Below are 223,786 nucleotides of genomic sequence, written 5' to 3' on the forward strand. Positions count from 1 at the left end.
TCGGGGCGGTATTGAACCCCCCGGAGTCTGCGCCGCAGCAATCGCATCAGGTGCTCGGGGCGGTGAAGGCGGTATTGCACTGGCCCGAGCGCCGCACCAGGAACCAAATCCCCTCGACCGGATTCAGGTCGGGCGAGTACGAGGGCAGCTGGAATGACGTGATCCAGACGCGGCCATCGTTGAAGGCCCTCGGGCAGGCGTCCAGGTGCACATTCAAGTTGTCCCAGACGACCACCAGCGGGGCCTTGTGCTGGTTCCCGCGCCATGCCGATTTCAGCAGGTCTTCCGCGCCACCTACGACCTCCCCCCCAAGGACTACCGCACCAAGACCCATGGCACCGGGGAGCCGGCACCCAGCTGAGAGCAGCGGCAGCCGTCGCACAGTTGTGGACGCAGCACAAGGACCCTGGACTCTATGCGCACCACGTCCGGCGGCCCCTCCGGCATGCTGGGCGAGGGCAGTTGCCGCCCGAGGCGGCGCACCGGTCGAACGCCGGTAGCTTCGCGCTCACCCACCTCGGCAGAAGCGAACTGAGGTACCGGGCCAAGCGCTGCTGCCGAGATGCGCGGTCTCATGGCGGTGTCGGCTCAAGGCTTCGGCCCGGGTGCGCGGTGGTGCGCGCACCCGGGCCGGGGTCGGCCGGTGTTCACTGGGTTACCTGGGCAGGGCCGTTGCCCTGGTGTCGGGCGGTCCGGTGATCAGATGCGCTGCCACAGGGCCGGTACGGCCGGGGGCTGCCAGCCGGGCTGGGCCTGGTGGTCCTGGAGGCAGCGGTAGGTGGCGCCGCCGTAAGTCACCGTGTCGCCGGCGCTGTAGACCGTGCCCGCGGACCAGGTACCACCCGGGTCCCCAGGGTCGCCAGGGTCGCCCGGGTCGCCGGGTCCGCTGCCGCTCGTCTTCAGGGTGAGGCCGTAGGTCTGCAGGATCGGGTTGACGGGCTGGAAGTAGGTGGTACCACCGCTCGTGCAGTTGCCCGAACCGCCCGAAGTGACGCCCTGCGCCTGGCTGCCGGAGATGAAGGAGCCGCCCGAGTCACCGGGTTCGGCGCACACCGAGGTGCGGGTGACACCGCTGACGGTGCCCTCCTGGTAGGTCACGCTCGTGTTCAGCTGCTGGACCGTGCCGCAGTGCCAGCCGGTGGTCGAGCCGGAGCGGCACACCGAGGCGCCCACCATGGCCTGCGTGGACCCGGCGACCTGTGCGCTGGAACCGTTGACGTACGGGGTCGCCGTCCAGTTGGCATTGGTGGCCACCCACGCCATGTCGTTCCCCGGGAAGACCGACGCCTGGAAGGTGCCCTGGGCCACCCTGTTGGAACCGGTGGTGGTGCTGCCGGACCGGCCGCAGTGGCCTGCCGTGACGAATCCCTGCTGGGAGCTGCGGGTGATGGGGAAGCCGATCGAGCACCGGCTGCCGCTGCCGATGTAGTAGGCGTCGCCGCCGCGCAGGTCATACAGGGGCCGGGGACGCTCGGCGGACTTCATCGACCGTACGAGAGCCGGGTCGACCCCGGCCGCCGCGAGCAGGGGACGTACGGCCGCCGGGCGCACTGCCTGTATCACGAGGGAGTTGGACCGGACGTCGACGTACCAGACCGGGGTGTCGTTGGTCGCGTGCCGGGCCGCGGCACGGTCCAGCCGGGCCTTGGCCGCGTCCAGTGAGGCCAGCGAATGGTGCACGACGGCCGCCCGCGCCCCGCGGGCCCGTATCGCCGGTACGTCGCGTGCGTCGGTCGTCGCCACCGTGAGCGTGCCGGACTCGGCATCCTGCACCCAGGCGCCGGCGAAATCGCCGCCCAGGTCCGCGCGCAGCCGACCCGCCGTGGCCCCTGCTTCCGCCTCGTTCACCAGTCGGTGTGCTGCCTGCTGCCGGTCCAGTTTCAGGTCCCGCTCCATCGCGTCCAACAGGGCGGCCGGAGCGTCGGCGGTGCGCAGAGTCTGCGCGGCGGTGAGCGTATCCGGGGCAGCCGCATGGCCACTGGCGTTCGCTGAGCCGCTGAGTCCGGCCACGAGCAGCGTGCCCGCGGCCGCCAATGCGGCGCAGACGGCTGCGGCAGGTCTTTGGAGCATGGGACTCTCCTCGGGTTTCGGTGGGGTGCCGATACCGTAAGGAGGGCTGATCGGACTGCGTAAGGTGTCAGCCGACCCCCTGCCCCGGTGTTATGGAACGCGCTTGCCGCAAGGGCGCGGTCAGCTGGGCCCGAGGCTCTGACCGGTGCGTTCGCCGCGCTCCGCGAGCCAGGGCCGGTAGCTGTCGCTGCCTTCCGCCGCCCTGGCGTGTGCGCCGCGCGCCTCGGCCAGCACGGTGGCCGTGATGTCCGGCTGCTGAAGGGTGGGATGCCAGCCGAGCACGTGCCGCCACAGCAGTGGAGTGCCGGCGAGCGGCCGGGTGATGACGCCGGGTGTCGTCGGGAACGAGGCCCGGCACAGTCCCACCGCCCGCCCGACCTGCACCAGGTGCACGCAGGACGCGGTATCCGTCTCGTACATGCGCCGCGGGCTGAATCCGGCCCGGGCGCAGGCCGCGGTGAAGCAGTCCGCGAAGCAGCCGTCACCGGGCACGCAGGCCCATTCCTCACCGGCCAGTGCGGACAGCCCGACTTCGGCGCACGAAGCCAACGGATGGCTGCTGGGCAGCATCACGAACACAGGATCCACCGCGATCTCCCGCCAGGCCAGCCGCGTGGCGTCGGGCGGAGCGGTGGAACCGCAGGTGCCGGCCAGCGCGAAGTCCAACCGGCCTTCGGCCAGCAGCACGGCCAACTCCCGCTCGGACCACGACACGTACGTGGTCACGGTTGCGTCGGGCACGGCCTGCGCCAGCCGGTCCAGCAGCGCGCCGAGGAGCGGACCGTGCGTGCCGCCGAGTCGAAGCCGCTCCGATCCGCGCCAGGAGCGGGCGAACCTGACGGCCTCTTGCTGCAGTTCACTCACTGCCGGCAGCACGATCCGGGTGCGCTCCAGCACCAGTTCGCCCAGTGCGGTGACCCGCACGCCGCGGCGTCCCCGCTCGAACAGTTCGCCGCCCAGAGCAGCCTCGATCCGTCTGAGTTGTGCGCTCAGTGCGGGCTGCGCGAGACCCAGCACCGTGGCCGCCCTGGTGAGACTCCCTTCCTCCGCGATCGTTCGGATGGTTCTCAGATGTCGCAATTCCAGCTCCATGAGGGGATATTGCGGCGCATGACAGAAGGAGGGCAAGAGACAGGTACGGACCAATGAGCGGCCCGAACGCGGACCCGGAGGGTCGAAGACGATGTTCGCAGCCGTACCACTCTGGGAACGTGACCCACCGAATGCTATTGGTCTGTACCTGCTCCGAGGAGGAGTGATGCGCAGCACCACTGTCCCGCGAGGCACGCCCTGCGTCACCCCGCCGGCGGGAGAACCGCCCCTGCACCGGCTTGAGTTACCCGAACCTGGCGCAGCGCCGTTCGCCGCGGGCTCCTTCGAAGAGATGGGCCCGCTGTCGTGGACCGACCACCCGCACCGCCACACCTTCTACGAAATCATTCATGTCACCGCGGGTTCGGGCGCTCATGTCATCGATTTCGCCCGGTGGCCGGTGCGCCCACCACACCTGGCCGTGATACTGCCCGGGCAGATCCACCACTGGCAGGGCGACCGTGACGTCGACGGGACACTCGCGCTGTTCACCGAGGACTTTCTGGTGGATCACCCCGGCGACCGCGAAGTGCTGCGGCAGCTCGCACGAACCAGCTGGTTCGCCCTGGACACCGAGGACGACACACGGATCGGCCGGCTGATGACCGACCTGGCCGCGGAGCACCGGCACCGCGCTGCCGGCCACGAGACCGTGTCACGGGCCCTGCTGCACGTCCTCGTCGTACGCGCTGCGCGGCTACCGCAGCACAGCGGCGGCACCGGGCCGACTCAGGTCACCGGTCCGACGCAGGTCACCGGCCCGGCGGAGGCAGATGGCCCGGACCGGGCCCCCGCCCGGCCCGCGGCGCTGGCCGAGGCATTCACCCGGCTGACGGCCCCGCGGGAGGCGGTGGCCTGGTCGGTGCGTGAGTGCGCCGAACGGCTCGGGGTGTCCCCCGGCCACCTCACCCAGGCCGTGCGCGCGGCCACCGGCCGCAGCCCGGGCCAACTGCTGATCGCGGCCCGCGTGTACCGGGCTCAGCAGCTGCTCGCTCACACCGAGCTGCCGGTACGGCAAATCGCCGCCCGCATCGGGTTCGCCGATCCCGCCTACTTCTGCCGGTTCTTCCGGCGGGAGACCGGCAGCAGTCCCGGCGACTTCCGAAAACACCACAGACGCCACCACCAGTCCATCGCAACGGCGCAGACACACGCCTAGGTTCGTTACCGATCCGACGGCCCCCCACCCAAGGAGCAGGTATGGACAGCGAGAGACCGTCTCCCGCCGGCGAGTCGCCTCGGCTCGTGCGCCGCAAGACCGTCTTACGGACGGCGCTCGCGGCCGGCGCCGCGATACCGTTCGCCTTCATCGGCGGCCCGGCCCTGGCCCGCACCCTCACCTCGACCGGCGCCTCGGTGCCTCTCACTCCAACATGCGACGACGGCGACGACCCCACGCCCGAGCAGATGGAGGGCCCGTACTTCAAACCCAACTCTCCCCAACGCACCGCTCTGCTGGAGCCCGGTATGCCCGGTACCCGGCTGACCGTGAGCGGCTACGTCTTCGGCGGCGCCTGCCTTCCCATCTCCGGTGCCCTGCTCGACTTCTGGCAGGCGGACGACAACGGCGGCTACGACAACACCGGCTACCGGCTGCGCGGGCACCAGTACACCGACTCCCGCGGCGTGTTCAGCCTGACCACCATTGTCCCCGGGCTCTACCCCGGCCGTACCCGGCACATCCACGTCAAGGTGCAGGCCCCCGGCCGCCCGATCCTCACCACGCAGCTGTACTTCCCGAACGAACCGCGCAACAACACCGACATGCTCTTCGACGCCCGCCTGCTGATGAACGTGCGCAACGGCAACGGCGGCCGTGAGGCGGCCTTCGACTTCGTGCTGGACGTACCGCAGGACCCCGGCCCGTCGCCCACCACCCCTCCGCCATCGGGCAGTGCATGGGCCGCGGGAACGGCGTACCGGGCCGGGGACCGGGTGACGCACGCGGGCCGCGCCTATGTCTGCCTCCAGGCCCACACAGCACAGCCCGGCTGGGAGCCCCCGACAGCTCCAGCCCTGTGGCGAGCCGCCTGAAACACCGTCTGAACAAGGGTGCCGTGTTGTTCTCCTGGGCGCCCAGCCACAGCGGCGAAGCGCTCCATGCCGTGCAACCCCGCAGACCGTTGAGCACCCCATACCGGCACCGTCGCGGTCAGCAGCCGGTAGAAGTCACTACGGGACGTGTCCCGGGGATCGATCTCCATGCGCACGGTCCCTGCAGGGCCGAAGCATCGGGCTTGATGGTCGGGTGGCGTTGTCACGCTGATGGTGCAGCCGAGTCGGAGTCGTCCGGCGAGGCTGCACCGCCGTGGTTCTCGGCTCGGGGGCCCCGCTCGGGCGGCGGGGGAGCGTCGCGGCGTTGGGTTTCGCGGCGTTGCCGTCGGGTGTGTCCGTCGCGCGCAGTTCCTCCAGCACCTGGATCGCTCCGCTGATGCGCAGCAGGGTTCGGCCGAGTTCGAGCTGCTTCGATTCGAGCTCGGCCAGCATCTGCTGGCCGGCCTCGTACTCGTCGCGGAGCCTCGCCAGGCGGGCCTCGATGTGCTGTCGCATCGGCTCAGCTGCCGTCGGTCGTGCGGGAGGAGATGTCGGTCAGGGTGGCGACGGTCGCCGACAGCGCTCGGAGGGCTGTGTCATGCTCCTTGAGCGCCTCGATCAGCAGTGCCGTGAGCTGCGCGTAAGGCAACGCTGGCCGCGTACCCCCGCTACGCCGTCGACGAGCTCACCGGTCCGGGAGTCACCGTCAACGTCATCCATCCCGGATACATCGCCACCGAAGCCAGCAGTCACCTCCCGACCGCGATCCGGAGCGTGGTGACCGCGCTGACCCCCGGCGGCCGAACCGGGGCCCCGAGGACATCGCCGGCGTGGTCGGGATGCTGACCCGCGACGAGGCGGCGTTCCTCAACGGCGCCTGCATTCCCGTCACCGGCGGCCTGAACCAGCCTGTCTCACTCCGCCACCTGTCACCGATGAAGTGACTACAAGCCACGGCAGGGCGGAAGTCGATCCGGATTATTTTTCCGTGGTGTTGACGAAAATCGGCGGGCCTTCGCATGCTGTGCGTCATGCCATCCCAAGAGGCAACACGCCCCGGACGACGAAGAAGGGCGCGCGACTGATGACGACTTCCGAAGACGGCCCCCGCGTCGGGCGGCGATCCCTGTTGGCCGGTGTCGCGGGCTCATTGGCCGTGACGGCGGCGCTGCCCACCGCAGCGGCACGAGCAACGCAGCCCACGCAAGCCGCCCAGGCCTCACCGGTCTCGGCGGAGAAGAAGGGTGGGGCGCTGCGGCGGTACCCGCCGAACCGGCCCGACCTCACACCGTACGGACTCGCGGACCACGACACGGATCTGTGGCCGCGCAAGGACAACTCCTTCGTCCTGCCGCTCGAATTGCGCCCCCGCGACAAGGAGCGGGGCCAGGTCTGGATGCGGGACACCTACGTCAACTGCTTCGTCGTCGACGGCCGTCCGCTCTACGTGGCGACCGGCACCACCCGCGTCCCCGGGCTGACGGCCGCCGGCCCGTGGAACGACGGCATCTTCCTGTGGACCGCCCGGTCCATGCAGGGGCCGTGGCGGCTGGCCGACACCACCCGCATCCGGTCGGGTGCCGAGCGGGGCAAGGTGTGGTCGCCCGAGTTCGTCGGCGAGAACCGGCCCGGGCGCACGGTGGTGGCGCCCTGGCAGGAGTACTGGCACGACGAGCGGTTCGGCAAGCGCGGCCAGGCGTGGGCGCCGGAGGTGCACTACTTCCGCGGCAAGTGGTACATCGTCGCGTGCATGGGCGACCACTCCAAGAAGGTCGGCTCGTTCCTGCTCGTGAGCGAGGGCGGCGTCGAGGGCCCCTACCGGCTCGCCCGGGGCAACCTCGACAAGCCCTTCGGCGAGTCCTTCATCGGAGGGCCGAACTTCATCGAGCCCGGCGCGTACTTCCACATCGACGGCGGCCTCTACAGCGAGGGTGACGACGCGTGGCTCGTGCTGCACAACGACCTGTACGCGAAGTTCCGCGACGACATGGAGGACATCGTCACGCCGACGAACCTCCCCCGCTTCCAGCAGAAGCCCTACTCCCCCGAGCCGTATCTCGAAGGCGCGTACGTGTTCAAGCACGGCGGCAAGTACTTCCTGATGCACGCCGCGTGGGACCGGACGTCGATCAGCGCCGACGGCACCCCGCGGTACGCGTACGACCCCCCGGGCACCGGCCGCGTGCAGTACCAGTACGACGCGATCGTGGCGGTCTCGGACCACTTCGAAGGCCCGTACTCCGAGCGGTGGACCCTGGGCGTCGGCGCCGGACACAACAACCTCTTCGAGGACCACACCGGCCGGCTGTGGGCGACGTTCTTCCGCAACCCCGCGTTCGGCTACTGGTCCAACCCATCACGCATCGACGATGCCGCCGTGCCCGGTGTCGTACGGGTGGAGTGGACCGGGCCGCGCGGCAACCGGCTGTACGTCCAGCGCCGGGACCGGGATGCGTGATCGGCCGCTGACCGGCCCTGACCAGCTGCTGACCGGCCACGGAGGCCGGTCAGCGGCGGGCGGCATCGCCCGCGGGCGCGCGGACCACGCGGAAGCCGAGGTTTCCTGAGGTGCTGTCCGAGGTGTTGGCGGTGCGTGCGGCGACGCGGTAGCGGTTGCAGTAGGAGGCGTGGCACAGGTACGAGCCGCCGCGCATCGCCCGCAGGCCGGACTGGTCCGAGGGGTCCAACTTGCCCGACTGGCCCAACCGGTCGGGCCGGTCCAAGTGGCCCGACCGGTCCGAATGCCAGGTGTCGGCCGTCCATTCCCAGACGTTGCCCGCGACGTTGAACAGCCCGTAGCCGTTGGGCGGGTAGGCGTGCACCGGAGCGGTGCCGGCGTAGCCGTCGTCCGCGGTGTTCTTCACCGGAAAGGTGCCCTGCCAGATGTTGCAGCGGTGGGTTCCCCCGGGGGTGAGTTCGTCGCCCCACGGGTAACGCGCCTGGTCGAGCCCGCCGCGCGCCGCGTACTCCCACTCCGCCTCGGTCGGCAGGCGCCCGCCGTCCCACGCGCAGAAGGCGGCGGCGTCCGCCCAGCCGACGTGGACGACCGGATGGTCCCAGCGTCCTTCCAGCCCGCTGCCGGGCCCTTCCGGTGCGTCCCAGCGGGCCCCTTCCACGCCGCACCACCACGGAGTGGCGTCCGGGCGCGGCGAGACCTTGCGCAACGCCCCGGGCAGGAACTTCGCGAAGACGTAGCTCCAGCCGAAGCGTTCGGCGTCGGTGCGGTGGCCGGTCACCGCGATGAATGCGGCGAAGCGTGCGTTGGTCACGGCGTACGCGTCCACGGCGAACGGGGCGACGGTGACCTCGCGCACCGGTCCTTCGGCGTCTCCGGCGTTGGCGTCGCCGTCCTCGCTGCCCATCCGGAACGTGCCGCCGGGCAGGTCGATGCTGGTGCGGTACGCCGGCGCCGCGTCGTCCGGAGAGCCGGGCGGGGCCGCGGCGTCCCCCATCGCGTCCGCGCCGGCCGTCGCATTCGCATCAGCCGGCCCGCGGGCGGGTGCGCAGCACGAGCGGGCCGCGGCCTCGGAGTCCGCAGGGTTCACGTGCGCTCCTCCCCCGCCTGCCCCGGCACGGAAGCAGCGGTCTCGGGCTCGTTCTCGAATGCCGAGAGCGTAGTGTCGTAGTCGGTCTCCACGTCGTACATCGGTGTCATCCAGTGGAAGAAGTTGTCGCCCCGCTCACGGAGCAGGTCGTAGAGCTTACGCGTCAACTCCGCCCGTACGTCAGCCAGTTCAGGGTGTTCATAGCGGTTGTGCAGTTCGTCCGGGTCGGCGTGCAGGTCGTACAACTCGTTGTGCGACTCGGGGTTGACCACCAGCTTGTAGCGGCGGGTGCGCAGCATGCGCTGGGGGTACGGGAAGTGGTGGCCGTGGAACTCGGCGAGGTGGTGCTCCGGCCAGTCGGGCCGTTCACCGGCGGCCAGGGGCAGCAGGCTGCGGCTGTCCACGGCCGGCTTGGTGTCGCTGCCGGCGAGATCGAGGATGGTGGCGGTGCAGTCGGTGAGCGAAACGAACTCGTCGCGTACCTGGCCGGCGGGGCCGCCGGGGACCTTGAGGATGCCGGGTATCCGGTAGATGTCCTCGTACATCGCCGGTCCCTTGTCGTGCAGGCGGTGTGCTCCGGTGAACTCGCCGTGGTCGGCGGTGAAGAACACGGCGGTGCGGTCGGCCGGACCGAGCTCCCGCATCGCGTCGAGGATGCGGCCGATCTGCTGGTCGATGAGGGTGACGTACCCCCAGTAGACCGCGATCAGCTTGCGGCTCTCCTCCAGGGGCATGGTGTCGAAGGCCCACAGGCGACTGTAGTTGCTCTGCACCGGCGGCTTGGCGGCGAACGTCTCGCTGATGGAGGCGGGGAGTTCGACAAGTTCCGGGGCGTACATGTCGTAGTACTCGTCGGGGAGGATGTACGGCAGGTGCGGGCCGAAGAAGTGGGTCGCCAGGAAGAAGGGCTTGTCGTCGCCGCCCCACCCCTCTTCCGCCCAGCGGTGCAGCATTTCGATGGTGCGGGTGGCGAGGTAGTACTCGAAGGTGGCCTCGACGGGCTGGTGGAGCCGGGCGGCGAGGAGGTTGCCGGGGCTGCCGTTGGGTGTGGTGCCGCGTACGGGGTCGGTGATGCGGTACGGCGGGAGGCCGTGCTCCTCCAGGTGGGCGAGGTAGTCGGGGTGGTCGACGGGGTTGTGCCAGCCGGCCAGGTCCGGGCCCTCGAAGCCGTAATCGGCGGCGGTGCGACGCACTCCGCCGTGCCACTTGCCCAGCAGCCCCAGCCGGTAGCCCTCAGCGCGCAGTTGTCCGGCGAAGGTGAACTGGTCGTCCGCGAGGTCTTCGAGGTAGCCGACGTTGCGTTCGTAGTTGGCCAGCAGCTTGTGGCGGAAGGGCGCGGCGCCGGTGAGCAGGCTGGCGCGGGCCGGGGTGCAGATCGCGGTGGGGGTGTAGCAGTTGTCGAACCGGGTGCCTTCGGCCGCGAGCCGGTCCAGATTGGGGGTGCGGACGTGCGGGTTGCCGTAGGCACCGAGGGTGTCCACGCGGTGCTGGTCGGTCATGAGGAACAGCATGTTGGGGCGCACGGGGAGCCTTTCGGTTCGGTCGTCCTGGTCGGAGGGAGCGGCCGGGCGGCGGGGCGCCGGAACGGCGAAGTGTGGGGGATCTTGAGTGGAGTGTGGGGGATCTCGACCGGCGCCGTGCGAGGAATGGTCGGCCTCGCGCCAGGTTTATGTCAATGATGTGAACATAAATCTGCCACCACCCACGGTATCCGCAGCGCGCCGAAGCGGGAAAGCCCAGCAACGACGCGGTGGGCGCGGACCGTTCTTGTCATCACGGCCCGAAAACCTTTTTGTTCCGGCTCATTGACGAAAAACCGTGCGGCTCTCCATGCTGTGCGGCATGCAGGCACACGACGGTCCCCTGACACGGCTGCGCAAGAGCCACGAGCAGTCCGTGCTGGACCTCCTCCGCAAGCACGGTCCGCTCAGCCGGGCCGAGCTCGGCGCGCACAGCGGCCTGTCCCGCACCACCCTGTACGACATCGTCGCCGGCCTGGTGGAAGGCGGTGCGGTGGTTGCCGCCACCCCACAGGCGGAGGTGCGTCGGCGCGGCCGGCCGGTCGAGAAGCTGAGCCTCAATCCGCATGCCGGAGAGGCCATCGGCATCGACTTCGCCCGCCGCGCCGTCCATGTCGCCGCGATCAACGTCGCCCACGAGGTGATCGGCTCCGCCAGTGAGGCGCATGCCCCCGGTCTCACCTGGAACCAACGCGCCGACATCGCCGAACGTCTCCTCGGCTCACTCGGCGGTCCACCCGTCCCGCGTGCCGCCGCCACCCACGGCTCGACCCCGCGGAGTGCGTCCGCCGGCCGTGCTCCGCGGCACGGCACACTCCGGCGCGGCGCGCTCCGGCTCGGCTCGCTCAGTGCGATCGGGGTCGGCGTGGTCGGGCCGCTCATCGATGCCGGCGGTGTCCATGCAGGTGGTACGGATGTCGGCGAGCGCAGCCTCGACGGGCTGCCCGGCCTGCTCCGCGAGCGGTTCGGCGTCCCCGTGCTGCTCGACAACAACACCCGGCTCGCCGCCCTGGCCGAGGCAGTGTGGGGCGCGGCCGCCGACGGCGGGGACGTGCTGTACGTACGGCTGTCCCACGGCGTGGGCGGCGGTCTGGTCGTCGGCGGCTCGCTGCACCGCGGGATGTACGGCATGTCGGGCGAGTTCGGGCACGTCACAGTCGACCCCGACGGCGCACCGTGCCAGTGCGGCGGCACCGGCTGCCTGGAGACGGTCGCCTCGGTCGACGCCGTACTGCAGCGCTACCGTGCGGCCGGCGGCCGGGCCGAGGACGTCACCGCGTTCCTGGCCGCCGCCGCGTCCGACGACAAGAAGGCACACGACGTACTGGAGCGGGCGGGCACCGCCGTCGGCACGGTACTGGCCGCCGTGTGCAACGCGGTCGGCCCCGGCGTCATCGTCATCGGTGGCGAACTCGCCGAGGCGGGCCCCGCGTTGATCGAGCATGTCGAGCGGGCCCTGCACACCCATGTGATGCCGCTGGCCCGCGATCGCGTGCGAGTGCGGCGCGCCACCCTCGGCGAGGCCGGCAGTGCGCTGGGCGGCATCGCTTTGGTCCTCCACGAATCCCCCCTGCTCTCCCGCTATCCGCAGCCCGTCACCGAGGAGCATGCGTGAATCCAGTGAGGCACCCATGGCCGTGATCGTCCCTCCCGAGAAGACCGCCGTGGCCCAGGCCCCACGGCGTACCGCGCGCCGCTCCCGCCGACGGCCGCTCGCCCTCAACGTCCTCGCCCTGGTGGCCGGCGTCCTCCTCTGGGCAGTGGTGGCGGCGCTCGGCCTGGTCGAGAACCTGCCGACGCCGCTTGCCGTGGCACGCAAGGCCGGCGACATGATCGCCGATGGCACCCTGGCGACCGACACGCTCGCCAGCCTGCGCCGGGTCTTCCTCGGTTACGCGCTCGGTGTGGTCCTGGCCGTGCCCGTCGGCTTCCTGATGGGCTGGTACGTAACGGTCCGCGCCCTGGTCGAGCCCTACATCCAGTTCTTCCGCACCATCCCGCCACTCGCGCTCATCCCGCTGACGGTGGTATTGCTCGGCATCGGCGAGGTCCCGAAAATCGCGGTGATCTGCCTCGCCGCCTTCATGGCCTGCGTCGTCGCCTCCTTCCAGGGCGTCATCGACGTGGACCGCACCCTCATCAACGCCGCCCGGGTGCTGGGCGCCTCGGACCGGGTCATCTTCGCCAAGGTGGTCGTGCCGGCCGCCACACCGTTCATCCTGGTCGGCATGCGCATCGGACTCGGTGCCTCTTGGGCCACGGTGGTCGCGGCCGAAATGATCGGCGCGCAGGAGGGGCTGGGCTACCGGATGCAGAAGGCGTCCACCTGGTTCGAGATGGACACCATCTTCGTGTCCGTGATCACCATCGGCGTGCTCGGGCTGCTCATGGACCGGCTGCTGCTGCTCGCCGAACGTCGGCTCACCGGCTGGCAGGAACGACGATGACCGACAGGACCGGGATGGGGAACAGAGCCGGGACGAGGAACAGGGCCGGGATGCAGAACAAGATCAGCTTTCAGGACGTGGTGAAGACCTTCCCGCTCAAGGGCACCGACTTCACCGCCCTCGACGGAGTGTCCCTCGACATCGCCGACCAGGAGTTCGTGACCGTCGTCGGACCCTCCGGCTGCGGCAAGAGCACCTTGATGAGCATGGCGGCGGGACTCCAGGAACCCAGCTCGGGCCAGGTACTGGTGGACGGCAGGCCGGTGACCGGACCCGGACCCGACCGGGGCGTGATCTTCCAGCAGTACGCCCTCTTCCCTTGGCTGACAGTACGTCAGAATGTCGAGTTCGGCCTCAAACTCGCCTCCGTCCCCGCCGAGGAGCGGCACCGCCGGGCCGACCGGGCCATCGCCCTCGTCGGACTCGACGACTTCGCGGACGCACTGCCCAAGACGCTCTCCGGCGGCATGAAGCAACGCTGCGCCATCGCCCGCGCGTACGCGGTGGATCCGCAAGTCCTGCTCATGGACGAACCGTTCGGGGCACTCGACGCCCTCACCCGGGTCCAGTTGCAGGACCAGCTGCTGGCGACCTGGAGCCGCGAGAAGCGCACCGTACTGTTCATCACCCACGACGTCGACGAGGCGGTGTACCTGGCCAGCCGGGTGGTGGTCATGGCCGCCAGGCCCGGCCGCGTCCACCGCATCATCGACGTGGACCTGCCGTATCCCCGTACCGAGGAGATCCGCCTCTCCGCGGAGTTCCGGCAGATCCGGAACGAGGTGTGGACGTCCGTGTACCACCAGCAGCCGGCGACTCCTGCGGCGTAACGGACCGCCACCACCCGCGGGTCAGCACCCCCTCTTCCCCTCCCCTCCCCCCCCTCCGATAGGACCTTGCCATGCCCGGAAGCACTCTGCGCCGCACCCTCTCGGCGCTCTTCTCCGTCACGGTCCTCACCGTCGCCATGAACGCGTGCTCCAGCAGCACTTCCGACGACGACCGCACCGTCAACTTCGGTTACATAGGCGACTACAACGGCGCGAGTCTGCTGGCCATCGCCGAGCAGCAGGGGCTGTGGAAGAAGCAGGGCCTGACCGCGCACACGAAGGTGTTCAACAACGGGCCGGTGCAGATCCAGGCGCTCGGCTCCGGCGACCTCGACTACGGCTACATCGGTCCGGGCGCGATGTGGCTGCCCGCCTCGGGCAAGGCGAAGGTCGTCGCGATCGACACCTTCACCTACGCCGACCGTGTCATCGCCCAGCCGGGGATCAAAACGATGAAGGACCTGAAGGGCAAGCGGGTCGGGGTGCCCGAGGGCACCTCCGGCGACATGATCCTGAACATCGCGCTGGCGAAGGCCGGGATGACCACGAAGGACATCCAGAAGATCGCCATGGACCCGTCCACCGTCGTGTCCTCCTTCACCTCCGGGAAGATCGACGGCGCAGGGATCTTCTACCCCGCCATCGACACCATCAAGAAGAAGGTGCCGAAGACGGAGGAGGTGGCCAGCACCAAGGACACCGGGGACATCTTCCCGACCGCCTTCGTCGCCGGGAACAAGGTGCCGGAGTCGAAGAACACCAAGGTGATCAAGGTACTGCAGCAGGCCAACGACTGGCGCAAGCAGCACCCGTCCGAGACCCTCGCCCTCACGGCCAAGATGCTGCACGTCAGCAAGGAACAGGCGAAGGCCGATGCCTCACACGTCGAGACGCTCTCCACCGACGAGCTGGTGGCGAAAACGAAGAGCGGAGAGATCGACCGCTGGCTGAAGAAGCTCGGCGACTTCTTCGTCCGCAACAAGCAACTCGACGAGAACCCCGCCCCGTCCGACTACTACTCCGGCGACCTTTACGAGAAGGTGCACACCGAGTAACTCGACCGGACGGGCGGGGCGTTCGGGAATGTGCGGCGGCTCTGCCGAGTCCTTGACGAAGCCGGCGCTCAGCTATCAGTGGGCATGTGCCTCATCGCGATGGACCGGCCCATGCGCGGCCGCGCAGTGCGCCGGCTCGGGCTCCGGAACACCGTACCGCCCGACGTCGAGAGTGGCGGGAGGCGCGTGGTCGACCTGCAGAGTGCTGTGGCTGACCCCGTACTCCCCCTGGAGGATCTTCTCCAGGTCCTGTCGCACCGTGTGGCAGTCCGCGTCCTGCGCGACCAGCACGTGTGCGGACAGGGCGGGCTCGCCGGAGGTGATCGTCCATACGTGCAGGTCATGCACCTCGGTGACCTCACGCAGGGATACGAGACGGTCCCCGATGACATCCGGGTCGAGGCCGACTGGGGCGGCTTCGAGGAAGATCCGCCCGGACTCCCGGACGAGCCCGTACCCGGCCTTCACCATGAGACCCACCACGACGAGGGTGGCGATGGCGTCGGCCTGCACGAAACCGGTGAGCAGCACGACGAGACCGGCGACCGCGGTACCGATGAAGGCGAACAGGTCGTTGAGGATGTGCTGGTAGGCGCCCTCGACGTTGAGGGAGGTGCGGTTGGCCTTGGAGATGCACCAGGCGGCCAGGATGTTCACCACGATGCCCGCGAGCGCGGTGTAGAACATCAGCCCGCCGGCCACCTCGGGCGGCGTGAGGAGCCGCTCCACGGCCTCGTACGCGAGCCACGCACCGAGCAACAGCAGCGTGAGGCCGTTGACCTGCGCGGAGAGAATCTCGGCACGCTTGAGTCCGTACGTGAAGCCGCCGCGGGCCGGCCGGGCGGACAGCCGCATCGCCACGAGCGCCAGCACGATGGATATCGCGTCGGTGAGCATATGGGCGGCGTCTGAGATCAGCGCGAGCGAGCCGGCGACAACGCCGACGACGACTTCGATCGCCATGAACGAAGTGATCAGTGTGAGAGCGATCGCCAGCCATCGACGGTCGGCGTCCGCGACCACGCCGTGCGAATGCGAGGCGTGTCCACCCGCCCCATGGTCATGATCATGCGGTCTGTTCGTCATGCGTTCCCCCCTCGATCCGGTGGCCCGATTCACCGGCAGTGAAGCGTACGTGGGACAGATTGGCAAAGGCTGTACCGGTGACCGTTGTCATCCTCGTTAAAGAGCCTCTGACCTGCACCTTTACCAGTGAGCTCTTCCTGGGCCGAATGCGGAGCCCCCCGCCCAGGGGCACGTGTGAGGGCGCCCGGCCGCTCCACAACGACCCGGGCGCCCCTATGCGTCAACGCAGGCGCTGCGGCTCTCGCAACGTCACGCCGTGACCAGGTCCTTCTCGGCCGCCGTCAGGCGTCCCCTACGGGTGAGCCCGGCCACGGCTGCCGCGCACGCCAGCCCCGTTACCGTGAGGGCCAGCCAGGTCAGCCACATCATGTGATGGCGCTGAGCGAAGTCCCAGAGCGCGCCCGTCGCGAGGTTTCCCAGTGTGATGCCCAGCCCCGAGACGGTGTTGTAGAGGCCGTAGTGCGTGGCCACGAGACGGCCGCCGGAGAGGGACACCACGGTGTCCATCTCGAACGGGTAGACCACCGCGCTGCCTGCCGCCAGGAGAACCACCGCGACCACCAGAGCGGTCAGCGTCAGCCACCTGTCGCCGGGCGGGGCCGTGGCCAGCGGGAGGAATGCCGCACCCATCATGGCCAGGCCCCTCGCCAGTGCCTGTCCCGGATTCCACCGGCGCTTCGCCCAGCCGGTGAGCCGCAACTGCCCGACGACCGCGACGGCCGCCGAGACGACGAACAGGCCGCTGGTGGCCGCGGTTCCCCCATCGCCCAGTGCCGCGTCGGCGGCCAGCGGGAGGGCGAGGTAGACCTGGAAGGTCAGTACGTACGAGCCGATCATGGCGAGTGAGAACAGCAGGAAGGGGCGGTTGGCCGCGACGGTCCGCCATTGGGCGAGCACCCCGGCGGGCGCTCCGTCGGCTGCGGTGCCACCGCGACGGGCCGGAAGGGCGCGCCACTGCAGCACGCTGAGGACGGCGAAGATGACCGCTGCCGTCGTGCACACCAGCCGGAAGTCGGCGACCAGCAGGGCCAGTCCGACGAGCGGGCCGAGGAACATGCCGGCCTGGTAGTAGACGTTGAAGGTGGCAAACGCGTCCACCCGCCGGTCTCCCGCCTCGGCGGCCACGTAGGCCCGTACGGCGGGGTTGAACAGGGCGCCGGCGAAACCGGTGGCGGCGGAGGCGACGACCAGGGCGGGCAGGTTGTCGACCCACCCGAGCAGACCGAAGCCCGCCGTCCGCAGCACGCATCCGGCGATGATCGGCGCCTTGTAGCCGAACCGGTCCGCGAGCGTGCCGCCGACCAGGAACATCCCTTGCTGGGAGAGATTGCGTACGCCCAGTACGAGGCCGACCGCCCAGGCGGCCAGCGCCAGGTCACCGGAGAGGTGCGCGGCGAGGTAGGGCATGAGCATGTAGAACGCCAGGTTGATGGCGAACTGATTGGCCATCAACAGCCGTACGGCAGGTGGGAAAGACCGGGTCTGTCGCCACAGCGCCTTCACGCGACCACCTCGGCCGAGGCGGGTCGGCGCTCGGCGCCCAGCGGGTCGAGTACGGTCGTACACCTCGTCCAACGAGTGACGGTCTTCTCGCGATGATGACTGATCGTGTCGGGTTCATCGGCGGGCTTTCGGCCGAGGAGACCGCGGCGTGCGCAGTACGCATCGTCGAAGACCGTCCCCACGTACCGCTGCGGGCCGTCGGGGAAGACCGCCACGATCCGCGATTCGGCCGGCATCTGCTCGGCAAGCCACCGGGCCGTCAGCGCGACGGCTCCAACACTCCAGCCGCCGGTCGCGTATCGGCCGCGGGCCAGAGCGCGGGCCGCCCACACCGCTTCTTCGGCCGCCACCCAGTGGACCTCGTCGAACAGGCCGTAGTCGACGTTGCCCGGATAGATGCTGCTCCCCAGCCCGCGCATCAACCGCTGCCCGGCAGGCTGGCCGAAGATCGTCGATCCGGTGGTGTCGACCCCCACCACCCGCAGCCCTGGGAAGTAGTGACGCAGTACGGAGCCGATGCCTGCGGAGTGTCCCCCGGTGCCGACGCTGACGACCAGGGCGTCGATCCGCCCCAGTTGCGCGACGAGTTCATGCGCGAGAGGCCGGTACGCCGTGACGTTGTCGGGGTTGTGGTACTGGTTCGGGCACCATGCGTCCGGCTCGTCCGCGAGCAGTTCCGCTACCCGCTGCCGCCGGGCCTGCTGCCAGCCGCCGACCGGGTGCGGCCGGTCGACCAGCTCCACCTCGGCTCCATATGCCGTGAGCAGCCCTGTCATCAGCGGCTCCATCTCCGGGTCGCTGACAACGGTCACCGGATGCCCGTAGGTGACTGCGGCCAGGGCGAGCCCGAGTCCGAGCGTGCCGGAGGTGGACTCCACGATGCGCGCGCCGGGCAGCAACTGCCCGCGCTCGCGTGCCTGCCGCACCATGTGCAGCGCGGCGCGGTCCTTGATGCCACCGGGGTTGTGGCCTTCGAGCTTCGCCCAGAAGCCGCTGCCGGCGGCGGTGAAGGGCTCCCCGATCCACAGGACGGGGGTGTCGCCCACGAGCCCGGCGGGCGTGTGCATCGGGCGCTTCGCATCCGCCAGCAGCTGAGCCGGCGCGACGGATGCCGCAAGAGTGGCGTGCTGATTCATCACGTGCTTCTCCCGCGGTCGGCGGCGCGCGCAGCGGCGCCGACCGACCGTTCGTGGTTGATGGAGATCGATGCTGTTCTGCAGCCGCAGCAAGACGCACGGGTGAGTCACCCGTGCCTCCGGACGGCTCAGCAGCTCACGTTCTCCACACGCTCAACTGGGCGCGGGAATGGCCGGTAGCAGGCGGTCCGGACGCAGGTTTCGGACAGGGTCCGGACCAGGAATCAGCCGGTGCTTCAAGGGCCGCGTTCGCCACGACACCGTGGCCGACTCCGGCCGGGAGCAACGCGTCACGCGGTGCTTGGACCGTCGGCTCGTCGTTGCCGCAGCAGTGGAGATGAGGATCGTCCTCGGCCGGCTCGCCCGCGCGGGAAACGGATCCGCAGTAGGCGACGTCATCCCCCGGGCCCCAGAACACCTCGGCGGACGTCACAGCGGCCGGCGCGCCAACAGCCCGCCCCCACCCGCCCTGATCGATCCCGTGGGCGCACGCCAGGACGTGGACCAGCGCAGCGAGCATCACCAACAAGGCCGCCGTGGGCCATGAGACCGGGCGGCTGCCTCGGAGCTCCGACCCAGCCTTCACGTGGCAGAGCGTATGCACATGAGCCCATAAAGTTCACGTGAGGTAGATGCTTTTCCGCCTGACACTCCAGCCCAGGCACACCCAGACACCTCAGTGACGTGAACAAGCACCAACAGTGGCCGGAAGCGGCAGCAAACGAAGCGACACCGCGGATCACCGCAACGGGTGAAGCGGGAGAACTCATGCGCCGTTGACTTCGGCGACTGACACAAGTTAGGTAAGCCTCACAAAGATGCCGCGACCCGTCGGAGTGGTCGAGTGGCCGGAACGGCCGGCGTGGTCGGCGTGGGAGGCAGGCGTGCAGTGGTCCACGGTCGTCGGGTACGGAGTCGTCTTCGGCCTGGCACTCAGCGTGGTGTTCACCATCGGGCTGTTCGGCGGGGCAGCCCTCAGCAGAGACTTCCTACTGAACGACTACCCCCCGGCGATCCAGCATCAGTACGGCAAGCCACAGAGCAGACGCGGCCGCCAAGTGGCTCTGCTCTTCGGCGTGTTCGTCTGGGCCCTGGGCGGGATCCCGCTCGTGATCACGGCGATGATCAAACTGCACGCCGCACTGGAAGGCGGCCTGGATTTCCTGTCCGCGGCACTCTGCGCGGCCCTCATCTTCGCCACACTCACGGTCTGGGACCTGGTCGTACTCGACTGGATCGTCTTCGCCGGCCTGCGCCCCCGCCTGCTGGCCCTCCCCGGTACCGAAGGCATGCCGGAGTACCGCGACATGCGCTTCCATCTCCACGTCGCCCTCAAGGGCAGCCCATTGATCCTGATCGTGGGCCTGCTCACCGGGGGCGCGTCGGCGCTGATCGCTCAGTGGTGAACTGCCGAGGCCGAAGGGACACCGCACACCGCACACCGCACACCTCACCCCAGCCGGATGTCGGCCCCCGGCCCGAGTGGGAGGTCGAAACCGTAGAAGAGGGCGAGGACGGCCGGCCATACCGCCAGGAACGGAACGACGAAGACTGCCAGGCGGGAGATGAGGGTGCCCAGGCGGGCCTCCGGCTCGTACTGCTGCAGTAGCGCGAGAGCCAGGAAGAGGTACAGGTTCATCGGGGTGAGGGCACCGGGCCTCCGCGTACGCCTCCTCGGGCAGCAGTCCCTTGCGGACGGCGCCGTTCTGGACGACCAGCACGACGTTCGTGGGATCGCCGAGCACCCCGATGTCGGTGAGCGGATCGCCCTGGCACACGATGAGGTCGGCGATGCGTCCCACGGTCAGCGTGCCCAGCCGGTCGGCCACACCGAGGAGCTCGGCGGAGGTACGGGTGCCGGCGATGATGGCGTCCATGGGAGCCATGCCCAGGTCGACCAGGTAGGACAGTTCCATCAGGTTCACCCCGTGGGGGCCGACGGCGGCGTCCGTGCCCAGGGCGATCCGGGAGCCCCGCTCGATGGCGCGGGCGATGTTCTCCTTGGTGATGCCCGACCAGCGGACCTTCTTCTGGTAGTGGTAGTCCGCCATCGTCTCCTTGTTGATGCCGGCATACACGGTGGACAGCGTGGGGACGACGAACATCCCGCGCTCGCCCGCCATGTCGATCGCCTGGTCGTTGATGCCGTAGCCGTGCTCGATGCTGGTGACACCGCCGCGTACGGCGTTGAGGATCCCGGCGGTCCCTGGGCGTGTGCGGCGACGGGCTTGCCGCCGTGGCGGCGCGCCTCGTCGACGTCTGGCTGCGCGCGCTCACCGACGTCCACACCTTCGAAACCCACCTCACGCGTCAGCTCCCACGCCTGACCGTCGATGACCGCTCGGTGGTCCTGCGAACGGTCAAGCACATGGGGCACCTCCTGGACCGCGGCGGCCGGAGCGTCGGCATCGTCCCGCTGGGCGGCACGCGGGAGCCTCTCGGGCGCCGCTCCTGAGTCCTCATTGGCGCGGCGCGGACCACGATGGGACAGGGGGTGGCGGTGCCAGGTGCGTCACTCCGCTGGGGCGGGCGGGTGGTCGTCGTTGGTGTCGTTGGTGCAGTTGGTCTGTTCGGCCAGTTTGCGGCGGTGTTCGCGGTACCAGCTGCCCCAGCCGTCGAGCCGCTCGATGATCTCTTCGAGGCTCCGTCCGACCGCGGTGAGGGAGTACTCGACCTTGGGAGGCACTTCCGGATAGACCGTTCGCCGCACCAGTCCGTCGTCCTCCAGCTCGCGCAGCTGCCGGGTGAGCATCCGCTGCGTCACCGTGGGCATGGCCTGCTTGAGCTCACCGAAGCGGTGGGTGCCCAGCAGCAGGTACTTGAGGATGAGCAGCTTCCATTTGCCGCCGACCACCGCGAGCATCACCTCGGTGTTGCAGTAGTCGGCCATCTCGTCCACCTGTTCCCGCACTCGCCTCATATCAGCACCATAAGCGGGTATCCCGAGTGAAACTTTGAATACTCGGAGGAACCGAGGCACACGAAAGACCGTACTTGTGCCTTCTCCTGCCGACCGAGCACAGTGCATTGATGCACACGGAAACCAAACGCGATGCTCCTCATCGGTGGGCCACACTGGCGGTGCTCTGCGCCAGCCTGCTGATGGTGGGGATGGACCTGACGGTGCTGCACGTAGCGGTCCCGACGATCAGCAGGCAGCTCCTGCCGAACGGGGCCGAGCTCCTGTGGATCGTCGACGGCTATGCCCTCACCGTCGCCGCGGGGCTCATCACCTGCGGGACGCTCGGCGACCGCTACGGGCGGAAGCGCCTTCTGATGTCGGGATATGCGGTGTTCGGGCTGGCCTCCGCCGGCGCGGCGCTGTCCGTCTCACCACTGCAATTGATCATTGCGAGGGCCGCGCTGGGCGTCGGCGGCGCGATGATCATGGCCAGTACGCCGGCCATCCTCAGGGCGACCTTCGACGATGCGCGAGAGCGGACGCTCGCGGTGGGCCTGTGGACCGCTGCCAGCAGCATCGGCGTTTCCGTGGGACCGCTCCTCGGCGGCCTGCTGATGGAGCACTTCTGGTGGGGATCGGTCTTTCTGATCAACCTGCCGTTCGTGGCCCTGGCGCTCATGGGGGCGACTTTCCTGGTACCGGAGTCGAAGAACCCGCGGCCGTCACGGTGGGACGCCGGCGGTGCCGCGCTCTCCGCCCTCGGCCTCGCGCTGACGGTTTACGCCTTGCAGCAGCTCAGTGAGGGCTCCCGTACCCAGCCACTGACATGGCTGCTGGGGGTCGCGGGACTGGGGCTGCTGATGGCCTTCGTGCACAGGCAGCGGCGGATCGACTCTCCGCTGCTGGACATCTCCCTCTTCGCCGACCGCACGTTCGCCTTCGCCGCCCTCAGCATTCTGGGGTGCTTCGGCGCATTCACCGCCCTGCTGTTCCTCCTCACCCAGCGCCTCCAATTGGTGGACGACTACTCGCCGCTGCGTACGGGGCTGTCCCTGGTACCGCTGGCCGTCTCCAATGCGATCGGGGCGGCACTGGCGCCCCGCTTCAGCGCAACCTTCGGCCGCCAATGGGGCCTGTCCGGCGGTCTGCTGTTGACCGCCCTGGCCTTCGGGGGGCTCAGTGTCTTCGGCCCGGCGGACAACTACGCCGCGTTCATCGCCGCGGGGCTGGGGGCCGGGGCCGTGATGACGCTCGCCTCCGACGCGATCCTGGGCGCCGCCCCGACAGAACGCGCCGGGGCAGCCGGCGCCGTGCAGGAGACCTCCTTCTCTCTCGGCACAGGACTGGGACTGGCCTTCCTCGGCACGGCGCTGTCCTTGGCCTACCAATCCTCCTTCGCACCCGTACCGCAAGCCACCGAGCACCAGGTGGAGACCGCCCGGCAATCCCTGGGCGGCGCGGCGGAAGTCGCCGAACGGGTGGGCGGAAGTACCGGCGAGGCCCTGCTCAACAGTGCCCGGCATGCCTTCGATACCGGCTTCACCGTGGCGACCGCGGTGGCCGCAGCGCTTCTCGTACTCCTCGCGTTCTTTGCCGTCCTGTCCGCCCTTCGGCCTCGGAAGGAAACCTCCCGTCCTGGAGGCCGAGCGATTGCTGGAGACCGGTCAGGCGACGCCCGCACTGCGGACGGTGAGTGCTGCCTTCGCTGAGGGCCTCCCGATCAGGTACCGGCCCGCCCGAAAAACACTCTCCTCCCGTGTAAGAAGTCACGGCTCCCGACCACTTCCTGGTGAGAGAGCCAAGATGAGGAGACGGTGCGTGACCGACGCCCAACGCTTCCGTGACCTGTACGAGGAGTGCCACCCACGGGTGCTCGCCTACGCCACCAGCCTGGTGGACCGGCAGGTCGGTGAGGACATCACCAGCGAGACCTTCACCGTCGCATGGCGGCGAATGCGGGACATCCCGATACCCCCGCTGCCCTGGCTGCTGGGGGTGGCCCGCAATCTGACCCGGGAGCTCTGGCGCCGGGACAGCAGGCAGTACGCCCTGGCCGCCGAGGAGGCGCAGCGCATCATCGCCTCGGGCGCACAGGTCGGCGACGTGGCCGCCGATGTGACCGAGCGCGCTGCTGCGCTGCAGGCCCTGGTCCGGCTGTCCACCGACGACCGCGAATTGCTGACGCTGGTCGCCTGGCACGGGCTCGGCCCCCGAGAGGCCGCGTGACCGACCCGCTGGGCCGCAAGGGGGCCGGGTTCGCCCTGCCCGCGACCGACCGGCCCGGCTACGGTTCCGTACGGTCGGAGCTGATCGTGAATCCGGCTACGGGCGCCCTGCTGTCCGACCAGGAGATGCTGACGAAGCCGTCCGCGAAGGCCGTCGAGGCGGGGCTCACGGCGGGCACTCCGGTGAACTACAACGCGACCGTCAAGGCCGAGTGGACGGACCGGCAGCTCAAGACACCCAACTGATCGCTTCAGGACCGGTCGGGGGCGACGTCGGAGGCGGCGGTCTCGGCATCGGGCGCTGCCTCGGGCCTGTGTTGATCGGCGACTTGGCCGGCCAGCAGTCGTAGCGCGTCGGCCGAGGTGGTGTCGTTGGGGGTGTAGACCTCCAGCCGGTGATCGGGGCTTTCGGGCTGGAGCCACACCTGGTAGTCGATGTCGACCCCGCCGACGGTCGGGTGCTGCAGACGCATGGTGCCTACAGTGCAGTCCGCGACATCCCCCTTTGCCCACAGCTTGGCGAAGTCGGTGCTACGCATGGCGAGTTCGCCGATCAGTTCGGCCAGCCGGGCGTCGGTGGGGTGCCTGCCCGCGGTGAGTCGCAGGTACGCGACATGGGTTCGGGCCAGTTCATCCCAGTTGCTGTACAGGTCGCGGGTGAGGGGGTCGAGGAAGAACATCCGAGGGATGGACGGGCGTCGCGCGGGATCCTGGGGCGCGTCGAAGCCGGCGTGTTCCGCGACGAGTGCATGCCCGGTGCGGTTCCAGGCCAGCACGTCCCCGCGCCGGCCGAGCACGACGGCCGGCGTGGCCTCCCCCAGGGACGCCAGAAGCGCCAGTACTCGCCGGTGCGGCTTTTCCGGGCGGGGCGGACCAGGCGTGACGTGGTGGTCCGGCGCGCGAGGTTGTGCAGATGGGTTGTCTCCACCGCATCGAGCTGGAGCACGCCGGCGAGCGCGTCGAGGACCTGTTGGGAGGCGGTACCGGCCTGGCCCTGCTCCAGCCGCGTGTAGTAGCCGGCACTCACGCCGGCGAGCTGCGCGAGCTCCTCGCGACGCAGACCCGGTACGCGGCGAGCCGTTCCGTACGTGCGCAGTCCGACGTCGGCAGGGGTGACCCGGTCGCGACGGTTCTTGAGGTAGGCCCCGAGGCTCTCCAGCTCCATAACCGCGAGCGTAGGCGCCACGGCCGGATTCCGGGTGCCCCTGAGAGGTGTACCCACGCCACGGGGATGGTTGGCGGCGCGGACGGTGCCGCACCGTCGAGGGCATGAAGGCAAAGCGTGCTTCCCACTCACCTCACTCGCCGTTGTCACACTCACCGGTTTCGCACTCACCGGCATCGCACTCACCGGGTCTGCGGGCGTGGCTCGGGCTGCTGGTGGTACTCGGCCCGGTCCTGCTGGTGGCGATGGACGGTTCGGTGCTGTTCCTGGCAATGCCGAAGGTCTCCGAGGCGCTGTCGCCGACAGCCGACCAGGCGTTGTGGATCCTGGACGTCTACGGGTTCGCCGTCGGCTCGCTGCTCGTCGCGTTCGGGAACATCGGCGACCGGTACGGCCGGCTGAAGCTGCTGATGACCGGGGCGGCGGTGTTCGGCGCGGCCTCGGCGGGAGCGGCGTTCGCACCCGGGCCGGAAGCGCTGATCGCCTTCCGGGCGTTGATGGGCGTGGCGGGCGCCACGCTGCTGCCGTCGGCGCTGGCGGTACTCAGTGAACTGTTCACCGACCCGCGCCAACGCTCGACGGCGATCGGCATCTTCGCAGCCACCTTTGCCGCCGGGTTCGCGATCGGCCCCGTCATCGGTGGACAGCTGCTGAACAGCTTCTGGTGGGGATCGGTCTTCCTCATCAATCTCCCCGTCGTGGCACTGTTCCTGCTGCTGGCCCCGGTCCTGCTCCGCGAGGTGCGTGCCACCCGGGCAGGCCGCATCGATGTCCTCAGCGTTGTGCTCTCCGCCGCGGGCATCCTGCTGACCGTCCACGCGATCAAGCACGCCGCCACGGAGGGACTGAGGGCGCTCCCGATGGCCACATGCATCGTCGGCATCGTCATGCTGTGGTGGTTCGTCCGGCGGCAGCTCCGCCTCGAACACCCGCTGATCGACTTCCGACTCTTCCGCGACCGCGTATTCACGATCGCGGCCATTACCGGACTGCTGCCGCTGGCCGCATGGTCGGCAGTGGCGTACCTCGGCGGCATCTACCTCCAGTCCGTCCTCGGGCTGACCGTCCTGGACGCGGCTCTCGTCGCACTGCCCGGCGCCGCCGTGCTGACCATCACCTGCATCGTGACACCGGGGCTGGTGGCGCGTATCGGCACCCGGGCAGCGCTCATCACCTCCCACTTCTTCATTGCCGCAGGTCTGCTCCTGCTGCTGGCCACCGGCGTCGCGAGCGGCATCGGCTGGTACGTGGCGTCCACCGTCATCGCCGGCATCGGTTACGGCATCTCGTTCAGCGTCGTCGCCGACACGGCCGTCGCCGCGGTCCCCGCGGAGCGAGCCGGGTCAGCCGCAGCGATCGCCGAGACCAGCAACGAGATCGGCAACGCCCTCGGTATCGCACTTCTCGGCTCGCTGGCAGCTCTGATATTCCGGCTCCAAGGGCCCGACGTCGCGGGCACCCTCAACGAGACATTGCAGGCCCCTGGCCTCACGGCCGCGGTGATCGGCGATGCGAAGTCGGCCTTCGTCACCGGTCTGCATGCCGCTGCCGTCATCGCAGCCGTACTCCATGCCGCACTCGGCGCCTTCGCCCTGCGCCACCTGCCGAGGGCCTTCACCAGCGCGGACGACGACTTCGCTGACGACTCCCGTGACCTTGATAGCGGTCGGGCGATTCCCGACGGTTAAGAATCAGCGGGCAGCAGCCACCGGCACCGGCCCGGACGACGTACCGGACGACGTATGGGTCAGCGCCGAGGCCGTCACCGGCGTGGTGTCCGTACCCCTGCTGTACCACTGGAACGGCCACGACTGGACGGTCCGTGAGGTGCCCACCCCCACCCAGCATCCCACCGGCTGGGTGGCCAACCACATCGTGGCCACCGGCCGCAATTCGGTCCACGTGCTCGGGTGTGCGGCGTGCTCGTCTCCCGCGACCTGCGCTGACCCACTGCGCGGACAGCGATCGGCCCCGCTCCCGTTCTCCGGGAGGCGGGGCCGATGACGCGAGCGGGGCCGATGACGCGAATGGTCCGATATCGAGTGCCGGGCAAGGCCCGTAGCTCCTCCGGTGCGCCGATGGAAGGTGGGGCTTCCACGCTTGGTGGTGCTAACGCTTGGTGGTGCTGTTGAAGAGGGAGCGCGACCAGACGTAGCCGACCACGGCGATGCCGGCGCACCAGGCGAGCGAGATCCAGCCGTCGTTGCCGACCGCCGACCCGGTCAGCAGGCCGCGCAGGGTCTCGGTCATCGGCGTGAAGGGCTGGTTCTCGGCGAACCAGCGCAGGCCCGGGGCCATCGAACCGGCCGGCACGAAGGCGGAGCCGAGGAACGGCAGGAACTGGATGAGGAGCGGCTTGTTGCTCGCGGATTCGACCGTCTTGGAGATCAGGCCGAGCGCCGCCGACAGCCAGGCCACGGCGAACGCGATGGCCCCGATCAGACCGGCCGCCGCCAGCCACTCGACCGGGGTCGCGTCCGGGCGGAAGCCGAGCGCGACGGCCACGGCAACGACCAGGACCAGGCCCACCAGCGTGGTGAGGACGCTGCCGACGACATGGCCCGTCATGAACGACGAGCGCGTGATGTTCATGGTGCGGAACCGGTTGATGATGCCCTCGGTCATGTCCTGACAGACCGCGATCGAGGTCGACATGGCCCCCGCGGCCACGCCCATGATGATGACGCCGGGCGTCAGGTACTCCAGGTACGCCGACCGGCCGCCATTGCCGGGGAGCCCGGCGCCGATCGAGTCACCGAAGGCGTACACGAAGAGCAGCAGCATCAGGATGGGCATCATGGCCGGGCCCAGCGATACGGCCGGATAGCGGAGCGCGTGCTTGATATTGCGCCGCAGCATCGTCATCGAGTCGTGCACGGCGTAGGTGAGGGTGCTCATCGCAGGGTCTCCTTGGCGTGAAGAGCGGCGCCGGTGCTGCCGTCGCCGGTCAGGGCGAGGAACACGTCGTCGAGGTCGGGGGTGTGCACGGAGAAGTCCGCGGCGCGCACGCCGGCGGTGTCGAGCCGGTCGAAGAGGGTGCGCAGGGCGGCGAGGCCGCCGTCGCCCGCGATGCGCAGGGCGAGTTCCTCGTCGTCTCGGGCCGCGCCGGGGAAGGCGGCGGCCGCCCGCTCGTACTCGTCCGTCTCGTTGAACCGCAGGCGTACGTGGCTGCCGGGGATCTGTGCCTTGAGCTCGTCGGCGGTGCCCTCGGCGACGATCCGGCCGCCGTCGAGCACGGCGATCCGGTCCGCCAACTGGTCGGCCTCTTCGAGGTATTGGGTGGTGAGGAAGACGGTGACACCGCTCGCGACCAGCGAGCGTACGGTCTCCCACATGGTGCGGCGGCTGCGCGGGTCGAGTCCGGTCGTCGGCTCGTCCAGGAAGATCACCTGCGGATCGCCGACCAGCGTCATGGCGATGTCGAGCCGACGCCGCATACCGCCGGAGAAGGTCGCGGCCCGGTTGCCCGCGACGTCCGCGATGCCGAACCGCTCCAGCAGTTCCTTCGCGCGCTTCCTTCCCTCGCGCTTGCCGAGCCGCAGCAGGTCGGCCATGAGGAGCAGGTTCTCCTCGGCGGTGAGCATGTCGTCGAGCGCGGCGAACTGACCGGTGACGCCGATCGCGGCGCGTACCCCGGCGGGCGAGGCCGCGACGTCGTGCCCGGCGACCTGGGCCCGGCCGCTGTCGGCGGCGATGAGCGTGGACAGGATCTGCACGGTGGTGGTCTTGCCGGCGCCGTTCGGGCCGAGCAGCGCGAAGACGGAGCCTGCCGGGATGTACAGATCGATGCCGTCGAGCACGGTCTTGTCGCCGTACGACTTGCGCAGGCCGGTGGCGGAAACGGCGGCGGTCGCCGGGGACCGCGGAGCGCGGTCCTTGTTTGATGTGGGCATGACAGAAGAAGGCATGGAGCCCTCCCATTCGAAGGCCGAAGCGACTGAGGCTGGGACTGCGTGACTGCGACTGGGACTCAGCGAGGGGTGAGCGCGGGGGTGGGCGCGGGCCGGTACGGGTGCTCAGCCCCGGGCGCGCAGCACGTCGATGTTGCCGTGGCGGGTGCGGGCGCGGACCTCGACGGTGTCCTCGCTCTTCTCGGGGGATTCCGCGGCGGCGAGGGTGTTGCGCACCTGCCCGGAGCCGGAGCTGACGTCGAGCCAGGCGGCGGTGCCCTCACGGATGCCGACCTCGATGGCGCCGTAGGACGTCTCCAGCTGCACGGTGCCGCGGGCGACGTCGCCGACGCGCACGGTGCCGTGGGCGGTGGTGGCGACGACCGAGGACTCGGCCCGCGCGATGTCGATGTCACCGTGCGCGCCACTCACCCGCAGATGACCGGTCGCGGCGCCGACGGCCGTGGTGCCGTGCGAGTTCTTCAGGACGGCGGAGCCGTCGACGGTGCCGACGCGCAGGCTGCCGGAGCTGGTGGTGATCTCGGCCGCGCCCTCGATCCGGTCGACGGTGATCGAGCCGTGCGAGGCGGTCAGCCGGAGCGGCCCGGTCGTGTCGAGGCGGACGTCACCGGACGAGGTCTTCACGTGGACCTCGCCGAGCCGGCCCTCGCCGAGCACCTGGGCCCAAGCGCCGGTCATCTCGACGCGCGAGCCCGTGGGCAGCTCGACAGCCACGTCGACGGTGCCGGTACGGCCGAAGAGAGAGCGTTGCTTGGGCGTTTTGACGGTCAGTACGCCGCTCGCGTACGTGACCTCGGTCTGGTCCGCCGCCCGTACGTCCTGGTCCCGCTTGGCATCGCGAGGCCGCACCTCCACGACGGTGTCGGGGCGGTCGCCGGCGGTAAACCGGATGGAACCGGCCTCGACGTGGGCGGTGGCCGAAATCGGTTCGGGAGTGTCGAAAGAAGGCATGGCTGTACCGTCCTCATGAGTCCTTGGGCCGTCCCCGCTGGTGGGACGTGGTGGGTGAAGTGGTGGAGTGGTGCAGGCTCGGGCGTACGGCTAGCGCACCCAGCCCGTGATGCTCTGTCCGATGGTGTGGGTCTTCTGCGTCGTACGCGGTCGCTTGCCGCCGTCGACCGCGGCCGACACCGCACGCACCAGCCAGGCGTTGACCGACAGGCCCTCGCGGCTCGCGGCCTCCTCGGCGCGCGTCTTGAGGTGGGCCGGCAGGCGCAGATTGACGCGGGCGGTGCCGCCCTCGTCGCCGTCCGCGGGCACCGGCGCCTTGAGCGATTCGACGGGCTCGGCGGCCGCCTCCGCGGGGCTGCCGTCGGCGGGCGGCGGCGTCACCACGAAGTCGGGGTCGAGCCCGCGCAGCCGTACGTCGACGGAGCCGGGGGCGAGTTCGCGGGTGATCTCGTCCATCGCGGCGGAGAGCACATTGAGCATCGTCAGACGGGACGCCGACTCCAGAGGAGCGGTGAGCCGCTCGGCCAGCTCGCGGGCTTCTTCCCCGCCGGCCTCGGCGGCCACCGCGAGTTCGCGGCGAAGGGTGTCGACATACGGCGTGAGGTCCATGACGCCATAATGGCATCACCGTGGCGCCATATGCAAGACCGAGTGGCACCGAACACGGAAGGGCGCCATCAAAAACCGTCCTGACCTGCGGGAACGCTTGGAACTCGGAGTCAGCCATGGTGACACCATGCGCGACCGATCACCGAGGAAGGCGCAGGATGGCGCCGTTTGGTGCCACCATGGCGCCAGACGGTGAAGGGAATGACATTCAGTCGCCCGACCGGTCGGCATCGAGTTCGGCGGCACCGGCTTCCCAGCGTCGGCGCCGCTCGGCGTGGGACTGCTTCCACCAAGGGGTGCCGCGTTCGCCGAGCGCCACCTTTGCCGTGTGCACCCGGCTTCGGGCCAGCGCCTCGGCTTCCGGGTCCTCGTTCCGGCGCGATGCGGCTACCGCACGCCGGGCCGCCATGAGGTGACGGCGCAGGTCGGCGGCGACATCCTCGGGAATCTCCGGGACGGTCGCCCGCCATCGCCGGCCGCCCACCACGATGTACCGGCCATCGGGCGTCCGCTCCGGCTCCGCGGAAGAGTGCATCTGGCTCATACTGCCCCACGCGAGCACACATGCGTGTGACCCAGCCCGGTCGACCGCCTTGATTGCACTGATCACCTTCCGTTGCAGGGGGCTATCGTGGGTCGAGGCGGCGACAGAGCTTGGGGGGCGGAGTGCAGCCGGACAGCGGACCAGGTGTCGGTCCCAGCCCACGGGAGGCAGCAGCCTTCCTGCTGGACAAGATTCGTCAGGGCAACGGCTACGCCCGCGGCAAGAAGAAGCGGTTCAGCCGAAGCGCCTCCGTCACCAAGGTGGCGACGCTCGTACTGTCCGCCGCGTCCACCGTCATCCTGGGCCTGCAGGATCTCAACACGTGGGCCGGACTGGCCTTGGCGTGCGTGGCGCTGGTGACGCTGCTGGGAGCCGTCGAGCCGTTCTTCAACTGGCGCTCCCGGTGGGTCCTGATGGAGGAAGCGCAGTACCGGTTCCAGCGGCTTGCCGATGAGCTCGAGTACCTCATGGCGTCGACGGCTGCCGACGAGCTCACATTCGATCAGCTCAGTGAGATCTTCGAGCGGTATCAGGCGATCTGGACCGACCTGAGCCGCACGTGGCTGGAGCATCGCCGGGAACCCGCACCGTCGACCAACGCATAGAGGTCGGTTTCCGTGTCGGGTGGTTGTCGGCGGTGGTCGGTGACCTGTCGGGGATCTGTCGATGGCTGCCGGGACCTTGGGTGCACCACCAGCAGTCCACGACCAAGGAAGCACCCATGTCTACTGACGTCACCATCATCGGCGCCGGGCTCGGCGGTCTCACGCTCGCCCGCGTCCTGCACGTACACGGGATACCGGCAACGGTGTACGAGGCGGAGCCCTCCCCGGCCGCTCGCTCGCAGGGCGGGATGCTCGACATCCACGACTACAACGGTCAACTCGCCCTTGAGGCAGCCGGCTTGATGGACGAGTTCCGTGCCATCATCCTGGAGGGCCGCCAGGCGATGCGGGTCCTCGACCCGGACGGGACCGTTCTGCACGAGATGACCGACGACGGCACGGGCGGACGCCCCGAGGTGCAACGCGGCGAGCTCCGACAGATCCTGCTCGACTCGCTCCCGGCCGGCACCGTCCGGTGGGGGCACAAAGTCAGCAGCGCCCGCACTCTCGGCGACGGCCGCCACGAGGTGACGTTCGCCCACGGCGGCACCGTCGTCACCGGGCTGCTGGTCGGTGCGGACGGCGCCTGGTCACGAGTCCGGCCGCTGCTCTCCACCGCCGCACCCGAGTACCTCGGCAAGTCGGTCGTCGACACCTACCTGTTCGACGCCGACGCCCGCCACCCCGTCGCCGCGAAGACGGTCGGCGGCGGGTCGATGATCGCGCTCAAGCCGGGCAGGGAGATCTTCGCGCACCGGGAGAAGGACGCCACCCTGCACGCCTACGTGGGGCTGGACGAGCCGCAGGACTGGTTCGCCGCCATCGATTTCGCCGATGGCGCGGCGGCCAGGGCCCGGATCGCGCAGGAGTTCAGCGGCTGGGCGCCGGAACTCACCGCGCTGATCACGGACTGCGACATCGCGCCGGCCCTGCGCCCTCTCTACGCGCTGCCGACCGGGCACCGGTGGGACCGGGTGCCGGGGGTGACTCTGCTCGGCGACGCCGCTCACCTCTCGGAGCCGAACGGCGAAGGCGCCAATCTGGCGATGCTCGACGGCGCCGAACTCGGCAAGGCTCTCGCCGCGTGCCCCGACGACATCGAGGCCGCGCTCACGGCGTACGAGCAGGCCATGTTCCCCCGCAGTACCGAGTTCGCCGGCTTTGAAGGCTTCGCCGGCCTGGAAGGGTTCGAGGCCCACGGCTCCGGCTCCCACCTTCAGGTTCGCGAGACGCCCTCAGAGTCGGGAAGCTCCGGGGGCTCCAGTTCGAACGTGAAGTAGACGCAGAGCTCATAGCGGTAGGGCTCGCCTTCGACGTGCTTCCATGAGACGTCGACCAGGTGGACGTGGTGCTCCTTCACCCACTCATGGGCCTGCCGGAAGGCCTCTGCGGCAGTGGCGACGGGGAAGAGTTTCCTGGCCATCGGGTGCACCTGGCTCTCTTCGTCCGAGTCGTCGAAGCCTTCCGGAATATCCAGGCAGAGGCTGGGGTCGATCTCCATGACTGCGCCCTTCCCATGGGTGTGGCGTGCGTCGCGTGCATGGCGGTGCGAGTACGACGCTCCGTAAGACCACCGCACCCCCGGACGGGTTGCTTCTCAAGGAATGGGACCCGTGTATGGATTTGGGATCATCGTAAGTTAGGGTTGCCTAAGTAGTATCTGTGTGCCTCGCCGCCTCCGCTGTATGAAGGAGTCCCGTTCCATGCCACGCCCCATCCGGGTGGCCGTCGTAGGCGCCGGCCCTGCCGGCATCTACGCCGCCGACGCTCTGCTGAAGTCCGACGCCGCCCTCGACCCGGGCGTGTCCATCGACCTGTTCGAGCGGATGCCCGCGCCCTTCGGCCTGATCCGCTACGGTGTCGCGCCCGACCATCCCCGGATCAAGGGCATCGTCACCGCGCTGCACAAGGTCCTCGACAAGCCGCAGATCCGTCTCTTCGGCAATGTCTCCTACCCGGACGAGCTGACGCTCGAGGACCTGCGCCGCTTCTACGACGCGGTGATCTTCTCCACCGGTGCCAGCGCCGACCGCGACCTGAAGATTCCCGGCATCGAGCTGGAGGGTTCGTACGGCGCGGCCGACTTCGTCTCCTGGTACGACGGCCACCCCGACGTGCCGCGCACCTGGCCGCTGCACGCGGAGAAGGTCGCCGTGCTGGGCGTCGGCAACGTCGCCCTCGACGTCGCCCGCGTCCTGGCCAAGACCGCCGACGAGCTGCTGCCCACGGAGATCCCGCAGAACGTCTACGACGGCCTGGCCGCCAACCAGGCGCGCGAGGTCCACGTCTTCGGCCGGCGCGGTCCGGCGCAGGCCAAGTTCAGCCCGATGGAGCTGCGTGAGCTCGATCACTCGCCGAACATCGAGGTCATCGTCGATCCCGAGGACATCGAGTACGACGACGGGTCCATAGCCACCCGGCGCAACAACAAGCAGGCCGACATGGTCGCCTCCACGCTGGAGAAGTGGGCCATCCGCGACCCCGGAGACCGGCCGCACCGCCTCCACCTGCACTTCTTCGAGTCGCCCGTGGAGATCCTCGGCGAGGACGGCCGTGTGGTGGGGCTGCGGACCGAGCGTACGGAGCTGGACGGCACCGGCAACGTCCGCGGCACCGGGCAGTTCCGGGACTGGGACCTGCAGGGCGTCTACCGGGCGGTGGGCTACCTCTCCGACGAGCTGCCCAAGCTGCCCTTCGACGCCGTCTCCGGCACCGTGCCGCACGAGGCCGGACGGGTCGTCGACGGCGCCGGCGCCCCGCTCACCTCGATCTACGTCACCGGCTGGATCAAGCGCGGCCCGGTCGGCCTGATCGGCCACACCAAGGGCGACGCCAACGAGACCGTGGCCTCGTTCCTGTCCGACCACGCCGCGGGCCGGCTGCCCGAGCCCGAGGCGCCGGACCCCGAGGCGATCGTCCGGCTCCTCGAGGAGCGCTCCGTGCGCTACACCACCTGGGAGGGCTGGCACCACCTGGACGCCCACGAGCGGGCGCTCGGCGAGCCGACCGGCCGCGAGCGGATCAAGGTCGTGGAGCGCGAGGACATGCTCAAGGCCAGCCGCGCCTGAGGGCAAAAACGGCCCATGGCGGGGCCGGGGCCGGTGACATCCGCACCGGCCCCGGCCCCGCCGCCTGCCACGGACCCCCGCGTCAGCGCTTGATCAGTGCACGTCGTCGCGGGCGTACAGCAGGCCGGCGTAGGCGCATGGCCAACGAACGCCTTCGCGCCTCGCTCGACGCCGACGCTCCGTAGGACGCGGACCGCGTCGTACGCGGCACCACCCCGCACCGCGAAGTTGATTACAAAAACATCACCCTCCCCTCACCGCGCCCGACTTGGCGCAACGATGGCATGCACACATAGATGCGGTACGCGACGGGCACAGGGGCTGAACCGGTGAGGAACGGCGAGGAGGGGCCCGAGGGGTAGGAGAGCAGCGCGGAGGGGTAAAGGGTCTCAGGGCCTGCAGAAGGCGCGGCGGGGGAGGTCGACGGGTTGGCCGTACCGAGAGAACATCCGCAGGGGATCAAGGATGTCATCCGGCTGTTCCAGGAGTGCCGGACACGTCAGGAGAGTGCCCGGGAGTTACCGGTCATCACACTGCTCGGCAGACGCGGCAGCGGCAAGACCACCGGCCTCAAATGGCTGGGATATCTGGCGTCCAACCGGCCCAACGCGTTCTACGACTTCGCCTCGGCCGTGCCCAAGAGGCCGCACGAAGTGGCGGCCCGGCTCGCCCTCGGTCTGTCCTACCGACTCCCCCGCCAGCCGCCGGTCCACTTCCCGCGACTGGCACTCGGGCTTCTCGTCGCGCGTGCCGAAATCACCCTCGACAGTGCGGACTCGCGACGCGTGCGAGCCGAACTCAAGCGGGCACTGCGCCAGGCGAAGGAGAGCACGGAGGCGTACGAGAGGGCCAACGGGGTCGTCGAGGGCGTCAGCCTCCTCCAGGACCTCAACGTCCTCCAGCTGCCCGGCCTCAACCTGGTGCTGAAACTCGTCCAGTTCGGCCTCCCGAGGCTCCCCGTCACCATGATGTGGCGTACCGGGCTGACCTGGTACGCCGACAGCCCGAACCGGCCGGTCGACGCGCTGATGAAGCTGAACGAGCTGGCCAGGAGCGAGGCTTCGGCCGATGTCGAGGAGGTCGACCGGCTGCTGTGCGGAGCCTTCCTGGAGGATCTCCGTGATCACTATGCCCGGCATCCGCGCGACAGGGAGTGCGTCGTGCTGCTGGACAACATCGACGCGACGCAGGGCCGGAAGTTCCTCGACCTCCTGGTACGCATCCGTGAGGCCAACACGTCATCGAGCCGGGGCCACGATCCGCTGCTCGTCGTCGCGACCGCGGCCAACGCCCGCAGTGTGCCCGGCCCCTACGCCCCCGACTTCCCGGCCGAGCTGCGCATCCGCACCCCGGAGGAGGCCTCGTACGCCGACTGGAAGCAGAGCATTCCGCAACCCGCCTCCACCACCAAGTGGCATTGGTATCCGGTGCAGTTGCGCGACCTCACCGAGCCGGAGGTCACCACGCTGGCCGAGCAGGCGGCGTCCGCTGTGGTCCACGCGACACCGCTGATCCACCGCCTGTCCTACGGGCATCCGTGGAGCGCGCGGGCCCTGCTCGACGCCACGTACGCGATCGTGGTCGAGCGCGGTGGCGGGGCCGCCGAGCTGCGCCGCATCCTGGAACACTCCCCACCGGCCCCGCACGCGCCGGAGGACTCGACGGACACCGCGGGGCCCACGGGTCCGGACGAGTCGGTGGCGCTGGACGAGGCCGCGCGCCGGTACCTCCTGCGCGATCTGTCCGAGGGACAGCGGTCCGCGCTCGTGGTCTGCTCCACCGCGCGCGCATTTGAATCGGCGGTCGACGCCGGCATTCTGGAGGAGTACGACCAGCTCACCAAGGACACGCTGCGCAGGGACATCGACGGGCGGCTCTGGCTGATCCCCCCGGTCCCCGAGGACGCCAACACGCGCGGCGGCCAGGGCAGTGGCTACCTGGAGCACTGCCGGGAACGGCCGGAGAACAGGCCGGAGGCCGTGCTCCATCCATGGCTGCGGCTGGTGCTCCTCCAGGCCCTGGCCCGGCACGAGCCCGACGGGCCGTCCGGCTGGACCACCACGCACACGGCCCTGCGCGACTGGCACCAGCGCGAGCCGCAGACCCAGCAGCACCGGCTCGACGCCCTCTACCACTCCCTCGCCCTCAACGACCTCAACACGGTCGTCGCCCACCTCGCCCGCCAGTTCAGGGCGCTGCCCGGAACCGACCAGTGGCTGTACGAGCTGTACGCCATCACCGCGGCGCCCATGCGCCTCCCGGAACCTCCCCACCCACGCGGCGAACGGGAGCCCACGCCCTCCGACCGGGTCCGCGACCTGGCCAGACGGCTGGCACCCGCGGCGCTGGACGAGCACTGGTCGCTCACCATGCTCGTGACAGCCCTGTGGCTGGCCGCCGACCCCCGCAACCGGGTCGCCAACTCCACGCCCGAGCTCAACTCCACCATCGCGGCGATGTTCCACAGGCTCACCGCGCTGCCCCACAGCAGTGCCGCCGGCCTCCTCAGAGAAGCCGAGAGGTACGAACCGCGGCCCTGACCGCGTTCCCCGCCGACAGGAGGCGACAGCACGATGGCGACGCCGCACGCACTGGACCGGCCCGACGACGATGTCCCCATTCCCCGGTGGCGGTACGTCGCCGCCGTCATCGCCGCCCTGCTTCTCGTCGGCGGTGGCATCACCTGGCTCGTACAGCCGGAGTCCACCGACTGCGCCGAGAACGTGAAACGCATCGAGGCGGCCGGCGGCACACGCTGTGTGGGCCTCACCGACGGCAGCTATCCGTTCACCAAGGACCTGCGCCATGTCTACGACCTCATCGAGAAGGAGAACCGGCGGGTCACCGAGGAGGCCAGCAAGCGGAACGGCAGGCCCTACGTCAGCATCGTGTACCTCCTGAGCATGAAAGCGGTCCGGGGGGACAGCAACACCACCGAATCCATCCGCCATGAGGTGGAAGGCGCGTACACCGCACAGTACGAGGTGAATCACGGGCGCGGTCACGGCCAGACGCCCCAGATCAGGCTGCTCCTCGGCGACACCGGGACCGAGAAGGCGCAGCGCGACTACACCCTCGACCGGATCAAGGCACGCCGGGGCCCCGACCGGATCGTCGCCGCCGCCGGCCTCGGCACCAGCCTCACCGGCACCAACGCGATGATCTCCAAGCTCAACGACCTCGACATCGCGGCCTTCGGCTCCGTCATCACCGCCGACGAGCTGGAGAAGAACGACGGACTGGTACGGGTGGCCGCGCCGAACGCCGATGAGGCGGCGGCCGCCGTTGAATTCCTCACCAAGGAACACCGCAAGGACAAGGTGCTCATCGTCCAGGACGCCAACAAGAACGACCTCTACACCAAGACGCTCGCCTCACGGTTCGGCGCCGAACTCCCCAAGGACCGGCTCGCCTTCCCGGAACCGATGCAGTACAACTCCTCCAAGTCCCAGCTCGCCACCTACTTCAACAACCAGATGCCCAACCTGTGTCTGGATCCGCCCGGTGTCGTCTACTTCGCAGGGCGCGGCCGCGACCTGCCGGACTTCCTCGCGCCGCTCGCCAACCGCCGCTGCAAGTCCGACCGGAAAATCACGGTCCTGTCGGGTGACGATGTGTCACAGGCAGCGCAGTCGGAGGGCTTTGACGACGTCAAGCAGGCGCTGCGAAACGGCAACATCAGGCTTCTCTTCACCGGTCTCGCCCACCCCGGAGCCTGGGACAAGGCCCCGCAGATCTTCGACAAGAACGCCATCGTCCCCTTCCAGGAAGGCGGGAGGTTCACCAGGACGTTCAAGGACGACACGCTCGACGACGGCCAGGCCATCATGGGCTACGACGCGGTGCTCACCGCCGTCGCGACGATCAGGAAATCCGTCCACCTGGAGAACTCCGACCAGGCGATCGAGCGCGATGCCGTCGTGCAGATGCTGAGGACGATCAACGGCGCCAATGCGGTGCCCGGGGCGAGCGGCTGGATCTCGCTGCAGAACAACGGCAGCCCCCAGCGGAAGGCCATTCCCATCATCGAGATCGACAGCGACGGCACCACGCGTTCCATCAGTGTCTCCGCCAGCAACGGCAAACCGTACGCACCCGAGTGAGGGCCGCCTACCCGTAATCTCCGCCGAAACGGTGAGACGGGGGCCGAAAGAGGGCGAGTGGCACCCGGGGCGGGTGCGGCAGAGGTAAAGCTGCGGTAACACTCTGCTGCTCCCCCTCCCCCAGCAGGCCTTTTGCTGGCACCGTCGGGCGCAGGTGTGCGCCTGGTTGCATAAGGCGCATGCCCGTTCCAGTACGACCCGGGTGCGATACGGCCCGGGACCCCCACGCGTACGGCCGCACCCGCGGCCGGGAACGAGAGGCACGCAGTGCGAGGCACCACCCCCCACATCTCCAAACCTGCGGCAACGGCCGAAGTCCGGAGCGCGGTCCGCGCGCCCTCCGCCGGATGTCACCGCGCCAGATGCGTCGTGGAAGGCGCCATCAGCGAATAGCCACTGGACGTTGCCGCCGAGCGCGCCGAAACGCGCACTCACGTGGCCTTCCCGGCCTGCGGGGAAGGCCACTGTCGCATGCGCACTTACGAGGATCGTTCCGTAAAGTTCGGATCTTTCCCCGCATCTCGGCGTACCGCGTCCCAGTGCACACCGGGCTTCGGCCCGGCACCCCCACGACACAGGGCCCCGTGCGCGCGGCCGCAGATCAGGAGAACCGAGTGCGAGGCGCTCCCCACATCACCCATACGCCGGAAGTCGAGGGCTTCCCCCATCCCTCGCACGCGGAGGAGGACGGGGAGGGCACACCTGCGCGGCGTGCCCCTCTCATGACACACCTCTCGCGCCGCGAAGGACAGTCGCATCACCCGGTGTTCATCGACAATTCAGGCTGGCGCAGAAGGCTCTCGCGCCTCCTGGCGGTCGCCGTCGGCTGCGCGTGCGTCGGGTATCTGGCGCTCGTCGGCATGCTCATCGGCGGCTTGTGGCAGCCCGTCGGGTCACAGCCGCCCAGTACGAAGGGCCCGCTGCCGTCCAGTACCACCGGTCCGCGGCCGGTCGGCCCCGCCCGGCCGGCCGCCGGGAAACCCGGTACGGACCCCGGCAGAGCACAACACATCGACACCCCCCGCGTATCGGACTCCGCCGGGCGCTCCGGCCCCCGGCACGGCCGTACCCCACCGCCCTCCAGAGCCGGAGGCGGAGCCTCGATCGGGGGCGCTGAGAGGTGAGCCGGCACGCGATGCGCCGGCCCCCGCGCGGGCACTGGGCGCTGCTGCTGCTCGTCCTCACCGTGGTCATCACGGCCGTCGCCTTCGAGGGGTGGACCACGCACGAAGTCGACGCGGCGCGCTCGAAGCAGCCGTGCAGCACGCCCATCCCGCGCGAGGCGGACAACGGGAGCCCGGTGCTCCGGCTCGGCGACGACCGGATCGAGACGGCACGCATGCCGGCCGGCACCGCGGCGCTCACCTTCGACGGGGGCCCCGACCCGGAGTGGACGCCGCGCGTGCTCGGCCTGCTGCGCAAGTACCGCGTGAAGGCGACGTTCTTCGTCTACGGCTCGCGCGTGGCCCGCTACCCGGGGCTGGTGAAGCAGATCGTCGACGAGGGGCACGAGATCGGTTCGTACACCTACACCGGCGGCGATCTCGGCGCCGCCTCACCGCTGCGCGCCCGTATGGAGCTGTCCCTCACGCAGACCGCGTTGGCGGGCACGGCGGGCGTCAACACCCGGCTGCTGCGGCTGCCGCACACCACCAGGGCCGACACCCTCTGCGGCGCCGAGTGGACGGCTGCCCAAAGGGCGGCCGAGCAGGGCTACTTGCTGGTGGCCGCCGACTACAAGTCACGGAAGCCGTGGCGGGGAGTGGTGCGGCAGTACAGCCAGACGGAGCTCGGCTACCGCGAGGCGGAGGCACTGCTGCGGGACCGGAGCGTGCAGCGGTTCACCACCGTCACCGGCGGGCTCGGCCGTCCGTTCCAGCACACGCAGGCCTCTCTCACGCAGTGGCTGGCGGGCCAGGGGCTGATCCGGGCGCAGGACCTCGGGCACACGTTCACCACCGTGATGGCCTGGGCCCTCGGTGTCGCGGGCGCCCTCAGCGTGCTGCGGCTGCTCATGCTGGTCCTCTTCGCCCGCGCCCACGTACGGCGGCTGGACCGCTTCCGGCCCGGCACACCGCTGCTGAGAGCGGTGACCGAACCGGTGACGGTGCTGGTGCCCGCGTACAACGAGGAGGCGGGCATCGCCGCCACCGTCCACTCGCTGCTGGCCTCCAGCCATCCGCAGCTGCAGATCGTCGTCATCGACGACGGTTCGACGGACAACACTGCGGCGATCGCCGAGAGCATCGACGACCCCCGTGTGATGGTGGTCCGGCAGCCCAACGGCGGCAAGCCCCGCGCCCTCAACACCGGACTGGCGTACACCCGCCACAACATCGTCGTGATGGTCGACGCCGACACCGTATTCGAACCGGAAGCACTGAGCCGGCTCGTCCAGCCGCTCGCGCACCCGGCCGTCGGCGCGGTCAGCGGCAACACCAAGGTCGGCAACCGCCGTCGGCTGCTGGGAAAATGGCAACATCTGGAGTACGTCATCGGCTTCAATCTCGACCGGCGGATGTTCGAGGTCCTGGAGTGCATGCCGACCGTGCCCGGCGCCATCGGTGCCTTCCGCAGGGACGCGCTGATGGGCATCGGCGGTGTCAGCGATGACACCCTGGCCGAGGACACCGACCTCACGATGTCGCTGTGGCGGGCCGGCTGGCGCGTCGTCTACGAGCAGTCGGCCGTCGCCTGGACGGAGGTGCCCGGCTCGCTCGGGCAGCTGTGGCGGCAGCGCTACCGGTGGTGCTACGGCACGCTCCAGTCCATGTGGAAGCACCGGCACTCGGTCTTCGAAATGGGGCCGGCCGGGCGGTTCGGCCGCCGGGCGCTTTTTTACCTCTGCCTGTTCCAGATCCTGCTGCCACTGTTCGCACCCGTGGTGGACGTGTTCGCGCTGTACGGCGTGCTCTTCCGGGACCCGACGCAGGCTGTCCTCGTCTGGCTCGGCTGCCTCGTCATACAGATGATCACTGCCGGGTACGCGCTGCGGCTGGATCGGGAAAGGCTGAGTGCGATGTGGACGCTGCCACTGCAGCTCTTCGTCTACCGGCAGCTGCTGTACCTCGTGGTCATCCAGTCGGTGATCACCGCGCTGCTCGGCACCCGGCTGAAGTGGCACAGCATGCACCGCGCCGGCACCGCGGACCCCTTCCTGCGGGCGGAGCCCCCGAACCGGAGCCTGTTGACCAAATGACCCATGACGTGACAGATGAAGTGGCCGACGCATCGATGGAGCATTACGCCGGCCGCCCCTCCTCCCACTACGGGCCGCGGCGCGCCCACGCCCGCAGGCCCAAGAAGCGGCGCCGGGTGGTGCGTGCCGTGCTCGGCCTCGTCGCCGCGGTCCTCGCGGGTGCCGTCGGCACGTACGGCTGGGCCGACACCAAGCTCAACCGCGACGTCGACCTCGACTCGTACGGGGACCGCCCGCCGCGCGGCAAGGGCACCAACTACCTCATCGTCGGCTCCGACAGCCGCGACGGGCTCTCTCAGGGCGACATCAAAGACCTGCACGCGGGCGGGGGCGGCGGCCGCCGCACGGACTCGATGATCGTGCTGCACACCGGCGCCCACGGCACCAGCATGGTCAGCCTTCCCCGCGACTCCTGGGTCACCGTGCCCGGCCACACCAACCCGGCCACGGGCAAGGCCTCGGGGCCCACCGGGAACAAGCTGAACGCCGCATTCTCCTACGGCGGGCCCCGGCTCCTCACCCGGACCATCGAGTACAACACCGGGCTGCGGATCGACCACTACGCGGAGATCGGCTTCGCCGGCTTCGTGAACATCGTCGATGCCGTCGGTGGAGTGCGGATGTGCCTGGAACGCGGCATCAAGGACAAGAAGTCCGGCGCCGACCTCAAGAAGGGCTGCCAGACCCTCAATGGCAAGCAGGCACTCGCGTTCGTCCGCCAGCGGCACCAGGAAGCCGAGGGCGACCTGGGACGCACGAAAAACCAGCAGAAGTTCCTCTCCTCCCTCGCCCACCAGGCCGCTGAGCCCGGCACCGTCTTCGACCCGTCCGAGATCTATCCGACCGTGAACGCGGGCCTGGACACCCTCATCGTCGACAAGGACACGAGCCTGCGGGACCTCACGACGCTGTTCCGCGCGGTACAGAGCGTCTCCGGCGGCAAGGGCAAGCAGATCAACGTCCCTGTCTCCGGAATCGGCATCCCCACGTCCAAGGGCAGCGTCATCAAGTGGGACGAGAAACAGTCCCGCAGGCTCTTCGACGAACTCAGGCACGACCGCCCGGTGACGATGCCGAGGGAGCGCCCGAGGAAATAGCGGAGTTACGGCGTGCGGTACCCGCGGAAGGTGACGTGGGTGCGGGTCTCGAAGCCGAGCCGTTCGTAGAGGGCGATGGCGCCGGTGTTCGTCTCCACCGCATGCAGGAAGGGGCGTTCGTCGCGCGCCACGATGCGCGCGACGAGCGCACTGATCAGCCGGGCGGCGTGGCCCCGGCCGCGGGCCTCCGGCGCTGTGCACACCGCGCTGATCTCGGTGTGTCCCGGCGGGTGCAGTCGCTCGCCTGCCATCGCCACCAGCGTGCCGTTGTCGCGGATGCCGAGGTAGGTGCCGAGTTCGTTGGTGCGCGGCCAGAAGGGTCCCGGCTGGGTCCGCTCGACGAGGTCGAGCATCTCGGGCATGCTGCCTTCGTCCAGTTCCACCACACCGTTCTCGGCTTCGGCAGCATGGCTGGTCGGGCCGGTGCTGCCGGACCAGATCAGCTGGCGGCCCTCGAGCGAGAAGACGGGCTCCCAGTCCGGCGGCGGGGTGGCCGGGCAGCTGAACATGTCGGCGAATTGCCCCGGGCCCAGCAACCGGGCGAGGTCGGCCCAGGCCGCGGCGTCCGCATCGGCGGAGACCGCGGAGAAGGTCGCGACGCCCGGCAGGTAGGTGGCGGCCCGGCCGAGCCGGCGGGCCAGGTGGGCGTGGTGACCGCGGAGCGACGCGCCCACCGGGTCATCGAGCGCGACGTCGTCGCGATCCACCCTCATGCGGAACCTCTCGTGTCGTACGGGAAAGCCGGTCGTCCAGCATGCCACTGCAGGTCACCACGTCTTCGACGCACCCGCCCCCACTCCGCCGCACGGCGGTACGCCGCTGCGGAGGAACCGCCACGCCCGCGCCCTGAGGAATGAACGGCGACTTACCAGCAAACTGCTACAAAATGGGACGGCTCGCTCAGCGTCCGGGTGAGCCAGCAGTCACCGCCCGACCGAGAGGGACGACGTGTCGCAGGCCGCCACCACTGCCCCGGCGGCGGAATCCCCGCCGCCGGTCACACTGCCGCTCTTCACGCTCGCCACCATGGTGGTCGGCTCCATGGTGGGCGCGGGGGTGTTCTCCCTGCCACGGCGCTTCGCGGAGGAGACCGGGGTCGCGGGGGCGCTCATCGCCTGGGCCGTCGCGGGCACGGGCATGCTCATGCTCGCCTTCGTGTTCCAGTCCCTGGCGGTGCGCAGGCCCGACCTGGACGCCGGGGTCTACGCGTACGCGAAGGCCGGATTCGGCGAGTACCTGGGATTCTTCTCTGCGTTCGGCTATTGGGCCAGCGCATGCGTGGGCAATGTGACGTACTGGGTGCTGATCATGTCGACGATCGGCACCATCTGGTCCGCCCTCGGCGACGGCGACACCGCGCTGGCCGTGGTGCTCTCCTCGGCCGGCCTGTGGGCGTTCTTCCTGATGATCCGGCGCGGGGTGAAGGAGGCCGCCGCCATCAACAGGATCGTCACCGTGGCGAAGATCGTGCCCATCCTGGTCTTCATCGTCCTGGCGCTGGTCTACTTCAGGGCCGATGTGTTCGCCGACAACTTCGGCGGAGCCGACTACGCGGGATCCCTGTTCAGCCAGGTCCGGGGCACGATGCTCGCCACCGTCTTCGTCTTCCTCGGCGTGGAAGGTGCCAGCGTCTACTCGCGGCACGCCAGACGCCGGTCCGACGTCGGCAAGGCGACCGTTCTGGGATTCCTGAGCGTCTTCGCCATCTTCGCCTCGGTGACCATCGTGTCGTACGGGATCCTGCCCATGAGCGAGATCGCCGAGCTGCGTCAGCCGTCCATGGCGGGCGCCCTGGAGGCGGCGGTGGGCACCTGGGGCAAGGTGTTCATCAGCGTCGGACTGATCGTGTCGGTGCTCGGCGCTTACCTGGCCTGGACGCTGATGGCGGCCGAGGTGCTGTTCGTCGCGGCGAAGGACGACGACATGCCCCGCTTCCTGCGTCGGTCCAACCATGCGGATGTGCCGCTCCCCGCGCTGCTGATGACGACCGTGCTCACGCAGGTCGTCCTGGTCCTCACCGCGTTCTCGAACGATGCGTTCGACTTTGCGCTCGACCTCACCAGCGCCCTGTCGCTGATCCCCTACCTGCTGGCGGCCGGCTTCGCCGTCAAGATCGGCGCGAGCACCCAGCGTGGCACCGTCGGCGGCCGCACCTCGCGCGGCGAGCTCACCATCGCCGTCATCGCGACGCTCTACACGGCGTTCCTGGTGTACGCGGCAGGGCTGAGGTTCCTCCTGCTCTCCTTCATCTTCTACGCACCGGCCACCGTCCTGTTCGTGATGGCCCGCCGCGAGCAGGGCAGACGCCTCTTCTCCCCTCGTGAACTCGTCATTCTCGCCGTCTCCGTCATCGGTGCCGTGCTCGGCGTCATCGCGCTGGTCACCGGATGGATCGGCCTCTGACGTTCCGCGGTCCGGAGCGCCCCGCAATCCCCTGTCCCCCGCCCCCAGGAAGGCCACCGTGACTCTGCCGAGTACCCCGACCAGCTCCTCGTACGGCGTCCACTCCGAGGTGGGCAGGCTGCGCAAGGTCCTCGTCTGCGCGCCCGGGCTCGCGCACCGCAGGCTCACCCCGACCAACTCCGACGACCTGCTCTTCGACGACGTCATGTGGGTGGAGAACGCCCAGCGCGACCACGCCGACTTCGTCAACAAACTGCGCGAGCGCGGCGTCGACGTGGTCGAGCTGCACGAGCTGCTCGCCGAGACCATGGCGATTCCCGAGGCGAAGTCCTGGCTGCTGGACCGCAAGATCATCGCCAACCAGGTCGGGCTCGGCCTCATCGACGGCACCCTGGCCTTCCTGGACTCGCTGGAGCCGCGGCAGCTCGCCGAGTATCTGATCGGCGGCCTGGCCACCGCCGATCTGCCGGACGAATTCCGCTCGCCCTACATCGCGCTCGCCCGTGAATCGACCGGCGTCCGCGAGTACCTGATGCCGCCGCTGCCCAACACGCTCTACACCCGGGACACCACCTGCTGGCTCTACGCCGGCCTCACCCTCAACCCGCTGTACTGGCCGGCGCGCCACGACGAGACGCTCCTGATGAAGGCGGTCTACCGGTTCCACCCCGACTTCACGGACTCGGCCGTCTGGTGGGGAGATCCCGAACTCGACTGGGGCCAGGCCACGTTCGAGGGCGGCGACATCATGCCCGTGGGCCGCGGTGTCGTCCTCATGGGCATGAGCGAACGCACCTCGCGCCAGGCCATCACGCAGGTGGCCGCCGCACTGTTCGAGCAGGGCGCCGCCGAGCACGTCATCGTCGCCGGCATGCCCAAGCTGCGGTCCGCGATGCACCTGGACACGGTCTTCACCTTCGCCGATCGGGACATCGTCACCCTGTATCCCCAGATCATGGACTCGGTGCACACGTTCTCCCTGCGCCCCGGCGACAAGGCAACCGGCCTGCACCTCACCGACGAGGGCTCGACCCCGTTCGTCGACGTGGTCGCCAGGGCGCTCGGCCTGCCCCGCCTGCGGGTGATCGAGACGGGCGGTGACGTGTACGCCTCCGAACGCCAGCAGTGGGACAGCGGGAACAACGCCGTCGCCCTCGAACCCGGCGTCGTCTTCACGTACGACCGCAACACCCAGACCAACACCCTGCTCCGCAAGGCCGGCGTCGAGGTCATCACCATCGTCGGCGCCGAACTGGGCCGCGGGCGGGGCGGCGGCCACTGCATGACCTGCCCGATCGTCCGCGACCCGGTCGACTTCTAGAGCCTCGGTCGACTGCCGGTGCCCCGGTCGGCTTCCGCGGCGGTGCCTCAGGTGCTGATGGTGGTGACGGGGTCGAGACCGTACGTGCGGGCGTAGCCGTTCTCGGTGCCGACGAGGAGGTCGACGATCTCGAAGTAGCGGTCCCAGAAGGGGGTTTCCCGCAGCACGTCGATGAGGAGCTGGTAGGCGTTGTGGTCGTCGGCCTCCCAGACCCAGACGTCGGTGACGCGGGTGGAGTAGAACTCCGTGTCGTAGAAGCGGGACCGGACGCCGGTGGTCCTGGCCTTGATGGCGGGTACGACCTCGGTGGCGAAGGCGTTCACCCGCTCCTCGGGGGTCATGGCGAGCCACTCGGGTGTGGTCTTGATGAGCATGAACGCGGTGACGGGCGATGCGGTTTCCGCAGCGGACATGGTGGATTCCTCCGGATGACGGATGGCTGGCGGATGGGTACGCCCACATCCTGCGGAGGGCCGCGGTGTTGCCACAATGGGAACTTCAGCAACCCATCATTGCCTGAAGTGGAATAACACTGGTGAACAGCACAGAGCCGGTTATCGACGCCCATCTCGCTGTCGCGCTGGACGCCCTCCTGGCCGAGCAGAGCGTCACCCGCGCCGCCGCCCGACTGCACACCTCCCCCGCCGCCATGAGCCGCACGCTGGCCCGTCTCCGCCGCATACTCCAGGACCCCCTCCTGGTCCGGGCCGGACAGACCATGGTGCCCACTCCCCGGGCCGAGGCCCTGCGCGACGAGGCCGCCACCGTCGTACGCCGCCTCGGCGCGCTCCTCACCCCGGCCGGCGACGTGGACCCCGCCACACTGCGCAACACCTTCACTCTCCAGGCCGCCGACCTGGTCGGTGCGGCCCTCGCCACCGGCCTGCTGCGACTGGCCGCGGAGGAGGCACCGGGCGTCTCGTTGCGGTTCCGCGCCGAGGAGCTGGAGGCCGGTCCGGCGCTGCGCGACGGCCGTATCGACCTGGAAGTCGGATCCATCGAGCACGTCGACCCCGAAACCCAGGTCGAGGAGCTGGTCACCCTGCGAATGACGGCGGCCGTCCGGCCCGGCCACCCACTGACCGAACAGCCCCTGACCCCGGCCCGGTTCGCCGCCGCCGAACACGCCGTGGTCAGCCGCCGCGGCCGCTTCACCGGCCCCGTCGACGCCGCCCTCGCCGAGCACGGCCTGAGTCGCCGGGTCGCCGTCGTCCTGCCCGGCCACCTGGCCGCGCTGGCCCTCGCCGCCCGCAGCGACATCGTCGCGCTGGTCCCCGCCCCGCCCCACGGCGCCGGCCCCTCGCCCTTCTCCGGGGAGGCCACGCTCCTGGGCCTGCACCTCCTCGACATCCCCCTGCCACTGCCACCCCTGACCATCGGCATGGCCTGGCACCCCCGCCACAACGCCGACGGGGCACACCGCTGGCTCCGCGACGCAGTCCGCCGGACGCTCCTCTGCCAGACCCGGCCGTAGGGATGTGGTCAGTCGGCGGCCTGGAGGGTGGTGGAGAGGACGATGCCACCGGTGGAGACGCCGGCCAGGACGAGGTGACCGATGTCCTGGGCGGCGAGGCGGTTGCCCTGGATGTCCATGAGCAGGAGGGCGGTACGGGACACGGTGGTGCACTGCTTTCTTGTCGTGGGTGGTGCCTTCATGCGCGGGTGGCACCGTGCGCGGCCATCGGGCGGCCCAGCGTGCGGTCGAAGACGGTCAGCAGGAGGTACAGCACACCGGCGCCGAGCATGACCCAGGCGAGCTGGTGCATGCCGCCGGTGTCCGCGCGCCGGCCGAACGATGCGGCGGTCGCGGAGGAAGCGACCATGGAGCCGATGTACGCGAAGGTACGCAGCAGCCCGGCCGAGGAGGCGGTGCGTTCGGGATCGGCCTGGAAGTACACGGAGTTCTGCAGGGCCAGGTTGTTCAGCCCCTGCGGGACGCCGAAGACGAGGGCGATGAGGAGCAGCGTCCACAGCGGGCTCTGCCCGGTGAGCGTGAGCATCACCAGGCAGGCGACGATCTGTCCGGCCGCGCCGACCAGCAGCTTCCCGCGTACGCCCGCGCACCGCCCGGACACGATCGAGACACCGATCGCCAGCAGGAACATGGGGATCTGCACCAGTCCGGCGTGGAAGGGCGTCAGCCCGTACCCTTCCTCGGTCCACTGGCTGAAGCCGTAGAGGAAGGCGTAGGCGACGACGTAGGCGACGAGCGCACGTCCGTAGGTGGCCAGGAGTGGTGTGTTGCCGCCGAGTACCCGCAGGTCGATGAAGGGGGAGGCGGCCCGCAGCTCCCGCACGGCGAAGGCGGCTCCCGCGGCGGCGGCGATCACCAGCAGGTACCAGTCGCGCACGTGCAGGTTCATCAGGAACAGCAGCAGTGAGACGAGCATCGCGGCGAACAGGCCCATGCCGGGCAGGTCGAGCTGGGCAGCGAGCCGGCCACGCTGCGGGGACTCGCCCGTACCGGCCGACTTGGGCAGCCGCCACAGGCCCAGCAGCACGGCCGCGACGGCCAGCGGCACGTTCAGCGCGAAGGTGGTGCGCCAGCCGCCCACCGCGATCAGCAGGCCGCCCAGCAGCGGGCCGATGACGGCGATGGTCTGGTTGGCCACTGCCAGCCCCGTCAGCACCCCGCCGGGGCTGTCCCGTCCGGTGCGTTCGGCGTCGCTGCGCAGCAGTGCCATCGCGGCGGGGTAGCCGGCGCAGGTGCCGAACCCGAGCAGGACGCGCGCGGCGATCAGCACGGCGAGGTTGGGCGCCAGGGCGCCGACGATGCCGGCGACGCCCACGAGACCGGTGCTGAGGAGGAACAGCCTGCGCGGTCCGAAGATGTCGATGAGCCGTCCCACTGCGGGCTGCCCGAGCGAGGTGGCCAGGTAGAGGGCAGAGACGAGCCACGCGGTCTGCGAGGTGGGCGCGCCCAGGGCGTCGCCGATGGGGACGAGCGCGACGGAGATGATCGTCGAGTTGATCGGGTTCAGGACCGAGCCCAGCATCATCGGCGGCAGCAGCCGCCGGTCGAAGCCCGGCTCGTCCGTCGCTCTCCTGGCGTCCGTCCCCGGTTCAGTCACGGGTCAGCCGCTCCAGTACGGCCATGGTGGCGATCACGGCGCGGCGTTCTTCTTCCGTGCACTTGTCCTGCAGTTGGCCGGCGAGCCACTCCGTCCTGGCCTGCCGCCCCTCCGCCACCCGACGCCGCCCCTCCGCGGTGAGCGCGATGAGCAGGCGCCGTCCGTCGTCCGGGTCGGGGCTGCGTTCCACCAGCCCCCGCGCAGCGAGCGAGGCGACCGTGGCCGTCATCGACTGGTGCCGCACCCCCTCGCCGGCGGCCAGCTCACTGGCCGTGACGCCCGGCTTGTCGGACAGGCGGGCCAGCACGGTCGCCTGGCTCAGGGTGAGGTCCTCGGCCTCGGACGCGTTCAGAATGCGGCGCCGCAAGCGGCTGATGACCGCGCGGACCTCGCGCGACGCCTGAACCGCCGAGGGCGACAGGCTCGGGTTCTCGCTCATGCTTCCACGCTAACTTCTACAGGCATAGCTGTACAGCTTTACCTGCACAACAGTGACCACGAGACACCCCGAGGCGGCACCGTCAGGGAGATGTCAATGTCGCCGGGCCGGGCGACAAGATGGCGTTAGGGCCGGATACGCATGCGGAGCCGCGTATCGCCTGGTCAAGCACCCGGCCTCACCCTGCTGCTCTCGGGACCGCTGCTGAGCTGGGCATACGGGTGTCGCTCCGGCCCGCCGGCCGTCGGGCACCCGCGACCGCCCGGTGCTATGCAGGCAGTAGGACATGCCCTGCGGTGTGGCCGGCGGCAGGATCGAGTGCAGGAGGCGCGCATCATGACCGACTGGAGGATGCAAGGGCGCCCCGCCGAACCGTCAGCAACGCGTCAGTGTGCGTCCGGTGCGCCGGCACCGCGGGCATAGCCTTTTCGGGGCCCCGGCCTCCCCGCCCCTCCCCCGCCGGGGCCCTTCCTTCCACACCTCATGCAGGAGCGTCGTCATGACCACCGTAGATGTCGCTCTCCACGCGTCCCGCGCCGACGAGTCGTCCGTGTGGCCCGCCTCCACCGTCCCATTGCCGTGCGGCGGCCTCGCGGTGGGCGGTGTGCCCCTCGCCGAGGCGGCCCGCGCCTTCGGCACCCCGGTGTGTCTGCTGGACGAGGCCGAGGTCCGGGACCGCTGCCGCATGTACGCACATGCCTTTCCCGATGCCGACATCCACTACGCCGCGAAGGCGTTCCTCTGCCGGGCCATGGCCCGCTGGGTGGCCGAGGAGGGCCTGGGCCTGGATGTCTGCTCGGCGGGCGAGCTGGAGGTCGCGGTCGCGGCGGGCGTTCCGCCGGAGCGCATCATCCTGCACGGCAACGCCAAGAGCCCGGAGGATCTGAGCGTCGCGCTGCGGGTCGGCGTGGGCCGCGTCACCATCGACAATCTGTCGGAGGTCACCCGGCTGGCGGCGGCCGTCGGCATCCACGACGAGCCCGTCAAAGTCCTGGTCCGCGTCGTGCCCGGCGTCAGCGCCGGCGCGCACGAGAAGATGCGTACCGGCACCGGACCCCAGAAGTTCGGCCTCTCGGTGACCGACGGCAGCGCACAGCACGCCATCGCCCGCGTCCTCGCCCGGCCCGAGCTGGAACTGACCGGCCTGCACTGCCACCTGGGCTCGCAGATCACCAGCGTCAAGCCCTACCTCACGGCGGTGCGCCGCATGGTCGGGCTCATGTCCCGCATCCACCGCTCCTACGGCTGCACCACGCGCGAACTGGACCTGGGTGGCGGGCACGGCATCCCGTACCGGCCGGAGGAGACCGCCCTGGACATCACGGCGCTCGCCCGCACACTGCGCACCGAGATGTCCGAGGGCTGCGCGGCCGTCGGCCTGCCCGTACCCCGGCTCCTCATCGAACCGGGCCGGGCCGTCGTCGGACCCGCCGGCGTCGTCGTCCACCGGGTGCTCAGCGTCAAACACACCGAGGCACGCGCCTTTGTCGCCGTGGACGGCGGCACGAGCGACAACCCCCGCCCCGCGCTCTACGGTGTGCGCTGCACACCGCGCCTGGTCGGCCGGCTCTCGCTCGCCGAGCCCACGCGGGTGACCGTGGTCGGCCGGCACTGCGAAGCGGGCGACATCCTGGCCTCGGACGTGCAGCTGCCCGGCGACCTCCGCCCGGGCGACCTCCTCGCCGTACCGGCCGCCGGCGCTTACCACCTGTCCATGGCCTCCGCCTACGACCTCGTCGGCCGCCCACCGGTGGTCGCCGTCGCGGACGGCAAGGCCCGTCTGCTGGTACGCCGGGAAACCCTGGACGACCTCAGCGTCCGCGACGTCGGATGACGGGCCTCTCTCCCACTGCCGCCCCTCCCCCGCCACCGACCGCTCACCCCTGCCGCAGCGTCGCCGTAGCGATCTCCAGGAAGTCGCGGAGGAGTTTCTCGCGCCGGTCGGCGGGGGCGGCCAGGCAGGCCTCGACCTCCGGCGCGTCCGTGACGGGCAGGTGGACGAGGTCGGGGCGGGAGTAGGCCCGCGCGACGCTCTGCGGGACGAGCGCGATGCCGTGCCCGGAGGCGATGAGTTCGAACTTCTCCTCAAGGGAGGACGTGCGCCGGGTCGGTGCGTCGAGCATGCGCACACCGTCGAGGTCCGCGGAAGTGAGCTTCTCGCGTCCCGCCAGTGGGTGCGTCGACGGCATGCAGGCGAGCCTCGGCTCGCGGCCGATGGGGATGAGGTGCAATCCCGCCTCGTCGAACGGCCGCCTGATGTACGCGACTTGGGCTCGACCGTCCCGGAGGGGCGCGTCCTGCTCCCACCAGCGCACCGGGACCACGTCGGTTTCGACCTCCGGGTGGCGCGAGGTGAAGGCGCGTATCGCATCGGAGACATGCAGCCCCGGGGAGAAGGCGACTACGAGCCGTTGGGTGCCCCTGCCGATGTCGTGCACGCGCCGCACCGCGGCGCCGACGGTCGCGAGGATGGTCTGCGCCTCCTCGTAGAGCTGCTTCCCGGCGGCGGTCAGCTCCACGCTGCGAGTGCTCCGCACGAGCAGGGTGCACTCCAACTCCTGCTCGAAGGCCCGGATTTGGCGGCTGAGGACCGGCTGGGCGATGTAGAGCTGCTCTGCCGCCCGGCCGAAGTGGCGGTGCTCGGCGACCGCGACGAAGTAGCGGAGCTTACGCAGATCGAGGTCCATGCCCTCAAGGTATCAATCGCCAGGAAGGGTATTGGACGCCGTAAATGAACGCCCCCGAGACTCACCACATGATCGTCATCACTACTCCCACCGGCCGGATCGGCGGCCGACTCCTGGACATCCTGCTCAATGAATCCCCCACGTGCGGCGATGAGTTGCGCGTCATCGTGCGCGACCCCGCCCGGCTCCCCGACGCGGTACGCGAACGCGTCGACATCGTCACCGGTTCGCACGGCGACACCAAGGTCGTCGACCGGGCCTTCGCCGACGCGGACGCCGTCTTCTGGGTGGCCCCGTCAGCCGCACGGCCGCCGAGCCTGGACGACATGTACTCCGGCTTCACCCGCGCCGCCGCGAAGGCGTTCACCACTCACGGAGTCGGCCACGTGGTCGGCGTCTCGGCGCTCGGCCGCGGCACCTCCGTGGCCGGCCGCGCCGGACACGTGACGGCGTCGCTGGCCATGGACGACCTCATCGCCGGCACGGGCGTGGCCTACCGGGCGCTCGCCAACCCGACCTTCATGGACAACCTGCTGGGGCAAGCGGCCTCGATCCGCGACAACGGCGTGTTCACCCAGACCTTCGCCGCCGACCGCGCAGCGCCACTGGCCGCCACCCGGGACATCGCCGCGGCCGCCGCCGGCCTGCTGCTCGACCGCTCGTGGACGGGGACCGGCGAGGTCCCGGTACTGGGGCCCGAGGACCTCTCGCCGAACGACATGGCACGCATCATGTCCGACGTGCTCGGCCGCCCGATCCGCTACCAGCGGCAGTCGCTCGACGGGTTCCGCGCCGCACTCACCGGGAGCGGGGCCGGGGACGCCCTCGTGACGGGCTACGTCGACATGATGCGCGCCAAGGACGACGGCCTCGACGACGGTGTGCGGCGCACCCCTGAGACCGCGAGCCCGACAACCTTCCGCGAGTGGTGCGAGAAGACCCTGAAGCCGGAGGTGCAGGCATGAGCACGAAGACCGCTCTCATCATCGGGGCGTCCCGCACCCTCGGGCTCGGCCTCGCCACCCAATACGCGCACCGCGGCTGGGACGTCATCGGCACCGTACGCGGCGACGAGCGCACCGGCCTCCATGACCTGGCCGAGGCGTCCGGGGGCCGCGTCACGGTCGAGTCGCTGGACATGACGCAGCCGGAAGAGATCGCCGCACTGCGCGAGCGGCTGGCGGAACGCACCCTCGATCTGCTGTTCGTCAACGCCGGCATCACGCGGGGCAACCTCCCGATCGGCGACGTCCCGACGGAGATGTTCGTCGAGGTCATGGTCACCAACGCGCTCAGCCCGATGCGTGTGATCGAGTCCTTGCGGTCCCTGGTCACGCCGGCCGGGACCATCGGCGTCATGTCGTCGCGCCAGGGCAGTGTCGGCTTCAACACCAGGGGCGGTCAGGATGTCTACCGCGCCAGCAAGTCCGCGCTGAACCAGCTGATGCGCAGCTACGCCGTACGGTACGCCGACGCCGCGCACACTCTGCTGCTCATGTGCCCCGGCCACGTACGCACCGAACTGGGCGGGCCGGACGCACCGCTGACCATCGAGCAGTCAGTCCCCGGTGTGGCGGACACGATCGACCGCCACAGCGGCGAGCGGGGCCTGAAGTACCTGAACCACCGGGGCGAGACCGTGCCCTGGTAGCGGCCATCGGAGTGGCCACGCCTCACCGGCTGTCCGAAAACCTCCCCCGGACAGCGCAACAGCACGCGGAACCCACCTCCGGCCAGCATTATTGTCATCTGCAATGGTTTGTACGTGACGACAGGTATCCGGGGTGCCCGCCATGCGTCCGTCCACCACAACGACAGGTGACAGAGCCGTACCGGCGGTCACCCCGGCGCCGGTCCGTACCGGCGCCGGACGCTCCGTGGCCCTGCTCGTACTGTTCACGGTCGCCACGGTCATGTCGCTGGTGGGCCCGCAAGCCGCACTGCACGGCACGGGAGAGGCCGCGGCTCCCGGAGCCCATTGGGTCACACTGCTCCGCTGGCTGCTGTTCGCCGCGGTGAGTGTGCAGGTCGGCGAGGCGATCGCACCGTGGCTGGCGCGACGCATCCCCCGGGCGCCCGCGCCGCTGCCACGCGGCTGGTCCACGTCGGCAGCGCTGGTCGGTGCCCTGGCCGCGACGGGACTCGCCCTGATCGTCGCCGCCGGCAACCTCGTCCCGTACCGGCTCGCCGACATGGACCTCGCCGATCTCTACCGCACACGGGACGGGCTGCTGGCCCTGCTGAGTGTGGATGCCTTCCTCGTGGCGGCGCTGCTCGCGCGCTCGCGCCGCCCCGCGGCGCAGGCGCTGCCGCTGGCCGCGATCGCCGTGGCCGAGGCACTGCGCGCGCACCCGACCACCGAGGACAGCCCGCTCCTCGGCTCGGCCCTGACCCTGGTCCACTTCACCTGTGCCGCGCTGTGGGTGGGTGGCCTTCTCCACGTCCTGCGCATGGTGCGGGTGTGGCGTGCGATGGAGCCGGCAGCCGGTGCGGAGCTGCTCGCCCGGTACGCGCGCGGCGCCGCGGGCCTGCTCATCGCGCTCACCGTCACCGGCGTGTGCAGCACGCTGCGGCGGATGCCGCCCGGCACGGTCCTGGACCAGCTCACAAGCACCGCCTACGGCCGCACTCTGCTGGTCAAACTGCTGCTGGTCGCGGTGGCGAGCGTACTGGCGCTGTGCGCACGCCGCCGGCTCCGGCACGCCGCCGACCCGCTCACGGCCTGCACGCCCGCCCGCTTCGAGGTCTTCACACTCGGGCTGACGGTGGCGGTCACGGCGCTCCTCACCGCCCTGCCGGTACCGATCCGCTGGTAGCCGAAACCAAGGCTACGAGCCCGGCCGCGAGGCGAAAAAACGAAAGGCAAGGAGGTGTACCCAGTCCTTGCCACTCTCAACTTATAGCGCACTGGGGGGCTTGCGGCAAGGCCCTCTCCGTGGTGCACAATCGCGGGCCGATGCGAGAAGTGAACAGAAATGGGGGGACTCACGAAGTGAGTGCGCTTTTGAGGTCTTACGGGGAGCCGCGCGGCGGCACCAGCGCGTTCCACCTGCCCGACCGTCTCTCCCACAAGGCCGACCCGGCGCTGATCGACGCCGATGAGCAGCACTTCGCGGCCATCGCGGAGAGCCTTGAGCAGTCGATCGCCGAACTGTCCGACCGCCTGGACGCCGAGCGCAGGGCGCCCGGCGGCGTCGGCCGGGCGGCGATGGACCGGGACGCGGAGATCCACCGGCTGTCCGGCCGCCTGCGTGCCCTGCGCCGCTTCGGGCTGGACCTGTGCCTGGGGCACATCGTCAGTGCGGACAGCCCCGAGCCCGTGTACATCGGACGCCTCGGCCTCACCGACAGCACGGGGCGCCGGCTGCTGCTCGACTGGCGCTCGCCCGCGGCCGAGCCGTTCTTCGCGGCGACCCACGCCAACCCGATGGGTCTGGTGAGCCGCCGCCGGTACCGGTGGACCCGCGGCCTGGTCAGCGACTACTGGGACGAGGTCTTCACCGCCGACGGGCTCGAAGGGCATGCCGCGCTCGACGACCAGTCCGCTTTCATCGCCAGCCTGGGCAGCAACCGGTCCGACCGCATGCGCGACGTGCTCGCCACCATCCAGGCCGACCAGGACGCCATCATCCGCGCGGGCTCGCAGGGCGCGCTCGTCGTCGACGGCGGCCCCGGTACGGGCAAGACCGTCGTCGCGCTGCACCGCGCCGCGCACCTCCTCTACTCCGACCCGCGCCTCGGTCACCGCCGGGGCGGTGTCCTGTTCGTCGGCCCGCACCAGCCGTACCTGGCCTACGTCGCCGACGTGCTGCCCAGCCTCGGCGAGGAGGGCGTACGGACCTGCACCCTGCGCGACCTCGTCGCGGAGGGAGCAGCAGCGGCGACCGAGGCCGACCCGCGCGTGGCCCTGCTGAAGTCGTCAGCGGACATGGTGAAGGCGATCGAGCCGGCCGTCGGCATCTACGAGGAACCGCCCACCGAGGGCATGACGGTCTCCAGCCACTGGTCCGACATCTGGCTGAGCCCGGCGGACTGGGCGGTGGCGTTCGATGCGGTGGAACCCGGTACGCCGCACAACGAAGCACGCGACCAGATCCGCGAGGAGCTGCTGACGATCCTGATGGACAAGGACGACAGTGACGCGCCGCCCGAACTGCTGCGCCGCTCGCTGTCGCAGGACCGGGAGCTGATCCGGACCCTCAACCGCGCGTGGCCGATGCTCGAAGCGAGCGACCTGGTCGGAGATCTGTGGTCGGTACCCGCTTACCTGCGCAAGTGTGCCCCCTGGCTCAGCCGCGAGGACGTACGGAGGCTCCAGCGCGCGGACGCCCAGGCCTGGACGGTGTCCGACCTGCCGCTCCTGGACGCGGCACGGCAGCGGCTCGGCGATCCGGAGGCGTCGGTACGCAAACGCCGGCACGAGGCCGCCGTCGCCGCTGAACGGGCACGCAGGGCCGATGTCATCGCCAACATCCTGCAGGACACCGAGATCGACGAGAGCCAGGGCGCGGTGGGGATGCTGCGCGGTCAGGACCTGCAGGACACCCTGATCGACGAGGACGCACTGCCCGGCGCCGACCCGGAACCGCTCGCCGGCCCGTTCGCGCACATCATCGTGGACGAGGCGCAGGAACTCACCGATGCCGAGTGGCGGATGCTGTTGCAGCGCTGCCCGTCCCGCAGCTTCACGATCGTCGGCGACCGCGCCCAGGCCCGGCACGGCTTCGCGGAGACGTGGGAGGAACGGCTCGCCCGCGTCGGGCTCGACCGCGCCACCGTGGCCTCCCTGAGCATCAACTACCGTACGCCGGAAGAGGTGATGGCCGAGGCCGAGCGCGTCATCCGCACCGCACTCCCGGACGCCAACGTACCGACCTCCCTCCGCGGCAGCGGCATCCCCGTCGTCCACGGATCCGTTGCGGACCTGGATACGACCCTCGACAGCTGGCTCGCCGCGCACGCGGAAGGCATCGCGTGCGTCATCGCCACCGGAGACATCGGCGAGGGCACGGTCCGGGCTGCGCCCCGCGTCCGGTCACTCACCCCGGAACTGTCCAAGGGCCTGGAGTTCGACCTGGTCGTCCTCATCGACCCCGAGTCGTTCGGCAACGGCATCGAAGGAGCCGTCGACCGCTACGTCGCCATGACCCGCGCGACCCAGCAGCTCGTCATCCTGACGACCGAATGATTCCGGAATGCCGTCGAAACGTTTTCCCACTCGGACCGACAAAAGGAATTCCGTAGGGAATCACATCGCACCCGGCAGGGGAACGCGGACTCGCTCGCCGGGGAATGATGGACACGCGCGTACGAGAGTTGTCCACTGTTCCAGCGAAGTGTTTTCCCGTCGGGTTTCTCGATGGCGCACGTCGCCAGGCGCGCACCAAGCGATCCCTTACGCGAGGTGCGCCCTTATGGATGCACGAAAAGAGACGACCGATTTTGCCGCCGACCGGACTGCGGGGGCGGTGGCCGTGGTCGGCGTGGGGTGCAGACTGCCCGGTGGGATCGCGTCGCTCGGGGACCTGTGGGAAGCGTTGGGCCAGGGCCGTGACCTGGTGGGAGAGGTGCCTGCCGACCGGTTCGACGCGACCCGCTTCGTTGCGCGGCAGCGGGGGCGGGAGGGGAAGGCGTACACCGGCGCGGGCGGCTTCCTCACGGACGCGGCCGCCTTCGACGCGGAGGAGCTGAGCGGGACGGGGCTGCCCGCCCGGGTCCGCGAACCGAGCGGGACCGGGCCGCTGCCCCCGCCCCGCTCGGGGACACCCGACAAGGGGACCGGTGGTGCCGATGCGCCCCGGAACCACCGGACGGGTGCGTGAATTCCGGGGCGACAGAAGGGAGAAAGTGGGTATAAGGGGGGTGACACCGGGGGGTGCGCATGAGCGCGTTCAAGAGGTACACAACATGGCGCAGGCTCGTCGCCGCGGTGGCCGCGGTGGTCGCCGGGGTCTTCATCGCGGCCTTCCTTCTGGCCACCATCGGCGCCCTGAATTCGCCCAAGGGTACGAAACCGACCTCGCCGAGCAACGACCCGTTCTGGCCGCCCCAACCGATACCCACGCCACCGGCCCCGCCGCCGCCACCGTTGACCGTCTACCGCTGAGATTGACCGTTCACCCGGCGACGAGGACGCCGTACACGGCCAGGTCGCAGACTCCGAGTACGAGGCCACGGCGGCCGGCAGCGTGGGACGGCGGCGCGCGCCGAAGCGCCCGCCGTCGCCCCGGCTTCTAGCCCTCGCGCCGGCGGCGCAGTTGCGCCGAGAGGTGGTGTTGCAATGGCCGGCCGACCGCTGCCAGGTCGTGGACGAAGTCGAGGGTGTCCGCGTCGGTCAGGGTGTAGCGGCGGCGGGTGGCGGTGACGTCCTTGGCGGTGGGGGTGAGCGCCACCTGATGGGTGGCGAGGTCGACGGTTCCGCCGTCCGCCCGGCCCACCAGGATCTCCGCGATTCCGGTGGGCTGAGTGATCAGCGCTTCCACCCGCCCCTCGGGCTGGATCCGCCACCAGCCGGTTTCCCGGGCCGCCGGGCGCAGCGGAGCGCCCTCGGCGTCGAGCAGCCAGGCCCGGGCCTCGTACGAGAGGAAGGGCCGGCCGTCGTGGCTGAAGGTGACCTCCTGCGCGTACGTGAAGTCCTCGGCGAGCGTCGGATACTCGCCGCTCCCCCGGCCGGCCCAGGTGCCCAGCAGCCCGGCCACCGGGGCGAGCAGCGCGTGCGGCGCAGGCGCGTCGTCCGGGTCGAGGGCGTCGGGGTAGGGGAGTTTCCGGGCGGGGACGGTCATGAGGTGCGCTCCTGGGTCGGGGCCGTTGCCGGGTGCAGCCTAGGGCGTCGGCGGGCGGCAAGCTGGGCCACCACCCCTCGGAGGACGGCACCCGCACGGCGTGTCGGACCATGGCGTCGAGGACGTGCGCGGCCGGAGCCGGTCGCCGCGGGGCTGCACGCACAGCCCTCGCTCCGTCCGCGGCCGTCGCCCCGCCCCGTCCCGCCCGCACTGTGACCACTCAGATGACCGATATGCGGACACCCGTGTGGCCGGATCCGACCGGAGCCTACGATTCCGCCGTCCGTCCTTGGTCCGCCGTACGTCCCTGATCTGCACCGGAAGGCGCCCGTGAGCCCCACTTCTCCCCTGCCCGCCAGTACGTCGCCGGAGACGGCGTCCGGCACGGTGCTGATCCGTTCGGCGGCCGACGTCTCCGATCTGGTCAATTCGGGCACGGCACGCGGCCGGCACGCCAGGATGATCGTGATCATCGCGCTCGGCGGCATCTTCCTCGACGCGTACGACCTGAGCTCTCTCGCGTACGGGCTGCCCGACATCACGAAGGAGTTCGGTCTCAGCTCCGCGATGGCCGGGCTGGTCACCGCGTCGATCAGCGTCGGCTCGCTGCTGGGTGCCCTGCTCGGCGGCTGGCTGGTGGACCGCATCGGCCGCTACCGGGTCTTCATGGCCAACATGCTCTTCTTCGTCGTCACCGCGCTGGTGTGCGCGGTCGCGCAGGACGCGTGGACGCTGATCTCCGCGCGCTTCGTGATGGGCATCGGCGTCGGCATGGACATCCCGGTCGCCATCGCGTTCCTCGCCGAGTTCTCGCGGCTGCGGGGCAAGGGCAGCAAGGGGTCGCGCACGGCCGCCTGGTCGCCCGCCTGGTACGCCGCGACCAGCGGCTGCTACCTGGTGATCATGCTGCTGTACTTCGTCCTCCCGGACGCACAGCTGGGCTGGCTCTGGCGGTTCACCGTCGGCTTCGGCGCGGTGCCCGCACTGGTCGTACTGCTGCTGCGCCGGCGCTACATGAACGAGTCCCCGACCTGGGCCGCCGACCAGGGCGACCTGGAGAGCGCGGCGAAGATCCTGCGGCAGTCGTACGGCGTGGACGCGCGCGTCGCCGACGATGTGCCGGCCAACACGCCCCGCCCGCCGCGGCCCGGACCGGCCTCGTACGCGCGGCTCTTCACGCCGCCGTACCGTGCGCGCACGATCCAGTCGGTGACGGTCGGCATCGCCGAGACCTTCGGTTACAACGCGGTCGCCTTCGGTCTGCCGATCATCATCGCGACGCTGATGACCCAGGGCCCGCTGACCACGATCGCGTCGTCCTTCGCCCTGAACCTCGTCTTCGCCCTCACCGGCGGGCTGCTCGGCATCCGCTGGGCGTCGACGAAGGGCGCCTGGCCGATGATGTCGCTGGGCTTCGCGATCCAGCTCGTCGCCATCGTGGTGCTCGGCCTCATCGGGGCGCCGTCCGGGACGGCCGTGGTGACGGCGGGGATCCTGATGCTCGGCGCGTTCATGTTCGCCCAGGGGTTCGGCCCCGGCGCGCACATCATGAGCTACGCGTCGCTGGGCTTCCCGACCTCGATGCGCGGCGTCAGCATCGGCTTCAACCAGGCCGTACTGCGGCTCGGTTCGACCCTGACGCTGTTCTTCTTCCCCATCCTCAGCACCGGCCTCGGCACGGACGTGTACTGGGTCATCCTCGCCGCGCCCGTCCTCGGCCTGATCGCGCTGCTCGTGAAGCGCTGGGAGCCGGTCGGCTTCGACGCGGACGCGGAGGAGCGGGCCCTGGCCGGGACCGGGGCGGCCGCCCGGAGCTGACCTCCGCCGACCATCGCCCGGGGCGCATCCCACGCCCCGGGCGAGTTGTTTTTCGCGGGTGGTCTCAGTCCTGGTACACCTTGTTGGTGCCCGGGCCGCCCGAGAGGGTGTCCTTGCCCCGGCCGCCGTACAGCACGTCGTCGCCGCTGTTGCCGTACATCGTGTCGTTGCCGTCCTCGCCGTACAGCTTGTCGTTGCCCCGGCCACCGTAGACCTCGTCGTTCTCCGACCCGGCGTGCAGGATGTCGTGGCCGTCGTCGCCGTACAGCGCGTTGATGTCGCCGGTCCCGGTCAAGGAGTCGTTGCCCGCACCGCCGCGGCAGATGTACTGGCAGGCGCCCGTGACGATGTCGTCGCCGGTGCCGCCGTCGGCACCGAGACCGTCGCTGCCGTCGATGCGGTCGTTGCCGTCCCCGCCGTCGTACTGGGTCTGTCCGGTGCCCTTGAGGACGTCGTTGCCCGCTCCGCCGGAAATCGCGCCGATGGCGCCGGAGTCGGAGGCGACCGTCGCTCTGTCGTCGCCGTCGCCGAGGTCCACCTCGTAGTCCGTCGAGTCGTCGGAGCCCAGCGGCTCGGGGACCGTGCACTGCACGACGGTGTGGTCGGCGGCGGAGGGGTACACGCAGTCGTCCCATTCGGCCGCGCTCGCGTCGATGGCCATGCCGGCCCGGTCGCGGAAGGTGATGAGGTAGTCGCCGCCGAACTCGGAGGGGTCGACGTCGATGCCCTCGGTGGTGACGTTCAGCTCGTTCTTCTGGCCGTCGGCGGCCTTGTACCGGACCGCACCGTCGTCGTGGACGAGGGTGGCCTGTCCGGCTGCGGGTGCGGCGGACGCCTGGGCGGCGGGCGCGATGAGGACGAACGCGCTCAAGGCGAGGCCGGCGGTGGCGGTGGCCGTGGCGGCGAGGAATCCGCCCTTGCGCGTGGTGAATCCGTGCTTACGCATGCAGAGCTGCCCTTTCGCGGAGCTGATGGCGATTGTCCGGTGTTTCCGATCACCGACTCAGACAGCGCCTCAAGGGCGTCGGTTGCGCCGAACTGCCTCACGAGTCACAGGAGTTGGAGAATTCACCTCGACGCTTCCCGGTGTTCCGCCGGAGTGCGCCGGAAGGCAGCCGCAGGAATGCGCTCCGCGGTGCCGCCATCACCCGACGTAAAGTGAGGGGATGGGCACGACCACGGAGACCCGATCGCTGCCGGCGCTCGGGCCGGGTGCGCTGGATCGCCGCGGTCCGCGCACAGCATGCGGTCGCGCTGCTCGCCCGGGGCTGGGACGTCGAGGCCGTCGCGGAGCGGGTGGGCTACCGGTCGGCGAGCGCCTTCGGCGCGGCCTTCCGGCGGACGACGGGGCCCACGCCGGGTACGTTCCGGGCGCACTGACCAGGCCCTGCCCGACCGGGAACAGAGGACACCGACCGGCCTCACGCGGCATCCGGGTACGCCACCACGGGCGCGATCTCGCTCAGGGTGTCGCCGTCGGCCTGATCGCCTTCGCGACCGCGGCGATGAGGTGGATGAGACAGGGCGCGCCGAGTCGGAGATCCCGATGCCGATCAGGATGAGCCGGGTGCCGACCACACCGTCCCGGAACGCGCGGCCGAGTGGGACCTTCAGGAGGCGATGCGCTGGCTGACCGGCAGTCTGAACAGCACCACCTGGGCGGACGGCGTCGGCACGTAGGCGGGCCGACGCCGTCCCGGCGCTACACCCCCAGCGCGCCGAGCGCCGCGTCCATCGCGAAGACAGCGCCGAGGCCGAGGACGGCGAGGACCGTCGTATAGGTGGTCCGGGCCTTGATGGCGTCCAGGACGGACAGGTTGAAGTACTCCTTGAACATCCAGAACCCCGGGTCGTTGACGTGGGAGAAGGCGATGGAGCCGCAGGACACCGCGAGGACCATCAGTTCCGGGTGGGTGCCGCTGCCGGCGACGAGCGGTGCCGCGATGCCGGCCGCCGTGGTCACCGCGACCGTCGCCGAGCCGAGGGCGATCCGCAGGATCGCCGCGATCAGCCAGGCCAGGAGGATCGGCGAGATGGTCCAGCCGTGCGTGAGCTCCTTGATGTAGTCGGCGATCCCACCTTCCACCAGGACGTTCTTGAAGGCCCCGCCGGCACCGATGACCAGCAGGATCATCGCCATGGCCTTGGCGGCGTCGCCGCAGGAGGCCGCCACGTCCCCCAGCGAGCGGCCGATGCGCGGCCCGAACGCCCAGGCCGCCAGGACCAGGGTGAGCAGCAGGGCGACCGGGGCCGAGCCGAGGAAGGCGACCAGCGGCATGCCGGCGTGGTGTTCGCCGATGACCATCTCGGCCACCGAGGCGCCCGCGATGAGTACGACGGGGAAGAGTGCGACCGACAGGGACCAGCCCATGCCGGGCATCTCCTCGTCGGTGAACGCGCGGTCGCTGACGAGCCCCTTCGGGATGGACGGGTTCATCCGGCGGACGAAGGCGAGCCGGGGCCACAGCAGCGCGATGAGCGCACCGGCCGGGACGGCGATGAACAGGCCGAAGAAGAGGGTCTTGCCGATGGAGGCGTCGAAGGTGGCGGCGACGGCGGTCGGGCCGGGGTGCGGGGGCAGGAAGCTGTGCATCGTGGACAGCGCGATGGACATCGGCAGGCCGATCCACAGCAGGTTCTTGCCGGTCACCCGGACCAGGGTGAAGGCCACCGGCACAATGATCACGAAGGCCACTTCGTAGAACATGGTGACGCCGATGAGCATGGCCGTGACCACCATGGCGACCTGGACCCAACGGTCGCCGAAGCGGTCGGCCATCGTCGTCGCGATCCGCTGGGCCGCACCGGAGTCGCCCATCACCCGGCCGACCATCGCGCCGAGCCCGATGACGAGCATGGTGTCGCCTATCTGGCCGCCGACACCTTCGCTGAGTACGTCGGGGATCGTCTCCAGGTCGATTCCCCGGATGACTGCCACGGCCACCGCGACCAGCAACAGAGCGATGAACCCGTTGAGCTTGAGCCGGGTCATCAGGAAGAGCAGCGCCACCACGCTGAGCGCCACGACGAGCAGGGGCATATCACTTCTCCCTTGAAGTGATGCCGGGATGCGGACCGCCGGAGCCGATGCCCCGCCGGCCCGGAATCCCGGGTGGTGAGTGGAGGGAAAGGCTGTGCCCGCGGGGCGGTCAGCGGACGAGCGCCGGCTTCTTCGGGTCGAACTCCCAGCCGGGCAGGAGGTACTGCATGCCCGCGGCGTCGTCGCGACCGCCGAGGCCGAGGCGGTGGTACAGCTCCTCGGCCGCGGCCACGCGGTCCAGGTCGAGTTCGACGCCGAGGCCGGGACGGTCGGGCAGGGCGATGGCACCGTCGCGGATGGCGAGCGGCTCGCGGGTCAGATGCTGGCCGTCCTGCCAGATCCAGTGCGTGTCGATCGCGGTGATGTCGCCGGGCGCGGCGGCGGCGACGTGGGTGAACATCGCCAGGGACACATCGAAGTGGTTGTTGGAGTGCGAACCCCAGGTCAGTCCCCATGCGTCGCAGAGCTGAGCGACGCGCACCGAGCCGTTCATGGTCCAGAAGTGCGGGTCGGCGAGCGGGATGTCGACGGCGTCGGCCTTGATCGCGTGGCCGAGCTGCCGCCAGTCCGTCGCGATCATGTTGGTCGCCGTGGGCAGTCCGGTGGCGCGGCGGAACTCGGCCATGGTCTCGCGTCCGGAGTAGCCGCCCTCGCCGCCGCAGGGGTCCTCGGCGTACGCGAGGACGTCGCGCAGCCCGCGCCCGATCTCAATGGCGTCCCGCAGCGGCCAGGCGCCGTTGGGGTCGAGGGTGACGCGTGCCTCGGGAAAGCGCTCGGCGAGGGCGGTGACGGCCGCGGCCTCCTCGGGGCCGGCCAGCACGCCGCCCTTGAGCTTGAAGTCCTGGAATCCGTACCGCTCCTGGGCGGCCTCGGCGAGCCGGACGACGGCCTCGGGGGTGAGTGCCTCCTCGTCGCGCAGCCGCAGCCAGGCGTCGGCGGCGTCCTTGTCATGGCGGTAGGGCAGATCGGTGCGGCCGCGGTCGCCGACGTAGAAGAGGTAGCCGAGGACCGGGACGCTGGTGCGCTGTACGCCTTCGCCCAGCAGTGCTGCGGTGGGCACACCGAGGTGCTGTCCGAGCAGGTCGAGCAGTGCCGACTCCACGGCGGTCACCGCGTGCACGGTGACCCGCAGGTCGAAGGTCTGGGCCCCGCGACCGCCCGCGTCGCGGTCGGCGAAGCACTCGCGTATCGCGCGCAGTACGGCGTGCGGGTCCCCGACGGACCGGCCGACGACCAGGTCGCGGGCCTCCTCCAGGGTGGTGCGGATGCCCTCTCCACCGGGCACCTCGCCGACGCCGGTGCGGCCCTCGGAGTCGGTGAGCAGCACCAGGTTGCGGGTGAAGTAGGGGGCGTGCGCGCCGCTGAGGTTCAGCAGCATGCTGTCCTGTCCGGCGACCGGGATGACGCGCATCGCCGCGACGACGGGCGTACCGGTGGGAGGTGTGCTGGTGTTCATGATGCGGTGCCTTTCGGAGCGGGGTGCGGCGGGTGTGCGCGGCGGCGGCTCAGCCGCCGATACCTCGGATGAGGGCGGTGAGCTGCGCCATCTCCGCCGGCTCCAGGTCGGTCAGCGGCGGCCGGACGGGCCCTGCCGGGTGGCCGGTGATCTGCATGCCCGCCTTGACGATGCTCACCGCGTAGCCCGGCTTGCGGTCGCGGATCCGCGTGTAGGGGAGGACGAAGTCGTGGAGCATCCGCAGCACGTCGGCCCGGCGGCGGTCCCGGACGGCGGCATAGAAGTCGAGCGCGAACTCCGGCAGGAAGTTGAAGAGGGCCGAGGAGTAGGTCGTCATGCCGACTTCGAGGAGCGGCAGGGCGTACGTCTCGGCCGTCGGCAGGCCGCCGATGCAGGTCAGGCGCTCGCCCACGAGGGCGTGGAGACGGGTGAGGGGATCGATGTCCCCGACGCCGTCCTTGAACCCGATCAGGTTGGGACAGCGCTCGGTGAGGCGGGCGACGGTGTCCGGAGCATAGACGGCGTTGGACCGGCTGTACACGATCACACCGAGGCCGGTGGCCCCGCAGACCGCCTCGACGTGTGCGGCGAGGCCCTCCTGCGAGGCTTCGGTGAGGTACGGCGGGAAGAGGAGCAGGCCGTCGGCGCCGGCGCGCTCGGCGGCCTCGGCGAACTCGACCGCGGTGGTGGTGCCGTATCCGGCGGGGGCGATGATCGGGGTACCCGCCGGCGCGCTGTCGACGGCGGCGGTGACGACCCGTGCCACCTCTGCCGGGGTGAGTGAGAAGAACTCACCGGTGCCGCCGGCCGCGAAGAGCCCGGCCACGTCGTACTTCCCGAGCCGGGCGATGTTCGTGCGGTACGCGTCCTCGTCGAACGAGCGGTCCTCGGGCCTGAAGTGTGTCACCGGGAAGGACAGCAGGCCGGAACCGAGGCGGCGGCCCAGTTCGGCAGGGGTGCGGTCGGTCATGGCAGGAGGCTCCTGGGTTGCGCGGAGACGTGCGGCTCACGCGGCTTCCCGGTGCTGGGCGTGGCCTGCCCACGACTTCCGGAACTTCCGGGCGGGCGGGGGCGATGGCCCGTGTCCCGGACGGAAGCCGCTTCGATTGCTGGCCGGAACGTTAAGAGCCTGTTGCGATGCGGGTCCAACACCATTTCGGCATGCTGCGATACCCGGGGCGCATCGTGCGGAGCGCCTGGTGGGACGGTGTCTCACAGGTCCGGCGCCGAGGGGCCCGGGGCATCGCTCACAGGTGCCGGAGGAGCGCGTGCAGGGCCGGGTTGTCGTTGGCCTTCCGCCATACCAGGTGCAGTTCGACGGGGGCGGGGTCGGGCAGTTCCAGGGGCCGGAAGGTGATGCCCGAGAAGCGCATCTGCGCGGCGGCCTCGGGGACGAAGGCGATGCCCCAGCCCGCGTTGACCATCGCCAGGAGGCTGTGGACCTGGCTGAGGTACTGGGTGAAGCGCGGGGTGACGCGGGCGGCCCGGAAGATGCTGACCAGCAGTTCGTGGAAGTAGCGGGCTTCCACCGGGGAGTACATCAGGACGTCCTGTCCGTCGGACTCGCTGATGCGCAGCGGGCCGTCCGTCGCGCCGAGCGGATGGTCGCGGGGTACGGCGGCCAGCAGGCCTTCGCGGATGGCGGGGCGGGTCGCCAGGTCGGGGCTCGTGCTGGAGGGGCGGATCATGCCGAGGTCGAGCGAGCCCTCGGTGATCGCTTCGAGCTGGTCGCGGGTCACCTTCTCCCGCAGCACTATCTCGGTGCGCGGCATGGTGGAGCGGGCGACGTCGAGCAGTGTGCCGAGCGCGGAGTAGGCGCTCGCCGCGGTGAAACCGATGGCGATGGCTCCGGCCTGTCCGGCGGAGACCTGCTTGGCGGAGAGGGTGGCCGCCTCCGCCTGGCGCAGGATGTTGCGGGCTTCGTTGAGGAAGGCGCGGCCGGCGGGTGTGAGGCGTACGGTGCGGTTGGTGCGGTCCAGCAGCTGTACGCCCAATTCGTGCTCCAGCAGCTGTATCTGGCGGCTGAGCGGAGGCTGGGTCATGCGGAGGCGTTCGGCGGCTCTGGTGAAGTGCAGTTCCTCGGCCACCGCGACAAAGCTCACCAACTGCACGAGTGTGAACACCGATACCCTCCAGGTATTGGATCATCCAAAAACTGTGTTGGACGTGGATCAATCGCTGACCCTAGCGTCAGGAAAAACCCGCGGCGAGCCGCCCCTCCCCTGCCGGCGCCCGGCCAGGAGAGGGCCGCTGCCCGTGCCTCTGGGGCCCGGCGGCCACCACGGCCGGGCGCATCCGCAGCCACCCACGACCCCAGGGACATGAAGTGGTGACCATGACGCACACAGCCACCTCCGCAGCCGGCCGTCACGGCGAAGCGACGCTCGACACCATCGCCTGGATCGAACTCTCCTCGGTCACCCTGCCGCTGACCACACCGATCAGCGACGCCAAGGTGCTGACCGGGCGGCAGAAGCCGATGACCGAAGTGGCTTTCCTGTTCGTGGAGATCGAGACCGAGCAGGGGCACCGGGGCATCGGCTTCAGCTACTCCAAGCGCGCCGGCGGCCCGGCCCAGTACGCCCACGCCAAGGAGATCGCCGACGAGCTGATCGGCGAGGACCCGAGCGACATCGGCAAGCTGTGGACCAAGCTCGTGTGGGCCGGCGCTTCGGTGGGGCGCAGCGGAGTCGCCACGCAGGCCATCGCCGCCATGGACGTCGCCCTGTGGGACCTGAAGGCCAAGCGGGCCGGGCTCCCGCTGGCCAAGCTGCTGGGCGCGCACCGTGACTCGGTGCGCTGCTACAACACCTCCGGCGGGTTCCTGCACACCCCCACCGAGCAGGTCCTCGACAACGCCACCGCCTCGCTGGCCAGCGGTATCGGCGGCATCAAGATCAAGGTCGGGCACCCGGACGGCAAGCAGGACCTGCGCCGCCTGACCGCCGTACGCGAGCACATCGGGGACGACGTGCCCCTGATGGTCGACGCCAATCAGCAGTGGGACCGCCCCACCGCACAGCGCATGGGGCGGGCCATGGAGGACTTCGGCCTGGTCTGGATCGAGGAGCCGCTGGACGCGTACGACACGCAGGGGCACGCCGCCCTCGCGGCCTCGCTGGACACCCCGGTCGCCACCGGCGAGATGCTGGCCGGCGTCGCCGAGCACTACGAACTGATCCGCCTGAACGCCACCGACGTCATCCAGCCCGACGCACCGCGCATCGGGGGCATCACCCAGTTCCTCAAGCTCGCCGCGCTCGCCGAGCACCACCACCTCCAGCTGGCCCCGCACTTCGCCATGGAGATCCACCTCCACCTCGCCGCCGCGTACCCCATCGAGCCGTGGGTGGAGCACTTCGACTGGCTGGAGCCGCTGTTCAACGAGCGCCTGACGATCAGCGACGGACGGATGCACGTACCCGCGCGCCCCGGACTGGGCATCACCCTCAGCGAGCAGGCACGCGCCTGGACGCAGGCCACCCATGAAGTGGGCAAGCGCCCCTGAACCACCGCACCGACCGACCGCCGGCACCTCGTCGCCGGTGCACACCCGCCCGGCGCGGGCCCCGCTGGCCTGGACAGCGCGGGGCCCGCGCCGTCGTCGTTCGGGGAAGTCCCGGCCGTTCGCGGCCGCCGACGATGCGCGCAGGGTATTGATGAATGCCAAAACGGTGTTGGACCGGCATGACTCGGGGCTCGTAGCGTCGGTACCAGCACCACGCTCGCGGCACGGCCGCGGTTCTCACCACCTCACAGCGGAGTTCACGGATGACGTCCTTCAGCCCGTCCTTCAGCCCGTCAGAGCTCGGCCGGCGCATCGGCTCGGGCCTGCTCTCCTTCCCCGTCACCCACTTCAAGGCCGACGACCTCTCCTTCGACGAGGGCGCCTACCGCGCCAACATCGAGCGGCTGGCCACGTACGAGGTCGGCGGCCTCTTCGCGGCGGGCGGGACCGGTGAGTTCTTCTCCCTGACCGCCGCCGAGACGGAACAGGTGGTGACCGCGGCGGTCAGGGCGGCCCCCGAGGGCACGCCCATCCTCGCCCCGGCCGGTTACGGCACCCGTACGGCCGTGGAGTACGCCGAGGCCGCCGAACGGGCCGGAGCCGACGGCATCCTGCTGTTCCCGCCCTATCTGACCGAGGCCGGGCAGGAGGGGCTCGCCCAGCACGTGGCGGCCGTCTGCCGCGCGACTTCCCTCGGTGTCATCGTCTACGGCCGCGCCAACGCCACCTACACCGCCGACACCCTCGCCCGCCTCGCCGACACCTGCCCCAACCTCATCGGCTACAAGGACGGCACGGGCGACATCGACGCCATGACCCGCATCTACACCCGGCTCGGCGACCGCCTCACCTACGTCGGCGGCCTGCCCACCGCCGAGACCTACGCCCTGCCCTACCTCGAACTCGGCGTCACCACCTACTCGTCGGCCATCTTCAACTTCCTCCCCGGCTTCGCCCTGGAGTTCTACGACGCCGTCCGCGCCCGCCGGCACGACACCGTCCGCACCCTGCTCAAGGACTTCGTCCTCCCCTACACCGAGATCCGCAACCGGCAGGCCGGGTACGCGGTCAGCATCGTCAAGGCCGGCATGACCGCGACCGGCCACAGTGCCGGACCCGTACGGCCCCCGCTGACCGACCTCACGCAGAGCGAACTCGCCGAACTCACCGAGCTGATCGGGAAGCTGCCGGCCACCGCCGCCTGACGCACCCTCACTCGCCCCGTACAGAAGGACGAACTCCAGGTGACCGCAACACCCGCCCACGCACCCGAAGATCTGCCGCAGGGAACGATGTTCCTCGGCGCCGAGACCGTCACCGGTACCGGCATCCGCTCGCGCGACCCCCGCACCGGCGACGAGCTCGACCCCGCCTACCCCACCGCCTCCCCCGACGACATCGCCCGGGCCTGCCGGCTCGCCGACGAGGCCTTCGACGCCTACCGCGCCACGGACCCCGCGCAACGCGCCCGGTTCCTGGAGCGCATCGCCCACCACCTGACCCTGGCGGGCGACGCCCTCGTCGAACGCGCCGAGCTCGAAACCGGGCTCTCGGCCGCCCGCCTCGCCGGAGAGGTGGTCCGCACCACCGGCCAGCTCCGCATGTTCGCGGCCGTCCTCGGCGAGGGCAGCTGGCACGGTGCCCGCATCGACCCCGCCCAGCCGGACCGCCGCCCCCAGCCACGCCCCGACATCCGGCAGCGCCGCATCCCGCTCGGGCCCGTCGCCGTCTTCGGCGCCAGCAACTTCCCGCTCGCCTTCTCCGTCCTCGGCGGCGACACCGCCTCGGCGCTGGCCGCCGGCTGCCCCGTCGTCGTCAAGGCCCACGAGGCCCACCTCGGCACCTCCGAGCTGGCCGCCCGCGCGATCCGCGCCGCCATCACCGACACCGGTATGCCCGAGGGGGTCTTCTCCCTCCTCGTCGGTGCGGGACACGACACCGGCACCCGGCTGGTGACCGACCCCCGCATCCAGGCCGTCGGCTTCACCGGCTCCCGCGCGGCGGGCAGCGCCCTGGTACGGGCCGCCGCCGGGCGCCGCCACCCCATTCCGGTGTACGCCGAGATGAGCAGCATCAACCCCGTCGTCCTCATGCCCGGCGCGCTCGCGGCACGCCCGCACGCACTCGCCGACGCCTTCACCGAGTCCCTCCTGCTGGGCGCGGGCCAGTTCTGCACCAACCCGGGGCTGGTGATCGCCATCGAGGGTGAAGGGTTCGACGCCTTCGCGGCGCAGGCAGCGGGCAACGTCGAAGCCAACGACGGTGCCACCATGCTCACCCCGCACATCGCGGAGTCCTACCGCAAGGGCACCGAGGCGGTCGGCGACCACCCCGGCGTGCGGGTCCTGGCCCGCGGTGGCCTGCCCGCCACCGCCGGTGCCGGGCAGGCCGTGCTCATGTCGGTCGACGGCGACGACTTCTGTGCCGACCCCGACCTCCAGCACGAGATGTTCGGTGCCGCCTCGCTGCTGGTCCGCTGCCGCGACCTGCGGCACGTCGCCGATGTCGTCCGTGCCCTGGAGGGCCAGCTCACCGCCACCGTGCACACCGCCGACACGGACCTCGACGACGCCCGTACGCTGCTGCCGCTCCTCGAACGCCGGGCCGGCCGCGTCCTGTTCAACGGCTGGCCCACCGGCGTCGAGGTCGGCCACGCCATGGTCCACGGCGGTCCCCACCCCGCCACCTCCGACGCCCGCACCACCTCCGTCGGCTCCCTGGCCATCGACCGCTTCCTGCGCCCGGTCGCCTACCAGAACCTCCCCGATCCCCTCCTCCCCCCGCCCCTCCAGGACGACAACCCGTACACCATCCCCCGTCGCATCGACGGCACCCTCACACTGGGCTGACGGGACCACGGGGTCAGGGCCGCCGGTTCGTGTAGCGGAATTCCGGGCCGTAGGTGGCTTCGGGGTCGGCGGGCTGCGGGATGCGCATCAGGGTGCGTGCCAACGCGCGCATGCTGGTCATGGCGCCGACCGCACCCCGCAGCGTGGCCAGCCGCCTGCCCTCCTCCGGCGTGCGCCAGGCCGCCTCGAAGGCGCGGAGCATCTCGCTGAAGTAGGCATTGAACTCGTCGAGCAGCACGGCGACCGCCTCGGGGAGCCGGGAGACGGCTCCCGGGGCGTTCGCCCAGCCACCGGGCGGCACCCTGCCCATGGGGTACACCGGGGGAATGACGACGGGTGCCCCCGAGAATTCCCACGTGCCGGTGCGGTTCTCCAGCTTCCGGCCCCGGCAGATCTCCAGGAAGGCGTAGTAGTGGGCCGGCTCCCCGGCGTGCAGGGGGTACGGATTGAGCGGCGAGGCCGAGGTGCCCTCACCCTGCTCCCTGATGATGGTGAGCGCCTCGTCCGCCGCCTCCCACGTGCGGAGGGGTTTGATCTCGTTCCCCTTCCCGTGCACGGTCTGGAGGGGCCATTTCAGCTGGTACCCCTTGTCGCCGACCAGGTGCCGGTTCGCGCTCAGGACGCGTTGCACCTTGTCGTAGAAGGCACCGATCGAGGAGTAGCCCTCCTCTTGGGCGGAGACGACCGGGTGGTCGGTCTTCTCGATCGCCGCGAACAGGCCGGCGGCTTCCCTGTCGAGCTTGCTCAGGTGGACGGTCAGGCCGCGGTTCACACCGCCGGGTAACGGGCCCGGGTACGTGGGCAGTTGCTCCGGGTCGGTCAGCACGGGCGTGCCTCCGATGGCACTCAGCAGGTTGCCGGCCAGCCCGAAGTGCGACATCTCGTCGAACATCACTTCCTGGACGGTGTCGTGCACGTCCGTCGTGGACTGCGCGTCCTTGATCGACCAGACGGCACAGGCGTACGGGGGAATGGTGGCCAGCTCCAGCATGAGCGCTGTCTGCAGCGCGTCCTTCAACCACTGCTCCCCGCACTTCTCGTCGTCCACCCGCATGAGTTCGACGACGGCGTTGCTCCGGTGGGCGAGGTACGTCACGGCACGGTCCTTCCGCTGCGCGCCTCGATCTTTTCTTTGATCAGCTGCATCTGGGTCGCGGTGTTGCGGTTGAGCCGGTCGGTCATCTGGGCGTCCTCCAGCGGCGCGCCCGGTTTCATCGCGAAGTCCTGGACCCAGCGCATCCGTACGCCGCCGGGGTGCTGCGCGTACGTCCAGCGGATGTTCATGTACATGAAGGCGCCGGTCTCCACGCGGTGGGCCGATACCGTGCGGTTCGCCGCATCGGTGGTGCGCCGGGAGACCCAGCTCCAGATGGTGCCCGTCTCGTCCGGGTGCAGCGTGAGCCGGAAGGTGACGGTGTCCCCGTCCCGGTCCAGGATCTCGGCCGCGGCGTACTCGCTGAACAGCCGGGGCCAGGCGGCCACGTCGTTGGTCATGGACCACACCAGGTCCATCGGCGCGTCGATGACGATCGCGTTGTCCGTGTGCCCCGCCATCAGACCTCCACCTCCGCGAGTCGCGAGACGACGTACGTGACAGCCTCGCGCAGCGTCATGGTGTGCGCCAGATCGCCGTCGGGGATCGTGATCCCGTACTCCCGCTCGATCCGGCTGGACAGTTCCAGCACTGCGAGCGAGTCGTAGTCCAGGTCGGTGAACCGCTGGTCGGCGAAGTCCTCCCCCTGCATGTGGACGTCGTCGTTGACTCCAGCGGCCTCGTAGAGGATGCGCTTCAGATCGTTGACGGTGAACTCAGCCATGGCCGGTTGCCTTTCGGTAGGTTCGGTGGGATCCGTCGGTTCGGTCAGGTCTCGGGGCAGGTGCGGTTGCCGGCGCCCACCACCAGTGCGGAGGTGAAGCCGCCGTGGCCGCGGGCCAGCACCAGCGCGGTGCGCGGTCCGATGCGCCGCGGCCGGTCCACGACGAGGTCGATCGCGTACTCCGGGGCGGACCGGTCGAGGCCGGGGGTGTGCGGCACCACTCCCGCGCTCAGGGCGAGCAGGGCGGTCGCGACGTCCAGGGCCGCGCCGCCGTAGAGCCGGCCGGTGAGCGCCTTCGGCGCGGCCACGGGCACGCCGCCGGCGCCGAACACCTCGTGGAGTGCCCGGGCCTCGGCCCGGTCGCGCACCGGTACGCCCGAGGCATCGGCGAAGACCGCACCGATGTCCTCCGGGCCGAGGCGCGCGTCAGTGAGGGCGCGCCGGATGACCGACGCGAGTACCGGCGGCCGCCCGGAGTCGGCCGGCGGGTCGAACCCGGCGGCGTGGCCGAGGAGTTCGCCGTAGTGTTCCGCACCCCGGGCGCGTGCGGACGCGGCGGTCTCGACCACCAGGAACGCACCGCCCTCGCCCGGTACGAATCCCGACGCAGCGGCGTCGAAGGGCAGGTACGCGCACGCCGGGTCGTCCGCGGTGGACAGCTCGCCGGTCATCGTCTGCGCGACCAGGCCGTACGGGCTGAGCGAGGCATCGGTACCACCGCTGAGCACCAGCTCGGAACCGGTGTCCAGGAGCCGCCGGGACTGTCCGAGCGCGTCCAGGCCGCCGGCCTGCTCGCAGCAGAGCACCCCGCACGGGCCGCGCATGCCGTGCCGGATGGAGACCTGGCCGGTGGTGGCCGCGTAGAACCAGGCGATGGACTGGTAGGCGCCCACCCAGGACGGCCCCTGCTGGTACAGCCGCTCCATCTCGCGCTGGCCGAACTCGGTGCCGCCGGAGGAGCTGGCGGTGACCACCGCCATCGCGTACTCGGGCAGCGCCCGCGGGTCCACGGCCGCGTCGTCCAGCGCCTCCTCGGCCGCGGCCAGTGCGAAGTGTGTGAACCGGTCGGTCTGCGGGACGAGCCGGCCGGGCACCCGTTCCCCGGCCTCGAAGCCCGGCACTTCACCTGCCACTCGCACCGGATAGCCGGCGGGGTCGAACCGGGTGATACGGCCCAGGCCGCTCTTCCCGGCGAGGACCGACTCCCAGTGCCGGCGCGCGCCGATGCCGGTGGGGGCGACGACGCCCAGACCGGTGACCACGGCCGTGCCGCGGTGGCCGGTACGGATTCCGGATGCGCTCATGCGGCCTCTCCCTTGCTGTCCAGGTCGTACCGGCCGAGCACCATGGCGCTCTGGAAGCCGCCGAACCCACTGCCGACGGTGAGCACCCGGTCCATCCGGTGCGCGCGTGCCGTGACCGGTACGTAGTCCAGGTCGCACTCCGGGTCGGCCGCGGCGAGGTTGGCGGTCGGCGGGACGGTCTGGTGACGCAGTGCGAGCGCGCACGCGGCGATCTCCAGCGAGCCGATCGCGCCGAGCGAATGCCCGATCATCGACTTGATGGAGCTGACGGGCACTTCGTACGCGTGCGGGCCGAGGCTGCGTTTGAAGGCGGCGGTCTCGTGCCGGTCGTTCTGCTTGGTGCCGGAACCGTGGGCGTTGATGTAGTCGATGTCGTCCGGGTCCAGCCGGGCCCGGTCCAGGGCGACGCGGATGGCCTCCGCCATCTCGCGGCCGTCCGGCTTCAGGCCGGTCATGTGGAAGGCGTTGCTGCGGCCCGCGAACCCGAGCACCTCGGCGTAGACCGTGGCACCCCGGCGCCTGGCGGCTGCCGCCTCCTCGATGACCAGTACGGCGGCGCCCTCGCCCAGTACGAAGCCGTCACGGCGGCCGTCGAAGGGCCGGGAGGCGTGCGCGGGGTCGTCATTGTTGGGCGTGGTGGCTTTGATGGCGTCGAAGCAGGCGGAGGTGATGGGTGAGAGCGGGGCATCGGTGGCACCGGCCAGCACGATGTCGGCGCTGCCCTCCTCGATGAGCTGGACACCGTGCCCGACCGCGTCGATACCGGAGGTGCAGCCGGTGGAGACCAGCGCCACCGGCCCCTCGGCCCGTGCCTGCCACGCCACCTCGACGGCAAGGGTGCTGGGCACCATGTAGCCGTACAGGTGCGGCACTCCGTAGGAGTGGTCGACCAGCCAGTTCCGGCCGCCGTCGGACAGTACGGCGTACTCCTCCTCCAGGCCCGTCGTGCAGCCGACCGCGCTGCCGATGCTGACGCCGACCCGGCCGGGGTCGGCGGCGGGCAGCTCGATGCCGCTGTCCGCGACCGCCTCGCGCGCGGCGACGACCGCGAACTGCGCGGCCCGGTCCATCCGTCGCGCCTCCTTCGGGGAGAGACCGGCCGCGGCGGGATCGAAGTCGCATTCGGCCGCGACGCGGGAGCGGAAGCCGGTGGCGTCGAAGAGGCTGATGGGGCGGGTGGCGGTACGTCCCGCGGCGAGCAGGTCCCAGTAGGCGTCCCGGCCGTGGGCACCGGGCGCCACCACGCCGACGCCGGTGAGCACCGCGCGCCGCGTCATCGCACACCGCCGACGTCCGGGTTCCCCGCCTCGGCGTGCAGAGGGCTTTCGGTGTCCACATGGCCGAGTTCGGGGCGCGGCGCGAGCGGGGACAGGTGGAAGACGGCCTTCGCGGGCACGTTTCCGGTGTTGACCAGGCGATGGCGTACGCCGATCGGCACGAGAAGCGAGTCGCCGGGCAGGAGGGGTGTCGGGCGTCCGTCCAGGGTGATCTCCACCTCGCCCTGGACGAGGTGGAGGAACTCCTCGGAGTACGGGTGGTAGTGCTCGGTGACGTGTTCCCCCGCCGCCAGGTGCAGCACTCCACCGAAGCCGGAGGTGCAGCCGGCCGTCTTCGGGCTCAGCGTCACCCGGATGTCGCCGCCGCGTTTGGTGTTGGCCGGCACATCGGCCGAGGAGACCTTGTACGCCTGCCGAGGCTGCCCGTGTGCCCGGGTGCTCTCGGCCTGCGTCCAGGAGTAGAAGGGCACCGCCAGGGCGTCCTTCCGGTCCCGCGAGTCGGGGTCGAACGGCGAAAGGAAATGACTCAGGCGGGAATTGACCTCCTGGAAAAGGGGGTGGCTGCGCGCCTTGTCCAGGTTCGGCGCGAAGTCCTGGTCCGACTCCGCGAGGTGGAAGTACAGGCCGTGGAAGGTGAACAGCGTCCTCCTGGTGACGCCCACCAGGTGCGGCAGCTCGGTGTTATCGGAATCGGCGAATATTGCGCGCACGCTCTCGGCGCTCGCGGGGTCCATCTTCGCTACGGTCAGCGTTCGGTACATGGCGGTCTCCCGGTTCATGGGTCGTGTCCTCGTTCGTGCCGGCCGGAGCCGGGAGTGGTTCGAGGCAATCGAGCAGCGAGCCGTAAATCATGTCCAGTTCGACGACCCGGAGATTCGTCGAGCGAGCCGGGCCGAGATCAGAGCGCACGGACGGCCACCTCCACCCCTCCTTCGATGGGCAGGGAGAGCGAGACATAGCCGTCGTCGTGGCGGAGGAAGCGGGCCAGCGATTCCCCGGGCGGAGGATCGCCGGACGGCGGATCGCCGTGTGCCTGGCCGCCCAGGGCCACGATCAGCGCCCCGGGCAGCAGCCTGGGTTCGACCGCCTGGAATACCGGCAGGTATTCCTCGCCGGGGCAGCCGAGCACCAGCAGGTCGACCGGGCCGGGTAACCGTCGTAATACGTGCCGGATGTCGCCGTGCAGGACGTCGGCGTACCTCGCGACGCCCGCCGCTCCGAGCGTGCCGGACACGTCCTGTGCCTGCTCGGCGTCGGGCGCACAGCCCACGACCCGGCCGCTTCCGTTGTCGCGGAGCGCGGTGGCGATGGACGCCGTCCTGCGCACCGCGGCCGGCCCGCACGCGACCACAGCGGTGGCGCCGGTGGCCAGCACGAGTTGCCGCAGCAGTATGTCCGTCGATTCCTGGCCCGCCTGCGCGGGGGGAACGGCTGCCGGGCGGTCGGCGAATTCTTCGGGCATGCGCTTCACATCAGTTCTGTGCACTGCGGAGCCTTCCGTACGTAGGGCGCTATTGCTGTCAGGCGCAACTGACCGCGAGGGCCTGCTCGAATTCGCAGAGCTCCAAGTGGCTCAGCACCGCGCCCGCCATCTGCGGAGAGTCGAGGATGCCGAGGTGGCCGCCCCCGCCGAGGCTGAGGGAATCGGCGTGCCGGCCGTCCGTCGCGCTGGACAGCGGGACCACACGATCGGTGGGTGAGCCGATGAGGGACCAGCGGACCCGGCCGCTCGAATACATCGCGGGCAGATCGCGGAGGAATTCCGAATTCACCCGCATCTGCTGGGCGGCCGGGCCGACCCCCGCGGAGGCGAGCGGGCAACCGCGGTGCGGTGTCGCGATGGTGGTGACACTGATCGGATCGCCGGTCAGGCCAAGGCGCTGCACGGCGTACCGTACGACCAGTCCGCCCATGCTGTATCCGATGAGATGGACACCCGGTGTCCCGGCGGCCCGGGTGGCGGCGGACACCTGCACGGCCAGCGCCTCGGCGATCTCCGGAATGCCCGCGCGCAATGAGTCGTAGGGAAAGCAGACGGTGTTCCGGAAACCGCTCTCGTGCAGCCGGGGCAACAGGGCGTCCCAGCAGCCCAGCGGGGAGAGGTACCCCGAGACCAGGACGACCGGGCTGGCACTGTCCTGCGCCGGGCGCGGCAGGCCGGCCGGGCGGGGAAATTCGGGACGCCGGGTGGCGAAGGGCTGCCTGGGCGTTGCTTTCCTCAGCGTGCGGAAAGCGGTCGTCAGGGCGACCAGGGTCGCCTCGGTGGGAACGAGCGCAGCGGCACGCGCGCGCCCTTCCGGGGCGGTCACATTGATTCGCATCTCACCGGCCTCTGGGTTCCTGTCCGACGTCTGCTGTCCGCCGGGGAGGACCACGCCGCTCCGGCGCCTTTCGGCGCGGACCCGGAGAGCAGTCCCCCCGCTGCCCTCCGGGAGCTTCCGCGGCGGCGACTTCATCGTGCTCCCGGGCGTTGCAGGGCTCGTTGCAGTCCTCACTGCAGCGCGAACGGGGTTGCGGGCAGGGGTGGTTGAGGCATGTGAAGACAGACAGACGAGAAACAGGGGTGTCACGCGTCGCGCGACGGAGGTGTGCCGGAAGAGGGGCTCGTCAGCCCGCTGTGCCGCCGTCGTCCGTGTCGTCCGGGCGGTCCGGGCCGAAGGGCTCGATCCTGGGGTTCGCGTAGGGGCCCTGCGTGCCGGACGTTCCCGCGATCCGCGAGCCGGCCTCCTCGGTCACCATGAGGACGAAGAGGTTGCGGGCAGGGTCGACGGACACCAGGCCGTACGCGGAGTCGACCTCGTCGTCACGCAGCCCGAGCCGCCGCTGGGCACCCTGGAGTGTGGTGCCCGGCGGCAGCGTCACGGTGACGAGGACGGTACGGCCTCCGGGAGCCATGGGCCTCCTATGCGCGGGCGTTGTGCTTACTGCGTTGGCGCAGTGCTTCCACGATCGCCGCGGTGTTGATGATGCCGTAGCCGTGGTCGAAGTCGAAGCCGGCGACACCCGCGTCGTTGGCGGTGCGGCGCAGCAGGGTGCGCATCCTGGCGGGCGGGAGTTCCTGGGGCGACAGCCTCGTGCGGACGGCCGCGACGACGCCCGCGGCGACCGGGCAGGCGGCCGAGGTGCCGGAGTCGGGGTTGTCGGGCCCGAACGCCTGTGAACCCGCGAAGTGGGTGCAGGTGGCGATGTCGGGCTTGCGCTGACTGAGCCGGCCCGGGCCCTGGGAGGAGTAGCCGACCCGCGCTCCCCGGGTGTCGATGCCGGCCACCGACAGCACCCGGGGGTGCGAGTTGGCGCCGTTGATGGGCCGGTCGGGGAATCCGCACCGGGCGTCGGGACAGTCACGGCCGCAGTTGCCCGCGGCGAACAGGATGTCGGCGCCGGCGTTCTCCAGGGCGGCCACCGCGAGGTTGAAGGGGTGGGCACGGTTGTCGGAGTAGTTGCCCGGATGCCCCGGCGGGAAGTCCCACCGCGGGCTGTACGAGCCCCAGCTGTTGCTGACGACCAGCCCGGTGCGCTGTTCGGGCGGGACCGCCTCCAGCAGTGACCTCAGGTGTGCGTAGGCGGCGATGGCGTCGGAGAGCAGCCCTTCCATGACCGTGCTCCCCTGCCGGGTGGAACCGAGTACGGGGAGGTCGAGGAGGGCGATCCGCCGGGCGACGATCAGGGCGTCGAAGGCGCACATCGTGCCGTGGCGCACGGGGAAGCGGCCGAAGGCCTCGCCGACCCCGGCGGGCTTCCAGCTCCGCTCTGCGTCGATCTCCACGGCGTTCCCCAGCACCTTCCCCAGGTGTTCGACGTTGATGCCGGTGTCGACGACGGCGAGCGTGACGCCCCGGCCGTCGAGCCCTTCGCCCTTGAGGTCGTCGGTGACGGCATGCTCGACGTCGTGCCAGTCCCCGACGGGGGCGCCGCCGCAGGTCGGAGTGGTCTCGACGACGGGGTCGGCGGAGATCCCGACGATGTCGGGACGTGCGGTGGCGAGCATGGCCAGCCGGCCGGCGACGTCGTAGTCCTGGATCTCACCGCGGACCAGGACGCTGGCGTCCTCGGGGGCCATGGAGAACACGAGCGGCTGCTCCAGCGACAGCGGATCACCGCCGGGCGTGGCCGGCTTCGGCTGCGGAACGGGAACCGGCGCGAAGCCGGTGTCCAGGGCGAGGCCGGGAATCGGCCCGGCAACGTCCGCGGCCGGCGGAGTGGCGACATGAGGATCGATGACGGCTGCCATGACATCGCGTTCGGGCCGCATCTGAAAGATGACTCGCATGCTTCCCCCCAGCGCGGAAGCCTCGTGCAGTTGAATGCCGGAGAGAATCCCGGCGGTATCGACCGGAGACCTGCGCGCCCGGGAGCGATCGGCGCAGGGCCACAGTGCAATATTTTCTACAACTCCGAGAATTCTCCATCGTATTGCCGGGTGTACCGCCCTTCCATACGCACAAGGGCGTAGCACTTTTCGGTGCGATCGGCCCTTTGTGCGACAGCACCCCTGCTATGGTGCGCCGATGTCAACGATCAGGCAGTTCCAAGTCACCTTCGACTGCGCGGAACCCGAGCGTCTCGCTCGCTTCTGGTGCGAGGTGTTGGGATACGTCGTACCGCCGCCTCCGGAGGGATTCGGCACATGGGACGAGTACAACCGCTCCCTGCCGCCCGAGCGGCGGGATGCAGGGTTCGTCTGCAGTGATCCCTCGGGTGTCGGCCCTCGGCTGTACTTCCAGCGCGTTCCCGAGGGCAAGGTCGTCAAGAATCGGGTACATCTCTGTGTGCGGGTCGGCACCGGGATGGTGGGTGACGAGCGCCTCGCCGCGCTGGAGGCCGAGTGCGCACGGCTGGTACCGCTCGGCGCGACACGCTTCCGGCTGCTGCCTGCCGACGAGGAGAACGAGTCGTGCCTCGTGATGCAGGACATCGAGGGCAACGAGTTCTGTCTCGACTGAGCATCCCCTGACCACCCTCAGAGGTGCGGAGCCGGGTCGGCCTCCTTGTCGACCAGGTCCTCGCGGTCGAGGGCGGCCAGCCGGGCGCGCACGGTGTCGGCCGCGGGGACGCCGAGGCCGGCGTACAGGTGCAGGGCGTGTTCCCAGTGCCGGCGGGCCTGCTGGAGGTCGCCGGCGGCGTGGTGGAGGGCGGCGATGCCCTCGTGCGCCCGGGCCTGCTCGAACCGTTCGCCGATCTCCACGGCCTTGGCCAGCGCCTCGGCGTGCCAGGCACGCGCCACGGCCGGTTCGCCACTCGCCCGCGTGGCTTCGCCGAGGCCGTTGAGCGCCTCGACCTCGCAGGCGCGGTAACCGGTCTGCCGGGCCAGTTCCAGGGCTCGGCAGTGCTGGTCGACGGCTTGCCGGTAGCGGCCCTGCCGGCAGTGGACCAGGCCCAGGTGGGTCAGTGTGTAGGACTGGCCGTCGCGGTTGCCGGTCCGCCGGAAGAGGTCCAGCGCCCGGGAGAGGTGGTCGATGGCCTGTTGGTGGCGCCGCTGCTCGCAGTGGTCCAGGCCCAGGTGGGTGAGCGCGTAGGCCTGGCCGTTCCCGTCGCCGAGCTGCTCGAAGAGGTCCAGCGACCGGCGGTGCTCGTCGACGGCCTTCTCGTACCGGCCCAGCCGCCAGTGGACCAGGCCGAGGAAGAGGAGGGCGTACGCCTGGCCGTACCGGTTGCCGGTCCGGCGGAAGAGGCCGAGGGCCCGGTCGTGGTGGTCGACGGCGCGCGGGTAGTGGCCCTGGCGCCAGTGGACCAGGCCGAGGTAGGTCAGGGCGGACGCCTGGCCGTCGCGGTTGCCGGTCTGCCGGAAGAGGTCCAGTGCTCTGCGGTGGTGGTCGACGGCCCGCGGGAAGTGGCCCTGGCGCCAGTAGACGTAGCCCAGGTGGGTCAGTACGTAGGCTTCGCCGTTGTGGTCGCCGTTGTGCCGGGCGGCGCGCTGGGCGTGCGTGTGGATGACCAGGCCGTCGGCGTAGTGCCCGCCGGTGTCCAGGTAGCGGAAGAGCGTGGTGGCCAGTTCCACGGCATGGCCGTCCCAGCCGTGGCCGGCGGCGTGGGCACAGACGGCGGCCAGGTTGGCGCGTTCGGCGTCCAGCCAGGCGCGCGCCGCCTCCGGTCCGTCGATCGGCGGTACGGGGGTGACCGGCGGGGCATGGGTGGGCAGCGGGCGCTGGTCCTCCCGGTGCTGGTGGAGCGTGGTCGTCGCGGTGGTGGCACTGGCCAGGTAGTGGTCGAAGAGGCGGGTCAGCGCGGCGTGTCGGTCGGCGGGCGGGTCGGTGGTGGCGGCCAGCTCGGCGGCGTAGGCGCGCAGCAGGTCGTGCATGGTGTACCGGTGGGGGCCGGTGGGCTGGATGAGGTGGGCGCGGGCCAGCCGGTCGAGCAGCAGGCCGGCCTGCTCGGAGGTGGTGCCGGTGAGCGCGGCGGTGGCATCGGTGTTCCAGTCGGGGCCGGGGTGCAGGGCCAGCAGGCGGAAGGCCCGGGCGGCCTCGCCGGGCAGGCGCTGGTAGGACCAGGAGAACACCGCGCGCACGTCGGCGCTGGGGTCTTCGTCGTCGTGGAGGAGGTCCAGCTGCCGCTCCCGGTCGGCCAGCTCGGCGGCCAGTTCGGCCAGGCTCTGATGGGGTCGGGCTGCGGCGAGCTCGGCGGTGAGACGCAACGCGAGGGGCAGCCGGCGGCACCGGTCCGCCAGTACGCCGGCGGCCCGGGGCTCGGCCGCCACCCGCTCCCCGATGAGCTGGTGCAGCAGGGCGTGGGCGTCCTCGGCGGGCAGCAGGTCGAGGTCGATGCGGTGGGCTCCGTGCAGGGCCACCAGACCCGGCAGGGCATCGCGGCTGGTCACCAGGGTCGGGCAGCCTGCGGTGCCGGGCAGCAGCGGCCTGATCTGCTCGGGGGTCGCGGCGTTGTCCAGGATGACGAGCATGCGGCGCCCGGCCAGTTCACTGCGGTACCGGGCGGACCGGTCGGCGACGTCCAGGGGGATGTCCTGGCCACGCAGTCCCAGGGCGGCCAGCATGCGGGCGAGCGCCTCCCCGGCGCTCATCGGCTGTTCGGGGTCGTAGCCGCGCAGGTTCACATACAACTGCCCGTCGGGAAAGGCCTGTCGTACCCGGTGTGCCCAGTGCACCGTGAGCGCGGTCTTGCCGACGCCCGGGGTACCGGTGACCAGGCAGATCACCGCGGCCGTCGAGTGCGGGTCCGGGCTCGTCAGCGCGTCCAGTTCCGCCAGTTGGCGCGTGCGGCCGGCGAAGCCCGCGACGTCGCCGGGCAGCAGGCACGGCACCGGACGCGGCGGGGACTGCTGCGGTGCGGGCGGCGTGAGGGCGGGGTCGGCGTTCAGTACCGCCTGTTCCAGCCGCTGGAGTTCGGGGCCGGGCTCGATGCCCAGCTCCTCGGCCAGCAACGTTCGCGTGGTGCGGTACGCCGCGAGCGCCTCCGCCTGGCGACCCGACCGGTACAGGGCCACCATCAGCCGCTCGCACAACCGCTCCCGCAGGGGGTGCTCGCGTACCAGCCCGGCCAGTTCGGCCACCACCGAGGCGTGCCGGCCCAGGGCCAGGTCGGCCTCGATGCGCTCCTCCAGCACGCTGAGCCGGTGCTCCTCCAACCGGTCCCGCTCGGCGTCCAGCAGCGGGCCGGTCAGGCCCTCGCACAGCCGGCCCCGCCACTGTCGTAACGCCGCGTGCAGCGCCTCCGCCGCCGTCCGCCAGTCACCCGCGGTCCGCGCCGCCCTGCCCCGCTCGATCTGCTCGTCGACGGTGTCCAGGTCCAGTGCGCCGGGCGGTACGGCCAGGACGTATCCGCTCTCGGTCCAGGTCAGCAGCCGGGACGGGGAACGGGCCGGCCGGTCCGGCTCCAGCACTCTGCGCAGCCCGGCGGCGTGCCGCTGCACCAGATTCACCGCGCGTCCCGGAGCCGCCGTGCCCCACACCGCGTCGATCAGCTTCTCCCGCGGCAGCGGCCGGTTCGCGTGCAGCAGCAGCACGGCGAGCACCACACGCTGCTGCACCGGCCCCGGATTCAGCTCCACTCCGTCCCGCCACACCCGCAGCGGGCCCAGTGCCTCGAAACGCAACTCCCCCGTTGTTCCGTGATCGCCCATTCTCGCCCTCCCCGCGTGGCAATCCCTCACAAGCTACCCCGGACAGCGCCATATGGACACCCAACGGCACCCATCGGCACGCAACGGACAGCCATCAGCGAGGGCCCGCCTCCCCCGTACCCCTCCGGCGGGCCCTGTGACCTCAGTCCGCACGCCGCCTCCGGGCCGCTTTTCGACCTGTCGCCAACGCTTCGCGCGTGAGTACGGTGGGTCCGGCAGAACGCCCGCCGGACGTGCGTGTTGTTCCGTTCCGGTCGGCCGCGGAGACGAAAGGCGGTCGGGTCATGTCACCGCAGTTCATCGCCTACACACCGGACGTGGAAAGCGTCGAACCGGACTTCGACGAGAACGTACGGAAGTTGATCGCGACGATGGAGCAGCACGTCACCGGCTCCATGACGTCCGACGGCAACGGCCGGGCGCTGCGCGAGGCGCACAGCAAGGGCTACGGACTGGTCCGGGGCGAAGTGGAGATCCTGGACGGGCTCCCCGCGGAGTACGCACAGGGCATCTACGCCACTCCGGGCAGGCACGACGCGCTGGTGCGGTTCTCCAACGGCTCCGCACGCCCCGGGCCCGACGACAAGTTGGGAGGCTCCGTAGGGCTGGCGTTGAAGATGTTCGGCATCGACGGTCCGACGCTGCTGGAGGACGAACCCGACAGCGGGACCTTCGACTGCACCACCATCAACGCGCCGGTGTTCTTCTGCAGCACTGTCCGGCACTACCTCTTCGTCCAGGAGCTCTTCCTCCGGGCAGGTGCCTACTTCGCGGAGGGGAGGCCGGGCCGGCGCCGTTTCTGCCGCGACTACGTGACCGGCATGGGGACGCTGGCGCCGGAGGAGTGGGCGTGGGAAGAGCTGCTCGCCTTCCTCGCCCTCGCCCAACGGCCCCTGGTGAACGTATTGCTGTCGACCTACACGACGATGGGCGCGGTCCGGCACGGCGACCATGTCGCCAAGGTGCGCCTCGCCCCCGATCCCATGTGTGCGGTCGCCGTGGCCGAGCGGTCCATGGACCCTGCCGCCAAGGGTGATTTCTTCCGGCCCGCGCTGGTGGCCGAACTGCGCGAGCGGCCCTACGCCTTCCGCATCCAGGTCCAGCTCTGTACCGGCCTGGACCGCATGCCGGTCGACGACCTCACGGTCGAATGGCCGGAGTGGCTGTCTCCGTACGTCACGGTGGCGAGGCTCCGCTTCCCCGCGCAGGACATCTCCGGCGCGGACAACCTGGAACGGATGGACGCCCTGTCCTTCACGCCCTGGCGGGTGACCGCTGCCCACCGGCCGCTGGGCAGCATCATGCGTGCCCGCAAGGAGGCCTACCGCCGCTCCTCCGTCCTGCGCCACCGGCTCAACCACCAGGAACGGCGCGAGCCGCGCACCGCGGACGAGGTGCTGCCGCTGAAGGCACCGGATCCGAGGACCACAACACCGAAGGTGTCCGGCCCCGCCACCGGTCCCTGACGCGTGAGCCGGCCGCACCGCAGAGGAGGGAGGCGCATCACCATGGCAGACCGTACGAGCCCGTCCGCACCGCAGGTGCTGGAACTGGACGACATCCAGGGCGCCCTGTTGCGGAAGCGCCCCGTTCCCTGCGTCGGCAGCTACCTGCTGCTCCGTATCGACAGCCCGTCGGACGGCCGTCGGCTGCTCGCGCGCCTGCTGCCGTACGTCGCCTCGGCGGACCGGTGGTGGGCCCCTCCCGGCGGCGCGTGGCTGAGCATCGCGCTGAGCCATTCCGGGCTGCGGGCGCTGGGAGTGCGGCAGGAGTCGCTGGGCAGCTTCCCGACTGCGTTCAGCGAGGGCATGGCCGCCCGCGCCGACCGGCTCGGGGACACCGGAGAGAGCGCCCCCGAGCACTGGGACGCCCCACTGGGCAGCCCCGACGTGCACCTCGTCGTGGCTTCCTTCGCCGCGGGCAGGCACGCGCTCGAATCCCTGCTGGCGGCGGTACGGGAAGCCCTGCGCGGTCTGCCCGCCGTACAGCTGCTCCACCGGCTGGAGGTCGCGCAGCTGCCGACCGGACGCACGCACCTGGGCTTCGTGGACAACATCAGCAAACCGAACGTCGAGGGCGCGGGGGCGCCCTGGAGCGACCGGGCGGGCGCCGATGACCCCACGCACTACGGCGATCCGCCCGGCACCGGCCCCGCGGTCAAGGCCGGCGAGTTCGTTCTCGGCTGTCCGGACCAGCTCGAGCACCTCGCCTCGCAGCCTGTACCCGACGTGTTGCGCCGCAACGGCACCTACGTCGCCCTCCGCAAACTGCACGTGAAAACCGCCGAGTTCCGGCGCTACCTCAAGGCGAACTCCTCCTCGCCCGAGGAAGGGGAACTGCTCGCGGCCAAGATGGTCGGCCGCTGGCGCAGCGGAGCACCCCTGGTGCTCGCTCCCGCCCAGGACGATCCCGCGCTCGCCGCGGATGCCACCCGCAACAACGACTTCACCTACCGCGCACAGGATCCCGGCGGCCGGCGCTGCCCGGTCGGCGCCCACATCCGGCGCATGAACCCCCGCAACTCCCCGGACGACCCCGGGGACGTACGCCGGCACTGCTTCCTGCGACGCGGTACCCCCTACGGCCCCGAGCTGCCCGAGGGGCAGCTGGACGACGACGGAGCCGAACGGGGCGTCGTCTTCCTCTTCATGGGCACCGACCTCGTCCGGCAGTTCGAGTTCGTCAAGGGCCAGTGGACCAACGACGGCAACTTCGCCGGGCTGGAGACGGAGCAGGACCCCCTGACCGGAAACCGCGACGGGACCGCTTCCTTCACCGTTCCGCTGCACCCGCGTCCCCGCCGCCGCCAGTACGGGCAACTGCCCCGCTTCGTCGTCACCAAGGGCGGCGAGTACCTCTTCATGCCGGGCATCCGCGCCCTGCGCTGGATCGCGGGCCTCGACACCTGATTCACGCCGGCCGGAGTCCCGCGGCCCGTCGTACGGAGGCAGCGCACCCAGCACGTCGCCGAGAAGGGATCCGAGATGACCACGAACCCCGCGAAGCCGGCCCGGCCGGGCCTGACGGACGGCCGCACCTCCGAGTTCACCCTCTTCTTCAAGGTGAAGCCCGGGCACGGCAAGCTGATCCGCGACATCTTCCGGCAGAACACGTTCGGGCAGCTCAGCAGGGAGGTGACCCAGCGGATCGGCACGCTGCACGACGCGCGGTGGGTCCTCTTCGACGAGGACACACGCCTGCTGTTCGCCACGTCCTACGACGGTGACTGGGACGCCTACATCGACGATTTCGCCCGGCAGATTCCCGACATCTTCGACGCCATCATGGAGCACACCGAGGACTACCCCGGCATACATGATCCCGGCATCAAGGACCGTATTCGCGCCCACCAGGTCACCGCCTGCTCGTACTTCCGCGCCATTCCCGATGCCACGGTGCGGGACCTCCAGAAGGCACGACGCGTCTACAAGGCCTACGAACAACTGCTGAACGCCTTCGAGTGAGCCCGCCGTCAGGCCGTTCCAACTCCCCGCCGCGTATGCTCCACGCCACGCAGGGTCAGCAGGGCTCCCGCGGTGAAGCAGGCCGCACTGATCAGTGAGCCGGCGCGCATGCCGTGGAGGAAGGCGGACGCCGGTGTGAGCAGCGCGCCGAGCAGTGCCACACCCACCGCACTGCCGACCTGGCGGGCCGCGTTGAACGCCCCCGAGGCCAGTCCGGCGCGGTGTGCGGGGGCCGATTCGACGACGGCGGCGACCGCGGCCGGCATCGTGAGGGCGGTGCCGAAGCCGATGGCGGCGAGTGGCGGTACGAGGGCCGGGTAGGGCGTGCCGCGGCCTGCCAGGACCAGTCCCAGGAAGCCCAGTGCGCCCAGCCCGAGGCCCAGCAGCATCGGCCTCCGTGGTCCAGTGCGGGCCGTCATCCGGCCGGCGAGGGTGGAGGCGACGGCCGCCATGGCGGTCTGCGGCAGCAGTGCCAGTCCCGCCCAGAGCACCGGGAAGTGGCGGTACTGCTGGAAGTAGAAGCTGACGACGAACAACTGGCCGTAGAAGCCGGTGTTCAGGAGGAGCCCGACGGCGGTGGCGCTGGAGAAGGTGGTGTTGCGGAACAGTCCCGGTGGCAGCATCGGGTCGGCGGCGCGCTTCTCCACCAGCAGGAAGCCGGCGCCGCAGAGGACGGACAGGGCGAGGGCCGCGAGGACCGCCGGACCGGGCCGGCCGGAGTGCCCCGCCTCGATGATCCCGAACGTCATCGCGCCGAGCGCCAGGATGCCGAGGAGCCGAGCCGGCAGATCGAGCGCGGCGCCTCGTGCGGGCCGGGGCGCCACGACGTAACGGGCCGTCAGTACGAGCCCCAGGATGCCGACCGGCAGGTTCACGGAGAACACAGCGCGCCAGCCGAAGGCCGCGGTCAGGAGGCCGCCGAGGACCGGGCCCGAGGCCTCGGCCAGGCCGCCGATCCCGCCCCACACGCCGATCGCCCTGGCCCGGTCCCGCTTGTCGGCGTACGAGGCGTGGATGAGGGCGAGCGAGGTCGGTACGACGAGTGCCGCCGCCAGCCCTTGCAGCAGCCGCATCACGATGAGGAACGGCAGGGACGGCGCGAGGCCGCAGGCGGCCGACGTGAGGAGGAACAGCGCCATGCCGGCCTGGAAAGCGGAACGGCTGCCCAGCTCGTGAGCTTGCCGGTGACGCCAATTTCGCCGACCCCGCCGCGCTGATGGGCGACCGGACCCGGGCGCGCGTCCTGCTGGCGCTGCTCGACAAGCGTGCGCTGCCGATGTCCATGCTGGCGTCGGAGGCCGGGGTCTCCCTGTTCACCATGAGCGGCCACCTGAGCCGGCTCGTGGACGGCGGGCTGCTCCACGTCCGCACGGAGGGCCGGCACCGCTACTACAGCGTGGCCTCTCCCGACGTCGCCCGCGCCATCGAGTCACTGGCCCGGCTGGCCCCGCCCTTCCGCCCCACCTCGCTGCGCACCGGAACCCGCGCCGGCGCGCTGCGTGTCGCCCGTACCTGCTACGACCACCTGGCCGGGCATCTCGGCGTCGGCATCATGCGCGCGCTCATCGAGCAGCGGGCGGTGGTCGGCGGGGACGGCAGGCACGACCCGGACCGCGCCACGCGGGACCGGCTGTCCTCCCGCGGCCACGACCTGGACTACCGGCTCACCCCGCACGGCTGGGAGATGCTGGCGGCGATCGGCGTGACGGTCCCCGGGACCCGCCGGAAAACGGTGGGGTACTGCGTGGACTGGACCGAGCAGCGCCACCATCTGTCGGGGGCCGTTGGCGCCGCCCTCCTGGACTGCTGCATCGAACGCGGCTGGGTGGAACGCAAGCCGAACAGCCGGGTCGTACGCATCCTGCCCGCCGGCGAAGAGGGGCTGAACGACTGGCTGGGGCTCGACACGCGCACCCTCGCGGACGCCTGACGACGGGCCACGCCCGGCTCGATTGCGAGCCGGGCGCAGGTACGCCCGATAGGTTGTGTCGCCGGAGCCGGTCGGTTCGACGGCGCGGAGCAAGTGCGCCCGGTACGAGGGATGATCGGATCCGCCCTGTGTGTTGTACGGGACCACGAACCGCAGACGAGGACTGTTCCAGAGCTGGGAGATGGTGACATGCCGCTCAAGGGCGAGTACGAACCGAGCACCACGAAGTTGGTACGTGACCAGGTGGAGCTGTACGAGAGCTCCGGTGGTACGGAGGGCACGACACTGCGCCCCATGGTCGGACCGGACGACGAGAAACGACGGGATCTGCCGGTCATCATCCTGACCACGATCGGCGCGAAGAGCGGCAGGATCCGCAAGACGCCGCTGATGCGTGTCGAGCACGACGGCCGCTACGCCGTGATCGCCTCGCTGGGCGGGGCCCCCAAGCATCCGGTCTGGTACTACAACGTGGTGGCCGACCCGCGGGTGGAGCTCCAGGACGGACCGGTGCGCCAGGACATGGTGGCGCGCGAGGTGACCGGGGAGGAGAAGGCCGCGTGGTGGGCCATCGCGGTCGAGGCGTTCCCGGACTACGCGGACTACCAGAAGAAGACCGACCGCGAGATCCCGGTCTTCGTCCTGGAGCCGGCAGCGCAGCCGCACTGAGGCACGGCGTCGGCGGCGCAGCCGCACTGACGCGGGGCGGGTCCGGGTCGCGTCGCCGGTCCGGCCGGTGCTTCCCGGTCCCCGGGGGCGGCGGTGTGCCGACCACCGCCCCCGGTCCGCCGTCGTCCCGGCGTACCGCGTCCGCTCGCCCGCGAGGGCACCGGCCGCGCCGCTACTTGTCGAGGCGGGTGGGGGCGGCCCCGGCTCCGGCGGCTTCCTTCTCCGCCTCGATCGCGCCCTCGGTCTCGATCGTGCCCTCGGCCGCCGGCGCGTGGTCCTGGTGCGCGGGCCGTGCCTTGGGGCTGACGAACAGCGACGTGGCGAACGCGAGCAGGCCGATGACGCCCGCGACGATGAACGCCGTACGCAGTCCCCCGGCGTCCGGAGCGCCCGACGGGTCGGAGGTGCTCAGCGACGCGACGGTGACGAACACGGCCGTACCGAACGCGCCCGCCACCTGCTGAAGGGTGGAGAGGATCGCGCTGCCGTGGGAGTAGAGGTGATCGGGCAGCGCGCCCAGCGACTCGGTCATCAGCGGCGTCATCATCAGCCCGAGCCCGGCCATCAGCAGGATGTGGATGGCGATGACCGCGGCCAGCGGCGAGTGGGCGCCGAGGAGCGTGAAGAGCCACAGCGACACGGCCAGGGCGAGCGCGCCCGGGATCACCAGGGGGCGAGCACCGAAGCGGTCGAACAACCGTCCCACGGGGCGGCCCAGCAGACCGAGCAGGAGACCGCCGGGGAGGACGGCCAGACCGCTGACGAACGTACTGGTACGCAGCACGGTCTGGAGATACAGCGGCAGCATGATCGATCCGACGCCCAGCAGGCACATGAACAGCAGCGCCGACAGGACCAAAGCGACGCTGAAGGGGCGGGTCTTGAACGGACGCAGGTCGAGCAGGGCGCGGTCGTCCCGCTGGAGGCGCAGCTGACGGGCGACGAACAGGCCCAGCGACACCAGGCCGACCACGATCGGGATCCACGGCGGGAGGGTGTGCGCCCCGCCGCCGGACTCGCCGACGGACGCCAGGCCGTAGAGGACTCCGCCGAAGCCGATGGCGGAGAGCACGACCGAGAGGACGTCCAGCGGCACCTGCCGCGTCTCGCTGTTCAGCCGCATCAGGACCGCGCCGGTGACCAGCGCGGCCACGGCGAGCGGCAGCACGATCCAGAACATCCACCGCCAGCCCAGCGAGGCGAGCACGGCGCCGCCCACGGTCGGGCCCACGGCGGGGGCGACCGCGATGACGATGCTGATCGTGCCCATCGTCGCGCCGCGCTTGGCCGGCGGCACGAGGCGCATCACGGAGGTCATGAGCAGCGGCAGCATGACGGCGGTACCGCACGCCTGGATCACGCGCCCGGCCATCAGCACGCCGAAGCCGGGGGCCAGGCCGCTGACGAGCGTGCCGACGCTGAACATGGTCAGCGAGGCCAGGAAGACCTGGCGCGCGGTGAAACGTTCGAGCAGAAAACCGGTGATCGGGATGATCACGGCCATGGTCAGCAGGAAGCCGCTCGTCAGCCACTGTACTGTCGTGGTGGAGATCCCCAGGTCGACCGTGAGGTCGCGGAGCGCGACGCTCAGGATCGTCTCGTTGAGGATCATCACGAAGGCCGAGACGACGAGCACGGCTATCAGCACGGGGGCGCGCGCGGGGGAACTGCCGCGGGGCGAATCGGCGCCCTCGGCGTTCGCGGGTTCGATCATGGTCAGGCACACCTCACTGGTATCGGTCGGCATCGGCGCGGGCACGGCGGCGCGCGCCGGACCTCGGTCGGTCCGTCGTCGGAAGTCTGGTCGTCGGGGCGCCGGGGCGGCGGCCAGGACGCCCTCCGCCGCGGTACGCATGTCCATCGCGGTGATCGGCTCGAACTACCGGAGCGCCCCCACCGCTCCTCGCTTTCCGTCTCCCCCGGGCCTCACCTGCGCGGCGACTGCAACCCCTGCCCCCGTCGTCTTCATCGTTCTGTCAGTGTATTGAACTTTCCGCGCCGGTCGCGCGGGGGTATTCGCCCGCCGGGCCGCGGATAGCGGTCGGCCGGGACGGGAAGGCTGCTGCGCGTCCCGGCACGGGGCGGCAGTCTTCCGAGGAGAGGCGGGGCCATGCGAGCTGTGGTGTTCGAGCGATACGCGCAACCGGCCGAGGTACGGGACGTCCCCGACCCCGTACCGGCGCCGCACGGCGTGGTCGTACGGGTCGAGGCCACCGGACTGTGCCGCAGCGACTGGCACGGCTGGATGGGCCACGACTCCGGCATCACGCTGCCGCACGTACCGGGCCATGAACTCGCCGGGGTCGTGGCGGAGGTGGGTGCGCGGGTCGAGAACTGGCGTCCCGGCGACCGGGTGACCGTGCCCTTCGTCTGCGCCTGCGGAAGCTGCGCTTCCTGCGCGGCGGGCGACCAGCAGGTGTGCGAGCGGCAGACGCAGCCCGGCTTCACCCACTGGGGCTCCTTCGCCGAGTTCGTGGCGCTCGATCATGCGGACGTGAACCTGATCGCGGTGCCCGAGGAGGTGTCCTCCGTCACGGCGGCGTCGCTCGGCTGCCGGTTCGCGACCGCTTTCCGGGCCGTGACCGCGCAGGGGCGGGTGGCGGCGGGCGAATGGGTCGCGGTGTACGGGTGCGGCGGCGTCGGGCTGTCCGCCGTGATGATCGCGGCGGCGGCCGGGGCGCAGGTCGTCGCGGTCGACCGCTCGCCGGGCGCGCTGGACCTGGCGCGAAAATTCGGCGCCGCTGAATGCGTGGACGCCTCCCGTACCGCGGATCCGGCGGCGGCGGTGCGCGAGCTGACGGGCGGCGGTGCCCATGTCTCGCTGGACGCTCTCGGCTCGGCCGCGACCTGCGCGGCGTCGGTCGGCAGCCTGCGGCGGCGCGGCCGGCACGTACAGGTCGGGCTCCTCCCGCAGCCCATACCGGTGCCGATGGACCGGCTGGTCGCGCTGGAGCTGGAAATCCTGGGCAGCCACGGCATGGCGGCGCACGCCTACCCGCCGATGCTGGACCTGGTCCGGTCCGGCACCCTGCGCCCGGACCTGCTGACGACCGCGACCCTCCCGCTGGACGCCGCGCCGGCGGCCCTGGCGGCGATGGACGAAGCGCGGGGCGCCGGGGTGACGGTGATTCTGCCCGGCGCCTCGTCCGGTGTCTCAACCGGCGCCTGAGGCCCGGGGCCTCCGGCGTTCTTGCAGCAGTTGTGCCCGGCAGAGCCCCCCTCCACCGGGCACATGACTCACTGGTCAGCAGCGCTTCGTGCTGGCCCCCTGGGAGGCCAACGGGTCCCCGGCCGGGCGCAGCGAGCCGACGCCCGCGGTGCAGTCCGTCACGGTGTCGGTGCCGTTGGACCAGAATTCCTGGGCGGTGCTGTTCGTCCAGGCTCGCTTGCCGAGAATCTCGTCCTGGGAGTAGCTGTAGACGGCCGTGCTGACGTCGTAGTCACCGGCCTTGTCCCGGAAGGAATCCCAGACCCACAGGTAGCCGTAGTTCTGCTGGCATTTCGGGGAGTAGAACTGCTTCACCGATGCGATCTTCACACCCTGGCGGGTGATGTATCCGGTTTCCCCGATCGCATGGGCGTCGCTGCACACACCGGCCGCTTGCGCCTTTGCACTGAGCGGATTTCCGGCGGCCGAAGGGGCGGTGAACTTGGCCAGGCTCCGCTCCGACGGGGCGGGCGCCGGACCACTGCCGGCCATTGCGGAACCGGCCGGAATGAGCGCAAACGCACAGGCCAGCCCGACGAGGGCACGCTTGGCATATCTCACGACGGAATACCTCCTGGGATTCGCACATAAGTGCGTGACTTTTCCGAAGAGTCCGCGCGGCTGCCCTGACGGTTATGCGGAACAATGCCGCCCTGCGGAAATCTCCGACCACCCAAGAAGACCGGCGACTCGCGGAGATGGTTGTACGTCTCCCGCTGATCGATTTCCGATACGGCGGCTCGCACACGTTAAATGGCGCACCGTTCCGCCGAATCCCACGCCAGACGCGAAAACGGCAGCGGAAATTCCGGAAAACTTCCCGGACCGACAGCCGCGGGCCCGGACCCTTGACTCCCGCCCCACGCGGCTCTAGCTTCACCAAGTCCCTAGCGGGACAACGTCGTTCAGCACTGGTCATGCCCTCACCCCGGTAGCCGTTCGCAGCGGACAGGAGCAGCCACCCATGCCACGTCGTCGCCCCGGCGCAGGACGCCGCAGACCCGCGCGCCTCCGCATCGTCCGGTCCGTCCTCACCGTCCTGCTGCTCCTGTGCACCGGGCTCGTCATGACGCCGTCGGCCCACGCAGCAGCCCCCGCCCCGGCCCCCGCCGACGCGCTGCCGGGCGTACGGGCCGACGACGGCGCGTACCTCACCGCCGTCGAGCGGGTCGACGACCGCATCCTCGACCTGACCATCCACTCCCCCGCGCTCGGCCGGGAGGGACACGCCCGCGTACTGCTGCCCACCGGCTACGACCGGGACCATCGCCGCCTGCCGGTGCTGTACCTGCTGCACGGCTGCTGCGACAGCACTCCCGGCTGGCGCGCCTGGACGGATAACACGGACGTCGTACGGGCGACGGCCCGGACGCGGGCTCTGATCGTCCTCCCCGAGGGCGGCCCGATGGGCTTCTACAGCAACTGGTGGAACCACGGCGCGGGCGGCACGCCCGCCTGGGAGACCTTCCACCTCACCGAGGTGCGGCAGCTCGTGGAGCGCAACCTGCGGGCGAACGACCGGCGGGCCATCGCCGGGCTGTCGATGGGCGGCTTCGGTGCCCTGTCGTACGCCGGACGGCATCCGGGCATGTTCCGGTCGGCCGCCTCGTTCAGCGGCGTCGTGGACACCACTGCCGATCCGCAGCAGCTCCTGAACGTCGTCGCCGGATACACCGACGACCCGACGGCGCTCTGGGGCGACCCGCAGGCCCAGGCCGGCATCTGGCGGGCGCACAACCCGTACGACCTGGTCCGCCGGCTCCCGCGCGGCTTCCCGGTGTTCGTCTCCACGGGCAACGGGACGCCGGGGCCGCTGGATCCGCCCGATGCCCAGCCGGACGCGCTGGAGAACTGGCTGGGCGGCATGTCGGAACGGTACGTCGAGCGGGCCCGCGCCCACGGCCTGCGCGTCACGGCCGACCTCTACGGCCCGGGCACCCACACCTGGCCGTACTGGGAACGCGAACTGCACCGCGCCCTGCCGATACTGACGGCATCGATCGGGGCGGGCAACGGGCACTGACACTCCCCGGCACCCGTCCCTCCGTACCGATGGGGGGCTACCCCAACCCGATGTGGACCGGCCCGCCGGTGGGTGAGACGCCGTTCACCCACGAAACGGTCCGCAGGGACCTCGCCCTGCTCGAACGGCGCGGCGAACTCTCCCGGGTGCACGGCGGCGCGACCACCCCTCAGGCGCCGGTCGGGGAAGAGGCGTCCTTCACCGAACGCAGCGGCGCCCTCGCCGCGGAGAAGCAGGCCATCGGCCGGGCAGCCGCCGGGCTCATCGAGCCCCACCAGACCGTCGTCATCGACGTCGGCACCACCGCACTCGAACCGGCCCGCGCGCTGCCCGCCGACCACGCCGGCGTGATCGCCACCCCCTCACTGCTCGTGGCGGCGGAGGTCAGCCCCGGGCCCCGGGTCGAGGTGCTGGTCAGCGGCGGCCGGCTCCGGCCCGGCGACCTGGCCTGCTCGAACGCCCAGGCGGTGCAGTTCTTCACCGACTTGCGCGCGGACGCCGTGTTCGTCGGCTCCGGCGGTCTCGCCCCCTACGGCCTGACCGACTTCCACCTCGACGAGGTCGCCACCAAACGAGCGATGCTCGCCAACGCCTCCCACCGTTACGTGCTCACCGACTCGACCAAGGTCGGCCGCACCGCCGCCCACCGCGTGTGCGAACTGAGCGGCTTCGACACCCTCCTCACCGACACACCGTGCCCGGCGGACCTCCGCACCGCCCTCGACCGGGCCGGTACGACCGTCATCGTGGCCTGAACACCGTTCGGCGGCCGCCGCGTTACGGACGTGCGGCGGGTCAGGCCGGTTCGGCCGTGGTGCCACGGAGGACGAGGCGGAGGTGAGGACGACTTCGCGTACGCCTCGCTCGTAAGGCCCCGCTCCCGCCCGCCGGAAGCGGGGCCGCGGAATACTCGTGCGCCAGGCGTGCACCCCGCGCCGTACGATCACCCGATACGACTGATGGAACGGGGGGAGGCACGGTGTCCGGGGACGACGTGCGGCGTGGTGAGGTGCTGGCGGTGCGGCTCGCTGAGGGGGAGGCGCTGCGGGACGTTCTGGGGGCCGCCGATCCCGGTGCGTGGCTCGCGTTGGACGCGGGCGTACGGGAGGTGCGTTGGTACCGACCGGGCGGGCCGATACCGGAGTGGGAGTGCGCCGCCACCCTGCCGGACGACCTCGCGCAGGCCGGCGAGTCCGGGCTCGCGGTCGCGCTCTGCCATCGCAACGGGCGGATCCGCGAGGTGGCGGTGCGCCGGGCAGAGCAGTACCCCGGGCTGCTCCCGCTGCTGGTGATCCGGTGCGCCGACTGGGTCGCACCGGTACGTCAGTACGCCCGGCAACTGCTGCGCGACACACTGGACGTGGACACCGCCGTCCGCCTCGCGCCCCTGATCCTGCGTGTGGGCCGCCGGGACCGGGGCGTCTTCGGTGTCCAGCTGCTCGAAGAGGTTCTGCGCGGTGCGCCTCGGGACCGGCTCGCCGTCCTCTTCGCCGCTCCCGACCGCGGCGTACGGCGGTTCGCCTACCGGCTGGCCATCGGGCAAGGCCGCCTCGGCCCCGCCGAACTGGCCCGCGCCGCCGCCCGGGACGAGGACAACGTCGTGCAGGATCTGTGCGCCGATGCCGCACTCACCGCACTCGCCACCATGGGAAACACGGATCAGGACACCTACGACGACGTGCTCGCGCCGCTGCTGGCCGCGCGCAATCCGCGAGTCCGCTCGACCGGGGTCACCGCCCTGCGGCGCGCGGGCCGCCCGCGGGAAGCGGAGCCCTTCCTCGACGACCGGTCCGCCGTGGTCCGTGCCTGCGCCCGGTACGTCGTACGGCAGTACGGCGGTGATCCGACGGCCTGGTACCGGAAGCGGTGCGCAGAACTGGACGACGCCGAGCTGCTGCCCGGCACGGTGATCGGGCTGGCCGAGTGCGGCGATCGCGCCGATGCCGTGCTGCTTCGGTCACTGCTTGCCCACCCGGTCGGTGCGGTGCGGGCTCAGGCCGTCGCCGGACTGCGCGCGCTGGACCGTGTGGACACCGCGACGGTGTGGCCGCTGCTCGACGACCCGGTGCCCGCTGTCGTCCGCGAGGTGACCGCCGCGCTGCTGCCGTCGGCCGCGGAGCTGCCCGCCGACCGGCTTCTGGAGCGCACCGGTTCCGTGCGACCGCGCCACGTCCGGGGCGCCGCCTTCCGCCTGCTCGACGCGCACGGCGGGGCCGTGGCGCTGCGCGCGGCGGTGAAGCTGCTGGACGGCCCGGACATGAAGCTGTGTACCCGGGCCGAGCAGGCGGTCGTGCGTTGGCGCCCGGCCGCGGACGCACGGCGAGGGGACCCGGAGGTCGGCCGGCTGCTCGACCGCGGCCGGCACCTCTTCAGCGACCGGGCGCTGAGGCGGCTCAGGTGGGAGGCGGGGCTGGACGGCTGAGGGGGTTACCCGCGGGGCGGCTCCCCGCCGGCCCGCCGGTGTGGTGCACCGCGGTGCGCAGAGCCAGCGGGGTGGCCGCTGCCCAGGCCTGTGGGGAGCAGGAGTGCGGGTACGGGACGGGGACCGGGTGGAGGTCGCGGTCGTAGCCGGCGAGGACTTCGGGGAGCCGGTAGCCGTGCAGGGCCGCGGCCTCGACGAGACCGTGCGCGACGGTGTGGGCCTCCTTGTGCAGGCCGTAGCGGGCCAGGCCGAGGACGACGAGGGCGTTGTCGTGCGGCCAGATGCTGCCGCGGTGGTACGAGAGCGGGTGGTACGGCCGCTGGTCGGCGGCCAGTGTGCGGACGCCCCAGCCGGAGAAGAAATCCGGCTCCAGCAGCCGCCTGCCCACCGTCTCGCCCGCTTCCTGGTCCAGGATGCCGGACCACAGCAAATGGCCGGCGTCGGAGGCCAGGACGTCCGCGCGGCGGCCCGCACCGTCCAGCGCGAGCGCGGGGAACGCCCGGTCGGCCAGCCAGAAGTCGGCGGTGAACCGCTGCCGCAGGGCTTCGGCCGCGGACTCCAGGCGTGCGGCGTACGGCGCGTCGTCCCAGAGGTCGCGGGCGAGCCGGGCGGTGCGGAGCAGTGCGTCGTACGCGTACCCCTGCACCTCGGCGACCAGCACCGCGCCTTCGGGGCGGGTGCCGTCCGCGGTGCAGATGGCGCCGGGCGAGTCCTTCCAGTTCTGGTTGGCGAGGCCGCCCTCGTGTGCCCGGTAGGCGAGATAGCCGTGGGTGTCGAGTCCGCCGTGCCGGAACATCCAGTCCACGGCCGCGCGGGCGGGCGCCTCCAGCCGGCGGGCCAGCTCCGTGCCGGGGGCGCCGGCCGCCTCGGCGTATGCGCTGAGCAGGACGAGGTAGAGCGGGGTCGAGTCGACGGACCCGTAGTAGCGCTTGTAGGGGACCTGGTCGAAGAAGGCCAGCTCGCCGTGGCGGATCTCGTGCACGATCTTGCCGGGCTGCGCGAGCCGCGCGGGGTCGGCAGCCGTGGCCTGGGCCGCCGTCAGCGCGAGCAGCGTGGCCTCGGCGAGCTCGGGCCGGTACGGGAGGGCGAACAGGGAGGTGAGGAGGGAGTCGCGGCCGAAGAGGGTGAGGAACCAGGGCACACCGGCGCCCGGCACGCGCAGGGGTTGCCCGTCGGGCCCCGGTACGGTCACCCGCAGCCCGGCCAGGTCGGCGAGGCCCTGTTCGCAGGCGCGGTCCAGCTCGGGCCAGTGCGTGTCGTGCGGGCCGGTGGTGAGAGACGCCGTGTCGGCGAAGTCGGCGACCTCGGCGGCCAGCCGGTGTGCCACCGCCCGCGGATCCGCGTCGGCGGTGCGGTCGGCCTCGCGCCGGTGAGCGCCGTGCGGGTGTGCGGTCACCCGCAGCCGCAGTTCGGCGGTGCCGTGCGGGGGCAGCTCCAGTTGCCAGCACAGCTTCCGCGCATGGGCATGGTGTTGCTTCGCCGCGTCGGCCGTCCTGGCCGTCGGCTCGGCCTTCTGGACCCTGGCCGGCGGCGGCTCGGCGGTGACCGTCGTACGCGAGTGCCACGGGCCGCGCCGGTAGCCGAACTCGACACCGTCCTCACGCGCGTCCCGGGTACGGACGGTGTGCGGCTTGGCGTACGCGCGGTGGTCCGCGCGCAGCTCGAACTGGTCGGCGAAGTCGGCGTCCACCGTGATCTCCAGGGTGGCCGTGGTGGTCTCGCCTCGATTGCTGGTGAGGCGGATGTGCTCGGTCAACGCGCCGGAGAGTACGGCCTGTTCGCGGAAGACGGTGTAGGCGGGCGGTTCGTCGCGGGTGCCGTGCGGGGTGAGTACGGAGGTCAATGGCGTCGTCGCGTCGCCCGCCGTCGCCGGGACCAGGACGACGGGGGCCGCGCCGTCGACCGTGAGCTGCCAGCGGCTCAGGTGCCGGGCGTCGCGCAGGAAGAGGCCGTCGGGTGCGGCACCCCGTACGCCGGTGATGTCACCGGCCGGGCCGAGTACGGCGAAGGTGCCGTCGTGGACGAGGACGCGCTGGTCCGTCGTGGTCATCGCTGTCCTTCTCCGTCGGAGACGGTGTCGTGGTGGTTGTCGCGGTCACGGCCGGGATCGGCCAGCAGATCCAGGGTCAGGGCCGCGGTCCAGCTGAAGTCGCGGGTGCCGCGTCCCTCGGCCGTGTACGGGTCGACGTACTCCGCGAAATCCGACGCGGCCGCGGCGTCGAGTGCCGCGGTGCGCAGCGCGTCGGCGGCCGTGCTCTCCCCGCACCGGCGCAGGGCACGCTCCATCAGCCAGTTGACGTTGAACCAGGCGGGCCCGCGCCAGTAGCGGTACCGGTCGAACGCGGGGCCGCGCAGGTCGTAGCTGGGCAGCAGCGGGACCGTGGTGCCGAGGCCGAAGTGCGGGCCACGGGCGGTGTCCAGCAGCGCGCGTACCACCGTGCGGGGCAGGCCGGGGACGAGGAGCGGGAGGAGGCCGGCCGCACTGCGGTCGGGCAGCAGTTCCCCGGCGACCAGGTCGCGGCAGAGGAACTGGCCGGCGGCCGGGTCCCACAGCCGCTCCAGGAGCGCCGTGGTGAGCGCGCGTGCGCGGTGCTCGTGCGGCGCCGGGTCGGCGCCGAGCGCGGTGGCGATCTCGGCCAGGGCGTGTTCGGAGGCGATGAGGAGGGCGTTGACGCCCGGGTCCTCGACGGCGAAGGCGGTGCCGGGCGTTGTTTTCCCGGACGGCGTGCCGACACCGTCCCGGTAGCCCCGGTCGCGGTAGTCCGTGGCGAGCCGTACGTAGCGTCCGTAGTCGAGGTCGGTGGGGCGGTCGGCGGCGGCGCCGTGGTCGAGGTCCGCGCGGCGGAACGCGCCGGGCGGTGCGGGCTCGACGCGTGCCAGCGGGCGGTCCCAGCACGGGCTGTTGTCCATGCCCGGCTCCCACGGATGCACGATCGCGGCGAGGCCGCCGCCGCCCAGGTCCCGCTGCTCGGTGAGATAGCGGTGCCAGGCCACCAGGCGCGGGTACACCCGGGCGAGGAAGCCCCGGCCGTGGGAGAGCGCGGGGTCGGTCCGGTGCACCAGCAGGGCGGCCAGCGCGTGGACGGGCGGCTGGACGATGCCGGAGGTCTCCAGACCGCGGGGCGCGCCGGCGGCCGCGCCGGCCGTGCTGGAGCGCCAGAAGTCCGGGCTGGGGAAGTAGGCGTCCAGCGGCACCGCGGGGTTGAAGACGATGTGCGGGATCCGGCCGTCGCCCCACTGCGCGCCGAGCAGCGTCTCCAGCTCCCGCTGCGCGCGCAGCGGTGAGAGATGGCGCAGGCCGATGGCGATGAAGGCGGAGTCCCAGCTCCACTGGTGCGGGTAGAGGCCGTGCGAGGGGACGGTGGCGGCGCCCGTCCAGTTGCGCAGGAGGACGCGGCGGGCCGCGCGGCGCAGCGTGCCCCGGTCCGCCGGACGTACCGGGGCGCTCGGCGGTGTGCGGAGCGCCGCCGGTGCTGCGGTCGGTGGCGGTGGGGTCATCCGGCGGCCCTCGCCAGGAAGGGCGGGATCGACCGTACGGCCTGTACCGGGTCGCCGGTCAGCCGGCACTCGACCGTCAGGTGGCCTTCGTACCCGGCGGCGTCGAGGGCGCCCAGCCAGGCGGCCCAGTCCAGGTGTCCGGCGCCGGGCTGGAAGCGGTTGGAGTCGCTGACCTGGGCGTGGCCGATGTACGGGGCCGCGGCCAGGATGGCGGCGGCGGGGTCGGCCTCCTCGATGTTCATGTGGTAGCTGTCGATGCCGATGCGGACCGAGTCCAGGCCCACTTCGCTGATGAGGTCGGCGGCCTGTTCGAGCCGGTTGACCATGTGGTCCTCGTAGCGGTTGAGCGGTTCGAGGAAGAGGGTGACGCCTTCGGCGCGGGCGTGCTCGCCGAGTTCGGTGAGTCCGGCGAGCAGGACCTCCCGGTCGGCGTGCTCGTCGCGGGGCGGCTCGAAGGGCGGCAGCCGCCGCGAGAACATGCCGTACGAGGCGGGGGTCTGCGCGCCGGTGCCGCCCAGTTCGGCGATGACCGACAGCTGGGACTTCATCTGTGCCACGGCGTCGCGCCGCCGGTCGGCGTCGAAGTCGCCGAGGAAGTGCAGCATCTCGACGCAGACGGTGGGCATGACGACGCCGTCGGCCGCGGCCTTGCGCAGTTCCGGGAGCCGCTCGCGGAAGTGGAAGTCCCCCTTGCCGCGCAGTTCGATGGCGTCGTAACCGGCTTCCCGGGCGAACTCCCACTTCTGCTGGAGGGTGTCTCCCGGCAGGAGTTGTTCCTGGCAGGCGGTCTTGAGCATGCTTCGGGCCTTTCGTGCGGTACGGAGTGTGCGATGCGGAGCCGTGCGGTGGAGCGCCGTACGCGTCTCAGAACTCCAGCACCATCTGGAGGGCGTCGTGCGGGCGCTCGTCCAGCAGGCGGTAGGCATCGGCCACGTCCGACACCGGTATGACATGGCTGACCAGCGACTTCACGTCCACCTTGGATTCGGCGACCAGCCGCAGGAAGGTCTGCTGGAGGCGCTCGACGGTCCAGCGCCCTGCCAGGTGCGGGGGCACACCGCCGATCTGGGAGCAGATGAGCTGCACGCGGTTGTGGTGGAACTCGTCGCCGAGGCGCAGCCCTTCGCCGTCGCCCTGGTAGAAGCCGGAGGCGACCACGCGGCCGTCGACGGCGACGGACCGGAGCGCCTCGTGCAGTGCGGGGTAGACGCCGCTGATCTCGATGGCGGCGTCGGCTCCGCGGCCGCCGGTCGCCTCCCTGATGCGCTCGGCGACGGCGTCGGTACGGGCGTTGAGGGTGCGCTCGGCGCCGTACTGCCGGGCGGTCTCCAGCCGGACGTCGAGCGCGTCGACGGCGGTGACACGGGCGCCGCTGAGCTGGGCGAGGCGGGTGGTGAGCAGGCCGATGACGCCCTGCCCGAAGACGGCGACGTCCTCCCCGAGGTTGATGCCCGCGCCCAGTACGGCGTTGTATGCGATGGCGCCGACCCGGGCGAACGCACCGGCCAGCGGCTCCAGGCCGGGCGGCAGGGTGTGGCCCGCCATCCGCTCGGCGGGCACGATGCCCTCGCTGCGGTGGCCCCAGATGCCCCACACCAGGTCGCCGACGGCGGGCATGTCCGGGCGGTCGGTCAACTCCGGTGATACCTCGGCGACTTCGCCGACCTCGGAGTAGCCCCAGCCGACGACCGGGTACGTGATGCCGGCCGCGCCGTCGCGGAAGATGCGGGCCTCGGCGTCCCAGGTGCGGGTGAGGTAGGGGTTCGTCCCCCGGTAAGCGGTCAGTTCCGTACCTGCCGATATGCCGGAGTAGCGGGTGCGCACCCGGAGATGACCGGCGGGCAGGGGTGCGCTTTCATGCTCGGCGATTTCGACGTCGCGGGGGCCGACGAACTGGACAACTCGCTCCACAAGGGACTCCGAAGGGACGTAAGTTCAGCGGTTTCGTCGAAGATACATCAGGGTTACGTCTTGTTAATAGACAAAACTGGTGCTGAGATGCAGGACAAATAAACGGAAGTGCTGTGAGGACGTGGCATGCGTATGTGGTCCCGACGGTCGAGGTCGACCGCGGCAGGACTCGCCGTGGCACTGGCCGCCGCCCTGCTGACGAGTTGCTCGGCAGGGCAGGCGGACGGGCGGGCGACGCCGGACAAAAAGATCACGGTGTGGACCCAGGAGAATCTGCCCGCGCGGATGGCGGCCACCCGCAAGGTGGTCGGACGCTTCGAGAAGAAGACCGGCGTCGAGGTGAACCTCGTCGGCGTGGACGAGGGGCAGCTCCCTCAACTGATCATGTCGGCGGCGGCAGCGGGCAACCTCCCCGACGTCATCGCCGCGCTCCCCCTCGGCCAGACCTGGCAGATGTACAGCAACGGGCTGCTCGACACCCGGCTCGCCGGCGACATCGTCAAGGACCTCGGCGCCGGCACCTTCAACGCCAACGCCCTGCGGCTGGCCTCCGACGGCGGCACGCCGCTCGCCGTACCCTCGGACGCCTGGCTCCAGCTGCTGGTCTACCGCAAGGACCTGTTCAAGAAGGCGGGCCTGGCCGCGCCCGACAGCTACGGCTCGCTCCTCAAGGCGGCGCGGAAGCTGGACCGCGGGCAGATGGACGGCATATCCGTCGCCAGCGACCCCGGCGATGCCTTCACCCAGCAGAGTTTCGAGAGCCTCGCCCTCGCCAACGACTGCCAACTCGTCGACGGTAAGGGCAAGGTGACGCTCGACTCGCCCGCGTGCCGCCGCAGCTTCGCCACCTACCGGTCGCTCGCCCGTGACCACGGCACCCCCGGCACCCAGACGCTCGACACCACGCGCGCCACCTACTTCGCGGGCCGCTCACCGATGCTCGTCTGGTCCTCGTTCCTCCTCGACGAGCTGACGGGGCTGCGCGCCGACGCCACGCCCAGCTGCCCGGAGTGCAAGAAGGACCCGTCCTTCCTCTCCGACAACAGCGGCATCGTCACCGGGCTCAAGGGCCCCGACGGAAAGCAGCCGGCGCAGTTCGGCGAGGTCACGTCGTGGGCGGTGACCAAGAGCGCGGAGCGTGACGCCTCCCGCGACTTCATCGCGTACATGATGGGTGCCGGGTACGAGGACTGGTTCGGGATGGCGCCCGAGGGCAAGATCCCCGTCCGCGAGGGGACGGCCTCCGATCCGGACAAGTACACCCGCGCCTGGCACCACAGCCGGCTCGGCGTCGAGGCGAAGGTGCGCAAGCCCCTCGACGCTCTCTACTCGGACCGGCTGCTCGACCGCATCGCGGACGGCATCGGCGGCATGCGCCGCTGGGGCATCACGCAGGGCGAGGGCGCCCTCGTCGGTGCCACCAACGGCGAACTCCCCGTCCCCAAGGCCCTCGGCGAGATGACCAGTGGGCAGACCCCGCCGGACGAAGCGGCCCGCGAGGCCGACGAGGAAGTCACCGCCCTCAAGGAGTCGCTCCAGTGAACGCCGCCCCCACCACCGAACCACGCACCGGCCGCCGGCCGCGCCGTGCGCAGACCGCCGCCGCCCGGGAGAACCGCGCCGGTCTCGCCTTCGTCTCGCCCACCTTCGTCGTGGTGCTGGTCGTCGTCGTCCTGCCCATCCTGTGGACCGTGCTGCTCGCCTTCCAGCATGCCAAGCTCGTCGACATCCAGGGCATGAGCCTGCTGGGCAACTGGTCCCTGGACAACTTCGGCAAGGTCTTCGGCTCCCCCGGCTTCTGGTCCAGCCTGTGGACCACGGTGCTCTACACCGTCGGCTCCACCGCGGGTTCCGTGGCCCTCGGCCTCATCGCCGCGCTCGCCCTCCGCAAGCCCTTCCGGGGCCGCGGGCTGCTGCGCGCCTCGATGCTGCTGCCGTACGTCGCGCCGGTCGTCGCCGTCGCCTTCGTCTGGGAGGTCGCGCTCAGCCCCCAACTCGGCATCGTCAACGACTGGGGCACCAGGCTGCTGGGCTGGGACGACCCGATCGCCTTCCTGTCCACCCGCTCGTACGAGGTGAGCCTGCTCGGGCTGCACTTCGACATACCGCTGGCGCTGCTCACCGTCATCGCCTTCGAGACCTGGCGCTACTTCCCCTTCGCCTTCCTCTTCCTCCTCGCCCGCCTCCAGGCGGTCCCCGACGGGCTGGAGGAGGCCGCGAAGGTGGACGGCGCCGCGCCCACCCAGCGGTTCCGCTACGTGCTGCTGCCGCAGCTGATGCCGGTGATCGCACTGCTCTGCGTGCTGCGGTTCATCATGACGTTCAACAAGTTCGACGACATCTATCTGCTCACCGGCGGCGGCTCGGGCACCGATGTGGTGGCGGTGCGGGTGTACGACTTCCTGACCGCCCGCTTCGACGTGGGCGCCGCCGCGGCCCAGGCCCTGGTCCTCGCCGTGATCCTCATGGCGCTGCTGGGCGTGTACTTCGCGTTCTTCGCCAAGAAGACGCAGGAGGAGGCGTGATGAACAGCGCAACGACGACACGTCCTGCTCCGACGCCACCCCGCGAGTCCGCGGCTCCCCGCGCCGCGGCCCGCCCGCGGATGAGCCGGGCCCGCTTCGAGGAGCGGTTCTTCGCAGTGACCCGCCGGGTGGTGATCGCGTTCCTCGCGCTGATCACCCTCGTCCCCTTCGGCTACATGCTCCTGCTGTCGGTCAAGCCGATCGACGCCCTGCTGCTCAACCCCGGGCAGCTGTGGGTCTCGGCGAAGGACTTCACGCTCGCCACGTACGAGGAAGTGCTGCGCCCCACCGCCGAGGGCGGCCAGGGCTTCCTCGGCATGCTCGGCAACACCGCGCTGGTCTCGCTCGGCACCGTCGCACTCACCATGCTCGCGGCGATCCCGGGCGCGTACGCCATCAGCAGGCTGAAGTTCTTCGGCGGACGCCAGGTCAGCGCCCTGTTCCTCGCGGTGTACCTCTTCCCGGCGACCCTGCTGGCCGTGCCGCTCTTCGTGATGTTCGCCCGGATGGGCCTCCAGGGCAGCCTGGCCGGCCTCGCCCTCGTGTACATCGCGCAGACCGTGCCCGTGTCGATCTACATGATGAAGAACTACTTCGCCACCATCCCGTACAGCATCGAGGAGGCCGCCGCGCTGGACGGCTGCTCCCGCCTGCAGACCGTACGCAAGGTGGTGCTGCCGCTGGCGCTGCCCTCACTGATGGCGACCGGGCTCTACATCTTCATGATCGCCTGGAACGAGTTCCTCTTCGCCCTGCTCTTCCTCGCCGCCTCGCCCGACAAATGGACCGTCTCCCTCGGCCTCCAGCTGCTGTCCAACGGGGTGGAAGTATCCAAAACGGTGCTCATGGCAGGATCGGTGGTGCTGACGGTCCCCGTCGTACTGCTCTTCTTCGCCGCGGAGCGCCTGCTGACGGAGGGGCTGACCAGCGGCGCCGACAAGAGCTGAAACGGGGAACGAGGAGATGAACGCCAACCAGGCCAGCGCGGGCCACCTGCTGCGCCTCATTCGCGAGGGGACCGCCACCACCCGTGGCGCACTGCAGCGCGCCACCGGGCTGTCCCGATCGACGGTGGGCCACCGGCTGGACCAGCTGTTCGCCGCCGGCTGGCTGCGCGAGGGCGCTGCCGAGCCGGTCGAGGGATCCACGGGCGGCCGGCCCTCGGCGCGGCTGGAGTTCGACGCGCAGCACGCCGTCGTGCTCGCGGCCGACCTCGGCACCCGCCACGCCCGGGCAGCCGTACTGGACCTGGCGGGCACCGTGCTCGCCGAGCGCTCGGGCGAGCTGGTGATCAGCGACGGCCCGGACTCGGTGCTGGACCGGCTCGGCCAGTGGTTCGCGACGCTGCTGGAGCAGGCGGAGACCGCCCCCGCGCGGGTCTGCGGCATCGGCCTGTCGGTGCCCGGCCCGGTCGACTGGGAGTCCGGCCTGGTGATCCAGCCGCCGATCATGCCCGGCTGGGACGGCTACCCCATCCGGGACCGGATGCGCCGGGCGTACGCGGAGCACGTCAGCGCCGACGGCGACACCGTGCCGGTCCTGGTCGACAACGACGCCAACCTGATGGCCTACGCCGAGCAGCGCGACGGCCATCCCGACTGTTCGGCGTTCCTGCTGGTCAAGGTGTCCACCGGCATCGGTGCCGGGGTCGTGGTCGGTGGCCGGATGTACCGGGGCATCGACGGCGGCGCCGGCGACATCGGCCACATCCGGCTGCACGACTGCCCGGACGCGCTGTGCATGTGCGGCTCGTACGGCTGCCTCGCCGCGGTCGCCAGCGGCCGGGCCCTGGCCCAGCAGCTCGCCGAGGCGGGCATCCCGACGGCCTCCGGCTCCGACGTACGCGAGCACCTGGCGGCGGGCCAGCCGGATGCCGTACGGCTGTCCCGGGAGGCGGGCCGCCGGGTCGGCGAGGTGCTCGTCACCGTCGTGACACTGCTCAACCCCGGGGTGCTGGTGATCGCCGGGGACCTCGCGGGCACCCCGTTCCTCACCGGCGTGCGCGAGCTGCTGTACCAGCGCGCGATGCCCCGTACGACCGCCCACCTCCAGGTCGTCACCTCCCGGCTGGGCGACCGGGCCGGACTGCTCGGCGCCGCGGCCATGGTGGTGGAGGACCGCTACGCCCCGGACCGCGCGGACGCCCGCCTCGCGGCGCTGCCCGGCTGGCCGTCCGTCCTGGCCGCTCCCTGACCGCCGTGCCTGCTCGCCCTGTCCCACCGCGGCGGACGCCGACCTCGCGCGTCCGCCGCGGTTCATTTCTCAACGCCCTTATTTCGATGTGGAGTTGTACGTGACCGAGCCCTGGACCGGCCGCCCCGTGCGGGTCGGCCTCGTCGGAGCCGGGCCCTGGGCCCGCGCCATGCACGCCCGGATGCTCGCCACCGGGCCCGAAACCGAGCTCGCGGGCGTCTGGGCCCGCAGGCCCGAGGCGGCGGCGGAGGTCGCCGCCGATCACGGAGCGCCCGTCGCCGCGTCGTTCGACGAACTCCTCGACCGGTGCGAGGCGGTGGCCTTCGCCGTACCGCCCGCGGTGCAGGCCGAAGCGGCAGTACGCGCCGCCCGGGCCGGCAAGGCCCTGCTCCTGGAGAAGCCGCTCGGCCCCGACCTGGCCGCGGCGCGTGCCGTCACCGAGGCGGTCGGGGAGAGCGGCGTGGTGACACAGCTGGTGCTGACCAAGCGGTACCACCCGGCCACCCGCGCCTTCCTGGCCGAGGCGCGGGAGTTCGCGGCCACCGGTGCCCGCTCCTGCTACCTGCACGGCGCCTTCCTCGGCGGCGACTTCGCCACCTCCTGGCGGCTGGAGCACGGCGCACTGCTCGACCTCGGCCCGCACCTGCTCGACCTGCTGGACCTCGCGGTCGGCCCGGTGGCGTCCGTACGCGGCACCGGAGACCCGCGGCACTGGATCGAGTTGACCTGTGAGCACGAGAACGGTGCCGTGAGCCAGGCCTCGCTGTCCGGGACCGTACGGCTGCCGCGCGCCCGCACCCGTATCGAACTCTTCGGCCCAGATGGGGAGTTGAGCTACGACACCGCCGAGCTGGACCACGAGGAGTGCTGGCCGGTTCTCCGCCGCGAGTTCGCCACGGCGGTACGCACGGGGCGCAGCACCGACACGGATGTCCACCGCGGGCTCCGCCTCCAGGAACTTCTGGAGCAGGCCCTGCCGTAGCCGCCAGGACGCCGGGCAGGGGCGCTTGACGGACCCCCGTCAAGCGCTATGGTCTAGACTAATCCGGCTCTCGCACCCCCTCACCCGCCGGAGAACTTCACGCAAGCCCCCCATCCCATGCACCACCCCCATGAAGGAGAACGCATGGACAGCAAGCGGAAGTTGGCCGCCACCATCGGTGCGGCACTGGCCCCGGTCCTCGCCCTGACCCTGCCGACCGGCTCGGCGTCCGCACACGGCTGGGTCAACGCCCCGGCCAGCCGCCAGGAGCAGTGCGCCAGGGGCACCGTTTCGTGCGGTGCCATCAAGTACGAGCCGCAGAGCGTCGAGGGCCCCAAGGGCCTGAAGAGCTGCAGCGGCGGCAACTCCAGATTCGCCGAGCTGGACGACGACAACAAGGGCTGGAAGGCCAGCGACGTCAGCCGCACCACGACCTTCAACTGGAAGTTCACCGCCCGGCACCGCACCTCGTCCTACGAGTACTTCGTCGACGGCACCAAGGTCGCCACCATCAACGGCAACGGCCAGCAGCCGCCCGAGACGGTCTCCCACCAGGTCAACCTCGGCAGCGCCACCGGACGGCACAAGGTCCTCGCGGTGTGGAACATCGCCGACACCTCGAACGCCTTCTACGCCTGCATCGACGTGAACATCCGCTAGTCCCGCCGGCCACATCTTTGAAGGCCGCCCGGCGTACACAGCCGGGCGGCCTTCGCCGTACGCGTCCCGGCCGCTACTTCACCGCACCGAGCGACAGTCCCTGGACGAGCTTGTCCTGGGCGGCGAAACCGGCGGCGAGCACCGGCAGGGAGATGACCAGCGAAGCGGCGCACACCTTGGCAAGGAAGAGGCCCTGGCTGGTGATGAAGCCGGTCAGGAAGACGGGTGCGGTCTCGGCGACCACACCGGTCAGCACCCGGGCGAACAGCAGCTCGTTCCAGCTGAAGATGAAGCAGATCAGTGCGGTGGCCGCGATGCCGGGCGCAGCCACGGGTGCGACGACGCGGGCCAGCACCGTGGGGAGGCGGGCGCCGTCGACCTTGGCCGCCTCGATGAGGGCGACCGGTACCTCCCGCAGGAAGGACTGCATCATCCAGACCGCGATCGGCAGATTCATCGAGGCGTACAGGATGACCAGCAGCCACACGTTGTCCAGCAGGCCGGTCTGCTTGGCGAACAGGTAGATCGGCAGCAGGCCCGCGACGACCGGCAGCATCTTCGTCGACAGGAAGAAGAACAACACGTCCGTCCACTTCCGCACCGGCCGGATCGACAGCGCGTACGCCGCCGGAAGCGCGAGAAGCAGCACCAGCAGGGTCGACACCACGCTCGCCGTCACGGAGTTGGCCAGCGGCGGCCAGGGGCTCGCGCCACCGCCCACGCCGAAGAATTCGCGGTAGCCGTCCAGGGTGAGCGGGGCGCCCAGCGAGGGCGGGTTGGTGGCGGCGTCCGCTTCGGAGTGGAACGAGGTCAGCGCCATCCAGGCGACCGGCAGGAAGAACGCGATCGCACAGATCCAGGCGAGCAGGCCGAGGAGGGTGTTGGCGGTACGAGGCTTGCGGGCGCGGGTGGCCGGGGCGCTCGTCCGGCGGGCACCGGTCGTCGGGGCACTGGCGCTCATGCGGCGGACTCCTCACGGAACAGGGACGAGACCACCCGGAGGGCGAAGGTGGCGATGATCAGGGAGCCGATGACCACCAGTACGCCCGCCGCGGAGGCCCGCCCGTACTCGTGCCCCTGGTAGAAGGTCTGGTAGATGGTGTACGGCAGATTGGCGGTGCCCAGGCCGCCCGAGGTGATGGTGTAGACGGCGTCGAAGTTCTGCACGACGTACACCGAGCCCAGCAGTGCGCCCAGCTCCAGGTAACGCCGCAGGTGCGGCAGGGTGAGGTAGCGGAAGATCTGCCAGGCACTCGCACCGTCGATGCGGGCCGCCTCGATCGCGTCGGCGGGCCGGCTCTGCAGCCCGGCCAGCAGGATCAGCATCATGAACGGCGTCCACTGCCACACCAGCGCCGCCTCGACCGCGCCGAGCGGCATCTCCGCAATCCAGTCGGGCTGCGCGGCGCCGTCGCCGAAGACCCAGTGGAGCAGGCCGTTGAACAGACCGTACTCGGGGTTGTAGAGGACGTGCTTCCACAGCAGCGCCGCGGCGATGGGCACCACCAGGAAGGGCGCGATGAGCATCGTACGGACGATGCCGCGTCCGGCGAACGAACGGTCCAGCAGCAGTGCGAGCCCGAGACCGAGCACGAGGCTGACCAGCACCACGGTCACCGTCAGCAGGACGGTGGTGAGCACCGAGTCGCGCAACGCCGGTTCGCTCAGCACCTCTTGGTAGTTGGCGAACCCGGTGAAGCTGCGTTCGTCGGGATAGTAGGCGTTCCACTTGAAGAGGGAGATCACCAGGGTGGCCACGAACGGCAGCTGGGTGACCAGGATCAGGAAGACCAGCGCGGGCAGCAGCGGGCCGCGCGCGGCCCACGCGCGCAGCCGGTCGGACGGGCCGCCGGGACGGCCGGCCGGCTTGGCGGCGCCGCGCCCCCGCGCCGGGGTGGAGGTGCTCGCAACGGTGCTCACTGGGTGTCCCGCCCCTCGTAGTCCTTGGCGACGACGGCGGCCAGCTCCTGCGCGCGGCGCAGTGCCTCGTCGGTCGACTGGCGCCCGGCGATCGCCGCGCTGATTTCCTGGGAGACCTTGGTGCCCAGGTCGGGGAATTCCGGGATGCCGACGAACTGGATGCCGGGCGCCGGGCGCGGCTGCACTCCCGGATCGCGCGGGTCGGCCTCGACGATCGCCTTGCGGGCGACCTCGCTGAAGGCCCCGGCCTCCTTCTTGTACGCGGGGTTGCGGTAGGTGGAGGCGCGCTTGCCGGCCGGTACGTTGGCCCAGCCGAACTCCTTGCCCACCAGCTGTTCGTACTCCTTGCTGGACGCCCAGGAGATGAACTTCCAGGCCTTGTCGGGCTTCTTGGACGCCTTCTGCAGGCCCCAGGCCCAGGAGTAGAGCCAGCCGGAGGACTTCGTCTTCTCCACCGGTGCGGCCACGTAGCCCACCTTGCCCTTGACCGGCGATCCCTTGGCCTCCAGCGAACCGGCTCCGGCCGTCGCGTCGTACCACATGGCGCTCTTGCCCTGCGTCATGTTGTTCAGGCACTCGGCGTAGCCGGACTGCGCGGCACCCGCCGTGCCGTGTTTCCGTACGAGGTCGACGTACGTCTTCGTCGCGTTGCGGAAGCCGGGATCGGTCAGCCTGGCCCGCCACTTGTCGTCGAACCATGTGCCGCCGAAGGTGTTCACCACCGAGGTGAGGGGCGCGATCATTTCGCCCCAGCCGGGCAGTCCGCGCAGGCAGATGCCGCGCATGCCCTTCTCCGCGCCGTCCACCTTCGCGGCGAGGTCCACGACCTGCCGCCAGGTGGGGTGGGCGGGCATCGTCAGCCCTTTCTCCTTGAACACGTCCTTGCGGTACATCAGGAAGGACGACTCGCCGTAGAAGGGCTCGGCGTGCATCTTGCCGTCGGCGTCGCTGAGCGCCTCGCGGACCGAGGGGAGGAGGTCGGCGCGGTCGAAGTCCTTGTCGCGCTCGGCGTAGGCGTCGAGGTTCCGCAGCCAGCCGTTGCGGGCGTAGATCGGGGTCTCGTAGTTGCTGAGGGTGGCGACGTCGTACTGGCCCGCCTGGTTGGCGAAGTCCTGGCTCAGCTTGTCGCGGACGTCGTTCTCGGGCAGCACGGTGAAGTTGACCTTGATGCCGGTCTGCTTCGTGAAGTACTTGGCGGTGAGCTTCTGCAGATCCATCATCTGCGGGTTGTTCACCATGAGGACGTTCACGGCGTCGCTGTCGGTGCCGGCGCCGCCGGCTCCCGCACATCCGGCGAGCAGCGCGCTCGCGGTGGCGGCCGCTATGGTCGCGCAGATCCTCCGGCGGGTCTGACTGCGCATGGTGGCTCCAGGAACTCGGGGACGGTGGACGAAGGGCGGGGGACGCCGGGCATGCGGTACAGCGGGGGCGGTACGCCGGCCGGGCCGGTGACGGGCAGGGGTTTCATACCCGGATGACCTTGGGCCCCAGGAGCTGGTAGCGATGGGCCTCCGCGGCCGGCAGACCGCTCCCGGTGACGATCGCTTCCAGCGCCGCGACATCGGCGAACCGGCAGAAGCTCGCGGTGCCGAACTTGGTGTGCACGCCGGCGAAGACATGCCGCCGGGACGACCGCATCGCCTGCTCCTTGACCGCGCCGACGACGGGATCGGGCGTGGTGAGGCCGTGGGCGCGGGAGATGCCGTTGGCACCGATGTACGCGAGGTCGATGACGAAGTCGGAGAGCATGCGGACGGCCCAGTGATCGACGGTGGCCATCGTGCCGTTGCGTACCCGGCCGCCCAGCAGCAGGACAGCGGTCTTGGGCCTGTTCGCGAGGGCGCTCACCACGGCCAGCGAGGCCGTCACCACGGTCAGCTGCCGTTCGTACGGCAGCGCCTCGGCGATGAGCTGCGGAGTGAACCCCTCGTCCACGAACACCGTCTCGGCATCCCCGAGAAGCTCCGCCGCGGCAGCTGCGATCCGCGACTTCTCCGGTACCTGCTGTGTCGCACGGAAGGCCAGCGTGGTCTCAAAACCCGCACTCTCCACGGGGTACACACCGCCGTGCGTGCGCCGCACGAGCCCCTGGTCCTCCAGCATGTTCAGGTCCCGGCGCACCGTCTCCTTGGAGACCCCGAACTCCCCGGCCAGTCGGACGACGTCGACGGAGCCCGTATGCCGGACCAGCTCCAGCATGCCCCTGCGGCGTCCCGCGGCGTCCATCACACTCCTCCTGCGTCCAGGTCGACACGCTGCCCGTTCGGGCAAGTGGGTGTGATTCAAACAAGCACTCCGCGCCCTGACCAGCCTCCCCACAACGCGTCCCGTGCCCGTTTCTCCCACACGACGCCCCACAATCCAGCACGTCAGCCCCCTCCCCACCCCCAAAGCCCGCCCGAATCCCCCCATCCCGTGCCCGTTTCCCGCCCGTCCAGGCGGGCTGCGGGCCCATCGAAGCGGTCACCGCGTCTCTGCCCGAACGGGCGGGAAAAGGTCATAGGCACGGCGCTCTGCGCGTATCGGGTACGGCGGCAGCCGGTCGCGGCGTGACATCAGCCGTCGGCCGACTGCCGTACGTGCGTACGTGCGTGCGTCAGGAGCTGTGCCAGCGATTGCGGCCGTCGGACGCCGGGCCGCACACCATGGGCGTCCCCGCGGTGGTGACGCCGGTCGCTCCGGCCGGGGAGCAGAAGGCACCGGGGTGGACCGTGCCGACGCCGCCTCCCGTGCTGCCGCCGGTGGACGACGAACCGCCTCCACCGCTGGTGGCCGAGCCCCCACTGCCCGACCCGCCGCTGGTGGTGGAGCCGCCCGTGCCGGTCGACCCGCCGTCGTCGGTGGCCGAACCTCCCGATGAGCTGCCCCCGCCGGCGGTGCGACGGTCGTCGGTCGAGTCCCGGTAGTCGGGACGGCCGTCGTGGTCCTTGTCGCCCAGCCGGGACCCCTCGGCGGTGCAGCCGGCATCCGGATGCGCCAGTTCCAGGGTCACCTCAGCGGTGATGTCCTCGCCCTCCGCGGGGTCCTGGTCGCACACTCGCCAGTCGTCGTACGCGTCGTCCGGCAACGCGTCGTTGAGGTAGTGAGCCGCTGCCTCGATCTTGTCCTCGTCGACTCCGAGGTCGGTCAGCGTCGTCACGGCGGTCTGCCACGTCTTGCCGAGCAGATCCGGCATCGTGGGCCAGGCAAGCTCTTCGCCGTCCCGTTCGGGGCACGGCTCGCCCCGCTTGACCGCCGCGAGGTCGAGGGTCCTGCCGCCGTCCTCGCCGACCTGCTGGAAGCACACGAGCCAGCCGGACCGCGCAATGATCGCCCGGCCCTCCGGCGAGGCATCGTGGCGGCTCACGGTGAAGCCGGCAGCGCGCGCCCGGCGCTCCGCCTCGTCGAGACGCTCACCGGTGAGCGCCGGCGCCTTTGCGGCGCGCGTCGCGCTGGCCGAGGCCCGCGGAGTCGCCCCCACCGCCACCTGCTGCGAAGCGTCCTTCTCCGCATCATCCAGCTGACCACCGAGGCCCGCACCGATCGTCAGCACGAAGAAAGCCCCGACGCTCGCTCCGGCCCGGGCGAACCAGCGCCACGGCGGCAGGATCCACAGCAGCACGATGACGACGATCAGTGCGAGAAATCCAAGGGGAAAGCTGACCGCGCCGATGAGCGCAACCAGCACCAACAACCCCAGAGCGGCGGGGGTGGTCCGCCACCATCTCCGCGCCGGGGGTAACTGCCGAGTCGAGGGACTGTACGGGTTCATGGCCGTTCTTCCTGATCTTGCCGAAACGGAGCCCACGCTCGACGCCCGAGAGTTCGCACTTATCCCGCGTATGAGCAGAAGGCACTTGATATTACCGACTCATCCGGAATCGACAGATAGCTGCAGCATCACAACTCGGCCCCGGAGTTGGTCACGGGAGTTGCCCGGCATTCCGGCCCGCCGCAGTCTTGTTTCACGTTACATGTAGATGCATAATGAGGTTATGCATAAGCGGGTTATGGACGACGACGTGTCGGCCGAGGAACTGATGGGAGCCGTGGAGCGGCTGGTTCGGCATGTGCGGCACAGTGCCAATGCCGGTGGGCTGAGTACGGCGGCTTCGTCGGCGCTGGGGCGGCTGGGGCGTGAAGGGCCGTACCGGCTCACCGAGCTGGCGCGGGCCGAGGGTGTCTCCCAGCCGAACATGACCCAGGTCGTCACGCGCATGGAGCGTGCCGGACTCGTACGGCGCGTGGCCGACAGCAGTGACGGCCGGGGGGTGCTGGTGGAGGCCACCGACACCGGGCTGGAGATCTTCCGGCAGCGGCGAGCGGAGCGTACGCACGCCCTTCGACTGCTCGTCGAGGAGCTGAGCGAGCCGGAGCAGCAGGCGGTGAAGGTCGCACTGCCCGCGCTGGCCCGTGCCATCCAGGACCGCCAGACCCGCTCCTGACCCACCCCCGGCCCACTGCGGCCCGTCACCGGCCCGACGTCGACCCGTCCCTGGTCCCCGACCCGCCTGAGCACCTGTCCCCCTCCCCCACCTGTTCTCACGGGAGTGAAGCGCAATGAGTGCATCGCAAGGAAAGGCCGCCAGCCCCTTCCGGCAGCCCAAGGCCGTCTGGGCCGTGGCGTTCGCCTGCGTCATCTCGTTCATGGGCATCGGCCTGGTAGACCCGATCCTGCCCGCCCTGGCCGACAGTCTCCATGCCACGCCCAGCCAGGTGTCCCTGCTGTTCAGCAGCTACCTGATCGTCACCGCGGTCGCCATGCTGATCGTCGGCTGGGTCTCCAGCCGGATCGGTGCCAAGCGCACCCTGGTCATAGGCCTGACGGTCATCGTCGTCTTCAGCGCGCTGGCCGGCGCCACCGGTTCCATCAACGGCATCGTCGGCTTCCGCGCCGGCTGGGGCCTGGGCAACGCCCTGTTCATCGCGACGTCGCTGGCCGTCATCGTCGCCTCCGCCAGCGGCGGCTTCGGCGGCGCGATCATCCTGTACGAGACCGCCCTCGGCCTCGGGATCGCCGTAGGGCCCCTGCTCGGCGGCGAGTTGGGCAGCATCAGCTGGCGCGGCCCGTTCTTCGGCGTCGCCGTCCTGATGGCCGTCGCCCTGCTCGCGACCCTCGCCTTCGTACCCCACCTGCCCAAGCCGAAGCGGCCCACCTCACCGATCGCGCCACTGAAGGCGCTGCGCCACCGCGGGCTGCTGACCATGGGCCTCATGGCCCTGCTGTACAACTGGGGCTTCTTCACCATGCTCGGCTACGCCCCGTACCCGATGAAGCTCGGCGCCCATCAGCTCGGGCTGGTCTTCACCGGCTGGGGCCTGCTGGTGGCGGCCTTCAGCGTCTTCTTCGCCCCGCGTCTGCAGGCCCGGTACGGCACCGCACCCGTCCTGTACGCCAACCTGTTCGGCCTCGGCATCGTCATGGCCCTCATCGCCGCCGGCGTCGCCAACCCCACCGTGGTCATCGTCGCCGTCATCGTCAGCGGCGCGTTCATCGGCATCAACAACACCCTCACCACCCAGGCCGTCATGCTCGTCTCCCCCGTCGAGCGGCCCGTGGCCTCCTCCGCGTACGGGTTCCTGCGGTTCATCGGCGGCGGCCTCGCCCCGTACGTCGCCGGCAAGCTCGCCGAGGCCACCGACCTGAGCGTCCCCTTCTACCTCGGCGCCGCCACCTTCCTGCTGGCCATCCCCGTCCTGGCCAGCGGCCACCGCCTGCTCCGCCGGGCCGAGGCCGGCACCGGTGACAGCGAGCCGGTGGCCCCGACTCTCACCCCGATCGGCACCCACGCCCCGACCGACGCACCACGCGTCATCGTCGCCGTCGGCGGCCACGACAAGGCCCCCGCCATCGTCGACGCGGCCGCCCGCCTCGCCCGCGACACCGGCAGCCCGCTGGAGGTCGTGCACGTCCAGCAGACCGCAGGGGTCGAGGAACAGGCCGTCGACACCGAGACCGACGACCAGGCCCGCGCCGCCGTCACCGCGCACCTCGACCGGCTGGCGGCCCTCGGTGTCCCCGCCACCGGCCAGATCCTCACCAGCGTCGGTGACCACACCGCCGCCGGCCGCGTCCTCGCCCAGCACGCCGCGGACGTCCACGCCCGCACCGTCGCCATCGGGCGCTCCCCGCGCGGTCCCCTCACCCAGTTCGCCGACGGCAGCCTGACCACCGCCCTCACGCACAGTGCCACCTGCACGGTCGTACTCGTCGACCCGGACAGCGCCCCGCGGCCGCTGACCGAACAGTCCCTCACGGAGCTGCGCAACAGCCCCGCGTGAGGGTCGGCACTACGACGTGGGAGTCCGTCACTCCCCTTGCGACCACGCGGCCACCGGGAGCGAGAGGTAGACGCCGAACTCACGGAGTCCGGTCGCGGTTTCGATGGCACGGTGCAGCAGGTCCGTGCGTTCCTGACGGTTGGCGGCCCTGCTCTCGAACCACTTCGACCGCACCTCCACCACCACGTCCAGCCCGCTGCGGTCCAACGGCCCCAGCCGCCGGAACCGGATCTCCACATCGCCCGGTTGCAGGTCCCCGTCGTACGGCTCCTCGGGGCACTCCACCGCCTCGGAGACCAGGTGCGGCAGCACCGCGGCCAGTTCGCGGAGGGTCTCTTCGGGGACCTGCGGCGCGTGGGTGACTTCGATGAGAGGCATCGGATCACTGTAGGCCGTGCGGCTACGACTGCGGGAAACGCTCCGGACGGAACGGTTGCGGCGTCGGGTGTTCGGTGCCGGGGACGAGGCGTGGTACGGCGTCGCGCAGGGTGCGGGTGGCGGGGTGCCGGGGGTGGTGGAGCACGTCGGCGAGGGCGCCCTCCTCGACCACCCGTCCGCCGTGCAGCACGATCACGTGGGGGCAGAGCTGTTCCACCACCGCGAGATCGTGGGAGATCAGCAGGCAGGACAGCCGGTGCTCGGTGCGCAGCCTCCGCAGGAGGTCGAGGATCCGGGCCTGGACTGTCGTGTCCAAGGCGCTGGTGGGTTCGTCCAGGACCAGGAAGCGCGGCCGCACGGCCAGCGCCCGGGCGATCGCCGCACGCTGGCGCTGGCCGCCGGAGAGCTGGTGCGGGAAGCGTGCCGCGTGCTCGGCGGCCAGGCCCACGTCGGCCAGCAGTTCGGTGACGCGCCCCGCCTCGGCGCCGCGTGCCACCATCCGGTGTGCCCGCAGCACTTCCGAGATCGCCGCGCCCACGCGCATGCGCGGATCGAGGGCGCCCTCGGTGTCCTGCACGACGATCTGAACGGCACGCCGGTACGGGCGCGACCGTCGCAGCCCGCTGATGTCGACGCCGCCGAAACGCACCGTCCCACTGGTCGGCGCCACCAGGCCCAGCAAACACCGGGCGACCGTCGACTTGCCCGAACCGCTCTCCCCGATCAGCCCCAGACCGTACGGGCCCTCGGGCAGCGTGAGGCTCACGCCGTCCACCACGGCCGTACCGCCGTACACCACGGTCAGTTCGCGCGCCTCGAGCACCACCGGCCACCGCCCCTTCGCCGCACCCGTCGATGTGTCCTACGCCGTCCCTTCACCCCGTCCCGTTCCTTCGCCACTCCCTGTTCCCTCACCACTCCCCGTTCCCGGCTCCGTCCCCGCCGCGTCCCCCGGGCCTGAGCCGGGCGGTCCGCCCAGTCGTGGGGCCGCGGCCAGCAGTCGTCTGGTGCGGTCGGCCCGGGGCGCGGAGACCAGGTCGGCGGCGGGGCGGTCCTCGATGACCCGTCCCTGGTGCAGCACCGCGATCCGGTCGCAGAGCCCGGCCAGCAGCGCGAGGTCGTGGCTGATGAACAGCACGGCCGTGCCGTGCGCCGCGCGCAGTTCCGTCAGCAGGGTGCAGATCTGCGCCTGGGCCGTCACGTCCAGCGCGCTGGTCGGTTCGTCGGCGATGAGCAGCCGCGCCCTGAGGGCCGAGGCCAGGGCGATCGCCACCCGCTGGAGCTGACCGCCGGAGAGCTGGTGCGGATAGCGGGCGAGGTGGCCGGCGGGCAGGCCGACCCGCTCCACCTCGGCGGTCGCCCGCTGCCGCGCCTCCGCTCGCGTACAGCCGTGCAGCCGCAGCGCGCGCAGCACGGTCGTACCGACGGGCAGGACCGGGCTGAAGGCGGCGGCCGGGTTCTGCGGGATCAGCGCCATGGCGGAGCCGCGCAGCCGGCGCAGCCACCGTTCCGGCAGCCCGACCAGCTCCTCGCCGGCCAGCCGGATGCTGCCGGTCACCCGGGCGCCCGCGTGGCGGGTCAGTCCCAGCACCGTCAGCCCGATCGTCGTCTTGCCCGCGCCGCTCTCCCCTGCGACGCCCAGGAACTCGCCCCGGCACAGCACCAGTTCGCCGATGTGCAGCACCGGTTCGGCCGGCTCGGGGCCGAACGAGACCCGGACGTCGCGCAGTTCCAGGAGGGGCGCGGCGGTCACGGCCGGATCCGTGGGGTGTGCCGCGGGTCGAGGCGGTCCCGGAGCACGTCGCCGAGCAGGAAGAAAAGGGCCGCGACCAGCATGATGGCCAGACCGGGGAAGGTACCGATCCACCACTGCGTGGTGAAGTAGTTCTGCGACTGCTCCACCATCAGGCCCCAGTCCGGCGTGGGCGGCTGCGGGCCCAGGCCGAGGAAGGACAGTGCGGAGGTGACGAGCAGCACCCCGCCGACATCGGTCGACGCCTGGACCAGCAGGGGGGTCGAGGCGTTGGGCAGGACGTGGCGGAGCAGGATGCGCCGGTGACCGAGGCCGAGGGCCCGGCATGCCTCGGTGTACGGGCGGCCGGCGACCGACGCGGCCTCACCGCGCACCAGCCGGGCATACCACGGCCACCAGGTCACGGTGAGCGCGACGGTCAGCCCCACCGGGCCGGGCGCCAGCACCGTGGCCAGGGCCAGGGCCAGCAGCAGGGCGGGGACTGCCAGGAAGACGTCGGTGAGGCGCATCAGGACCTCGTCGATCCATCCGCCGAAGTAGCCGGCGACCAGCCCCGTCACGGTGCCCACGAGCAGCGAGACCGTCACCACGGTCACCGCGACGACCGGGCCGACGCGCGCGCCGTACAGCACCCGGGAGAACACGTCGCGGCCCAGTTCGTCGGTGCCGCACCAGTGGGCCGCGGAGGGCGGGCGCAGGATGCGGGCGGTCTCGGTGGCACCGGTCGCATCCGCCGGGTACGGGGCCAGTACGGGTGCGAGCAGTGCGACGAGGACGACGAGCGCCACTCCACCGGTGGCGAGGACCAGTGCCGTTCGGCCGCCCCGGGTGGCCCGTGTCATCGCCGACCACCTCACCGCAGGGTGATGCGCGGGTCGAGGGCCGCCTGGGCCAGGTCAACGGCCAGGTTCGCGCCGAGGTACAACAGGGCGACCAGGAGCGTCACGCCGACGACGGCCGGTGCGTCGAGGGACTGCACCCCATCGGCCGCGTACCGGCCGAGCCCCGGATAGTCGAACACCGCCTCCACGAGGAAGGTGTTGACCAGCGAGTACCCGAAGATCAGCGCGAGGAGCTGCAGGACCGGGTTCCAGGCGAGCCGCAGGGCGAAGCGGCCGAGGACGGCCCGCTCGGGGAAGCCGAGGGAGCGCACCATCTGGATGTGCGGCTCGCCGACCGCGTCCAGGAGGCTCGCCCGCACCATGCGGGCGACGACGGCCGCCGGGTAGGAAGCCACGACGAGGGCCGGCAGGACCAAGTGGGCGGAGAGGTCGGCCGCCGCCGCCCCGTTGCCGGTGAGGACGGCGTCGAGCAGGGGCAGGCCGGTGACGGTGGTCACCGGGTGTGCGGCGAGCACCACGCGGTCGTGGCTGCCGGCGATCGGCAGCAGGCCGAGTCGGCTCGCGAGGATCGTCTGCAGCAGGAGTGCCAGCCAGAACGTCGGTATCGAGGCACTCAGCAGCGCACCGGACCGCACCACCGTGTCGGGGGTCCTGCCGTGCCACCGTACGGCGGCCAGTCCCGCGGGGAGGCCCACCGCCAGCCCGATGACCAGTCCGGCGAGCACCACTTGCAGGGTGTTGGGCAGCAACGTGAGCAGATCGGTGAGGACGGGGCGGTGGGTGAGGACCGACAGACCCCAGTCGCCGCGCAGCACCCCGGCCACGTACGAAACGATCTGCTCGGCGACCGGGCGGTCCAGCCCCAGTTCGGCCCGGATCCGCACCCGTTCCGCGGCCGAGGCCCGCGGCCCCGCCCAGACCCCGGCCGGGTCGCTGGGCACCACCCGGGCGATCAGGTACGTCAGCACCACCACCCCGGTGGCCACCAGGGCCGAGAGCGCCGCACGGCGGGCCGCGTAACGGACCACCGGCAGACCGCGGCCGTTCCGGGCGCGCGTCATGTCCACCCCCTGGGCCGGTGCGGGCGGCTACTGGTGGGTGAGGTCGTGGACGAACACGACGTTCGCGTACGCCGGGTTGTCGACGTACCCCTTGACGTCGCTGTCCAGCACCCGCTGATAGGTGTTGGTGCCGAGGAAGAGCTGCACCGCGTCCCTGATGACGATCTCCTGCATCGTGCGGTAGGTCCGCACGGCTTCGTCCGGGTCCGTCGCCTGGAGCCCACTGACCCGGTCGATGAGCCCGTCGAGCTCGGGGTCGGAGTAGTAGGCGAGGTTGTAGGAGATCTCCTTCTCGGTGCGGAACACGTTGCGGAAGTACGACAGCGGCTCGGGGTCGTCCGGCCACCACCACATGACGAAGATGTCCTGGCGCTTGACCGGGTCCTTGTCCTTGGCGCGCGGCCACTGCGCCGACGCCCAGGCCAGGCCCTCGACCTTCAGATCGATGCCGAACGGACGGAGCTGTGACTTCATCAGGTCGCCGAGGGTACGGATGGTGTCCTCGCCCGCGGGATAGGTCATCTCCAGCTCGATGGTCCGGCCGCTGCCCGGGCCGTACCCGGCCTCCTTCAGCAGCTTCCGGGCGAGCTCCGGGTCACCCGGCAGATCCAGGGTGGTGGTGTGCCCGAACATGCCCTCGGGGATGACGCCGTCGGAGGCCACGAGGGCGCCCCTGCTCGCCTTGATGAGTTCCCCGTAGTCGAGCGCGTTCGCGACCGCCTGGCGCACCCGGATGTCGTCGAGCGGGTTCTTCTGCGTGTTCATCAGGCCGATCAGGGTCTGCCACGAGGGCCGCTCGTACACGGTGAGGTTCGGCCGGCCGCGCAGCGTGTCCAGGAGCTGCGGCGGCAGCCCGCCGGCGTAGGTCCCCTCACCCGAGCTCATGAGCTGCGCCGACGTGGAGGACTGCGGCACCGACCGGAAGACCACCTTCTTGTAGCGGTTGCCGCGCCACCCGCCCCAGTAGTCCTTGAAGGCGGTCAGCTCCACTTCGTTCTCACTGCCCGGGTTCCACGAGGCGACCGTGTACGGCCCGGTGCCACGGGCGGTGGCCCGATAGTCCCCGGCGTCGTCGGAGACCTCGTAGATCCAGGCCGCGTAGGTGGCGGAGGCGATGATGTCCAGCGGCGCCGGGCGGGACAGCTCGAAGCGGACCTGCCGCTTCCCGACCGGGGTGATCTTCTCCACCGGGTCCCACACGTAGGAGGCGCTGGCCTTCAGCCTCATGGTGCGCTCGATCGACGCCTGCACCGCCTCGGGGGTCAGCGGGCGTCCGGAGTGGAAACGCACCTTGTCCCGCAGGGTGAAGGTCCAGGTCCGGCGGTCCTCGGACGTGGTCCACCGGGTCGCGAGCACCCCTTCGGTCTTCCCGGTCCCGGCGTTGTACCGGGTGAGGGTCTCGTACATGTTCGCCAGCGCCACCACTTCGTCGGAGTACGAGCGCGCCGGGTCCCACTCGGTCACCAGCCCCCTGCTGGACAGGTAAACGAAGGTGTCGTCGTCGCTCCCTCTCTCGCCCCCTCCGGAGCAGCCTGCCGCCAGCAGCGACAGGGTGATGGCGGCGACCACTCCGGCCGTGCGGGGCCGGGTGCGGCGGTGCGGGGGCCGAGAGCCCAGGAGCAGCTGCAACGACATGACCGTGCCTCCCGGAACACACCGGTCAGGGACGTCTGCCGTGCACCGCGCGCGGCGCACGACGGTTGTCAGCATGGCACGGCCCCGTCCGGACCGGCAGACACGATTGCGCTGTTCCCGCCCGGCCCCTCAACCGGCCGCCGGAAGACCGTTCAGACCGTCTCCGCCGCCGTCTCCGCCGCCGGCTGCGCCGGTGCGGGCGTGCCGGCGTCCCGCGCCCACAGCGGCTTCAGCCGGTACGTCAGGAGGTACAGGAGCGCGGCGGCGCCGGCCGCGACGAACATGCTCAGGTCGCCCATGTGCGGGAACTCGGCCGCGAACGGGCCGGTGAAGAGGGTGGACCGCCAGAACGGCACCGAGGCCAGCACGCCGCCCGCCCAGGCGACGAGTCCCCAGTTCAACACCCGCTTGCGGTCGTACAGTTCGGCGATGCGGGCCGGGTCGTTGCGGCCGCCCAGGTAGTAGTCGAGCAGCAGCACGGTGGCGAAGGGCGCGATGAAGTACGCGGTGAGGTTGAGGAAGACCGCGAACTTGTCCTCGGTGCCGGCCTCGCCCCACAGGCTGATCACGTAGGCCAGCGCGCAGATGACGACGACGGCCTGGGTGCGGCTGACGGGGATCTTGAGGGTCTGGACGGAGATCGCGCCGCCGTAGACGTTGAGGAAGTTCTGCGCGAGCGCGGAGAGGGTGATCGCGATCAGTGCGGGCACGGCGAACGGCCCGGCCAGCTGGTGCAGCGCGGTGATGGAGTCCGCGCTGGTGGCGTGGCCGCCCACCAGGACGCCCAGGATGCCGAGCCAGCAGATGGTGACGAAGTTGCCGAGCCCGGTGTACAGGGTCGTACGCCGCACGACCTTCGGGTCGTCGGGCAGGTAGCGCGAGTAGTCCGAGGCGAAGGGCGCCCAGGCGACGAGGAAGGAGAGGAAGCCGGCACCGAAGGTGATCCAGCCGCCGGTGGCGCCCAGATAACCGGAGGCGTGCGGGTTGGCCTCGAAGGTGCCGGCGCCGCGCACCAGCGCCACGACGGTGATGAGCAGGAACAGCGGGGTGAGGACGTAGGTCAGCATCCGCTGCAGGAAGTTGATCATGTTGTAGCCGTAGACGGCCACCACCACTTCGACCGCGGTCAGCATCAACGCGCAGGCCCAGAAGGGCAGATGGGTCAGCTCGGCGAACGCCTTGCCGCCGAGGATGACGGTGACGGCCGCCCAGCCGACGCCGGCGAAGACGTTGATGTAGGCGACGGGCAGGAAGTTGCCGAAGAAGCCGAGCGGGCCGCGCGCCTGGATCTGCTGCGGCACACCCAGCCGTACGCCCATGCGGGACATCACGGCCATCAGTACGGCACCCACCGCGGCACCGGCCACGATCGCGGCGACCGCGGCACCGAAGCTCAGTCCGAAGCCGGCCGCACTGAATCCCAGCAGGATGATCGGGAAGTTCAGTCCGGCGGCGAACCACACGAAGAACTGTGAACTGGATTTGCCGTGTCGTTCACTCTCGGGAATGTGATCGACCCCGAAGGGCTCGACCTTCGCGACCGCGCTGCCGTACAACGGCGCCGAGGCGTCGTGGGTCATGACGATGCTCCTGAAAACGGAGAAGAGGGGTTCTTCAGAGGGGAGGGAAACGGGTCCGAAGGTTTCACCAGGGCAAAGAAGCCGGCTGCGAGATGTCGAAGAACCCGTCCGCCACTGTAGACCAGCGGAGCGACGTCGTGGTAATGCGCGGAAATGCTGCGGAGAGGCCCGTACGGGGCCTCACATTCGGGACCTCCATTCGGACCTCACCTTCCGGTGCCTCACATGAGGACCGCGACCGTGCCCGAGACACCGCCGGCGGTACGGGCCGCCAGCGCACGGTTCAGTTCGGCGAAGGGGTACGTGCTGGCGTTCAGCCGCAGCGTGCCGTCGCCGAGCTCGGCCAGCAGGGTGGCGAACACCTCGTCGGGGACATGGCGGCGGACCATGTTCATCGGCAGCAGGCTCACGTCGGCGGCCAGCAGGTTGGGCAGGTCGACGGTGAGGGTCTTGCCGGCGACGTAGCCGATCATCACGACCCGGCCGCCGGGCTTCATGGCGGGCAGGAGGGCCGGGACGGTGTCGCCGCCCACGGTGTCCAGCACCACATCGATCCCGCCGTCCGCCGCGAGGCGCCGCACCGTACCGGCGTCCCGCCCCACCACGACCTCGGCCGCGGCGGCGGGCACGCTCTCCGCTTCCTTCTCGGTGCGTACGAGGGCGATGACATGCCCACCGGCCCGCGCGGCCAGCTGTACGGTCAGCGAGCCCACACCGCCCGCCGGCCCGGTGACCAGGACCCGTTCGCCGGCGCGTACCCGGCCGACCGGGTCGGCGGCCGCCCACGCCGTGGCCAGGGGCGAGTGGCAGGTGGCGGCCAGCGCCGCGTCGACACCGGCGGGGATCGGGCGCAGCGCCGACGACGGGAGGACGACCTGTTCGGCCCAGGTGCCCGGACGCTCCAGGCCGATGCCGCCACCGCGGATCAGCACCCGCTCGCCCACGAGCGACGGGTCGCCCGCGAGCACCGTGCCGGTGCCGGCCGTGCCGGGGGTGAAGGGCAGCTCGGGGCGGTAGGCGAAGGTGCCGGACATCACGGTGAGGTCCAGGTGGGTGACCGCGGCGGCTTCCATGGCGACCACGGCCTCGCCGTCCGGCGCCGTCCCGGGCCGCGCCGTCTCCTCGATCTCGACGGTCGTGCCCCAGGTGTGCAGGCGGGATACCAGCATGTCGAACCTCTTGTGCTTCTCGGTGGCCGACCCGGCGTGCCGGGGGGGGCGCCGGGTCGTGTGCGGTGCGTGCGGCCTCCGGCGATCCTATGGGGCGGGGTCCCCGGCGGAACGGGCCGGTGCGGCGTCGCGGGCGGACTGCTCGACGGCGTGGCCGAGCGTGAAGAGCTCTTCGAGCCGGTCGGGGTGTCCGACGAGCTGCAGCCCCAGCGGCATGCACCGGCCGTCCCGGTGGCCCGGTACGGTCACCACCGGCAGGCCGAGGAGCTGCCACGGCCGGCTCAGCACCGGCGATCCGGTGGCTGCCAGGCCCCGTGGCGCGGCGCCGGGGGCAGCCGGGCCGAGGACGGCGTCCACCTCGGTGAGCAGCGTCAGCAGCTCGGCGCGGCCCCGCTCGGCGACGGACCGGGCGTGCCGGTACGCCGTCTCCGGAATGATGCGGCCGTCCGCGAGGAGCTGGTTGAGGGGTGCGCTCAGCCGGTCCGGCGTCGCGGCTTCGTCGGCCAGCGCGCGGGCGGCCTCGTACGCCATGACGGTGGCGTGCGCCTCGGCGAGGCCGGGGGTGCGTGCCGCCCAGTCGATGTCCACCAGCTCCGCGCCGCGGGCGGCGGCCTGCTCGGCGGTCCGGTGCAGGGCCGTACGCATGTCGGCGGAGACCTCGGCCAGTTCGGTGCCCTGCCACACCGCGATCCTCGGCCGGGCCGGCGGTTCGGGCGGGTCGGCGGGCCCGTGTCCCCCGGTCAGTGCCCGGTGGGCGAGGCGCAGGTCGGCGACGGTCGGGGTGAGCAGGCCGACCGTGTCGAGGGAGGGTGACAGGCCCACGAATCCGGTGGTGTCGAGGGATCCCCCGGCCGGTGCCACGAAGCCCGCGACACCGCAGTAGGCGGCCGGCCGGGTCAGCGAGCCGGCGGTCTGGCTGCCGAGGGCGAGGGGCACCACGCCCGCCGCGACGGCGGCCGCCGAACCGCTGGAGGAGCCGCCCGGTGTGTGTGCGAAGTCGTGCGGGTTCCTGGTGGGGCCGGGCGCGAAGTAGGCGAACTCGGTGGTGACCGTCTTGCCCAGGGGCACCGCGCCGAGCTGCCGGAGCCGGGCGACCAGCGGCGCGTCGGCCGCCGCCGTCCGGCCCCGGCGCAGCGGCGATCCGCATTCGGTCGGCAGCCCGCCGACGTCGATGATGTCCTTGACGCCGAACGGGATGCCGTGGAGCGGCCCCTTCGCCGGTGCGCTGTCGAGCTGCCCGGCGGCGCGCAGGGCCCCGTCCCGGTCCACGCGTACCCATGCGCTGATGTGCGGTTCGGTCTCGTCCAGCCGGTCCAGCGCGCCGGTGACCGCGTCGTTCGCGCTCAGTGCGCCCGTGGCCGTCCCCGCCGCGAGCGCAGAGAGGGTGGGGCCGTGCCGTACTGCCGACATGTGTGGTGGTTCCTTTCCCATGGCTCGGTCACAGCTCCAGTACGAGGCGGCCCGTCCTGGCGCGGGAGACGCAGGTCGCGATCTGGTCGCCGGCCGCCTTCTCCTTGCGGGTCAGGCAGTTGTCGCGGTGGTCCGGCACGCCGTCGAGCACCGGGAGCACACAGGTGCCGCAGATGCCCTCGCGGCACGAGGTGTCGATGTCGATGCCGGCGTCCGCCAGCACCTCGACGATGCTGCGGCCGGGCGGGACGTGGAACACCTCTCCCGTGTCCAGTTCCACCTCGAACGCGTCCCCGCTGTCGGCCGTCGGCTCCAGGGGCTGGAAGTGTTCGACGTGGACCTGGTCCTCGGGCAGGGTGCGGGTCGCCATCTCGACGACGCGGTGCATGAACTCCTTGGGACCGCAGGTGTAGACGTGCGTGCCGGCGTCCGCTTCCGACAGTGCGTCAGCGAGCGCCGGGGGCTGTGCGTCGCGGGCCAGGCCGAAGTGGAACGCCACGTCGGCGGCGAACTCCGGGCCTTCCAGGAGGGGTACGAAGGCGGCCTTCTCCCGGCCGCCGGCGAAGTAGTGCAGCCGGTACGGACTGCCGTCGCGCCGCAGGTGGTGTGCCATGCCGAGCAGCGGGGTGATGCCGATGCCGGCCGCGATCAGGAGGTGCCGGGTGGCGGCGGGGGCGAGCCGGAAGAGGTTGCGGGGCTGGCTGATGAGGAGTTCGTCGCCCATGCTGACGTCGTCGTGCAGGGCGGCGGAGCCGCCTCGGGAGGGGTCCTCGCGCTTGACCGCGATGAGGTGGGAACCGGTGTCGTCGGGCGGTCCGCACAGTGAGAACTGCCGGGTGATGCCGCTCGGCCCCAGCACGTCCACATGTGCCCCGGCCTCGTACGGTGCGAAGGGGCGGCCGTCGCTGCGCCGCAGCCGGAAGACCTTCACCGCCCCGGTCTCGGCGGTGATCTCGCTGACCGTGGTGCTGATCATCGTGTGTTCTCTCCCGCCTACAGCAGGAAGCCGGACGCGTTGACGGCGTCCTCGGAGTTGACCAGCCGGACGACCTTCTCCTCGATCAGCGGCTCGGGCCCGTCCAGCCGGATGCGGTGCGTCACGTCGGCGGCGAGTACGAACGTCTCCTCGCGCCGGTGGCCGACCAGGACCTGCGCCGAGCCGAGCCGTACGGTGTCCTCGTCGCTGTCCTCCACGACGAACCGGGACAGCGTCCGGACGGTGCGCGCTGCGGCGGTCGCCGAGATCGAGTTGCCGGAGGTCAGCCGCTCGATCCGCATCCGGCGCATCCGGTCGTCGTCGTAGACCATGTTGAGCGTGGCGGCGAAGTCCTCGGCCCGAGGGTCGACGGGAATCACGTAGTGGCCTCCCGGCGCCCACAGTCGGTCCCATGCGTGGTACTCCTTGCGGTCCAGCAACTCCGCTTCGTACCAGACCAGTTGTATCGCCGCGGCGGTGCGCGGGTCGGTGAGGAACGGGGTGCCGAGGACGGGTCCGGTCTCAGCGGGCATCGGTCATCATCGCCTTCCACATCGCGTACGCCTCGCGCATGCCGGTCTCGTCGGTGGCGTGGGAGACGCGTCCCTTGCCGTCGTCCCGCTGGTCGTCGCGCTCCCGGGACAGGCCGCGGTTGACCAGGATCGGCAGGCCGGGGCCGGCCGCCGCGCCGCGCTGCACCCGGTCCCAGGCCTCGGAGTCGTCGGGGCTGCCGAAGCCGAAGGGGCCCTGGAAGTGCTCATGGATCCGCAGCCGTTCGCGGTTGACGCTCTCCGGGCCGCCGTCGAGCCCCAGCGCCAGGTGCCGGATCTCCGTCTCGGTCGCGGAGATCGGACGCAGTACCCGGAAGAAGGACATCGACATGGCCACGTTCGGGAACAGGTTGAGGTTGAAGCCGGCGCCGTGCATGGAGCGTACGAGGCGCCGCACCTTCGCCGGTTCGAAGTCCCGCGACAGCTCCTCGACGAGGTGGCTGAAGCGCTCCTGGAGCTGTTCGGTGCCGTCGTCCGCGTCGAGGTCGACGTGTTCGGGCACCATGATCATGACGCTGTGCCCGTTGCCGAGAGAGTGCGTGACGGCCTTCTCGTCGGTCATGAAGGACAGCATGCTCGCGGTCTCGGCGTCCACCGACGACATCCACGACCGGTGCACGATCGGGAAGTGGTAGCCGTCGGTGGTGTTCTCCAGCTGGATCTTCCAGTTGCCGCGGAAGCGGAACTTGTGCTCGCCCTGCACCTTGATGGGGTATCCGGCGCCCTGCTTCATGAACAGGTCCATCCAGTGCCGGGCCGGGCCGAGGAAGTCCGCCAGCGGTTCCACGTCCGGGTCGAAGCTGGCGAAGACCATGCCCGCGTAGCTGTCGGTCTTCAGCCGGTGCAGCGGGAAGTCCTTCTTCTCCAGGACGTCCTCGTAGCCGTCGGGGTACGGGATGCCGCGGAGCTTTCCGTCGAGCGCGTACGACCAGGCGTGGTACGGGCAGGTGAAGCCGTTGGCGTTGCCCTTGGGCGTTTCGCAGACGCTCGCGCCGCGGTGCCGGCAGCGGTTGAGCAGGACGTTGATGCCGCCGCGGCGGTCGCGGGTGACGATCACGGGCCGGCGGCCGACGGTCGCCGTCTTGAAGTCACCCGCCTTGGGGATCTCGCTCTCGTGGGCGACCCATACCCAGGTGCGGTGGAAGATGCGGTCCATCTCCCGCTCGAAGAGGTGCGGGTCGGTGTAGAGGGACACGTCCACCCGGTCGGGGTGGACCAGCCCGGCGATGTCGGCGTCGCCGGGGCCGGCTGCTGTCGGTGTGTTCATGGCGTCATTCCTTGGTGATCCGTGGGTGGGTCATGGAGTTCGGCCGCTTCGTCCCATTCGGCGTCGGCCGTCCAGTAGTCGCTGCCGTCGGCGCGGATGCCGTGGCGCCACTCGGTGGTGCGCCGCAGGGCGGGTTCGACGGCGGCGCAGGCGGCGTCGGCGCCCGCCGGGCCTTCCTCGGCGGCTCCCCAGTGCACCCAGTTCAGCTCCCTGCCGTCGCTGTCGTGCAGGAAGAGGTCCACGTGGTGCCAGCCGTAGTAGCGGATGTCCCGGTAGCAGGTGAGGGTCATCCGCGGGCCGTCCGGGGCGGTCATCGCGCCGTCTCCCGCGGTGGGGCCGCCGGGGCCGGGCCCAGCTCCGCGTCGAAGAGGCGTTCCGTACGGAAGTGCGCGATGCGGGCGGCGTTCCCCTCGATGCGGAAGGTCACGTCCAGCCTCGCCACGACGGCTTCCGCCGCGCCGGAGGTGTACCGGGACAGCTGCTGCATCAGCCACCTGCCCCGGACCTCGCCGGTGTGCCCGTCGGTCCATGTCGTACCGGGGTGGAGCAGGTGCACGTTGGCGCGGAAGTGCGGATGGGGCGGGAGGTGGGCCGCGACCATCTCCGCGATGGCCTCGGCGCCGGTGGTCCGGCCGAACCGGGCGCTGTAGAGCGGGCCGACGCCCTCCCACACGGCGTCCGGGGTGAACAGGTCCACCAGCCGGCCGGTCGCGTCCGGCGGCGGGGGCACGTCGCAGAGTTCCAGGTACCGGGTCAGTACGTCCTGTGCCAGGCGCCCGGGCGGCGGTGCGGCGGCGGTGTCTCCGGTGGTTTCTACGGCTGGGGTTGCGCGCATGCGGGAGCGGCCTCCTTGCAGTGTTCGGGGTGGCGGCGGCGGGTTTCGGGGGCGGCCGCCACGGCGACGACGGTGACCACGCCCAGGCCGATGAGGAACAGTGCGATCGGCCAGGACGCGCCCGCCCAGGCGAGCAGTGCGGTGGCGACGAGGGGAGAGAATCCGCCGGCGACCATCGAGGCGAGTTCGTGTCCGAGGGCCACGCCGCTGTAGCGCACCCGGCTGTCGAACAGCTCGGTGAAGAAGGCCGGCTGGGTGCCGATCATGGCCCCGTGGCAGAGGACGACCGCCACGAACACGGCCACGAACACCAGGACCGGATTGCGCGAGTCGAACATCGCGAAGAACGGATAGGCCCACAGGATCACTCCGACCGCGCCGCCCAGGTAGACGGGGCGGCGGCCGATGCGGTCGGAGAGGGCTCCGAAGGCCGGCATCGCGAACGACTCGCACAACATGCCCACCATGACAGCGGCCAGCACCACACCGCCGTCCAGCCCGATCGTGTCCGCGTAGGAGAGGCTGAAGGTGAGGAAGATGTACAGCGCGCCGTTCTCGGCGATGCGCGCGCCGAAGGCGATCAGTACGGCCCTGGGGTGGGTGCGGAGGACCTCGACGAGGGGCATCCTGGGCGGCTTCGGTGCCGCTGCCGTCTCTTGGGCCGCCGGTGTGTCCATGACCCGGAGCCGGATGACCAGGCCGACGACGGTGAGCAGGATGCCGGCCAGGAACGGGATCCGCCAGCCCCACGCGAGGAAGGAGGCGGTGCTGGTGGTCGCCTGGACCACCGCGTACGCCGCGGCGCACAGCACGAATCCGAGGCCGACACCGGTCTGGCTCCAGGCCGAGTAGAAGCCGCGCCGGTGGTCCGGCGCGTGCTCGCTGACGATCAGTACGCCGCCGCCCCACTCGCCGCCGACCGCTATGCCCTGCACGATCCGCAGTGCCATCAGCAGTACGGGCGCCCAGACGCCGAGGGTGGCGTAGCTCGGCAGGACGCCGATCAGGAAGGTCGAGACACCCATGATCATCAGGGTGATGACCAGCATCGACTTGCGGCCGAGCCGGTCGCCGAAGTGCCCGAAGACGGCACCGCCCAGCGGCCTGGCGAGGAAGCCGGCCGCGTTGGTGCCGAAGGCGGCGATCGTGCCCACCAGCGGGTCGAAGGTGGGGAAGAAGAGGGTGTTGAACACCAGCGCGGCGGCCGTGCCGTAGAGGAAGAAGTCGTACCACTCCAGCGCACTGCCGACCAGGCCGGCGACCGCCGCTCTGCGCACTTCGCGCGGGGCGCTCCCCGTCTCCGCCATCTCCGCCTCCACCTGTCGCTGCCGTGACCGGAAGCCCCGGTCAGCTGCTCAGGGATTGTTCGCGACGGCTCGGAGGGAGGAAATGGCGTTGGACCGCTGACCGGACCGGAACTTCGCGCCGTCCGGTGACCACGCGGTGCCGTCGGCGGTCGCCCGCGCCGCTCAGTCGGTGGCGTGCGCGGAGTCCCGGGTCAGCGCGCGGCCGGCCAGCCGGACCACGGGGGCGAGCCGTGCGACGTCCAGGCGGTCGACCGGGCCGACGACGGTCAGCGTCGCCACGGCGACACCCGAGGCGAGCACCGGGGCGGCGACCGCCCCGTAGCCGGCGACCAGTTCCTGGCGGTCGACGGCGTAGCCCTGCTGCCGCACCCGGTCCAGCTCGGCCCGGAGCCGGTCCGGGTCGGTGATGGTCCACTGCGTACGGCGGCGCAGCGGCGCGGCCAGCACGCGCCGGTGGATCTCGGGGGCGCCGAAGGCCAGCAGCGCCTTGCCCGAAGCGCCGCAGTGGAACGGCACCCGGCCTTCCACCTGGGTGACCGTGACGCCGCCGCCGCGCTGGCTGAAGTACTTCTCGGCGAAGAGGACGTCCTGGTCGCCGGGGAACGCGAGCACGGCGGTCTCCCGGGTGGTGAGCGCCAGGTCCTCCAGGTAGCGCGCCGCGCTCAGGCGGAGGGTCCTGGCCTGCGGGACGCGCTGTCCCAGCTCGAAGAGGAGGGAGCCGAGGACGTAGCGCCGGCCGTGCCGGTTCAGCAGGCCGACGTCGGTCAGCTCGGTGGCCACCCGGTGGGCGGTGGTCTTCGCGAGGCCGGTACGCCGCGCCAGTTCGGAGAGGCCGAGCACCGGTGACGCGGTGTCGAAGGCGGCCAGGATCAGCCGCACCTTCCGCAGCAGGGAATCGTTCTCCGGTCCGGCCTGCGCCACGGTCGCCCTCTTCTCCTCGCGTCCCCGCTCCGGCCGTGGCCCGAGCGGGAAGGTGCCAAAAAGGAGCATCGTTGCAGCTCGCAACGGCTCACGGAACACCTGCGAAGAGACGTACGGCCAGGGCGGTCAGTCGTCGACGGCCTCGGTGACCTCGGCGAGGTCGACGAACTTGAAGCCGGTGGCGGCGCGGTCGCCGTCCGCCGGGGCGTCGTGCCCGTCCTGGACGACGAGCAGACCGTGCGGATACCGGGGGCCGAGCGGCGCGTTCAGTGCGGCGGCGCCGTCGCACTCCTCGGAGCCGTCGAGGTCCGGCGAGGCGGCGGTGATCCGGAAGCCGCCCTCGTACTCGTTGTCGTCGCTCCGCTCGCGGTCGTACACGGCGAAGGTGTTGTCGCCCTGGCTGGAGGCGAGCAGGTGACCGTCCCCGTCGGGCTCGGTGAGCAGCGTCAGCCCCTCGACGTCGGCGGAGAGCCGGGTGCCGCCGTAGCCGGGGTCGTCACCCGGGGTGCACTCCTCGGTCTCCGGGTCGTACCGGCCGGGCACACCGTACTCGCGGACCTTGTCGACGAGTTGCGGCTTCGCGGTGAGGTCGGCCGGCAGCCGCCAGATCCCCACGTCCTCCTGGCCCGCGTAGAGAGTGTTGTCGCCCGGGTCCACGACCATGCCCTCGACCTGGGGAAGCTCGCCGGGCTCTGCGCAGGGCGTCCACGAGTCGCCGTTGGGAAGCCGGGAGGCGGCGGGCAGGTCCAGCGTGCGGACCCGGTGATAACCGACCTTGCCGTGCGCTGTGGCGGTCAGCTCCAGCAGCGCGAGGGTGGTGCGGTTGCGCCGGCTGACGAGCGCGTACGACCGGCCGGTCGCGGTGTCGGTCCAGGTGGCCAGGCCGTAAGCGGTCTGCTGCGCGTTGACCTCGTCCTGGTCCGCCGAGAACACCGGCGGTGCGGCGGGGTCGGTGACGTCGCTGAGCGGGCCGCCCGGCCGGTCGCGGTCGATGCGGTAGATGCGCAGGGTGTCGTGACCGCGGTCGGTGGTCATGGCCAGGTCGGTACGGCCGGACGGCAGACGCAGGCCGTGCACGAGGTCCACGTTGTTGAAGCGCCCCGGGGCGTCGTCCGGTTCCGGCGCTGGCGGTGCGGGGACAGCCTGCACGGGCCTGGCGTCGAGGTCGTAGACCCGCAGTCCGCCCTCCTTGGCCGTGGCGATCACCAGGCTGCGTGCGGGTGCCGCGGCGTTCCGCCAGATCGCCGGGTCGTCCGCGTCGGCGTTGCCGCCCGCCTCGTCGTCGTACAGCGCGGCCGTCTCGGCCCGGGGCGGGACGGCGGGCAGTGCGGTGGCGCCGTGCCCGCCGGCCTCGGCGGGCACGGCCGCGGCGAGGGCGACGAGGGTGGTACCGAGTAACAGGGTGATCGGTCGGGCGAGCGCGGATCTGCGCATGCGGACGCTCCTCACAGGATCGGGGACATGTCACGTGCGTGCGTAAGCCTGCGGTGCGAGGGCGGCCGGTACCGCCAGGGTCGACAACTCCTACGCCGGAGCCAAGGGGTACGTGAACCCCGAACGGTCCGCTGAGGCCGCGGCCGCGTCGCTGAGCAGGACGGCCCCGGTGGGCAGGTGGGAGGCCCCGCTCACCGGGGGTTCCGACGCTACGACGCGGACCGCGGGCCAAGGGGACCGTCCCGCAGGCATATGCGTTTCACACATAACTCACGTGACGTTTGCGACTGTTGGTGCTCACTGTCGTCATGAGAACGTCGGTGCGCCGGGGACGGAGCTGAAGCACACCGCGCCGCCCGGCCACCGACAGCGAGCGATCGATGACGCGGGGGGTGGATGTGAATCCGGAGTACGCCGTCTACTGTGACGCCGACCGTTGGTTCTACGACGCGCCACGCCGGGTGGCGGGGGAACGGGAGCGCGGCACCCTCTTCGAGCAGAAGGCGGGCCTCGCGCTGCCACCGGGGTGGGAGCGGCTGGACAATGGCGACTGGACGGCGTTCTCGCCGGCCGGCATACGGCTCCCCGCACAGGGGTGGAAGATCCATGTCTCGGCGGGGCCGGACAACGCCGGCACGGTGCTGCGGAAGGCCGCGGAGTACTGCTTCGCGCAGCGGCTCGCCTTCAAGTTCGTACCCAGCCGCTATCTGCTGCACATCAAGAACGCCAAGTACGCCGACCGTGCGGGCAGCGGCAAGTTCCTCACGGTGTACCCCGAGGACGAGCGGCGGTGCGAGGACTCGGCGCGGGAGCTGGACCGGCTGCTGGCCGGCGAGGAGGGCCCGTACATCCTGAGCGATCTGCGCTGGGGCGACGGTCCGGTGCACCTGCGCTACGGCGCGTTCGCCCGGCGGTACTGCCACGCCGACGACGGTGGGCTCGTCCCCGCCGTGGCGGACCCGGAGGGAAAGCTCGTACCCGATCCGCGCGGGCCGGTCTTCCGGCTGCCGGAATGGGTGACTCCCCCGGAGTTCCTCGCGCCGCACCTGGCGGCGCGCTCCGCGGACAGCCTGGCCGACCTGCCTTATACGGTCGAACGGGCACTGCACTTCTCCAACGGTGGCGGCGTCTACGCGGCGCGCGACCGGCGCACCGGCCGTCCGGTGGTCCTCAAGGAGGGCCGCCCGCATGCCGGGCTGGCCGCCGACGGCGCCGATGCGGTGGCCCGGTTACGGCGTGAACAGCAGGCGCTGGAGCGGCTGGACGGTCTGGACTGCGTCCCTCGGGTACAGGACTCCTTCACCCTCGGCGAGCACTGCTTCATGGTGCTGGAGTACATCGAGGGCACCACGCTCAACACCCTCTTCGCCCGAAGATTCCCCCTTTCCGAGGCCGATCCGCAGCCCGACCGGCTCGCCGCGCACACGGAGTGGGCGGAGCGGCTGTACCGGCTGGTCGAGCGGGCGGTGCGGCAGGTGAACGACCGCGGCCTGGTCTTCGGGGACCTGCACATGAGCAATGTGATGGTCTCGCCGGACGAGTCCTCGGTCACCCTCCTGGATTTCGAGGCCGCCACACCGGCCGAGGAGAACCGGCGGCAGGTGGTGGCCAACCCCGCGTTCGTCGCTCCCGCCGACCGCCGCGGCAAGGCGATCGACCGGTACGCACTGGCCTGCCTGAGGCTGGCGCTTTTCGTGCCCCTCACCACGCTCTTCCCGCTCGACCCGGCGAAGGCCGGTCATCTGGCGGAGATCATCGCCGACCGTTATCCAGTACGGCGCGAGCTCCTGGACCAGGCGGTCGCGGAGATCACCGGTATCCCGCCCGCGCCCGCAGGGGCGCCCGAACGGCCTGCGTACCTTCCGGTGCGTCCGGACAACTGGCCAGCGAGCCGGGACTCGCTGGTGCGGGCCGTCCTCGGCTCCGCCACACCGCTGCGGGACGACCGCTTCTTCCCGGGCGACATCGCCCAGTTCTCCTCGCCGTGCGGCGGCCAGTCGTTCGGCTACGGCACCGCGGGCGTCCTGTACGCGCTGCAGAGCGCGGGCGTCCGCTGCGAAGAGGGCGAGGAGTGGCTGCTGCGGCGCAGCAAGGAGCCCGAGTCCGGGTCGCCGGTGGGCTTCTACGACGGGTTGTCCGGTGTGGCCTGGGCCCTGGCGCGGCTGGGCCATCGCACGGCGGCCGGTGAACTCGCCGACCTGGTGGCCCGGCAGCCGCTGGACGGGCTGAACGCCGATCTGCACTCCGGGCTGGCCGGGGTCGGCCTCTCCCTGCTGGAACTGTCCCAGCTCCTCGGGGAGGAGGCACTCCAGAAGACGGCGGTGCGCTGCGCCGAGCTGACTGCCCGCCGGCTTTCCGGCACACCCGCGAAGAACGCGCGCGCAGGGCTGCTGCACGGTGCGTCCGGGGCCGCGCTGCTCTTCATCCGCCTGTACGAGTGCTACCAGGACACCGCGCTCCTGGACGCCGCGGCGACAGCGCTGCGCAGGGACCTCGCCCATTGTGTCCGCGACGAGGATCGAGGGGCGCTGCTGGTCCGCGAGGCCCGCCGTACGATGCCGTACCTCGGCGGCGGCAGCGTGGGCATCGGCACGGTCCTCGACGACTACCTCCTCCACCGGGCGGACGAGGAGTTCGCGACGGCACGCGCGGAGATCCTCCAGGCGGCGCGCTCCTCCTTCTACATCCAGCCGGGGCTGTTCAGGGGCGTGGCGGGGCTGATCCTGCATCTCGCCCGCACCGCCACGCCCGGTGACGGCCTGCGCGAGGACCTACGCCGGCTCTCGGAACTTCTCGCCTGGCACGCGATTCCCCGGCAGGGGGAGCTCGCGTTCCCCGGGGAGCAGCTGTCCCGGCTGTCGATGGACCTGTCCACCGGCACCGCCGGGTGTCTGCTCGCCCTCGGCAGTGTGCACCGCCCCGACCGGGCACACCTGCCCTTCCTCCCGCCGCTGCGGCGGCCCACAGACCGGTCCCAGCCAGGGGCCGAAGGCAAGTAACCGCTCATCACACCGGAACACTCTCCCCAGAAAGGTAACCGTCATGGCGCTTCTGGATCTTCAGGCGATGGACACCCCGGCCGAGGAGGCCACCGGCGACCTGGGCACCGGCAGCCAGGTGAGCCTGCTCATCTGTGAGTACAGCTCCCTCAGCGTCGTCGCTTGCACCCCGTGACGCGGGGCCTTCCTTCGTCCGGCTTCTGAGGCGCCGGTCAGGCATCGACGCCGACAGTGAGACGGTCCTCTGGTTCCGGGCGGGTTGTCCTCCGCCCGGAACCAGGCATGTCGGCACTCTCCCAGGAGGACCCATGGCCTCGCCCCCGGCGAGCACGGCGGAGCCGGGCCGCGGCGGACCCCTGCTGCGGGCCGCCGCCCGGCACAGCGGAGGGCGGCTGGTGGTGGTCGCGCTGTGCGCCACCGCGGCGGCAGGTGTGACGCTCACCGTGCCCGCGGTGCTCGGCCGCGCCCTCGACCTGCTGCTCTCCGGCAGTGCGCACAGCACCATGGCGGTACTGACCTGCGCCGCACTGCTCATCGCAGAGATCGGGCTGGACACCGCCGTCGCCTGGCACGGCGGCACGGCCACGGCCCGTTCCACCGCGTGGCTGCGGCGGCGCGGCGTCCGCCGGCTGCTGGCCGCCGAACCGCACCGCACCGAGTCGCTCGGCGCCGGCGACCTGGCCACCCGGCTGACCGCGAACACCACCGACGCGGGCACCGCGCCCGTCACGGCGGTGACCGCCGTGACCGCGGTGCTGCCTCCGGTGGGCGCGCTGGTGGCCCTGTTCGTCATCGACGCCTGGACCGCGCTGGCCTTCCTCGCGGGCGTCCCACTGCTGCTGCTCCTGTTGCGCTCCTTCATGCGGAGCACCGCCGACAGCAACGCCGCCTACCAGCGGACGCAGGCCACGATCGCCGGTCGGCTGGCCGAAGCGCTGACCGGCGCGCGGACCATCGCAGCGGCCGGCACCGGGGACCTGGAGCGCGCACGCATTCTGGCCCCGCTGGACGAACTCGGCGCGCAGGGCCGCCGCATGTGGCGGGTGTACGGGCTCGCCGTGGCCGGCAGCACCGTCCTGATGCCGCTGCTGACCACCGTGGTACTCGCCGTGGGCGGACTCCGGCTGGCCGCGGGGGAGATCAGCGTCGGGGAGCTGCTCGCGCTGTCCCGTTACGCGACCTACGCCGCGGGCATCGGCACGGTCACCGGAGCCCTGAGCACCCTGGTACGCGGGCGCACTGCGGCGCGCCGCGTGGGAACGCTGGAAGAACTCCCGGCGCTGCGCCACGGCGAGGCACGGCTGCCGGCCGACGGCAAGGGCACGCTGGAGCTGCGTGGCCTCACCGTCACCCGGGACGGCACACGGCTGCTCGACATTCCCTCGCTGCGGCTGCCGGGCGGCACCACCACCGCCGTCGTCGGGCCCTCGGGTTCCGGCAAGACACTGCTGGCCGCCGTGGCCGGACGGCTGCTCGATCCGGACACCGGAACGGTGACCCTGGACGGCGTACCGCTGGCCGACCTGACCCACCAGGAGACCCGGCGCGCGATCGGCACCGCGTTCGCGCGCCCCGCGCTCTTCGGCCGCACCATCGAGGACGCCCTCGCCTGCGGTCCCCGGCGGTACCCGCCGCAGGACGTACGCAGGGCGGCGCGCGCGGCCGGTGCGGACGGCTTCGTCACACTGCTGCCGCACGGCTACCGCACCCCGCTCGAAGCGGCCCCCCTCTCCGGCGGTGAACGTCAACGGCTCGGTCTCGCCCGTGCCTTCGCCGGAAGCGAGCGCTTCCTGATCATGGACGATGCCACGTCCAGCCTCGACACGGTCACCGAACAGCAGGTCAACCGCGCACTGGTCTCCGGTGAGGTGCGGGCCCGTACCCGGCTCATCGTTGCGCACCGCCCGTCGTGCGCCGCCCTCGCCGACACGGTGGTGTGGCTGGAGAAGGGAACGGTGCGGGCCACCGGAACCCACCGGCAACTGTGGCAGGACCCGGATTACCGCGCCAACTTCGCCGTGCCGACGACGACCGGAACCGGCCGGTGAGCGCCCTCGACGAGCGCGCGGTGCCCCTCGGCCGGCAGCGGGGCGCGCAGGCACGGGCTCGTGCGGAGCGGGGAGCGGGGAGGCCGGTGCGGCGCCTGTGGCGGCCCGGCCGCCGCTTCCTCGGGCAGCACCTGCGTCCGCTCGCCGTGCTCGCGGGCTGGTCGCTCCTGGAGTCCGGGCACACCTTCCTCGGCGGGTACGGCGCGGCGCGCGCGCTGGACGACGGTTTCCTGGCAGGGCGTCCGGTGACCGGCCTGCTCTGGCTGGCGGCCGCGGCAACCGCCGCCGTACTGGGCGGCTTCGCCGTCCGCGGGGTGTTCACGGGCCTGGCCGGGCTGGTGGAGCCGCTGCGCGACGGACTCGTTCGACGTACGGTGCGCGGTGCGCTGGCCGGTGCGCTCGCCGACCCCGCCCGTGCCGACACCGCGGCGGTCTCCCGGCTCACCGGGCAGACGGAGGCGGCACGGGACGGCTTCGCCGGGGTGCTGCTCACCCTGCGCTCGTTCGTGTTCACCGCGGCGGGCGCGCTGCTCGGGCTGGGGGCGCTCGCTCCTCTGCTGCTGCCGTTCGTGGTGCTGCCGCTCGTGCTGGGCACCGGCCTGTTCCTCGCGGTGCTCTCCCCCATGGCGGCGCGGCAGCGAGCCTATCTCGACGCCGACGAGGCGCTGGCGGCCGCTGCCGGACGGACCTGCGAAGGGCTGCGGGACATCACCGCCTGCGGTGCCGGCCCGCGCACCGCAGAGGAGTTGACGGAGCTCGTCGCGGCCGAGGCCGCCGCGTCCCGGGCGCTGGCCCGGTGGTCGGCGGCGCGCACCGTGGCACTCGGCGTCTCGGCGCACCTTCCGGTGCTGTCGTTGCTGGCCGGTGCGCCGTGGCTGCTGCGGAACGGTGTCACCGCCGGAGCCCTGGTCGGCGCCCTCACCTATCTGACCCAGTCCCTGCTGCCTGCGCTCAACACGCTCATGACCGCACTCGGCGCCACGGGAACCCGGCTGCTGGTGGTACTCGACCGGCTGGCCGGTGGGGCCCCCTCCCCGGCACACCGCCCGCACCCCGTTGACGGACCGGGAACCCGGCCGGTTCCGGCCACGCCGGGTACCGCGGGAGCGGGCCCGCTCAGAACTGCCGCCTCCCCGCCCGCTCCCGTACGCGACGCCGTGGGGGCGCGCCCGCCCGCCGTCGAACTCCGCTCCGTGACCTTCGGATACGGGGCCCGCCCCGTGCTGGAACGGCTGGACCTCACCGTGCGGCACGGGGAGCACCTGGCCGTGGTGGGGCCCAGCGGGATCGGGAAGTCCACCCTGACCGCACTCGTCTCAGGGATGCTGACCCCGCAGGCGGGTGAGATCCTGGTGGACGGCGGTACGGTCGTGGGCCGCCCCCCGGAGGAGCTGGCGCGGCGGCGGTCGCTCGTACCGCAGGAGGCCTACGTCTGCAGCGGCACCGTCCGGGAAAACCTCTGCTATCTGCGGCCGGAGGCCACGGACGGGGAACTGGACGCCACCCTCGAAGCGCTGAGCCTGCACCGGCTGGTGGACGGGCTCGGCGGGCTGTCGGCGGCCGTCGAGCCGCATCGGCTCTCTCAGGGGGAACGCCAGCTGTTCGCCCTTGCCCGCGCCCATCTCTCCGCCGCCCCGCTGCTCCTTCTCGACGAGGCGACCTGCCACCTGTCCCCGCGGGAGGAGGAGCGCGCCGAGACGGCACTCGCCGCGCGGCCGGGCACGCTGATCGTGGTGGCCCACCGGCTCTCCTCGGCCCGGCGCGCCGACCGGGTGCTGGTCCTGGACGGGACGAGGCCCGCGTCGGGCACCCATGACGAGCTGTTGGCCGCTTCGCCCCTCTACCGGGATCTCGTCGGCGTCTGGAGCGGCGGCGCAGGCCGCTGAGGTCCGCACCGGGATGCTCATATCCAGCCGTGCTGCCGGCAGAGGCGGATGGCGTCCATACGGTTGCGGGCGTTCACCTTGCGCGTCGCCGCGGCCAAGTAGTTGCGCACGGTGCCGATCGAGAGGTTGAGAATCCGTGCGATGTCGGACGTCGCCTGGCCGTCGGCGGTGAGGGACAGGACGGTCACCTCTCTGGCCGACAGCGGCATGTCCTTGGCCCGGAGGAAGTCCAGGGCGAGGGAGTCGTCGACGAAGCTCTCGCCCTCGGCGAGCGTCCGGATCGCCTTCACCAGGGTGCCCACATCCCCGTCGCGGTCCACGAAGGCACGGGCACCTGCGTCGCATGCCTTGAGCAGCAGCCTCGGCCGTCCCGTCGGTACCAGCACGAGCAGCTCCCCCACGCGGCGGGCGTGCGGCCGGAACCGGCCGAACGCCTCCAAGGCCGCCGCGGCGCCGGAGGACTGACAGTCCAGTACGGCCACGTCGGAGCGGAGCGCCACTGCCTGCCGGTGCCAGTTCCGACAAGGCACCGCAGTCACCTCGAAAGACGGCTCCGCGCGTAATAGCGCCACGAGCGCCGACCGGAAGAGGTCCACGTCGTGCGCCACGGTCACCTGGATCATTGCCCACCCTTCGGTTCGTCCCACCCGGATGCGGTCGTCGCGCTCCCCGCTCGCCGGCCGCACCGCAGGAGTGCCCGCATACTTCGAAAGCGAACTTTTCTCCCCGGTCGTCCCGTTGCACTGCAGGCGCACCGTCAGTCCCTGTGCCCCCTGTCGTGCGCCGTGGCAACCCCTGCGCGACTGTGCGGGGGACTTCCTCAGCGGCGTACGGGAGCCGGGGCGGACCTGCCGGTCACGGACGCGGCCAGGGGCGGCCGCCGATGCGCTCGATGCCGGTGTTGAAGCGCCGCAGGTAGCCGGCGAAGGCCGCGATGTCCTCGTCGGTCCAGTCCACCAGGATGTCGTCCAGTATGTGGATCAGGTCCTCGCGTTCCTCGTCGAGCATCTGCGTGCCCTTGTCCGTGATCCGGAACTTGCGGGCCATGCCCCCGGCGGGGTCGGGGATGCGCTCGACGAGTCCGGCGCGCATCGCCGCGGCCGTCTGCCGGTTGAGGGTGGAGGCGTCGAGGCCGAAGGCGTCGCTCAGCTCGCCGATCGACATCGGCCCCTGCATGCGGATGCGGCTGAGCAGGACGTAGGCGCTGCGCTCCAGCGCGCCGTCCTTGTGCCGGCCGCCCCGCTTGTTCAAGAACGTGTGACGGCTGAGCAGCATCTGCTCGTACTCGACCTCGTGCGTCGGCCTGACCATGCGTCCCGCCGCCTCCTGCTTCCCGCTCCTGCCGCGCCGCCGACGCATCGCGCCTCTGGGTGGCTCCTTGCCGTCATCCTCTCACGAAGATGCATCACGCACACAATGTGGCCCATACATGCGACGTGTACGATGCACATCGCTGCGAGCACAGTCGTGGTGCCGCGAACACAGTCAAGGAGTCCGCCATGGACGCCCCACGCTCGACATCCCGCCCAGGTGGCGTGGTCGCCACGCTGGCGGTCGCCGGCATCACGGCGGCGACCACGCAGACGCTGGTCACCCCGCTCCTCGCCGAGCTGCCGACGATCCTGCACACCAGCGCCTCCAACGCCGCCTGGGTGATCACCGCAACTCTGGTGGTGGGCGCCGTCTGCGTCCCCGTCTTCGGCCGGCTCGGTGACCTGGTCGGCAAGCGCCGGATGCTGCTCGTGTGCGCCGTGCCGCTGGTGGCCGGCTCAGTGGTGTGCGCGCTCGCCTCCTCCGTACTCCCGATGATCGCCGGACGGTGCCTCCAGGGCATGGGGATGGGCATGGTGCCGCTCGGCATCGCCCTCCTGCGCGATGTGGTCCCGAAGGAGCAGCTCAGCTCCTCCATCGCGCTGGTCAGTGCGTCGATGGGCATCGGCGGCGGACTCGGCCTGCCGATCGCCGCCGCCGTCGCCCAGTACGCGAGCTGGCGCGCGCTCTTCTGGGGCTGCGCCGGGCTGGCCGTGGTGGTCGCCGCCCTGCTGTGGTGCTTCATCCCGGACGTGCCGGCCGGCGCCAAGGGCCAGCGCTTCGACGGGCCCGGCGCCATCGGACTCGGCATAGGCCTGGTCTGCCTGCTGCTCGCGGTCTCCAAGGGGGCCGACTGGGGCTGGAGTTCGGCCACCACGCTCGGCCTCCTCGCCGCCGCCGTCGTGGTCCTGGCTCTCTGGGGCTGGTGGGAGCTGCGTACGCGGGACCCGCTGATAGACCTGCGCACCACCGCACGCCCCCGCGTGCTGCTCACCAACGCCGCCTCGGTCTTCGTCGGCTTCGGCATGTACGCCGGCATGCTCGTGATGCCGCAGCTGCTCCAGTTCCCCGAGGCCACCGGTTACGGCCTGGGGCAGTCGATGCTCGCGGCGGGCCTGTGGATGGCGCCCGGCGGCATCATGATGATGCTCGTCTCCCCGCTCGGCGGAAAGCTCACCGACGCCCGCGGCCCGAAGTTCACGCTGATCTGCGGCGCCCTGGTCATCGCCGCCGGCTACGGGCTGTCCATGGTGCTGATGGGCACCGCCTGGGGCATGATGCTCTTCGCCCTCGTGATCAACAGCGGGGTGGGCCTCGCGTACGGCTCCATGCCCGCGCTCATCATGAGTGCGGTGCCGCAGTCGGAGACCGCCGCGGCCAACGGCTTCAACACCCTGATGCGCTCGCTGGGCACCTCGGCCGGCGCCGCCGTGATCGGCGTGATCCTCGCCCAGCTGACCACCACGGCGGGCGGCCACACCTTCACCTCCGAGAGCGGCTTCCGCACCGCCCTGCTCGTCGGCTGCGGCGTCGCGCTGATCGCCGTCGCGATCGCGGCCGCCATACCGGGCGGGCCGCGCGCCGCCGCCGACGCCGGCCCGGCCACCGGGACCGAACCCGGACACCTCGCCTCCGCACCGCGGCACGGCTGACAGCCCGTACCGCAGCACCGCTACAGAGAGGAACAGGACCGCCGATGTCCTACCCCCACAGTCCGTCCGGCTCCGCCCCCGCCGGGGAACCCGCACTCGACCTCGACGCCCTCAAGGCCCGCTACCGGGCCGAACGGGAACGCCGGATCCGGCCCGAGGGCGGCCGCCAGTACCAGCCCGTCACCGGCCGGTTCGGGTACTACGACGAGGACCCGTACACCGAGGCCGCGCCCGCCCGTGAGCCGCTGCGCGACGCGGTCGAAGCGGTCGTCCTCGGCGGCGGGTTCGGCGGCCTCCTCGCGGGCGCCCGCCTCCGTCAGGCGGGCGTGGAGTCGATCCGGATCATCGAGAAGGGCGGCGACTTCGGCGGCACCTGGTACTGGAACCGGTACCCCGGCATCCACTGCGACATCGAGTCGTACATCTACATGCCGCTGCTGGAGGAGGTCGGCTACGTCCCGAAGTGGAAGTACGCGCCGGGCGAGGAGATACGGCAGCACGCACAGGCCATCGCGCGCACCTTCGGCCTCTACCGCGACGCCGTGTTCCAGACGCAGGTGACCGGGCTGCGCTGGGCCGACGAGACGGACGAGTGGCTGGTGAGCACCGACCGGGACGACCTGATCAGGGCCCGGTACGTGATCACGGCCAGCGGCACGCTGAGCGAGGCCAAGCTCCCGGGCATCCCCGGCATCGAGACGTTCCGGGGGCACACGTTCCACACCAGCCGCTGGGACTACGCCTACACCGGCGGTGACGCCGACGGCGGCCTGCACAAGCTGGCCGACAAGCGGGTCGCCCTGATCGGCACGGGCGCCACGGCCATCCAGTGCGTGCCCCACCTCGGCGCGGACGCGGAGCGGCTGTACGTGTTCCAGCGGACGCCGTCCTCGGTCGACGTGCGCGGCAACCGCCCCACGGACCCCGAGTGGGCCGCCGCCCTCTCCCCCGGCTGGACGCGGGAGCGCAGGGACAACTTCCTCACCCTCGTCACCGGCGGCCGGGTCGAGGAGGACCTGATCGACGACGGCTGGACCAGCAGCGCCCGGCTCCAGCAGAAGCTCATCCCGAGCGACAGCTACCGGGACGTGCCGTCCGAGGAGCGGGAGCGCGCCTACGAACTCGCCGACCACCAGAAGATGGACGAGATCCGGGCGCGGGTCGACGAGGTCGTCACGGACCCGAGGACGGCCGAACTGCTCAAGCCGTGGTACCGCTACATGTGCAAGCGGCCCACGTTCAGCGACAGTTACCTGCAGACCTTCAACCGGCCCAACGTCACCCTGGTGGACACCGCCGACAGCCACGGCGTGGAGCGGATCACCGAGAACGCCGTGGTGGTCGGCGGCGTCTCGTACGAGGTCGACTGCATCATTTTCGGCACCGGCTTCCAGGTCGGCGTCTCGGGCATCACCTCCGGACGGCTGCCGGTGCACGGCAGAGGAGGCATCGCCCTGCCCGAGGCGTGGCGGGAGGGCCCCCGGACGCTGCACGGCTTCTACAGCCACGGCTTCCCCAACCTCTTCCAGCTCGGCCCGCTGCAGAACGCCAGCTCGGTGAATTACGTGCACATCCTCGACGAGCAGGCGACCCATGTCGCCGAGGTCGTCGCCGGGGCACGCGCGCGGCGGGCCCGGTACGTGGAGCCCACCGCCGAGGCCGAGGCCGCCTGGGTCGCGACGATCCGCGAGAAGGCACCCGACCTGTACGCGTTCCAGGCCGAGTGCACCCCCGGCTACTACAACAACGAAGGCATGCCGCGGAAACGCAGCGAGTCGTACGGGGACGGGCCGGTCGCCTTCCACGCGCTGCTCCGGGAGTGGCGCGCCAACGGCGGCCTGGACGAGGTGCTCGTCGAGGCCGGTCCGGACGAGGCCTGCGGAGGAGCGCGACGATGACGGAGCATTCCAGCCGGTACGGCTCCACCGCGTCCGCACCGGCCTCGGACAGTACGCGGTGGGACGTGCGGCGGCTCAACCTGCCCAGCCCGCTGTGGGGTTCGAACGGTGTCGCGTTCGGGCCCGACGGGCGGCTGTACGCCGCGCAGTTCCTGGCCGGGCAGATCAGCGCCGTGGACCCGGCCACCGGGGACGTCGAGACGATCGTGCCGATGGACGGTCCGGTGCAGTCGCCGGACGACCTCGCCTTCGGCGCCGACGGCTCGATGTACATCACCGACCTGGTGCCGGGGCGGGTGTGGCGCCGCACCCCGCAGGGCGAGTACCGCCTCGTCTCCGACGAGGTGCAGGTGCCCAACGGCATCACCTGCATCGGCGACCGGCTCTTCGTGAACGAGATGCGGATGAACGGCCGGCTGCTGGAGCTGTTCCCGGACAGCGGTCGAGCGCCGAAAGTGCTCACCGAGGGGCTGGCCCTGGGCAACGCGATGCAGCTCGGCCCCGACGGCCACCTGTACTACCCGCACATGGTGACGGGCCAGGTCTGGCGGATCCCGCCGGACGGCGGTAGCCCGGAAGTGGTCGCCGAGGACGTGCACGAACCGGTCGCGGTCCGCTTCGACCGGGGCGGTGTCCTGATGGTCCTGTCCCGGGGCCGGTCCGGCATCGTGACCCGCATCGACCTGCACGGCACGGGCTCCCGGTCCCTCGTCACCAGCGGGCTCGTGGGCCTCGACAACGCGGCGTTCGACACCGAGAACCGGATGTTCGTCTCCAGCTTCGCCACCGGCGGCATCACTGAGCTGCACCCCGACGGCCGGACGCGGGAGATCGTGCCCCGCGGCCTCGACGGCCCCTTCGGGGTCACCGTGGACCTGGGCGGCACGGTGTACGCGGCCGACCACTACCGCGTGGCCGGGCCGGAGAGCCGCGCGGCGGACGGCACGGACGAGGTCACCACGCACGTGCTGCGGCCCTTCGCGCACGGCATCACCGCCGCCGACGGGCTGCTGCACCTCACCTCGCAGTACGGCGAGGTCACCACCTACGACCCCGAGCGCGGCACCACCCGTGTCCGGGCGGCCGGGCTGCGGCGGCCCACGGGCATCGCCGTACGGCCGGACGGCGGGCTGGCCGTCGCGGAGACGGACGCCGGCCGGGTCCTGGCCCTCGATGAGAGCAGTGAACTGGACGAGAGCCGCGAAGGGGACGGGGCGGGGCACGACACCGTGACCGTGCTCGCCGAAGGACTCGACCAGCCCGTGGATGTGGCGTTCGACGCCGCGGGGCGCTGTTACGTGAGCGACGAGCGGCGCGGCGCCGTGCTCGGGATCGAGGACGGCCGGGCCGAAACCGTCGTGGCGGGGCTCGACGCCCCGCAGGGGCTGGCCGTGCTGGGCGACGAGGTCTTCGTCGTGGAGACCGGCTCGCGGAAGCTGCGGGCGGTGTCGCTCACCACCGGGGCGCACCGGATCGAGGCCGAGGACCTGCCGGTCGGGCTGCCGCCGGGCACCGGGTCCCGTACCGATCCGGCGCTGTTCACCCACGGCATGCCCGGCGTGCCGCGGCAGTTCGCCGGCCTCGCCGCGGCGCCCGACGGCTCGCTGCTGCTTGCGGCCAACGGCGAGGGAACCGTACTGCGCCTCTCTCCCCGCGAGGGAGCCACCGTTCACCGTGCCGGAGTCCCCGGCGGAGAGGAAACCCCATGACGAAGACAGGCCTGTCGGGACGTGGTGTCGTGGTCACCGGAGCCGCTTCCGGCATCGGCCGTGCCGCTGCCCTGAAGTTCGCGGCGGAGGGTGCCCGGGTACTGGTCGCGGACCTGAACGGGGACGGCGCCGAGGACGTCGTCCGCGAGATCGGGAAGGCCGGTGGCACGGCGCTGGCCGTCGCCGGTGACCTCAGCGACCAGCAGGTGGTGGACGCGGTCGTCGAGCGGGCCGTCGCGGAATTCGGCGGCCTGGACGTCCTGGTGAACAACGCCGGGATCATGGACCGGATGTCGGCGCTGGGTGAGACCGACGACGCGGAGTGGGAGCGCGTCGTGCGGATCAACCTGACCGCGCCCTTCCTGCTGACGCGCGCCGTGCTGCCGCACATGCTCGACGCCGGGCGTGGGTCGATCGTCTTCACCGCGTCCGAGGCCGGGCTGCGGGGCGGCGCGGCGGGCGCGGCCTACACCGCTTCCAAGCACGGTGTGGTCGGCCTGGTGAAGAGCCTCGCCGTGACGTACCGGAAGCAGGGCATACGGGCCAACGCCATAGCCCCCGGCCCCACCGCCACCAACATCAGCGTCGACGCGGTGCCCGATGCGCACGGGCCCACCGTCATCGGCCAGTTGATCGGCGCGAACATCGGCCGGCTGGGCAGCGCCGAGGAGCAGGCGGACGCCCTCGTCTTCCTGGCGTCCGACGCGGCGGCGTTCATCAACGGCGCCGTCCTCCCGGTCGACGACGCCTGGTCGGCCGTCTGACGGAGGCGGCACGCGAGGGCCGTGCCGCGTGAACAGTCGCGCGGCACGGCCCCGTTGCCCCAGGCGTGCGGGTCAGTCCTCCTTCGGCAGGTGGCCGAGGAAGTCCAGCAGCGCCTCGTTGACCTCGGCGGGGCGCTCCTGCTGGGTCCAGTGGCCGCAGCCGGGGAGCGTCACCTTGCGGTGCAGCTTCGGCGCGACCTTGTCGAGGGAGTCGACGATCCGGTCGATGCCGCGCAGGGAGGTGACCATGTCGCGGTCGCCGGTGACGTACAGCGCCGGTACGTCGATGCCGCGGCCGCGGAAGACCTCCAGGAGTTCGTTGTTCCGCTCGATGTTGCGGTACCAGTTCAGGGGCCCGGTGAAGGCCCGGTCGCCATGGTTCGCGTAGTCGCGGGCGAAGGCGTCGATGTCTTCCGGGGTGAGCCAGGACGGCAGCTCGGGGTCCGGGCCGGTACCGAGCAGCGAGGCGCCCTCGGGGACGACCCACGGGCGCGGCTTCTCGTTGGCGGGGTTGTCGCCCGAACCGTTGAACAGCATCCGGCGGAAGGTCGAGGGCAGGTCCCGGGCCAGCTCGGCGTCCGCGACGCCCGGCTGCTGGAAGTAGACCTGGTAGTAGCGGTCGCCGTACTGCTTCCGGCTGACGGACGGCGGCGCCATCCCGCCGGGCAGCACCGGCGGCACGCTGAGGCCGGCGACGGCCCGTACGACGTCCGGGCGGAGCATGGCCGTCGTCCAGGCGACCGGCGCGCCCCAGTCGTGCCCGACGACCACGGCCCGCTCCTCGCCCAGCGCGTGGATCAGGGCGATCACGTCGCCGGTGAGGTGCAGCAGGCTGTACGCGTCGGCGTCGGCGGGCTGCGCACTGCGGGCGTACCCCCGCTGATCGGGCGCGACGACCCGGTATCCGGCCTCGACCAGCGGCCCGAACTGGTGGCGCCAGGAGTACCAGCTCTCCGGAAAGCCGTGCAGCAGGACGACCAGAGGTCCTTCGCCCTGCTCCGCGATGTGCAGCTTGACCCCGTTGACCTCGACGAAGCGGTGCTCGATCCCGGCAGTCACATGTCCTCCTGATGTGGGTGTGGACAGTGCGGTCCGGGACTGCCCCGGACGACATGAGCAAAAGCTTACGCTCATGTCATGGCCCCCTGTCATCCCCTCCCGTCGAATACCGGCTGTCGATATCCGGACGCGTACCATGGGCGCATGAACTGGCCGGCCACCGAGCGCTACTACCCCACCGCCGTGCCCGGCGGCCTCGGCCTCGTCCAGGATCTGCTGAACACCGCGTCCGGCGGACGGCCACGTCAGCCCGACCTGCTGGCGGAGGTGGCGTCCGCGCAGGAGTGGGCCGCGACGGCGCTGCGCTCCTGGGCCGAGGGCACCGGGCGCGGCCGAGTGCGGCTGACGCTCACCGAAGAGGATCTGCCGGAGCTGCGGCGGCTGCGCGAACAGCTGCGGCGGGCGCTGACCGCCCGGCAGGGCGCGGCGGACGCCGACGCCGTGCGCTTCACCTCGTGCACGCTCCGGGTCAGCCTGCACGGGGACGCGGCGCTGACCGCCGAGCCCGAGGGCGAGGGCTGGCGCTGGCTGACCTCCGCGGTACTGGGCGAGGCACTGCTGGCGCAGGCCACCGGGGTCTGGCAGCGGCTGAAGATCTGCCGCAACGAGAAGTGCGGCGGCGCGTTCTACGACCGCTCGCGCAACAACAGCGGGGTCTGGCACTCCACGCGCGGCTGCGGCAACGCCGCCAATCTGCGCGCCTCCCGGCAGCGCCGCCGCGAGCGGGAACGGGACTGCGGACAGGACCGCGTACCGGATGACACGGACGCGCCGAGCAGCAGCTGAGAGCCGCTGCCGTACGTCGATCAGGACGCCGCGTGTCAGTCGAGGTGGAACACCTCGGTCAGCGGGCGCATGGCCTCGTCCGGCCGCACGCCGTCAAGGGTCTCGAAGAAGGTCGCCATCTCCGCCTGCCACCGGGCGTTGACGTCCGTGGCGTCAACGTCCCGGTACGCCGCTCCCGGCCGTCAGGCGCACAGGGCGTTCGCCGACTGCTGCCAGCGGGCGCGTACCGACTTGCCGCCCGGCAGGTCCACGACCTCCACGTCGGTGGCCAGCCGCTGGACGATGTGCCAGCCGTGGCCGCCCGCGCCGCCCAGGTCGCCCTGGCGGGCGACGGGTGCCGCGGCGCTCGCGTCGTGGAGCTCCACCACCAGGAAGCCCTCCTGCACCGAGACGTTCAGCCGCCACCAGCCCGAGGCGTGCCGCTCGGCGTTGGCGATCAGCTCGGACACCACGAGCACCACCGCATCCCGGTCCACCCATGGACATTGCTCCGACAGGAAGGCGGCTGTGGCGCGCCTGGCCTGGGAGACGTCGGCCTCCTGCGAACTCGTGATCATCCCGCTCGTTCCTCCGGTACGCACCGGTATCCCGCTGTGGGCGCGGCGGAAGCATGCGCACACTTGTCGCATGGTACGGGTTCCGTCCCGCACTGTGCTGTTCCGCGTCGCCATGTTCGGAGGTGCTGGTGCCCGCCGTGGCAGCTCTCACACCGGCCCGCCCGGAAGAGGGCCGAGGCACGTGCCTGCGGCACGGCCCCTTCCGCAGGTCGTGCGCCGGGTGGGGCGCGGAATTCTTCTCGGGGTGACACATGTTTAAGTCCCCCATTCGGGGCAGTACGTGAGTGGGAACCGTCAGCACACCCGCGCCCGCGTACCCGGCCGACCCGACCGGCCGGCACTCGGGCCGGCCACCCCCACAGGAGGTACCGCGCTCGTGTCCACCGACAACGAAGCACTGAACGTCGAGGTCGAGGTCGAGGTCCGGAGCTCCGACACCGCCGTCGTCACCGTCGGCGGTGAGCTGGACCTCGACTCGGCGACCTTGCTCCACCACCATCTGGTCAACCAGCTCCACCACGGCCGCAAGCACCTTGTACTGGACCTGGCCGCCCTGGACTTCATGGACTCCATGGGCCTGAACGTCCTGCTGCGCGCGACCCGGGAGGCGCGGCAGGTGTCCGGCAACCTCTACGTCGCGGCCGTGACGCCCGCCGTGAGCCGGCTGCTGGACCTGACGGGGCTGAGCGCCACCAGCCCCGTCTACGCGACCGTGGCGGACGCCCTGGCCGCCATCGACACCGCCCCGGCCGCTCCGCAGGCGTAGCGGAACGGTGAGGCCCCCGGCGCGCCGGGGGCCTCACCGTTCTGCGCCGCGCCCGCTCAGCCCGGGTGGACGACCCGTACGGCCAGGGCGAGGGTGTCGTCGGAGTGGAGTATGACGCGGTGCATGTCCTCGGCGATGGCGCCGGGGATCTCGTCGATCGGCAGGTGCCGGTGGTTCCGGGCGCTGTCGATGAGCCGGCGTTCGCCCTCCAGCGGGTCGCGGCGGCTCTCGGTCAGGCCGTCGGTGTAGAGCATGAGGAGATCGCCGGCCGCGAGGCGGGTGTCGAGCACCTTGTCGCTGCCGGGTACGGGGAAGCCGATGCCCCGCCCGCGCGCCTCCTGGTACTCCCCCGTGCCGTCCGCGCGCAGCACGAGGGCGGGCGGGTGGCTCCCGTTGGCGAGCTGGAGGCGGCCGGTCGCCGGCTCGATCCTGGCCAGCAGCACCGTCGCCATCAGGTCGGGGTCGAAGGGCGCGAGGACTTCGTTGACCCGTTCGACGATGAAGTGCAGCGGGTGGCCTTCGAGGGCCAGCGTGCGGACGGCATGGGTGACGTTGAGCGCGCTCTTGGTACTGCGTACGCCGTGCCCGAGGGCGTCCACGACGGTGATGTGCACGGTTCCGTCGGGCAGGACGAACCAGTCGTAGAAGTCGCCGCCGGTCGGCGCTGCCGCCTCGGCCGGCGCGTAGTGCACCGCCAGCTCCAGGCCCTCGACGGCGATGGGGGACGGCCGCAGGGCGTCCTCCAGCTCGCGCAGCATCTTGCCGTGCGCGTTGCGCAGCTGCTCGTCGCGCTCTTCGAGCTGGACGTAGAGGGCGAGCACGCCGCTGTTGGTCTCGGCGAGTTCGTGCTTGAGGCGCTGGTGCTCCGCGTTGACGGCGTCCACGTGCGCGAGGGCGGCGCGCAGCTCCTCCTCCAGCGCGGCGACCTCGGCCGAGGGAGCCGGCGGCTGCCCCGCCCCGTCCTGCCGCGCGGCCCGGTCCCCGTCCGCCTCCACGGCCTGCCGCCCGTCGACGACCGCCGACAGCGCGCCACCGTCCTGGCCGAGCCCTTCGGCGGGCACGCCGCCGAGCCCGCCGGAGCCGGGAGGCGCGCCGGGCGTGACGCGCCAGACCGCGGCGCCGTCGGTGGTGGCCTGCGCGGGCAGCGGCAGGCCCGAGGTGGGCAGCAGGCAGCGCTTGAGCGGAGCGCGCAGGATGACGGTCAGCGGACTCGGCTCCTCGCTCTGCCGTGCGGGCAGCGTCTCCAGAACGGTGTAGCCGCCCGCTTGGAACTCCTGCTGCGCGACCGCAGATATGGCGAGGACCAGCCGGGCCCGGGTCTCGATGGGCAGCCGGTGGGCGTCGCCGAGGCGGCGCACCGCACAGCGGAGCGCCGGCAGTGTGTGAAAGGTCTGCGGGGTCACGGCATTCTCTGTCGGGGAGTGGCGGCCAGTACGGTCGCGTCGTCGCGGGGGATCCGGTGTCCGTGTGCGAGGGAGGCGGCCAGCAGCGGCGGCGGCAGCCTGAGGGTGAAGAGCGGGGGCGTCTGGCTCCAGCGGTGGTTGATGCCGTCCGTGTACAGCACGGCGATCGTGGCCGGGCCCAGCGGGATGTCGCTGACCCGGCCGCCGGTGGGCATTTGCAGGCCGGCGATGCCGGGGCGGCCGGTGAGCCGGTGGTGGACGCCTTCCGGGCCGAGCGCCAGGACGCGGATGTTGCCGACGCCGCAGTACTCGCCGCGCTCCTCGTGCAGCCGCAGCAGGCCCACCGCGGCCCCGCGGGTGCGCCGCAGGGCTCGGTGGACGGTGGTGAGAATGTCCGGCAGCGGTGCGTCCGGTACCCGGCGGAAGGCCCGCAGCGCCGTCTGCGCGGCCTCGGCCGCTGGCGCCCCGTGGCCCAGGCCGTCGACGACCATCGCGGTACGGAAGTCGCCCGTGTCGATGACCGTGCAGGCGTCACCGCTCTCCTGCTCGCCGTCGGCGGGCAGGCACACCGCGCCCACCCCGCCGTCGCATGCCGGGAGCTGATCCGGTGCGCAGAGCCGGGCGCAGGCCAGCGTGCCCTCGGCGGAGCCGCTGCGGATGCTGAAGTGGGACGCTATCCGGCGTACCGCGCCCAGGCCGGCGCCGAGCGTGCCGGTGGTGCTGAAGCCGTCCGCGAGACAGCGCTCCAGCTCGGGCATGCCGGGGCCGCGGTCGGCGGCGAGCACCTCCAGGCCGCCGCCCGTGGGCAGTTGCTGGAGGTAGAGGACGCCGTCCGTGGCGTGTTTGGCGAGGTTGCTGCCCAGTTCGGACGCGATGACCGCGGCCTGGTCGGGCAGCGCGCCGGGCAGCCCCGACCGCTCGGCGAGCCGGCCGGCGGTCCGGGCCGCGACGTGAACCGCGCTGTAATGATCGATACGGACGGCGAGGGTGGGCGGGACGGAAGGGTCGGTCAACGGCTCGCCCACCGTGTGGCCACGACGGTCGTGCCACGGCCTTCCACGCTGTCCACCTCGAACTCGTCCATCAGCCGCCGCGCGCCGCCCAGGCCGTGCCCCAGCCCGGCACCCGTGGTGTAGCCGTCGGTCAGGGCGGTCTCCAGGTCGGCGATGCCGGGTCCCTTGTCCCGCACGACCAGACGCAGCCCCGCCTTGTCGCCGGCGGCCGGGTGCTCGATGGTGAGGGTGCCGCCCCCGCCGTGGATGTAGGCGTTGCGGGCCAGTTCGCTGGCTGCCGTGACCACCCGCGTCTGGTCCACGATCCCGAAACCGGCACGGATGGTGGCCGCCCGTACGGCGTGCCGTACGGCCAGCAGGTCCTCCTCGCTCTCGACGGGGTACATCGACGGCGTCTCTCTGCCGCCGGTGACCACCTCTTCCGGTCCGGCGCCGGTCAAGTCGGCGACGTCCGCGTGCAGTTCACCTATGGGCGTCACGCAAGACTCCCTCGGGTGCCTGGGGACTTCGGTGCCAGCCCAGGGCGGTGAGGCCCTGTTCGGCGTTGAGCGCGGTCTCCACACCGGTCAGCTGGAGGCCGAGCTCGACCAGGGTGATGGCGACGGGCGGCTGCATGCCGGCCACTATGACCCGCGCGCCGAGCAGGCGGGACATCGTGGTCAGTTCCATCAGCATCCGTGCCACGTAGGAGTCGATGATCTCCAGCCGGGAGATGTCGATCAGTACGCCGCGCGCGCCGTCGGCCGAGATCCGCTCGGTCAGCTCGTCGGCGAAGGCGACAGCCGTCTTGTCGTCGAGCTCGTTGAGCAGCCCCGTCACCAGGACGTCGCCGAGGCGGAGGATCGGCACTCCGGTCGATGCGGGCACGGTCATCGCTCCGTCAGGGTGGCCGAAGCGGGCGAGTCCCTGAGCTCGATGGCCGCGGACAGCGCGTCGGCGAGCGTGGCACGGGTGAGGATGGTGGACAGGTCGATGCCCAGCTGGGCGATGGTCTGCGCGATGGGCGGCCGGATGCCGCTGATCACGCAGTCGGCGCCCATCAGCCGTACGGCGTTGACCGTGTGCATGAGGTGCTGCGCGACCGCGGTGTCCACCGTGGGGACACCGGTGATGTCGATGATCGCGATTCGCGCCTCGTGCTCCTGGATCGCCTGGAGGAGGTTCTCCATGACGACTTGGGTGCGGGCGGTGTCCAGGGTGCCGATCAGCGGGACGGCGAGCACCTGGCGCCACAGGCGCACCACGGGCGTGGAGACCTCCAGCAGCTGCCGGCTCTGCCGCCGGATGATCTCCTCGCGGCCCTCGACGAACGTGTCGAAGCTGAGTGCCCCGGCCCTGTCCAGCAGCTGGTTGATCAGCAGAGCGGCGGCGAACAGCTCGTCGCCGTCGTGCGTCCGCCGCTGCACCGCCTCCAGCAGTGCCTCCTTGAGGGTGAGCACCGCCATGGACGTCGCGGTCGGCGACGCGCCCTTGCGGGCCCTGCGCATGGAGAACTCGGACACCGCGCGGCGCAGGTCCTGGTGGGTGGCGACCACCCGCTCCACAGGCGCGTCACTGCGCAGACCGGCGCCGAGCACACCGACGAGTCCGTCGGCCTCCTCCCGCAGCAGGCTCTCGCTCAGGTCGGTGCCCTGCTCGGCCCGCGTCAGCTGCAACTGCACCCAGCGGTCGGCGATGTCGTCGGCCTCTGCCTCCAACGCACCGGCGACAAGCTCCCGCGCGCCGGTCTCGATGGAACTCAAAACCACGGTCCTTCCAGGTCAACGGCGATTCCGGGTGGCCCCCGGCAAGGGTCTGCTGCGACCGGAAGCCACCTTTCCCGAGCTTCTTCGGCCCGGCAAATCTTACCGAGCGCAGTCAAGCACGCAAAGATCCACCTGCGCTGCCCCGCCGTCGGCCAAGTCCGGGCAGCCGCACCCCAGTACCCAGAAACGCATCTTTCGCACCTCTGATTTCGGGCACATTTTTCCGCGGTGTTGAGCGGGACCCCAGAAACGGGCCGTATGACGCCGCTCACCTGGCCCGGCGGGAACGGCGGTGGGCCGTTCCCACCGGTCCAGGTGACCGCTCGCCCTTCAGTACGGCCTCGGCCCTCCCGGGTGGCCGCCTCGTCCGATGCCCCGCCCACTGTCCGTTCGGCCGTGGGCCGCCGGCCGGCCTTGTCCACCACCGCCCGATGATCCGGACCACTCCCCCGGACGCGTCCGGAAAGCGCCCGTCGTCCCCTTTTCCGCTCGGCGCCCGGCGGGCGGTTGCACCAGGTGGCCCGACTGGCCCCTCGACGCCGAGGCCGCCACCACTCCCCTTCAGTCGTTTGACTCAGCCCGACCGGCCACGTTCACTGAGCCCAGACGTAGGGAACCGAAGGGAAGCGTGATGGCCGGCAGGACGACCCGGTCCGGGCGGGCCGAGGGCACCAGAGAGACGATCCTCACCGTCGCGGAGCGCATGTTCGCCGAGCACGGTGTGTTCGCCGTCTCCAACCGCCAGGTCAGCGAGGCCGCGGGGCAGGGCAACAACGCCGCCGTCGGCTACCACTTCGGCACCAAGAACGACCTGCTGCGGGCGATCGTCCGCAAGCACGCCCGGCGGATCGACGAGCTGCGGCAGGCGATGCTGGCCGAGACCGGCGATTCCGAGGACGTACGGGACTGGGTGGCGTGCCTCGTCCGCCCCTCCACCGATCATCTGGCCGAGCTGGACAGCCCCACGTGGTTCGCGCGGTTCGCCATCCAGGTGATGACCGACCCGGTACTGCGCGAGATCATGATCGACGAGACGTTCGGGCCGACGATCCAGCAGACGCTCGACGGACTCAACCGCTGCCTGCCGGACCTGCCGCTGCCCGTACGGATCGAGCGCGGCGAGATGGCCCGGCACCTGCTGATGCACATGCTGGCCGAGCGGGAACGCGCCCTCGCCGGCAACACCCAGGCCACCGCCTCCACTTGGCCCGAGTACGCGAGCGGGCTCAGCGACGCGATCACCGGCATCTGGCTGGCGCCGGTCACACCGAACACGTCACACGGCCGCTCCTGAACGGGCGCGCGGGACGACGACCGGCGAGCCGTCGCCGGGGGCCGGCAGGATGTCCGCCTCCAGGCCGTAGACCTCCTTGATCAGTGCCTCGTCGACGATGTCGCGGGGTGCGCCCTGCGCGACGACGCGCCCATCCTTCATGGCCACGAGCGTGTCGGCGTAGCGGGCGGCGGCGGCCAGGTCGTGCTGGACCATGACGACGGTGCGCCCCGCCGCGGCGACCTCGCGGACGAGTTCCAGTACGTCGACGGCGTGGCCCGGGTCGAGGGCGCTGGTGGGCTCGTCGAGGAGGATGACGGGGGTGTGCTGGGCGAGGACCATCGCCAGCCAGCAGCGCTGACGCTGCCCGCCGGAGAGCCGGTCGAGGCGTTCGGCGGTTAGTTCGGTGGTGCCGGTGGCCGCCAGTGCCTCGCGTACGGCGTCCTCGTCGGCGCGCGACCACTGCCGCAGCAGTCCCTGGTGCGGGTGGCGGCCGTAGCGGACCAGCCCGGCCACGGTGACGGCCTCGGGGGCGCGCGGCGACTGGGGCAGCAGGGCGACCCGGTGGGCTGCCTGCCGTTGGCCGAGTTTCCAGATGTCCTCACCGCCGGCCAGCACGGTGCCGGACTCGGGCCGGTGCAGCCGGGCGGCGGTGCGCAGCAGGGTGGACTTCCCGCAGCCATTGGGGCCGACGACGACGGCGACCTGGCCGGCGGGGACGGTGAGGTCGACGTCCCGGACGGCGGGACGGCCGGGGTAACCGGCGTGCAGGGACCGGACTTCGAGGCCCGGCGCCGTGGCGGTCAGGGGGTCGGTCATGGGAGTGTTCACGCCTTTCCGGTGGCCCGTTCCGTACGGAAGAGGACCCAAAGAAGGAACGGTCCGCCGAGGACGCTGGTGACGACGCCGACGGGCAGCTCGACAGGGGCGATGACGCGCCCCAGCGCGTCGGCGGCGGCGATGAGCGCGGCTCCGGTCAGGGCGGAGCCGGTGATCGGTACGCGGGTGGGGCCGGCCAGTCGCTGCGCGACGACGGGGGCCGCCAGGGCGACGAAGGCGATGGGGCCGCCGATGCCGACGGCGAGGCCCGCCAGCGCGACGGCCACGGCGAGCGCGGCCGCCCGTACGCGCCGCAGATCGACGCCCAGGGAGGCCGCCATGTCGTCGTCGAAGCGCAGGAGTTGCAGCCGGTGTCCGGCCGCCAGGGCGAGCGGGAGGAGGAAGAGCAGGGCGAGCGAGAGCGGTACGCCGACGCCGCCGTCGCGGCCGTTCAAGCTGCCGACGGCCCACAGGAACACGCCGCCCGCGGTGTTGTCGTTCTCCCGGGACATGATGAGGTCGCTGACGGCGCCGATGAACGTGGAGACGCCGATGCCGACCACGAGTACGCGGTAGCCGGCCGCGCCCGCGCCGCCCGCGCACAGCACCACGATCGCGGCGGCGGCCACGGCACCCAGGGGCCCGAGCCACCAGTCCCCCACCATGCCGGTCGCGGAGCCGGCGACGGAGGCGACGACCGCCGCGGTCGCGCCCTCGTTGACGCCGATGAGGTCGGGGGTGGCCAGCCGGTTGCCGGCCAGGGTCTGGGTCAGGCAGCCGGCGACGCCGAGCGCGGCGCCGACCAGCAGCCCGACGAGGACGCGCGGCAGCCGGAAGTCCCGGACGATCATCACGGTGCCCGGGTCGCCCGTGCCCAGCAGCCCGGAGACGGTCTGCGGCAGGCTCATGCCGGTCGAACTCGCCAGCACGCCGAGGCAGACGAGGACCGCGACGAGGGGTACGAGGAGCGCCGCGGCCAGTGCGCTGCGGCGGGGCAGGAGCCACGAGAGGGTGCCGGTGCGCAGTACGACGCTGTCCGGCGGGGTCACCTCGGTCATGCCGAGGCTCCCGCGGTGGAGAGCCGGGCCGAGCGCGCGATCCAGATGAGCAGCGGCCCGCCGACGAAGGCGAGCAGCACGCTGACCGGGGTTTCCCAGGGCCGGATGACGACGCGCGCGAGGATGTCGGCGAGGAGCATGACATCGGCCGCGACCAGCGCGGACAGGACGAGTGTCGCGGTCATCCGGGCGCCTGCGACGGCGCGCGCCGCGTACGGAGCGAGCAGGCCGAGGAAGGCGATGGGCCCGGCGACGGCGACCGCGCAGCCGACGAGCAGCGACACCGCGCCGGCCACCACCAGGCGGATCCGGCCGGGGTGGTGGCCGAGCGAGCGGGCACTGTCGTCGCCGAGGCCCAGTGCGGACAGCGGCCGGGCGCAGCCCAGCGCGGTGAGCAGGCCGACGGCTGCCGGCGGCAGCAGCGGCAGCAGGTCGGAGACCTGCACTCCGGCAAGGGAGCCGATCGTCCAGTACCGGTACGTGTCGAAGGTCGACTGCGTACCGAGCAGGACGTAGGCGGTGAGGCCGTGGAAGGTGGCACCCAGCGCCGATCCGGCCAGGACGAGCCGCAGCGGGGAGCCGGCGGCGCGGCCGGAAGCGGCGAGCAGGAGGACGACGGCGCTGGCGGCCGTGCCGCCGACGAGCGCCCAGACCAGCAGCGCGGCCGGCGAGGTGGCGCCGAAGAAGGTGAGGCCGAGGACGACGGCGAAGGCGGCACCGGAGTTGACGCCGAGCAGGCCGGTCTCCGCGAGCGGGTTGCGGGTCGCGGCCTGGAGCAGGCAGCCGGAAGCGCCCAGGCAGACCCCGACCAGGACGGCGGCGAGGGTGCGCGGCAGGCGCACGTCCAGGAGCGCCAGGCGCAGTTGGGTGTCGGCGCGGGCGGCGGGGTCGCCGAGGAGGTAGTCCCAGGCGCGGGCGGGCGAGCTGTTGCCCGTTCCGATGAGGAGAGAGAGCAGGGCGAGTCCGAGGAAGAGGACGACGAGGCCGAGGGCGGCCCACGCCACGGGGCCGGCTTCGGGCGGTGGGCGCCGGCCGAAGCGGCGGCCCGTGGTCTCACCCCGGGCTTCTTGCATTCTCCACATATGGTTAGCCTAACCTAAGTTTCGTTCCGTCAGTCGACGGCTCGGAAGGCTCACGCATGCCCGCAATGCGCACTGCGTCACGCCCCGGCCACCGTTCAACGCCCCGGCAGCGCCTTCCGGATCGCCCCCCGCGACAGCACAACAAACACAGAAAGAGGCTCCTGGTGTCCAGTACCGTCTCGCCCTCCCGCAGACCCGCGCGGTCCGTCGCCGCAGCCGCCGTGCTCGCCGCTCTCGCGCTGGCCGCCACCGCCTGCGGCTCCTCGGACCGGAGCAGTGCCGCGGGCGACTCCGGTAAATCCGGCACCACCCCGGTCACCGACGCGACCGGCGCGAAGGTGCGGGTGCCCGCGGCCCCGAAGCGGGTCGTGGCGCTCAGCGAGATGGACCTGGACTCCGCGCTCACGCTCGGCGTCAAGCCCGTCGGACTCACCGCGGGACGCGGCCAGAAGGGCGCCCCCGCCTACCTGGCCGACCGTGCCGAGGGCATACCGGTGGTGGGCGCGGTGACCGGCCCGGACATCGAGAAGGTCGTCCGGGCCGAGCCCGACGTCATCCTCGCCGGGCAGCTCGCCGACCAGCAGGTGCTCCAGCAGCTCAAGAAGATCGCCCCCACCGTCGTCACCGTGGACCGCACCAAGAACTGGCAGAAGTCGCTCCAACTCACCGCCACGGTGCTCGGGAAGAGCAACGCGGCCAAGAAGTTCCTCACCTCGTACGACACCAAGGTCGCGGCGCTGAAGAAGGACCTCGGCGACGACGCGGACGACAGTGTCTCGGTGGCCCGCTACTCCGCCAAGGGCACCGCCGTCATGCAGCAGGGCGTGTTCATCAGCGACGTGCTCAAGGACCTGGGATTCCAGCGGCCCGGCATCCAGAACGAGAAGGGCGAGGGCCACTCGTCGCCGATCAGCGACGAGAACCTCCAGGAGATCGACGGCGACCGGCTGTTCATCGGCACCCTGTCGACCACAGGGCCGGACAAGGGCCTCCTGGACGAGCTCGCGAAGAAGCCGGCCTACAAGGAGCTGAAGGCCGTACGGAACGGCCACGCGACCGTCGTCGACGGCTCGAAGTGGACCAGTCTCGGGGGCGCGCAGGCAGCCGTGTCCGTACTCGACGACATCCGGAAGGCGATGGTCAAGTGAGCACCGACCAGGAACTCGCCGGACGGTTCGCGCTCGTCACGGGCGCCGGTCGGGGCATCGGCCGCGCGGTGGTGGCGGCCCTCGTCGAACGCGGCGCCCGCGTCCTCGCCACCGACCTGTCCGGCGAGGACGTGCAGACCGTCGCCAAGGAGCACGGCGACCAGGTCGTGGCCCGCCGGCTGGACGTCACCGACGCGCCGGCCGTCGAGCGGCTCGTCACCGAGGCCGAAGACACCCTGGGAGCACTGGACATCGCGGTCAACGTCGCCGGGGTCCTGCGCGAGTCCGCCGTGGTGGACACCACCGACGAGGAGTGGGCCGCCACCTTCGCCGTCAACACCGACGGGGTCTTCCACGTCTCGCGCGCGGTCGCCCGCCGGATGGGCGAGCGGGGCCGCGGCAGCATCGTCACCGTCGCCTCGAACGCGGCCGGAATACCGCGCTCCGGCATGTCCGCCTACGCCGCGTCCAAGGCGGCGACCGTGATGTTCACCAAGTGCCTCGGCCTGGAGCTCGCCTCCCGCGGCGTCCGCTGCAACACCGTCTCCCCCGGCTCGACCCTCACCGACATGCAACGCGGCATGTGGACCACCGGTGACGAGGAGGCCGCCGCGCGGCGCGTGATCGAGGGGAACCTCGCGACCCACCGCACCGGCATCCCGCTCGGCCGCATCGCCGACCCGTCCGACATCGCCGAGGCGGTCGTCTTCCTCGCCTCCGACCGGGCCCGCCACATCACCATGCACGACCTGTACGTCGACGGTGGCGCCACCCTCCGGGCCTGACCCGCCGACCCTCGCAGCACGGCCGCCGACCACGGCCGCACCTCTCTTCCCCTTGGAGACACCATGTCCGCCTCCTTGCGCGAACCCACCCTCCCCCACGGCGCGGCGCCCGCCGCCGTGGTCACCCCCGGCTCGGCGACCGCCCTGCTCGACGGGTACCGCCCGGGCACGGACCGGTTCCTCGCCACCCCGCACCACACACTGCTGGGCCGCGGCACCGCGGCCGAAGTCCCGCACGATCAGAGACCGTTGACCGAACGCGTGCAGGACGTACTCGATACGAGGCGGCGCGCGGGCGACGCGGCACCCATCGTCGTCGGCTCGCTGCCCTTCGCCCCGGACGCCCCGCCCGCACTCGCCGTGCCGCGCTCGGTGCGCTGGGCACCGCCCCTGCGCGAGGACCCGCTCGTCGCGCTGCCCGCGCCGGCCGGCGACGACCGGGGCCAGTGGGACATGCGGCCCGTGCCGGAGCCGGAGCAGTACGGTGCGGCCGTCGCCGCCGCTGTCGCACGAATGCGGGCCGGAGAGTTCGACAAGGTCGTCCTGGCCCGCACGCTGGAGCTGACCTCCGACCGCGCGCTGGACCTGCCCGCCATGCTGCGCCGGCTGGCCCAGCGCGACCCGGCCGGATACACCTTCGCCGTGCCCAGCGGCCCGGACCGCACCCTCATCGGCGCCAGCCCCGAGCTGCTGGTGGCCCGGCGCGACGGGCGCCTCGTCGCCAACCCGCTGGCGGGTTCGGCACCGCGCAGCTCCGACCTGGCGGAGGACGTCCGGCGCGCGGCCGCGCTCCTGGAGTCGCCGAAGGACCTGCACGAGCACGCCGTCGTGGTGGAGGCCGTACGCGCGGCGCTCGCACCGTTCTGCACCCGCCTGGACGTTCCCGCGCGGCCCACCCTGGTCCGCACCGCCGCCATGTGGCACTTGTCGACCACCGTCACCGGCGAACTGGCCGGCCCGGCCACCACCGCCCTGCACCTGGCGTCCGCACTGCACCCCACCCCCGCCGTGTGCGGCACCCCCACCGACGTGGCGCGCGCCGTCATCGCCGAGTCCGAGCCCTTCGACCGCGGCCCGTACACCGGGATGGTGGGCTGGCAGGGCGCGGACGGCGACGGCGAGTGGGTCGTGACGATCCGCTGCGCCGAGGCCGAGGGCCGCTCGCTGCGGCTGTTCGCCGGGGCCGGCGTGGTGGCCGCCTCCTCGCCGGAGGCCGAGACCGCCGAGACCGGCGCCAAGTTCGGTACCTTCCTCAACGCCGTGGGGGCCTCCCTGTGAGCACCGCCGAAGCCGTGAGCGCCCTCGCGCCGGGCGTCGACGCACCCACCTGGCCGGCCGAGTTCGCCGCGCGCTACCGCGCCGCGGGCTACTGGCGCGGGGAGACCTTCGGAGGCGTACTGCGCGAGCGCGCCGCCGCCCACCCCGACCGCGTCGCGCTGGTCGACCCCGGCCCCGTACGCCGTACCTGGACCTACCGGGAGCTGGACGAGCGCGCCGACCGGCTCGCCGCCGGGTTCCTCGCGCGCGGCATCGCCAAGGGCGACCGGGTCGTCGTGCAGCTGCCCAACGTCGGTGAGTTCATCGAGGTCGTCTTCGCGCTCTTCCGGATCGGTGCGCTGCCGGTGTACGCGCTGCCGGCCCACCGCGAGACGGAGATCGCGCACTTCTGCTCCTTCACCGAGGCCGTCGCCTACGTGATCCCCGACCGGCACGCCGGGTTCGACCACCGGGACCTCGCCACCAGGATCCAGGAACGCACCCCGGGCCTGCGGCACGTCTTCGTCGTCGGCGACCCGGGCGGGCACACCGCGCTGGCCGAGGTCCCCCGCGAGCCGGCCGTCCTGCCCGACGGGCCGGCCCCGCACGAGCTGGCGTTCCTCCAGCTGTCCGGCGGTACGACCGGGGTGTCCAAGCTCATCCCGCGCACCCACGACGACTACCTGTACTCGCTGTGGGGTTCCAACGAGATCTGCGGTGTCGACGGCGACACCCGCTTCCTCGTGGTGCTGCCCGCCGCGCACAACTTCCCCATGAGCTCCCCCGGCTGGCTGGGCGTGCTGTACGCCGGCGGCACCGTCGTCCTGTGCCCGCGGCCCGACCCCGCGACGGCCTTCCCCCTCATCGAGCGGGAACGCATCACCATGACCGGGATGGTGCCGCCGCTGGCGCTGGTGTGGACCGACGCCGCCCCATCGGCGGAACACGACCTGTCCAGCCTGGAGCTGGTGCTGGTCGGCGGCGCCAAGTACAGCGAGGAGGCCGCACGCCGGCTGGAGCCCGCGCTGGGCTGCCGGCTGATGCAGGTCTTCGGGATGGCCGAGGGGCTCGTCAACTACACCCGGCTGGACGACGACTACGAGACCATCGTCACCACCCAGGGCCGTCCGATCTCCCCGGACGACGAGATCCGCATCGTCGACGACGCCGGACAGGACGTCGCGGACGGCGAGTTCGGGCACCTGCTGACCCGCGGCCCGTACACGATCCGCGGTTACTGGCGGGCCCCCGAACACAACGCGCGCACCTTCACCGAGGACGGCTTCTACCGCACCGGCGACATCGTGCGCTCCACCGCGACCGGCCACCTCGTCGTCGAGGGCCGGGCCAAGGACCAGATCAACCGGGGCGGCGAGAAGATCGCGCCGGAGGAGGTCGAGAACGTCATCCTCGCCCACCCCGCCGTGCACGACGTGTCCGTCGTCGCGGTGGCCGACGAGTACCTCGGCGAGCGCTCCCTCGCCTACGTGATCCTGCGCGACGGTGCCGAGCCGCTGAAGCCCGTCGCCGTCAAACGGTTCGTCCGCGAGCGCGGCCTGGCCGCCTACAAGGTCCCCGACCTCGTCGAGTTCGTCGACGCCTTCCCGCGGACCGGCGTCGGAAAGGTCAGCAAGAAGGGGCTGCAGTCCTCCGCCGCCACGCCCGCCGCCGACACCGACCGCTGACGCGCACCACCCGAAAGGCTGCCGCCCCCATGGCACTTCCCGCCATCGCCCCCTATCAGCTGCCGGCTCCGGAGGAGCTGCCCGCCAACCGGGTGTCCTGGACCGTGGACCCCTCGCGCGCGCTGTTGCTCGTCCACGACCTGCAGCACCACTTCCTCGACGCGTTCCCGGCCGGTGAGCAGCCCGTGACCGGCATGCTCGACAACACCGCACGGCTGCTGGACGCGTTCCGCCGCCAGGGCACCCCGGTCGTCTACTCCGCCCAGCGCGGCGGCCAGACGCCCGAGGAACGCGGCCTCCAGCTGGACTTCTGGGGCCCGGGCGTCGCCGACGACCCGTACAAGCTCGCCGTGCCGGACGTGGTCGCGCCCGTCGCCGGGGACACCCTCCTCACCAAGTGGAAGTACAGCGCCTTCGTCCGCTCCGAGCTGGAACGGCTGATGCGCGACGCCGGCCGCGACCAACTGGTGATCACCGGTGTGTACGCGCACATCGGCGTACTGATGAGCGCCGCCGACGCATGGCAGCGGGACATCCGGGCGTTCGTCGTCGCCGACGCGGTGGCCGACTTCTCCCGCGCCGACCACGACATGGCCCTGCGCTGGGCCGCCGGCCGCTGCGCCGTCGTGACCACCACCGACGCCCTTCTCAAGGAGATCTGACCACCATGGCGCTCACCCTGGAGCAGATCCGCGCCGACGTCGCCGACACCCTCGGCGAGGACCCCGCGGACATCCCGTACGACGAGAACCTGGTCGACCACGGCCTGGACTCGGTGCGCATCATGGCGCTGCTGGAACGATGGCGCCGCGAGCACGGTGTCGAGGCGGCCTTCGCCGACCTCGCCGAGCAGCCGGCCGTCGAGGCCTGGGCACCGCTGCTGGGGGTGGCATGACCGCCCCCGTCACGGCGGACGCCCGCCGGCCTGCCGGCGCCGCCGACGCCCCGCTGCCGCTCACGGCGGCCCAGTCGGGCATGTGGTACGCGCAGGCCCTCGACCCGCTGAGCCCCGCGCAGAACACCGCCGAGTGCCTGCACATCGACGGGCCCCTCGACCCGCAGCTGTTCGATGCCGCGCTGCGCCGCGTCACCGCCGAGGCCGACTCGCTGCGGATACGCGTCACGGACACCCCCGACGGCCCCCGCCAGCGGGTCCTGGACGCCGTCGAGCCGCCGCTGACCCTGCGCGACCTCCGGGGCCGCGACCGGGCCGAGGAGGAGGCCGAGGCATGGATGCGCGCGGACCTCGGCCGGCCCTTCGACCTGGCCACCGGCCCGCTGTTCCGGCACGCGCTGTTCCGGGTCGGCGACGAGCGGTGGCTGTGGTACCAGCGCATCCACCACCTGGTCATGGACGGTTACGGCTACTCGCTGCTCGTCCGCCGCACGTCCGAGGTCTACACGGCGCTGGTCCGCGGTGAGGAGCCGGTGCCGCGCACGTTCGGCACGCTGACCGACCTCCTCACCCAGGACGCCGAGTACCGGGCCTCGGACGCCTTCGCCGCCGACCGGGCCCACTGGTCGGCGGCGTTCGCCGACCGGCCGGAGGCGTCCCGCCTCGCGGGCCGCGGCGCGCTGCCCTCCCGTACGTTCCTGCGGCACAGCGCCCGGCTCGCCCCCGAGGCGACGGAGCGGGTCCGCGCACTGGCCGCCACGCTGCGCGCGACCTGGCCGGACGTGCTGATCGCGGCGCAGGCCCTGTACACCTCGCGGGTCACCGGCCGCGCCGACGTCGTGCTCGGCCTGCCGATGATGGGCCGCATGGGGTCGGTCGCGCTGCGGGTGCCGGGCATGGTGATGAACGTGCTGCCGCTGCGCCTGGCCGTCTCCCCGGAGGAGACCTTCGCGCAGCTGGTGCGACAGGTCGTGCTCGCGGTCCGGCAGGTCCGCCGCCACCAGCACTACCGGTACGAGGACATCCGCCGCGACCTGGGGCTGCTCGGCGAGAGCCGCGGCCTGGCCGGTCCACTGGTCAACGTCATGCCGTTCGACTACGACATCGACTTCGCCGGCGCGCCCGCGCGGGCCCGCAATCTCTCCGCCGGCCCGGTCGACGACCTGACGGTCAACATCTACGACCGTGCCGACGGCCGCGGCCTCCAGATCGACCACGACGGCAACCCGGCGCTGTACGAGGACGCCGAACTCGCCGCCCACCAGGAGCGTTTCCTGCACCTGGTGGACCGACTCGCGCAGGCCGACCCCCAGCTGCCGCTCGCCGCACACCCGGTCGCCACACCCGCCGAACTCGACCTGGTCGTCACCGAGTTCAACCGAACGGACCAAGTGGTGCCGCCCACGAACCTGGTCGGCCCGATCGAGGCGCAGGTCATGCGGACCCCGAACGCCACGGCGCTGGTGTACGAGGGGACATCGCTCACCTTCGCCGAGCTGAACGCCCGCGCCAACCGCCTCGCCCGGCATCTGCGGACCTTCGGCGCGCGGCCCGGCGCGGTGGTGGCCGTCTCGGTGCCCCGGTCGGCGGAGCTGGTGATCGCCCTGCTCGCCGTGGTCAAGACCGGTGCGGCGTACCTGCCGCTGGACCCGGACTACCCGGCCGAGCGGCTCACGTTCATGCTTCAGGACGCGGCGCCGGTGTGTGCCGTCACCGACCGCGCCGGCCGGCTGCCGGACGACGCGGGCACCCCGCTCGTCGTCCTGGACGGCCTCGACGTCTCCGGATACCTGGCCATCAATCCCGGGCGTCCGCTGACGCCCGCGCATCCCGCGTACGTCATCTACACCTCCGGGTCCACCGGCAGGCCCAAGGGCGTCGTGGTTTCGCACGGGGCCATCGACAACCGGTTGCGCTGGATGCAGCACGCCTACGGGCTCGGTGCCGGGGACCGGGTGCTGCAGAAGACACCCTCCTCGTTCGACGTGTCCGTGTGGGAGTTCTTCTGGCCGCTGCGCGCGGGCGCCACGCTCGTCGTCGCGGCGCCGGGCGGCCACAAGGACCCCGCCTACCTGACCCGCGTCATCCGCGAACAGCAGATCACCACCTGCCACTTCGTGCCGTCGATGCTCCAGGTCTTCCTGGCCGGGGCGGAGTCCGGCGCGACCGCCTGCGACAGCCTGCGGCAGGTGTTCTGCAGCGGGGAGGCGCTGCCCCGCGAGACCGCGAACGCCTTCGCGCGCACCCTGCCCGGGACCGAGCTGCACAACCTGTACGGGCCCACGGAGGCCGCCGTCGACGTCACGTACCACACCTGCGTTCCGGAGGCCGACGGCCCGGTGCCGATCGGCCGGCCGGTGTGGAACACCCGGCTGTACGTCCTCGACGCGGCGCTCCAGCCCTGCCCGCCCGGCGTGGCGGGCGAGCTGTACCTCGCCGGGCGGCAGCTCGCCGACGGCTACCTGAACCGCGCCGACCTGACCGCTTCCCGCTTCGTGGCGAACCCCTTCGGTCCGCCGGGCAGCCTCATGTACCGCACGGGCGACCTGGCGCGCTGGACCGACCAGGGCGAGGTGGAGTACCTCGGCCGCACCGACCACCAGGTGAAGCTGCGCGGCCAGCGCATCGAGCTGGGGGAGATCGAGACGGCACTGGCGGCACAGGCCGGGGTGGACGGGGCCTGCGCGCTGGTGCGCGAGGACCGGCCGGGCGAGCAGCAGCTCGTCGGCTACGTCACGGGCGGCGCCGACCCGGCCGCCGTGCGCGCCGGGCTGACGGGCGTACTCCCGGAGCACATGGTCCCGGCTGCGGTGGTGCCCCTGGACGCGTTCCCGCTGAGCCCCAACGGGAAGCTGGACCGCAAAGCACTGCCCGCGCCGGTCTTCACCGGCAGCGGGGGCGGCCGGCGTCCCGCGAGCGCGCGCGAGGAGGCGCTGACCCGCCTGTTCGCGCAGGTGCTCGGCGCCGAACGCATCGGTCCCGACGACGCGTTCTTCGACCTGGGCGGCACCTCGCTGCTCGCGGTGCGGCTGGTGGCGCGCGTCCGGGAGGAGCTGGGTGCCGAGCTGACGATCGGCTCGCTGTTCGAGGCGCCCACTCCGGCGTCGCTCGCGGCCCGGATCGAGACCGCGGGGCCGGCGGCCGAGGACGCCCTGGGCGTCGTACTGCCGCTGCGCACCGAGGGCGACCGGCCGCCGCTGTTCGCGATCCACCCGGCGGGCGGCATCGCGTGGTGCTACGCGGGCCTCTCCGCGCGGCTCGGCCAGGGGCAGCCGCTGTACGGCATCCAGGCGCGCGGCCTGGTGCACGACGAGCCGCTGCCGGCGACGCTCCAGGAGGAGGCGGCCGACTACGTCGAGCGCATCCGCGCCCTCCGGCCGCACGGCCCGTACCGGCTGCTGGGCTGGTCGGTGGGCGGCGTCCTCGCCCACACAGTGGCCGTGCTGCTGCAACAGGCGGGCGAGGAGGTCGAATTGCTCGCGCTGCTGGACGCGTTCCCGGCCGAGCAGTGGCGGGAGAACGCCGCGCCCGAGGAGGGCGACGCACTGACCGCGGTGCTGCGCATGGCGGGCTTCGACCGCACCCACGAACGCGACCGGGACGACGTGCTCGCCACGCTGCGGCAGGCGGGCAGCCCGCTGGCCGGGCTCACCGACCACACCCTGGCGCGGATCGTGGACATCGTGCCGAACCACGCGCGCATGATGCGCGAGCACCACCACGGTGTGTTCGACGGCGACGTGCTGTTCTTCACGGCTGCCGCGCCCCGCGCCGAGGACTGGCTGACCCGGGAGGCGTGGCGTCCGCACGTGAGCGGCACCGTCGTCAACCATGACCTGGACTGCACGCACCCGCAGATGATGCGGGAGCGGCAGCTCGACGACATCGCCGCCGTGCTGGCGGCCCGGCTGAAGGAGCTCGACGCATGACGCAGCAGGCCGGCCCGTTCGACGCGGGTACGGGTGAGGGCGACACGCACCTGGTCCTGGAGAACGACCACGGCCGCCGGTCGCTGTGGCCGGTGTGGCGCGCCGTGCCGCCGGGATGGTCGGCGTGCTTCGGGCCGGCGCCGCACGACGCGTGCGTACGCCACGTGGAGACGCGGGCGGCATGACGCCGACGACCGCGGTGCGGCCGTGGCCGGACCCCGGACCGCTGCCCCGGCCGCACGACCTCGCCCCGGGCCCGCGGCTGTGGCTGGTCCGGGCCCCGGGCCCGGGCGTCGCCCCCGATGAGTCGGTACTGGACGAGGAGGAGCGCCGCCGTGCGGCCGCGCTGCGGCGCCCGGCGGACCGGGCCCTGTACGTGGCGGCGCATGTGGCGCTGCGCCGCGTACTGGGTGGCTGCCTGGGGGTGCCGGCCGGGCGGGTTCCGCTGACGCGGCTGCCGTGTCCGGGCTGCGGCGGGCCGCACGGCCGTCCCGCCGTGGCCGGGCCGGCCGGCGCAGCGGTGCACTTCTCGCTGTCGCACACGGGCGGCCTGGCCCTGCTGGGGCTGGCCGCCCGGCCGGTGGGCGTGGACGTCGAACGCGTCCCGGACGTGGGGCTGGTGCGGGATGCGGCCGGTGCGCTGCACCCGGCGGAGCAGGAGGAGCTGGCCGCACTGCCCGAGGCCGAGCGCGCCGCCGCCTTCGCACGCTGCTGGACGCGTAAGGAGGCGTACCTGAAGGCGATCGGCGAGGGCCTGTCCGGGGACGGCCTGGGCAGTGCGCATCTCGGGACGGGCCCCGAACCGGCCGGGCTGCCCGGGTGGCTGCTCGACGACGTCGAGGTGCCGCCGGGTTACGCGGCAGCGTGCGCACTGCCCGGGCAGGGGCGTACGGCGCCTCAGTCCGGGGTGCCGGAGAGCAACGCCTCCAGGCCGGCCGCCAGTTCCGTGCGCCAGCACAGGTAGTCGTGGCCGCCGTTGAACTCGCGGTACACGGCGTCGTCGTAGCCGGCGGACGAGAGTGCGTCGCGCAGGCGCCGTGCCGCGGGGAGCGCCACCCATTCCTGCTCGCCGAAGGAGAGCCAGAAGCGCACCGGCAGGCGGGGGCCGTCGGCGATGCGGCGGGTGAGCCATTCGGCCCGGGGGCCGTTGGGCCACCAGAACGAGCCCGACTGGGCGAGGGCGTTGCCGAACCGGTGCGGTGCGGAGAGGGCTGCGTAGGCGGCGGTGAGGCCGCCCAGGCTCTGCCCGGCGATGACGGTGCCGGCCGGGTCCTCGGTGACCGGCAGCAGGCCGCCGGCCCAGGGCAGCAGTTCCTCGGCGAGGAAGGCGACGTACTCCGGGCGGCAGGTGAGTTCCGCCCACCGCGTGGCGGCGTCCACGGACTCCGGCAGGACGACGGCGAGCGGGGGGATGCGGCCGTCGGCGATGAGGTTGTCGAGGAGGTGGGCGAGGCCGAGTCCGGGCTGCTGCCAGTGCTCGCCGTCGAGCAGGACGAGGACGGGCAGCCGCTTCCGCAGGTGTGCGGTGTGCGGCGGCCGGTACAGCCACACCCGCCGGCCCCCGTCGAGGTGCGCGCTCGCCACCTTGTGCTCGGACGCGGTGCCGCGGGCGGTGTCCGGCCGCGGCTCCCAGTTCACCGCGCGTGGGGCGCCCGGGAGTTCGGCACAGGCGATCGGCTCGCCGTCCCAACGACGCGGCACTGTGCGCGGGTTGAAGGGGTCACTGCGGCGCTGGGTACGGAGCCACTGCCAGTACGCGGCGCCGTCCGGCTCGGGGCCGTCGCCCTCGTCGACGTGGAAGTCGTAGGTGCCGTACCAGTCGTGGCGCAGGCGGAGCGTCCAGTGCCAGACGTCGGTGCCCGGAACATGCTCCATCAGGTTGCCCTCGGGGGCGCGCGGGTCGGCGAGTTTGTTGGGCATGACCTGGACCGCCCGGGTGGCGGGCGTGCCGCGCCAGAGGAAGGTCACGGCGCGGTGGTCCGCGCTGCCCAGGGGGTCCGGTGCGACGAGCGGAGTGCCGCGCCGCTGTACGTCGGCCCAGAACTCCTGGACTCCGCCGGGTTCCGGCAGGGCGCAGGCGGGTTCCGTGAGGCGCGGGAGGGGGTGCGGACGCGCCAGCCGGGGCGGCTGGTGCGGGTCCCCCTGAGGAGGCGTGGACAGGGGCATGCGGGCGGGCTCCGACCGACGAGAAGGTCAACTTAGGGTTACCTTACCTTGCCGTTGAGTGTGGCGCGCGCCACACTCAAAACGGCACTTTACTTAGGTAAGCCTAAGCTAAGTTACATGGTGCGTACTTCCCCAGAAGTGCCATCCGTGAAGGAGATTGACGCAGCATGACCTCATTCATCCGACGCATCCGCCGTACCGCGGCCATCGCCGTGGCCGCCGCGGCAGGCAGCTCGCTGGCCCTCACCGGCACCGCCTCCGCACACTCCGGTACCGCCGGCGGCGAGGCCGCCACGAGCGCACCGCTCACCAAAGGCCTCTACCAGTCCGCGTACTCCGAGCGGAATCACGTGCTGTGGACCACCGCCGCCGTCGGCCGGCCGCCGGTGACCCGGTCCGGCCTGCTGAAAGTGGATCCGCGGACGCTGAAGGTGAAGGCGACGTACACCCCGCCGGTCACCGATGAGGCCACCGGCGCCGTCGAGGCCGTCTACGGCGTCGCCGTGGACGACGAGCACAACACCGTCTGGACGACGAACACCCGCAACAACACCGTGGCCGTCTACAGCCAGCGCACCGGCAAACACCTCGCCACGCTTCCCGACGTGGCGCACGCCCGCGAGATCGTCGTCGACGAGCGGCACGACACGGTGTGGGCGAGCGGGTTCGGCGACGGCTCCCTCGTCGCCTTCAACAGCCGCACCTTCAAGGAGAGGAAGCGGATCACGGTCGACGGCGCCACCCCGACGGGCCTGGCCGTGGACGAGCGGTCCGGCACCGCGTACGCCGCCGACCTCAACAACGACCGCATCATCCAGGCCTCCCCCGGCGCCGCCACGGACCCGCGATTCATCCCGGCCGGCGACGCGCCGATCTCGATCGCACTGTCCAAGGACGGCCGCACCGCCTACACCGCCGACCAGAACGGCGCCGGCCTCTCCGTCGTCGACCTGCGCAAGGGAGCCGTCACCACATCGGTCGCCACCGGCAAGGGCGCGCTCTCCGTGGCCACCGACCACCGTTCCGGCCGGGTGCTCGTCGTCAACCGCACCGACGCCACCGTGTCGGTGGTGGACCCCCGCAAAGGCTCCGTCGTGAAAACCGTCCCGACCGGCGCCAACCCCAACCACGTCGAGGTGGCCGGCAACACCGCGTACGTGGTCGACAAGTCGGGCACCGGCCCGGCCGGCGAGGACCGGGTGAACCGCATCCGGCTCGACCGCTGAACCGCTCGGCCACCGGATCCCCGCGCCGGGCGGTCAGAGGCGCTTGCGGGCGCGCAGGACGGCGTCCTCCAGGGTGAGTTCCTGGCCGCCGTGGCCGGTGACCGACCGGCTCCTGGCCTCGGCGACGACGATCTCCCACCGGGCGGGGTCCAGGTCTGCCGCGATCTCCTCGGCGGTGAAGTGCACCTCCCGCGGCGCACCGTGGACCGCGGCCGTCCCGTGCCCCGACGGGTGGTGCCCCACGACGAGCAGCGTGCCGCCCGGCGCGACCGCCGCGGCCAGCCGGCCGAACAGCGCCTCCCGCGACGCCGCCGCGTGCACGTAGTGCGTGGAGACCAGGTCGAAGTGGTCGGCGGGCGGCACCCAGGCCGTCAGATCGGCCTCCACCCAGTCGATCCGGTCCGCCGCCTCCGCGCCGGTCATCTCCGCCTGCTTCCGGGCGTGTTCCAGCGCGGCGGCGGCGATGTCCACCGCCGTCACCCGCCAGCCGCGCTGGGCGAGCCAGCGCGCGTCGGCGCCCTCACCGCAGCCCGCGTCCAGCGCCGTGCCGGGCGCGAGGGCCGCGGCCTCCGCCACCAGCTGGGCGTTGGGCTGCCGTACGCGGGTCGCGGTGTGGCCGCGGTAGCGCTGCTCCCAGAAGTCCTTGCCGAATTCCTCGGTCACGATGTTCGGTTCCTTTCCGTGGTTCACAGGCCGTGGCGCCGGTCGCCCGCGACCAGTTCGCAGACGCGCGCCTCGGACTCGGCAGAGAACGGGTCCCGGTACGCGGCGACCGCCCGCCGCGTCTCCTCGGCGATCAGGTCGCCGTTGATCTGTGCGCCGGCCGTGGCGCCCGCAGCGGCGGCGGTGCCGACCTGGGCCGTCGGGTCGGTGACGTTCCCGGCGGCCCACACGTCGGGAACCTCGGTACGCCCTGTCGCGTCGGAGGGGAGGTACTCCCCCGCCCCGGACGGGTGTTCCGCGGGCCGCAGCCCGAGCCCCGCGAGGAAGCCGGCCCGCGCCGCCACCCGCGGCGCGACCGCCAGCGCCTCCCGGGCGACCACCGTGCCGTCGCCCAGCCGCACCCCGGTCAGCCGGTCGCCGGTGATCTCCAGGCCCGCCACCGGTTCTTCCACCACCCGGATCCCGCGCGCCGCCAGCTGCTCGGCCTGCTCACCGGCCGGCGGTGCCGCGGCGCGGGTGAAGAAGGTGACGTCGTCGCTCCACTGCCGGAACATCAGCGCCTGGTGCACGGAGAGCGGCCCGGCGGCCAGCACGCCGATGGCGCGGTCGCGGATCTCCCAGCCGTGGCAGTACGGGCAGTGCACCACCTCCCGGCCCCACCGCTCCCGCAGCCCCGGCACATCCGGCAGTTCGTCGACCAGCCCGGTGGTCACCAGCAGCCGGCGCGCCCGGAGCGTACGGCCGTCGGCCAGTGTCACGGTCGGCCCTGCCGCGTCCCGGGCCGCCGTCGCGACCTCGCCGGTCACCACCTGCCCGCCGTACGCGCGGACCTCCGCCCGGCCCCGCTCCAGCAGCTCGGCGGGCGGCATCCCCTCTCTGCCCAGCAGGCCGTGCACGCCGTCCGCCGGGGCATTGCGCGGCGCGCCCGCGTCGATCACCACCACCGACCGCCGTGCCCTGGCCAGCATCAGCGCCCCGTTCAGGCCCGCGGCGCCACCACCGACCACCACCACGTCGTACTCGTGTTCCCCTCGCTCGGTCACCGTGACCACCTCCTTCACGGACGACCATGCGGGCACCTCGGCGATATCCGCAAAGTTCTTTGCCGTTATGGCAAGCTTGCGGATATGGACAACGACCTCGACCACGCACTGGAGGCAGTCGGCCCCAGGCTCCGCGCGCTGCGCACTCAGCGCGAGATCACGCTGTCCGAGCTGTCGGCGGCGACCGGCATCTCGGTGAGCACCCTCTCCCGGCTGGAGTCCGGCGCCCGCCGCCCCAACCTGGAACTCCTGCTCCCCCTGGCCAAGGCCCACGGCGTCACGCTCGACGAACTCGTGGACGCGCCGCCCACCGGGGACCCGCGCGTCCACCTCCGCCCGGTCACCCGGCACGGCATGACCATGCTGCCGTTGACCCGCCGCGCAGGCGGCATCCAGGCGTACAAGCTGATCATCCCGGCCGACAGCTCACGCCGGGAGCCCGCCCCGCAGACCCACGAGGGCTACGAGTGGCTCTACATCCTCAACGGCCGGCTGCGGGTGGTCCTCGGCGAACACGATCTGGTGCTCACGCCCGGCGAGGCGGCCGAGTTCGACACCCGGGTACCGCACTGGTTCGGCGCCGCCGACGATCAGCCCGTGGAGATCCTCAGCCTGTTCGGGAAGCAGGGCGAGCGCGCCCACCTCCGCGCCCGCCCGAAGGCGAAGGACTCCCCCGGGCGGGACGACTGACGGCGGGCGGGACGGCGGCCGGTGGCGGGGTCAGTCCGTCGGCGTACCCACCCGCAGCCGGTTGCCGTCGGGGTCGCGCAGCTCGATCTCGCGGGCCCACGGAGCGTCCGTCGGCGCTGCCCCGAACGCCTCCGCGACCGCGTCGACGTCACGGACGCGGAGGTACACCAGTGTGTCGGGCCGGGCGTCGCCCGCGTGCTCCGACAGGAACAGCCGCATCCCGCCGCGGGCGATCTCGACGAACGCGGGCAGCCCCGGTGCGAAGCGGTGCTCCCACTCCTGGGTGAAGCCCAGGCGCGCGTACCACGCGACCGCGGCGACCGCGTCCGTGACGTGCAGAATCGGGATGACTTCCTCGTCCATCCGGTCAGTCTCCCGTGGGCTGCGGCCGGACGGTGAGGATCTGCTGCGCGTGTCCGACGGGTCCGGCCGTGTCGTGCAGGACGGTGCTGGTGATGCCCTGGCCGGTGGGCCCGAACACGACGGTGGTGTCCAGGCCGGTCCAGCTCCCCTCGGGCTGCCGGTGCAGATGGATGGTCAGGTCGACGTTGGGGAACATCCACTCGGCGGGCGACTGCCGGACGGCGATGCCGTTGGCGGTGTCGACCAGCGTGATGAAGGACGCCAGCGGGCTCGCCGGTTCCCCGGCGACGAGGTCCACGCCGGTGGCGATCCAGGCGGTCGTCCGGCCGGGCTGCGGCGGGGCGACCGGCCGCACGTCCAGGGTGCCGATGTAGCCGCCGGGCCATACGCCGGCCATGTGCCAGGACGCCAGCTCCTCGGGCGGGGTGAGCCGGTCGGCGCCGCCGCCCGCGACGGCACCGGTGTCCAGGGAGGTCAGCAGCCAGGCGCGGGCCCGGACCACCGAACGGCCCGCTATCAGCACGGTGGCCTCGACCAGCTCGATGGTGCGGCCGGGCCGGACGGTCTCCACCCGGACCTCGCACTCGTCGGTGGCGAGCCGCCCGAGGATGTCGAAGCTGATCCGGCCGAGCACCATGCCCGTGTCGGGGCGCCCGGCCAGGTAACGGTCGATGGCGTGCACGACCAGCCCGCCGAGCGGGCTGAAGTGCTGCTCGTCCGGATCCCAAGCGCCGCCGACGTGCGGAGTGGGCTTGTAGCGGTGCTCGTCGATGCGCTCGAAGTAGCTGTCCGGGGCCGGTGCGCTGGGGTTCAACGGGTACTCCTCGGCGGGCGGGCGAAGATCGAATACGGTGCCGAGCCCAATGTAAACGGCGGAGCGACGAGCGGGGCCCGCCGCCCTCGGCGGGCGGCGGGGGGTGGCTCAGCTTTCGGCCGTCACACTGCTCCGCAGGCGGACGTCGTCGAGGGAGCGCCCGGTCTCGGCGGTGTACGTACCGGGGACCAGCCGCCAGCCGTGCGCCCGCTCGTCCCAGATCTCGGCCGCGCGGCGGGGCACGGCGACGGTCGCCTCGGCGGTCTCCCCGGGCGCCGCCGAGACCGTGGCGAAGCCCGCGAGACGGCGGGCCGGCCGCTCGACGGAGTCGCCGTCGGGCACGGCGAGGTAGACCTGCACCACCTCCCGGCCCGCCCGGTCGCCGGTGTTGCGCACCCGTACGGTGACCGTGCCCAGCGCGTCGCCGCCCGCGGCGGGGGCGCAGGTGGCCGTCTCGTACTCCCAGTCGGTGTATCCCAGGCCGTGTCCGAAGCAGTACGCGGGCTCGGCGCCCGCCTGCTGCCATGCCCGGTAGCCGATGAAGACACCCTCCTCGTAGGGGAGTTCACCGTCTTCGGGGGTCACGCGGGTGACCGGCGCATCGACGAGGCGGGCCGGCCAGGTGGTGGGCAGCCGCCCGCCGGGCTCCGCGGCACCGAGGAGGACGTCCGCGAGGGCCGCGCCGGCCTCCTGGCCGGGGAACCAGCTGAGCAGCACGGCGGCCACACCGTTCCGCCAGGGCATCTCCACGGGCGAGCCGGAGTTGACGACCACGACGGTACGGGGGTTGGCGGCGGCCACCCGCTCGACCAGCTCGTCCTGGCGGCCGGGCAGCCGGAGGCCGGTACGGTCGAAGCCCTCGCTCTCCACCCGCTCGGTGGTGGCGACCACGACGACGGCGGTGTCGGCGGCGCGTGCGGCGGCCACCGCCTCCTCGATGAGTTCCTCCGCGTCGCGCCGGGGCTCGCGGTGGGCGAGGGCGAATCCGACGGCCTGGATCGGCGTGTCCGGCAGGTCGGGAACGGTGTGCATCAGGGCGACCTCGACCGGCTCGCCCGCGGTGAGTTCCGCTTCCCCGCGTGCCACGGGAGCGCCGAAGAACGCCTCGAACGGGTCGGCGTGGTCGGGGCGCTCGGTGCCGTCGTGGAGCACGCGGTCGCCGACGGTGAGCCGGAAGCCGCCCACACCCTTGGTGCCGAAGAGGTGCGTGCCGCTCTCGCGCGGGGTGAAGGTGCCGGTGATCTCGACGGTGTGCAGTGTTTCGTGGGTGACGCCGGCCGGCAGGTCGTCGCCGTGCCACTGGACCGCGCCGTTGGGCAGTGTGGTCTCCCCCAGCACCCGCCCGGCCCGGTCCCGGCAGACGGCGCGCAGCGTGAAGTCCCGCCCCGCCGCTGCCAGTTCGTCGCTGGGGTCGGCGCCCACGCAGTAGGTGAGGTCGCTCTCGGGGAGGGCGGCGCGCAGCCCGTCGAGCGGGGAGACGATGTGGTCGGGGAAGACCTGCGCCGAGCCGCCGCCGAGTACGCGGGCGTCGCGGGCCGCGGCCCCGATGAGGGCGACGGTGCCGGGCCGGTCGGGGCCGAGGGGCAGGGTGCCGCTCTCGTTCCGTACGAGGACGAAGGCGCGGCGGGCGATCTCGCGGGCCAGCGCCGGGCCGTCGACCGGGGCCGGCAGGGCGGCGGGCTCGACGGCGGGCGGTGCGCCGTCGAGGGCGCCGACGCGGGCGGCGAGCCGGAGTACGCGGCGTACGGCGGCGTCGACCAGGGCCTCGTCGACCTCGCCCGTGCGGACGGCGGCGGCCAGTGCCGGGCCGTAGACGGTACGCGGTCCGGGCATGGCGACGTCCAGGCCGCCCTCGATCGCGCCCTTGGTGGAGCGGGCGGCCATCCAGTCGGAGACGAGGAAGCCGTCGAAGCCCCACTCGCCGCGCAGGACCTCGTTCTGGAGGTGGTGGTGCTCGGTCATGGTGGTTCCGTTGACCGAGTTGTAGGCGGCCATGACGCCCCAGGGGCGGGCCTTCTTGACGATCGTCTCGAACGGCGCGAGGTACAGCTCGCGCAGCGGTCGCGGGGCGACGAGGTTGTTGACGGTGAAGCGGTCGGTCTCGGCGTCGTTGGCGACGAAGTGTTTGACGGTGGTGCCGACGCCGCCTTCCTGCACTCCGGTGACGTATCCGGCGCCGATCTCGCCGGTGAGGTGCGGGTCCTCCGAGTAGCACTCGAAGTGACGCCCGCCGAGCGGGGAGCGGTGCAGGTTGACGGTCGGCGCGAGGAGGACGTGCACACCCTTGCGGCGGGCCTCCTGCGCGAGCAGGTGACCGGCGCGGCGGGCCAGCTCCGGGTCCCACGTCGCGGCCAGCGCGGTGGGGCTGGGCAGCGCGACGGAGGGGTCGTCGGCGGTCCAGCGGACGCCGCGCACCCCGATCGGGCCGTCGGACATCACCAGCGACCGCAGGCCGATCTCGGGCAGTGCGGGCAGCGCCCACATGTTCCGGCCGGCCAGCAGCCGGGTCTTGGCGTCGAGGTCCAGCTTGCCGAGCGCGTCCTCGACGGTCGCGTCGTACGGGGTCATCGGTGGCTCCTCCTTGGTGCGCGGGGGTGGTGCGTCGGGCGCGGCGGCCCGGCCGGTGCCGGCCGGGCTCATCAAGTGCCCTTGATGCGGGTGACGAGGACGGATCCGGCGAGCGCCGCGGCGGCGGCGATGCCGAACAGCAGGGGATAGTTCTCTCCCCCGCCGGTCGCCAGGACGAACGGCGCGATCATCGGCATCAGCGACTGCGGGAGCGCGTTGGCGATGTTGATGACGCCGAGGTCCTTGGCGGGGTTGGCCTGGTCGGGCAGCACCTGGGTGATCATCGCCATGTCGACGGCGTAGAACAGCCCGCCGCCGACGCTCATGACGAGCTGGGCGACGACGATCCAGGTCAGGTCGGGTGCGAGGGCCAGCAGGGCGAGCCCCGCCGCGACCACGATCCCGGCGGCGACCACGAAGGGCTTCCGGCGGCCGAACCGGTCGGAGACCCAGCCGCCGGCCGCGGCCATGACGGACTGGACGGCGTAGCCGCCGGCGACGAGCAGTGCCACGGTGCCGGCCGTGGCGGCGGCGCTCAGCCCCATCCGGAAGGGGAGGTAGTAGGCCAGGTAGGTCATCGGGGCGACCGAGCCGAAGATCACCAGGAACTTGGTGAGCCAGGCCCAGCCGAGGTCCGGGCTGCGGCGCGGGTCGAAGACGAAGCTCGCGAGGAACTCCCGCGGCGAGAACGGTTCGGGCGGTTCGGCGGGCGGGCGGTCGGCCAGCCGGAGGACGAACCAGCCGACGAACACGACGGTCAGGACGGCCGGCAGCAGGAACATCGCACGGGGGTCGGAGGTGACCGCGGCGATGCCCGATCCGGCCAGTACGGCGGCGGTGAGGCCGGTGCCGATGGCGCCGGAGGCACTGCCGCGGGCGGCTTCGGGCACCTGGTCGGGGATGGTCGCCATGAGCGCCGCGTATACAGCGTTGAAGGCGGCCTGGACGAGGGCCCAGCCGGCGACGAGGGCGGGCACGGAGGGCACGAAGGCGATCACCGTAAGACCCAGCAGGCCGCCGAGCACTCCCCCGACGAGCCAGGGGCGGCGCCGGCCGAAGCGGGAACGGGTGCGGTCCGAGAGCCTGCCGAAGAGCGGGTTGGCGATCACCGCCACGACGGCGCCCACGCCGAGGACCAGGCCCAGTACGGCTTCCTTGCGGTGCGGGGCGACGTCCGCGACGCGCAGCGCCATGGTGACGATGACCGGCGTCATCAGGGCGCTGTACAGGCCGAAGTTGGCGAGTCCGAGGCGGAGGACGAAGCCGCGCGGCGCGGTGTCCGGGGCGGGTCCCACGGACCCGGCAGGTCTGGTGGCGGGGGCGGGAACGGCTGCCTGATCCACTGCCGTACCTCCTCATTGAGGCAATGAAAAACGGCTCGGACAGGGAGGAGGCGGGGGCGGCTCCCTGTTGTTCGCAGCATCCTGTACCTGCTACCTGTTAAGCGGTAGGTACCGTTTCCTTTTCGTTACCTTCAAGGATCCGGGGCGTTCCCGTTCGGCTAGGCTCGGCGGCGTGAAAGCGAACGGACCCGGGGCACGGCACGGCAAGGGGCGGGCCGTGCGCGGCGAGGACCGCCGTGCCGAACTCCTCCGAGCGGCGCTGGAGGTCATCGCGGAGCGCGGTTACCGCGGCGCCTCGCTGAGCGCGGTCGCCGAGCGCGTCGGCATCACCCAACAGGGGCTGCTGCACCACTTCCCGAGCAAGGAAGCGCTGCTCGTCGCGCTACTGGAGGCGCGGGACGAGTGGGACATCAGCGGTGGCCCGCGGCCCGGCGGCGAGCCCTGGCCACTGGACCTGTACGCCTCGCTGGTCGAGTACAACGCGATGCGGCCCGGCATCGTCCAGACGTTCTCGGCCCTGCTCGGCGAGAGCGTCACCGGCGACCATCCGGCGCGGGAGTTCTTCGCCCACCGGTACGCATTGGTGCGGCAGTCCGCCGCCGACTCACTGCGCGGCGAGTTCGGTGACCGGCTCCCCGGCGGTCTCACCCCGGAAGAAGCGGCGCCCCTCCTCATCGCGGTGATGGACGGCCTTCAGTACCAGTGGCTCCTGGACCCCGAGGCCGTCGACATGCCGGCCGCGTTCCGCGTGCTGCTCCGGCTCCTCGGGCGCGCGGACTAGGCGGTTTCCCGGGGCCGACGGGGCAGCAGGAGGACGGCCAGGGCCGGTACCGCGGCGAGGGCGAGCCAGGGGACGGCCGGCGGGAGTCCCGTGGTGAGGAGGGAGCCGGTGGCGGAGCTGCCGAGCAGCACGAGGAGGCCGGAGACGGAGGACATCGCGCCGGTGTAGAGGCCGAGGCGGCCGTCCTCGGCGAGGTCGGGGACCCAGGCGCGGGCGGCGGGCGCGACCAGCATCTGACCGAGGGTCAGCAGGACGACGAACGCGGCGGCGGGAAGCAGGCCCGGTACGCCCGTCCAGCCCGCCGGGCGGGCGAGGGCCACCACGCCGAACCCGGCAGCGATGAGCAGCAGCCCGGCCGCCATGGAGCGGCGCAGGTCCAGGCGGTCGGCCGCCCAGCGGGTGACCGGCAGCTGGGCCGTCACGACGAGCAGCGAGGACAGCGCGAACAGCCAGGCGAGCGGGGCCTGCGAGCCGGCGGCGCGGGCCACCTCCTCGGGGAGGGCCAGATAGAGCTGGTTGTAGGCGAGCAGGTAGGCGCCGTAGGCCACGCACAGGGCGAGGAAGCGGCCGTTGCGGAGGGCCGTGCGGATGCCGCCCCTGCCGCGCGTCCTGGTCCGGCCGGGGATGTGCTGGGGCAGCAGCCGGACCTGGCCGGCCAGGACCAGGACGAAGACGCCGGCTCCGGCGAGGCACGCCGTGCGGAAGTCCACGGCCAGCAGGAGGGAGCCGAGGAGCGGGCCGAGGAACGCGCCGGCCTGGCCGGCCACGGTGAGCAGCGCCAGCACTCGGGTACGGGGGCCGTTGCCCGCGTCCTCCCAGGCCACGGCCTGCCGGGCGACCTCGGACTCCACGGCGGGCGAGAACAGCGCGGCGGCGAAGCCGATGAGCAGCACCGCGCCGATCACGGCCCAGGGCCGTGCCGCGTATCCCAGCCACGCGAAGCCCGCGATCCGCAGTACGCAGCCGGTCAGGACGACGGGCCGCACGCCGTACCGGTCGGCCAGCGCGCCGCCCACGACGAACAGCCCCTGCTGGCTGAAGGTCCGCAGGCCCAGCACCAGGCCGACCAGCCAGCCGGCCATGCCGATCCCGGTGCCGAGGTGTTCGGCGAGGAACGGCAGGACGGCGAAGAAGCCGATGTTGAAGGCGAGCTGGGTGAGGATCAGCAGGCGGAGGAGCGGCGAGAGGGCCCGCCAGGTGTGCGCGAGCGAGCCGGGCGCCCGGAGCCGCGACATAACCCGGCCCCGCTCCCCGGAGCGGACGTCGGTCACACCAACTCCCGTACACCGTAATCCTGTTGAGCACCCTTCGGACTCGCGTCCGGGAGGAGGTTCCGCGGGCCGTCGCCCGGGCCGCCGGGCGCGGACACGCTCCTGCGATGACGGCCCCGGAAGGCGCCCGCCGCCGTCACCGCGAGGGCGCCGAGCAGGGCGAGGACGGCGGCCGGCGCGAGCACGGTCCAGGGAGCGCGCTCCACGTACGGCTGGTTCTCGGCGAGCAGCAGCCCCCACTCCGGCGACGGCGGCTGCGCGCCCAGCCCCAGGAAGCCGAGCGCGGCGAGGGCCAGGGCGATTCCGGGCAGCCGAACGAGGGCGTGGCGGGTGACCGGCGGCAGCACGGCCGGCAGCAGCTCGTGCCGGAGCACGTACCAGCGGCCCGCGCCCAGCGCGCGGGTCGAGGCGAGGTGGGTGGTGGCCCGTTCCTGCTGGAGCAGGGCCGAGGTGTGCGCGGCCAGCGGCGCCCACGCGACGGCGGCCACGGCGAGCGCGGGCGTCGACGGGCCGCTGCCGGCGACGCCCGCGACGAGCAGGCCGGCGAGGACGGGCGGTACGGCGTTGACGGTGTCGACCAGGGGTCCGGAGAGCCGCGGCAGCAGGCCCAGCAGGACGCCGGTCACGAGCGCCGCGGCGCTCAGCGCGAGGGCGAGCGTCAAGGTGTCGAGCGCGCCGTGGGCGACGCGCGCCAGCATGTCCCGGCCGAGGGAGTCGGTGCCGAAGGGGTGCGCCCCGGAGGGCGCCCGGAGCTTGGCGGTGGTGTCCAGGGCCAGCGGGTCGCGGGGCAGCCCGGCCGCGACCACGCCCAGCAGCACCACGCCGTAGAGGACCGGCAGGGTCCGGCGGGTGGCCGGGACGGGCCGGTGGAGCGTCGGCAGCGCGCCGTCGCGGAGCGCGGGGCCGAGCAGCAGCCGGGCGGCGCCGCGGGTCACGGCCCCGGCGACCGCCGCGAGCAGGACGAGGGCCAGCGTGCCGGCCTGGAGGACGGGCAGGTCCTGGGCGGTTGCGGCCTGGAGGGTGAGGCGGCCGAGCCCGGGGATGTCGAAGATCTGCTCCACGGCGACCGCGCCGCCGGTCAGGCCGACCACGAACAGCCCGAGGTTCGGCAGCAGTCCGGGGACGCAGCGGCGCAGCGCCTGCCGGGCGACGCGCCGGGCGGGCAGGCCGCGCGCGGTGGCGGCCAGCGCCCAGGGCTCGGCGAACGCGCCGGGCAGCAGGTCGTCCAGCACCCGGCCGAGCAGGCCGCCCGCCGGCAGCCCCAGCGCGAGCGCGGGCAGCACCATCCACTGCGGCCCGTACCAGCCGAGCGCGGGCAGCCAGCCGAGCTGTACGCCGACCACCGCGGCCAGCACCGACCCGGTCAGGAACTCCGGCAGCGCGGCCAGCATCGCCGTCCCGCTGCCCCCGGACCGGCGGCCGCCCAGCCGACGGGCCGCGCCGAGCCGGAGCGTACGGGCGCACACCGCCCCGGCCGTGAGCAGGGCGACCACCAGGGCACCGGCCATGAGCAGCAGGGAGACGCCGAGGGCCTGGGCGACGGACGGGGTGACGTCGGCGCCGGAGATCCAGGACCGGCCCGCGTCGCCGTGCAGGAACAGCCGTCCGAGCCACTGCCCGAGCAGGTGCAGCGGCCCGCTGTCGAGCCCCAGCTCGTCCCGGATCGCGCGCAGCACGTCGGGGGTGGGGTCACGGTCGGCGGACCGCGCCTTGAGCACCGTCAGCGCGGGGTCGGTACGGGACAGCCACGGCAGCAGGCCGATGCCGCACACCAGGACGGCGGCGAGGACGAGCCGCCAGAGCAGCGCGGGGGCACGCCCGCTGACGAGCGCCCCGGCCGCCGCGCGTATCCGTACCGCCGGACCGGCGTGCTCACCGCCTCCGGTCACACCGGTCCCGCCGCGCCGCATACCGCTGCCCCGCCCGCCGCTCAGCGCCGCGTTCCGGTGCCGAGGAGGGCACGCTCGTACGGGTCGTAGGTGACGCCCTGCACAGAGGTGCCGACGCCGGTGATGATCCGCTGGTGGACCAGCGGCACCACCGCGTCCGTGCCGAGGACCGCGGCCTCCGCCGCCATCGTGGCGTCCTGCCGTTTGGCGGTGTCGGCCTGGCCGGCGGCCTTGGCCACGGCCGTGTCGGCCTTCTTGTCGCACAGCTGCGCAAGGTTGTAGCTGCCCTTGCAGGTGTAGTCGCTGGCGAGGATCGACACGGGGTCGCCGGTGTCGAGCATGGTGTTGCGGGCCGAGACGATGGCGTCGAACTTGCCGTCGAGCGCGTCGCTCTCCAGCCGCGCGTAGTCGCGCACCGTCAGCTCGACCTTGAAGCCCGCCTTCTCCAGCTGCTGCTGGAGCACCTGCGCGACCTCGGGCAGCTCGGGCCGGTTATTGTACGTGGCGATGTTCAGGGTGCGGCCGCCGGGGGCCGCCGGCTCCGCCCGCCCGGATGGCTTCTCGCGCTTGCCTTCCGCCCAGGTCAGCGCGGGGCCGAAGATGCCCTTGCCGGGGTCCGCATGGCCCTCGTACACGCCCTTGGCGAGCGCGGAGGTGTCGATCGCCTTCCGGGCGGCGGCCCGCACGCCGGCGTCGGCGAAGGCGCCCTTGCGGGTGTTGAGCAGCAGGCTGGTCGTGCGGGAGGTGCCCGTCTCGTGGACGGTCTTCTTGTCCAGGGAGGCCGCCTGGGAGACCGGTACGGCCTCGGCGATGTCGACCTCGCCGGTGCGCAGCGCGTTGGTGCGGGCCGCGCCGTCGGCGATGAACCGCGCGTCCACGCCGGACGCCTGCGCCCGGCCGCCCCAGTAGTCGTCGAAGCGGTCGAGGGACGCCCGGGTGGTGCCGGTGACCTTGGTCAGCTCGAAGGGTCCGGTGGCGGTGCCGACGGGGTCGACGGTGTCCTTCGCGCCGGCGCCGGCCTTCTTGCCGTCCTCGTACGCCTTGCCGGAGAGGACCACGAGGCCGGGGCTGGACATCCGGAGCGGCAGCGCCGGGTCGGCGTCGGCAGTGGTGATCCGGACCTTCCGGTCCCCCGCCGCCTCGGCGGTCAGTCGCACACCGGACAGCGCGGCGGGCACGGGCTTCGCCTCCGCGGCGCGGGTGAGGGACGCCGCGACGGCCTTCGGGGTGACCTCGGAGCCGTCCTGGAACGTGGCGTCGCGCAGCGTGAACAGCCAGCTGTGGCCGTTCTCGCGGGTCCAGGAGTCGGCGAGGGCGGGCTCCGCGGTCCCGTTGGCGTCGAGCCGGGTCAGCCCCTCGGTGACGCCGAGCCGGCTGAGGAGGGTGGCGTCGGCACCGTACGGGGAGAAGTGTTCGGCGGGCGGGAAGGCGAGCGCGACCCGCAGCCGGTCGCCGCCCTCGGCGCCGGACGACGACGACCCGCCGTTGTGGGCGGCGAAGCAGCCGGAGAGCAGGGGGGCGAGCAGGACGGCGGCGGCGAACCGACGGCGGCGGAGAGGGCTCATGGTCCTCGTTCTCTGCGTTGCTGGGGCGAGGGGTACGTGGCGGGCGGGCGCCGCGGTCAGGGCACGGGGAGCGCCGGGCTCAGGAGGCGCGGTCCGCTCCGGCCAGGGCGCGGGGCGCCGGGACGGACACCGGCAACGGCACCTCGAAGTGGACGATGCCCTGCCCGCCGTCCGGCAGCAGTCGCTCGTCGCAGACGACGGTGCCCTGCGACCGCCAGAACGGCTCGGCGCCTGTCACCTCCGGGTCCGTGTGCAGGTACACCGCGCGGTAGCCGCCCTCGGCCGCCGCGAAGTCCATCAGCTGCCGGACGAGCAGGCGGGCGAGTCCGTGCCGCCGGTGGGCGGGCTGTACGTAGATGCGGCGCAGCTGCGCGGTCTCCCCCGAGGGGAAGCGCTCGGCGATCTCGCGGGGGTTCGGCGGGTGGGCCGGGCCCCGGGAGTCGAGGGCGCCGGTCGCGACGACCGTCCCGTCCGCCTCGTCGACGGCCACCAGCAGCGTGTGCCGGGCGGGTGCGACGTAGGCTCCGTCAAGATCGATGATGTCGCGGTGCCAGCGCGGTACGTACCCCGTGCCGAAGTCCCGGTAGACCGTGTCGAGCATGACGCCACGGGCTCCGTCGAGGTCGTCGGTGGTCGCCGTCCTGATGCTGTAGCCGCGCATTTGCACATCATATGCATGAGGTAAATCCGCACAGAAACCCCCACTGTACGGCTCTTTCCGCAGGCCACGCGGCGGTACCTCTTCACAGCTCGCTCAAAGGACGGGCCAAGCCTCCCCACATCGAAGGGACGCAGGGTGTGAGGGCACTTGCACTTCTCCGTTCCCGTGAGGATCTCCATGCCCGTACGCAGCTCCCTGCCCGTACGCACCGCCGTGCGCAAGGCCGTCGTCCCCGCCGCCGGCCTCGGCACCCGCTTCCTGCCCGCCACGAAGGCCACGCCCAAGGAAATGCTGCCGGTCGTCGACAAGCCGGCGATCCAGTACGTCGTGGAGGAGGCGGCCGGCGCGGGGCTGGACGACGTGCTGATGGTCACCGGCCGCGGCAAGCGCGCGGTGGAGGACCCGTACGAAGCTGCTCGCGGTGTCGCTCGTCGTGGCCGTGGTGGCCGCACTGGCCGGACCTGCGGCGTACGCGGCCTCGGTCCCGTTCTCCTCCGGAGGCGGCGGCATGGGCGGGGTCAATCCGACGGCGGGCCCGTCGACCGGCGGCGGCATGGGCGGCCCCGGCGGGCGCGGCGGTCCCCCTTCGGGCGGGAAGGGCCGCTCGCCCGGCGCCGAGGGCGGTGCCATGACACCGCCGTCCGGTGGTCCGGGCGGTGCGTCCAGTGGTCCGGGCGTGGCGTCCGGGGGTCCGGGCGGCGGCTCGGCGGACGGCAGCGCGCGCCGGGGTGGCGGCCCGGGCGGCGGCAACAGCCTCTCCACCGAGGTCGACGCCTGGGTCAAGAAGCACGGCACGGTGGTGAAGGCGTCCGAGTACGGCGGCAAGACCTCCTCCGCCTCCTCCGGTACGGGCAACGGCGCGAACAACAGCCAGACGCTGTACCGGCTGGACGCGGCCGACATCGGCTGACGCACCGCCAGGTCCCCACGGCCCACTCGGCCTACCCGGCCCCCTCCGGATCTCCCTGACGCATCGTCAGGGCCGGAGGGGGCCGGCGTACCTACCGGCGGGCCCTCAGGCGATCCGTGCCGCCACCAGCTCCGCGACCTTGGCGACCATCGGGTTCTTCGCGGGCCCCGCGGGGTCGTAGGTGGTGGAGAGCACGGACAGCGCGAGCGGTGCGCCGTGCGGAGGCCACACCACACCCACGTCGTTGGCGACGCCGTAGTCCGAGCCGCCGCCGGTCTTGTCCGCCAGCACCCAGTCGGCGGGGAGACCGGCGCGGAAGCGCTCGGTGTTGGTGGTGTTGGCGACCAGCCAGCCGGTGAGCCGCTCGCGGTCCGGGCGCGTGAGCGCGCGCCCGAGAAGGAGCCGGGCATAGGTCGTACCGACGGCGCGCGGGCTGGTGATGTCGGTCCGCCGCCAGGGCTCGGCGGAGTTCAGCTCGGGCTCCCACCGGTCCAGCCGGGTGACACCGTCCCCGACCGAACGGCAGAACCGGGTGATCGCCGTCGGGCCGCCCAGCTCGCGGAGGAGGAGGTTCGCGGCGGCGTTGTCGCTCTCACCGACCGTGGCGGCGCACAGCTCACCGACCGTCATGCCGCCCGCCAGGTTCTCGGGCTTTCCGGTGACGGGCGTGTGCCCCGCCTTCTCGACCTCGCTGCGGGTGTAGTGGATGCGCCGGGCGAGGAACTCGCCGTCGTGGTCGAGGTCGCGCAGGACGGCGCCCGCGGCGAGCCCCTTGAAGACCGAACACATCGGGAAGCGTTCGTCCGCGCGGTACCGCACCGTGCGGCCCGTGGCCATGTTGCGGGCGAACACTCCGAGGCGGGCCGCGTACTGCTCTTCGAGCGCCTGCAACTGCCGGGTGATGCCGTCGGCCCGCCCGGCCCGGGGTCCGCCGGCGTACGCCGTGCCGCTCGCGGGCAGGGCGGCGGCCAGGGCCGTGCCGGCGCCGAGAGCCAGCACCGTACGACGGGACGGACGCGTTCTGGTGGTTTCCACGTTCCTTCTCTTCTCTGTGTGCGGCAGGCTTGCGTGCTCAGCCGATGTTCTTCAGGCGGCGTTCTTCAGGCGATGTGCTTCAGGCGATGTTCTTCAAGAACCGCGCCGCGACCGGGCCGGCGTCCGAGCCGCCGGACCCGCCGTCCTCCAGGAACACCGCCCAGGCCAGGTCGGATCCGCCCTGGTAGCCGATCATCCAGGCGTGGGTGTGCGGCGGATTCTCGGTACCGAACTCCGCGGTGCCGGTCTTGGCGTGCGGTGCGCCCGGCAGGTCTTTCAGGGCGTGTCCCGAGCCCGAGGTGACCGTGGCGCGCATCATCTTCCGGAGGTCGTCGGCCACTTCCGCATCGAGCTTCTCCGGAGCCCGGTACTTCTTCTTCACCGCGTCCGGCACCAGCACGGGCTGCTCGAAGGACCCCTGCTTGACGGTGGCCGCGATGGACGCCATGACCAGCGGTGACGCCTGGACGCGGGCCTGGCCGATGGCCGCGGCGGCCTTGTCGTTGCCACTCGTGGCGGCCGGGACAATGCCGTCGTACGTCGTGATGCCCACGTCCCAACTGCCCCCGATGCCGAACGCCCGCGCGGTGTCGCGGAGCGCCGTGTCGGAGAGCTTGCCGGCGGCGTCGACGAAGAAGGTGTTGCAGGACCGGGCGAAGGCGTCCTGGAACGTGGCGTCGTCCGGCAGGGTGAACAGGTCCTGATTCTCGAAGCGCTGCCCGTCGACACGGGCGTACTTCGGGCACGCCGCCGGGTCCGCGGGGGCCAGGCCCCCCTTCAGCAGCGCCGCCGCGGTGACGACCTTGAAGGTGGAACCGGGCGGATAGCGCCCCGCCAGCGCGCGGTTCAGCCCACCGGGCTTGTTCGCGGCGGCCAGGACGTGCCCGTTGCGCGGGTCGACGGCGACGATGGCCGCCTTCTTGGTGACCCCGGACAGCGCCTCGGCCGCCGCCCGCTGCACGCGCGGGTCGATGGTGGTCCGTACGGGACGGCCCTTGGCGGCCTTCACGGCGGTGAGCGTCTTGACCGGCTGCCCGCTCGCGCGGTCCACGACCACCACGGACTTCTTGGGCCCCTTGCCCCCGGAGAGGCGGGCGTCGTACCGCGCTTCGAGGCCGGAGGTGCCCTTGCCGGTCACCTCGTCGACGCTACCGACGAGGGAGGCGGCCTCCAGCGGGTCGCCGTCCTTGTCGAGCACCTTCGCCCGGGTGTTCCGGCTCTTGAGGGCGAGCGTCTGGCCGGCCTTCATCCTCGGATGGACCATCGGCGTCGTGAACTCCACCGTCCACCGCCCCGAGGTCTCCCGCAGGCGGGCCTGCGCGTCCCACCGGAAGGGCCCCGCGCCCGGTATCTGCATCGCCACCGTGAAGGGGAGACGCACCTCCCCGTCCCGCTCCTTCGCCCCGTCGCCCGGAGTGACCTCGGTCGCGGACGGGGCGAGGTTCGTCATGACGGACGTGAGGAGCGACCGGGCGGCGTCCGGGCTGTCGGTGTACGCGGCGGCCTTGCGCGCCTCGCCGTCCTCCCAGGCCCCGGCGAACCGCTCGAACCGGGCGGTGGCGGCGACCACCTGCGGGTCCTGCGCGCCCCGGTCCGCCAGCAGGAAGTGGTAGCCGGCCCAGCCTCCGCCGCCCAGGACGAGCAGCGCTGCGACGCTTCCGTACAGCCGCCGGCGACTCCGCCGCTGATCGTGCAGGCCCGGTCCCCCCGGAAAATTCAGGTACGTCATATGGTTCCCTCCGCTGTGCCAGGACACCCGCGACGAGCACGTCCCTCCCCCTGGGCGTCACTCCTCGGAGTCAACCCGCGACCACCGTGCATGTCGAATATGCTTTTGCGCCAAGAACGATTCGCAGGAGATATCAGCGCACGCCACGAGGACAGCATGCTCACGGAACGGCACCTGGAAATCTTCGTCGCACTGGCCGAAGAGGAACACTTCGGCGCCGCGGCACAGCGGGTGGGGATCACCCAGCCGCCGCTGTCCCAGGGCCTGCGGCGGCTGGAGGCGCTGCTCGGTGTCCGCCTCTTCGACCGCAACCGCGGCGTCGCCCTCACCGACGAGGGTTCCCTGCTGCTGCCGCACGCGCGCCGGGCGCTCGCCGCACTCTCCGAACTGCGCGAGATCGGCGCCCGCGAGCACGCCGACGGCCGGCGGCTCCGGCTCGGCCTGGCCCCCGAGGTGCCCGCGCGGCTCGCCGCCGCCGTGGCCGCCGCGCCCGTACGGGCCGGGGAGCAGACCCGCATCGGCGTGCTGACCGCGCCGACCGCCACGCTCCTGTCCGACGTCGCGGCGGGCCGGCTGGACCTCGCGGTGATCCGGCATCCGGCGGTGCTGGACGGGCTGGCCGCCGGCCGCGTGGTCCTCTTCCCGACCTGGCTCCTCTCCCCCGAGGACCACGACGGCGGGACGCCCCGGCGGCTGCCCGTCGCCGTACGGCCGCGCGAGGAGGCACCGGCGGCCCACGACCTGTTCATCGACACGCTGGCCAGCCGCGGGCGGCGGGTGGAGACCGTCGTGGTGTCCGACGAGCGCGCCGGCCTCGCCCTCGTGGCCGCCGGACAGGCGGTACTGGTCACGGCCGACGACACACTGACCGCCGAGGGCGTCGAGCGGCGCCCGGCCACGGATCCGGCGCTGCCGTTGCGGCTCCGGGTGGTGTGGGACCCCCGGCGGCCCGACGCCGCGGAGACGGCGGACATGGCTCAGCTGCTGGTGGACACGCTCGCCCGGCAGGCGGCGAAGTGAGCGCGGCGCGGCGGAGCGGCGGCGTGGCGCGCACGATCCGCGAGATGTTCGCCGACGCCGGTGTGCGCGGCTGGCTGCACGTGGCGGAGCTGCACCGCCCCGAGGCACGGGTGACCATCGACCCCGACGAGCCGGTGCCCATGGGCTCCGTCTACAAGGTGCCGCTGATGGCGGCCTTCTGCCGGCTGGCGGACGCCGGGGAGATCGATCCGGGCCGGCGCGTCACCCTGGAACCGTCGCACCGGGTCGCCGGCCCCACCGGCATCTCCATCCTTCAGGACCCCGTCACGATGTCGCTCCGCGACCTGGTCGTCCTCATGATGACCATCTCGGACAACACGGCGGCCGACGCGGTGCTCCGTGCCGTCGGCACCACGGTGGTCGACGAGGTCTGCCGCGAGCTGGGCCTGCCGGACACCCGCATCCTCGGCGGTGTCGCGGGCACCTGGGCCCGGCTGGTCGACGAGACCGGCACCGCATCGCTGGCGGCCGCCATGGAGCGCATCTCCAGCAACGACACGACCGCACCGGCCGGCGTCTACGACCCGGTGTCCAAGGCCTCCACCACGCCGTCGGACATGGCGCGGCTGCTGCGGGCGATCTGGACCGGCGAGGCGGCCTCCCCCGAGCGCTGCGCGTTCATGCGCGACGTGATGGGGAGGCAGCCGTGGCGGCACCGGCTCGCCTCCGGCTTCCCGTACGACGACGTCACCGTGTCGGGGAAGACGGGCACCTTCGGCCAGATGCGGCACGAGGCCGGGGTCGTCGAACTCGCCGACGGCAGCACGTACACCGCCGTGGTCTTCACCCAGGCGGCGCGCGCCGACAGCACCCTCCCCCGCGCCGACGCGGTCATCGGCGCGGCCGCCCGGACGGCCGTGGAGGAGCTGCGCGGCAACGAGGGCACATGACCGGGCGGCGGCGGAAGGCCCGGCTCAGTCCTGGACCGTGATCCGGTCCGCGGCGGGCGGGGCCAGCGGCTTCGACGGTGAGGTGTGGTTCTGCAGGTGGTCGACGAGTGAGGCGGTGTCGGTCGAGCCGCTGTCGCGGTCGGTGCCGTCCTTGAACGCGACGAACCCGTCGCCGCCGTCCGAGAGGAACTCGTTGACGGTGACCCGGTAGGTGCTGTCGTCGGCCACCGGGCGGCCGGCCACCCGGACACTGTCGGCGAGGAGCCGGTCGGCGCCGTTGCGGCGCAGGTCCACCGCGTAACGCAGGGCGTCGGAGGGCTGGAGGAAGCGCGGGGACGCGGCGTTGGCGCCGGAGAACCCCTGCTTCAGGGCGGAGACGAGCTGTTCGCCCGTGAGCGTCATGGTCACCAGCGGGGTCTCGAACGGCGCCGTACGGAAGGCCTCGGCGTACGTGACCACGCCGTCGCCCTCCTCGCCGGACGCCTTGTACGTGAGGTCGGCGCGGATCGAACCGGGCTGGACGAGGGCGAGTTGCGCGCGGTCGCCGCGGGTGGCCTCGGCCTGCGCGTCGGCGATCAGGTCGCCGAGCGGCCGCTCGGGGGCCGTGGAGCCGCGGCCCGGCAGGTCGCCCGAGATGTAGCCGACCGGCTTCTTCTCCAGGTCGGCGGAGCGCTCCCGCCAGGTGCGGACGAGCCGGGACATGTCCGGGTCCTGGGGCGTGGCGGTGTCGACGGGACGGTTGACGGCGCGTACGGAGTCGCGGAGCACGTCGTGCGTCCGCGGGTCGAGGTCGAAGCGTACGTCGGTGAAGGTGCGGCCGAACGAGGCCGCCTGCGTGACGATGCGCGGCCGCCCCTCGGGGTCGGGCACGGAGCACACGTACGGCTCGTGGGAGTGGCCGCTGATGATCAGGTCGACCTCGGGTGCGGTCTTCCGGGCGATGCCCTTGATGGGCTCGTCCAGCCCGGCACCGGGGCCCTGCGCGTCGCAGTCCTCGTTGTACGGCTTCACTCCGCTGTGGGCGCCGCCTTCGTGGATGAGTACGGCCTGTGCCTTCACGCCCTGGTCGGACAGTTCCTTCGCGTAGCGGGCGATGGTGCTCGCCTCGTCGTGGAACTCCACGTCCTTGATCCGGGACGCGGAGATCGAGTCGGGCGCGTGCCGGGTGATCAGGCCGATGAAGCCGATGCGCTCGCCGCCGGGCAGCTTCTTGATCCAGTACGGCGGCAGCAGCGGCTTCTCGCTGCCCTTCCGGGTGACGTTGGCGGCGAGGTACGGGAAGCGGGCGCCGTCGTACGGCTTCCCGGACACCGCGCAGCCGTCCTCGGGGTGGCAGCCGCCCCTGTCCATCCGCAGCAGTTCGTCGGGGCCCTCGTCGAACTCGTGGTTGCCCACCGAGGTGACGTCCAGACCGAGTTGCTCCATGGCGTCGACGGTCGGCTCGTCGTGGAAGTTGGCCGACAGCAGCGGGCTGCCGCCGATGATGTCGCCGGCTCCGACGGTCAGGCTGTTCTCCTGCCCTTCGCGGGCCCGCTTCACCAGGGTCGCCAACTGGGCGGCGCCGCCGGCCTGTGAGCTCACCAGCTCGCCGGTCCCGGTGCGGCGGGTGACGGCTCCGGCGGGGCCGTCGACCGGTTCGAGGTTGCCGTGCAGGTCGTTCAGCGCGAGGAACTGGACGGGCACGGCGCCGTCGGTGGGACCTCTCGCACCGGAATCGGAGACGGCTGGCCCACCGGCGGCGGCCGTGAGGGACATTCCCAGGAGGGCGACGGCGCCGAGCAGGATCGGACTGCGCCTCGCCGAAGCGGAATTCACCGCGAAAATCGACATATCGATCAGGCTAGGGTTCACCGGCCGGGCGGCAGAGGGCCTGATCACAGCTTCACCCGATGGAGTGCCGAGTACGGGGCGGCGCCCGGCGCGCGCCCGGTCAGCCTGCGCGGGATTGCGCGCGGGGCGGTTCGTCGCGGCGGAACAGGGCCGTCCACAGGAAGGGTGCACCGAAGTGCGGGGAGTCGTCGGGCTCGTCGCGCATGCGGCGCAGCTCCACCTCGGTGAGGCTCGCGAAGATCCGGCGCAGCGACTCCGGTGTGTAGGCGACCCCGCCGTGCAGACGCGAGCTGCGGTACAGCTCGGCATCGGGGAGTTCGGAGCCCATCGCGCCGGCCGCGAAGCAGCTGAGGGCGAAGTGCCCGCCGGGGGCGAGGGACCGATCCAGGAGGGCGAGGTAGCTGATGCGGCGGTGCGGCGGGAGGTGGTGGAAGCAGCCGGAGTCGTAGATCAGGTCGTACGGACCGGCGAGGGTGGTCCCGGCCAGGTCGAAGGCGTTCCCGCGGAGGAACCGGATGTCGGCGCCGGCCTCGCGGGCGCGCTCCTCGGCCCAGTCGAGAGCCGCCGGCGAGAGGTCGACGGCGTCCACCCGGAAGCCCGCGGCGGCGAGGTGGAGGGCGTTGCGGCCGGGACCGCAGCCGAGGTCGAGCGCCCGGCCCGGGGTGACCGTACCGCGGGCGAGGTACGAAGCGAGGTTCTCGTCCGGCTTCGCCGCGAAGAACGGCACGGGCCGGGCCCGGTCGGTGTAGAAACCGTCCCACCAGTCGGCCGCGCGCTCCGTCCACCGATCGGCCGCCGGCTCGAACAGGTCGTCCATGAGCCTGAGTACATCGTCGATGGTGCGCACGTGCCGGTCCATCCGGTCCCCCTCCATGGTTGCCGACTGGGTACGGTAGCGGGGCAGTCCCGCCTCGTTTCCCGGCAGGGCCCCTCCCTCTCCCCGCCGAGGAGAGCGTCTCCCGGGAGGAACCACCCCCCAAGAAGACCCGCGACAAAGGCCCCTCCCCCACCTCCGCCGCACACCTCCCGAAGCTACCGCCCGCCACTGACAATCGACCCGCGCCCGCCAAGCCGCGCCCCAGCGGGCCTCCGGAAAGGCCGGCGGGACGCCACCTGCCCGGGGGTTCCGGGCAAGTGGCGCCCCAGTAAGGCTCTTCAGCCGATGGGCACAGGTCCGGGCTCAGAGGTCCGACTTGAACAGCAGGCGGTTCGGGGTGCCGGTCGGGTTGCTGATCACGTTGGGGGTGGCGTTGTTGATCAGCCAGGTGTTCAGGGTCGAGGACGCCGTGTCGCCCTTGCTCGACTTGTACAGGGCCGCCACGCCCGCCACGTGCGGGGAGGCCATCGAGGTGCCGCTCATCTGGGTGGTGCCACCGCCGAGGCGGGTGGAGGTGACGGAGACGCCGGGCGCGAACAGGTCCGTGCAGCTCCCGTAGTTGCTGAACGACGCCTTGCGGTCGGCGCTGTCCGAGGCGGCGATGCTGATCACGCCCGGGGCGCTGGCGGGCGAGGTGTTGCAGGCGTCCGCGTTGTCGTTGCCGGCGGCGACGGAGAGGAAGACGCCGGAGTTGTTCAGCGCCGCGGCCGCGTCGTTCACCGCGGAGGAGTAGCCGCCGCCGAGCGAGGCGTTGGCGACGGCGGGCTTGGCGGCGTTGTTACGGACCCAGTCGAAGCCGGCGATGATGCCCGAGTAGGAGCCGGATCCGTTGCAGTCCAGCACTCTGACGCCGCGGAGCTGGACGCCCTTGGCGACGCCGTACGTGGTGCTGCCGACCGTGCCGGCCACGTGCGTGCCGTGTCCGTTGCAGTCCTGCCCGTTGCCGCCGAACGCGTCGTAGACGTTGCGGGCCCGGCCGCCGAAGTCGGAGTGGGTGGTGTCGATGCCGGTGTCGATGATGTACGCGGTGACGCCGGAGCCATTGCGGTTGTAGGTGTAGGTGCCGTTCAGCGGGCGGTTGCGCTGGTCGATGCGGTCCAGGCCCCAGGTGGCGTTGGTCTGCGTCGCGGATGCGGTGACCTTCTGGTCCTCCTCTATCGCCTGTACGGAGGGGTCGCTGCGGAGGTCGGCGAGCTGGTCGGCGGAGAGCTTCGCGGCGAAGCCGTTGAGGACCTTCTTGTAGAGGTGACCGGCTCTGATGTCCTCTCTGGCCGTCAGGGTCCCGGGCGCCACGCCGGGCTTGAGCGTGACGATGTAGGTGTCCTTGATGACCTTGCTGTCCGGAGCCTGCTCGACGGTCACGAGCCGGGGGGAGGTGTCCTGACCCGAGGCGACCGCGGTGCCGGCGGCGGGGACGACGGCCGCGGGCAGTGCCAGCAGCAGCGCAGCGAGGTGGGAGCGCTTCATGGGAGCGGCAGACCTTTCGTACGAGGGGGGTGCCGTCGCGCCCGGCCGGTGGGCCGGGCGGGGCGGGACTCACCCTCCGCCCGCCGCTCGCTCCGAACAATCCGTAGTTCGCTGGGTAGTACCGCCTATTCCTCCGGCAGCGGCCGCTCTCCCGGCAGGTGTTCCAGCGTCGCCGCCATGTCGGTGCGCCGGGCGATGTCGGTCAGCGCGCGGGCCATGACCGAGCCGGGCTCGCGGGCGGTGAGGACCAGCCCGATGGGCGCGGTGCGGACCGGTTCGACCAGCGGTACGGCCCGCATGCCGGGCGGCATCTCGAAGACGCGGAGCCAGGCGCGCGGCACGATGCCGGCCCACCGTCCGGTCCGGACGTGCGCGTACACGGAGGCGATGGAGTCGGTCTCCACCTGGGGCGCGGCGCGGACCCCGGCGTCGGCGAACACCTCGTCGAGCACCCGGCGCCCCTGCATGCCGGTGCTGAGCAGGCAGAGCGGCAGGGTGGCGGCGGCCGCCCAGGACACGGTGGCCGAGGCCGCCGCCGGATGCGCCGCGCCGGTCAGCAGGACGTAGCGCTCGCGGTAGAGCGGCACGGTGCGGAACTGGTCCGAGATGTCCTCGGTCAGGTACGTCACGCCGGCGTCGAGCTCGAAGTTCTCCAGCCGGCCGAGGATGTCCCGGGAGCGCAGGTCCGAGGCGATGCGCACGTCGACCAGCGGGTGGGCCGAGCAGAACGGCTCGACGAGGAGCGCGACGGCGGCCGAGGCGGTGGGGACGCAGCCGATGCGCAGGTCCCCGCTCAGTCCGGTGCGCAGCGCCTGCACCTCGGAGGTGAGTGCGTCGCGGTCGGCGAGGATGCGCTGCGCCCACAGCACGACGCGCTCGCCCTCGGGGGTGAGGCCCTCGTACTTGCGGCCCCGCCGGATCAGCGGGACGTCGAGTTCCTCCTCCAGTTTGCGGATCGCCTCCGACAGCGCGGGCTGGGAGACGTAGCAGGACTGCGCGGCACGGGCGAAGTGGCGTTCGCGCGAGAGGGCGACCAGGTATTCGAGCTGGCGGAAGAGCACCGCACCGGTCTACACCGGCCGGGCCCGATGCGCCAATCAGGCCCCGGTCGGCTCCAGGCGCACCACCACGCTCTTCGACGTCGGTGTGTTGCTGATGTCAGCGACGCTGTCCAGGGGCACCAGGACGTTGGTCTCCGGGTAGTACGCGGCGGCGGACCCCGGTGTGGTCGGGTACGGGATGACCCGGAAGGCGGGCGCGCGCCGTTCGGCACCGTCCCGCCAGACGCTGACCAGGTCCACCTCGTCGCGGTCGGCCAGGCCCAGCGCGGCCAGGTCGGCGGGGTTGACGAGGACGACGCGACGGGCGTTGTGGATGCCCCGGTAGCGGTCGTTCATGGCGTACGGGATGGTGTTCCACTGGTCGTGGGAGCGGAGCGTCTGGAGCAGGAGGTGGCCTTCGGGTACCTGCGGCGCCTCGAAGTCGTTGCGAGTGAAGACGGCTTTGCCGCTGGGGGTGGGGAAGACGCCTTCGTTGACCGGGTTGGGCAGCCGGAAGCCGCCGGGCTCGGCCACGCGGGCGTTGAAGTCGTGGAAGCCGGGGATGACGCGGGAGATCCGGTCGCGGATGGTGCTGTAGTCCCGCTCGAACTCCTCCCAGGGGATGTCCGGGCTGTCGCCGAGGGTCCGGCGGGCCAGCCGGCCGATGATGGCGACCTCGCTGAGCAGGTGTTCCGAGGCGGGTGCGAGGCGGCCGCGGGAGGCGTGCACCTCGCTCATGGAGTCCTCGACCGTGATGAACTGCTCGACGCCGCCCTGGATGTCGCGGTCGCTGCGGCCGAGTGTGGGCAGGATGAGGGCCGTTTCCCCGCAGACGGCGTGGGAGCGGTTCAGCTTGGTCGAGATGTGGGCGGTGAGGGAGCAGCGGCGCATCGCCCGTTCGGTGACGTCGCTGTCGGGAGTGGCGCGGACGAAGTTGCCGGCGACGCCGAGGAAGAACTTGGCGCTGCCGTCGCGCATGGCGCGGATCGCGTCCACGGAGTCCAGGCCGTGCTTGGTCGGCGGGGTGAAGCCGAATTCGCGCTCCAGGGCGTCGAGGAACCGCTGCGGCATGCGTTCCCAGATGCCCATGGTGCGGTCGCCCTGGACGTTGCTGTGGCCGCGTACGGGACAGACGCCGGCGCCGGGGCGGCCGATGTTGCCGCGCAGCAGCAGGAAGTCGACCACCTCGCGGATGGTGGGTACGCCGTGCTTGTGCTGGGTGAGGCCCATCGCCCAGCAGACAATGACCTTCTTGCTGGCCAGGACCATCTCGTGGACCCGGTCGATCTCCTCGCGGCTCAGGCCGGTGGCGTCGAGGATGTCGTCCCAGGAGACCTTGCGGGCGTGTTCGGCGAAGTCGGCGAAGCCGGTGGTGTGCTTCTCGATGAAGTCGTGGTCGAGGACGGTGCCGGGCGCGGCGTCCTCGGCCTCCAGGAGCAGCCGGTTGAGTCCCTGGAAGAGGGCGAGGTCGCCGCCGGGCCGGATCTGCAGGAAGCGGTCGGCGATCTCGGTGCCGCGGCCGATCACGCCGCGGGCCTTCTGCGGGTGCTTGAAGCGCAGCAGGCCGGCTTCGGGCAGCGGGTTCACGGCGATGACGCGTCCGCCGTTGCGCTTGGTCTCCTCCAGCGCGGAGAGCATCCGGGGGTGGTTGGTGCCGGGGTTCTGGCCGACGACGAACACCAGGTCGGCCTCGTAGAGGTCCTGGAGGCTGACGCTGCCCTTGCCGATGCCCAGCGTCTCGTTCAGTGCGCTGCCGCTGGACTCGTGGCACATGTTGGAGCAGTCGGGCAGGTTGTTGGTGCCGAAGGCGCGGACGAAGAGCTGGAGGAGGAAGGCGGCCTCGTTGTTGAGCCGGCCCGAGGTGTAGAAGAGCGCTTCGTCGGGCGAGTCCAGGGCGCGCAGTTCCGTGGCGAGGAGGTCGAAGGCCTCGTCCCAGCCGATCGGTTCGTAGTGGTCGGCGCCGGGGCGCTTGACCATGGGCTCGGTGAGGCGGCCCTGCTGGTTGAGCCAGTAGTCGGACTTTTCGGCCAGCTCGGAGACGGTGTGCTGCCGGAAGAAGTCGGCGGTGACGCGGCGGCTGGTGGCCTCGTCGGCGATGTGCTTGGCGCCGTTCTCGCAGTACTCGTTCTTGTGGCGCTCCTTGGCCCCGGGCTCGGGCCAGGCGCAGCCGGGGCAGTCGAACCCCTTGGCCTGGTTGATGTTGAGCAGGGTGAGCGCCGTGCGGCGGGGGGAGGTCTGGCCGAGGGCGTACTTCAGCGCGTGTGCCACGGCCGGTGCGCCGGTCGCCCACGTCTTGGGCGGGGTGACCGCCAGTCCCTCGTCCGTCGGGTCCTCGTCGGCACGCATTGCCTGACCTCGCCTTCCCTGCCCGGGCACGCCCGCGCCACCGCTTCGACACCGGTTCACGCCGCGCCCGTGCGGGCGCGGCGATCCGGTCCGATCAGCTTCCGCCAGTCCTGCGGAGGCGTCAAAGACGGCTTGGTTATCGGTCAATAGGCCGCACTTATCGCGCGGTCACGGGCGGTCCGGGCCCGGGCCCGAGCCCAGGTGCATCAGCTCCTCAGATGGCCCAGTACCGAGCGGACCGCGTGGCGGACGGCGTCCCGCGCCTGCTCGGTGTGGTCGATCGTCTCGAACCCGTGGTGGCCGTCCGGCAGGTCCACGATCTCGACCTCGGCCGCGCACTCTTTGGCGGCGGCCAGGAACTCCTCGACGGTGGCGGCGATCTCGGGGACCTCCTGCCCGACCCGCGTCAGTACGAAAGGCAGCCGTCCCGCCGACCGGATCGCATCCGCCGGGCGGAACCGGGATCCGGTGAGTCCCCAGCTCGGCGGCGGCATCAGGACCGGGTAGGTGGCGGCCACGCAGCGCAGCCACGGCGGGGGCGCCGCGAGCCAGTCCGCCGACAGCGGGCCGCCGCCGGAGAAGAACCACAGTGCGACGCGGTCTTCGTCGACGCGGGGATCGGCGCGTACGAGGGCGACGGCGTCGGCGATGTCCTCGGCGGCGCGCCCGTAGTCCGTGAGGTCGTGCAGCCGGTGGTCCACCGTCACGCCGACCGCGCCCTGCTCCGCCACGTACCTGCCGTAGCCGGTGTACGACGGCCAGTCCCGCGGTGTCGGCCGCAGCCCGGCCGGTACCGGGCCGCCGTGGACGAAGACCACGGCGGGGCGCGGCCCGTCGGCGTCCGGCGGGTACAGGTCGACGCGCCCCATCCGCTCGCGGGGCCGTTCCGGTACGTCCAGGAGGAAGGGCCGGAGGTGGCCGGGACGGGTGTCGTCCGGTGCTGACAGCCGGTGGCCCTCGCCGGCGGCAGCGTCGAGCAGTACCTCGGTCAGCTCGCCGGGGGCGGAGAGCATCGGCCAGTGTCCGGTGGCCAGGTCGAAGAAGGTGACCTCGGCGTCGACGAGCGCCATCAGGGTCGGCTCGCCGAGCCGCAGCACCTGCTCGACCATGGCGATGCTCGACCCGTTGGCGGTGCACAGGATGCCGGTCGCCGGCAGTGCGGCGGCGGCCTCGGTCAGCCGGAGCGGCTGGGTGAGGGTGCGCACCGGCTGTGGTGCGGCGAGTTCGGAGAGGCGGGCGAGCGCGGCTTCGGGCACGCCCTCGGTGCTGCCCCAGCGGTGCCATTCGCCGGGCGCGGGCGGCGGCACGAGCCGGTCGTCGCCGGTCGGTGCGTCCGGCCCGGTCGGTGCGTCCGGCCCTGCCTCCTGCCCCAGCCGGTCGCGGACCGTCTGGTCGGGGATGAGCTTGAGCGCCGGGTCGCCGTCCCGGGGCATGCCCGCGTCCAGGTAGACGATCCTCGCGATGCGTTCCGGGCGGTGCCCGGCGGCGCCCAGTACGGGGTGGATGCCGTAGCAGTGGCCGACGAGCACCACCTCGGTCGCCTCGGTCCGGTCGATCAGCGCGACCACGTCCTGGACGTGCGTCGCCAGGTCGGTGTCCGGTCCCGCCTCGTGGCGGCGGCCGCCCATGCCGGTCAGCGTCGCCGCGTGGACCTCGGCCCCCGACTCCCGCAGCCGGCCGGCCACTTCCTGCCATACCCAGTCGCCGGTGTGGGCGCCCGACACCAGGATGAATGCCGTCATGTTGGTCTCCTCGCATACCGTGCGTCCGCGAGACCGCCCCCGTAGGCCGTCCGCGCTCGCGGGTACCGTAGGAACTCCCCCTGAGGGAGGTTCAAGCGTGACCGCAGAGTTCTCCGAGTTCTTCGAGGGCCCCGAAGCCGCGGCCCCCGGCCCAGCGCCGTCGCCCGAAGCGGCCCCCGGTCCGGCGCCGTCGCCCGAAGCGGCCGACGGCAGGTGGAGCATCGGCGAGCTGGCCGAGCACGCGGGCGTCACCGTCAAGACCGTCCGCTTCTACTCCGACCGCGGCCTGCTGCCCGAGGCGGCGCGCAGCGCCGGGGGCCATCGCCGGTACGGTCCCGAGGCGCTCGACCGGCTCCGGCTGATCCGCTCCCTGCGCACCCTCGACCTGCCCGTACCGGACGTCGGCCGGGTCCTGGACCGGGAGGACGCGCTGGAGGACGTCATCGCGGGGCAGCTGCGGGAGGTCGGCTCGCGGATGGCGGCCCTGCGCTGGCGCGAGGCCGCCCTGCACCTGCTGCGGGACTGCGCCCCGGCGGAACGGGCCGACCGGCTGCGGCTGATCGGCGCCGTGACCGCGCCGCCCGACACGGCCGCGCTGGCCCGCTTCTGGCGGCGCTGGCTGCCGCCGCGGCTCCCGGCCCGGCTGACCTCCGTGATCCTCGACCACTCGGTGCCGCAGCCGCCGGCGGACCCGGCGCCGGACCAGGTACTGGCCTTCGCCCGGCTGCACGCCTTCGTCTCCGGCCCCTGCCCCGGTACGGGCATGGCGCACTGTCAGCCCGCGGCGCACCGGCCCGACGAGGGCTACCGTCCGGCCGTCCTCTACGAGGGGCTCATCGAGGCGTACGGGCTGGCCGCCGCCGACATCCAGGGGCGGCGGGCGCCGTACGGGGGCGAGGCGCTGGACTGCTTCGTCGATGCCTACGCCCGTTCCCGTGGCGCCCGGGACACGCCGGCCTTCCGCCGGGTGCTCAGCGGCCAGCTCGCCGCCGACCCGCGTATCGACCACTACTGGCGGCTCACGGCGGAGGTGACCGGCCCGGCGGCGCCGCCGACGCCGGGCGTCACCCACGACTGGCTGCGCGCGGCGCTGGACTCCGGGGGCGCCGTTCCGGCCGCCTGACGGGGAGCGTCAGCCGGCGCCCGTGGCGCGGGTTGCCGGGTCGTCCTCCGCGGCGGCCGCCCTGCTCAACAAGGTCCGCAGCTCGGCCAGGGCGGCTTCGGTGTCCGCCCGGTCGCCCATGGTCAGCTGGTGCAGGACGAGCCCGTCCAGGGCGGCGAAGACCAGGCGGGCGAGGGCGGAGCCCGGCTCGTACGGCAGCATCCGGGACAGTTCGCGTTCGGAGGCGGCGAAGTAGCCGTCGTACAGGTTCCGTACCTGGGGCAGCAGCTCCGGGCGGCGGCGCGCTTCGAGCAGCAGCTCGTACTGGAAGGCCTGGAGGTCGGGGCCCGACTCGACCATTTCGGAGACGCCCGAAGCGAAGTCGTCCGGCTCGCCGGTGCCGGGCTCCAGCAGGCTGCTGCGCAGGCTCTGCCGTACGACGTAGCCCAGTGCTTCCTCGATCAGGGCGTCGCGGGAGCCGAAGTGGTGGACGACCAGGCCGTGCGTGACGCCGGCCTCCTCGGCGACCGCGCGGTAGGTGAGCTTGCGCAGTCCGCCGCGGGCGACGACGCGGATGGCGGCGTTGAGGAGGGCGTCGCGGCCCTCGCCGTACCCCCGGCGGCTGCGGCGACGGCCGGTCCCCTTGGCTGCTTCCGTCATGCCGGCCACCCTATCCGCAGGTCACGGAGGGCCGTACGGCCCGAGGGAGCCGCCCGGAGGGCTCGGGCGCGCGCGGCCGCGGGGCCCTCCGGGCGGGTACCGGGCAGGGGGTCAGCCCCGCTTCGGCGGGCGGATGCCGCGGAACTCCCAGTCGCCGCCGAGGGCCGTGGAGAGGACCTCCTCGGACTCGGTGGGCTGGGCGCCGACGTCGGTGCGGACGGCGGTGGGGCCGGTGACGATGTGGTTGGTGAGCCGGCCCAGGCCCTCGGCCTCGACCTCCACGACGTCGCCGGGCTGTACGGGCCGGGAGTTGGCGGGCGTGCCGGAGAGCAGGACGTCACCGGGGTACAGGGTGATGGTGCGGGCGATGTCGGCGACGAGGTAGTGCATGTCCCACTTCATCTCGTCGGTCGAGCCGTCCTGGACCAGTTCGCCGTTGACGTAGGTGCGGAGGTACTTGCCGCGGAAGTCCCAGTCGGTGACCAGGCCCGGGCCGAGCGGGCAGAGGGTGTCGGAGCCCTTGACTCGGAGCATCGAGCCGGCGTCGGTGTCCCGGAAGTCGTGCAGGCCGTAGTCGTTGGCGACGGTGTAGCCCGCGATGTACTGCCCCGCGTCGGCCGGGGCGATGTTGCGCGCGGTCCTCCCGATGACGATCGCGACCTCGCCCTCGTAGTTGAGCCACTTGCAGCCCTCGGGGCGGACGACGGCGCCCCGGTGGGAGTTGAGCGCTGAGGTGGGCTTGTGGAAGTAGGTGGGCGTCCCTGGCAGCTTGATCTGGAACTCCTCGACCCGGCTGCGGTGGTTGAGGTGGACCGCGACGACCTTGGAGGGGACGGCCGGCGGCAGGTGCTGGGCCTCCTCGATCTTGACGCGGCGGCCGTCACCGGCGACCAGTTCCTCGCCCTCGCGGACGGTCTGGACGGCGGCGCCGTCGAGGAGGATGCGGCGGTACTCAGGCATGGGTGGTCTCCTTGGAGGGGCGGGGCGCGGTCCAGCCGCCTTCGGGACGGTCGAACCACAGGTGGACCTGGCCGGTGCCGACGGAGTTCTCGTACTCGCCGTACTGCCGGCCGCGGGCGGTGCAGGCCGCCTCGCCCAGGGCGCCGGCCATCATCAGGTAGTGGAAGAACTTGGCCTCGGGCTTGAAGCGCCAGAACTCCGGCATGGTGCGCAGCACTTCGTCGTGGCGGCCGTCCTTGAACCAGGCGATGCGTTCTTCGTCGGCGGCGCGTGCCTCGGGGGTGAAGAGGTGGGACGGGTCGCTGGCCTCGTGGTCGCGGAGCTGGCGGAGCGGCCAGAAGGTGTGCGAGAGGGCGCCGGAGGCGATGAGCAGGACCTTGCGGCCCTCGGTGGCGGCGATGCCGTCGGCCAGGGCGCGGCCCAGCCGGAGGTGGTCCTCCATGTCGCCGGTCTGGCAGACGCCGATGGTCACCCACTTCTTCTCGGGCAGGCCCTCGCCGAGGTACTTCCAGAGGTTGGTGGTGGCGTAGTAGATCGGGAGGTAGGCGTCGTCGATGGGGGTGATCCAGGTGCCGTGCTTGTCGGCGAACCGGGCGATGTTGTGCGCGAGTTCGGGGTCGCCGGGGAAGTCGTACGGCATCCGGCACATGCCGCGCGGGAGCTCTTCGGAGGTGAAGAGGCCGGCCCTGCGCTGGTGGGCGGTGACGACGAATTCGACCGTGGTGGCCCAGTGGGAGTCCAGGACGACGACGGTGTCGTAGTCGGCGGTCTCGAAGACGTCCTCGCGGAGCTGCCGGAGGCCGGTGACGAGGGTGATCTCCTTGCCCTCGTTCAGCTCCCGCCGGGTCTCCTCGGGCAGCACGATGGTGGGGACGTGGGCGAGGAGCCCGGCCCCGGTGATATCACCCATGGTCGCGCCGGCCCTTCGGCGAGCTGACAGTGTTCTTCAGGTCGCAGTAGAAGTCGAAGCTCCAGGTGCCGCCCTCGCGGCCGATGCCGGACTCCCGGGAGCCGCCGAAGGGCGCCCGGAGGTCGCGGACGAAGAAGCAGTTGACCCAGACGGTGCCGGCGACCAGCTGTCCGGTGACCCGTTCGGCGCGCTCGGGGTCGCCGGTGGCGACGGTGGCGGCGAGGCCGAAGCGGGTGTCGTTGGCCAGCCGGACGGCCTCCTCCTCCGTCTCGAAGGTCTGCAGGGTCAGGACCGGGCCGAAGACCTCCTCCTGGACGATCTCGCTGCCCTGGGCGACGTCGGTGAGGAGGGTCGGCGCGTAGTACTGGCCGTCCTTGCGGTGCCCGCCGATGACGGCACGCGCCCCGGCGGCGACCGCCCGCCGCACGAAGCCGTCGATCTTCTCCAGCTGGCGGGGGTGGATGTTGGGGCCGATGTCGGTGGTTTCGTCGCGCGGATCGCCCTGCCGGAGCCGCCCGGCCTTCTCGGTGAAGCGGCGGGTGAACTCCTCGGCCACCGAGGACTCCACGAGGAGGCGGGTGGCGGCCAGGCAGACCTGCCCGGCGTTGTCGTACTGCTCGACGGCGAGGTCGACGGCCAGGTCCAGGTCGGCGTCGGCGAACACCAGCAGCGGGGACTTGCCGCCCAGTTCGAAGCTTGCGGGGGTGAGATGTGCGGCGGCCGCCGCGGCGATGGTCTTCGCGGTCGGCACCGAGCCGGTGAAGCTGATGCGGCGTACGCCGGGGTGGGAGACGAGGGCGCTGCCCGCTTCCGCGCCGTGGCCCTGGACGACGTTGAGGACGCCGGCCGGCAGCCCGGCCTCGTGGGCGATGTCGGCGAGGAGGGAGGCGGTGAGCGGGGTCCACTCGGCGGGCTTGAGAACCACCGTGTTGCCGGCGGCGAGGGCCGGTGCGATCTTCCAGCTCGCGAGCATGAGCGGTGCGTTCCACGGCGTGATCAGTACGCAGGGGCCCGCCGGGTCCCAGGAGACGTGGTTGGTGTGTCCGCGGCCCGCGGCGGAGCCGCTCGTGTACGTCGTGAAGTCCTCGTGTTCCAGCTTCAGCAGCCAGTCGGCGAAGAAGCGGAAGTTGTGCGCGACGCGGGGCATCACACCGCGGCGGTGCGAGCGCAGCAGCGCGCCGTTGTCGGTGGTCTCGACGATCGCCAGGTCCTCGATGCGCTTCTCGACGCCGTCGGCGACGGCGTGCAGGATGCGGGCGCGTTCGGCGCGCGGGGTGGCGGCCCAGCCGGGGAACGCCTCCTGCGCTGCGGCGACGGCGGCCTCGGCCTCGGTGGCGGTGCCGCGGGCGAGATCGCCGAGGTGTGCGCCGTCGAGGGGCGAGACGTCGGCGAAGGTCCCGTCGGAGGCGACGCGGCGGCCGCCGATCCAGTGCCGGGTGTCGACGGTGACCCCGGCGACGGTGGTGAGGTGTGCGGGCATGTCCGGTCTCCCAGGTGTCAGGTTCGGGTCGTCACTCGGCTGCCGAGGTGCCGGACTCCAGGAGGGTGCCGCCGTTCCAGACGACGCCGACCTGGCGGTAGTACGCGGCGATCGGCTCGCGGATCTCCAGCCGGGCCAGCTCCTCGGTGGGGGCCTCGAACAGCTCCAGTTCGGCCTCGCCGCGCCAGGCCGGGCCGGCCTCGAAGGACGCGGCGCCGGACTCGATCAGCTCGTCGAGGGCGAGTCCCTTGCCCGGTTCGATCGACGGCAGCCAGCGGTGGTGTGCCATCGGGTGGCCGTTGACGAAGCCGTTGGTCCCGGAGGGCCCGGTCAGTGTCACGACGGTCTGGGCGAGCCGTCGGTCGGCCGCCGCGAGCGTGGCGCCGAAGCGGGCGCCCGCCTCGATGCGCGGCGCGGGCCCGTAGGGGTGGGGGCGGGTCTGGTGGATGGAGCCGAGCTTCTTCGGGTAGCCCTGGTGCAGGCCGCGGGCGACGGCGAAGTCCTTGTCGACCCAGATGTACACACAACGCGAGTACGTACGGCCCCTGTAGGAGCAGCGGACGACCGCGAAGGCCTCCTTGTACTGGGCGCGCACGGGGTCGAGCAGCTCCTCGCCGGAGGCGGCGCAGGACTGCCAGTCGGCCCAGATGAGGGCGACGGCGCCGGGGTCCTCGTCGGCGAGTCCGAGCGGCTCGGGCAGCAGTTCGCGGACGCGCGCGGGGTCGGTGCGGTACTCGACGGTGAGGAGGTCGCCGGAGTAGTGCCACGGGGGCGAGGGGATGAGCGAGGCGGCACCGGTCGCCGTCTTGGGGTGGAAGTAGCCGCGGACGCTGGCCATGGTGGTCGGTCTCCTTCAGGCGTGCTGGGGACTGGGGGCCGGCTGCTGGAGCAGCTCGGCGCGGTGGCGGGCGGCGGCACCTGCTGCGGCGGTACCGCCGAGCGCGAGCACGCCGACCAAGCGGCCGTCGGCGTGGTAGCCGAGGACGACGTCCCCTTCGGGGTCGCCCTCCAGGACGCGTATGTCGGCGAGTCCGAGGGACGGGGCGCCGAAGGACTGGAGGCGGAAGTCGTGCTGGTCGCTCCAGAAGGTGGGGAACGGCGCGAAGGGCGTGGGGTCGGGCTCGGCGCCGGCCAGGTGGGCCGCGAGGGTCTTCGCGGCGCGCTTGGCGGTGTCGCCGGGGATGGACCAGTGCTCGACGCGGCGGGGGACGTTGTCGTAGCGGGCGTTGGGGAAGCGGGCGACGTCGCCGATGGCGACCACGTACGGCAGGCCGCCGACGCGCAGCATTGCGTCGGTGAGCACGCCGTCGGTCAGGTCCAGGCCGTTGCCGTCGAGCCACTCGGTGTTGGCGGCCGAGCCGACCGCCTCGACGACGACGTCGGCCGGGAGAGTCCGGCCGTCGTCGAGGACGACGCCGGTGACGTGGTCCTCGCCCGCGAAGGCGGTGACGCCGGTGCCGAGGGCGAAGCGTACGCCGCGTTCCTCGTGCCGCCGGTGCAGCAGGCGGGCCGGCAGTTCGCCGAGCGGGCGCAGCATCGGCAGCGGTTCGGGGTCGACGACGGTGACCTCGGTGGCGCCGAGGCCGACGGCGGTGGCGGCGACCTCGCAGCCGATGAAGCCGGCACCGACCACGACGACCCGGGCGCCGGGCCGGGTCAGCGCGTCGCGCAGGCCCTGTGCGTCGGTGAGGGTACGGACGGTGTGGCGGCCGGCGGCCGGGCCGGGGCAGGGCAGTCGGCGGGGCCGCATGCCGGTGGCGATCACCAGGCCGTCGAAGTCCAGCCGTTCGCCGTCGGCCAGATCCACGGTGCGCTCGGCGAGCCGGGCGGCGGTCACGCGCGTACCCAGGCGCCATTCGGCGTCCGCGACGCTCGCGCGGGGCCGGAAGGCCAGTGAGTCGAACGGAGCCCTGCCGGCGAGGACTTCCTTGGAGAGCGGCGGCCGGTTGTACGGCATGTGCGGTTCGTCGCCGACCAGGGTGAGCGTGCCGGTCCAGCCGGCGGCGCGCAGCTGCTCGGCGGCGCGCAGGCCGGCCATGGCGGCGCCGGCGACCACGATGCGGGGGCTCATCCGGTCAGTCCTCGATCCGGATGGCCTGGAGGGGGCAGACGTCGGCGGCTTCCTCGACGTCCTCGCGCAGCGTGTCGTCCGGGTCGCTGACGTACGCGAGCCGTCCGCCCTCGTCGAGCCGGAAGACCTCGGGCGCCGCGAAGACGCACTGGCCGTGGTCCTGGCACTTGTTCATGTCGACGACGACCTTCATGGCCGGTCCTCCTGAGGATGCGGATCCCTAACTCGTTTGACCTCAAACAAGGTAGGGAGCGCCCGGCCCGGGGTCAAGACCTATCCGCATGGATAAATTTTTGCCGCCCGCCCCTTGCGGTCCCCCCGGCCGCTCCCTACCGTTTGGCTTCAAATGAGGCACGGGTTCCCCCAGCGCGGCCCCGGGCCCTCTCCCCCGCCACCGTTCCCGCCCCTCTGAGGAGACACTGGTGAGCGCTCCCGAATCCGCCCAGGTCCGACAGCACATGGACCGCCTGGCCGCCGACGGCGTCGACGTGGTCCGGGTGACCTATCCCGACCTCATCGGCACCGACCGCGCCCGCGACGTGCTGCTCGAACACCTCCCCACCGCCTGCGCGCACGGCCTCGCCTTCTGCCGGGCCGTCTACCACACGAGCCCGCAGGGCGACGTCGTCGAGGTCGAGGGGGGCCTGGACGCCGGGCTGCCGGACATCTCCGTACACCCCGACCTGAGCACGCTCGCCCCGCTGCCCTGGGAGCCGGGCGTCGCCACGTGCCTGGGCGACGTGCTCGACCCCGCCACCGGCTCCCCCGCCCCCGAATCACCCCGCGACCTGCTGCGCCACGTGCTCGACCAGTGCACAGGCGAAGGTCTGGCCCCCGTCGTCGGGCCCGAGCTGGAGTACTTCCTCTGCGACCCGGCCCCCGAGTCCCCCACCGGCTGGAAGCGGTACGCCGAGGCACCCGGCAACGTCTACACCGCGGGCCGCCGCGGCGACCCCGACGGCCACCTCCTGCGCACCCTCCGCCAACTGCGCGGGCTGGGCATCGGCGCCAGCATGGGCAACCACGAGTTCAGCAGCGGCCAGTTCGAGATCAACCTCACCCACTCGGCCGCCCTCGACGCCGCCGACCGGGCCTTCCGCTTCAAATCCGCCGTCAAGGAACTCGCCCGCGCGGAAGGCCGCCTGGCCACCTTCATGGCCAAGCCCTTCGCCGACGAGGGCGGCTCCGGTTTCCACGTCCACGTCTCCTGTCCGGACGCCGACGGACACAACACCTTCGACGACCCGGCCGCACCGCACGGGCTCTCCACCACCGCCCGGCACGCCATCGCCGGCGTCCTCGCGCACGCCCCCGCGCTGACCGCACTGCTCAACCCCACGGTCAACTCCTACAAGCGGTTCGGCCCCGACACCCTCGCCCCCTGGCTGATCGACTGGGGCCTGGACAACCGCAGCGCCATGGTCCGCGTACCGCCCGAGCGCGGCGCCGGCACCCGCTTCGAACTGCGCCTCGCCGACGCGAGCGCCAATCCGTACCTGCTGCTCGCGGGCACCCTCGCGGCCGCCCTGCTCGGCGTGCGCGCCGGCCAGGAGCCGCCCGCACCCCTGGAGGGCTACGGCTACGACACCGCCCGGGCCGCGACCCTGCCGATGACACTGCCCGCGGCGCTCGACGCCCTGGAGGCCGACACCGCGCTCACCGAAGTCCTCGGCAAGGGCTTCACCGCCGCCTTCCTCGCCTACAAGCGCGACGAGGTCCAGCGCTTCCAGCGGCACGTCACGGACTGGGAGTTCACCGAGTACGCCTACCACCTGTGACACGGCCGCCCCGACCCGCCACCGCAAGGAGCCATCGATGACCACCAGCCCGCCCGCCGTCCACGAGCCGCTGCCGCTGGACGAGGTGAACCTCGCCGACCTCGACAACTTCACCGACGGCGTCACCCCGTGGCGGATGTTCCACACCCTGCGCCACGAAGACCCGGTCCACTGGCAGCCGGAGGAGGCGCCCAACGCCGGCTTCTGGTCGGTCACCCGGCACGAGGACATCGCCCGCGTCGACCGCGACGCGGAGACCTTCACCTCCACCAAGTTCGTCAACCTCGAAGAGGTCGACGAGGACCAGATCAAGAAACGCGCCTCGATCCTGGAGCTGGACGGCGTACGCCACCGCGCCATGCGCAGGCTCCTCCAGCGCCAGTTCGGCGCCGGCGTCATCAACCAGTACGCGGACTTCCTGCGCGGACTGACCGCCAGGACGCTGGACGCCGCGCTCGCCAAGGGCAGCTTCGACTTCGTGCGGGAGGTCTCCGCCGACTTCCCCATCAACGTCCTCGCCCGGCTGCTGGACGTGCCGCCGGAGGACAACCAGCAGCTCATCGACTGGGGCAACCGCATCATCGGCAACACCGACCCCGACTACGCCGACGTACTGCTGGAGAGCGAGGAGAGCGAGCGGTACCGTGATCTGCCGTTCCGCTCCCCGGCCTCGCTGGAGGTCTTCGCGTACGGGCGCGAGCTGGCCCGGCAGCGGCGCGGGGGCGACGGCACCGACCTGGTCTCCCGGCTGGTCAACCAGACCCCGCGGGACGGCGTCCCGCTCTCCGCGCAGGACTTCGACAACTACTTCCTGCTGCTGGTCGTGGCCGGCAACGAGACCACCCGGCACTCCATCACGCACGCCATGCACGCGCTGATCAACAACCCCGACCAGCTCGACCGGCTGCGGCAGGACCCCTCCCTCATCCCCACCGCGGTCGAGGAGTTCCTGCGCTGGGCCTCGCCCGTCTACCACTTCCGCCGCACCGCCACCCGCGACGTCGAGCTCGGCGGCAAGCGGATCAAGGAAGGCGACAAGGTCGTCATGTGGTACGCCTCCGGAAACCGCGACGAGAAGGTCTTCGGCAACCCCTACGACTTCGACGTGACCCGCGAGAACAACGACCACGTCACCTTCGGCAAGGGCAGCCCGCACCTGTGCCTGGGCAACCTGCTGGCCCGCACCGAGATGCGCATCATGTTCGAGGAGCTGATCCCGCGCCTCGCCGACATCCGCGTCACCGGCGAAATCCCCCGCGTCCGCTCCAACTTCGTCAACGGCATCAAGAAGCTGCCGGTCGAGGTCACGCTCGCCTGAGCCGTGCGCGGCCCGGCCGTGTCCGTACGCCGTCGGACGCGGGCCGGCCGCACGGCTAGTGCGCGGCCACGGGCGGCCAGGTGGGGCGGGCCTCCTCGGGGAGGGCGGCGAGGGCCTTGCTGACCGTGGGGTGCTGCGGGAACAGCTTGTCGCTGCCCGTGTGGGTGAGGAGGTCGGACAGCCGGCGGCCGGCGCACGCGAGCAGCAGGGTGCCCTCCCGCCGGCGCAGGATCCAGTGCAGTGCGAGCAGGCAGTTCAGGCCGCGCGAGTCGCAGAACGTGAGCGCGGCCACGTCCAGCACGAGGTAGCGGTAGCCGTCGGCCAGCACCACGCCGGTGGAGGAGAGGAACGACGCTTCGGAGGCATGGTCGAGCTCGCCGCTGACGCGCAGCACGGCGCAGTCGGCGGACTGGGTGAGAACAGTGACGGCCAGCCGTCCTGAACCCGTGGACATCGCACCTCCGGTCACCTGTCGAACGGACCAGCCATGGCTTACCAAGCGGTAGCCGCCTCTCGGCGCCGGACCGTGAACTACAGGCAGTGAACTACGGGCATGTGATACAAGCCGAGTGTCCCACACGGAGAGACACATGTCGGAAATGTCCCTATTGCCGGTACTGTCAACAGTGGGCCACCCGACACCCGTCCGGGTGACCACCGCCCAGCGGGGTGATTCGGTCAAACTGCGCCCCGGAACCCGGGCCCGTCCGTCCCCGGCCGCTCCTCCCGCCCCCGCGGCGGCCCCCGCCGGCCCGCCCCGTCACAGCGGACGTCTCCCGGTGGGCGGGTCACTGGCCGACAGCGGTCCGGTGCCGGCGGACGGCCGCCGTAGGGCGTTCCCGAGTCCGGCGCCCGGGTACGCGTGAGCCGCATCCGGCGACCGCCGGACGACCCACGTGAGAAGGCAGGCGCGTCATGACCGCAGCCTCGTCCCCCGGGTACTCCGAATCCGGCATGCCCCGGAGTACCTACACCGCCGCACGGCCGGTCAGTACGGAGACCAAGCCGTCCTTCAAGACCACCGAATTCTTCGTCTACGTGGCCGCAGTGGTGGCCGTGCTCATCGCCTCCGCCGTGGTGGGCGCGGACGTCGGCCCGGATCCCTTCCCCGCAGGCCAGGCCTGGCTGTACGTCACGCTGCTCAGCATCGGCTACCTGATCAGCCGCGGCCTGGCGAAGAGCGGCAGCCGCGAGCCCGCCGACCGGACACGCGACTGAGCTTCGGCCTGCTGGCTGTTCCCCGCAGGGCCGCGGCACGGCGCCCCGGCCCCGCGCGCTACGGGCGGAGCCCCGGGGCAACACCGACCCGGGGCTCCGCTGGTGCCCGCACCGCGCGGGTGCGGGCGATCGTGCCTCGTCCTCGGACGGGCAGGACGGCGTCAGACAGGCAGGAAGGCGTCGGCCTTCGGGTCGTGCGCCGTCACCAGACCGGTGTGCACCTCGTAGAACCAGCCGTGCAGCGACACCTCACCGGCTTCCAGGCGCTCCTGGACACAGGGGTAGGCGCGCAGCCGCTCGACCTGCTCGCACACGTGGCGCTGGACCGCGTCGGCGACCGTGGGGGTCTCGTCCCGGGGCAGCTCGGCGGAGAACTCCCGGGCGAGCCAGTCGCGCACGGCGGGCGCGTCGTTCAGGTCCTCGGCGCGTGCCCGCGCACCCACCGCACCGCAGTGGGAGTGGCCGCACACCACGATGTCGGACACCTTCAGCACCCGCATCGCGTACTCGATGGTCGCGGCCTCCGAGCAGGCCATTCCCTCGTGGTAGGCGGGGACGGCGTTGCCCGCGGTCCGCAGCTCGAACAGCTCACCGGGGCGCGCGCCGGTGATCAGGGAGGGGATGACCCGGGAGTCGGAGCAGGTGATGAACAGGGCCTGCGGCGACTGGCCCTCCGCGAGGCGACCGAAGACCTCCCGCTCCTCGGGGCGCTCGGCGATCCGGGCGTTCAGGTTCCGGGCGTGCTGGATGAAGGATTCCACGGGAGGTGTCTCCTGTTGGTGAGGGTGCCACGGAGAGGTGTGGCAGGTGCGGATTGCATAGCGGAACAATGATCGTCGGTGCGGCGTCCGCGCAGGTGGGCGGGGTGCGCACAGCCGGCGCCGCGCGGGCGGCGGGCGCGGGCCCCGGATGACCGGGCCGGCAGCGGTACGGAACCCGGTCATGCCGCGGGCTCCCCCTGCGGGCGCCGGGACGCGACCGCTGCGCCGGAGCGGCGCCGTACGGTCAGTGCCAGGGCCGGGATGATCGCCAGCGCCAGCACACCGCCCGCGAGGGCCAGTACCGGGAAGCCGCCCGCCACCACGACCAGCCCGGAGGACATCCCGCCGGTGGCCCCGGCCACGGCGATGCCCACGTCCAGCACCCCCTGGGTGCGGGCCCGGGTGGCGGCCGGGAGCGCGTCCGTGACCAGGGCGGTGCCGCTGATCAGCCCGAAGTTCCAGCCGATGCCGAGCAGGACCAGGGCGGTGGCGAGCGCGGGCACGGAGTGGGCCGGCGCCAGCGCGGCGACCGCGCCGGCGGCGAACAGCGTCACGCCCGACGCGGCCGCGACCGGCAGCCGGCCGATGCGGTCGACGAGCAGCCCGGTCAGCGGCGACGGCAGGAACATCGCCCCGACGTGGAGGGCGATGACCAGTCCGGCGTCGCCCGTGCCGTGGCCGTGCGCCCGCATGTGGACCGGCGTCATCGTCATGATTGCGATCATGGCGAGCTGGCCGAGCACCATGACGGCCGTACCGCCGAGGAGGCCGCGCCGGTCCGGCAGGTCGTGCCGGGTGCCGCCCGCCGTGTGACGGGGCTCTTCGGTGCGCGCGTCGGCCGCGCCCGGGGGTTCGACCTGCGCCTGGTCCGGGTTGGAGGCTGCGGCTTCTGCTTCTGCTTCTGCTGCCGCCTCTGCCTCCGCCTCCGCCAGCGTGCGGGACAGCCGGAGCGGGTCGGGGCGCAGCAGCGCGGCCAGGAGGAGCGCGGCCGCCGTGAAGGCGACGGTGGCCAGCGCGAACGGGCCCGCGAGGCGGGGAATGCCCCAGCCGTGCGCCACCTCGCCCGTCACGCTCACCAGCAGCGGACCGGCCACCGCGCCGAGCGTGGTGGCCAGCAGTACCGTGCTCACCGCGCGGCCGCGCCGCTCGGGCGCCGCCAGGTCGGCGCCCGCGTACCGCGCCATCAGGTTGGTCGCCGTACCCGCGCCGTAGACCGTGAGCGCGACGAAGAGCAGCGGTGCGTTGCCGGTCGCGGCCGCCACGACGACGCCGAGGCTGCCGACGGCACCACCGGCATACCCCAGCGCGAGGCCGGGGCGCCGGCCCCAGCGCTGCGAGAGCCGCCCGATGCCGACCGCGCCCAGCGCCGCACCGGCGGTGAACAGGGCGCTCGGGAGGCCGGCGAGGCCCGTGGAACCGAGCATCTCCTCGGCGAGCAGCGCGCCCACGGTGATGCCGGCGGCCAGGCCCGCACCGCTGAGGACCTGCGAGACCACCAGGACGGTCAGGACGCGCCGCTGGGCGGCGGCGACGGACACCGCCGGGGCGGTCGGCGCCGCCGCAAGCGGTGGGTCGTGGGCGGCGGGCACCGCACCGGTCCCTTCGGTCACGTGGCCGTCCCCGCCATCGGCTCCAGTGCGGAGATCTCCGACAGCGGCATCTCCAGCTGCTCGTGCAGGAACCGGACGACGGTCCAGTGCGGCAGCGCGCCCTCGTCGAAGGGGCCGAACTCCCGGCAGTACAGCGGTATCCAGCGCAGCGCCTCTTCGGCGGCCTGCTCGCGGCCGGGCTCCTGCTGGTACTCCTCGTACGGAATGCTGCGGTGCTCGATGAAGAACTTCCCCGGCAGCCGCTCCTCGCAGAGGTAGCGGTACTCGCGCGTCTGCAGGATGAGGTAGTGCCAGAACTCGTCGATCTCCTGCTCCACGGGGAGGAACAGGCCGCTCAGCTCCTCGGGGTACTTGGAGATCAGGAAGAGGTAGCGCAGGCACTCCAGGGCCTGCCGCTCGGTGTACTCCCGCGGCGCTTCACCGGAGGCGGCGAAGTGGTCGACCAGCTCCGTGTACAGGGCGGGGCCGAGCAGTGCCGTGAGGTCGTCCGCGGTCACCTGCGTCTTCGTGGTCATGGTCCCTCTCACTTTCCGTCCCTGGCGAGCCAGGCGTACTTCCCCGACTTTCCGATGGCGATGTGGTCGCGGTGGTCGAGCACGCAGCGGCGGCCGGTCAGTTCGCGGACGCCGTGGCCCAGCGCTGCCACCTGCTGCGGGGCGAGGGGCCGGCCGTCGAACGTGGTGTACGCGAGTACGGCCTCGGCGGGGCTGAGGACCCGCAGCTGGTGCACGAAGACCTGGGGCGAGACGGAGCCGACGAGGGCGTCCAGGTCGCCTTGCGCCACCGGGCCCGAGGAGGTCTCCAGCAGTTCCTTCTCCCGGCCGCAGAATTGCGTGATCTTCGCCGGGTCGGGGGTGCCGTCCAGGGTGCGGGCGCAGTCGCCGGAGCGGTAGCGCACCAGGGGCATGTGCGGGTTGCGCACGCTGGTGACGATGAGGTGGAAGAGTCCGCTGCCCTCGGTGACCGGCGCCAGCTCGACGCCCATGTCGTCGAGGTACGGGTGGTAGCGGCCGCGGCGGTCGCTGTAGAAGAGGTAGCCCAGCTCCGTACTGCCGAAGAGGTCGATGATCGGGCACGCGAAGTGCTGCTGGAGATACCGCCGTACGTTGACCGGCGTGAATTCGTAGGCGTGGACGATGCTCGCCGGGGGCGAGAAGGCGTCCCACAGCCCCCACCTGCTGATCTTCTGCAGCAGGTGCGCCAGGTGGTACCCGGAGCAGTCCAGGTGGTACCAGCCGCGCGGATGCGCCTGCCGGGCCTCCTCCATCTCCGCGAGCATCCGCTCGACGTCGGCGCGCTCCCAGAGCGCGGGGTCGAGGCGGGTGTTGAGGTAGAAGGTGCGGGCGTCCAGGCGACGGTCCTCGGGACGCGGGTCGGGCCGCGGTTCCTCGCCGCGCTTCCTCGCGTTCACCCGGGCCACGTGCTCCGTGGCGAGCACCGTCGTCAGCGAGACGCGGCGGCAGCCCGCTTCCCAGGTCTCCTTGATGTCCGGGTGTGCGCTCCACAGCCGGTAGTAGGACTTCAGGAGGAAGTACGGGGGCCGGATGATCTGCATACGGGCGTGGTTGGTGCCCGTGGAGAGCACGAACTCCGCCTCGCCGGCGTCGAGGGCGGCCGCGAGCTCCGGTGTCATCCAGTTGTCCGGGAAGCCGCGCGCGATCTCGGCCTTGTCCAGGACGGGGAAATGACCACGCGCGAGTGCGTCGCGGTAGATCGGGATGTCCTTGACGCGCGCGATGACGTCGGCCGTCGGCTGACCGTCCGGGGAAACCTTCAAGGGAAACCTCAACAGTGCTCATGGACCGGTGCCGGGGCCGGCCGGCGGCGCGGATGCGCCACCGCCGGCCGGCCCCGGAACGCCGGGCGGCGACGGGTCAGGAGATACAGCCGGTCTTCGTCGCGCTGATGCAGCCGCTCTTCGGGGACGCGCTGATGCAGCCGTCCTTGTCCGCCTTCTGCGCCGAGTTGGCGGCGACCCAGCCCTGCCAGACGTCATCCTGGGCCATCTTCTTGATGAGCTGTTCCATGCGAACCTCCGTGAGGTGGAGCGTGAGCTGGACATGCGGCGCTGACGTGCGCTTTTGCCGCACCGGTCGAAGGTAAAAGATTTGCCAAGCGAGTGTCAATGAATGGCAATCCCTGTGGAGGGTGAAGCAGGCGGGGCGCGCCAACTTTTGGCGGGATAGCGTCGTGACGGCCGCCGCGCGGGTCCGGCGCGCCGGGTGCTCCCGCCCGGAGGCGTGGCCCGACCGTGCGAGGCAGGATGGCCGTATGCTGCTGGCCCACCTTGCCCGCGTGTCCCGGGAAGTCGCCTCGACCTCCGCGCGTTCCAAGAAGGTCGCGCTGCTGGCCGAGCTGTTCCGGGAGGCCGCGCCCGAGGACGTACCGGTCGTCATCCCGTATCTTGCCGGGCGGCTGCCCCAGGGGCGGATCGGCATCGGCTGGAACGCGCTGCGCGACCCGGCTCCCCCGGCGGCCGACGCCACGCTCACCGTGCGCGGCGTCGACGCGGCGCTGACCGAGCTGTCCGGGGTCACCGGGACCGGTTCGCAGGGCGAACGCCGGCGGCTGGTGCAGGAACTGCTCGCCGCCGCCACCGAGCCGGAGCAGCACCTCCTGACCGGCCTGCTGACCGGCGAGGTGCGCCAGGGCGCACTGGACGCGCTCGCCGTCGAGGCGCTCGCGGCGGCCACGGACGCGCCGGCCGCCGACGTCCGGCGGGCCGTGATGCTGGGCGGCCTCCAGGAGGTGGCGCGGACGCTGCTGGCCGACGGGCCGCCCGCACTGGCCCGGTTCCGGCTCACCGTCGGGCGGCCGGTCGGCCCGATGCTCGCGCAGAGCGCGAGGTCGCCGGCCGAGGCGGTCGCCAAGCTGGGCCCCTGCGCCGTGGAGGAGAAGCTCGACGGCATTCGCGTACAGGTGCACCGCGACGGCGACGACGTCCGTGTCCACACCCGCACCCTGGACGACGTCACCGACCGGCTCCCCGAGGTCGTCGAGGCCGCGCTGGCCCTCCCCGCCACCCGCTTCGTGCTCGACGGCGAGGTCATCGCGCTGGACGCGGACGGCCGGCCGCTGCCCTTCCAGCGCACCGCCGGGCGCTTCGGCTCCCGGGTGGACGTGGCCGCCGCGCAGGCCGCGCTGCCACTGTCACCGGTCTTCTTCGACGTCCTGTACGCCGGCGACCGCGATCTGATGGACCTGCCCTTCGAGGAGCGCCACGCGGAGCTGGCCCGCTTCGTGCCCGAGCCGATGCGCGTCCGCCGGGTCGTGGTCCGGGAGCCCGGCGACGCGGCGGCCCTGGAGGCGGTGGAGGACTTCTGGGCGGCGACCCTGCGCCGCGGCCACGAAGGCGTCGTCGTGAAAGGGCTCGCCGCGCCCTACAGCGCGGGGCGGCGCGGCGCCTCGTGGCTCAAGGTGAAGCCGGTGCACACCCTGGACCTCGTCGTCCTGGCCGCCGAGTGGGGGCACGGCCGCCGCGCCGGGAAGCTGTCCAACCTCCACCTCGGGGCCCGCGCGGAGGACGGCTCCTTCGTCATGCTCGGCAAGACCTTCAAGGGCCTCACGGACGCCGTACTGGCCTGGCAGACCGAGCGGCTGCGGGAGCTGGCCGTGGACGAGAGCGGGTACGTGGTGACCGTACGCCCGGAACTGGTCGTGGAGATCGCCTACGACGGCCTCCAGACCTCCTCCCGCTACCCGGCCGGGGTGACCCTGCGGTTCGCCCGGGTCGTGCGGTACCGGGAGGACAAGAGACCCGAGGAGGCCGACACGGTGAAGAGCATCCTCGCGGCCCACGACGCACCGCCGTCATGACCGGGAAGCGGAGCGCCGGACTGCTGCTGTACCGCCGTGCGGGCACCGGGATCGAGGTGCTGCTGGCCCACATGGGCGGGCCGCTGTGGGCCCGCCGGACGGCCGGCGCGTGGACGGTGCCCAAGGGCGAGTACGTACCGCCGGAGGAACCGCTGGCGGCCGCCCGACGGGAGTTCGAGGAGGAGCTGGGCCTGCCCCCGCCGGACGGGCCGTACGTCCCGCTGGGCGAGGTCCGCCAGTCGGGCGGCAAGACGGTCACCTGCTGGGCCGCCGAGGCCGACCTCGACCCCGAGGCGATCGTCCCGGGCACCTTCGAGACGGAGTGGCCCAGGGGCTCCGGCATCACCCGCTCCTTCCCCGAGATCGACCGCGTCGCCTGGTACGCCCCGGACCGGGTCGGAGAACACCTCGTCACGGCCCAACGCGCCTTCGTGGACCGGCTCATCGCACACCTGAGCGCTTGATCCCGGCCGTCCCGCCGTTGACCTGTTCCGCCGCTGCCCGGGGCCCCCGCCCGCTGATTGGCTTCCCTCACACCGTTCGCCCACGGTGCCCCATCCCATTGACCAAGGGAAGAGCGACCATGGCTGATGTGCTGAAGTACGGGGACCACGTCCACCTCCAGAACGGCTACAACTCCTGGAAGGGCGGCTACCTCGACACCAACGGGCACGCCGACGGCAGCTCCGGCGGCAAGTACGGCGTGTCCACGGCGGAATCCGCCTCGCGCGGCAAGGGCACCGGCACCTGGGAAGTGCTCTCCGCCGAGGGCAAGGCCAACGGGACCGAGGTCACCAGCGGCGACATCATCTACCTGCGCAACCTCTACGGCGGCGACGGCGGTTACCTCGACACCAACGGGCACGCCCCCGCGCCCAACGAGTACGAGGTCCTCACCTCACCGGGCCGGGACCGCGCAGCGGGTACCGGGCGGTGGCGGGTCTTCGCCGACAGCTCCACCACCGACGACAACAAGGTGCGCCACGGGGACGTGGTACGCCTGCTGAACGGCTACAACGACTGGCGCGGCGGATTCCTGGACACCTGCCACCAGGGCCCGGAGGCCGGCCTCTACGGGGTGTCCACGAGCTTCTACAGCGACCGGGGCAAGGGCACCGGCCAGTGGAAGTTCAGCAAGGCCACGGCCTAGCCGCACACGGGCACCGGCCCGCGGCCCTCCGGCCCCTCACACCGCGGCGCCGAACAGCGTCTCCGCCTCGGTGAGGGTGTCCATGAGGTGCCGCGGGTCCGGGCGCAGTCCGGCGACGAGCGTGTCGAGGCCGCGGAGTCCCGCCTGTTCCAGGAGGCGCTTCTCGTTGGTGGTCCATTCGCCGCGTGCCGCGAGGACAGCGTGCGCGGTCTGCATGCCGGCCGTGGCGAGGGCCCCGGCCACCTCGGTGGCCCGGCCGCGCGCGGCGTACCCGCCCCTGGCGTACCGGAGCGTGAGCTCCGCCCGGCCGCGCCACACCGAGGGTGCCGTGGCGCGCAGCGCTTCGGGGTAATCGGGGCGGGGCAGTTCGCCACGCAGCACCTCATTGACGGCCAGCTCGGCGACCACGAGGTAGCTGGGGATGCCCGCGAGGTGGAACATCAGCGGCTCCCAGTGGAAACGGCCCTCCCGCGCCTCTGCCAGTTCGTGCTCGACGACGTCGAGGTCCCGGTAGTGGACGTCGGCGGACCGGCCGTCGATGGTCAGCCAGGCACCGCCGTTGAACACGCCGCCGCCCCAGTCGCCGACCTCGGAGACCTCCCCCTCCCAGCCGACGGCACGCAGCTCGGCCGGGTCGAAGGCGCCGCGGTAGTAGAGCGCGAAGTCCCAGTCGCTGTCCGGGGTGTGGGTGCCCTGGGCGCGGGAGCCGCCGAGGGTGACGGCCTGCACGGTGGGCAGGGCGGCGAGCCGGTCGGCGACGTGACCGGGGAACGCCTGATCGGTGAGAGCAGTCATGGACCGAGGATATGCGCGGTACCCGGGGGTACCCGTGGCCGCATGATGAAGCGCACCGTGTCCCCTTCCGTGCCGCGCGGCCCGCGAGACGACCGGCTCGCGCTGCTCGGCGTGTACCTCAACGACCATCTGGCCGGGGCGACGTTCGGTACGGAGCTGGCGCGCCGGCTGGCCAGGAGTTCCGTGGCTGCCGCGCCCGAGGAGACCCTCAAGGGCCTGGCCACCGAGATCACCGCGGACCGGGCGGCCCTGCTGCGCATCATGAAAGACCTCGGCATCCGCGCCCGGGGCTACAAGGCCGGTGCGGGCTGGGCCGCCGAGAAGGTCGGCCGGCTGAAGAGCAACCGCCGGCTGCTGTCCCGCTCGCCGCTCAGCCCGCTGCTGGAGTTGGAGGTGCTGCGGCTGGGCGTGGCGGGCAAGGCGGCGGGCTGGCGGACGCTGCGCGAACTGGCGGAGACCGACGCCCGCCTGGACGCCGCCCGCCTCGACGACCTCCTGGCGCGCGCCGACCGCCAGGCCGAGACCTTGGAGCGGCTCCGCGTCCAGCAGGCCGCCACGAGCTTCCGTACGGCCTGACGGCGACCGGCCGCTCCCCACCGGGGCCGTCAAGGCGTCAGTGACGCCCGGGAGTTGAGTACGGCCACGTCGCTTCCGGTGGCGTGGCGGTAGGTGCCGGTGATGCGGGCCAGCTCCTGCGGGGTACGGCCGATGGACCGGTGCATCTCGCGGTTCGCCCGGACGACGGCCGCGGTCGCGTCGCGGCGCGCGGACTCATAACGGGCCAGGCCCTCCGGTACGCCGGGTGCCCGCGCGAGTTCGTGGGCGAGTACGCGGGCGTCGACGACGGCCTGGGATCCGCCGTTGGCGCCGACGGGGTACATCGGATGCGCGGCGTCACCAAGCAGGGTGATCCGGCCGCGCCCCCACGCGGGCAGCGGGTCGCGGTCGACCATGGGGTACTGCAGGAGGACGTCGCTGCCCGCCACCAGGCCCGGTACGTCGAGCCAGCCGAGCTGCCAGTCCGCGACGTGGGGCAGGACGTCGGCCGGGCGGCCCGCGCGGTTCCAGCCGGCGTCCTCGGTGAGCGGCTGCGGCTCGGCCACCCGGACCAGGCAGACCCAGTTGATGCGGCCGCGGCCGATCGGGTACGCGACCAGCTGCGCGTCCCCGCCGGTCACGACGGTCATCGAGGAGCCGGTGAGGAACGGTGGCGCCTCGGTCACCCCGCGCCACATCCGGATGCCCGACCACCGCAGCGGGCCGTCCTGCGGGTGCAGCCGGGCCCGGACCACCGAGTGCAGGCCGTCGGCGCCGACGAGCGCGGTGGCCTCCTGCTCCCGCTCCTCCCCGGT

At 71.8% G+C, this 223,786-nt stretch carries 203 protein-coding genes and 7 pseudogenes (1 of these 210 cut by a window edge); 90 read left to right on the forward strand and 120 right to left on the reverse strand.

What is annotated here, in order from left to right; all coding sequences use genetic code 11:
- Positions 1-46: 46 nt before the first annotated feature.
- The 3 genes from ABZ840_RS01845 to ABZ840_RS01855 all read right to left on the reverse strand — a co-directional run bounded on the left by ABZ840_RS01845 (position 47) and on the right by ABZ840_RS01855 (position 3,162).
- Positions 47-235 carry a transposase gene (locus tag ABZ840_RS01845; protein WP_361551628.1) on the reverse strand — a complete coding sequence of 63 codons (189 nt, stop codon included), beginning with the start codon at positions 233-235 and terminating at the stop codon, positions 47-49.
- Between the two features lie 464 nt (positions 236-699).
- A complete protein-coding gene (locus ABZ840_RS01850) occupies positions 700-2,070 on the reverse strand; it encodes an alpha-lytic protease prodomain-containing protein (protein ID WP_361551631.1) in 1,371 nt (456 codons plus the stop codon).
- Between the two features lie 120 nt (positions 2,071-2,190).
- The gene (locus ABZ840_RS01855) at positions 2,191-3,162 is read right to left on the reverse strand and encodes a LysR family transcriptional regulator (protein WP_361551634.1); all 972 of its coding nucleotides are present in this window, start codon (positions 3,160-3,162) and stop codon (positions 2,191-2,193) included.
- A 166-nt stretch (positions 3,163-3,328) separates the two neighbouring features.
- Between ABZ840_RS01855 and ABZ840_RS01860 the strand changes: the two genes are divergently transcribed.
- Both ABZ840_RS01860 and ABZ840_RS01865 read left to right on the forward strand, forming a co-directional pair.
- The gene (locus ABZ840_RS01860; RefSeq protein ID WP_361551637.1) at positions 3,329-4,321 is read left to right on the forward strand and encodes an AraC family transcriptional regulator; all 993 of its coding nucleotides are present in this window, start codon (positions 3,329-3,331) and stop codon (positions 4,319-4,321) included.
- 41 nt (positions 4,322-4,362) lie between these two features.
- On the forward strand, positions 4,363-5,196 hold the full coding sequence (locus tag ABZ840_RS01865) for a carbohydrate-binding protein (protein WP_361551640.1): 834 nt from the start codon (positions 4,363-4,365) through the stop codon (positions 5,194-5,196).
- A gap of 138 nt (positions 5,197-5,334) precedes the next feature.
- Here the strand turns inward: ABZ840_RS01865 and ABZ840_RS01870 are convergent, their stop codons facing one another.
- The gene (locus ABZ840_RS01870) at positions 5,335-5,712 is read right to left on the reverse strand and encodes a hypothetical protein (RefSeq protein WP_361551643.1); all 378 of its coding nucleotides are present in this window, start codon (positions 5,710-5,712) and stop codon (positions 5,335-5,337) included.
- Between the two features lie 4 nt (positions 5,713-5,716).
- A complete protein-coding gene (locus tag ABZ840_RS01875; RefSeq protein WP_361551646.1) occupies positions 5,717-5,845 on the reverse strand; it encodes a hypothetical protein in 129 nt (42 codons plus the stop codon).
- Positions 5,846-5,847: 2 nt separating this feature from the next.
- On the opposite strand from ABZ840_RS01875, the gene ABZ840_RS01880 reads away from it, so the two are divergent.
- Together ABZ840_RS01880 and ABZ840_RS01885 are read left to right on the forward strand one after the other, a co-directional pair.
- Positions 5,848-6,042 carry a hypothetical protein gene (locus ABZ840_RS01880; protein WP_361552351.1) on the forward strand — a complete coding sequence of 65 codons (195 nt, stop codon included), beginning with the start codon at positions 5,848-5,850 and terminating at the stop codon, positions 6,040-6,042.
- A gap of 238 nt (positions 6,043-6,280) precedes the next feature.
- On the forward strand, positions 6,281-7,654 hold the full coding sequence (locus ABZ840_RS01885; RefSeq protein WP_361551649.1) for a family 43 glycosylhydrolase: 1,374 nt from the start codon (positions 6,281-6,283) through the stop codon (positions 7,652-7,654).
- A gap of 49 nt (positions 7,655-7,703) precedes the next feature.
- On the opposite strand, the gene ABZ840_RS01890 is transcribed toward ABZ840_RS01885, so the two are convergent.
- Both ABZ840_RS01890 and ABZ840_RS01895 read right to left on the reverse strand, forming a co-directional pair.
- Positions 7,704-8,648 (reverse strand): formylglycine-generating enzyme family protein, encoded by a 945-nt coding sequence (locus tag ABZ840_RS01890; RefSeq protein ID WP_361552354.1) that lies wholly within the window; start codon positions 8,646-8,648, stop codon positions 7,704-7,706.
- A gap of 89 nt (positions 8,649-8,737) precedes the next feature.
- Complete coding sequence (locus ABZ840_RS01895) at positions 8,738-10,252, reverse strand: sulfatase-like hydrolase/transferase (protein WP_361552357.1); 1,515 nt, start codon at positions 10,250-10,252, stop codon at positions 8,738-8,740.
- A 319-nt stretch (positions 10,253-10,571) separates the two neighbouring features.
- On the opposite strand from ABZ840_RS01895, the gene ABZ840_RS01900 reads away from it, so the two are divergent.
- From ABZ840_RS01900 to ABZ840_RS01915, 4 genes are all read left to right on the forward strand, one after another.
- Complete coding sequence (locus tag ABZ840_RS01900) at positions 10,572-11,876, forward strand: ROK family protein (protein WP_361552360.1); 1,305 nt, start codon at positions 10,572-10,574, stop codon at positions 11,874-11,876.
- A gap of 16 nt (positions 11,877-11,892) precedes the next feature.
- Positions 11,893-12,708, forward strand: coding sequence for an ABC transporter permease (locus ABZ840_RS01905; protein WP_361552363.1), 816 nt, complete (start codon positions 11,893-11,895; stop codon positions 12,706-12,708).
- A 50-nt stretch (positions 12,709-12,758) separates the two neighbouring features.
- Positions 12,759-13,538, forward strand: a complete 780-nt coding sequence (locus ABZ840_RS01910; protein ID WP_361551652.1) for an ABC transporter ATP-binding protein — start codon at positions 12,759-12,761, stop codon at positions 13,536-13,538.
- 71 nt (positions 13,539-13,609) lie between these two features.
- Positions 13,610-14,593, forward strand: a complete 984-nt coding sequence (locus ABZ840_RS01915; RefSeq protein ID WP_361551654.1) for an aliphatic sulfonate ABC transporter substrate-binding protein — start codon at positions 13,610-13,612, stop codon at positions 14,591-14,593.
- 75 nt (positions 14,594-14,668) lie between these two features.
- On the opposite strand, the gene ABZ840_RS01920 is transcribed toward ABZ840_RS01915, so the two are convergent.
- From ABZ840_RS01920 to ABZ840_RS01930, 3 genes are all read right to left on the reverse strand, one after another.
- Complete coding sequence (locus ABZ840_RS01920) at positions 14,669-15,679, reverse strand: cation diffusion facilitator family transporter (RefSeq protein WP_361551657.1); 1,011 nt, start codon at positions 15,677-15,679, stop codon at positions 14,669-14,671.
- Positions 15,680-15,928: 249 nt separating this feature from the next.
- Entirely contained in the window at positions 15,929-17,182 is a 1,254-nt protein-coding gene (locus ABZ840_RS01925; RefSeq protein WP_361551660.1) for an MFS transporter, read from the reverse strand.
- The gene (locus ABZ840_RS01930; protein ID WP_361551663.1) at positions 17,179-18,318 is read right to left on the reverse strand and encodes a PLP-dependent cysteine synthase family protein; all 1,140 of its coding nucleotides are present in this window, start codon (positions 18,316-18,318) and stop codon (positions 17,179-17,181) included. Before ABZ840_RS01930 ends, ABZ840_RS01925 begins: the two co-directional genes overlap by 4 nt.
- A gap of 818 nt (positions 18,319-19,136) precedes the next feature.
- Here ABZ840_RS01930 and ABZ840_RS01935 point away from each other — a divergent pair.
- Entirely contained in the window at positions 19,137-19,724 is a 588-nt protein-coding gene (locus tag ABZ840_RS01935; RefSeq protein WP_361552431.1) for a hypothetical protein, read from the forward strand.
- Between the two features lie 44 nt (positions 19,725-19,768).
- Here ABZ840_RS01935 and ABZ840_RS01940 read toward each other — a convergent pair.
- Positions 19,769-19,966: pseudogene (locus ABZ840_RS01940) on the reverse strand (AbgT family transporter); the annotation flags it as partial.
- Between the two features lie 28 nt (positions 19,967-19,994).
- Positions 19,995-20,575, reverse strand: a pseudogene (locus ABZ840_RS01945) (amidohydrolase family protein); the annotation flags it as partial.
- Between ABZ840_RS01945 and ABZ840_RS01950 the strand changes: the two are divergent.
- Positions 20,555-20,773 (forward strand): hypothetical protein, encoded by a 219-nt coding sequence (locus tag ABZ840_RS01950; RefSeq protein ID WP_361552434.1) that lies wholly within the window; start codon positions 20,555-20,557, stop codon positions 20,771-20,773. The pseudogene ABZ840_RS01945 and the gene ABZ840_RS01950 sit on opposite strands and share 21 nt — an antisense overlap.
- A 57-nt stretch (positions 20,774-20,830) precedes the next feature.
- On the opposite strand, the gene ABZ840_RS01955 is transcribed toward ABZ840_RS01950, so the two are convergent.
- On the reverse strand, positions 20,831-21,238 hold the full coding sequence (locus ABZ840_RS01955) for a winged helix-turn-helix transcriptional regulator (RefSeq protein WP_361551666.1): 408 nt from the start codon (positions 21,236-21,238) through the stop codon (positions 20,831-20,833).
- A gap of 110 nt (positions 21,239-21,348) precedes the next feature.
- Between ABZ840_RS01955 and ABZ840_RS01960 the strand changes: the two genes are divergently transcribed.
- The 3 genes from ABZ840_RS01960 to ABZ840_RS01970 all read left to right on the forward strand — a co-directional run bounded on the left by ABZ840_RS01960 (position 21,349) and on the right by ABZ840_RS01970 (position 23,691).
- Positions 21,349-22,929 (forward strand): MFS transporter, encoded by a 1,581-nt coding sequence (locus ABZ840_RS01960; protein ID WP_361551669.1) that lies wholly within the window; start codon positions 21,349-21,351, stop codon positions 22,927-22,929.
- A gap of 109 nt (positions 22,930-23,038) precedes the next feature.
- Positions 23,039-23,446, forward strand: coding sequence for an RNA polymerase sigma factor (locus tag ABZ840_RS01965; protein ID WP_361551672.1), 408 nt, complete (start codon positions 23,039-23,041; stop codon positions 23,444-23,446).
- Entirely contained in the window at positions 23,443-23,691 is a 249-nt protein-coding gene (locus tag ABZ840_RS01970; RefSeq protein WP_361551675.1) for a hypothetical protein, read from the forward strand. Before ABZ840_RS01965 ends, ABZ840_RS01970 begins: the two co-directional genes overlap by 4 nt.
- Positions 23,692-23,696: 5 nt before the next feature.
- Here ABZ840_RS01970 and ABZ840_RS01975 read toward each other — a convergent pair.
- Positions 23,697-24,610 (reverse strand): annotated as a pseudogene (locus ABZ840_RS01975) (helix-turn-helix transcriptional regulator).
- A gap of 215 nt (positions 24,611-24,825) precedes the next feature.
- Between ABZ840_RS01975 and ABZ840_RS01980 the strand changes: the two are divergent.
- Together ABZ840_RS01980 and ABZ840_RS01985 are read left to right on the forward strand one after the other, a co-directional pair.
- Positions 24,826-26,298 carry an MFS transporter gene (locus ABZ840_RS01980; RefSeq protein WP_361551678.1) on the forward strand — a complete coding sequence of 491 codons (1,473 nt, stop codon included), beginning with the start codon at positions 24,826-24,828 and terminating at the stop codon, positions 26,296-26,298.
- Complete coding sequence (locus ABZ840_RS01985) at positions 26,261-26,614, forward strand: hypothetical protein (RefSeq protein WP_361551681.1); 354 nt, start codon at positions 26,261-26,263, stop codon at positions 26,612-26,614. The genes ABZ840_RS01980 and ABZ840_RS01985 overlap by 38 nt, the downstream gene beginning before the upstream one ends.
- Before the next feature lie 105 nt (positions 26,615-26,719).
- On the opposite strand, the gene ABZ840_RS01990 is transcribed toward ABZ840_RS01985, so the two are convergent.
- From ABZ840_RS01990 to ABZ840_RS02010, 5 genes are all read right to left on the reverse strand, one after another.
- Complete coding sequence (locus ABZ840_RS01990) at positions 26,720-27,508, reverse strand: ABC transporter permease (RefSeq protein WP_361551684.1); 789 nt, start codon at positions 27,506-27,508, stop codon at positions 26,720-26,722.
- Positions 27,505-28,518, reverse strand: a complete 1,014-nt coding sequence (locus tag ABZ840_RS01995) for an ATP-binding cassette domain-containing protein (protein WP_361551687.1) — start codon at positions 28,516-28,518, stop codon at positions 27,505-27,507. Before ABZ840_RS01995 ends, ABZ840_RS01990 begins: the two co-directional genes overlap by 4 nt.
- A 108-nt stretch (positions 28,519-28,626) precedes the next feature.
- Positions 28,627-29,472 carry a DUF4097 family beta strand repeat-containing protein gene (locus tag ABZ840_RS02000; protein ID WP_361551690.1) on the reverse strand — a complete coding sequence of 282 codons (846 nt, stop codon included), beginning with the start codon at positions 29,470-29,472 and terminating at the stop codon, positions 28,627-28,629.
- A gap of 90 nt (positions 29,473-29,562) precedes the next feature.
- Positions 29,563-30,081 (reverse strand): hypothetical protein, encoded by a 519-nt coding sequence (locus ABZ840_RS02005; RefSeq protein ID WP_361551694.1) that lies wholly within the window; start codon positions 30,079-30,081, stop codon positions 29,563-29,565.
- 208 nt (positions 30,082-30,289) lie between these two features.
- Entirely contained in the window at positions 30,290-30,616 is a 327-nt protein-coding gene (locus ABZ840_RS02010; protein WP_361551697.1) for a hypothetical protein, read from the reverse strand.
- Between the two features lie 131 nt (positions 30,617-30,747).
- On the opposite strand from ABZ840_RS02010, the gene ABZ840_RS02015 reads away from it, so the two are divergent.
- Positions 30,748-31,230 (forward strand): DUF4231 domain-containing protein, encoded by a 483-nt coding sequence (locus ABZ840_RS02015; RefSeq protein ID WP_361551700.1) that lies wholly within the window; start codon positions 30,748-30,750, stop codon positions 31,228-31,230.
- A gap of 116 nt (positions 31,231-31,346) precedes the next feature.
- Positions 31,347-32,510 carry an NAD(P)/FAD-dependent oxidoreductase gene (locus ABZ840_RS02020; RefSeq protein WP_361551703.1) on the forward strand — a complete coding sequence of 388 codons (1,164 nt, stop codon included), beginning with the start codon at positions 31,347-31,349 and terminating at the stop codon, positions 32,508-32,510.
- On the opposite strand, the gene ABZ840_RS02025 is transcribed toward ABZ840_RS02020, so the two are convergent.
- Positions 32,447-32,731 carry a hypothetical protein gene (locus tag ABZ840_RS02025; protein ID WP_361551706.1) on the reverse strand — a complete coding sequence of 95 codons (285 nt, stop codon included), beginning with the start codon at positions 32,729-32,731 and terminating at the stop codon, positions 32,447-32,449. The two genes, ABZ840_RS02020 and ABZ840_RS02025, sit on opposite strands and share 64 nt — an antisense overlap.
- A gap of 202 nt (positions 32,732-32,933) precedes the next feature.
- Here ABZ840_RS02025 and ABZ840_RS02030 point away from each other — a divergent pair, with 202 nt between their 5' ends.
- The 5 genes from ABZ840_RS02030 (at position 32,934) to ABZ840_RS02050 (ending at position 42,697) form a co-directional block, all read left to right on the forward strand.
- Positions 32,934-34,298: an FAD-dependent oxidoreductase gene (locus ABZ840_RS02030; RefSeq protein ID WP_361551709.1), complete on the forward strand. Its 1,365-nt coding sequence runs from the start codon at positions 32,934-32,936 to the stop codon at positions 34,296-34,298.
- A 428-nt stretch (positions 34,299-34,726) separates the two neighbouring features.
- Complete coding sequence (locus tag ABZ840_RS02035; protein ID WP_361551712.1) at positions 34,727-36,838, forward strand: hypothetical protein; 2,112 nt, start codon at positions 34,727-34,729, stop codon at positions 36,836-36,838.
- A gap of 33 nt (positions 36,839-36,871) precedes the next feature.
- Positions 36,872-38,401: an ABC transporter substrate-binding protein gene (locus ABZ840_RS02040; protein WP_361551715.1), complete on the forward strand. Its 1,530-nt coding sequence runs from the start codon at positions 36,872-36,874 to the stop codon at positions 38,399-38,401.
- Between the two features lie 1,135 nt (positions 38,402-39,536).
- Positions 39,537-41,600, forward strand: a complete 2,064-nt coding sequence (locus ABZ840_RS02045; RefSeq protein ID WP_361551718.1) for a glycosyltransferase — start codon at positions 39,537-39,539, stop codon at positions 41,598-41,600.
- Between the two features lie 35 nt (positions 41,601-41,635).
- Entirely contained in the window at positions 41,636-42,697 is a 1,062-nt protein-coding gene (locus ABZ840_RS02050; protein ID WP_361552366.1) for an LCP family protein, read from the forward strand.
- Between the two features lie 5 nt (positions 42,698-42,702).
- Here the strand turns inward: ABZ840_RS02050 and ABZ840_RS02055 are convergent, their stop codons facing one another.
- On the reverse strand, positions 42,703-43,410 hold the full coding sequence (locus ABZ840_RS02055; RefSeq protein ID WP_361551721.1) for a GNAT family N-acetyltransferase: 708 nt from the start codon (positions 43,408-43,410) through the stop codon (positions 42,703-42,705).
- Between the two features lie 289 nt (positions 43,411-43,699).
- On the opposite strand from ABZ840_RS02055, the gene ABZ840_RS02060 reads away from it, so the two are divergent.
- Positions 43,700-45,100, forward strand: coding sequence for a basic amino acid/polyamine antiporter (locus ABZ840_RS02060; RefSeq protein WP_361552369.1), 1,401 nt, complete (start codon positions 43,700-43,702; stop codon positions 45,098-45,100).
- 64 nt (positions 45,101-45,164) lie between these two features.
- Positions 45,165-46,421, forward strand: coding sequence for an arginine deiminase (locus tag ABZ840_RS02065; protein ID WP_361552372.1), 1,257 nt, complete (start codon positions 45,165-45,167; stop codon positions 46,419-46,421).
- A gap of 47 nt (positions 46,422-46,468) precedes the next feature.
- Here the strand turns inward: ABZ840_RS02065 and ABZ840_RS02070 are convergent, their stop codons facing one another.
- Complete coding sequence (locus tag ABZ840_RS02070) at positions 46,469-46,834, reverse strand: darcynin family protein (RefSeq protein WP_361551724.1); 366 nt, start codon at positions 46,832-46,834, stop codon at positions 46,469-46,471.
- A gap of 122 nt (positions 46,835-46,956) precedes the next feature.
- Between ABZ840_RS02070 and ABZ840_RS02075 the strand changes: the two genes are divergently transcribed.
- Positions 46,957-47,895, forward strand: a complete 939-nt coding sequence (locus tag ABZ840_RS02075) for a LysR family transcriptional regulator (RefSeq protein WP_361551727.1) — start codon at positions 46,957-46,959, stop codon at positions 47,893-47,895.
- A gap of 8 nt (positions 47,896-47,903) precedes the next feature.
- Here the strand turns inward: ABZ840_RS02075 and ABZ840_RS02080 are convergent, their stop codons facing one another.
- The 3 genes from ABZ840_RS02080 to ABZ840_RS02090 form a co-directional block, all read right to left on the reverse strand.
- Positions 47,904-48,077, reverse strand: coding sequence for a hypothetical protein (locus ABZ840_RS02080; RefSeq protein ID WP_361551730.1), 174 nt, complete (start codon positions 48,075-48,077; stop codon positions 47,904-47,906).
- The gene (locus ABZ840_RS02085; RefSeq protein ID WP_361552375.1) at positions 48,074-49,420 is read right to left on the reverse strand and encodes an MFS transporter; all 1,347 of its coding nucleotides are present in this window, start codon (positions 49,418-49,420) and stop codon (positions 48,074-48,076) included. Before ABZ840_RS02085 ends, ABZ840_RS02080 begins: the two co-directional genes overlap by 4 nt.
- A 64-nt stretch (positions 49,421-49,484) precedes the next feature.
- The gene (locus ABZ840_RS02090) at positions 49,485-49,931 is read right to left on the reverse strand and encodes a MarR family transcriptional regulator (protein ID WP_361551733.1); all 447 of its coding nucleotides are present in this window, start codon (positions 49,929-49,931) and stop codon (positions 49,485-49,487) included.
- Positions 49,932-50,430: 499 nt separating this feature from the next.
- Here ABZ840_RS02090 and lysA point away from each other — a divergent pair, with 499 nt between their 5' ends.
- Positions 50,431-51,765: a diaminopimelate decarboxylase gene (lysA, locus tag ABZ840_RS02095; RefSeq protein ID WP_361551736.1), complete on the forward strand. Its 1,335-nt coding sequence runs from the start codon at positions 50,431-50,433 to the stop codon at positions 51,763-51,765.
- A 43-nt stretch (positions 51,766-51,808) separates the two neighbouring features.
- On the opposite strand, the gene ABZ840_RS02100 is transcribed toward lysA, so the two are convergent.
- Positions 51,809-52,618 (reverse strand): LysR substrate-binding domain-containing protein, encoded by an 810-nt coding sequence (locus ABZ840_RS02100; RefSeq protein ID WP_361551739.1) that lies wholly within the window; start codon positions 52,616-52,618, stop codon positions 51,809-51,811.
- Positions 52,619-52,686: 68 nt separating this feature from the next.
- On the opposite strand from ABZ840_RS02100, the gene ABZ840_RS02105 reads away from it, so the two are divergent.
- From ABZ840_RS02105 to ABZ840_RS02130, 6 genes are all read left to right on the forward strand, one after another.
- Entirely contained in the window at positions 52,687-53,583 is an 897-nt protein-coding gene (locus ABZ840_RS02105) for an NAD(P)H-binding protein (RefSeq protein WP_361551742.1), read from the forward strand.
- Positions 53,580-54,269, forward strand: coding sequence for an SDR family NAD(P)-dependent oxidoreductase (locus ABZ840_RS02110; protein ID WP_361551745.1), 690 nt, complete (start codon positions 53,580-53,582; stop codon positions 54,267-54,269). The genes ABZ840_RS02105 and ABZ840_RS02110 overlap by 4 nt, the downstream gene beginning before the upstream one ends.
- 142 nt (positions 54,270-54,411) lie before the next feature.
- The gene (locus tag ABZ840_RS02115) at positions 54,412-55,434 is read left to right on the forward strand and encodes a CopD family protein (protein WP_361551748.1); all 1,023 of its coding nucleotides are present in this window, start codon (positions 54,412-54,414) and stop codon (positions 55,432-55,434) included.
- Positions 55,435-55,622: 188 nt separating this feature from the next.
- A complete protein-coding gene (helR, locus tag ABZ840_RS02120) occupies positions 55,623-57,806 on the forward strand; it encodes an RNA polymerase recycling motor ATPase HelR (protein ID WP_361551751.1) in 2,184 nt (727 codons plus the stop codon).
- A gap of 226 nt (positions 57,807-58,032) precedes the next feature.
- Complete coding sequence (locus ABZ840_RS02125; protein WP_361551754.1) at positions 58,033-58,440, forward strand: beta-ketoacyl synthase N-terminal-like domain-containing protein; 408 nt, start codon at positions 58,033-58,035, stop codon at positions 58,438-58,440.
- A gap of 59 nt (positions 58,441-58,499) precedes the next feature.
- Positions 58,500-58,724, forward strand: a complete 225-nt coding sequence (locus ABZ840_RS02130; protein ID WP_361551757.1) for a hypothetical protein — start codon at positions 58,500-58,502, stop codon at positions 58,722-58,724.
- A 127-nt stretch (positions 58,725-58,851) separates the two neighbouring features.
- On the opposite strand, the gene ABZ840_RS02135 is transcribed toward ABZ840_RS02130, so the two are convergent.
- Positions 58,852-59,400 (reverse strand): FABP family protein, encoded by a 549-nt coding sequence (locus ABZ840_RS02135; protein ID WP_361551760.1) that lies wholly within the window; start codon positions 59,398-59,400, stop codon positions 58,852-58,854.
- A 330-nt stretch (positions 59,401-59,730) separates the two neighbouring features.
- Between ABZ840_RS02135 and ABZ840_RS02140 the strand changes: the two genes are divergently transcribed.
- Positions 59,731-61,218, forward strand: coding sequence for an MFS transporter (locus ABZ840_RS02140; protein ID WP_361551763.1), 1,488 nt, complete (start codon positions 59,731-59,733; stop codon positions 61,216-61,218).
- Positions 61,219-61,282: 64 nt separating this feature from the next.
- Here the strand turns inward: ABZ840_RS02140 and ABZ840_RS02145 are convergent, their stop codons facing one another.
- The gene (locus ABZ840_RS02145) at positions 61,283-62,164 is read right to left on the reverse strand and encodes a calcium-binding protein (RefSeq protein ID WP_361551766.1); all 882 of its coding nucleotides are present in this window, start codon (positions 62,162-62,164) and stop codon (positions 61,283-61,285) included.
- 269 nt (positions 62,165-62,433) lie between these two features.
- Here ABZ840_RS02145 and ABZ840_RS02150 point away from each other — a divergent pair.
- Positions 62,434-62,598, forward strand: a pseudogene (locus tag ABZ840_RS02150) (helix-turn-helix domain-containing protein); the annotation flags it as partial.
- Between the two features lie 322 nt (positions 62,599-62,920).
- Here the strand turns inward: ABZ840_RS02150 and ABZ840_RS02155 are convergent.
- From ABZ840_RS02155 to ABZ840_RS02170, 4 genes are all read right to left on the reverse strand, one after another.
- A complete protein-coding gene (locus tag ABZ840_RS02155) occupies positions 62,921-64,258 on the reverse strand; it encodes a gluconate:H+ symporter (protein ID WP_361551769.1) in 1,338 nt (445 codons plus the stop codon).
- A 109-nt stretch (positions 64,259-64,367) separates the two neighbouring features.
- Positions 64,368-65,714, reverse strand: coding sequence for a glucarate dehydratase (gene gudD / locus ABZ840_RS02160; protein WP_361551772.1), 1,347 nt, complete (start codon positions 65,712-65,714; stop codon positions 64,368-64,370).
- Positions 65,715-65,763: 49 nt separating this feature from the next.
- The gene (kdgD, locus tag ABZ840_RS02165; RefSeq protein ID WP_361551775.1) at positions 65,764-66,684 is read right to left on the reverse strand and encodes a 5-dehydro-4-deoxyglucarate dehydratase; all 921 of its coding nucleotides are present in this window, start codon (positions 66,682-66,684) and stop codon (positions 65,764-65,766) included.
- A gap of 277 nt (positions 66,685-66,961) precedes the next feature.
- The gene (locus ABZ840_RS02170) at positions 66,962-67,837 is read right to left on the reverse strand and encodes a LysR substrate-binding domain-containing protein (RefSeq protein ID WP_361551778.1); all 876 of its coding nucleotides are present in this window, start codon (positions 67,835-67,837) and stop codon (positions 66,962-66,964) included.
- A gap of 212 nt (positions 67,838-68,049) precedes the next feature.
- Here ABZ840_RS02170 and ABZ840_RS02175 point away from each other — a divergent pair, with 212 nt between their 5' ends.
- From ABZ840_RS02175 to ABZ840_RS02185, 3 genes are all read left to right on the forward strand, one after another.
- Positions 68,050-69,222, forward strand: a complete 1,173-nt coding sequence (locus ABZ840_RS02175; RefSeq protein ID WP_361551781.1) for a mandelate racemase/muconate lactonizing enzyme family protein — start codon at positions 68,050-68,052, stop codon at positions 69,220-69,222.
- A gap of 263 nt (positions 69,223-69,485) precedes the next feature.
- Positions 69,486-70,427: a 5-dehydro-4-deoxyglucarate dehydratase gene (kdgD, locus tag ABZ840_RS02180; RefSeq protein ID WP_361551784.1), complete on the forward strand. Its 942-nt coding sequence runs from the start codon at positions 69,486-69,488 to the stop codon at positions 70,425-70,427.
- Between the two features lie 39 nt (positions 70,428-70,466).
- Positions 70,467-72,071, forward strand: a complete 1,605-nt coding sequence (locus ABZ840_RS02185; RefSeq protein ID WP_361551787.1) for an aldehyde dehydrogenase (NADP(+)) — start codon at positions 70,467-70,469, stop codon at positions 72,069-72,071.
- Between the two features lie 13 nt (positions 72,072-72,084).
- On the opposite strand, the gene ABZ840_RS02190 is transcribed toward ABZ840_RS02185, so the two are convergent.
- From ABZ840_RS02190 to ABZ840_RS02240, 11 genes and pseudogenes are all read right to left on the reverse strand, one after another.
- Positions 72,085-73,167 (reverse strand): ferritin-like protein, encoded by a 1,083-nt coding sequence (locus ABZ840_RS02190; RefSeq protein WP_361551790.1) that lies wholly within the window; start codon positions 73,165-73,167, stop codon positions 72,085-72,087.
- Positions 73,164-73,625 (reverse strand): SRPBCC family protein, encoded by a 462-nt coding sequence (locus tag ABZ840_RS02195; protein WP_361551793.1) that lies wholly within the window; start codon positions 73,623-73,625, stop codon positions 73,164-73,166. Before ABZ840_RS02195 ends, ABZ840_RS02190 begins: the two co-directional genes overlap by 4 nt.
- Complete coding sequence (locus tag ABZ840_RS02200) at positions 73,625-73,888, reverse strand: acyl carrier protein (protein WP_361551795.1); 264 nt, start codon at positions 73,886-73,888, stop codon at positions 73,625-73,627. The genes ABZ840_RS02195 and ABZ840_RS02200 overlap by 1 nt, the downstream gene beginning before the upstream one ends.
- A 44-nt stretch (positions 73,889-73,932) precedes the next feature.
- Positions 73,933-75,192, reverse strand: coding sequence for a ketosynthase chain-length factor (locus ABZ840_RS02205; protein WP_361551798.1), 1,260 nt, complete (start codon positions 75,190-75,192; stop codon positions 73,933-73,935).
- On the reverse strand, positions 75,189-76,469 hold the full coding sequence (locus ABZ840_RS02210) for a beta-ketoacyl-[acyl-carrier-protein] synthase family protein (protein WP_361551801.1): 1,281 nt from the start codon (positions 76,467-76,469) through the stop codon (positions 75,189-75,191). The genes ABZ840_RS02205 and ABZ840_RS02210 overlap by 4 nt, the downstream gene beginning before the upstream one ends.
- On the reverse strand, positions 76,466-76,855 hold the full coding sequence (locus tag ABZ840_RS02215; RefSeq protein WP_361552378.1) for a cupin domain-containing protein: 390 nt from the start codon (positions 76,853-76,855) through the stop codon (positions 76,466-76,468). The genes ABZ840_RS02210 and ABZ840_RS02215 overlap by 4 nt, the downstream gene beginning before the upstream one ends.
- 75 nt (positions 76,856-76,930) lie before the next feature.
- Positions 76,931-77,248, reverse strand: a pseudogene (locus ABZ840_RS02220) (TcmI family type II polyketide cyclase); the annotation flags it as partial.
- A gap of 119 nt (positions 77,249-77,367) precedes the next feature.
- Positions 77,368-77,931, reverse strand: coding sequence for a class I SAM-dependent methyltransferase (locus ABZ840_RS02225; protein ID WP_361551804.1), 564 nt, complete (start codon positions 77,929-77,931; stop codon positions 77,368-77,370).
- Positions 77,932-77,989: 58 nt separating this feature from the next.
- Positions 77,990-78,790 (reverse strand): hypothetical protein, encoded by an 801-nt coding sequence (locus tag ABZ840_RS02230; RefSeq protein WP_361551807.1) that lies wholly within the window; start codon positions 78,788-78,790, stop codon positions 77,990-77,992.
- A 286-nt stretch (positions 78,791-79,076) separates the two neighbouring features.
- Entirely contained in the window at positions 79,077-79,364 is a 288-nt protein-coding gene (locus ABZ840_RS02235) for a hypothetical protein (protein ID WP_361551810.1), read from the reverse strand.
- A 7-nt stretch (positions 79,365-79,371) separates the two neighbouring features.
- Positions 79,372-80,739 (reverse strand): S8 family serine peptidase, encoded by a 1,368-nt coding sequence (locus ABZ840_RS02240; RefSeq protein ID WP_361551813.1) that lies wholly within the window; start codon positions 80,737-80,739, stop codon positions 79,372-79,374.
- 238 nt (positions 80,740-80,977) lie between these two features.
- Here ABZ840_RS02240 and ABZ840_RS02245 point away from each other — a divergent pair, with 238 nt between their 5' ends.
- Positions 80,978-81,412 (forward strand): VOC family protein, encoded by a 435-nt coding sequence (locus tag ABZ840_RS02245; protein ID WP_361551816.1) that lies wholly within the window; start codon positions 80,978-80,980, stop codon positions 81,410-81,412.
- 17 nt (positions 81,413-81,429) lie between these two features.
- On the opposite strand, the gene ABZ840_RS02250 is transcribed toward ABZ840_RS02245, so the two are convergent.
- A complete protein-coding gene (locus ABZ840_RS02250) occupies positions 81,430-84,543 on the reverse strand; it encodes a BTAD domain-containing putative transcriptional regulator (protein ID WP_361551819.1) in 3,114 nt (1,037 codons plus the stop codon).
- A 284-nt stretch (positions 84,544-84,827) separates the two neighbouring features.
- On the opposite strand from ABZ840_RS02250, the gene ABZ840_RS02255 reads away from it, so the two are divergent.
- The 3 genes from ABZ840_RS02255 to ABZ840_RS02265 all read left to right on the forward strand — a co-directional run bounded on the left by ABZ840_RS02255 (position 84,828) and on the right by ABZ840_RS02265 (position 88,007).
- Positions 84,828-86,009 (forward strand): catalase family protein, encoded by a 1,182-nt coding sequence (locus ABZ840_RS02255; RefSeq protein WP_361551822.1) that lies wholly within the window; start codon positions 84,828-84,830, stop codon positions 86,007-86,009.
- Positions 86,010-86,051: 42 nt separating this feature from the next.
- Positions 86,052-87,452, forward strand: a complete 1,401-nt coding sequence (locus ABZ840_RS02260) for a Dyp-type peroxidase (RefSeq protein WP_361551825.1) — start codon at positions 86,052-86,054, stop codon at positions 87,450-87,452.
- A 75-nt stretch (positions 87,453-87,527) separates the two neighbouring features.
- Positions 87,528-88,007 (forward strand): hypothetical protein, encoded by a 480-nt coding sequence (locus ABZ840_RS02265; RefSeq protein ID WP_361551828.1) that lies wholly within the window; start codon positions 87,528-87,530, stop codon positions 88,005-88,007.
- 8 nt (positions 88,008-88,015) lie between these two features.
- On the opposite strand, the gene ABZ840_RS02270 is transcribed toward ABZ840_RS02265, so the two are convergent.
- Positions 88,016-89,176, reverse strand: coding sequence for an MFS transporter (locus tag ABZ840_RS02270; RefSeq protein ID WP_361552381.1), 1,161 nt, complete (start codon positions 89,174-89,176; stop codon positions 88,016-88,018).
- 47 nt (positions 89,177-89,223) lie between these two features.
- On the opposite strand from ABZ840_RS02270, the gene ABZ840_RS02275 reads away from it, so the two are divergent.
- Positions 89,224-89,937 carry a helix-turn-helix transcriptional regulator gene (locus ABZ840_RS02275; protein ID WP_361551831.1) on the forward strand — a complete coding sequence of 238 codons (714 nt, stop codon included), beginning with the start codon at positions 89,224-89,226 and terminating at the stop codon, positions 89,935-89,937.
- Positions 89,938-90,126: 189 nt separating this feature from the next.
- Positions 90,127-90,606 (forward strand): nitroreductase family deazaflavin-dependent oxidoreductase, encoded by a 480-nt coding sequence (locus tag ABZ840_RS02280; protein ID WP_361551834.1) that lies wholly within the window; start codon positions 90,127-90,129, stop codon positions 90,604-90,606.
- Positions 90,607-90,778: 172 nt separating this feature from the next.
- On the opposite strand, the gene ABZ840_RS02285 is transcribed toward ABZ840_RS02280, so the two are convergent.
- Positions 90,779-92,320, reverse strand: coding sequence for a DHA2 family efflux MFS transporter permease subunit (locus ABZ840_RS02285; protein WP_361551837.1), 1,542 nt, complete (start codon positions 92,318-92,320; stop codon positions 90,779-90,781).
- 396 nt (positions 92,321-92,716) lie between these two features.
- On the opposite strand from ABZ840_RS02285, the gene ABZ840_RS02290 reads away from it, so the two are divergent.
- A complete protein-coding gene (locus ABZ840_RS02290) occupies positions 92,717-93,775 on the forward strand; it encodes a zinc-dependent alcohol dehydrogenase family protein (RefSeq protein WP_361551840.1) in 1,059 nt (352 codons plus the stop codon).
- Between the two features lie 75 nt (positions 93,776-93,850).
- Here ABZ840_RS02290 and ABZ840_RS02295 read toward each other — a convergent pair whose 3' ends face one another.
- Entirely contained in the window at positions 93,851-94,306 is a 456-nt protein-coding gene (locus ABZ840_RS02295; RefSeq protein ID WP_361552384.1) for a hypothetical protein, read from the reverse strand.
- 472 nt (positions 94,307-94,778) lie between these two features.
- Here ABZ840_RS02295 and ABZ840_RS02300 point away from each other — a divergent pair, with 472 nt between their 5' ends.
- The 3 genes from ABZ840_RS02300 (at position 94,779) to ABZ840_RS02310 (ending at position 98,259) form a co-directional block, all read left to right on the forward strand.
- On the forward strand, positions 94,779-95,837 hold the full coding sequence (locus ABZ840_RS02300; protein WP_361551843.1) for an alpha/beta hydrolase family protein: 1,059 nt from the start codon (positions 94,779-94,781) through the stop codon (positions 95,835-95,837).
- A gap of 29 nt (positions 95,838-95,866) precedes the next feature.
- Positions 95,867-96,592, forward strand: coding sequence for a DeoR/GlpR family DNA-binding transcription regulator (locus ABZ840_RS02305; protein WP_361551846.1), 726 nt, complete (start codon positions 95,867-95,869; stop codon positions 96,590-96,592).
- A 224-nt stretch (positions 96,593-96,816) separates the two neighbouring features.
- A complete protein-coding gene (locus ABZ840_RS02310) occupies positions 96,817-98,259 on the forward strand; it encodes a hypothetical protein (RefSeq protein WP_361551849.1) in 1,443 nt (480 codons plus the stop codon).
- Here the strand turns inward: ABZ840_RS02310 and ABZ840_RS02315 are convergent.
- From ABZ840_RS02315 to ABZ840_RS02330, 4 genes are all read right to left on the reverse strand, one after another.
- Complete coding sequence (locus ABZ840_RS02315) at positions 98,231-100,309, reverse strand: glycogen debranching N-terminal domain-containing protein (RefSeq protein ID WP_361551852.1); 2,079 nt, start codon at positions 100,307-100,309, stop codon at positions 98,231-98,233. The genes ABZ840_RS02310 and ABZ840_RS02315 overlap by 29 nt on opposite strands.
- Positions 100,306-101,757, reverse strand: coding sequence for a hypothetical protein (locus tag ABZ840_RS02320; protein WP_361551855.1), 1,452 nt, complete (start codon positions 101,755-101,757; stop codon positions 100,306-100,308). Before ABZ840_RS02320 ends, ABZ840_RS02315 begins: the two co-directional genes overlap by 4 nt.
- Positions 101,754-102,554: a sugar phosphate isomerase/epimerase family protein gene (locus ABZ840_RS02325; protein WP_361551858.1), complete on the reverse strand. Its 801-nt coding sequence runs from the start codon at positions 102,552-102,554 to the stop codon at positions 101,754-101,756. The genes ABZ840_RS02320 and ABZ840_RS02325 overlap by 4 nt, the downstream gene beginning before the upstream one ends.
- 67 nt (positions 102,555-102,621) lie before the next feature.
- Entirely contained in the window at positions 102,622-103,668 is a 1,047-nt protein-coding gene (locus tag ABZ840_RS02330) for a zinc-binding alcohol dehydrogenase (protein WP_361551861.1), read from the reverse strand.
- A gap of 126 nt (positions 103,669-103,794) precedes the next feature.
- Here ABZ840_RS02330 and ABZ840_RS02335 point away from each other — a divergent pair, with 126 nt between their 5' ends.
- The 6 genes from ABZ840_RS02335 to ABZ840_RS02360 all read left to right on the forward strand — a co-directional run bounded on the left by ABZ840_RS02335 (position 103,795) and on the right by ABZ840_RS02360 (position 110,028).
- Positions 103,795-105,210, forward strand: a complete 1,416-nt coding sequence (locus ABZ840_RS02335; RefSeq protein WP_361551864.1) for an extracellular solute-binding protein — start codon at positions 103,795-103,797, stop codon at positions 105,208-105,210.
- Positions 105,207-106,193, forward strand: a complete 987-nt coding sequence (locus ABZ840_RS02340) for a sugar ABC transporter permease (RefSeq protein ID WP_361551867.1) — start codon at positions 105,207-105,209, stop codon at positions 106,191-106,193. Before ABZ840_RS02335 ends, ABZ840_RS02340 begins: the two co-directional genes overlap by 4 nt.
- Positions 106,194-106,273: 80 nt before the next feature.
- Complete coding sequence (locus ABZ840_RS02345; protein WP_361552387.1) at positions 106,274-107,140, forward strand: carbohydrate ABC transporter permease; 867 nt, start codon at positions 106,274-106,276, stop codon at positions 107,138-107,140.
- 16 nt (positions 107,141-107,156) lie between these two features.
- A complete protein-coding gene (locus ABZ840_RS02350) occupies positions 107,157-108,386 on the forward strand; it encodes an ROK family transcriptional regulator (RefSeq protein WP_361551870.1) in 1,230 nt (409 codons plus the stop codon).
- Between the two features lie 100 nt (positions 108,387-108,486).
- Positions 108,487-109,368 carry a Gfo/Idh/MocA family oxidoreductase gene (locus ABZ840_RS02355; protein WP_361551873.1) on the forward strand — a complete coding sequence of 294 codons (882 nt, stop codon included), beginning with the start codon at positions 108,487-108,489 and terminating at the stop codon, positions 109,366-109,368.
- A 144-nt stretch (positions 109,369-109,512) separates the two neighbouring features.
- A complete protein-coding gene (locus ABZ840_RS02360; protein WP_361551876.1) occupies positions 109,513-110,028 on the forward strand; it encodes a lytic polysaccharide monooxygenase auxiliary activity family 9 protein in 516 nt (171 codons plus the stop codon).
- Between the two features lie 73 nt (positions 110,029-110,101).
- Here ABZ840_RS02360 and ABZ840_RS02365 read toward each other — a convergent pair whose 3' ends face one another.
- The 5 genes from ABZ840_RS02365 to ABZ840_RS02385 form a co-directional block, all read right to left on the reverse strand.
- The gene (locus tag ABZ840_RS02365) at positions 110,102-110,989 is read right to left on the reverse strand and encodes a carbohydrate ABC transporter permease (RefSeq protein WP_361551879.1); all 888 of its coding nucleotides are present in this window, start codon (positions 110,987-110,989) and stop codon (positions 110,102-110,104) included.
- Positions 110,986-111,948 carry a sugar ABC transporter permease gene (locus ABZ840_RS02370; protein ID WP_361551882.1) on the reverse strand — a complete coding sequence of 321 codons (963 nt, stop codon included), beginning with the start codon at positions 111,946-111,948 and terminating at the stop codon, positions 110,986-110,988. Before ABZ840_RS02370 ends, ABZ840_RS02365 begins: the two co-directional genes overlap by 4 nt.
- The gene (locus tag ABZ840_RS02375) at positions 111,945-113,309 is read right to left on the reverse strand and encodes a sugar ABC transporter substrate-binding protein (RefSeq protein ID WP_361551885.1); all 1,365 of its coding nucleotides are present in this window, start codon (positions 113,307-113,309) and stop codon (positions 111,945-111,947) included. Before ABZ840_RS02375 ends, ABZ840_RS02370 begins: the two co-directional genes overlap by 4 nt.
- Before the next feature lie 103 nt (positions 113,310-113,412).
- Positions 113,413-114,174 (reverse strand): DeoR/GlpR family DNA-binding transcription regulator, encoded by a 762-nt coding sequence (locus tag ABZ840_RS02380; RefSeq protein ID WP_361551888.1) that lies wholly within the window; start codon positions 114,172-114,174, stop codon positions 113,413-113,415.
- Between the two features lie 370 nt (positions 114,175-114,544).
- The gene (locus tag ABZ840_RS02385) at positions 114,545-115,615 is read right to left on the reverse strand and encodes a PASTA domain-containing protein (protein WP_361551890.1); all 1,071 of its coding nucleotides are present in this window, start codon (positions 115,613-115,615) and stop codon (positions 114,545-114,547) included.
- A 307-nt stretch (positions 115,616-115,922) separates the two neighbouring features.
- Here ABZ840_RS02385 and ABZ840_RS02390 point away from each other — a divergent pair, with 307 nt between their 5' ends.
- Positions 115,923-116,372, forward strand: a complete 450-nt coding sequence (locus tag ABZ840_RS02390; protein WP_361551893.1) for a MarR family transcriptional regulator — start codon at positions 115,923-115,925, stop codon at positions 116,370-116,372.
- A 115-nt stretch (positions 116,373-116,487) separates the two neighbouring features.
- Positions 116,488-118,209, forward strand: coding sequence for an MFS transporter (locus tag ABZ840_RS02395; RefSeq protein WP_361551896.1), 1,722 nt, complete (start codon positions 116,488-116,490; stop codon positions 118,207-118,209).
- 27 nt (positions 118,210-118,236) lie between these two features.
- Here ABZ840_RS02395 and ABZ840_RS02400 read toward each other — a convergent pair whose 3' ends face one another.
- The 17 genes from ABZ840_RS02400 to ABZ840_RS02480 all read right to left on the reverse strand — a co-directional run bounded on the left by ABZ840_RS02400 (position 118,237) and on the right by ABZ840_RS02480 (position 135,328).
- The gene (locus tag ABZ840_RS02400) at positions 118,237-118,587 is read right to left on the reverse strand and encodes a hypothetical protein (protein WP_361551899.1); all 351 of its coding nucleotides are present in this window, start codon (positions 118,585-118,587) and stop codon (positions 118,237-118,239) included.
- Positions 118,588-118,609: 22 nt separating this feature from the next.
- A complete protein-coding gene (locus tag ABZ840_RS02405; protein ID WP_361551902.1) occupies positions 118,610-119,413 on the reverse strand; it encodes an ABC transporter ATP-binding protein in 804 nt (267 codons plus the stop codon).
- Between the two features lie 36 nt (positions 119,414-119,449).
- Entirely contained in the window at positions 119,450-120,340 is an 891-nt protein-coding gene (locus ABZ840_RS02410) for an ABC transporter ATP-binding protein (RefSeq protein ID WP_361551905.1), read from the reverse strand.
- Entirely contained in the window at positions 120,337-121,182 is an 846-nt protein-coding gene (locus tag ABZ840_RS02415) for an ABC transporter permease (RefSeq protein WP_361551908.1), read from the reverse strand. The genes ABZ840_RS02410 and ABZ840_RS02415 overlap by 4 nt, the downstream gene beginning before the upstream one ends.
- An 11-nt stretch (positions 121,183-121,193) precedes the next feature.
- Positions 121,194-122,243 (reverse strand): ABC transporter permease, encoded by a 1,050-nt coding sequence (locus ABZ840_RS02420; RefSeq protein WP_361551911.1) that lies wholly within the window; start codon positions 122,241-122,243, stop codon positions 121,194-121,196.
- A 27-nt stretch (positions 122,244-122,270) separates the two neighbouring features.
- Positions 122,271-123,878, reverse strand: a complete 1,608-nt coding sequence (locus tag ABZ840_RS02425; protein ID WP_361551914.1) for an ABC transporter substrate-binding protein — start codon at positions 123,876-123,878, stop codon at positions 122,271-122,273.
- A 152-nt stretch (positions 123,879-124,030) separates the two neighbouring features.
- Complete coding sequence (locus tag ABZ840_RS02430; protein WP_361551917.1) at positions 124,031-125,458, reverse strand: cytosine permease; 1,428 nt, start codon at positions 125,456-125,458, stop codon at positions 124,031-124,033.
- A 221-nt stretch (positions 125,459-125,679) separates the two neighbouring features.
- A complete protein-coding gene (locus tag ABZ840_RS02435; protein WP_361551920.1) occupies positions 125,680-126,627 on the reverse strand; it encodes a zinc-binding alcohol dehydrogenase family protein in 948 nt (315 codons plus the stop codon).
- A gap of 87 nt (positions 126,628-126,714) precedes the next feature.
- The gene (locus tag ABZ840_RS02440) at positions 126,715-128,037 is read right to left on the reverse strand and encodes an amidase (RefSeq protein ID WP_361551923.1); all 1,323 of its coding nucleotides are present in this window, start codon (positions 128,035-128,037) and stop codon (positions 126,715-126,717) included.
- 28 nt (positions 128,038-128,065) lie between these two features.
- The gene (locus tag ABZ840_RS02445) at positions 128,066-129,013 is read right to left on the reverse strand and encodes a PDR/VanB family oxidoreductase (RefSeq protein WP_361551926.1); all 948 of its coding nucleotides are present in this window, start codon (positions 129,011-129,013) and stop codon (positions 128,066-128,068) included.
- Positions 129,014-129,030: 17 nt separating this feature from the next.
- Positions 129,031-129,546 carry an aromatic-ring-hydroxylating dioxygenase subunit beta gene (locus ABZ840_RS02450; protein ID WP_361551929.1) on the reverse strand — a complete coding sequence of 172 codons (516 nt, stop codon included), beginning with the start codon at positions 129,544-129,546 and terminating at the stop codon, positions 129,031-129,033.
- Positions 129,536-130,831 (reverse strand): aromatic ring-hydroxylating dioxygenase subunit alpha, encoded by a 1,296-nt coding sequence (locus tag ABZ840_RS02455; RefSeq protein ID WP_361551932.1) that lies wholly within the window; start codon positions 130,829-130,831, stop codon positions 129,536-129,538. The genes ABZ840_RS02450 and ABZ840_RS02455 overlap by 11 nt, the downstream gene beginning before the upstream one ends.
- On the reverse strand, positions 130,828-131,145 hold the full coding sequence (locus ABZ840_RS02460) for a hypothetical protein (protein ID WP_361551935.1): 318 nt from the start codon (positions 131,143-131,145) through the stop codon (positions 130,828-130,830). The genes ABZ840_RS02455 and ABZ840_RS02460 overlap by 4 nt, the downstream gene beginning before the upstream one ends.
- Positions 131,142-131,666 (reverse strand): nuclear transport factor 2 family protein, encoded by a 525-nt coding sequence (locus ABZ840_RS02465; RefSeq protein ID WP_361551938.1) that lies wholly within the window; start codon positions 131,664-131,666, stop codon positions 131,142-131,144. The genes ABZ840_RS02460 and ABZ840_RS02465 overlap by 4 nt, the downstream gene beginning before the upstream one ends.
- Entirely contained in the window at positions 131,645-132,973 is a 1,329-nt protein-coding gene (locus ABZ840_RS02470) for an MFS transporter (RefSeq protein ID WP_361551941.1), read from the reverse strand. The genes ABZ840_RS02465 and ABZ840_RS02470 overlap by 22 nt, the downstream gene beginning before the upstream one ends.
- 162 nt (positions 132,974-133,135) lie before the next feature.
- Positions 133,136-133,894 (reverse strand): IclR family transcriptional regulator, encoded by a 759-nt coding sequence (locus ABZ840_RS02475; protein ID WP_361551944.1) that lies wholly within the window; start codon positions 133,892-133,894, stop codon positions 133,136-133,138.
- A gap of 126 nt (positions 133,895-134,020) precedes the next feature.
- Positions 134,021-135,328, reverse strand: a complete 1,308-nt coding sequence (locus ABZ840_RS02480; RefSeq protein ID WP_361551947.1) for a phytase — start codon at positions 135,326-135,328, stop codon at positions 134,021-134,023.
- Positions 135,329-135,726: 398 nt separating this feature from the next.
- Here ABZ840_RS02480 and lanKC point away from each other — a divergent pair, with 398 nt between their 5' ends.
- From lanKC to ABZ840_RS02500, 4 genes are all read left to right on the forward strand, one after another.
- A complete protein-coding gene (lanKC, locus tag ABZ840_RS02485) occupies positions 135,727-138,327 on the forward strand; it encodes a class III lanthionine synthetase LanKC (RefSeq protein ID WP_361552390.1) in 2,601 nt (866 codons plus the stop codon).
- A 43-nt stretch (positions 138,328-138,370) separates the two neighbouring features.
- Positions 138,371-138,502, forward strand: coding sequence for a SapB/AmfS family lanthipeptide (locus ABZ840_RS02490; RefSeq protein WP_361551950.1), 132 nt, complete (start codon positions 138,371-138,373; stop codon positions 138,500-138,502).
- 133 nt (positions 138,503-138,635) lie between these two features.
- Positions 138,636-140,375: an ABC transporter ATP-binding protein gene (locus ABZ840_RS02495; RefSeq protein WP_361551953.1), complete on the forward strand. Its 1,740-nt coding sequence runs from the start codon at positions 138,636-138,638 to the stop codon at positions 140,373-140,375.
- A gap of 146 nt (positions 140,376-140,521) precedes the next feature.
- Positions 140,522-142,261, forward strand: coding sequence for an ABC transporter ATP-binding protein (locus ABZ840_RS02500; RefSeq protein ID WP_361552393.1), 1,740 nt, complete (start codon positions 140,522-140,524; stop codon positions 142,259-142,261).
- 17 nt (positions 142,262-142,278) lie between these two features.
- Here the strand turns inward: ABZ840_RS02500 and ABZ840_RS02505 are convergent, their stop codons facing one another.
- Both ABZ840_RS02505 and ABZ840_RS02510 read right to left on the reverse strand, forming a co-directional pair.
- A complete protein-coding gene (locus tag ABZ840_RS02505) occupies positions 142,279-142,884 on the reverse strand; it encodes a response regulator transcription factor (RefSeq protein ID WP_361551956.1) in 606 nt (201 codons plus the stop codon).
- 232 nt (positions 142,885-143,116) lie between these two features.
- Complete coding sequence (locus tag ABZ840_RS02510) at positions 143,117-143,572, reverse strand: MarR family transcriptional regulator (RefSeq protein WP_361551959.1); 456 nt, start codon at positions 143,570-143,572, stop codon at positions 143,117-143,119.
- Between the two features lie 188 nt (positions 143,573-143,760).
- On the opposite strand from ABZ840_RS02510, the gene ABZ840_RS02515 reads away from it, so the two are divergent.
- Genes ABZ840_RS02515 through ABZ840_RS02530 form a run of 4 tightly spaced genes read left to right on the forward strand, consistent with a single transcriptional unit; the run spans position 143,761 to position 149,595 of the window.
- Positions 143,761-145,224, forward strand: coding sequence for an MFS transporter (locus tag ABZ840_RS02515; RefSeq protein WP_361551962.1), 1,464 nt, complete (start codon positions 143,761-143,763; stop codon positions 145,222-145,224).
- A gap of 44 nt (positions 145,225-145,268) precedes the next feature.
- Positions 145,269-147,122 (forward strand): NAD(P)/FAD-dependent oxidoreductase, encoded by a 1,854-nt coding sequence (locus ABZ840_RS02520; protein ID WP_361551965.1) that lies wholly within the window; start codon positions 145,269-145,271, stop codon positions 147,120-147,122.
- Positions 147,119-148,831 carry a hypothetical protein gene (locus ABZ840_RS02525; RefSeq protein ID WP_361551968.1) on the forward strand — a complete coding sequence of 571 codons (1,713 nt, stop codon included), beginning with the start codon at positions 147,119-147,121 and terminating at the stop codon, positions 148,829-148,831. The genes ABZ840_RS02520 and ABZ840_RS02525 overlap by 4 nt, the downstream gene beginning before the upstream one ends.
- Entirely contained in the window at positions 148,828-149,595 is a 768-nt protein-coding gene (locus ABZ840_RS02530; RefSeq protein ID WP_361551971.1) for a glucose 1-dehydrogenase, read from the forward strand. The genes ABZ840_RS02525 and ABZ840_RS02530 overlap by 4 nt, the downstream gene beginning before the upstream one ends.
- A 72-nt stretch (positions 149,596-149,667) precedes the next feature.
- On the opposite strand, the gene ABZ840_RS02535 is transcribed toward ABZ840_RS02530, so the two are convergent.
- Positions 149,668-150,654, reverse strand: a complete 987-nt coding sequence (locus ABZ840_RS02535; RefSeq protein WP_361551974.1) for an alpha/beta hydrolase — start codon at positions 150,652-150,654, stop codon at positions 149,668-149,670.
- 144 nt (positions 150,655-150,798) lie between these two features.
- Between ABZ840_RS02535 and ABZ840_RS02540 the strand changes: the two genes are divergently transcribed.
- Positions 150,799-151,440: a CGNR zinc finger domain-containing protein gene (locus tag ABZ840_RS02540; RefSeq protein WP_361551977.1), complete on the forward strand. Its 642-nt coding sequence runs from the start codon at positions 150,799-150,801 to the stop codon at positions 151,438-151,440.
- 35 nt (positions 151,441-151,475) lie between these two features.
- Here the strand turns inward: ABZ840_RS02540 and ABZ840_RS02545 are convergent.
- Together ABZ840_RS02545 and ABZ840_RS02550 are read right to left on the reverse strand one after the other, a co-directional pair.
- Positions 151,476-151,598: pseudogene (locus tag ABZ840_RS02545) on the reverse strand (L-rhamnose mutarotase); the annotation flags it as partial.
- Between the two features lie 24 nt (positions 151,599-151,622).
- Positions 151,623-151,997: an ATP-binding protein gene (locus ABZ840_RS02550; protein ID WP_361551980.1), complete on the reverse strand. Its 375-nt coding sequence runs from the start codon at positions 151,995-151,997 to the stop codon at positions 151,623-151,625.
- Between the two features lie 376 nt (positions 151,998-152,373).
- On the opposite strand from ABZ840_RS02550, the gene ABZ840_RS02555 reads away from it, so the two are divergent.
- Positions 152,374-152,763, forward strand: a complete 390-nt coding sequence (locus ABZ840_RS02555) for an STAS domain-containing protein (RefSeq protein WP_361551983.1) — start codon at positions 152,374-152,376, stop codon at positions 152,761-152,763.
- Between the two features lie 56 nt (positions 152,764-152,819).
- Here ABZ840_RS02555 and ABZ840_RS02560 read toward each other — a convergent pair whose 3' ends face one another.
- From ABZ840_RS02560 to ABZ840_RS02580, 5 genes are read right to left on the reverse strand one after another with little or no spacing between them, the layout of a single operon-like run.
- On the reverse strand, positions 152,820-154,166 hold the full coding sequence (locus ABZ840_RS02560; protein WP_361551986.1) for a PP2C family protein-serine/threonine phosphatase: 1,347 nt from the start codon (positions 154,164-154,166) through the stop codon (positions 152,820-152,822).
- Complete coding sequence (locus ABZ840_RS02565; protein WP_361551989.1) at positions 154,163-155,179, reverse strand: SpoIIE family protein phosphatase; 1,017 nt, start codon at positions 155,177-155,179, stop codon at positions 154,163-154,165. Before ABZ840_RS02565 ends, ABZ840_RS02560 begins: the two co-directional genes overlap by 4 nt.
- Positions 155,176-155,595 (reverse strand): anti-sigma regulatory factor, encoded by a 420-nt coding sequence (locus tag ABZ840_RS02570; protein ID WP_361552396.1) that lies wholly within the window; start codon positions 155,593-155,595, stop codon positions 155,176-155,178. Before ABZ840_RS02570 ends, ABZ840_RS02565 begins: the two co-directional genes overlap by 4 nt.
- Positions 155,596-155,641: 46 nt before the next feature.
- Complete coding sequence (locus ABZ840_RS02575; protein WP_361551992.1) at positions 155,642-156,052, reverse strand: STAS domain-containing protein; 411 nt, start codon at positions 156,050-156,052, stop codon at positions 155,642-155,644.
- Positions 156,049-156,921: an STAS domain-containing protein gene (locus ABZ840_RS02580; protein ID WP_361551995.1), complete on the reverse strand. Its 873-nt coding sequence runs from the start codon at positions 156,919-156,921 to the stop codon at positions 156,049-156,051. The genes ABZ840_RS02575 and ABZ840_RS02580 overlap by 4 nt, the downstream gene beginning before the upstream one ends.
- Before the next feature lie 634 nt (positions 156,922-157,555).
- Here ABZ840_RS02580 and ABZ840_RS02585 point away from each other — a divergent pair.
- Positions 157,556-158,218 carry a TetR/AcrR family transcriptional regulator gene (locus tag ABZ840_RS02585; RefSeq protein WP_361551998.1) on the forward strand — a complete coding sequence of 221 codons (663 nt, stop codon included), beginning with the start codon at positions 157,556-157,558 and terminating at the stop codon, positions 158,216-158,218.
- Here the strand turns inward: ABZ840_RS02585 and ABZ840_RS02590 are convergent.
- From ABZ840_RS02590 to ABZ840_RS02600, 3 genes are read right to left on the reverse strand one after another with little or no spacing between them, the layout of a single operon-like run.
- Positions 158,201-159,016: an ABC transporter ATP-binding protein gene (locus ABZ840_RS02590; protein WP_361552001.1), complete on the reverse strand. Its 816-nt coding sequence runs from the start codon at positions 159,014-159,016 to the stop codon at positions 158,201-158,203. The two genes, ABZ840_RS02585 and ABZ840_RS02590, sit on opposite strands and share 18 nt — an antisense overlap.
- A gap of 8 nt (positions 159,017-159,024) precedes the next feature.
- A complete protein-coding gene (locus ABZ840_RS02595; protein ID WP_361552004.1) occupies positions 159,025-160,074 on the reverse strand; it encodes an iron ABC transporter permease in 1,050 nt (349 codons plus the stop codon).
- Positions 160,071-161,147 carry an iron ABC transporter permease gene (locus tag ABZ840_RS02600; RefSeq protein WP_361552399.1) on the reverse strand — a complete coding sequence of 359 codons (1,077 nt, stop codon included), beginning with the start codon at positions 161,145-161,147 and terminating at the stop codon, positions 160,071-160,073. The genes ABZ840_RS02595 and ABZ840_RS02600 overlap by 4 nt, the downstream gene beginning before the upstream one ends.
- A 170-nt stretch (positions 161,148-161,317) precedes the next feature.
- Here ABZ840_RS02600 and ABZ840_RS02605 point away from each other — a divergent pair, with 170 nt between their 5' ends.
- From ABZ840_RS02605 to ABZ840_RS02645, 9 genes are all read left to right on the forward strand, one after another.
- The gene (locus tag ABZ840_RS02605; RefSeq protein ID WP_361552402.1) at positions 161,318-162,304 is read left to right on the forward strand and encodes an iron-siderophore ABC transporter substrate-binding protein; all 987 of its coding nucleotides are present in this window, start codon (positions 161,318-161,320) and stop codon (positions 162,302-162,304) included.
- Positions 162,301-163,089, forward strand: coding sequence for a 2,3-dihydro-2,3-dihydroxybenzoate dehydrogenase (locus tag ABZ840_RS02610; protein ID WP_361552007.1), 789 nt, complete (start codon positions 162,301-162,303; stop codon positions 163,087-163,089). Before ABZ840_RS02605 ends, ABZ840_RS02610 begins: the two co-directional genes overlap by 4 nt.
- A gap of 63 nt (positions 163,090-163,152) precedes the next feature.
- Complete coding sequence (locus ABZ840_RS02615) at positions 163,153-164,367, forward strand: isochorismate synthase (protein WP_361552010.1); 1,215 nt, start codon at positions 163,153-163,155, stop codon at positions 164,365-164,367.
- Positions 164,364-166,031 (forward strand): (2,3-dihydroxybenzoyl)adenylate synthase, encoded by a 1,668-nt coding sequence (locus ABZ840_RS02620; protein WP_361552013.1) that lies wholly within the window; start codon positions 164,364-164,366, stop codon positions 166,029-166,031. Before ABZ840_RS02615 ends, ABZ840_RS02620 begins: the two co-directional genes overlap by 4 nt.
- Before the next feature lie 29 nt (positions 166,032-166,060).
- Positions 166,061-166,693: an isochorismatase family protein gene (locus tag ABZ840_RS02625; RefSeq protein ID WP_361552016.1), complete on the forward strand. Its 633-nt coding sequence runs from the start codon at positions 166,061-166,063 to the stop codon at positions 166,691-166,693.
- A 5-nt stretch (positions 166,694-166,698) separates the two neighbouring features.
- A complete protein-coding gene (locus tag ABZ840_RS02630) occupies positions 166,699-166,926 on the forward strand; it encodes a phosphopantetheine-binding protein (protein WP_361552019.1) in 228 nt (75 codons plus the stop codon).
- Positions 166,923-170,855, forward strand: a complete 3,933-nt coding sequence (locus ABZ840_RS02635) for an amino acid adenylation domain-containing protein (protein WP_361552022.1) — start codon at positions 166,923-166,925, stop codon at positions 170,853-170,855. Before ABZ840_RS02630 ends, ABZ840_RS02635 begins: the two co-directional genes overlap by 4 nt.
- Positions 170,852-171,040: an MbtH family NRPS accessory protein gene (locus tag ABZ840_RS02640; RefSeq protein ID WP_361552025.1), complete on the forward strand. Its 189-nt coding sequence runs from the start codon at positions 170,852-170,854 to the stop codon at positions 171,038-171,040. The genes ABZ840_RS02635 and ABZ840_RS02640 overlap by 4 nt, the downstream gene beginning before the upstream one ends.
- Positions 171,037-171,819, forward strand: coding sequence for a 4'-phosphopantetheinyl transferase superfamily protein (locus ABZ840_RS02645; protein WP_361552028.1), 783 nt, complete (start codon positions 171,037-171,039; stop codon positions 171,817-171,819). The genes ABZ840_RS02640 and ABZ840_RS02645 overlap by 4 nt, the downstream gene beginning before the upstream one ends.
- On the opposite strand, the gene fes is transcribed toward ABZ840_RS02645, so the two are convergent.
- Positions 171,753-173,021: an enterochelin esterase gene (gene fes / locus ABZ840_RS02650; protein ID WP_361552031.1), complete on the reverse strand. Its 1,269-nt coding sequence runs from the start codon at positions 173,019-173,021 to the stop codon at positions 171,753-171,755. The two genes, ABZ840_RS02645 and fes, sit on opposite strands and share 67 nt — an antisense overlap.
- Before the next feature lie 167 nt (positions 173,022-173,188).
- Between fes and ABZ840_RS02655 the strand changes: the two genes are divergently transcribed.
- The gene (locus ABZ840_RS02655) at positions 173,189-174,247 is read left to right on the forward strand and encodes a YncE family protein (protein WP_361552034.1); all 1,059 of its coding nucleotides are present in this window, start codon (positions 173,189-173,191) and stop codon (positions 174,245-174,247) included.
- Between the two features lie 33 nt (positions 174,248-174,280).
- Here the strand turns inward: ABZ840_RS02655 and ABZ840_RS02660 are convergent, their stop codons facing one another.
- Positions 174,281-174,910 carry a class I SAM-dependent methyltransferase gene (locus tag ABZ840_RS02660; protein ID WP_361552037.1) on the reverse strand — a complete coding sequence of 210 codons (630 nt, stop codon included), beginning with the start codon at positions 174,908-174,910 and terminating at the stop codon, positions 174,281-174,283.
- 23 nt (positions 174,911-174,933) lie between these two features.
- Positions 174,934-175,953: an NAD(P)/FAD-dependent oxidoreductase gene (locus ABZ840_RS02665; RefSeq protein WP_361552040.1), complete on the reverse strand. Its 1,020-nt coding sequence runs from the start codon at positions 175,951-175,953 to the stop codon at positions 174,934-174,936.
- 84 nt (positions 175,954-176,037) lie between these two features.
- On the opposite strand from ABZ840_RS02665, the gene ABZ840_RS02670 reads away from it, so the two are divergent.
- Positions 176,038-176,643: an XRE family transcriptional regulator gene (locus ABZ840_RS02670; RefSeq protein ID WP_361552043.1), complete on the forward strand. Its 606-nt coding sequence runs from the start codon at positions 176,038-176,040 to the stop codon at positions 176,641-176,643.
- Between the two features lie 30 nt (positions 176,644-176,673).
- Here the strand turns inward: ABZ840_RS02670 and ABZ840_RS02675 are convergent, their stop codons facing one another.
- From ABZ840_RS02675 to ABZ840_RS02690, 4 genes are all read right to left on the reverse strand, one after another.
- Positions 176,674-177,006 (reverse strand): glyoxalase superfamily protein, encoded by a 333-nt coding sequence (locus ABZ840_RS02675; RefSeq protein ID WP_361552046.1) that lies wholly within the window; start codon positions 177,004-177,006, stop codon positions 176,674-176,676.
- A 4-nt stretch (positions 177,007-177,010) separates the two neighbouring features.
- The gene (locus tag ABZ840_RS02680; protein ID WP_361552049.1) at positions 177,011-177,820 is read right to left on the reverse strand and encodes a thioesterase family protein; all 810 of its coding nucleotides are present in this window, start codon (positions 177,818-177,820) and stop codon (positions 177,011-177,013) included.
- A 108-nt stretch (positions 177,821-177,928) separates the two neighbouring features.
- Entirely contained in the window at positions 177,929-180,388 is a 2,460-nt protein-coding gene (locus ABZ840_RS02685) for a glycoside hydrolase family 3 C-terminal domain-containing protein (RefSeq protein ID WP_361552052.1), read from the reverse strand.
- A gap of 71 nt (positions 180,389-180,459) precedes the next feature.
- Positions 180,460-181,731 carry an MFS transporter gene (locus ABZ840_RS02690; RefSeq protein ID WP_361552055.1) on the reverse strand — a complete coding sequence of 424 codons (1,272 nt, stop codon included), beginning with the start codon at positions 181,729-181,731 and terminating at the stop codon, positions 180,460-180,462.
- A gap of 172 nt (positions 181,732-181,903) precedes the next feature.
- On the opposite strand from ABZ840_RS02690, the gene ABZ840_RS02695 reads away from it, so the two are divergent.
- Positions 181,904-182,512 carry a TetR/AcrR family transcriptional regulator gene (locus ABZ840_RS02695; protein ID WP_361552058.1) on the forward strand — a complete coding sequence of 203 codons (609 nt, stop codon included), beginning with the start codon at positions 181,904-181,906 and terminating at the stop codon, positions 182,510-182,512.
- On the opposite strand, the gene ABZ840_RS02700 is transcribed toward ABZ840_RS02695, so the two are convergent.
- The 4 genes from ABZ840_RS02700 to ABZ840_RS02715 form a co-directional block, all read right to left on the reverse strand.
- Positions 182,509-183,747, reverse strand: coding sequence for an MFS transporter (locus ABZ840_RS02700; protein WP_361552061.1), 1,239 nt, complete (start codon positions 183,745-183,747; stop codon positions 182,509-182,511). The genes ABZ840_RS02695 and ABZ840_RS02700 overlap by 4 nt on opposite strands.
- A gap of 32 nt (positions 183,748-183,779) precedes the next feature.
- Positions 183,780-185,588: an ABC transporter permease subunit gene (locus tag ABZ840_RS02705; RefSeq protein WP_361552405.1), complete on the reverse strand. Its 1,809-nt coding sequence runs from the start codon at positions 185,586-185,588 to the stop codon at positions 183,780-183,782.
- Positions 185,589-185,713: 125 nt separating this feature from the next.
- Positions 185,714-187,237: an ABC transporter substrate-binding protein gene (locus ABZ840_RS02710; RefSeq protein ID WP_361552064.1), complete on the reverse strand. Its 1,524-nt coding sequence runs from the start codon at positions 187,235-187,237 to the stop codon at positions 185,714-185,716.
- A gap of 79 nt (positions 187,238-187,316) precedes the next feature.
- Positions 187,317-187,898, reverse strand: coding sequence for a GNAT family N-acetyltransferase (locus tag ABZ840_RS02715; protein WP_361552067.1), 582 nt, complete (start codon positions 187,896-187,898; stop codon positions 187,317-187,319).
- A 177-nt stretch (positions 187,899-188,075) separates the two neighbouring features.
- Between ABZ840_RS02715 and ABZ840_RS02720 the strand changes: the two are divergent.
- A pseudogene (locus tag ABZ840_RS02720) lies at positions 188,076-188,300 on the forward strand (sugar phosphate nucleotidyltransferase); the annotation flags it as partial.
- Between the two features lie 19 nt (positions 188,301-188,319).
- Entirely contained in the window at positions 188,320-188,808 is a 489-nt protein-coding gene (locus ABZ840_RS02725; RefSeq protein ID WP_361552436.1) for a hypothetical protein, read from the forward strand.
- Positions 188,809-188,913: 105 nt separating this feature from the next.
- On the opposite strand, the gene bla is transcribed toward ABZ840_RS02725, so the two are convergent.
- Both bla and ABZ840_RS02735 read right to left on the reverse strand, forming a co-directional pair.
- Positions 188,914-189,843 (reverse strand): class A beta-lactamase, encoded by a 930-nt coding sequence (gene bla, locus ABZ840_RS02730; RefSeq protein WP_361552070.1) that lies wholly within the window; start codon positions 189,841-189,843, stop codon positions 188,914-188,916.
- 79 nt (positions 189,844-189,922) lie between these two features.
- Entirely contained in the window at positions 189,923-191,572 is a 1,650-nt protein-coding gene (locus ABZ840_RS02735; RefSeq protein ID WP_361552073.1) for a penicillin-binding transpeptidase domain-containing protein, read from the reverse strand.
- A gap of 156 nt (positions 191,573-191,728) precedes the next feature.
- Between ABZ840_RS02735 and ABZ840_RS02740 the strand changes: the two genes are divergently transcribed.
- Together ABZ840_RS02740 and ABZ840_RS02745 are read left to right on the forward strand one after the other, a co-directional pair.
- Positions 191,729-192,592 (forward strand): LysR family transcriptional regulator, encoded by an 864-nt coding sequence (locus ABZ840_RS02740; RefSeq protein ID WP_361552076.1) that lies wholly within the window; start codon positions 191,729-191,731, stop codon positions 192,590-192,592.
- A gap of 23 nt (positions 192,593-192,615) precedes the next feature.
- Positions 192,616-193,503 carry a serine hydrolase gene (locus ABZ840_RS02745; protein WP_361552079.1) on the forward strand — a complete coding sequence of 296 codons (888 nt, stop codon included), beginning with the start codon at positions 192,616-192,618 and terminating at the stop codon, positions 193,501-193,503.
- Positions 193,504-193,527: 24 nt separating this feature from the next.
- Here ABZ840_RS02745 and ABZ840_RS02750 read toward each other — a convergent pair whose 3' ends face one another.
- From ABZ840_RS02750 to ABZ840_RS02775, 6 genes are all read right to left on the reverse strand, one after another.
- Positions 193,528-195,186: a bifunctional metallophosphatase/5'-nucleotidase gene (locus ABZ840_RS02750; protein WP_361552082.1), complete on the reverse strand. Its 1,659-nt coding sequence runs from the start codon at positions 195,184-195,186 to the stop codon at positions 193,528-193,530.
- 247 nt (positions 195,187-195,433) lie between these two features.
- Entirely contained in the window at positions 195,434-196,192 is a 759-nt protein-coding gene (locus ABZ840_RS02755) for a class I SAM-dependent methyltransferase (RefSeq protein ID WP_361552085.1), read from the reverse strand.
- Between the two features lie 321 nt (positions 196,193-196,513).
- Positions 196,514-197,677: a S8 family peptidase gene (locus tag ABZ840_RS02760; protein ID WP_361552088.1), complete on the reverse strand. Its 1,164-nt coding sequence runs from the start codon at positions 197,675-197,677 to the stop codon at positions 196,514-196,516.
- 125 nt (positions 197,678-197,802) lie between these two features.
- Positions 197,803-198,738, reverse strand: a complete 936-nt coding sequence (locus tag ABZ840_RS02765; protein ID WP_361552091.1) for a LysR family transcriptional regulator — start codon at positions 198,736-198,738, stop codon at positions 197,803-197,805.
- Positions 198,739-198,774: 36 nt separating this feature from the next.
- Positions 198,775-201,063 carry an FdhF/YdeP family oxidoreductase gene (locus ABZ840_RS02770; RefSeq protein WP_361552094.1) on the reverse strand — a complete coding sequence of 763 codons (2,289 nt, stop codon included), beginning with the start codon at positions 201,061-201,063 and terminating at the stop codon, positions 198,775-198,777.
- A 206-nt stretch (positions 201,064-201,269) separates the two neighbouring features.
- Positions 201,270-202,805 carry an alpha/beta fold hydrolase gene (locus tag ABZ840_RS02775; RefSeq protein ID WP_361552097.1) on the reverse strand — a complete coding sequence of 512 codons (1,536 nt, stop codon included), beginning with the start codon at positions 202,803-202,805 and terminating at the stop codon, positions 201,270-201,272.
- 220 nt (positions 202,806-203,025) lie between these two features.
- Here ABZ840_RS02775 and ABZ840_RS02780 point away from each other — a divergent pair, with 220 nt between their 5' ends.
- Positions 203,026-203,928: a MerR family transcriptional regulator gene (locus tag ABZ840_RS02780; RefSeq protein WP_361552408.1), complete on the forward strand. Its 903-nt coding sequence runs from the start codon at positions 203,026-203,028 to the stop codon at positions 203,926-203,928.
- 9 nt (positions 203,929-203,937) lie between these two features.
- Here ABZ840_RS02780 and ABZ840_RS02785 read toward each other — a convergent pair whose 3' ends face one another.
- The 7 genes from ABZ840_RS02785 to ABZ840_RS02815 all read right to left on the reverse strand — a co-directional run bounded on the left by ABZ840_RS02785 (position 203,938) and on the right by ABZ840_RS02815 (position 210,181).
- A complete protein-coding gene (locus ABZ840_RS02785; protein WP_361552100.1) occupies positions 203,938-204,567 on the reverse strand; it encodes a TetR family transcriptional regulator in 630 nt (209 codons plus the stop codon).
- A gap of 111 nt (positions 204,568-204,678) precedes the next feature.
- Complete coding sequence (locus ABZ840_RS02790) at positions 204,679-205,527, reverse strand: fumarylacetoacetate hydrolase family protein (RefSeq protein ID WP_361552103.1); 849 nt, start codon at positions 205,525-205,527, stop codon at positions 204,679-204,681.
- Positions 205,520-206,437 carry a 3,4-dihydroxyphenylacetate 2,3-dioxygenase gene (locus ABZ840_RS02795; protein WP_361552106.1) on the reverse strand — a complete coding sequence of 306 codons (918 nt, stop codon included), beginning with the start codon at positions 206,435-206,437 and terminating at the stop codon, positions 205,520-205,522. Before ABZ840_RS02795 ends, ABZ840_RS02790 begins: the two co-directional genes overlap by 8 nt.
- Positions 206,430-207,917, reverse strand: a complete 1,488-nt coding sequence (locus ABZ840_RS02800; protein ID WP_361552109.1) for an aldehyde dehydrogenase — start codon at positions 207,915-207,917, stop codon at positions 206,430-206,432. The genes ABZ840_RS02795 and ABZ840_RS02800 overlap by 8 nt, the downstream gene beginning before the upstream one ends.
- A 31-nt stretch (positions 207,918-207,948) precedes the next feature.
- Positions 207,949-208,755, reverse strand: coding sequence for an acetoacetate decarboxylase family protein (locus tag ABZ840_RS02805; RefSeq protein ID WP_361552112.1), 807 nt, complete (start codon positions 208,753-208,755; stop codon positions 207,949-207,951).
- A gap of 15 nt (positions 208,756-208,770) precedes the next feature.
- Positions 208,771-209,988, reverse strand: coding sequence for an FAD-dependent oxidoreductase (locus ABZ840_RS02810; protein ID WP_361552115.1), 1,218 nt, complete (start codon positions 209,986-209,988; stop codon positions 208,771-208,773).
- A gap of 4 nt (positions 209,989-209,992) precedes the next feature.
- Complete coding sequence (locus ABZ840_RS02815) at positions 209,993-210,181, reverse strand: ferredoxin (RefSeq protein ID WP_361552118.1); 189 nt, start codon at positions 210,179-210,181, stop codon at positions 209,993-209,995.
- 229 nt (positions 210,182-210,410) lie between these two features.
- Here ABZ840_RS02815 and ABZ840_RS02820 point away from each other — a divergent pair, with 229 nt between their 5' ends.
- Both ABZ840_RS02820 and ABZ840_RS02825 read left to right on the forward strand, forming a co-directional pair.
- On the forward strand, positions 210,411-211,766 hold the full coding sequence (locus ABZ840_RS02820; protein ID WP_361552121.1) for a glutamine synthetase family protein: 1,356 nt from the start codon (positions 210,411-210,413) through the stop codon (positions 211,764-211,766).
- Positions 211,767-211,803: 37 nt separating this feature from the next.
- Positions 211,804-213,084: a cytochrome P450 gene (locus ABZ840_RS02825; protein WP_361552124.1), complete on the forward strand. Its 1,281-nt coding sequence runs from the start codon at positions 211,804-211,806 to the stop codon at positions 213,082-213,084.
- 55 nt (positions 213,085-213,139) lie between these two features.
- Here ABZ840_RS02825 and ABZ840_RS02830 read toward each other — a convergent pair whose 3' ends face one another.
- Entirely contained in the window at positions 213,140-213,538 is a 399-nt protein-coding gene (locus ABZ840_RS02830) for an STAS domain-containing protein (protein WP_361552127.1), read from the reverse strand.
- A gap of 500 nt (positions 213,539-214,038) precedes the next feature.
- Between ABZ840_RS02830 and ABZ840_RS02835 the strand changes: the two genes are divergently transcribed.
- Complete coding sequence (locus ABZ840_RS02835) at positions 214,039-214,302, forward strand: hypothetical protein (RefSeq protein ID WP_361552130.1); 264 nt, start codon at positions 214,039-214,041, stop codon at positions 214,300-214,302.
- Positions 214,303-214,463: 161 nt separating this feature from the next.
- Here the strand turns inward: ABZ840_RS02835 and ABZ840_RS02840 are convergent, their stop codons facing one another.
- From ABZ840_RS02840 to ABZ840_RS02860, 5 genes are all read right to left on the reverse strand, one after another.
- Positions 214,464-215,063 (reverse strand): carbonic anhydrase, encoded by a 600-nt coding sequence (locus ABZ840_RS02840; protein ID WP_361552133.1) that lies wholly within the window; start codon positions 215,061-215,063, stop codon positions 214,464-214,466.
- Positions 215,064-215,242: 179 nt separating this feature from the next.
- Positions 215,243-216,601: an MFS transporter gene (locus tag ABZ840_RS02845; RefSeq protein WP_361552411.1), complete on the reverse strand. Its 1,359-nt coding sequence runs from the start codon at positions 216,599-216,601 to the stop codon at positions 215,243-215,245.
- A gap of 68 nt (positions 216,602-216,669) precedes the next feature.
- Positions 216,670-217,188: a hypothetical protein gene (locus ABZ840_RS02850; RefSeq protein WP_361552136.1), complete on the reverse strand. Its 519-nt coding sequence runs from the start codon at positions 217,186-217,188 to the stop codon at positions 216,670-216,672.
- An 8-nt stretch (positions 217,189-217,196) separates the two neighbouring features.
- Positions 217,197-218,450, reverse strand: a complete 1,254-nt coding sequence (locus ABZ840_RS02855; protein WP_361552139.1) for a hypothetical protein — start codon at positions 218,448-218,450, stop codon at positions 217,197-217,199.
- Between the two features lie 97 nt (positions 218,451-218,547).
- A complete protein-coding gene (locus ABZ840_RS02860) occupies positions 218,548-218,700 on the reverse strand; it encodes a hypothetical protein (RefSeq protein ID WP_181138642.1) in 153 nt (50 codons plus the stop codon).
- A gap of 244 nt (positions 218,701-218,944) precedes the next feature.
- Between ABZ840_RS02860 and ABZ840_RS02865 the strand changes: the two genes are divergently transcribed.
- From ABZ840_RS02865 to ABZ840_RS02875, 3 genes are all read left to right on the forward strand, one after another.
- Entirely contained in the window at positions 218,945-220,489 is a 1,545-nt protein-coding gene (locus tag ABZ840_RS02865; RefSeq protein WP_361552143.1) for an ATP-dependent DNA ligase, read from the forward strand.
- Positions 220,486-220,953 (forward strand): NUDIX domain-containing protein, encoded by a 468-nt coding sequence (locus tag ABZ840_RS02870; protein ID WP_361552146.1) that lies wholly within the window; start codon positions 220,486-220,488, stop codon positions 220,951-220,953. Before ABZ840_RS02865 ends, ABZ840_RS02870 begins: the two co-directional genes overlap by 4 nt.
- Before the next feature lie 119 nt (positions 220,954-221,072).
- Positions 221,073-221,639, forward strand: a complete 567-nt coding sequence (locus ABZ840_RS02875) for a hypothetical protein (RefSeq protein WP_361552149.1) — start codon at positions 221,073-221,075, stop codon at positions 221,637-221,639.
- 36 nt (positions 221,640-221,675) lie between these two features.
- Here the strand turns inward: ABZ840_RS02875 and ABZ840_RS02880 are convergent, their stop codons facing one another.
- Positions 221,676-222,434: a nucleotidyltransferase domain-containing protein gene (locus ABZ840_RS02880; RefSeq protein WP_361552152.1), complete on the reverse strand. Its 759-nt coding sequence runs from the start codon at positions 222,432-222,434 to the stop codon at positions 221,676-221,678.
- 42 nt (positions 222,435-222,476) lie between these two features.
- On the opposite strand from ABZ840_RS02880, the gene ABZ840_RS02885 reads away from it, so the two are divergent.
- Complete coding sequence (locus ABZ840_RS02885) at positions 222,477-223,010, forward strand: hypothetical protein (RefSeq protein WP_361552155.1); 534 nt, start codon at positions 222,477-222,479, stop codon at positions 223,008-223,010.
- A gap of 29 nt (positions 223,011-223,039) precedes the next feature.
- On the opposite strand, the gene ABZ840_RS02890 is transcribed toward ABZ840_RS02885, so the two are convergent.
- Positions 223,040-223,786, reverse strand: partial view of a flavin-dependent oxidoreductase gene (locus ABZ840_RS02890; RefSeq protein ID WP_361552158.1) — the 3' portion only. 435 nt of this gene lie beyond the right edge of the window; only the last 747 of its 1,182 coding nucleotides appear in the window; its start codon lies beyond the right edge, outside the window; the stop codon is at positions 223,040-223,042.

Origin of the sequence: Streptomyces sp. NPDC047117 (assembly GCF_040643545.1) — a bacterium.
In the GTDB taxonomy this organism is placed as follows: domain Bacteria; phylum Actinomycetota; class Actinomycetes; order Streptomycetales; family Streptomycetaceae; genus Streptomyces.

Excerpts from the sequence above, each read along its gene's own strand:
- ABZ840_RS01850 (WP_361551631.1), bottom strand. The coding sequence starts at position 2,070 with ATGCTCCAAAGACCTGCCGCAGCCGTCTGCGCCGCATTGGCGGCCGCG.
- ABZ840_RS01890 (WP_361552354.1), bottom strand. The coding sequence starts at position 8,648 with ATGGGGGACGCCGCGGCCCCGCCCGGCTCTCCGGACGACGCGGCGCCG.
- ABZ840_RS02785 (WP_361552100.1), bottom strand. The coding sequence starts at position 204,567 with ATGACGGAAGCAGCCAAGGGGACCGGCCGTCGCCGCAGCCGCCGGGGG.
- ABZ840_RS02420 (WP_361551911.1), bottom strand. The coding sequence starts at position 122,243 with ATGACGCGCGCCCGGAACGGCCGCGGTCTGCCGGTGGTCCGTTACGCG.
- ABZ840_RS02025 (WP_361551706.1), bottom strand. The coding sequence starts at position 32,731 with ATGGAGATCGACCCCAGCCTCTGCCTGGATATTCCGGAAGGCTTCGAC.
- ABZ840_RS02275 (WP_361551831.1), top strand. The coding sequence starts at position 89,224 with ATGGGCGACCGGACCCGGGCGCGCGTCCTGCTGGCGCTGCTCGACAAG.
- ABZ840_RS02435 (WP_361551920.1), bottom strand. The coding sequence starts at position 126,627 with ATGCTGGTATCCCGCCTGCACACCTGGGGCACGACCGTCGAGATCGAG.
- ABZ840_RS01865 (WP_361551640.1), top strand. The coding sequence starts at position 4,363 with ATGGACAGCGAGAGACCGTCTCCCGCCGGCGAGTCGCCTCGGCTCGTG.
- ABZ840_RS02260 (WP_361551825.1), top strand. The coding sequence starts at position 86,052 with ATGGCAGACCGTACGAGCCCGTCCGCACCGCAGGTGCTGGAACTGGAC.
- ABZ840_RS02430 (WP_361551917.1), bottom strand. The coding sequence starts at position 125,458 with ATGACCCACGACGCCTCGGCGCCGTTGTACGGCAGCGCGGTCGCGAAG.
- ABZ840_RS02280 (WP_361551834.1), top strand. The coding sequence starts at position 90,127 with ATGCCGCTCAAGGGCGAGTACGAACCGAGCACCACGAAGTTGGTACGT.
- ABZ840_RS02625 (WP_361552016.1), top strand. The coding sequence starts at position 166,061 with ATGGCACTTCCCGCCATCGCCCCCTATCAGCTGCCGGCTCCGGAGGAG.
- ABZ840_RS02530 (WP_361551971.1), top strand. The coding sequence starts at position 148,828 with ATGACGAAGACAGGCCTGTCGGGACGTGGTGTCGTGGTCACCGGAGCC.
- ABZ840_RS02505 (WP_361551956.1), bottom strand. The coding sequence starts at position 142,884 with ATGATCCAGGTGACCGTGGCGCACGACGTGGACCTCTTCCGGTCGGCG.
- ABZ840_RS02375 (WP_361551885.1), bottom strand. The coding sequence starts at position 113,309 with ATGCGCAGTCAGACCCGCCGGAGGATCTGCGCGACCATAGCGGCCGCC.
- ABZ840_RS02655 (WP_361552034.1), top strand. The coding sequence starts at position 173,189 with ATGACCTCATTCATCCGACGCATCCGCCGTACCGCGGCCATCGCCGTG.
- ABZ840_RS02300 (WP_361551843.1), top strand. The coding sequence starts at position 94,779 with ATGCCACGTCGTCGCCCCGGCGCAGGACGCCGCAGACCCGCGCGCCTC.
- ABZ840_RS02675 (WP_361552046.1), bottom strand. The coding sequence starts at position 177,006 with ATGGACGAGGAAGTCATCCCGATTCTGCACGTCACGGACGCGGTCGCC.
- ABZ840_RS02735 (WP_361552073.1), bottom strand. The coding sequence starts at position 191,572 with ATGACGTACCTGAATTTTCCGGGGGGACCGGGCCTGCACGATCAGCGG.
- ABZ840_RS02815 (WP_361552118.1), bottom strand. The coding sequence starts at position 210,181 with ATGAAGGTCGTCGTCGACATGAACAAGTGCCAGGACCACGGCCAGTGC.
- ABZ840_RS02130 (WP_361551757.1), top strand. The coding sequence starts at position 58,500 with ATGAGCGCGTTCAAGAGGTACACAACATGGCGCAGGCTCGTCGCCGCG.
- ABZ840_RS02045 (WP_361551718.1), top strand. The coding sequence starts at position 39,537 with ATGCGCCGGCCCCCGCGCGGGCACTGGGCGCTGCTGCTGCTCGTCCTC.
- ABZ840_RS02860 (WP_181138642.1), bottom strand. The coding sequence starts at position 218,700 with ATGGAACAGCTCATCAAGAAGATGGCCCAGGATGACGTCTGGCAGGGC.
- ABZ840_RS02510 (WP_361551959.1), bottom strand. The coding sequence starts at position 143,572 with ATGGTCAGGCCGACGCACGAGGTCGAGTACGAGCAGATGCTGCTCAGC.
- ABZ840_RS02830 (WP_361552127.1), bottom strand. The coding sequence starts at position 213,538 with ATGTCCACGGGTTCAGGACGGCTGGCCGTCACTGTTCTCACCCAGTCC.
- ABZ840_RS02285 (WP_361551837.1), bottom strand. The coding sequence starts at position 92,320 with ATGATCGAACCCGCGAACGCCGAGGGCGCCGATTCGCCCCGCGGCAGT.
- ABZ840_RS02885 (WP_361552155.1), top strand. The coding sequence starts at position 222,477 with ATGATGAAGCGCACCGTGTCCCCTTCCGTGCCGCGCGGCCCGCGAGAC.
- ABZ840_RS01995 (WP_361551687.1), bottom strand. The coding sequence starts at position 28,518 with ATGCCTTCTTCTGTCATGCCCACATCAAACAAGGACCGCGCTCCGCGG.
- ABZ840_RS02345 (WP_361552387.1), top strand. The coding sequence starts at position 106,274 with ATGAGCCGGGCCCGCTTCGAGGAGCGGTTCTTCGCAGTGACCCGCCGG.
- ABZ840_RS01960 (WP_361551669.1), top strand. The coding sequence starts at position 21,349 with ATGCACACGGAAACCAAACGCGATGCTCCTCATCGGTGGGCCACACTG.
- ABZ840_RS02395 (WP_361551896.1), top strand. The coding sequence starts at position 116,488 with ATGAGTGCATCGCAAGGAAAGGCCGCCAGCCCCTTCCGGCAGCCCAAG.
- ABZ840_RS02250 (WP_361551819.1), bottom strand. The coding sequence starts at position 84,543 with ATGGGCGATCACGGAACAACGGGGGAGTTGCGTTTCGAGGCACTGGGC.
- ABZ840_RS02380 (WP_361551888.1), bottom strand. The coding sequence starts at position 114,174 with ATGGACGCCGCGGGACGCCGCAGGGGCATGCTGGAGCTGGTCCGGCAT.
- ABZ840_RS01905 (WP_361552363.1), top strand. The coding sequence starts at position 11,893 with ATGGCCGTGATCGTCCCTCCCGAGAAGACCGCCGTGGCCCAGGCCCCA.
- ABZ840_RS02085 (WP_361552375.1), bottom strand. The coding sequence starts at position 49,420 with ATGATGCTGGGCTCGGTCCTGAACCCGATCAACTCGACGATCATCTCC.
- ABZ840_RS02525 (WP_361551968.1), top strand. The coding sequence starts at position 147,119 with ATGACGGAGCATTCCAGCCGGTACGGCTCCACCGCGTCCGCACCGGCC.
- ABZ840_RS02760 (WP_361552088.1), bottom strand. The coding sequence starts at position 197,677 with ATGAAGCGCTCCCACCTCGCTGCGCTGCTGCTGGCACTGCCCGCGGCC.
- ABZ840_RS02805 (WP_361552112.1), bottom strand. The coding sequence starts at position 208,755 with ATGGCCAGCGTCCGCGGCTACTTCCACCCCAAGACGGCGACCGGTGCC.
- ABZ840_RS01955 (WP_361551666.1), bottom strand. The coding sequence starts at position 21,238 with ATGAGGCGAGTGCGGGAACAGGTGGACGAGATGGCCGACTACTGCAAC.
- ABZ840_RS02795 (WP_361552106.1), bottom strand. The coding sequence starts at position 206,437 with ATGGGTGATATCACCGGGGCCGGGCTCCTCGCCCACGTCCCCACCATC.
- ABZ840_RS02020 (WP_361551703.1), top strand. The coding sequence starts at position 31,347 with ATGTCTACTGACGTCACCATCATCGGCGCCGGGCTCGGCGGTCTCACG.
- ABZ840_RS02800 (WP_361552109.1), bottom strand. The coding sequence starts at position 207,917 with ATGCCCGCACACCTCACCACCGTCGCCGGGGTCACCGTCGACACCCGG.
- ABZ840_RS02080 (WP_361551730.1), bottom strand. The coding sequence starts at position 48,077 with ATGAAGGCACCACCCACGACAAGAAAGCAGTGCACCACCGTGTCCCGT.
- ABZ840_RS02175 (WP_361551781.1), top strand. The coding sequence starts at position 68,050 with ATGACGCACACAGCCACCTCCGCAGCCGGCCGTCACGGCGAAGCGACG.
- ABZ840_RS02320 (WP_361551855.1), bottom strand. The coding sequence starts at position 101,757 with ATGACCCCACCGCCACCGACCGCAGCACCGGCGGCGCTCCGCACACCG.
- ABZ840_RS02715 (WP_361552067.1), bottom strand. The coding sequence starts at position 187,898 with ATGCGCGGCTACAGCATCAGGACGGCGACCACCGACGACCTCGACGGA.
- ABZ840_RS02315 (WP_361551852.1), bottom strand. The coding sequence starts at position 100,309 with ATGACCACGACGGACCAGCGCGTCCTCGTCCACGACGGCACCTTCGCC.
- ABZ840_RS02245 (WP_361551816.1), top strand. The coding sequence starts at position 80,978 with ATGTCAACGATCAGGCAGTTCCAAGTCACCTTCGACTGCGCGGAACCC.
- ABZ840_RS02055 (WP_361551721.1), bottom strand. The coding sequence starts at position 43,410 with ATGAGGGTGGATCGCGACGACGTCGCGCTCGATGACCCGGTGGGCGCG.
- ABZ840_RS02210 (WP_361551801.1), bottom strand. The coding sequence starts at position 76,469 with ATGACGCGGCGCGCGGTGCTCACCGGCGTCGGCGTGGTGGCGCCCGGT.
- ABZ840_RS02200 (WP_361551795.1), bottom strand. The coding sequence starts at position 73,888 with ATGGCTGAGTTCACCGTCAACGATCTGAAGCGCATCCTCTACGAGGCC.
- ABZ840_RS02325 (WP_361551858.1), bottom strand. The coding sequence starts at position 102,554 with ATGCTCAAGACCGCCTGCCAGGAACAACTCCTGCCGGGAGACACCCTC.
- ABZ840_RS02630 (WP_361552019.1), top strand. The coding sequence starts at position 166,699 with ATGGCGCTCACCCTGGAGCAGATCCGCGCCGACGTCGCCGACACCCTC.
- ABZ840_RS02515 (WP_361551962.1), top strand. The coding sequence starts at position 143,761 with ATGGACGCCCCACGCTCGACATCCCGCCCAGGTGGCGTGGTCGCCACG.
- ABZ840_RS02295 (WP_361552384.1), bottom strand. The coding sequence starts at position 94,306 with ATGGCCGGCAGTGGTCCGGCGCCCGCCCCGTCGGAGCGGAGCCTGGCC.
- ABZ840_RS02670 (WP_361552043.1), top strand. The coding sequence starts at position 176,038 with ATGGACAACGACCTCGACCACGCACTGGAGGCAGTCGGCCCCAGGCTC.
- ABZ840_RS02470 (WP_361551941.1), bottom strand. The coding sequence starts at position 132,973 with ATGGCGGAGACGGGGAGCGCCCCGCGCGAAGTGCGCAGAGCGGCGGTC.
- ABZ840_RS02540 (WP_361551977.1), top strand. The coding sequence starts at position 150,799 with ATGAACTGGCCGGCCACCGAGCGCTACTACCCCACCGCCGTGCCCGGC.
- kdgD (WP_361551775.1), bottom strand. The coding sequence starts at position 66,684 with ATGACCGACCGCACCCCTGCCGAACTGGGCCGCCGCCTCGGTTCCGGC.
- ABZ840_RS02550 (WP_361551980.1), bottom strand. The coding sequence starts at position 151,997 with ATGATCACGAGTTCGCAGGAGGCCGACGTCTCCCAGGCCAGGCGCGCC.
- ABZ840_RS02125 (WP_361551754.1), top strand. The coding sequence starts at position 58,033 with ATGGATGCACGAAAAGAGACGACCGATTTTGCCGCCGACCGGACTGCG.
- ABZ840_RS02825 (WP_361552124.1), top strand. The coding sequence starts at position 211,804 with ATGACCACCAGCCCGCCCGCCGTCCACGAGCCGCTGCCGCTGGACGAG.
- kdgD (WP_361551784.1), top strand. The coding sequence starts at position 69,486 with ATGACGTCCTTCAGCCCGTCCTTCAGCCCGTCAGAGCTCGGCCGGCGC.
- fes (WP_361552031.1), bottom strand. The coding sequence starts at position 173,021 with ATGCCCCTGTCCACGCCTCCTCAGGGGGACCCGCACCAGCCGCCCCGG.
- ABZ840_RS02770 (WP_361552094.1), bottom strand. The coding sequence starts at position 201,063 with ATGCGTGCCGACGAGGACCCGACGGACGAGGGACTGGCGGTCACCCCG.
- ABZ840_RS01895 (WP_361552357.1), bottom strand. The coding sequence starts at position 10,252 with ATGCTGTTCCTCATGACCGACCAGCACCGCGTGGACACCCTCGGTGCC.
- gudD (WP_361551772.1), bottom strand. The coding sequence starts at position 65,714 with ATGAACACCAGCACACCTCCCACCGGTACGCCCGTCGTCGCGGCGATG.
- ABZ840_RS02255 (WP_361551822.1), top strand. The coding sequence starts at position 84,828 with ATGTCACCGCAGTTCATCGCCTACACACCGGACGTGGAAAGCGTCGAA.
- ABZ840_RS02520 (WP_361551965.1), top strand. The coding sequence starts at position 145,269 with ATGTCCTACCCCCACAGTCCGTCCGGCTCCGCCCCCGCCGGGGAACCC.
- ABZ840_RS01900 (WP_361552360.1), top strand. The coding sequence starts at position 10,572 with ATGCTGTGCGGCATGCAGGCACACGACGGTCCCCTGACACGGCTGCGC.
- ABZ840_RS01915 (WP_361551654.1), top strand. The coding sequence starts at position 13,610 with ATGCCCGGAAGCACTCTGCGCCGCACCCTCTCGGCGCTCTTCTCCGTC.
- ABZ840_RS02490 (WP_361551950.1), top strand. The coding sequence starts at position 138,371 with ATGGCGCTTCTGGATCTTCAGGCGATGGACACCCCGGCCGAGGAGGCC.
- ABZ840_RS01885 (WP_361551649.1), top strand. The coding sequence starts at position 6,281 with ATGACGACTTCCGAAGACGGCCCCCGCGTCGGGCGGCGATCCCTGTTG.
- ABZ840_RS02880 (WP_361552152.1), bottom strand. The coding sequence starts at position 222,434 with ATGACTGCTCTCACCGATCAGGCGTTCCCCGGTCACGTCGCCGACCGG.
- ABZ840_RS02090 (WP_361551733.1), bottom strand. The coding sequence starts at position 49,931 with ATGAGCGAGAACCCGAGCCTGTCGCCCTCGGCGGTTCAGGCGTCGCGC.
- ABZ840_RS02115 (WP_361551748.1), top strand. The coding sequence starts at position 54,412 with ATGCGTCCGTCCACCACAACGACAGGTGACAGAGCCGTACCGGCGGTC.
- ABZ840_RS02030 (WP_361551709.1), top strand. The coding sequence starts at position 32,934 with ATGCCACGCCCCATCCGGGTGGCCGTCGTAGGCGCCGGCCCTGCCGGC.
- ABZ840_RS02700 (WP_361552061.1), bottom strand. The coding sequence starts at position 183,747 with ATGTCGCGGCTCCGGGCGCCCGGCTCGCTCGCGCACACCTGGCGGGCC.
- ABZ840_RS01990 (WP_361551684.1), bottom strand. The coding sequence starts at position 27,508 with ATGAGCACCCTCACCTACGCCGTGCACGACTCGATGACGATGCTGCGG.
- ABZ840_RS02875 (WP_361552149.1), top strand. The coding sequence starts at position 221,073 with ATGGCTGATGTGCTGAAGTACGGGGACCACGTCCACCTCCAGAACGGC.
- ABZ840_RS02000 (WP_361551690.1), bottom strand. The coding sequence starts at position 29,472 with ATGCCTTCTTTCGACACTCCCGAACCGATTTCGGCCACCGCCCACGTC.
- ABZ840_RS02350 (WP_361551870.1), top strand. The coding sequence starts at position 107,157 with ATGAACGCCAACCAGGCCAGCGCGGGCCACCTGCTGCGCCTCATTCGC.
- ABZ840_RS02865 (WP_361552143.1), top strand. The coding sequence starts at position 218,945 with ATGCTGCTGGCCCACCTTGCCCGCGTGTCCCGGGAAGTCGCCTCGACC.
- ABZ840_RS02645 (WP_361552028.1), top strand. The coding sequence starts at position 171,037 with ATGACGCCGACGACCGCGGTGCGGCCGTGGCCGGACCCCGGACCGCTG.
- ABZ840_RS02100 (WP_361551739.1), bottom strand. The coding sequence starts at position 52,618 with ATGGACCTCGATCTGCGTAAGCTCCGCTACTTCGTCGCGGTCGCCGAG.
- ABZ840_RS02440 (WP_361551923.1), bottom strand. The coding sequence starts at position 128,037 with ATGTCGGCAGTACGGCACGGCCCCACCCTCTCTGCGCTCGCGGCGGGG.
- ABZ840_RS02615 (WP_361552010.1), top strand. The coding sequence starts at position 163,153 with ATGTCCGCCTCCTTGCGCGAACCCACCCTCCCCCACGGCGCGGCGCCC.
- ABZ840_RS02640 (WP_361552025.1), top strand. The coding sequence starts at position 170,852 with ATGACGCAGCAGGCCGGCCCGTTCGACGCGGGTACGGGTGAGGGCGAC.
- ABZ840_RS02235 (WP_361551810.1), bottom strand. The coding sequence starts at position 79,364 with ATGGCTCCCGGAGGCCGTACCGTCCTCGTCACCGTGACGCTGCCGCCG.
- ABZ840_RS02135 (WP_361551760.1), bottom strand. The coding sequence starts at position 59,400 with ATGACCGTCCCCGCCCGGAAACTCCCCTACCCCGACGCCCTCGACCCG.
- ABZ840_RS02755 (WP_361552085.1), bottom strand. The coding sequence starts at position 196,192 with ATGGACCGGCACGTGCGCACCATCGACGATGTACTCAGGCTCATGGAC.
- ABZ840_RS02585 (WP_361551998.1), top strand. The coding sequence starts at position 157,556 with ATGGCCGGCAGGACGACCCGGTCCGGGCGGGCCGAGGGCACCAGAGAG.
- ABZ840_RS02005 (WP_361551694.1), bottom strand. The coding sequence starts at position 30,081 with ATGGACCTCACGCCGTATGTCGACACCCTTCGCCGCGAACTCGCGGTG.
- ABZ840_RS02445 (WP_361551926.1), bottom strand. The coding sequence starts at position 129,013 with ATGATCAGCACCACGGTCAGCGAGATCACCGCCGAGACCGGGGCGGTG.
- ABZ840_RS02740 (WP_361552076.1), top strand. The coding sequence starts at position 191,729 with ATGCTCACGGAACGGCACCTGGAAATCTTCGTCGCACTGGCCGAAGAG.
- ABZ840_RS01930 (WP_361551663.1), bottom strand. The coding sequence starts at position 18,318 with ATGAATCAGCACGCCACTCTTGCGGCATCCGTCGCGCCGGCTCAGCTG.
- ABZ840_RS02365 (WP_361551879.1), bottom strand. The coding sequence starts at position 110,989 with ATGAGCGCCAGTGCCCCGACGACCGGTGCCCGCCGGACGAGCGCCCCG.
- ABZ840_RS02230 (WP_361551807.1), bottom strand. The coding sequence starts at position 78,790 with ATGCGAATCAATGTGACCGCCCCGGAAGGGCGCGCGCGTGCCGCTGCG.
- ABZ840_RS02110 (WP_361551745.1), top strand. The coding sequence starts at position 53,580 with ATGAGCACGAAGACCGCTCTCATCATCGGGGCGTCCCGCACCCTCGGG.
- ABZ840_RS02335 (WP_361551864.1), top strand. The coding sequence starts at position 103,795 with ATGCGTATGTGGTCCCGACGGTCGAGGTCGACCGCGGCAGGACTCGCC.
- ABZ840_RS02685 (WP_361552052.1), bottom strand. The coding sequence starts at position 180,388 with ATGACCCCGTACGACGCGACCGTCGAGGACGCGCTCGGCAAGCTGGAC.
- ABZ840_RS02450 (WP_361551929.1), bottom strand. The coding sequence starts at position 129,546 with ATGCCCGCTGAGACCGGACCCGTCCTCGGCACCCCGTTCCTCACCGAC.
- ABZ840_RS02010 (WP_361551697.1), bottom strand. The coding sequence starts at position 30,616 with ATGCACTCTTCCGCGGAGCCGGAGCGGACGCCCGATGGCCGGTACATC.
- ABZ840_RS02870 (WP_361552146.1), top strand. The coding sequence starts at position 220,486 with ATGACCGGGAAGCGGAGCGCCGGACTGCTGCTGTACCGCCGTGCGGGC.
- ABZ840_RS02265 (WP_361551828.1), top strand. The coding sequence starts at position 87,528 with ATGACCACGAACCCCGCGAAGCCGGCCCGGCCGGGCCTGACGGACGGC.
- ABZ840_RS02290 (WP_361551840.1), top strand. The coding sequence starts at position 92,717 with ATGCGAGCTGTGGTGTTCGAGCGATACGCGCAACCGGCCGAGGTACGG.
- ABZ840_RS02595 (WP_361552004.1), bottom strand. The coding sequence starts at position 160,074 with ATGACCGAGGTGACCCCGCCGGACAGCGTCGTACTGCGCACCGGCACC.
- ABZ840_RS02590 (WP_361552001.1), bottom strand. The coding sequence starts at position 159,016 with ATGACCGACCCCCTGACCGCCACGGCGCCGGGCCTCGAAGTCCGGTCC.
- ABZ840_RS02710 (WP_361552064.1), bottom strand. The coding sequence starts at position 187,237 with ATGAGCCCTCTCCGCCGCCGTCGGTTCGCCGCCGCCGTCCTGCTCGCC.
- ABZ840_RS02455 (WP_361551932.1), bottom strand. The coding sequence starts at position 130,831 with ATGAACACACCGACAGCAGCCGGCCCCGGCGACGCCGACATCGCCGGG.
- ABZ840_RS02495 (WP_361551953.1), top strand. The coding sequence starts at position 138,636 with ATGGCCTCGCCCCCGGCGAGCACGGCGGAGCCGGGCCGCGGCGGACCC.
- ABZ840_RS02480 (WP_361551947.1), bottom strand. The coding sequence starts at position 135,328 with ATGCGCAGATCCGCGCTCGCCCGACCGATCACCCTGTTACTCGGTACC.
- ABZ840_RS02415 (WP_361551908.1), bottom strand. The coding sequence starts at position 121,182 with ATGACACGGGCCACCCGGGGCGGCCGAACGGCACTGGTCCTCGCCACC.
- ABZ840_RS02105 (WP_361551742.1), top strand. The coding sequence starts at position 52,687 with ATGATCGTCATCACTACTCCCACCGGCCGGATCGGCGGCCGACTCCTG.
- ABZ840_RS02600 (WP_361552399.1), bottom strand. The coding sequence starts at position 161,147 with ATGCAAGAAGCCCGGGGTGAGACCACGGGCCGCCGCTTCGGCCGGCGC.
- ABZ840_RS01920 (WP_361551657.1), bottom strand. The coding sequence starts at position 15,679 with ATGACGAACAGACCGCATGATCATGACCATGGGGCGGGTGGACACGCC.
- ABZ840_RS02360 (WP_361551876.1), top strand. The coding sequence starts at position 109,513 with ATGGACAGCAAGCGGAAGTTGGCCGCCACCATCGGTGCGGCACTGGCC.
- lysA (WP_361551736.1), top strand. The coding sequence starts at position 50,431 with ATGACCACCGTAGATGTCGCTCTCCACGCGTCCCGCGCCGACGAGTCG.
- ABZ840_RS02050 (WP_361552366.1), top strand. The coding sequence starts at position 41,636 with ATGGAGCATTACGCCGGCCGCCCCTCCTCCCACTACGGGCCGCGGCGC.
- ABZ840_RS02465 (WP_361551938.1), bottom strand. The coding sequence starts at position 131,666 with ATGCGCGCAACCCCAGCCGTAGAAACCACCGGAGACACCGCCGCCGCA.
- ABZ840_RS02305 (WP_361551846.1), top strand. The coding sequence starts at position 95,867 with ATGGGGGGCTACCCCAACCCGATGTGGACCGGCCCGCCGGTGGGTGAG.
- ABZ840_RS01855 (WP_361551634.1), bottom strand. The coding sequence starts at position 3,162 with ATGGAGCTGGAATTGCGACATCTGAGAACCATCCGAACGATCGCGGAG.
- ABZ840_RS02240 (WP_361551813.1), bottom strand. The coding sequence starts at position 80,739 with ATGCGAGTCATCTTTCAGATGCGGCCCGAACGCGATGTCATGGCAGCC.
- ABZ840_RS02145 (WP_361551766.1), bottom strand. The coding sequence starts at position 62,164 with ATGCGTAAGCACGGATTCACCACGCGCAAGGGCGGATTCCTCGCCGCC.
- ABZ840_RS01870 (WP_361551643.1), bottom strand. The coding sequence starts at position 5,712 with ATGCGACAGCACATCGAGGCCCGCCTGGCGAGGCTCCGCGACGAGTAC.
- ABZ840_RS02205 (WP_361551798.1), bottom strand. The coding sequence starts at position 75,192 with ATGAGCGCATCCGGAATCCGTACCGGCCACCGCGGCACGGCCGTGGTC.
- ABZ840_RS02040 (WP_361551715.1), top strand. The coding sequence starts at position 36,872 with ATGGCGACGCCGCACGCACTGGACCGGCCCGACGACGATGTCCCCATT.
- ABZ840_RS02575 (WP_361551992.1), bottom strand. The coding sequence starts at position 156,052 with ATGACCGTGCCCGCATCGACCGGAGTGCCGATCCTCCGCCTCGGCGAC.
- ABZ840_RS02195 (WP_361551793.1), bottom strand. The coding sequence starts at position 73,625 with ATGGCGGGGCACACGGACAACGCGATCGTCATCGACGCGCCGATGGAC.
- ABZ840_RS02460 (WP_361551935.1), bottom strand. The coding sequence starts at position 131,145 with ATGACCGCCCCGGACGGCCCGCGGATGACCCTCACCTGCTACCGGGAC.
- ABZ840_RS02810 (WP_361552115.1), bottom strand. The coding sequence starts at position 209,988 with ATGAGCCCCCGCATCGTGGTCGCCGGCGCCGCCATGGCCGGCCTGCGC.
- ABZ840_RS02390 (WP_361551893.1), top strand. The coding sequence starts at position 115,923 with ATGCATAAGCGGGTTATGGACGACGACGTGTCGGCCGAGGAACTGATG.
- ABZ840_RS01910 (WP_361551652.1), top strand. The coding sequence starts at position 12,759 with ATGCAGAACAAGATCAGCTTTCAGGACGTGGTGAAGACCTTCCCGCTC.
- ABZ840_RS02635 (WP_361552022.1), top strand. The coding sequence starts at position 166,923 with ATGACCGCCCCCGTCACGGCGGACGCCCGCCGGCCTGCCGGCGCCGCC.
- ABZ840_RS02835 (WP_361552130.1), top strand. The coding sequence starts at position 214,039 with ATGCCCCGGAGTACCTACACCGCCGCACGGCCGGTCAGTACGGAGACC.
- ABZ840_RS02070 (WP_361551724.1), bottom strand. The coding sequence starts at position 46,834 with ATGTCCGCTGCGGAAACCGCATCGCCCGTCACCGCGTTCATGCTCATC.
- ABZ840_RS02775 (WP_361552097.1), bottom strand. The coding sequence starts at position 202,805 with ATGACGGCATTCATCCTGGTGTCGGGCGCCCACACCGGCGACTGGGTA.
- ABZ840_RS02850 (WP_361552136.1), bottom strand. The coding sequence starts at position 217,188 with ATGACCACGAAGACGCAGGTGACCGCGGACGACCTCACGGCACTGCTC.
- ABZ840_RS02425 (WP_361551914.1), bottom strand. The coding sequence starts at position 123,878 with ATGTCGTTGCAGCTGCTCCTGGGCTCTCGGCCCCCGCACCGCCGCACC.
- ABZ840_RS01935 (WP_361552431.1), top strand. The coding sequence starts at position 19,137 with ATGCCGCGACCCGTCGGAGTGGTCGAGTGGCCGGAACGGCCGGCGTGG.
- ABZ840_RS01860 (WP_361551637.1), top strand. The coding sequence starts at position 3,329 with ATGCGCAGCACCACTGTCCCGCGAGGCACGCCCTGCGTCACCCCGCCG.
- ABZ840_RS02225 (WP_361551804.1), bottom strand. The coding sequence starts at position 77,931 with ATGCCCGAAGAATTCGCCGACCGCCCGGCAGCCGTTCCCCCCGCGCAG.
- ABZ840_RS02400 (WP_361551899.1), bottom strand. The coding sequence starts at position 118,587 with ATGCCTCTCATCGAAGTCACCCACGCGCCGCAGGTCCCCGAAGAGACC.
- ABZ840_RS02155 (WP_361551769.1), bottom strand. The coding sequence starts at position 64,258 with ATGCCCCTGCTCGTCGTGGCGCTCAGCGTGGTGGCGCTGCTCTTCCTG.
- ABZ840_RS02790 (WP_361552103.1), bottom strand. The coding sequence starts at position 205,527 with ATGCCTGAGTACCGCCGCATCCTCCTCGACGGCGCCGCCGTCCAGACC.